Annotated in this window: 198 protein-coding genes, 1 other RNA gene and 4 pseudogenes (2 of these 203 only partly in view); 103 read left to right on the plus strand and 100 right to left on the minus strand. The window is 63.0% G+C overall.

Features of this window, described 5'->3' with window-relative positions:
- Positions 1–771 carry the 5' portion of a calcium-binding protein gene (locus AB3X99_RS10315; RefSeq protein ID WP_368616833.1) on the minus strand. The gene continues 435 nt to the left of window position 1, outside the view, so the window shows 771 of its 1,206 coding nt (coding positions 1–771); it begins with the start codon at positions 769–771; the stop codon falls past the left edge of the window.
- A gap of 755 nt (positions 772–1,526) precedes the next feature.
- Between AB3X99_RS10315 and AB3X99_RS10320 the strand changes: the two genes are divergently transcribed.
- The 11 genes from AB3X99_RS10320 (at position 1,527) to AB3X99_RS10370 (ending at position 16,411) form a co-directional block, all read left to right on the plus strand.
- Positions 1,527–2,633 (plus strand): sugar transferase, encoded by a 1,107-nt coding sequence (locus tag AB3X99_RS10320; protein WP_342947751.1) that lies wholly within the window; start codon positions 1,527–1,529, stop codon positions 2,631–2,633.
- 277 nt (positions 2,634–2,910) lie between these two features.
- Positions 2,911–4,005, plus strand: coding sequence for a polysaccharide biosynthesis/export family protein (locus AB3X99_RS10325; protein WP_342947752.1), 1,095 nt, complete (start codon positions 2,911–2,913; stop codon positions 4,003–4,005).
- A gap of 112 nt (positions 4,006–4,117) precedes the next feature.
- Positions 4,118–6,316 carry a GNVR domain-containing protein gene (locus AB3X99_RS10330; RefSeq protein WP_368616834.1) on the plus strand — a complete coding sequence of 733 codons (2,199 nt, stop codon included), beginning with the start codon at positions 4,118–4,120 and terminating at the stop codon, positions 6,314–6,316.
- 390 nt (positions 6,317–6,706) lie between these two features.
- The gene (locus AB3X99_RS10335; RefSeq protein WP_368616835.1) at positions 6,707–7,810 is read left to right on the plus strand and encodes a glycosyltransferase family 4 protein; all 1,104 of its coding nucleotides are present in this window, start codon (positions 6,707–6,709) and stop codon (positions 7,808–7,810) included.
- On the plus strand, positions 7,798–9,015 hold the full coding sequence (locus AB3X99_RS10340) for a glycosyltransferase family 4 protein (RefSeq protein WP_368603975.1): 1,218 nt from the start codon (positions 7,798–7,800) through the stop codon (positions 9,013–9,015). Before AB3X99_RS10335 ends, AB3X99_RS10340 begins: the two co-directional genes overlap by 13 nt.
- A 63-nt stretch (positions 9,016–9,078) precedes the next feature.
- On the plus strand, positions 9,079–10,479 hold the full coding sequence (locus AB3X99_RS10345) for a hypothetical protein (RefSeq protein WP_368616836.1): 1,401 nt from the start codon (positions 9,079–9,081) through the stop codon (positions 10,477–10,479).
- Positions 10,472–11,770, plus strand: a complete 1,299-nt coding sequence (locus AB3X99_RS10350) for an oligosaccharide flippase family protein (protein WP_368616837.1) — start codon at positions 10,472–10,474, stop codon at positions 11,768–11,770. Before AB3X99_RS10345 ends, AB3X99_RS10350 begins: the two co-directional genes overlap by 8 nt.
- A gap of 172 nt (positions 11,771–11,942) precedes the next feature.
- Positions 11,943–12,851: a glycosyltransferase family 2 protein gene (locus tag AB3X99_RS10355; protein WP_368616838.1), complete on the plus strand. Its 909-nt coding sequence runs from the start codon at positions 11,943–11,945 to the stop codon at positions 12,849–12,851.
- Positions 12,852–12,858: 7 nt separating this feature from the next.
- On the plus strand, positions 12,859–13,953 hold the full coding sequence (locus AB3X99_RS10360; protein ID WP_368616839.1) for an acyltransferase family protein: 1,095 nt from the start codon (positions 12,859–12,861) through the stop codon (positions 13,951–13,953).
- Positions 13,954–14,192: 239 nt separating this feature from the next.
- Complete coding sequence (locus AB3X99_RS10365) at positions 14,193–15,299, plus strand: glycosyltransferase family 4 protein (RefSeq protein ID WP_368616840.1); 1,107 nt, start codon at positions 14,193–14,195, stop codon at positions 15,297–15,299.
- A 35-nt stretch (positions 15,300–15,334) separates the two neighbouring features.
- Positions 15,335–16,411, plus strand: a complete 1,077-nt coding sequence (locus tag AB3X99_RS10370; protein ID WP_368616841.1) for a glycosyltransferase — start codon at positions 15,335–15,337, stop codon at positions 16,409–16,411.
- Between the two features lie 76 nt (positions 16,412–16,487).
- On the opposite strand, the gene AB3X99_RS10375 is transcribed toward AB3X99_RS10370, so the two are convergent.
- The 9 genes from AB3X99_RS10375 to AB3X99_RS10415 all read right to left on the minus strand — a co-directional run bounded on the left by AB3X99_RS10375 (position 16,488) and on the right by AB3X99_RS10415 (position 36,887).
- Positions 16,488–17,246 carry a transcriptional regulator gene (locus AB3X99_RS10375; protein WP_368616842.1) on the minus strand — a complete coding sequence of 253 codons (759 nt, stop codon included), beginning with the start codon at positions 17,244–17,246 and terminating at the stop codon, positions 16,488–16,490.
- Positions 17,206–19,257: a hypothetical protein gene (locus tag AB3X99_RS10380; RefSeq protein WP_368616843.1), complete on the minus strand. Its 2,052-nt coding sequence runs from the start codon at positions 19,255–19,257 to the stop codon at positions 17,206–17,208. The genes AB3X99_RS10375 and AB3X99_RS10380 overlap by 41 nt, the downstream gene beginning before the upstream one ends.
- 421 nt (positions 19,258–19,678) lie before the next feature.
- Positions 19,679–20,137, minus strand: a complete 459-nt coding sequence (locus AB3X99_RS10385; protein WP_368616844.1) for a GtrA family protein — start codon at positions 20,135–20,137, stop codon at positions 19,679–19,681.
- A complete protein-coding gene (locus AB3X99_RS10390) occupies positions 20,130–21,212 on the minus strand; it encodes a glycosyltransferase family 2 protein (protein ID WP_368616845.1) in 1,083 nt (360 codons plus the stop codon). Before AB3X99_RS10390 ends, AB3X99_RS10385 begins: the two co-directional genes overlap by 8 nt.
- A 59-nt stretch (positions 21,213–21,271) precedes the next feature.
- Entirely contained in the window at positions 21,272–22,258 is a 987-nt protein-coding gene (locus AB3X99_RS10395) for a cupin-like domain-containing protein (RefSeq protein ID WP_368616846.1), read from the minus strand.
- A 115-nt stretch (positions 22,259–22,373) separates the two neighbouring features.
- Positions 22,374–23,519, minus strand: coding sequence for an SGNH/GDSL hydrolase family protein (locus AB3X99_RS10400; protein WP_368616847.1), 1,146 nt, complete (start codon positions 23,517–23,519; stop codon positions 22,374–22,376).
- A 31-nt stretch (positions 23,520–23,550) separates the two neighbouring features.
- Positions 23,551–25,854 carry a condensation domain-containing protein gene (locus AB3X99_RS10405; protein WP_368616848.1) on the minus strand — a complete coding sequence of 768 codons (2,304 nt, stop codon included), beginning with the start codon at positions 25,852–25,854 and terminating at the stop codon, positions 23,551–23,553.
- 3 nt (positions 25,855–25,857) lie between these two features.
- Positions 25,858–35,775: an amino acid adenylation domain-containing protein gene (locus tag AB3X99_RS10410; RefSeq protein WP_368616849.1), complete on the minus strand. Its 9,918-nt coding sequence runs from the start codon at positions 35,773–35,775 to the stop codon at positions 25,858–25,860.
- A 431-nt stretch (positions 35,776–36,206) separates the two neighbouring features.
- A complete protein-coding gene (locus tag AB3X99_RS10415; protein WP_368616850.1) occupies positions 36,207–36,887 on the minus strand; it encodes a 4'-phosphopantetheinyl transferase superfamily protein in 681 nt (226 codons plus the stop codon).
- A 627-nt stretch (positions 36,888–37,514) separates the two neighbouring features.
- Between AB3X99_RS10415 and AB3X99_RS10420 the strand changes: the two genes are divergently transcribed.
- From AB3X99_RS10420 to AB3X99_RS10430, 3 genes are all read left to right on the plus strand, one after another.
- Positions 37,515–38,453, plus strand: coding sequence for a glycosyltransferase family 2 protein (locus AB3X99_RS10420; protein ID WP_368616851.1), 939 nt, complete (start codon positions 37,515–37,517; stop codon positions 38,451–38,453).
- Between the two features lie 303 nt (positions 38,454–38,756).
- On the plus strand, positions 38,757–40,628 hold the full coding sequence (locus AB3X99_RS10425) for an HAD-IIIC family phosphatase (RefSeq protein ID WP_368616852.1): 1,872 nt from the start codon (positions 38,757–38,759) through the stop codon (positions 40,626–40,628).
- 146 nt (positions 40,629–40,774) lie between these two features.
- Positions 40,775–41,971 (plus strand): acyltransferase family protein, encoded by a 1,197-nt coding sequence (locus AB3X99_RS10430; protein ID WP_368616853.1) that lies wholly within the window; start codon positions 40,775–40,777, stop codon positions 41,969–41,971.
- 131 nt (positions 41,972–42,102) lie between these two features.
- Here AB3X99_RS10430 and AB3X99_RS10435 read toward each other — a convergent pair whose 3' ends face one another.
- The 6 genes from AB3X99_RS10435 to AB3X99_RS10460 form a co-directional block, all read right to left on the minus strand.
- Positions 42,103–43,284 (minus strand): hypothetical protein, encoded by a 1,182-nt coding sequence (locus AB3X99_RS10435; protein ID WP_368616854.1) that lies wholly within the window; start codon positions 43,282–43,284, stop codon positions 42,103–42,105.
- A 469-nt stretch (positions 43,285–43,753) separates the two neighbouring features.
- Positions 43,754–45,184 carry a UbiA family prenyltransferase gene (locus tag AB3X99_RS10440; RefSeq protein WP_368616855.1) on the minus strand — a complete coding sequence of 477 codons (1,431 nt, stop codon included), beginning with the start codon at positions 45,182–45,184 and terminating at the stop codon, positions 43,754–43,756.
- 150 nt (positions 45,185–45,334) lie between these two features.
- Positions 45,335–45,760 carry a GtrA family protein gene (locus AB3X99_RS10445; protein ID WP_368616856.1) on the minus strand — a complete coding sequence of 142 codons (426 nt, stop codon included), beginning with the start codon at positions 45,758–45,760 and terminating at the stop codon, positions 45,335–45,337.
- Entirely contained in the window at positions 45,757–46,500 is a 744-nt protein-coding gene (locus AB3X99_RS10450; RefSeq protein ID WP_368616857.1) for an SDR family oxidoreductase, read from the minus strand. Before AB3X99_RS10450 ends, AB3X99_RS10445 begins: the two co-directional genes overlap by 4 nt.
- The gene (locus tag AB3X99_RS10455; RefSeq protein ID WP_368616858.1) at positions 46,500–47,819 is read right to left on the minus strand and encodes an FAD-dependent oxidoreductase; all 1,320 of its coding nucleotides are present in this window, start codon (positions 47,817–47,819) and stop codon (positions 46,500–46,502) included. The genes AB3X99_RS10450 and AB3X99_RS10455 overlap by 1 nt, the downstream gene beginning before the upstream one ends.
- Before the next feature lie 514 nt (positions 47,820–48,333).
- Positions 48,334–49,422, minus strand: a complete 1,089-nt coding sequence (locus AB3X99_RS10460; RefSeq protein WP_368616859.1) for a TAXI family TRAP transporter solute-binding subunit — start codon at positions 49,420–49,422, stop codon at positions 48,334–48,336.
- Positions 49,423–51,183: 1,761 nt separating this feature from the next.
- Here AB3X99_RS10460 and groES point away from each other — a divergent pair.
- Together groES and groL are read left to right on the plus strand one after the other, a co-directional pair.
- Positions 51,184–51,474, plus strand: coding sequence for a co-chaperone GroES (gene groES, locus AB3X99_RS10465; RefSeq protein WP_028202123.1), 291 nt, complete (start codon positions 51,184–51,186; stop codon positions 51,472–51,474).
- Between the two features lie 44 nt (positions 51,475–51,518).
- On the plus strand, positions 51,519–53,159 hold the full coding sequence (gene groL / locus AB3X99_RS10470; protein ID WP_042262253.1) for a chaperonin GroEL: 1,641 nt from the start codon (positions 51,519–51,521) through the stop codon (positions 53,157–53,159).
- A 209-nt stretch (positions 53,160–53,368) separates the two neighbouring features.
- Here the strand turns inward: groL and AB3X99_RS10475 are convergent, their stop codons facing one another.
- Entirely contained in the window at positions 53,369–54,214 is an 846-nt protein-coding gene (locus tag AB3X99_RS10475) for a hydroxymethylpyrimidine/phosphomethylpyrimidine kinase (RefSeq protein WP_069267691.1), read from the minus strand.
- Positions 54,215–54,500: 286 nt separating this feature from the next.
- On the opposite strand from AB3X99_RS10475, the gene AB3X99_RS10480 reads away from it, so the two are divergent.
- The 8 genes from AB3X99_RS10480 (at position 54,501) to AB3X99_RS10515 (ending at position 61,469) form a co-directional block, all read left to right on the plus strand.
- Entirely contained in the window at positions 54,501–54,671 is a 171-nt protein-coding gene (locus AB3X99_RS10480; RefSeq protein ID WP_008342674.1) for a rubredoxin, read from the plus strand.
- A 196-nt stretch (positions 54,672–54,867) separates the two neighbouring features.
- Positions 54,868–56,385, plus strand: a complete 1,518-nt coding sequence (locus AB3X99_RS10485) for a hypothetical protein (RefSeq protein ID WP_368616860.1) — start codon at positions 54,868–54,870, stop codon at positions 56,383–56,385.
- A gap of 233 nt (positions 56,386–56,618) precedes the next feature.
- The gene (locus tag AB3X99_RS10490) at positions 56,619–57,197 is read left to right on the plus strand and encodes a YqgE/AlgH family protein (RefSeq protein ID WP_028202127.1); all 579 of its coding nucleotides are present in this window, start codon (positions 56,619–56,621) and stop codon (positions 57,195–57,197) included.
- A complete protein-coding gene (gene ruvX, locus AB3X99_RS10495) occupies positions 57,194–57,628 on the plus strand; it encodes a Holliday junction resolvase RuvX (RefSeq protein ID WP_368616861.1) in 435 nt (144 codons plus the stop codon). The genes AB3X99_RS10490 and ruvX overlap by 4 nt, the downstream gene beginning before the upstream one ends.
- 33 nt (positions 57,629–57,661) lie before the next feature.
- Positions 57,662–58,183, plus strand: coding sequence for a bifunctional pyr operon transcriptional regulator/uracil phosphoribosyltransferase PyrR (pyrR, locus tag AB3X99_RS10500; protein WP_368616862.1), 522 nt, complete (start codon positions 57,662–57,664; stop codon positions 58,181–58,183).
- 92 nt (positions 58,184–58,275) lie between these two features.
- Positions 58,276–59,295: an aspartate carbamoyltransferase catalytic subunit gene (locus AB3X99_RS10505; RefSeq protein ID WP_368616863.1), complete on the plus strand. Its 1,020-nt coding sequence runs from the start codon at positions 58,276–58,278 to the stop codon at positions 59,293–59,295.
- Between the two features lie 34 nt (positions 59,296–59,329).
- Positions 59,330–60,640, plus strand: a complete 1,311-nt coding sequence (locus tag AB3X99_RS10510) for a dihydroorotase (RefSeq protein WP_368616864.1) — start codon at positions 59,330–59,332, stop codon at positions 60,638–60,640.
- Between the two features lie 55 nt (positions 60,641–60,695).
- Positions 60,696–61,469, plus strand: a complete 774-nt coding sequence (locus AB3X99_RS10515; RefSeq protein ID WP_368616865.1) for a lysophospholipid acyltransferase family protein — start codon at positions 60,696–60,698, stop codon at positions 61,467–61,469.
- Positions 61,470–61,513: 44 nt separating this feature from the next.
- Here AB3X99_RS10515 and AB3X99_RS10520 read toward each other — a convergent pair whose 3' ends face one another.
- A complete protein-coding gene (locus AB3X99_RS10520) occupies positions 61,514–62,368 on the minus strand; it encodes a symmetrical bis(5'-nucleosyl)-tetraphosphatase (RefSeq protein WP_368616866.1) in 855 nt (284 codons plus the stop codon).
- Positions 62,369–62,742: 374 nt separating this feature from the next.
- Here AB3X99_RS10520 and rfbB point away from each other — a divergent pair, with 374 nt between their 5' ends.
- From rfbB to AB3X99_RS10590, 14 genes are all read left to right on the plus strand, one after another.
- The gene (gene rfbB / locus AB3X99_RS10525; RefSeq protein ID WP_368616867.1) at positions 62,743–63,804 is read left to right on the plus strand and encodes a dTDP-glucose 4,6-dehydratase; all 1,062 of its coding nucleotides are present in this window, start codon (positions 62,743–62,745) and stop codon (positions 63,802–63,804) included.
- A gap of 11 nt (positions 63,805–63,815) precedes the next feature.
- Positions 63,816–64,709, plus strand: a complete 894-nt coding sequence (gene rfbA / locus AB3X99_RS10530; RefSeq protein ID WP_368616868.1) for a glucose-1-phosphate thymidylyltransferase RfbA — start codon at positions 63,816–63,818, stop codon at positions 64,707–64,709.
- Positions 64,694–65,245 carry a dTDP-4-dehydrorhamnose 3,5-epimerase gene (gene rfbC, locus AB3X99_RS10535; protein ID WP_368616869.1) on the plus strand — a complete coding sequence of 184 codons (552 nt, stop codon included), beginning with the start codon at positions 64,694–64,696 and terminating at the stop codon, positions 65,243–65,245. The genes rfbA and rfbC overlap by 16 nt, the downstream gene beginning before the upstream one ends.
- Positions 65,246–65,252: 7 nt before the next feature.
- Positions 65,253–66,137: a dTDP-4-dehydrorhamnose reductase gene (gene rfbD, locus AB3X99_RS10540; protein ID WP_368616870.1), complete on the plus strand. Its 885-nt coding sequence runs from the start codon at positions 65,253–65,255 to the stop codon at positions 66,135–66,137.
- Positions 66,138–66,201: 64 nt separating this feature from the next.
- Complete coding sequence (locus AB3X99_RS10545) at positions 66,202–67,404, plus strand: sulfotransferase family 2 domain-containing protein (protein ID WP_368616871.1); 1,203 nt, start codon at positions 66,202–66,204, stop codon at positions 67,402–67,404.
- 215 nt (positions 67,405–67,619) lie between these two features.
- A complete protein-coding gene (locus AB3X99_RS10550) occupies positions 67,620–69,065 on the plus strand; it encodes a mannose-1-phosphate guanylyltransferase/mannose-6-phosphate isomerase (RefSeq protein WP_368617043.1) in 1,446 nt (481 codons plus the stop codon).
- Complete coding sequence (locus AB3X99_RS10555; protein WP_368616872.1) at positions 69,065–69,859, plus strand: ABC transporter permease; 795 nt, start codon at positions 69,065–69,067, stop codon at positions 69,857–69,859. The genes AB3X99_RS10550 and AB3X99_RS10555 overlap by 1 nt, the downstream gene beginning before the upstream one ends.
- A complete protein-coding gene (locus tag AB3X99_RS10560) occupies positions 69,859–71,079 on the plus strand; it encodes an ABC transporter ATP-binding protein (protein ID WP_368616873.1) in 1,221 nt (406 codons plus the stop codon). Before AB3X99_RS10555 ends, AB3X99_RS10560 begins: the two co-directional genes overlap by 1 nt.
- The gene (locus AB3X99_RS10565; protein WP_368616874.1) at positions 71,079–72,548 is read left to right on the plus strand and encodes a methyltransferase domain-containing protein; all 1,470 of its coding nucleotides are present in this window, start codon (positions 71,079–71,081) and stop codon (positions 72,546–72,548) included. Before AB3X99_RS10560 ends, AB3X99_RS10565 begins: the two co-directional genes overlap by 1 nt.
- Positions 72,548–76,258: a glycosyltransferase gene (locus AB3X99_RS10570; RefSeq protein ID WP_368616875.1), complete on the plus strand. Its 3,711-nt coding sequence runs from the start codon at positions 72,548–72,550 to the stop codon at positions 76,256–76,258. Before AB3X99_RS10565 ends, AB3X99_RS10570 begins: the two co-directional genes overlap by 1 nt.
- A gap of 15 nt (positions 76,259–76,273) precedes the next feature.
- On the plus strand, positions 76,274–77,308 hold the full coding sequence (gene gmd / locus AB3X99_RS10575) for a GDP-mannose 4,6-dehydratase (protein ID WP_368616876.1): 1,035 nt from the start codon (positions 76,274–76,276) through the stop codon (positions 77,306–77,308).
- A gap of 150 nt (positions 77,309–77,458) precedes the next feature.
- Positions 77,459–78,613 carry a glycosyltransferase family 4 protein gene (locus AB3X99_RS10580; protein WP_368616877.1) on the plus strand — a complete coding sequence of 385 codons (1,155 nt, stop codon included), beginning with the start codon at positions 77,459–77,461 and terminating at the stop codon, positions 78,611–78,613.
- Positions 78,601–79,716 carry a glycosyltransferase family 4 protein gene (locus AB3X99_RS10585; RefSeq protein WP_368616878.1) on the plus strand — a complete coding sequence of 372 codons (1,116 nt, stop codon included), beginning with the start codon at positions 78,601–78,603 and terminating at the stop codon, positions 79,714–79,716. Before AB3X99_RS10580 ends, AB3X99_RS10585 begins: the two co-directional genes overlap by 13 nt.
- A complete protein-coding gene (locus tag AB3X99_RS10590) occupies positions 79,713–80,924 on the plus strand; it encodes a glycosyltransferase (protein ID WP_368616879.1) in 1,212 nt (403 codons plus the stop codon). Before AB3X99_RS10585 ends, AB3X99_RS10590 begins: the two co-directional genes overlap by 4 nt.
- 397 nt (positions 80,925–81,321) lie before the next feature.
- Here the strand turns inward: AB3X99_RS10590 and AB3X99_RS10595 are convergent, their stop codons facing one another.
- Genes AB3X99_RS10595 through rfbF form a run of 9 tightly spaced genes read right to left on the minus strand, consistent with a single transcriptional unit; the run spans position 81,322 to position 91,000 of the window.
- Complete coding sequence (locus AB3X99_RS10595; RefSeq protein WP_368616880.1) at positions 81,322–83,613, minus strand: sugar translocase; 2,292 nt, start codon at positions 83,611–83,613, stop codon at positions 81,322–81,324.
- 17 nt (positions 83,614–83,630) lie between these two features.
- Complete coding sequence (locus AB3X99_RS10600; protein WP_368616881.1) at positions 83,631–84,626, minus strand: glycosyltransferase family 2 protein; 996 nt, start codon at positions 84,624–84,626, stop codon at positions 83,631–83,633.
- A complete protein-coding gene (locus AB3X99_RS10605) occupies positions 84,623–85,075 on the minus strand; it encodes a GtrA family protein (protein ID WP_368616882.1) in 453 nt (150 codons plus the stop codon). Before AB3X99_RS10605 ends, AB3X99_RS10600 begins: the two co-directional genes overlap by 4 nt.
- Entirely contained in the window at positions 85,050–85,979 is a 930-nt protein-coding gene (locus AB3X99_RS10610; protein WP_368616883.1) for a transketolase family protein, read from the minus strand. The genes AB3X99_RS10605 and AB3X99_RS10610 overlap by 26 nt, the downstream gene beginning before the upstream one ends.
- Positions 85,976–86,782 (minus strand): transketolase, encoded by an 807-nt coding sequence (locus AB3X99_RS10615; RefSeq protein ID WP_368616884.1) that lies wholly within the window; start codon positions 86,780–86,782, stop codon positions 85,976–85,978. The genes AB3X99_RS10610 and AB3X99_RS10615 overlap by 4 nt, the downstream gene beginning before the upstream one ends.
- Entirely contained in the window at positions 86,779–87,825 is a 1,047-nt protein-coding gene (locus tag AB3X99_RS10620; protein WP_368616885.1) for an NAD-dependent epimerase/dehydratase family protein, read from the minus strand. The genes AB3X99_RS10615 and AB3X99_RS10620 overlap by 4 nt, the downstream gene beginning before the upstream one ends.
- A gap of 9 nt (positions 87,826–87,834) precedes the next feature.
- On the minus strand, positions 87,835–89,148 hold the full coding sequence (gene rfbH, locus AB3X99_RS10625) for a lipopolysaccharide biosynthesis protein RfbH (protein ID WP_368616886.1): 1,314 nt from the start codon (positions 89,146–89,148) through the stop codon (positions 87,835–87,837).
- Positions 89,149–89,159: 11 nt separating this feature from the next.
- Complete coding sequence (gene rfbG, locus AB3X99_RS10630; RefSeq protein ID WP_069267663.1) at positions 89,160–90,230, minus strand: CDP-glucose 4,6-dehydratase; 1,071 nt, start codon at positions 90,228–90,230, stop codon at positions 89,160–89,162.
- The gene (gene rfbF / locus AB3X99_RS10635; protein ID WP_069267662.1) at positions 90,230–91,000 is read right to left on the minus strand and encodes a glucose-1-phosphate cytidylyltransferase; all 771 of its coding nucleotides are present in this window, start codon (positions 90,998–91,000) and stop codon (positions 90,230–90,232) included. The genes rfbG and rfbF overlap by 1 nt, the downstream gene beginning before the upstream one ends.
- A gap of 646 nt (positions 91,001–91,646) precedes the next feature.
- On the opposite strand from rfbF, the gene AB3X99_RS10640 reads away from it, so the two are divergent.
- The 3 genes from AB3X99_RS10640 (at position 91,647) to AB3X99_RS10650 (ending at position 95,853) form a co-directional block, all read left to right on the plus strand.
- The gene (locus AB3X99_RS10640; RefSeq protein ID WP_368616887.1) at positions 91,647–92,630 is read left to right on the plus strand and encodes an NAD-dependent epimerase/dehydratase family protein; all 984 of its coding nucleotides are present in this window, start codon (positions 91,647–91,649) and stop codon (positions 92,628–92,630) included.
- Positions 92,627–93,649: a glycosyltransferase family 4 protein gene (locus AB3X99_RS10645; protein ID WP_368616888.1), complete on the plus strand. Its 1,023-nt coding sequence runs from the start codon at positions 92,627–92,629 to the stop codon at positions 93,647–93,649. Before AB3X99_RS10640 ends, AB3X99_RS10645 begins: the two co-directional genes overlap by 4 nt.
- A 320-nt stretch (positions 93,650–93,969) precedes the next feature.
- A complete protein-coding gene (locus AB3X99_RS10650; protein WP_368616889.1) occupies positions 93,970–95,853 on the plus strand; it encodes a polysaccharide biosynthesis protein in 1,884 nt (627 codons plus the stop codon).
- A 41-nt stretch (positions 95,854–95,894) separates the two neighbouring features.
- Here AB3X99_RS10650 and cysC read toward each other — a convergent pair whose 3' ends face one another.
- Positions 95,895–96,503, minus strand: coding sequence for an adenylyl-sulfate kinase (gene cysC, locus AB3X99_RS10655; RefSeq protein ID WP_368616890.1), 609 nt, complete (start codon positions 96,501–96,503; stop codon positions 95,895–95,897).
- A gap of 286 nt (positions 96,504–96,789) precedes the next feature.
- On the opposite strand from cysC, the gene AB3X99_RS10660 reads away from it, so the two are divergent.
- The 3 genes from AB3X99_RS10660 (at position 96,790) to AB3X99_RS10670 (ending at position 99,012) form a co-directional block, all read left to right on the plus strand.
- Complete coding sequence (locus AB3X99_RS10660; protein WP_368616891.1) at positions 96,790–97,224, plus strand: hypothetical protein; 435 nt, start codon at positions 96,790–96,792, stop codon at positions 97,222–97,224.
- The gene (locus AB3X99_RS10665; protein ID WP_368616892.1) at positions 97,221–97,811 is read left to right on the plus strand and encodes a hypothetical protein; all 591 of its coding nucleotides are present in this window, start codon (positions 97,221–97,223) and stop codon (positions 97,809–97,811) included. Before AB3X99_RS10660 ends, AB3X99_RS10665 begins: the two co-directional genes overlap by 4 nt.
- 208 nt (positions 97,812–98,019) lie before the next feature.
- Positions 98,020–99,012: a glycosyltransferase family 9 protein gene (locus tag AB3X99_RS10670; RefSeq protein WP_368616893.1), complete on the plus strand. Its 993-nt coding sequence runs from the start codon at positions 98,020–98,022 to the stop codon at positions 99,010–99,012.
- Between the two features lie 9 nt (positions 99,013–99,021).
- Here the strand turns inward: AB3X99_RS10670 and AB3X99_RS10675 are convergent, their stop codons facing one another.
- Complete coding sequence (locus AB3X99_RS10675) at positions 99,022–100,290, minus strand: O-antigen ligase family protein (RefSeq protein WP_368616894.1); 1,269 nt, start codon at positions 100,288–100,290, stop codon at positions 99,022–99,024.
- Positions 100,291–100,792: 502 nt separating this feature from the next.
- Between AB3X99_RS10675 and gmd (AB3X99_RS10680) the strand changes: the two genes are divergently transcribed.
- Both gmd (AB3X99_RS10680) and AB3X99_RS10685 read left to right on the plus strand, forming a co-directional pair.
- Positions 100,793–101,827, plus strand: coding sequence for a GDP-mannose 4,6-dehydratase (gmd, locus tag AB3X99_RS10680; RefSeq protein ID WP_368616895.1), 1,035 nt, complete (start codon positions 100,793–100,795; stop codon positions 101,825–101,827).
- Positions 101,827–102,726, plus strand: a complete 900-nt coding sequence (locus tag AB3X99_RS10685; protein ID WP_368616896.1) for an NAD-dependent epimerase/dehydratase family protein — start codon at positions 101,827–101,829, stop codon at positions 102,724–102,726. The genes gmd (AB3X99_RS10680) and AB3X99_RS10685 overlap by 1 nt, the downstream gene beginning before the upstream one ends.
- Before the next feature lie 115 nt (positions 102,727–102,841).
- Here the strand turns inward: AB3X99_RS10685 and galE are convergent, their stop codons facing one another.
- Together galE and AB3X99_RS10695 are read right to left on the minus strand one after the other, a co-directional pair.
- Entirely contained in the window at positions 102,842–103,873 is a 1,032-nt protein-coding gene (galE, locus tag AB3X99_RS10690) for a UDP-glucose 4-epimerase GalE (protein WP_368616897.1), read from the minus strand.
- A gap of 32 nt (positions 103,874–103,905) precedes the next feature.
- Positions 103,906–105,024 (minus strand): glycosyltransferase family 4 protein, encoded by a 1,119-nt coding sequence (locus tag AB3X99_RS10695; protein WP_368617044.1) that lies wholly within the window; start codon positions 105,022–105,024, stop codon positions 103,906–103,908.
- A gap of 269 nt (positions 105,025–105,293) precedes the next feature.
- Between AB3X99_RS10695 and AB3X99_RS10700 the strand changes: the two genes are divergently transcribed.
- Positions 105,294–105,665 (plus strand): CidA/LrgA family protein, encoded by a 372-nt coding sequence (locus AB3X99_RS10700; protein WP_368616898.1) that lies wholly within the window; start codon positions 105,294–105,296, stop codon positions 105,663–105,665.
- The gene (locus AB3X99_RS10705) at positions 105,662–106,405 is read left to right on the plus strand and encodes an LrgB family protein (protein WP_368616899.1); all 744 of its coding nucleotides are present in this window, start codon (positions 105,662–105,664) and stop codon (positions 106,403–106,405) included. Before AB3X99_RS10700 ends, AB3X99_RS10705 begins: the two co-directional genes overlap by 4 nt.
- 313 nt (positions 106,406–106,718) lie before the next feature.
- Here AB3X99_RS10705 and AB3X99_RS10710 read toward each other — a convergent pair whose 3' ends face one another.
- From AB3X99_RS10710 to AB3X99_RS10720, 3 genes are read right to left on the minus strand one after another with little or no spacing between them, the layout of a single operon-like run.
- Positions 106,719–107,540 carry a hypothetical protein gene (locus AB3X99_RS10710; RefSeq protein WP_368616900.1) on the minus strand — a complete coding sequence of 274 codons (822 nt, stop codon included), beginning with the start codon at positions 107,538–107,540 and terminating at the stop codon, positions 106,719–106,721.
- Positions 107,537–108,310: a cobalamin biosynthesis protein CobQ gene (locus tag AB3X99_RS10715; RefSeq protein ID WP_368616901.1), complete on the minus strand. Its 774-nt coding sequence runs from the start codon at positions 108,308–108,310 to the stop codon at positions 107,537–107,539. The genes AB3X99_RS10710 and AB3X99_RS10715 overlap by 4 nt, the downstream gene beginning before the upstream one ends.
- On the minus strand, positions 108,307–108,798 hold the full coding sequence (locus AB3X99_RS10720) for a hypothetical protein (RefSeq protein WP_368616902.1): 492 nt from the start codon (positions 108,796–108,798) through the stop codon (positions 108,307–108,309). Before AB3X99_RS10720 ends, AB3X99_RS10715 begins: the two co-directional genes overlap by 4 nt.
- A gap of 494 nt (positions 108,799–109,292) precedes the next feature.
- Here AB3X99_RS10720 and AB3X99_RS10725 point away from each other — a divergent pair, with 494 nt between their 5' ends.
- Together AB3X99_RS10725 and traI are read left to right on the plus strand one after the other, a co-directional pair.
- Positions 109,293–109,658 carry a hypothetical protein gene (locus AB3X99_RS10725; RefSeq protein WP_368616903.1) on the plus strand — a complete coding sequence of 122 codons (366 nt, stop codon included), beginning with the start codon at positions 109,293–109,295 and terminating at the stop codon, positions 109,656–109,658.
- On the plus strand, positions 109,627–111,468 hold the full coding sequence (gene traI, locus AB3X99_RS10730; protein WP_368616904.1) for a TraI/MobA(P) family conjugative relaxase: 1,842 nt from the start codon (positions 109,627–109,629) through the stop codon (positions 111,466–111,468). The genes AB3X99_RS10725 and traI overlap by 32 nt, the downstream gene beginning before the upstream one ends.
- 778 nt (positions 111,469–112,246) lie before the next feature.
- Here traI and AB3X99_RS10735 read toward each other — a convergent pair.
- Both AB3X99_RS10735 and AB3X99_RS10740 read right to left on the minus strand, forming a co-directional pair.
- Entirely contained in the window at positions 112,247–112,693 is a 447-nt protein-coding gene (locus tag AB3X99_RS10735) for a hypothetical protein (RefSeq protein WP_342921497.1), read from the minus strand.
- 22 nt (positions 112,694–112,715) lie between these two features.
- On the minus strand, positions 112,716–113,141 hold the full coding sequence (locus AB3X99_RS10740; RefSeq protein ID WP_368616905.1) for a hypothetical protein: 426 nt from the start codon (positions 113,139–113,141) through the stop codon (positions 112,716–112,718).
- Positions 113,142–113,318: 177 nt separating this feature from the next.
- Between AB3X99_RS10740 and AB3X99_RS10745 the strand changes: the two genes are divergently transcribed.
- From AB3X99_RS10745 to AB3X99_RS10770, 6 genes are all read left to right on the plus strand, one after another.
- Positions 113,319–113,708, plus strand: coding sequence for a helix-turn-helix domain-containing protein (locus tag AB3X99_RS10745; RefSeq protein ID WP_368616906.1), 390 nt, complete (start codon positions 113,319–113,321; stop codon positions 113,706–113,708).
- Positions 113,709–113,967: 259 nt separating this feature from the next.
- On the plus strand, positions 113,968–114,348 hold the full coding sequence (locus tag AB3X99_RS10750) for a helix-turn-helix domain-containing protein (RefSeq protein WP_368616907.1): 381 nt from the start codon (positions 113,968–113,970) through the stop codon (positions 114,346–114,348).
- Between the two features lie 97 nt (positions 114,349–114,445).
- A complete protein-coding gene (locus AB3X99_RS10755) occupies positions 114,446–114,976 on the plus strand; it encodes a hypothetical protein (protein ID WP_368616908.1) in 531 nt (176 codons plus the stop codon).
- Between the two features lie 93 nt (positions 114,977–115,069).
- Positions 115,070–115,402 (plus strand): helix-turn-helix transcriptional regulator, encoded by a 333-nt coding sequence (locus AB3X99_RS10760; RefSeq protein ID WP_368616909.1) that lies wholly within the window; start codon positions 115,070–115,072, stop codon positions 115,400–115,402.
- Between the two features lie 240 nt (positions 115,403–115,642).
- The gene (locus AB3X99_RS10765; protein WP_368616910.1) at positions 115,643–115,927 is read left to right on the plus strand and encodes a CopG family ribbon-helix-helix protein; all 285 of its coding nucleotides are present in this window, start codon (positions 115,643–115,645) and stop codon (positions 115,925–115,927) included.
- Positions 115,927–116,220, plus strand: a complete 294-nt coding sequence (locus AB3X99_RS10770; protein ID WP_083245514.1) for a type II toxin-antitoxin system RelE/ParE family toxin — start codon at positions 115,927–115,929, stop codon at positions 116,218–116,220. Before AB3X99_RS10765 ends, AB3X99_RS10770 begins: the two co-directional genes overlap by 1 nt.
- A gap of 96 nt (positions 116,221–116,316) precedes the next feature.
- Here AB3X99_RS10770 and AB3X99_RS10775 read toward each other — a convergent pair whose 3' ends face one another.
- The gene (locus AB3X99_RS10775) at positions 116,317–116,523 is read right to left on the minus strand and encodes a hypothetical protein (RefSeq protein ID WP_069267640.1); all 207 of its coding nucleotides are present in this window, start codon (positions 116,521–116,523) and stop codon (positions 116,317–116,319) included.
- Positions 116,524–116,552: 29 nt separating this feature from the next.
- Between AB3X99_RS10775 and AB3X99_RS10780 the strand changes: the two genes are divergently transcribed.
- Positions 116,553–116,813, plus strand: a complete 261-nt coding sequence (locus AB3X99_RS10780; RefSeq protein ID WP_368616911.1) for a hypothetical protein — start codon at positions 116,553–116,555, stop codon at positions 116,811–116,813.
- A gap of 405 nt (positions 116,814–117,218) precedes the next feature.
- Here the strand turns inward: AB3X99_RS10780 and AB3X99_RS10785 are convergent, their stop codons facing one another.
- Both AB3X99_RS10785 and AB3X99_RS10790 read right to left on the minus strand, forming a co-directional pair.
- Complete coding sequence (locus AB3X99_RS10785; protein ID WP_368617045.1) at positions 117,219–118,055, minus strand: glycosyltransferase; 837 nt, start codon at positions 118,053–118,055, stop codon at positions 117,219–117,221.
- Positions 118,055–119,317 carry an oligosaccharide flippase family protein gene (locus tag AB3X99_RS10790; protein ID WP_368616912.1) on the minus strand — a complete coding sequence of 421 codons (1,263 nt, stop codon included), beginning with the start codon at positions 119,315–119,317 and terminating at the stop codon, positions 118,055–118,057. The genes AB3X99_RS10785 and AB3X99_RS10790 overlap by 1 nt, the downstream gene beginning before the upstream one ends.
- Before the next feature lie 248 nt (positions 119,318–119,565).
- Here AB3X99_RS10790 and AB3X99_RS10795 point away from each other — a divergent pair, with 248 nt between their 5' ends.
- The 4 genes from AB3X99_RS10795 (at position 119,566) to waaA (ending at position 124,666) form a co-directional block, all read left to right on the plus strand.
- Positions 119,566–120,960 carry a phosphomannomutase/phosphoglucomutase gene (locus AB3X99_RS10795; RefSeq protein WP_368616913.1) on the plus strand — a complete coding sequence of 465 codons (1,395 nt, stop codon included), beginning with the start codon at positions 119,566–119,568 and terminating at the stop codon, positions 120,958–120,960.
- A 190-nt stretch (positions 120,961–121,150) separates the two neighbouring features.
- Positions 121,151–122,146 carry a lipopolysaccharide heptosyltransferase I gene (gene waaC, locus AB3X99_RS10800; protein WP_368616914.1) on the plus strand — a complete coding sequence of 332 codons (996 nt, stop codon included), beginning with the start codon at positions 121,151–121,153 and terminating at the stop codon, positions 122,144–122,146.
- A gap of 242 nt (positions 122,147–122,388) precedes the next feature.
- Positions 122,389–123,273, plus strand: a complete 885-nt coding sequence (locus tag AB3X99_RS10805; protein ID WP_342947829.1) for a Kdo hydroxylase family protein — start codon at positions 122,389–122,391, stop codon at positions 123,271–123,273.
- 85 nt (positions 123,274–123,358) lie between these two features.
- Positions 123,359–124,666, plus strand: coding sequence for a lipid IV(A) 3-deoxy-D-manno-octulosonic acid transferase (waaA, locus tag AB3X99_RS10810; RefSeq protein ID WP_368616915.1), 1,308 nt, complete (start codon positions 123,359–123,361; stop codon positions 124,664–124,666).
- Positions 124,667–124,814: 148 nt separating this feature from the next.
- Here the strand turns inward: waaA and AB3X99_RS10815 are convergent, their stop codons facing one another.
- Both AB3X99_RS10815 and AB3X99_RS10820 read right to left on the minus strand, forming a co-directional pair.
- The gene (locus AB3X99_RS10815) at positions 124,815–125,927 is read right to left on the minus strand and encodes a glycosyltransferase family 9 protein (RefSeq protein ID WP_368616916.1); all 1,113 of its coding nucleotides are present in this window, start codon (positions 125,925–125,927) and stop codon (positions 124,815–124,817) included.
- 217 nt (positions 125,928–126,144) lie between these two features.
- Positions 126,145–126,816, minus strand: a complete 672-nt coding sequence (locus tag AB3X99_RS10820; RefSeq protein ID WP_368616917.1) for an isoprenylcysteine carboxylmethyltransferase family protein — start codon at positions 126,814–126,816, stop codon at positions 126,145–126,147.
- Positions 126,817–127,044: 228 nt separating this feature from the next.
- Here AB3X99_RS10820 and AB3X99_RS10825 point away from each other — a divergent pair.
- Together AB3X99_RS10825 and AB3X99_RS10830 are read left to right on the plus strand one after the other, a co-directional pair.
- A pseudogene (locus tag AB3X99_RS10825) lies at positions 127,045–127,350 on the plus strand (3-deoxy-D-manno-octulosonic acid transferase); the annotation flags it as partial.
- 702 nt (positions 127,351–128,052) lie between these two features.
- Complete coding sequence (locus AB3X99_RS10830) at positions 128,053–130,116, plus strand: acyltransferase family protein (RefSeq protein WP_368616918.1); 2,064 nt, start codon at positions 128,053–128,055, stop codon at positions 130,114–130,116.
- A gap of 27 nt (positions 130,117–130,143) precedes the next feature.
- On the opposite strand, the gene ureG is transcribed toward AB3X99_RS10830, so the two are convergent.
- From ureG to AB3X99_RS10865, 7 genes are all read right to left on the minus strand, one after another.
- On the minus strand, positions 130,144–130,794 hold the full coding sequence (gene ureG / locus AB3X99_RS10835) for an urease accessory protein UreG (RefSeq protein WP_368616919.1): 651 nt from the start codon (positions 130,792–130,794) through the stop codon (positions 130,144–130,146).
- Positions 130,795–130,810: 16 nt separating this feature from the next.
- Positions 130,811–131,491, minus strand: a complete 681-nt coding sequence (locus AB3X99_RS10840) for an urease accessory protein UreF (protein WP_368617046.1) — start codon at positions 131,489–131,491, stop codon at positions 130,811–130,813.
- Positions 131,478–132,131 carry an urease accessory protein UreE gene (gene ureE, locus AB3X99_RS10845; protein ID WP_368616920.1) on the minus strand — a complete coding sequence of 218 codons (654 nt, stop codon included), beginning with the start codon at positions 132,129–132,131 and terminating at the stop codon, positions 131,478–131,480. Before ureE ends, AB3X99_RS10840 begins: the two co-directional genes overlap by 14 nt.
- Positions 132,132–132,140: 9 nt before the next feature.
- A complete protein-coding gene (gene ureC, locus AB3X99_RS10850) occupies positions 132,141–133,847 on the minus strand; it encodes an urease subunit alpha (RefSeq protein WP_342947846.1) in 1,707 nt (568 codons plus the stop codon).
- A 41-nt stretch (positions 133,848–133,888) separates the two neighbouring features.
- Complete coding sequence (locus tag AB3X99_RS10855) at positions 133,889–134,194, minus strand: urease subunit beta (protein ID WP_368616921.1); 306 nt, start codon at positions 134,192–134,194, stop codon at positions 133,889–133,891.
- A gap of 17 nt (positions 134,195–134,211) precedes the next feature.
- Positions 134,212–134,514: an urease subunit gamma gene (locus tag AB3X99_RS10860; protein WP_368617047.1), complete on the minus strand. Its 303-nt coding sequence runs from the start codon at positions 134,512–134,514 to the stop codon at positions 134,212–134,214.
- Between the two features lie 251 nt (positions 134,515–134,765).
- Positions 134,766–135,671, minus strand: a complete 906-nt coding sequence (locus AB3X99_RS10865) for an urease accessory protein UreD (RefSeq protein WP_368616922.1) — start codon at positions 135,669–135,671, stop codon at positions 134,766–134,768.
- 542 nt (positions 135,672–136,213) lie between these two features.
- On the opposite strand from AB3X99_RS10865, the gene AB3X99_RS10870 reads away from it, so the two are divergent.
- Entirely contained in the window at positions 136,214–137,755 is a 1,542-nt protein-coding gene (locus AB3X99_RS10870; RefSeq protein ID WP_368616923.1) for a Fic family protein, read from the plus strand.
- Between the two features lie 416 nt (positions 137,756–138,171).
- Here AB3X99_RS10870 and AB3X99_RS10875 read toward each other — a convergent pair whose 3' ends face one another.
- The 11 genes and pseudogenes from AB3X99_RS10875 to AB3X99_RS10925 all read right to left on the minus strand — a co-directional run.
- Positions 138,172–138,756 carry a DUF6036 family nucleotidyltransferase gene (locus tag AB3X99_RS10875; RefSeq protein WP_368616924.1) on the minus strand — a complete coding sequence of 195 codons (585 nt, stop codon included), beginning with the start codon at positions 138,754–138,756 and terminating at the stop codon, positions 138,172–138,174.
- Positions 138,729–139,064 carry a hypothetical protein gene (locus AB3X99_RS10880; protein WP_368616925.1) on the minus strand — a complete coding sequence of 112 codons (336 nt, stop codon included), beginning with the start codon at positions 139,062–139,064 and terminating at the stop codon, positions 138,729–138,731. Before AB3X99_RS10880 ends, AB3X99_RS10875 begins: the two co-directional genes overlap by 28 nt.
- A gap of 506 nt (positions 139,065–139,570) precedes the next feature.
- Positions 139,571–140,263, minus strand: coding sequence for an urea ABC transporter ATP-binding subunit UrtE (gene urtE, locus AB3X99_RS10885; RefSeq protein ID WP_368617048.1), 693 nt, complete (start codon positions 140,261–140,263; stop codon positions 139,571–139,573).
- Positions 140,264–140,329: 66 nt separating this feature from the next.
- Complete coding sequence (istB, locus tag AB3X99_RS10890) at positions 140,330–141,118, minus strand: IS21-like element helper ATPase IstB (protein WP_254358618.1); 789 nt, start codon at positions 141,116–141,118, stop codon at positions 140,330–140,332.
- 6 nt (positions 141,119–141,124) lie between these two features.
- Positions 141,125–142,645 (minus strand): IS21 family transposase, encoded by a 1,521-nt coding sequence (gene istA, locus AB3X99_RS10895; RefSeq protein WP_254358621.1) that lies wholly within the window; start codon positions 142,643–142,645, stop codon positions 141,125–141,127.
- Positions 142,646–142,997: 352 nt separating this feature from the next.
- A complete protein-coding gene (gene istB, locus AB3X99_RS10900) occupies positions 142,998–143,786 on the minus strand; it encodes an IS21-like element helper ATPase IstB (RefSeq protein ID WP_254358618.1) in 789 nt (262 codons plus the stop codon).
- A 6-nt stretch (positions 143,787–143,792) separates the two neighbouring features.
- Positions 143,793–145,313 carry an IS21 family transposase gene (istA, locus tag AB3X99_RS10905; protein WP_254358621.1) on the minus strand — a complete coding sequence of 507 codons (1,521 nt, stop codon included), beginning with the start codon at positions 145,311–145,313 and terminating at the stop codon, positions 143,793–143,795.
- A gap of 314 nt (positions 145,314–145,627) precedes the next feature.
- Positions 145,628–145,921: pseudogene (locus tag AB3X99_RS10910) on the minus strand (ABC transporter ATP-binding protein); the annotation flags it as partial.
- A 179-nt stretch (positions 145,922–146,100) separates the two neighbouring features.
- Positions 146,101–146,592 (minus strand): RES family NAD+ phosphorylase, encoded by a 492-nt coding sequence (locus AB3X99_RS10915; protein WP_368616926.1) that lies wholly within the window; start codon positions 146,590–146,592, stop codon positions 146,101–146,103.
- Entirely contained in the window at positions 146,592–147,020 is a 429-nt protein-coding gene (locus tag AB3X99_RS10920) for an antitoxin Xre/MbcA/ParS toxin-binding domain-containing protein (RefSeq protein ID WP_069269414.1), read from the minus strand. The genes AB3X99_RS10915 and AB3X99_RS10920 overlap by 1 nt, the downstream gene beginning before the upstream one ends.
- A gap of 145 nt (positions 147,021–147,165) precedes the next feature.
- Positions 147,166–147,279, minus strand: a pseudogene (locus AB3X99_RS10925) (ABC transporter ATP-binding protein); the annotation flags it as partial.
- Between the two features lie 416 nt (positions 147,280–147,695).
- Here AB3X99_RS10925 and AB3X99_RS10930 point away from each other — a divergent pair.
- Positions 147,696–148,223 (plus strand): class I SAM-dependent methyltransferase, encoded by a 528-nt coding sequence (locus tag AB3X99_RS10930; RefSeq protein WP_069269413.1) that lies wholly within the window; start codon positions 147,696–147,698, stop codon positions 148,221–148,223.
- A gap of 183 nt (positions 148,224–148,406) precedes the next feature.
- On the opposite strand, the gene urtE (AB3X99_RS10935) is transcribed toward AB3X99_RS10930, so the two are convergent.
- The 7 genes from urtE (AB3X99_RS10935) to AB3X99_RS10965 form a co-directional block, all read right to left on the minus strand.
- Positions 148,407–149,102 (minus strand): urea ABC transporter ATP-binding subunit UrtE, encoded by a 696-nt coding sequence (gene urtE, locus AB3X99_RS10935; RefSeq protein WP_069269410.1) that lies wholly within the window; start codon positions 149,100–149,102, stop codon positions 148,407–148,409.
- A gap of 22 nt (positions 149,103–149,124) precedes the next feature.
- Positions 149,125–150,006: an urea ABC transporter ATP-binding protein UrtD gene (gene urtD / locus AB3X99_RS10940; protein ID WP_368616927.1), complete on the minus strand. Its 882-nt coding sequence runs from the start codon at positions 150,004–150,006 to the stop codon at positions 149,125–149,127.
- A complete protein-coding gene (urtC, locus tag AB3X99_RS10945; RefSeq protein ID WP_368616928.1) occupies positions 150,003–151,196 on the minus strand; it encodes an urea ABC transporter permease subunit UrtC in 1,194 nt (397 codons plus the stop codon). The genes urtD and urtC overlap by 4 nt, the downstream gene beginning before the upstream one ends.
- A 1-nt stretch (position 151,197) precedes the next feature.
- Positions 151,198–152,838: an urea ABC transporter permease subunit UrtB gene (urtB, locus tag AB3X99_RS10950; protein ID WP_368616929.1), complete on the minus strand. Its 1,641-nt coding sequence runs from the start codon at positions 152,836–152,838 to the stop codon at positions 151,198–151,200.
- 115 nt (positions 152,839–152,953) lie between these two features.
- Positions 152,954–154,258 (minus strand): urea ABC transporter substrate-binding protein, encoded by a 1,305-nt coding sequence (gene urtA / locus AB3X99_RS10955; RefSeq protein ID WP_069265483.1) that lies wholly within the window; start codon positions 154,256–154,258, stop codon positions 152,954–152,956.
- Between the two features lie 414 nt (positions 154,259–154,672).
- Positions 154,673–154,996, minus strand: coding sequence for a rhodanese-like domain-containing protein (locus AB3X99_RS10960; protein ID WP_069265482.1), 324 nt, complete (start codon positions 154,994–154,996; stop codon positions 154,673–154,675).
- 72 nt (positions 154,997–155,068) lie between these two features.
- Entirely contained in the window at positions 155,069–155,722 is a 654-nt protein-coding gene (locus AB3X99_RS10965) for a protein-L-isoaspartate O-methyltransferase (protein WP_254319411.1), read from the minus strand.
- 282 nt (positions 155,723–156,004) lie between these two features.
- Between AB3X99_RS10965 and AB3X99_RS10970 the strand changes: the two genes are divergently transcribed.
- The 6 genes from AB3X99_RS10970 (at position 156,005) to AB3X99_RS10995 (ending at position 162,988) form a co-directional block, all read left to right on the plus strand.
- Positions 156,005–157,078 (plus strand): LacI family DNA-binding transcriptional regulator, encoded by a 1,074-nt coding sequence (locus AB3X99_RS10970; RefSeq protein ID WP_069265480.1) that lies wholly within the window; start codon positions 156,005–156,007, stop codon positions 157,076–157,078.
- 112 nt (positions 157,079–157,190) lie between these two features.
- Positions 157,191–158,678, plus strand: coding sequence for a sugar ABC transporter ATP-binding protein (locus AB3X99_RS10975; RefSeq protein WP_368616930.1), 1,488 nt, complete (start codon positions 157,191–157,193; stop codon positions 158,676–158,678).
- Complete coding sequence (locus tag AB3X99_RS10980) at positions 158,659–159,681, plus strand: ABC transporter permease (protein ID WP_069265478.1); 1,023 nt, start codon at positions 158,659–158,661, stop codon at positions 159,679–159,681. The genes AB3X99_RS10975 and AB3X99_RS10980 overlap by 20 nt, the downstream gene beginning before the upstream one ends.
- 100 nt (positions 159,682–159,781) lie before the next feature.
- Positions 159,782–160,750 (plus strand): substrate-binding domain-containing protein, encoded by a 969-nt coding sequence (locus AB3X99_RS10985; protein WP_069265518.1) that lies wholly within the window; start codon positions 159,782–159,784, stop codon positions 160,748–160,750.
- A 14-nt stretch (positions 160,751–160,764) separates the two neighbouring features.
- Positions 160,765–161,814, plus strand: coding sequence for a sugar phosphate isomerase/epimerase (locus tag AB3X99_RS10990; protein WP_069265477.1), 1,050 nt, complete (start codon positions 160,765–160,767; stop codon positions 161,812–161,814).
- Positions 161,815–161,839: 25 nt separating this feature from the next.
- Complete coding sequence (locus AB3X99_RS10995; protein ID WP_256094756.1) at positions 161,840–162,988, plus strand: Gfo/Idh/MocA family protein; 1,149 nt, start codon at positions 161,840–161,842, stop codon at positions 162,986–162,988.
- Positions 162,989–163,192: 204 nt separating this feature from the next.
- Here AB3X99_RS10995 and AB3X99_RS11000 read toward each other — a convergent pair.
- The 3 genes and pseudogenes from AB3X99_RS11000 to AB3X99_RS11010 all read right to left on the minus strand — a co-directional run.
- Positions 163,193–163,686: pseudogene (locus tag AB3X99_RS11000) on the minus strand (transposase); the annotation flags it as partial.
- Between the two features lie 140 nt (positions 163,687–163,826).
- The gene (locus AB3X99_RS11005; RefSeq protein WP_368616931.1) at positions 163,827–164,150 is read right to left on the minus strand and encodes a type II toxin-antitoxin system RelE/ParE family toxin; all 324 of its coding nucleotides are present in this window, start codon (positions 164,148–164,150) and stop codon (positions 163,827–163,829) included.
- A complete protein-coding gene (locus AB3X99_RS11010; RefSeq protein ID WP_069265474.1) occupies positions 164,147–164,416 on the minus strand; it encodes a CopG family ribbon-helix-helix protein in 270 nt (89 codons plus the stop codon). The genes AB3X99_RS11005 and AB3X99_RS11010 overlap by 4 nt, the downstream gene beginning before the upstream one ends.
- Positions 164,417–164,812: 396 nt before the next feature.
- Between AB3X99_RS11010 and AB3X99_RS11015 the strand changes: the two genes are divergently transcribed.
- Positions 164,813–165,337, plus strand: a complete 525-nt coding sequence (locus tag AB3X99_RS11015) for a hypothetical protein (RefSeq protein WP_368616932.1) — start codon at positions 164,813–164,815, stop codon at positions 165,335–165,337.
- A gap of 12 nt (positions 165,338–165,349) precedes the next feature.
- On the plus strand, positions 165,350–165,544 hold the full coding sequence (locus tag AB3X99_RS11020) for a type II toxin-antitoxin system death-on-curing family toxin (RefSeq protein ID WP_256094764.1): 195 nt from the start codon (positions 165,350–165,352) through the stop codon (positions 165,542–165,544).
- Positions 165,545–165,789: 245 nt separating this feature from the next.
- Here AB3X99_RS11020 and AB3X99_RS11025 read toward each other — a convergent pair whose 3' ends face one another.
- Positions 165,790–166,104, minus strand: a complete 315-nt coding sequence (locus AB3X99_RS11025) for a helix-turn-helix domain-containing protein (RefSeq protein ID WP_368616933.1) — start codon at positions 166,102–166,104, stop codon at positions 165,790–165,792.
- A 502-nt stretch (positions 166,105–166,606) separates the two neighbouring features.
- On the opposite strand from AB3X99_RS11025, the gene AB3X99_RS11030 reads away from it, so the two are divergent.
- Positions 166,607–167,107, plus strand: a complete 501-nt coding sequence (locus AB3X99_RS11030; protein WP_368616934.1) for a hypothetical protein — start codon at positions 166,607–166,609, stop codon at positions 167,105–167,107.
- Positions 167,108–167,429: 322 nt separating this feature from the next.
- On the opposite strand, the gene AB3X99_RS11035 is transcribed toward AB3X99_RS11030, so the two are convergent.
- From AB3X99_RS11035 to AB3X99_RS11055, 5 genes are all read right to left on the minus strand, one after another.
- Positions 167,430–167,915: a GNAT family N-acetyltransferase gene (locus AB3X99_RS11035; protein ID WP_368616935.1), complete on the minus strand. Its 486-nt coding sequence runs from the start codon at positions 167,913–167,915 to the stop codon at positions 167,430–167,432.
- 40 nt (positions 167,916–167,955) lie between these two features.
- Positions 167,956–168,231, minus strand: coding sequence for a DUF1778 domain-containing protein (locus AB3X99_RS11040; RefSeq protein ID WP_368616936.1), 276 nt, complete (start codon positions 168,229–168,231; stop codon positions 167,956–167,958).
- 13 nt (positions 168,232–168,244) lie between these two features.
- Positions 168,245–168,856, minus strand: coding sequence for a hypothetical protein (locus tag AB3X99_RS11045; RefSeq protein ID WP_368616937.1), 612 nt, complete (start codon positions 168,854–168,856; stop codon positions 168,245–168,247).
- Positions 168,857–168,867: 11 nt separating this feature from the next.
- Positions 168,868–170,034, minus strand: coding sequence for an ABC transporter substrate-binding protein (locus AB3X99_RS11050; RefSeq protein ID WP_368616938.1), 1,167 nt, complete (start codon positions 170,032–170,034; stop codon positions 168,868–168,870).
- Positions 170,035–170,114: 80 nt separating this feature from the next.
- Positions 170,115–171,056: a CysB family HTH-type transcriptional regulator gene (locus AB3X99_RS11055; protein WP_028210583.1), complete on the minus strand. Its 942-nt coding sequence runs from the start codon at positions 171,054–171,056 to the stop codon at positions 170,115–170,117.
- Positions 171,057–171,304: 248 nt separating this feature from the next.
- On the opposite strand from AB3X99_RS11055, the gene AB3X99_RS11060 reads away from it, so the two are divergent.
- From AB3X99_RS11060 to cobA, 6 genes are all read left to right on the plus strand, one after another.
- On the plus strand, positions 171,305–172,984 hold the full coding sequence (locus AB3X99_RS11060; RefSeq protein ID WP_368616939.1) for a nitrite/sulfite reductase: 1,680 nt from the start codon (positions 171,305–171,307) through the stop codon (positions 172,982–172,984).
- A 43-nt stretch (positions 172,985–173,027) separates the two neighbouring features.
- Positions 173,028–173,573, plus strand: a complete 546-nt coding sequence (locus AB3X99_RS11065) for a DUF934 domain-containing protein (protein WP_069265467.1) — start codon at positions 173,028–173,030, stop codon at positions 173,571–173,573.
- Entirely contained in the window at positions 173,570–174,325 is a 756-nt protein-coding gene (locus tag AB3X99_RS11070) for a phosphoadenylyl-sulfate reductase (protein WP_368616940.1), read from the plus strand. The genes AB3X99_RS11065 and AB3X99_RS11070 overlap by 4 nt, the downstream gene beginning before the upstream one ends.
- A 99-nt stretch (positions 174,326–174,424) precedes the next feature.
- Positions 174,425–175,387, plus strand: coding sequence for a sulfate adenylyltransferase subunit CysD (gene cysD / locus AB3X99_RS11075; protein WP_069265465.1), 963 nt, complete (start codon positions 174,425–174,427; stop codon positions 175,385–175,387).
- A 25-nt stretch (positions 175,388–175,412) separates the two neighbouring features.
- Positions 175,413–176,729, plus strand: coding sequence for a sulfate adenylyltransferase subunit 1 (locus AB3X99_RS11080; RefSeq protein ID WP_368616941.1), 1,317 nt, complete (start codon positions 175,413–175,415; stop codon positions 176,727–176,729).
- A 53-nt stretch (positions 176,730–176,782) separates the two neighbouring features.
- Positions 176,783–177,556, plus strand: coding sequence for a uroporphyrinogen-III C-methyltransferase (gene cobA / locus AB3X99_RS11085; protein ID WP_368616942.1), 774 nt, complete (start codon positions 176,783–176,785; stop codon positions 177,554–177,556).
- A 76-nt stretch (positions 177,557–177,632) separates the two neighbouring features.
- On the opposite strand, the gene AB3X99_RS11090 is transcribed toward cobA, so the two are convergent.
- Genes AB3X99_RS11090 through lptF form a run of 3 tightly spaced genes read right to left on the minus strand, consistent with a single transcriptional unit; the run spans position 177,633 to position 180,329 of the window.
- Positions 177,633–178,010, minus strand: coding sequence for a CbiX/SirB N-terminal domain-containing protein (locus AB3X99_RS11090; RefSeq protein WP_342947861.1), 378 nt, complete (start codon positions 178,008–178,010; stop codon positions 177,633–177,635).
- 54 nt (positions 178,011–178,064) lie between these two features.
- Positions 178,065–179,213, minus strand: a complete 1,149-nt coding sequence (lptG, locus tag AB3X99_RS11095; RefSeq protein WP_069265461.1) for an LPS export ABC transporter permease LptG — start codon at positions 179,211–179,213, stop codon at positions 178,065–178,067.
- Between the two features lie 15 nt (positions 179,214–179,228).
- Positions 179,229–180,329: an LPS export ABC transporter permease LptF gene (gene lptF, locus AB3X99_RS11100; protein ID WP_069265460.1), complete on the minus strand. Its 1,101-nt coding sequence runs from the start codon at positions 180,327–180,329 to the stop codon at positions 179,229–179,231.
- 134 nt (positions 180,330–180,463) lie between these two features.
- Here lptF and AB3X99_RS11105 point away from each other — a divergent pair, with 134 nt between their 5' ends.
- Genes AB3X99_RS11105 through AB3X99_RS11115 form a run of 3 tightly spaced genes read left to right on the plus strand, consistent with a single transcriptional unit; the run spans position 180,464 to position 182,905 of the window.
- On the plus strand, positions 180,464–181,975 hold the full coding sequence (locus tag AB3X99_RS11105; RefSeq protein WP_069265459.1) for a leucyl aminopeptidase: 1,512 nt from the start codon (positions 180,464–180,466) through the stop codon (positions 181,973–181,975).
- Between the two features lie 52 nt (positions 181,976–182,027).
- Complete coding sequence (locus AB3X99_RS11110) at positions 182,028–182,444, plus strand: DNA polymerase III subunit chi (RefSeq protein WP_368616943.1); 417 nt, start codon at positions 182,028–182,030, stop codon at positions 182,442–182,444.
- 59 nt (positions 182,445–182,503) lie between these two features.
- Entirely contained in the window at positions 182,504–182,905 is a 402-nt protein-coding gene (locus tag AB3X99_RS11115) for a DUF2486 family protein (protein WP_342921433.1), read from the plus strand.
- Between the two features lie 60 nt (positions 182,906–182,965).
- Here AB3X99_RS11115 and AB3X99_RS11120 read toward each other — a convergent pair whose 3' ends face one another.
- Both AB3X99_RS11120 and ilvD read right to left on the minus strand, forming a co-directional pair.
- Positions 182,966–183,325 carry a c-type cytochrome gene (locus tag AB3X99_RS11120; RefSeq protein ID WP_368616944.1) on the minus strand — a complete coding sequence of 120 codons (360 nt, stop codon included), beginning with the start codon at positions 183,323–183,325 and terminating at the stop codon, positions 182,966–182,968.
- A 122-nt stretch (positions 183,326–183,447) separates the two neighbouring features.
- Positions 183,448–185,121 carry a dihydroxy-acid dehydratase gene (gene ilvD, locus AB3X99_RS11125; protein ID WP_368616945.1) on the minus strand — a complete coding sequence of 558 codons (1,674 nt, stop codon included), beginning with the start codon at positions 185,119–185,121 and terminating at the stop codon, positions 183,448–183,450.
- Between the two features lie 171 nt (positions 185,122–185,292).
- Here ilvD and AB3X99_RS11130 point away from each other — a divergent pair, with 171 nt between their 5' ends.
- Entirely contained in the window at positions 185,293–186,252 is a 960-nt protein-coding gene (locus tag AB3X99_RS11130; RefSeq protein WP_368616946.1) for a LysR family transcriptional regulator, read from the plus strand.
- A 236-nt stretch (positions 186,253–186,488) separates the two neighbouring features.
- Positions 186,489–187,412, plus strand: coding sequence for a prolipoprotein diacylglyceryl transferase (gene lgt, locus AB3X99_RS11135; RefSeq protein WP_368603819.1), 924 nt, complete (start codon positions 186,489–186,491; stop codon positions 187,410–187,412).
- Positions 187,413–187,512: 100 nt separating this feature from the next.
- Here the strand turns inward: lgt and AB3X99_RS11140 are convergent, their stop codons facing one another.
- From AB3X99_RS11140 to AB3X99_RS11160, 5 genes are all read right to left on the minus strand, one after another.
- Positions 187,513–188,247 carry an SIMPL domain-containing protein gene (locus AB3X99_RS11140; RefSeq protein WP_069265514.1) on the minus strand — a complete coding sequence of 245 codons (735 nt, stop codon included), beginning with the start codon at positions 188,245–188,247 and terminating at the stop codon, positions 187,513–187,515.
- Positions 188,248–188,370: 123 nt separating this feature from the next.
- Positions 188,371–188,829 carry an EVE domain-containing protein gene (locus AB3X99_RS11145; RefSeq protein ID WP_368616947.1) on the minus strand — a complete coding sequence of 153 codons (459 nt, stop codon included), beginning with the start codon at positions 188,827–188,829 and terminating at the stop codon, positions 188,371–188,373.
- Between the two features lie 113 nt (positions 188,830–188,942).
- Positions 188,943–189,124, minus strand: a non-coding RNA gene (gene ssrS, locus AB3X99_RS11150) — 6S RNA.
- Between the two features lie 128 nt (positions 189,125–189,252).
- On the minus strand, positions 189,253–189,567 hold the full coding sequence (locus AB3X99_RS11155; RefSeq protein ID WP_042268772.1) for a cell division protein ZapA: 315 nt from the start codon (positions 189,565–189,567) through the stop codon (positions 189,253–189,255).
- The gene (locus AB3X99_RS11160) at positions 189,564–189,917 is read right to left on the minus strand and encodes an ATPase (protein ID WP_368616948.1); all 354 of its coding nucleotides are present in this window, start codon (positions 189,915–189,917) and stop codon (positions 189,564–189,566) included. The genes AB3X99_RS11155 and AB3X99_RS11160 overlap by 4 nt, the downstream gene beginning before the upstream one ends.
- A gap of 374 nt (positions 189,918–190,291) precedes the next feature.
- Here AB3X99_RS11160 and AB3X99_RS11165 point away from each other — a divergent pair, with 374 nt between their 5' ends.
- From AB3X99_RS11165 to cobC, 5 genes are read left to right on the plus strand one after another with little or no spacing between them, the layout of a single operon-like run.
- On the plus strand, positions 190,292–191,368 hold the full coding sequence (locus tag AB3X99_RS11165) for a FecCD family ABC transporter permease (RefSeq protein ID WP_368616949.1): 1,077 nt from the start codon (positions 190,292–190,294) through the stop codon (positions 191,366–191,368).
- Positions 191,365–192,198 carry an ABC transporter ATP-binding protein gene (locus AB3X99_RS11170; protein WP_368616950.1) on the plus strand — a complete coding sequence of 278 codons (834 nt, stop codon included), beginning with the start codon at positions 191,365–191,367 and terminating at the stop codon, positions 192,196–192,198. The genes AB3X99_RS11165 and AB3X99_RS11170 overlap by 4 nt, the downstream gene beginning before the upstream one ends.
- 41 nt (positions 192,199–192,239) lie before the next feature.
- Positions 192,240–193,304 carry a nicotinate-nucleotide--dimethylbenzimidazole phosphoribosyltransferase gene (gene cobT, locus AB3X99_RS11175; RefSeq protein WP_069265450.1) on the plus strand — a complete coding sequence of 355 codons (1,065 nt, stop codon included), beginning with the start codon at positions 192,240–192,242 and terminating at the stop codon, positions 193,302–193,304.
- Positions 193,305–193,314: 10 nt separating this feature from the next.
- Entirely contained in the window at positions 193,315–194,091 is a 777-nt protein-coding gene (locus AB3X99_RS11180) for an adenosylcobinamide-GDP ribazoletransferase (RefSeq protein ID WP_069265513.1), read from the plus strand.
- Positions 194,076–194,663, plus strand: coding sequence for an alpha-ribazole phosphatase (cobC, locus tag AB3X99_RS11185; protein WP_368616951.1), 588 nt, complete (start codon positions 194,076–194,078; stop codon positions 194,661–194,663). Before AB3X99_RS11180 ends, cobC begins: the two co-directional genes overlap by 16 nt.
- A 21-nt stretch (positions 194,664–194,684) precedes the next feature.
- Here cobC and AB3X99_RS11190 read toward each other — a convergent pair whose 3' ends face one another.
- From AB3X99_RS11190 to cobU, 4 genes are read right to left on the minus strand one after another with little or no spacing between them, the layout of a single operon-like run.
- Positions 194,685–195,593 (minus strand): cobalamin-binding protein, encoded by a 909-nt coding sequence (locus AB3X99_RS11190; RefSeq protein ID WP_368616952.1) that lies wholly within the window; start codon positions 195,591–195,593, stop codon positions 194,685–194,687.
- Positions 195,593–196,618, minus strand: coding sequence for a threonine-phosphate decarboxylase CobD (cobD, locus tag AB3X99_RS11195; protein WP_368616953.1), 1,026 nt, complete (start codon positions 196,616–196,618; stop codon positions 195,593–195,595). Before cobD ends, AB3X99_RS11190 begins: the two co-directional genes overlap by 1 nt.
- Entirely contained in the window at positions 196,611–197,546 is a 936-nt protein-coding gene (cbiB, locus tag AB3X99_RS11200) for an adenosylcobinamide-phosphate synthase CbiB (RefSeq protein ID WP_342947988.1), read from the minus strand. The genes cobD and cbiB overlap by 8 nt, the downstream gene beginning before the upstream one ends.
- Positions 197,546–198,100: a bifunctional adenosylcobinamide kinase/adenosylcobinamide-phosphate guanylyltransferase gene (cobU, locus tag AB3X99_RS11205; RefSeq protein ID WP_069265446.1), complete on the minus strand. Its 555-nt coding sequence runs from the start codon at positions 198,098–198,100 to the stop codon at positions 197,546–197,548. The genes cbiB and cobU overlap by 1 nt, the downstream gene beginning before the upstream one ends.
- Positions 198,101–198,228: 128 nt before the next feature.
- Between cobU and AB3X99_RS11210 the strand changes: the two genes are divergently transcribed.
- A complete protein-coding gene (locus AB3X99_RS11210) occupies positions 198,229–199,764 on the plus strand; it encodes a cobyric acid synthase (protein ID WP_368616954.1) in 1,536 nt (511 codons plus the stop codon).
- A 29-nt stretch (positions 199,765–199,793) separates the two neighbouring features.
- Here AB3X99_RS11210 and AB3X99_RS11215 read toward each other — a convergent pair whose 3' ends face one another.
- The gene (locus AB3X99_RS11215) at positions 199,794–200,213 is read right to left on the minus strand and encodes a PaaI family thioesterase (protein ID WP_069265444.1); all 420 of its coding nucleotides are present in this window, start codon (positions 200,211–200,213) and stop codon (positions 199,794–199,796) included.
- A gap of 208 nt (positions 200,214–200,421) precedes the next feature.
- On the opposite strand from AB3X99_RS11215, the gene AB3X99_RS11220 reads away from it, so the two are divergent.
- Complete coding sequence (locus tag AB3X99_RS11220) at positions 200,422–201,048, plus strand: ParA family protein (RefSeq protein ID WP_368606875.1); 627 nt, start codon at positions 200,422–200,424, stop codon at positions 201,046–201,048.
- A gap of 66 nt (positions 201,049–201,114) precedes the next feature.
- Here the strand turns inward: AB3X99_RS11220 and panD are convergent, their stop codons facing one another.
- From panD to AB3X99_RS11240, 4 genes are all read right to left on the minus strand, one after another.
- Positions 201,115–201,501 (minus strand): aspartate 1-decarboxylase, encoded by a 387-nt coding sequence (gene panD / locus AB3X99_RS11225; RefSeq protein WP_069265442.1) that lies wholly within the window; start codon positions 201,499–201,501, stop codon positions 201,115–201,117.
- A 98-nt stretch (positions 201,502–201,599) separates the two neighbouring features.
- Entirely contained in the window at positions 201,600–202,442 is an 843-nt protein-coding gene (gene panC, locus AB3X99_RS11230; RefSeq protein WP_069265441.1) for a pantoate--beta-alanine ligase, read from the minus strand.
- A gap of 304 nt (positions 202,443–202,746) precedes the next feature.
- Positions 202,747–203,661 carry a ScpA family protein gene (locus tag AB3X99_RS11235; RefSeq protein WP_256094748.1) on the minus strand — a complete coding sequence of 305 codons (915 nt, stop codon included), beginning with the start codon at positions 203,659–203,661 and terminating at the stop codon, positions 202,747–202,749.
- Positions 203,661–203,846 carry a DUF3460 family protein gene (locus AB3X99_RS11240; RefSeq protein WP_069265440.1) on the minus strand — a complete coding sequence of 62 codons (186 nt, stop codon included), beginning with the start codon at positions 203,844–203,846 and terminating at the stop codon, positions 203,661–203,663. Before AB3X99_RS11240 ends, AB3X99_RS11235 begins: the two co-directional genes overlap by 1 nt.
- A gap of 471 nt (positions 203,847–204,317) precedes the next feature.
- On the opposite strand from AB3X99_RS11240, the gene AB3X99_RS11245 reads away from it, so the two are divergent.
- Both AB3X99_RS11245 and AB3X99_RS11250 read left to right on the plus strand, forming a co-directional pair.
- Entirely contained in the window at positions 204,318–206,003 is a 1,686-nt protein-coding gene (locus AB3X99_RS11245) for an autotransporter assembly complex family protein (RefSeq protein ID WP_368606882.1), read from the plus strand.
- A 61-nt stretch (positions 206,004–206,064) separates the two neighbouring features.
- Positions 206,065–210,516, plus strand: coding sequence for a translocation/assembly module TamB domain-containing protein (locus AB3X99_RS11250; protein WP_368616955.1), 4,452 nt, complete (start codon positions 206,065–206,067; stop codon positions 210,514–210,516).
- A 73-nt stretch (positions 210,517–210,589) separates the two neighbouring features.
- Here AB3X99_RS11250 and metG read toward each other — a convergent pair whose 3' ends face one another.
- A complete protein-coding gene (gene metG / locus AB3X99_RS11255) occupies positions 210,590–212,743 on the minus strand; it encodes a methionine--tRNA ligase (protein ID WP_368616956.1) in 2,154 nt (717 codons plus the stop codon).
- Positions 212,744–213,206: 463 nt separating this feature from the next.
- On the minus strand, positions 213,207–213,860 hold the full coding sequence (locus AB3X99_RS11260; RefSeq protein ID WP_069265434.1) for an OmpA family protein: 654 nt from the start codon (positions 213,858–213,860) through the stop codon (positions 213,207–213,209).
- Between the two features lie 318 nt (positions 213,861–214,178).
- Between AB3X99_RS11260 and apbC the strand changes: the two genes are divergently transcribed.
- The 5 genes from apbC (at position 214,179) to AB3X99_RS11285 (ending at position 219,794) form a co-directional block, all read left to right on the plus strand.
- Complete coding sequence (apbC, locus tag AB3X99_RS11265) at positions 214,179–215,267, plus strand: iron-sulfur cluster carrier protein ApbC (protein WP_069265433.1); 1,089 nt, start codon at positions 214,179–214,181, stop codon at positions 215,265–215,267.
- A 148-nt stretch (positions 215,268–215,415) separates the two neighbouring features.
- Positions 215,416–215,970: a superoxide dismutase family protein gene (locus tag AB3X99_RS11270; RefSeq protein WP_324161893.1), complete on the plus strand. Its 555-nt coding sequence runs from the start codon at positions 215,416–215,418 to the stop codon at positions 215,968–215,970.
- 143 nt (positions 215,971–216,113) lie between these two features.
- Positions 216,114–216,683, plus strand: a complete 570-nt coding sequence (gene dcd / locus AB3X99_RS11275; protein ID WP_028207739.1) for a dCTP deaminase — start codon at positions 216,114–216,116, stop codon at positions 216,681–216,683.
- Positions 216,684–216,771: 88 nt separating this feature from the next.
- Positions 216,772–219,051, plus strand: coding sequence for an arginine/lysine/ornithine decarboxylase (locus tag AB3X99_RS11280; RefSeq protein WP_069265431.1), 2,280 nt, complete (start codon positions 216,772–216,774; stop codon positions 219,049–219,051).
- 62 nt (positions 219,052–219,113) lie between these two features.
- Positions 219,114–219,794: a lysozyme inhibitor LprI family protein gene (locus AB3X99_RS11285; RefSeq protein ID WP_368606883.1), complete on the plus strand. Its 681-nt coding sequence runs from the start codon at positions 219,114–219,116 to the stop codon at positions 219,792–219,794.
- A 10-nt stretch (positions 219,795–219,804) separates the two neighbouring features.
- On the opposite strand, the gene AB3X99_RS11290 is transcribed toward AB3X99_RS11285, so the two are convergent.
- The 3 genes from AB3X99_RS11290 to AB3X99_RS11300 form a co-directional block, all read right to left on the minus strand.
- Positions 219,805–220,734 carry a bestrophin family ion channel gene (locus AB3X99_RS11290; protein ID WP_342947878.1) on the minus strand — a complete coding sequence of 310 codons (930 nt, stop codon included), beginning with the start codon at positions 220,732–220,734 and terminating at the stop codon, positions 219,805–219,807.
- 255 nt (positions 220,735–220,989) lie between these two features.
- Positions 220,990–222,396, minus strand: coding sequence for an argininosuccinate lyase (argH, locus tag AB3X99_RS11295; protein WP_069265428.1), 1,407 nt, complete (start codon positions 222,394–222,396; stop codon positions 220,990–220,992).
- A 139-nt stretch (positions 222,397–222,535) separates the two neighbouring features.
- On the minus strand, positions 222,536–223,366 hold the full coding sequence (locus AB3X99_RS11300; protein ID WP_368606879.1) for a helix-turn-helix transcriptional regulator: 831 nt from the start codon (positions 223,364–223,366) through the stop codon (positions 222,536–222,538).
- A gap of 200 nt (positions 223,367–223,566) precedes the next feature.
- Here AB3X99_RS11300 and AB3X99_RS11305 point away from each other — a divergent pair, with 200 nt between their 5' ends.
- On the plus strand, positions 223,567–224,331 hold the full coding sequence (locus AB3X99_RS11305; protein WP_368616957.1) for a methyltransferase domain-containing protein: 765 nt from the start codon (positions 223,567–223,569) through the stop codon (positions 224,329–224,331).
- 79 nt (positions 224,332–224,410) lie between these two features.
- Here AB3X99_RS11305 and ppc read toward each other — a convergent pair whose 3' ends face one another.
- On the minus strand, positions 224,411–227,272 hold the full coding sequence (gene ppc / locus AB3X99_RS11310; protein WP_368616958.1) for a phosphoenolpyruvate carboxylase: 2,862 nt from the start codon (positions 227,270–227,272) through the stop codon (positions 224,411–224,413).
- Positions 227,273–227,279: 7 nt separating this feature from the next.
- On the opposite strand from ppc, the gene AB3X99_RS11315 reads away from it, so the two are divergent.
- The 3 genes from AB3X99_RS11315 to hemDX form a co-directional block, all read left to right on the plus strand.
- Positions 227,280–227,525 (plus strand): hypothetical protein, encoded by a 246-nt coding sequence (locus tag AB3X99_RS11315; RefSeq protein WP_368616959.1) that lies wholly within the window; start codon positions 227,280–227,282, stop codon positions 227,523–227,525.
- 420 nt (positions 227,526–227,945) lie between these two features.
- Positions 227,946–228,998, plus strand: a complete 1,053-nt coding sequence (gene hemC, locus AB3X99_RS11320; protein WP_368616960.1) for a hydroxymethylbilane synthase — start codon at positions 227,946–227,948, stop codon at positions 228,996–228,998.
- A gap of 158 nt (positions 228,999–229,156) precedes the next feature.
- On the plus strand, positions 229,157–230,686 hold the 5' portion of the coding sequence (gene hemDX, locus AB3X99_RS11325; RefSeq protein ID WP_368617049.1) for a fused uroporphyrinogen-III synthase HemD/membrane protein HemX. It continues 510 nt past the right edge of the window; the window shows 1,530 of its 2,040 coding nt (coding positions 1–1,530); its start codon is at positions 229,157–229,159; the stop codon falls past the right edge of the window.

The raw sequence follows: 230,686 nt of genomic DNA on the forward strand, positions 1-230,686 counted from the left end.
TTCATCGTTCTTGTGCGCCGGATCGGGCTTTTCGTCGAGCAGTTCATAAACATAGAGCCGCTTCACGCCCGCCGACGCCGCATCCATATAACCGTTGAGAATGCCCTTGGCCTGCGTGTCCTCGTCGACGCCGAGCATGTACCAACCCGCTTGCGGCAATGAAAAGTAGCCGAACTCGGTGATGACGAGCGGCAACTGAAATCTCTGGCCCAGGTGAATCGCCGCAAGCATCCACTTGTCGCCGTTCGCGTTCCAGAGGGGCTGCTCGCCGTTTTGCGGGTAGACATGCTGATTCGCAAAGTCGGCCGAAGCTGCACGCGTCTCGACTGACTTGGGGTCGAAGCCGGTCGCGTCGTATACGGGCACTGCTTTGAGCTCCGGCATGCCGTGTACGCGTGCGTAGAGGTCGCGCTGCACAGCGAGCCCGGCTGCAGCGCCGGTCAGCCCCTGGTAAGCGACTGGAAAGTTGTTGAGTTCGTTGGGGCCTTCGATGGCCGCAACGCTGCCGGGCACCTCGGTATTCAACTGCGCGACCTGCCCGATGTGTTTCTCGAAGTCCGCGCCCATCAGGAAGTTGAATTTCACCCCGCGCTGCGCGAGATAGACATAGCTGGAGAACGGGATGGAAGAGCCGGGCGGGTAGTCGCGGACGTGGTGAATACCGAGCCACGCCATATCGTCGGCGACGTTGTGCACGTTGACGTACGCGCCGTCGGTATAGCTGACGTGGGTGTCGACAGCGAGCGTCTGGAGGAATTCGTCGGCTGGCATGGCGTGCACAGCGTCGCTCGCGTGCACCGCCGATACACATGCGAGTGCGCAGATACCTGCCGCGAAGCTTTCAATGGTACGTATGCCGAATGGCCAGGTCCGTTTCGCGTGTCTCGCGTCTCGCGAACGGGCGGTATCGGTGGGCAGACGATGGGTGTTTCCTGCGGAATGCATCACGGCGTATTCCTCGCGTGGAGCGGTTGCCGGCTACCGATTACGCGCGCTTGCTCGCTCCACGCCGGCATTTTCAATTGGCTTACCCACGTTGGAGGCGCAGCCAGAAAGCATTTTGCCGCGTCATTGGCCACATCATGTGTGCGACGGCGAACGGATAGGCACTCCACAGGAGACTAGATTCCGTCTATCACAGATGTCGCGATCAAATAAGGAAAATAGAGTCGATTGTCGCGATCTCCAGGGTAAACATTAAGTAATCCTTTCTATCAATCAGGCGAACCGGGTCCGAGAGCCGTTGCGTTATGTGCGGTTGCGCACATAACGCAACGCTCGCATTGTGACTTGCAGAGCGCCCCCAGCGTGGTTCGCATCATAAGGCAGCGGCGATCGGAAACTGTTGGTGGGATTGCGCACGGTTCCTGCGTCGCTCGCGCCGTAATGTGTTGTCGTGGGTTATCGGGGCAGGCGGCACGTGACGTAGGGATCGCCTGAGACGGGGATTTCCGTGCGTTCGCCGATGGCGGACGACTGCCAGCCCATGAATGTCTGACGAACACGACACGCACTGGGGTAGGGAAATGTCAGAGTTAACGCAACGGTCAGAGTTTGCGCAACGTACGGTCGACATCGTGCTGCAGCGTACGGTCGATGTCGTGCTGATCGTGCTGGGCGCCATTTGCGCCGTACACCTGAATCTGAATTCCGGACAGGTGGCCGAGGTGCATCACCCCGATCCCACGCTGGTGGCATTTTGCGCGGCACTCGCGCTCTCGGTCTTTCCCGCTTGCGGGACCTATGGCACGCGCGGCAGCCGGTCGCTCTTCAGCGTCGCGGGCCGCACGGCGTTCGCCTGGCTCGCGGTGCAGCTTTGCGGACTCGTGCTGCTTTATGCGATTCATCACGATCATCTGCTGGCGTTGCCGTGGTTCATGTACTGGACACTGACGACGGGTATTTCGCTGTTGCTGTCGCACACGCTGTTCTTTTCGGAATTCAGCGTGCTGCGACTGACCCGTGAATGGTGGCGCGGGGAAGCTTACGAAATCGGTTCGCGCGACAAGGTTCGCAGCGCTGTCATCGGGCACGCCTTGAAACGCGTCTTTGACATTGTGGCGGCAGTGAGTGCGATCGTGCTGCTCTCGCCGCTGCTCGCCGTGCTCGCGCTGCTGGTCAAGCGCGATGGCGGTCCGGCGCTATACGGCCATACGCGCGTAGGCCGCCATGGCAAGAAATTTCGCTGTCTCAAGTTCCGGTCGATGGTGGTGAACTCGGAGCAGGTGCTCAAGGATCTGCTCGAGCGTGACCCCGAAGCCCGCGCGGAATGGGAGCGTGAATTCAAGCTCAAGAACGACGTGCGCGTAACGCGGATCGGCCACTTCCTGCGCCGCTCGAGCCTCGATGAACTGCCGCAGCTCTGGAACGTCCTGCGCGGCCAGATGAGTTTTGTCGGCCCGCGCCCGATCATCGACCAGGAGCTGGAGCGCTATGGCGAGGCGAGAAAGTACTACCTGATGGCCACGCCGGGTATCACGGGTCTGTGGCAGGTGAGCGGACGCAACGATATCGACTACGCGACGCGCGTTCTGCTCGACGTTTCCTATGTGGAGAACTGGACCTTCCGGAAGGACATCGGGATTCTGTTCAAGACGTTTTTTGTCGTGATTCGCGGAACTGGCGCGTATTGAGCTGCGAGCGAGCCGAAAAAGAGGGTGAAAGCGGGCTGCAAACGTGTTAGCACGAGACGCGGTTGACATATCAGGTATCCGGTTCACACGGCATGACCCGGGACGCATGTAACGGATTGGGGGTGTTGCGATGGGACTGAATGCGATGAACTGGATCGGGAGTGCGCACGCGCGTGTCGGGCGGGATTTTGGACTCGCGGGCGCGCTGCGCCGCGGGGCTGCGTGTGCCGTTTGCCTGGCGCTCACGGCGCTGAGCGGCTGTGCTCTGGCGCCGGGCATGACCTACACTTCCGGAGCGGCGGGCTCCACGGCGAACCCGGGTGCCGTTGCGGCATCTGGCGCAGCGGTGCCTGATAGCGTGGCGGCCAAGGGAATCGCTGGTGCACCGACCGGTACGCTCGTCGAGATCACGAGGGACCTCGTCGACAAGGAGGCCGCGGCGCGGCCCAAGGGCATTCCGGCAGACGTGCAGCAGATGTTCGCCAAAGCCACGCCGTATGAAATCGGCCCCGGCGATATTCTCACCATCGTCGTCTGGGATCACCCCGAACTCAACCTGCCCGCGGGCGGCGGCGGCGGCGACGGTCCTTCGGGCGCCAGTTCGGTTGCGTCCGGCTACACCGTCGATAACAACGGCTTTATTCAGTATGCCTATATTGGTCCGCTGAAAGTCGCGGGTCTTTCGGAAATGGGCGTGCGCGACATCCTCGCGGAGAAGCTCGCGAAATACGTACGTCAGCCGCAGATTACCGTGCGCATCGAAACCTATCGCAGCAAGCGCGTGTATCTCGACGGCGAGGTCAAGACGCCGGGCGTGCAGGTGCTCAACGACCGGCCGATGACGTTGCCCGAGGCGATCAATCGGGCCGGCGGCTTCACGAGCAATGCCGACCGCTCGCATGTGTCAGTGACCCGTGGAGACACCACAGTGGATATCGATATGCCGGCGATGATCCGCAAGGGGTTCAATCCCGATCGGATCGTTCTACACGATGGTGACCTTGTGCGGATCTTCGCGCAGACGGACAGCAAGGTTTTCGTGGTGGGCGAGGTCGAGCGTCCTGGCGGCGTGATGTTCAATAACGGACGCATGTCGCTCAACGAGGCACTTGGCAACGCGGGAGGGATCAACCAGTCGTCGGGCGACGCCTCGCAAGTGTATGTCGTGCGTGGACGCGATACCAGCCAGCCGACCGTGTTCCATCTCGACGCGAGCAGCGCATCGGCAATGGCCACGGCCGATTCGTTCGAGCTCAAGCCCAACGATGTCGTATTCGTCGATACGTCTACTCTCGTGAAGTGGAGCCGTGTCATCAGCCTGATTTTGCCGACGACCCAGGCCGCTGCGACGAGCCGAGCGATTGGATACTGATGCGTACATGAACGATATAAACCACACGAACCGCGTCGATCGACCTGTTCGCTTTCGGGGGCACAAGATGAATAACCGCGACTATCTTCTTGAAGGGCCTGCGGAGACGATCATGCCGATCGCCCCCGACGGCGGCCATATGGGCAATATGCTGGATACGCTTTACGCGGGCCGCAAGACGATTCTGATCGTTACGCTGATCTTTACGCTTATCGGCACCCTCTACGCGGTACTGGCGTCCCCCGTCTATCAATCGGACATGCTCATTCAGGTGGAGGAGAGCCCGAACGGGGCAAAATCGGCGCTGGCCGATCTTTCCTCCCAGTTCGCGGTCAAGACCCAGGCATCGGCGGAAATGGAGGTGTTGCGTTCGCGGATGGTCGTGTCGTCCGCCGTGGATGCGACCAAGCTCTATATCAAGGCGACCCCACGCTATTTCCCCGTGGTGGGCCGCTGGGCGGCGCGACATCTGAGCCTCGGCAACTGGTCGGGATGGGGCGGTTACGCCTGGGGCGACGAGGCGATCGAGGTCACGCAATTCGACGTGCCGACGCGCCTCCAAGGCAGACCGTTTGTCTTGACCTACCGGGGCGAGGGAGCCTACACGCTCGAGGGGGGCGGCATCACGCTCGAAGGGAAAGTGGGAGAAGCGCTGCACGCGCCGACGGTGGGTGGCGCCATCGACCTCGTCGTCGGCAGGATCGACGGGCAGCCGGGCACGGTCTTCAACGTGATGCGCCTGTCCGAACTGAGCGCGATCCAGGGGCTGCAGACGGCAATCGCCATTACGGAAAAGGGCAAGGAATCCGATGTCATCGGCGTTGCGCTGGATGGCGAAGACCCGGTACTCACCAGCAACATTCTCAACGCGGTCGGCAACGAATACATCCGGCAGAACGCTCAGCGCACGCAGGAAGAAGCGCAAAAGCAGATTGCCTTCCTCGACCGTCAGTTGCCTCTGCTCAAGGCCCAGCTGGAGAAAGCCGAGGACGAGTTCAACGCATTCCGCTCGGCGCACGGCGCCGTCAATCTGGATGCCGAAGCTTCGGCACTGTTGCAGAGTTCGGCGCTGGCGCAGCAGCGTATCGCCGATCTACAACAGCAACGCGCGCAGGCGATGGCCCGTTTCACCGACGACAACCCGGCTCTCGTCGCCATCAATGGGCAACTGGCCGAAGCGCAGAAGTCGCTGGAACACCTGGCCGGCCAGACTCGCGCCCTGCCGCCGGTGGAGCAAGAGGTCGTGCGCCTGCAGCGGGAAGTGACCGTCGATACGAACATCTACACGAATCTCTTGAACAACCGCGAGCAGCTGCGTCTGATCAAGGCAGGCCGCGTGTCGAATGTCCGCATGATCGACGCCGCGGTGCCGCCTGAAGGACCGATTCGGCCAAAGCGCGCCATTATCGTGGTCGCGGCCGTGTTCACCGGCTTGTTTGCCGGCGCCGCGCTCGTGCTGCTGCGTCAGAGGCTCAACCGCGGCGTCTCCGTCGTGGACGAGATCGAAGCGGGCACCGGGCTGGCAGTCTTCGCGGCCGTACCGCGCAGCCGCATTCAGCATTCGCTTGCGCGCCGTTTGCCGTACGGCGCGCCGGGTGCGAACACGGTGCTCGCGCATACGGCCGTTTTCGACCCGGCGGTCGAGAGCCTGCGCAGCTTCCGCACCGCGCTCGAGCATTCGCTGGAGGACGCGGACAATCGTGTCGTGCTGCTGGCAGGGCCGACACCGATGGTCGGCAAGTCGTTCGTCTCGGTCAATCTGGCGGCTGTATTCGGTGCGTCGGGCAAGCGTGTGCTTCTGATCGACGCGGATCTGCGGCGCGGCTCGCTGAACCAGCATATGGCGGTGCCGAGCATGCCGGGCGTCACCAACATCTTCGAACCCTGCCAGAGCTACGACCACGTGGTGAATCGCGACGTGATGCCGGGCGTCGACTTCGTTGCGACCGGGGGTTATGTCACCAATGCCAGCGAACTGCTGCAAAAAGATGCTTTCCGGAACTTCGTGGCGTGGGCCAATTCGACGTATGAGCTCGTGCTGATCGACGCGCCGCCGATTTTGCCGGTGGCCGACGCCGGGATCATCGGAAGACTGGCGGGCACCGTGTTCGTGATCGCGCGCCAGGGCGCGACGAGCGTGAGCGATCTGCGCGAGTCCGTGCGTCGCTTCGAACAGGTTGGCGTGCCGATTCGCGGCGTGATCTTCAATGACATGACATCGCGTCCGGGGCGCTATGGCAACGAATATGCCGCGTACGGCTATTCGAGCTACGGCTTTGCCAAGGATACGGGGAGCGCCAAGGCGGAGTAGCGCACTGCGAGGTGTGCAAAATCGCCCGATCTTTTCGTCGATGACTGCGCCGCGGTCCATCGAATTGCCAGTCAAGCGGCGCCTCATGGGCTGGAGCGAATTCGCTCTGCTTCAGCCCGCTTCACCGGCGGCAGTGTGATTGTCCGCCCGCATGAGGCGCGAACTCATCACGCGCTTCAGTCGTCCGTGATTTGACCGTATCCGTCAATCGCATTCGTGGCGACTTTCCATCGCAATTCGCCACTGACTCTCCGGGACCGGCTTCGGATGCGTGAGTTGGCGTGACATGAGCGACGGCGAACATTCGCCGGTGCGAAGACCGGCCACACTTCAAGACATACGAATTGCATGGCGCGGCCCGTTGAATCCGGCCTTGCCTTCCACCTTGGGATGAATCACGTGCTTGCCCCCAATCTGATGATTAACGGCCGCTTCCTGGGTCGCCGCGCGACGGGTGTCGATCGCTTTGCGTTCGAGACGATCCGCGCACTCGACCAGCTGATCGAGCTGCGCGATCCACGCGTCGCCGGATTGCGGACCGAGATCATCGTTCCCGAAGCGCTGGCCGCCATGCCGAATCCGTTCCGGCACGTCGCGTTGCGCGCGAGCGGAAAGGGCGGTGGCCTGCGTTGGGAACAACTCGCGCTGCCGCAAGCCGCACGCGGCCGGTTGCTGCTCAATCTCTGCAACTCCGGGCCCCTGTGGTATCGCCGTCAAATCACGGTGCTGCACGATGCGGCGCCCGCGCGCGTGCCGGACAGCTACAGCCGGTCCTTTGTTGCCTGGTATCGCCTGATGGCGCCGCGTCTTGGCCGCATATCGCGGCGTGTCATTACCGTGTCGGAATTCTCGCGGCGTGAACTAAGTGACGCTTACCGGATTCCGGTAGACAAGATCGGCGTTGTGTCGGAGAGCGGCGAGCACATGTTGCGTGTGCAACAGGATGCGGCTCCAACGTCAGTCACGCCCGACGAGCGTCCATTCGTGCTTGCGGTGGGAAGCCTCAATCGTCACAAGAATTTTCAGCTCGTGGCCGAGGCGGCGCGCCTCATTCGTGACGCGCAGTTCGACATCATCGTGGTAGGCGGGGGCGACGCACGAGTCTACGGTACGGGCCAGGATGCGTTGCCTGCGTTCGTGAAGCATCTCGGCTACGTAAGCGATAGCGAACTCGCGGCGCTCTATCGGCGCGCGGCGTGCTTCGTGTATCCGTCACGCTACGAGGGCTTCGGGTTGCCGCCCGTCGAGGCGCTGGCGCTTGGCTGCCCGGTCATCGCATCGCGGCTGCCGGCTGTCCAGGAAGCATGCAGCGACGCTGTGCTCTACACCTCGCCAGACGATCCTGCGGAACTGGCGAGCTTGCTCGAGCGAATCACGCGCGATGCCGCGTTACGCGAGAATCTGCGCGAACGGGGCCGCGCACGGACTGCGGAGCTCACCTGGCGAGCGACTGCGACCAGGTTGATCGAGGAGATCTCGCCGTGGCTAATGTGACGCTTGCATCCAATCTTGCGAAGGACACTCGCCGTTTCGGCCGCGTCGCGCTCGTGCATGAGTGGCTTGTCACTTACGCGGGGTCGGAGAAGGTCGTGGAGCAGATACTTCAGCTCTTTCCACAGGCCGATCTATACAGCGTTGTCGACTTCTTCCCGGAGTCGCAGCGGGGCGTGCTGGGCGGCAGGCATGCAACGACTTCGTTCATTCAGCATCTGCCGCGGGCGCGCAAATCGTTTCGCACTTACCTCCCGCTCATGCCGCTGGCGATCGAGCAGTTCGATCTCTCGTCCTACGATCTCGTGATCTCGTCTAGCCATGCTGTGGCCAAGGGCATTCTGACCGGTCCGAACCAGGTGCATGTCAGTTATGTGCACTCGCCGATCCGGTATGCGTGGGATCTGCAGCATCAATATCTGTGCGAAGCCGGGCTGCAGCGCGGTATGAAAAGCTGGATCGTGCGCGCGTTGCTTCACTACATGCGGATCTGGGACCAGCGTACGGCGCATGGCGTGGATGCGTTCGTCGCCAATTCTGCATTCGTGGGGCGACGCATTCGCAAAGCGTACGGCAGCGAGGCCACGGTGGTCTACCCGCCGGTCGATGTGGAGCGGTTCGAATTGGGTGACCAGCACGAAGACTTCTATTTGATTGCCTCGCGCATGGTGCCATACAAACGCATACCGCTCATCGTCGAGGCATTCGCCACGATGCCATCGCGGCGTCTCGTGGTGATCGGTGATGGCGCCGACTTTGCGCGTGTGAAGGCGTGTGCCACGCCCAATGTGACGTTGCTCGGCTATCAGCCCGATGAGGCTCTGGTCGACTACATGCAGCGTGCGCGGGCGTTCGTCGTCGCCGCGGAGGAAGACTTCGGCATTTCAGTTGTCGAAGCACAGGCCTGCGGCACGCCGGTCATCGCTTTGGGTCGTGGAGGCTCGCGGGAGATCGTGGTGGATTCGCCGGACCCCGAACGCGGCACGGGGCTCTTCTTCAGCGAGCAAAGCGTGGAATCAATCGTCGATGCGGTGGAGCGCTTTGAGCGGCAGCCGCCGCTCAAAGCGGAAGTTTGCCGTCGTAATGCGATGCGCTTTACGGAAGAGCGGTTCAAGCAGGAGTTTCTCAGTGTAGTGGAACGCGCGATGGATGCCGACAAAGTGCTCGCCGACACGCCACCTGTGGTGCGGCGCTGGCATTCAGCCTGAGTTGACACAATAACGAGAGCGTTCACGCACGAATGCTGCGTGAATGCATAGGGGTTTCGGCAAGTGGAACTGACGATATTCGGAGTCATCGTGTTCGTCGCCGGACTGGCGGCGCTCTACGTGTCGTATCGCGGCGCGATTTACGGCATGGCGGCGTTTTCCCTGTTTGGATGTACGCTCGCGCTCGGCCTGGGCGGCATCGGCATTTTGCCGGCGCAAGTCTTTCTCGCGTTCTTCGCACTCAGGGCGTTCAATCTCGTGGGCGGGAAGGGGCTCGCTGACGCGGTCTCGCAGGGCAAGCCCGGCTTCTGGCTGTTCTGCACCTGCCTCTGGGGCGTTACGGGTGCCATCATGCTGCCACGCTTGCTGAGCGGCGCGACACTCGTGTTCCCTGTCGACCGCAGCAGCCAGTTCATCGTATTGCAGCCGCTTGGCCCTGTCTCCGGCAATCTGTCTCAGACGATCTATTGCATCGCCGACGTCATAGTGTATTGCTCCATGTTCGCGTTTCTGCAATATCGCGGTGTATACCGGACGCTCGCCAACGCCATCTTCCTGCTCGCCTCGCTTGACGTGCTTGCCGGCGTGATCGATATCGTTGCGCACGCGGCGGGCCTCGACGTTCTCTCCGCTATCAAGACGGCGCAGTTCGCCGATTTGACCGGCCAGGAAATGGCCGGGATGGTTCGCATCAGCGGTACGTTCAGTGAAACGTCTGGCTTTGCGGCTTTTACGCTGCCGATCTTTGTCTTTTGCCTGAATCTCTGGCTCGTCGGCTATCGCCCGAAACTGGCCGGTCCGCTTTCGATTGCAACAGGAAGCCTGCTGCTGCTGTCGACTTCGGGAACCGCCTATGTCGGTTTAGGCGCATATCAGCTGGTACTGTTCTTTAGCCGGCCCGCGGTGATCTCGCGTTTCGCCCCGGTACGCAAGCAACGGCTGTGTGTTATCTCGGCATGCGCGGGTCTGTTGGGCGTGCTCTACGTGATCGTCTTTTTGCCGGGGGTGGTGAAGGTGCTCAGTGATTTCGTCGATGCCGCGATCCTGAGCAAGGCAGGTAGTGACTCCGGTGTCGAGCGAATGGGCTGGAATTCTCAGGGCATCACCAACTTCTTCGATACGTACGGAATAGGCGTTGGACTGGGAAGCATTCGTGCGTCGAGCTTTCTGGTGGTGCTGGTGGCAAGCCTTGGCGTCGTGGGTGTGGTGTGTTACGGGACGTTCCTTGGCAAGACGCTGCTGACGCCGGTGCCTGGCCATTACCCGTTCGCGGAGCGGGCCATCGCCTATGCGGCGCGTCACGCCATGATCGCGACGTTGATCGTCGCCTCCGCTTCGCTTAGCGTCTTCGAACTCGGTACGTGTTTTTATTTATTTGCGGCCGCAGCGGGCGCACTCTCGCCGCGTGTGCCGCGACGTGTGCCCGCGCGCGGCGGATGGGTTGCCAGGGGGGCTCATGAATAAGGTTCACTCGTCGCTGTCAAAGCTTGAACTGCTGGCAGTATATTTTTCGTACGCAATACGCTACCTCTACCCGCTCGTTCTCATTCCTTATTACGGAAGAGTGCTGGGTTCGAGTGGTTACGGAGTGGTATTGGCCGGACTGTCGCTTTCCAGTGCACTCTGGCTGCTCGTCAACTTCGGATTTTCTACCATCGGCGGGCGGGATATCGTCCACACCGAAGTCGCGAGCGAACGCGATACGATTTTTCGGGATCAATTCACGGCGCGGCTGCTATTGTCCGTTCCCGGTGCGATCGTCGGAGGCATCGCGGTTTGCAGGTCGGACATCATTGCCAATGTGCCGCTTGCGGGGTTTTTCGTCGTTGCCGGAGGGCTGCTGTCCGCCTTTAACATTGGCTGGTATTTCACCAGCACGGGACGCCCGCGCACGAATGTTCTGATCGAAGTCATGGGGCTCCTGCTTTCGCTCGCACTGATCTTTACCTTCATTCGCAAACCGGCTGATGTCGACCGGGCGTTTCCTGTGATTTTTACCTCCAGCATGATCCAGACGCTGGTGGCATATTGGCTTGTTCGAAAAGAATACACGGGCTTCATTGCACCCATGCGGGCGGCCGTGGGTCTGATCAAGCGGTCGGCCACGATCTTCATCTACAGCGGAACAGCGGTCCTGGTGCTGGATGCCTCCACCTACATTCTGTCGCTGCTGGCCGCGGCCCCGGAAGTGAGTGCCTTTGGTCTCTCCGAGCGCCTGGTGGGTGCCGCGTTGAGCATCATGGCGCCCGCCGCCCAGATTCTGGCGCCGAAGGTCATGTATCTGGTTACCCGTAACCCGGACCGAGCGAATCTGCTTGCCCGGCGAACATTTGCCGTCTTCTTTGTCGGCGCGGTGGCGGGAGTGATCCTCACGAGACTGCTCTCTGAATGGCTCATACCGCTGGTATTCGGACCGGAGCTCGGCCATGCCGTCCCGGTTCTGAATATCATGATCTTCATTCTGCCGCTTACCGTTTGCACGCGGGTACTCGGTATCTATTTCCTGATTCCCCGAAAACTCGAAAGGCAGCTTGCCTGGAGCGGTGTGATCAGCGCGGTGGTGAACCTGATGGTGGCCATTCCCCTTGCCAGCCACTGGGGGGCCACAGGTATGGTCTACGCGCGAATCCTCGCGGAAGGATCATTGCTGGTCATGCTGATTTTCGGAATCTGGAAAGCCGGCTTGTTTCGCGAGATTCTCGGAATCAACGAAGGTTTCTCTTTGCCGGGGAGATTTGGAAGATGGCTCGAATGACGAACGCCGCGAATCGCTTTGCGCATGCGTTGTGGTGTACGCGTGAGATCTGCGGGTGCATGCGGCAGGCAGGAGTGCGATGCCTCGCGTGTCGATGCCGCGTCCCCCGCATTCCTGCAGGCAATGATCGATGAGGTCAATGATGGAATCGAGCTTCAGTTCACGAGTCACGATGGCCGAGCCGATGAGTCAGCCTTCACCTGACAAAGATCCGAGAATCTGCCTGATCTTCGCCACTCGTGGTCGCGCAGACATTCTCAAGGACGTCGTTGCCTTCGTCGACTTGCAAACGGTTAAACCCGATCTGATCATCGTCTCCTGCGTCTCGGATGAGGACGTTGGCGATCTGTCAGTCCAGCCTGGAATGATCGTGCTGAAGGGGCGGCCTGGACTGACGACGCAACGCAATCACGCGTTGAACCATGTGCCGGACGACGTCGACGTCGTGATTTTTCTGGACGATGACTTTCTGATGCATAGCGAGTGGATTGCGGAAGTCCTCAAGGCGCTGGATAGCGATCCATCCATTGCCTGCGTCACCGGAACCGTCATCGCGGATGGCATTCATGGGCCGGGTTATTCTTTCGAAGAAGGGCAGGCCATCGTTGCCAGGATCGGCGATCTTCCGGAGCGCTTGATCGTCGCGCCGACCGGTGGCCCCTACGGGTGCAACATGGCATTCCGCGCCAGCAGCATCGCTGGTCTGCGCTTTGACGAGCGCCTCGTTCTCTATGGTTGGCAGGAGGATCGTGATTTCGGAGGCCAGATCTGGAATCGGGGCTATCTCGTCGTGCGTATCAATACTGCGCTCGGCGTGCACATGGGAGTCAAACGCGGCAGGGTATCCGGATGCAAACTGGGTTATTCGCAGGTCATCAATCCGTTCTATCTGGTGAAAAAGAAGACGATGCCTCTGCGCCCGGCGGTCGACCATGTCATACGCAATATCGCGAGCAACATAGTGCGAAGCTTTGCACCAGAGCCGTGGATCGACCGGCGAGGACGTCTAATGGGGAATCTGATCGGATTGTGGGACTTCTTTCGTGGAAGGCTCACGCCTGAGCGACCCGAGAGTTTTTAGCAATCTGATGAACAAAGATTCTCATTTGGCGGTGCCCGATTGCCTGCGCGGCCTCGCAGCCATATCGGTCCTGCTCTTTCACTTTAATCACTGGCTGGGGATCCCATGGTTGGCCCCCAACGCCGGTATTGCTGTTGACTTCTTCTTTGGCCTGTCGGGTTACGTCCTGTGCGTGGCGTATCGTGGCCGCTTCGAAAGAGGGCTGAGCGGTGCGCTTTTCGCGCGTATCAGACTTATACGGCTGATGCCGATGATCGTGATCGGAACGCTGTTGAGTGCATCGTATCTGGCGGCGAGATATGTTCTGCTTCGCGATTCCGACATCTCTCCGGGCTGGCTCGCGGCCGCCACGCTCTTTGGCCTATCGTGCATTCCGGTCTTCGGTGCTCCGCATGCAATTGGAGGGCCGCAGGTGTTCCCGCTCAATGGCCCCGAATACACGCTGTTCCTCGAGCTGGTCGTCAATCTCTTCTGGATGCTCACACGCCGATTCGACGGAATAAAGTTCGCGCTCACCATGGCGATCTCGGGCTACGCGCTTACCGCGGTATCCGGTATGGGAGGCGATACGCCGCAGACTTTCCTTTCCGGCTTTCCACGTGTATTCGGCGCTTACTATCTGGGCGTGCTGCTTTATCACGCTCATGTGAAATTCGGGCTGCTCTCGTTGAAGATCTGGAAGTCGCTATTTCTTCCAGCGTGCCTCACAACGATGGTCATGATGGGGTGGAATGGCCAGATCCCATTTTTTGTACAGTGGCTGTGGGCTGCCGCTGTGATGCCGCTGCTGATCCTCGGCGGATCTTCGGTTGCGCTCACCGGGCCCGTACGGACGGTCGCGCTCGTTCTTGGGGAACTGTCGTATCCCGTGTACGCGTTGCATTACCCCACGTTTGTCTGGCTCAACGGCGTCTATCAGGAGTTGATGCACAGAAAGGATCCGATTCTGGAGGCCGCTGTGTTCTTGCCCGCGATCCTGCTGACCAGTTATCTCATCATGCGTTTCATCGATACGCCCATCCGTGCGTGGCTCGTGTCCCGATTTGGCCGATCGACGCCTAAGCCGATTCTCGACACCACGGCCGCCGATACACCCGTTTGAGCCGGTGCGCGGAGGCTGGCTATGCACGCGTTTGCGTGCGGTATCCAGCAGTGCTGCGCGGCGTGCGTCGATAGCATACCTGTCGAGGCAAGCGGCACTTTCCTGCGTCAGGGCGGGAATCGCGTAGCGCGAATCTTGCACGAAACCTGTGGGCTAACGTTGCTGCCGCTTGAGTTGCCATCTGATCGATTGCCGGGCCATTGACTGAAGAGCACTGACGCTTGAACGTGGAGGGGGTTATGAAAACGATCGCGTCGAAGACGATAGCGTTCAATGGCAAGTTCTTCGGGGCAGCGCCGACGGGCGTGCACAAGGTTGCCGAGCAACTCGTCGCCGCGACCGATGCGCTGATTGCCGGGCAGGCTGGCAGCGGCGTCGATTGCACCCTCGTCGTCAGAGACCGCGTCGAGATTCCGCGTTACCGAAACATTTCGTGCGTTCGCGAGAGTCGCTGGGTTCGCAAGATTCATCGGATCGCGTGGGAGCAATGCTATCTTCCACTGGCTCGCAGAAGGGATTTCATTCTTAATCTATGCAATCTCGGTCCTTTGCTTCATCGGAATTCGGCGACGATGATCCACGACGCACAGGTGTATTCGGCCCCAGAATCCTATTCGCTTCCTTTCCGGCTTTGGTACAAATCGCTCTACTTTTTTATCGGTAAACGTCACAAGATCATCTTTACCGTATCCGAGTTCTCTAAAGCCGAGCTTGTGCGCTATGGCATTGCCAACGCCGACAAGATTGTCGTTGTACATAACGGCTGCGACCATGTTCTGCAGGTCCAGCCGGACGCGCGACAACTCGCGGCGTTGAGCCTGAAACCGCGGCGCTACGTGCTCGCGCTCGCGAACACCCAGAAACACAAGAACGTCGGCATTTTGCTCAAGGCGTTCGCAAGCGCACAGCTGAGCGACGTCGAACTGGTACTGTTCGGCAATGCGACGCAGGCCGACTTCGAAGGTCTCGGGCATGTCGTGCCTCCCAACGTGCGATTTACCGGCCGCATTAGCGATGCCGAGCTCGTAGGGCTGATGACCTACGCCGGCGCACTTGCCTTTCCCTCACTTACAGAAGGGTTTGGTCTGCCGCCGCTGGAGGCAATGGCGCTGGGTTGCCCGGTCATCGCCGCACCGTTTGGCGCGCTTCCGGAAGTTTGTGGCAAAGCGGTGCTTTATGCCGATCCGTTCGACGCGGACGCCTGGCGAATGAATATTTTGGCGGTACTCAACGATGAGTCCGTGCGGCAGTCACTGATATCCGCCGGACGCCGGCAGGCTGGTGGCTTCACCTGGAGACAGGCGGCGCGCAGCATGTTCGAGACCGTGAAGGCCGTGAGCGGCTGAATTCCTTATAGAAAAGCGATGTTGGGGGGCACGTAATGTCTATTGATGTCGACTTCTCATTGGCGCTCAATGATCGAACCGGCAAGCTCTTTTTGGGGAAGGACATCATTTCAACGCTCGGCGCCAGGGTGACGAGGGTCCACTACGGCCGATTTCACGAATTTCCCCATAGTGATCTGATGCGCCGGATTGCGGGCCGCTTGACCCAGAAGGAAACCATTGCGCGAGTGAACAGGTCGCGGCTGGTTTCACTTTTGCCGGTCATTCGCGATCCACGCCCTACGCTGCATCTCGATCCGCTGAGCGTCGTGCGCCATCGCCTGGAAGCACGCGACATCGTGCTCTGCCACGATGTGGGTCCGATCACCCATCCAGAATATTTCGCGCCGGGTGTCAACGAACTGTACGTTTGGGCTTATGACGAGATCCGGCGAACGAAGCCCCATATGGTTTTCGTCAGCAAGACGTCGCAGCGGGAATTTCACGCGCTGTACGGCAATGACTTTGCCTCGTCGAACGTCATCTATATTCCAACCCGTTTGGGAGTCAAGAAAGGAGAGGGTCGTCCGGTGGAAGGCGTTTCGCGTCGTTTTCTGCTGACGGTGGGCAGTATCGGCGATCGGAAGAACCAGGCCCGTTCTATCGAGGCGTTCTCGGCAAGCGGGCTTGTGGAGAAAGGGTGGCAGTATGTCCTTGTCGGAGGGCGCGAGTCTGGCGCCGACGTCGCGATTGAACTCGCCAGGCAATCACCGGGTGTGGTGATGCCAGGTTATACGAAAGACGAAGAGCTTCGCTGGCTTTATCGCAACGCATCCGGCTTCGTTCTGATGAGTTTGCTTGAAGGATTTGGAATGCCGGTGATCGAGGCGATAGAGCACGACCTGCCATGCCTCGTTTCCCGCGGGAGCATTTTGACGGAAGTTGGCGGCGGCGCGATGCTGTGCGCCGATCCGCTTGCTCGAGAATCCATCGCGTATGGTATGCGGTCGCTAGCCGAAATGCCGGACGAGGAGCGTGATCGGCGGATTTCGGAGGCGCGTGCGCATCTCGCGCTTTTTGCGCGCGAACCGATACTCGCTAGCTGGCGAGCACTGGTTGAAAAGGTCGGGTGATTCGCTGGGTCGGGTCCGCGGGCAGCATGTGCGTACAACAACAAGGCCCGCCGTGGCGGGCCAGGGCGACGTAAGACTAGTCGCTTCCTTGCATGGCCGACTTCGCAACGCGGCGGGCGGTATTCACCGCCGAGAAAGCCGCGGCCTTGGCGCGATCCCGCACGCCGCTTCGTCCAGGCGGCGTGGGGTGGAGACCAAGCTTCCGGAGGTAATAGTTGGCCCGATAGACATCCGCGCGCAGCGTGTTGAGAAATTGAAAGTTCACGCTCAAGGTCACCGAGATATTGTCGCCGTTCTTCAACCAATGGGGGCAGTTGACAGGAACGTGAACGCCGTTTCCGGGTGCCAGTCTGTACGTCTTCGCCCTGTCCTGCAACTCGGGTCGATAGTTCGGCGCGTTGTGGTCGATCGTCCAGAATCGCTCGAGTTCTTCTTCCGGAAGCACCTGCCGGTCTTCCCGATCAAAGACGTACAAATCCTTTTGACCGTGGATTTGAAGAATGAAATTGCATTCCCGATCGATGTGATACGCCGTCACACGCTTCGGTGACGTCACGAAAATGATGAGGTCTTCGCGCTTGATCTGCGATTCGATGTCACCGCCAACCATACCCTTGATCTCCGCCATCGCATGCCTGTACAGCTCGGCATAGGCCGGGTCTTGTTGCGGGCCTCTGAAAATGAACCAGGCGTTGGAGTCTTCGAGCTGCTTTAATGCGTTGAGCGGCGAGAACGCACGATTCGTATCTTTCCATTTCTGACCGGGCGCGACATCACCCATGTCGAAGTAGAGGTCATCTGGACGTGTTTTCAGGGTTCGCTCCGCCAATTCCATCAATTGAGGAAGCTGAAAGAGCGGATGAGACGCCAGGTGGTGGGAGACGTCGAAGCTCTTCCGCTCGAAATTCTCCCGAAACACCGAGGAATCCGCGTCGATCCATTTGTCCGGCAATTCCGCTTCGAGAGCGGGGGGAACCGCGGTAGTCTCCATGTGATCGCTCCTCTTGGTCAAATGGGGGATAAGCAATACCCCTTGGTACCGTCGAGACGTCGGATAACGAATTACTTGCGATCGTGGATTTATTGACCACATCGTCGAACTTGTAAAGCCACGCGGGCGTTCCCTTCAGGGCTACCCAGCCAGGACCGGGCTGAATATTCGGCATTGCGAGGGACACGACCGCTCGCGCTCCGGTTTGATGGAACGCTTGCATGATCTCTTCACGCTGTTGCGCCGTAAGCTTCGTCCAGAATGTTTCACTAAAATTCGGCCAGAGGACTTCGTCTTTGCGATCAAGGCGGTTACGATCCTGCGGCTCGATACGGTACGGGAGACCGCCGAACTCGGCGACGATGCGCAAGCGTGAGACATAGGCCCAGCTGACCCTGACAGTGGGATAGCTATCCCGGATCACGGCAACTGGATCCCCCGGCTGCAACCCTGAGGCAGTGAGCGCGTCAGCAATCCGCCATTTCGGGTCGTCGTGAAAGTCCGATCGATTAACCGCCGCCACGAACGAAGGCCCATCGGTCATCGCAAGCTCACCTAGAGCGCCTGCACCATAGATGATGACGAGCGCTGTCGCGAGCAGGCGGCGCGATTGCAGGGTTGCGTCGAGCAATGGCGCCCATGTCAGGAGCGCGATAACCATAACGAACGCACTGAGATAACGATCTTCAACGTGGACAATAAAATAGGTGGCGAAGCCTCCGACGGTTGGCAGCAGCAATGGCCAAACGCGGATTATTGTCTTGAGGAGCGACGCTCGCCATGACCGCCTGGCAACGGTAAACAAGAGCGCCGCGGCGACCGAAAGCACCGTTGGGTGTTGCTTGAGTATCTGCTGCAAGCTCCACAGAGACCGGCCCATCGCTATCAATTGCATCTTCAAACTGAAGAACGTCTTGAAGCCTTTGTACCAATATGCGACGTCGTTATAGGGTGGGTACGTCGTGTGGAAAGGCGTACCGAAGCCGAACACCGGCAAGCCCGCTACAAGTTGACTGGTCGGGTGGATTGGCCGACCGAACTGCGCCGGTCCGCCTTGCCAATTGGTCAGGTGTGGAAGCTCGTTTACGTGCCAGGGGACATTCAAGGCACCTGAGGCACCAAGCGTAAATTCCCCATAGGACCAGGAAATCCCGGCGATGTAGACGGCAAAGAGAACACCGAAGGTTCCCGCAACCGCACCGAATGACTTCCACAAGCCGCCCCTCATGCAGCAACAGATGAAAAGCGTCAACATGAAGAGACAGGCAAATGGAGTGAATACCCCTTTTACCCAAACACCGAGACCAAGGACCAGACCGAGCAAAGTTGCGGTCAGAAGGTCTTTGCGACGAATCAGGGAGAGAAGCAGGCCGGAAGCCAGGAGGAAGCCGGTGGTCACAAGCAAGTCTGGACACGCGGCTGAAACGGAATCGAGCGCGAGACAGGCGCCAAGAAAAACGCAAACCCCAATCCAGACGGTGAACGGGTGCTTGCCCAGCGCAAGCGAACCAGGCCAATACAGCGCGAGCGCACTCCGGATCAGTCCGCGCCAGGCGGCATAGGCAACGAGATAGATTACCCAGTTGATTGCCGTAATGGCATACCACTCGCCGTCCGGCGTGGGCGCGGCCAGTGCCCGGGCGCCGGCAACCAATGCGGGATAGCCGGGATTCCAGAAGGGGTTGAATATTTCGCGCCACTCGAGGTGCGTGACGGCCCAGCTGACATTGAGATAGGAAATCCAGTCGCCATAATATTGCGTCCGACCGTAGAGGCCTTCGACGATACCGAGTATGCCGACGACGATCCAGGACAGGATCAAATGCACATTCCCCCGTGACCACTTTATTGTCATGTAGCACCTCCACGCTTGCAGCTAGAAGATCAATAGATAAGGGAGTTAGCCGCCCAGTGGTCCAATCAGCAAAATGAGCTATTAACGCCCAATATCAGTCGAGGTGTGAGCACGGGCCGCTGTTCGCCTTGTCGGACGCAAACGCCGCTACGCTCTGGAGCGATCCAGCACAATGTGGCGAATCCTCGAATCGATGGCGTGTTTCTGCACGCCCGTTCATCGCTCGATGTCGTCCCGGCCGTCACATGACAGCAGGGCGTCTCGCTTACGGTCGTGCAGGCAAGTCACGCGATGAATTTAGCCGGTCGAATCGAACCTCTCTGTGCGTTGGGCAACGCGGGCTTTCGATCGAGCGAGGCAGATTCATCGGCGTGTGCGTGCGCACAGACAATTCCCAGGTTCGCCGAAAGGGGAGTGGCGTTCAGGACGGCGGTGCATCGCCTGCCGTCGGGACCTGATTCGACGCATTGGACGCCGCTCCGGAAAAGCGCGCCTTTTCGTTGAACGTCCACGCCGAGTTGAGCAGATAAGTCAAGCCGAGAACGAGGGCAGTCGTGACCAGTTGCGCAATGAGATAGTTCAAACCAAGACTGGTGACGAAGAACTTCATGCACACACCGTTCATCAATACGCCGAGCAGCGCGATGATGGCGAACTTCGGTGCGGTCGACAGGGGATTGCTCTTGCTTCGGAACGTGATCTGGCGGTTGAGGCTGTAGTTGACGATCGCGCCGACGGTCGCCCCGGCCATGGAACTGACCGCCGGGGAGGCAAGACCGGAGTGGACCATCGCAATCAAAATCGCATACTGTGCGACGGTGCCGATCGCACCGACGCCAGCATAGACCACAAACCTTCTTGCCTCGCGTAGATCAGGCATCGCTCGTGCCCGCAGATTGATAGCGGCGGCGGATCAGGTAAACCGGCCGATTTTTCGATTCGTAGTAGATGCGGCCGATGTATTCGCCAAGTACGCCGATACCGATCAACTGAACCCCGCCGAGCAGGAGCACGGCCGAGATCAATGACGCGTAGCCAGGTACGGCGACCCCTTGAATCAAGGTTCGCACAATGAGAAACGATGCATACAGTATCGCGATACATGCCACGAAGCTGCCGACGTAAGTCCATACGCGAAGCGGCAGCGTGCTGAAACTCGTGAAGCCCTCCAGCGCGAAGTTCCACAGTTTCCAACCCGAAAACTTCGATCTGCCGGCGAGGCGAGGCTCACGCACATACTCGACGACTGCGGTCCGGTAGCCAACCCAGGCAAACAACCCCTTCATGAACCGCCGCGTCTCGGGGAGTTGTTTGAGGGCGTCCACAACCTCCCTCGTGATCAAACGGAAGTCACCCACGTTCTCCGGGATCTTCGTGTCGCACATCGCATTGTGTATGCGATAAAAGATTGCCGCGGTCTGGCGCTTGAGGAAGGAATCCGTGAGCCGGCTCACACGTTTGGCAACGACCACATCGTGGCCTTCGCGCCATTTCTCGACCAATAGCGGAATGATTTTCGGCGGGTCCTGCAAATCCGCGTCGAAAGGAATCACAATGGCGCCGCGCGCTTCGTCGAGTCCTGCCGAAAGTGCGGCCTCCTTGCCAAAGTTGCGCGTCAGGTCGATGACACGGATGCGGCTGTCTTGCTTCGACATGCGAATCAGCATGCCCAGCGTGTCATCGCGGCTGCCGTCATTCACGCAGACGATTTCAAACCCGGTTCCGTCGATCGATTCAAGTACAGGAATGACCGTGCTGAAGAACGCGCCGATCATCTCCTCCTCGTTATAGAACGGCACGACGAGCGACAACAGGCAGGGCTCACTGACCGAGGGAACCTCCGCAAGCGCAGGGTTGGACCGCGCAGTCGTCTCGCGCGCGCCTGCCGGCGAGGTTGACGCTTCCCGCAGGAGAGGCTCCGGAGCCAGAAAGTGAGGGCGGCCGATATAGTCCATGATTACCTCGCGCAGATGCCGCGGTTGTCCGACTGGCGTAACGATTTCATCGCGGGCGTTCAGCGTTTGACCAGACGCCGAACCGCGTTCAGCGGGGACTTCAATCGGGTTACCGGCGAGTGAACGACTTCCGCAAATGTTTTGGGATGGCGATGTTCGAGCGTCGAGATGACTTTTCGTTTCAAGCTGTCGCGCAATGGCGAAACACCGGGTGGCAACGGCTTCAGCCCCATCATGCGCAGAACGTAGTTAGCCTGGTAAACCCGCGCGCGTCGCTCGAGCGACTTCATGCAGTAGTTGATGCTGATACTCACTGAAATGTTGTCGTCGTTCTTGACCCAATGCGGCGCCAATGGAGGGTGATGCACCACTTCGCCCGGGTTGAGCCGGAAGATCGTGCCGCGACTCTGCAGTTGACGACGATAACGCGCGGCCTCGAAGTTGCCCGCGTAGTAGCGCTCCACTTCCTGGTCCGGCACCAGCTCGCGATCGGTAGCCGGGAAGAGGCATACGTCTTTCGAGCCCTGCAACTGGAAGAGGAAGTTGGTTTCGTGATCGATGTGGAAGGGCGTCGAGATATTCGGCGACGAGACCAGCAACGTCATCGTCACCAGGGTGATGTCGCTGCGCAGCGGGTAATCGGACAACGCCTCGAGCTCGGCTGTAATCGTGTCAAGGACCTGGGCGTAGTCCGCGTCGTAAAGGTGTGCCTGAGTGAGCTTGATCCAGGAGTCGTTTTCGTGAACGCTCGCAAACGCTTCTTTCAGCCGCGTGCTGTGGGGCATGGCGCTGAATCTGGCTTCCAGCGAACTATTCTTGAAGTTGATCGCGCGGACGTTGCCATTCTTCTCAAGCATCCGCAGGGCGACCTCCTCGATCCTTGGGATCTCGAACAAGCCGCTTTCATGCAACAGGTGATTGAATTTGAACGGATGCAGATTGAAGTTGCTTTTGAATTCCTTGTTGCAGGCGTGCAGGATTTTTCCGTCTGAGGTGAGTTGGGGTGATGCATCGTCCAACGTCGCACTATGGCTAGTCACAGACATGGCACACCTTTGCAGGTTAGAGGGTATTGCCTGCAGGCTACTATCGCGCCCGTGGGCCAGATGTGCGTTGACGAACATCCAGGCCGGTTTAGGGCGTTTACCCGCGATGAGCGGTCTAGTTGACAGCTTCCTGGCTCGTCGCCGATGTGGTGCCGGCGGCTTTGAAGCTTGGCCTGAGAAAATCGATCACCTCGGCATCCGTGATCGGTTTGATATGCAGCCGGAAAGCGGCGTTCAGCGACGTGACAAAGTACTGGGTCCAGAGCGTGTTCCAGACCACGCCGGCATGGCTGTCCGAAAGGAAGACATTGTGCGGATCGTCGCCGGAGGTATTGGTGATGGCCCAGCCAGGCGAGAGATGAACCGACTTGTAATCTGGACGACCTTGAGCGTCGCGCTGGCCCCACATGCTTCTGAACCATGCTTCATCTTCGAGAACATAGACATGGCGATCTGCCGCGGCGAGCGCGCGCAAGCCATTGTTGAAGCGATCTATCCCGGCATCGATATTGGCGATCTCCCTGGCGGATTGCCAGCTTGCGAACTCGCCCGGCCAATCCGCGCCGCTGGCCGCAGTTGAGAGTACGACATAGGTATCCGGGTGATATTTGCGGATCAGCGCGACGGCTTCGCCAATAGACTTGATGCAAGCGTCGATCACGGCCGCGGGGTGCGGTGCAGCTGGATCGCGCGACAACTCATCGAATAGCTCGTGGCTGCTGAGATCGTTGTCACCGATCCGGATGAACACGACGCCGCCTCGCCACGCTTGGGGTTCCATGTCCATCAAATCGACGAGTCGGATCGCCTGGCGCTGCGATTGCCCCATCAACTGGCTGCAGGTCGCGCCGCTAACCGCAAAGTTATAACGGTAGTCCTCTTTGGGAGGCGTGCGGGCGAGCGCACCCAAAGCTTCGCTGGCAATGGCCCGATACTTGCCGGTTCCCCAAACGCCCCATTTGCCCTGGTCGATCTGGTCTCCCCGCAACTGGGCGAGCACCTCGGTCCACTGCCACGTGGTCGCGCGCCACTGGCCTCCTCGCGCGTGCGGATCGCTCAACATGACCGTGTCGTGGTAGGACTGGCTATTGGAGTCACCAAGCACGGCTAATCGCACCCTTCCAGATGGCGATTCCGACGCGCTGGCGACGGTGACCGGCACACGGCGAAACAGGCCGGGAACGGCTAACCTGACAAAAAGGCCGGTGACGGACAGTACGCCGAACAGCGCGATCAGCAACACCCTACGCGAACGGGACATAGGCCATTTACCCTATCGTGGCGCACCGAGATCATGACCCTTCGAGGGCGTTTTCCTGTTCGTCGTGCGCGGTTTCGGCAAAGCGGTCGAGCAGTTGCTTGCCCATCACCGCCGCGCCGGCCGCGCGGAACATCTGGTTGTGCATGCCAGGAACCTCGGTGACGACCAGTTTGCCGCTGATCACTTCACCCCAGCCCATGTCGTGCGCAAACAGGCGGCCCTTGAGCACCTGACCGCTGCGGAAGATCTGGACATTGCCGTCGTAGGGCTTCGGACGGTATCGCACCTGCTGCTCGCGCAGATAGCCGATATTGCGGCCATACCAGAGATTGTCGTCGATCATGTTGTTCGCGCTGTCGTTCTTCAGGAAGCCGAACTTCACCGCAAGCTGCGTCAGACGAAGCCAGCGAACGGTCCGAAACTGCTGGAGGAACGCAATCATGGACATCTCGCCACGCTTCGCCAGGCGGTAGTCGCGCGGAATGTCGTCCATACGCACCTGGACTTTGCGCAACAGGCGATCGTACCAGGGCATCGATTCCCGATACCCCGGGCACCAGGAGTCGGTGAGGACGACGAGTTCCACCGTTTCGCCTTCGCGGCGCAACTGGTGAGCCGCCTCCAGCGCCATCGCGCCCAGCACACAATAGCCCATGAGAATATAAGGGCCGCTTGGCTGGATCAGTCTGATGAGTCGCACGGCGTCCGCGGCGAGATCCTCGAAAGCGCGCAACGGGAAGTTGGGCTGAGGCGTCTTCGGCACCATGGGAACGTCGACGATGGGCCGCACGTCGCCGACCTGTTTGGCCAGTTCATACAGGACCGCGATGTTGTTGAGCACGATGACGGGTGTTTGCGAACCCTCCTCGTTGAAGCGCACGACGTTGTGCGCTTTCGCCTCCAGCTCCGCACGGCTCATAAAACCGCTCACGCCCACGCCGCCCGCGACTTGCGCTGTGTCGTTTCCGGCGGCGGGCGCGAGTGCTCGCTGCGGCATGACTTCGGCGGTTTCCAGCACCTCGCGCCATTGGGCCAGATGCCGGTCGATCGTCTCGATGTCGTAGAGGTCGGTGTCGCCCTCACAGGAGATGCGCCAGCCCTCCGGGCGCCGCACCATGAAGAAGTTGAGGTCGTAGAGCGCACCCGCGTTGAAGGAGGGCGAAGTCGTCGCGGCGAAATCCTGGCGTCGGACCTCATCGCCCATGCCGACGAAGCTTTGCTGCAAAGCGAAGTTGACCGAGCATAGCGGCGGCCGGTTCATATCCGACACTTCGCCGGCCATCTCCATCATCTCTTCGAACGGCACGTGCAGATGCTCGATAGCGTCGCTGAGCTTGGCGCCACACTGTGCGGTGATATCGGCAAGCGTGCTGCCCTGGGTCACATCGAGGCGCAGGATCACCGTGTTGATGAGCGGCCCGATTACACCTTCGAGTTCCTGCTGATCGCGCACCGACATCTGCGTGCCCATGGCGACTTTGGGCTGCCCAGTCGTCTTTTGCAGCGACATCGCAAGGCCCGCGGCCGCCACGCTGAAGAGCGTCACGCCTTGCGCCTTGGCTGCAGTGATCAGACGCTCGCTCAAGGCGCCCGGCAACAGAATCGAGCGAATGACGCCCTGGAAGCGCCGCTCCGGTGGCCGGGGGCGGTCGCCCTTTACGTCGAAGCGGCTGAACCCTTTAAGCTCCTGGCGCCAATGGACGCGAGCGCGATCGATCGCCGCACTGGCCAGGAACTCACCCTTCCATAGTGCGTAATCGCCATGGTGCAGCTCGACGTCCGCGTACTCGGGATCATGGCCCGCGTGCAACGCCGCGAGTCCTTCCACGAGTTCGCGCACGAGGATCGCGAAGGACCAGCCGTCCATCACCAGCGAATGGAAGGTCAGCTGCAACTCGCCTTGGGTGCTCGACCTCGGCAACCACACGGCCCGGAAGAATGACGCGCACGACACGTCGAAAGGCGTGCGGGCCTGCTCTTGACCCACGCGCTGGGCCTCGGCCAGCGCGGCTTGTTCGTCCAGACCGCCGAGATCCACCACCGCGAGCCGGAAGGGGGCGCGGCTCCAGACCTGCTGGCGCAGCCCCGCGCCCGTCATCAGGAAGCCGGTGCGCAAGATCTCGTGCCGCGCGACCAGTTCGCTGAGCACCTGTTCGATGCTCGCGGCAGTGAGCGGCCCCGACAATTGCAGCCGGAAGGCGATGTTGAGCGCGGAGGCCTTAGGCGACGCCTTCTGCTCGTGCCAGTAGCGTACCTGGCAGGCGGTCGCCGGGAACAGGGCGTGGCCCGCCTCGACCTCCTGCACAGGTGCGATATTCAAGGCTATCGAGTTCATCGCTCAGGCTCCCTCGGCAATCCTGCGCTTGAAGTTGAGGATCGACGGCCGCGCCACGGCGGGCACCTCGACCGGCTCGTCCATCTGCGTGCCGTCAAGGCTCGCGGCCAGCTGCTCGATCGTGACGTTCTTCATGAGCTGACGCGCATCCACGCCCAACCCGCGCTCGTTCATTCGGGCAACGATGCGGAACAGCTGCAGGCTGTCTGCACCGAGGCTGAAGAACTTCTGGTCGATGCCCACCTGCTGCAGGCCGAGCACCTCGCGCCAGATCGCGGCGATGGTGGCCTGCGTCGGCGTCATGGCCGCGGGTTCGGCTGCGGCGACCACGATTTGCGCGGCCTCGCGGGCCGCCGGTTCGATCGGCACCGGCGCTTGCGGCACGACCTTGAGCGCGGCGTGCGGCTGGCGCACCGGCGCGGCCACCATGTCCGCCGTCGGCACGGGCAGGGCCTTGCGGTCGAGCTTGCCGTTGCTGGTCTGAGGCAGCGCGCCGAGCGTCATCCACAGCGTCGGCACCATGTAGGACGGCAGTTGACCGGCGACATGCGCTGCGACTGCGCTCTGATCCGGTTTGTCGGAGCCCGCGCCGACCAGGTAGCCCACGAGGCGCGCGCTGTCGGCCACGGTATGCAGGGCGACGGCGGCTGCGGCAACACCGGGCGCCTTGCGCAGGGTGGCCTCGATATCCTCGATCTCGATGCGGAAGCCGCGCAGCTTGATCTGCTGGTCGCGACGGCCCAGGTGCTGGAGCGAGCCGTCGGCGAGCCGCTTCGCGAGATCGCCGGTGCGGTAGAGCCGGCGCGGTGCGGCGCCTTCGATGGCAACCGACTTGAAGGCGGCATCGGTCAGGTCGGGGCGGTTGAAATAGCCCTTCGCCAGGCCTTCACCGCCAATCCACAGTTCGCCGCTCACGCCTTCGGGCGCCAGATGCAGGTCGTCGGTCAGCACGTGCAGGTCGGTATTGGCGAGCGGCGCGCCGATCACCACCGGTGCGTTCGCAACGACACGCGAGGCGGAGGACCAGATCGTCGTCTCGGTCGGGCCATAAAGGTTCCACACCTCCGCGCCGGTCGCGAGCAGGTCGTCGGCGAGATCGCGCGGCAACGGCTCACCGCCGCACAGGATCTTGAAGCCCTTCGGCGCCTTGAAGCCGGCCTCGAGCAGCATGCGCCACAGCGAAGGCGTCGCCTGGAGCACGGTGGCGGCTTCTTCCTTCAGGCGGGTCACCAGTTCGAAACCGGTGCGCACTTCCGCGTGGCCGGCGATGAAGGTCCGCCCGCCGGCGATGAGCGGCAGGAACAGCTCGAGACCCGAGATATCGAAGGAGAACGTCGTCACCGCGACGATGGTGTCCCTGACCGTAAAGCCCGGCGCGTGCGCCATCGAGAGCAGGAAGTTGCTCAGCGCGCGATGGCCGATCTCCACGCCCTTGGGCTGACCCGTCGAGCCCGACGTGAAGATCACGTAGGCCGAATCGGCGTCCGTTACGGCGGGCAGCGCCACAGTCTCGTCATCGTCCTGCGCGAGGAGCGCCTCCACGTCCAGCACGCGATGCGCGCCCGGTTCCAGCACCGTGAGGCTTTGCTCATCGCTGAGGATCGCGGCGATGCCGGCGCCATCGAGAATCTGACGCAGGCGTGCAGGCGGCATCGTCATGTCGAGCGGCACGTAGGCGCAGCCCGCGCGCCACACGCCGATCATGGCGGGCACGATCATGGCGCTGCGTTCCATCGCGAGGGCGACGCGTGAGCCTGAGGCGATACCCGCCGCCATGAGCCGGCGGGCGATCTGGCTGGCGCGCGCATCGAGTTCGCCATAGGTCAGGCTCGTCGAGTCGTCCGACACGGCTGTCGTATCGGGAGCCTGCCAGGCCTGTGCGGCGATCAGCGCCGGCGTCGTCTGCGAGAGATCGTAGTCGCGCTGGGAAGCGTTCAGCTCGTCACGCAGATGGTGGATTTCCGCATCGCTCAAGAGCGGCAGGGCTGCGACAGGCGTTTCGGCATCGCGGGCGATCGCCGTCAGCAAGGTTTCGTAGTAGCCGAGCCAGCGCTGGATCGTCGTTTCATCGTAGACGTCGGTGTTGAAGTCGCAATCGAGTCGCAAACCCTGTGCCGATTCGATCACGTTCAGGAACAGATCGAAGTTGCTGTAGGCCTTCGCGTTCGGCGCGAAGTGCGTGGTGACGCCTGCCATGTCGAGTTCGCCGTCGACCTTTTCCAGGTTGAACTGCAGATCGGTCAGCGGCAGCCGGTTGAGATCGCGCTTGATGCCGAGGTCGCGCACGAGTGCGCCGTAGGTGTAGTTCTGGCGGTCGCCTGCGTCGTAGAGGTGATCGCGCACCGCCTTCATGTGCGTGGCGAAAGGCTTCTCGCGGTCGAACTTCACGCGCAGCGGCAGGAAGTTCACGCAGTGCCCGACCAGCAGCGCTTCGCCCGCTTGCGACTGGCCAGCCATCGGTGCGGCGATCACCACGTCGTCATTGCCGGACAGACGGCCGAACAGCACCTGGGCCGCGCCGAACAGCGTGGCGAACAGCGAGCAGCCCTGCTTCGAGGAAGCGGTCTTCACCTGCTTGAGAAGATCGGCTCCCAGATGGCGGGTCGTCGACGCGCCGTTGAAGCTCTTGCGTTCCGGACGCGGGCGGTCGCCGGGCAAATCGGGTTGCGGCGCCGGGACGCGATGGACGTTCATCCAGAACTCGCGCGTTTCCTTGTCGACGCCGATTTCGTCCTGCGCCTTGGCGAAGGCGAGGAAGCTCTGCACCTCGTCGAGTTCCGGCTGCGTGCCCCAGACTTCTGCGGCGTAGAGCGCAGCCAGATCGCGCAGGATGATGTTGATCGACCAGCCGTCGCAGACGATGTGATGTGCCGTGAACACGAACGCCCACTTCTGCGCTTCGAGGCGAACCAGTGCGGCGCGCGCGAGCGGGCCTCGGGTCAGGTCGAAGACCTCGCGGGCTTCCGCGTCGATGATGGCCTTGAGCTCGCCCGCCGGATCGGCGTGAGTGGAAAGGTCGATCGGGACCAGCGGCACGGTCGTCGTCGGTTCCGCGAACATCATGTCGCCCACGCGCGAGAAGTGCACGCGCAGCGCATCGTGGCGGGCAACCGTCGCGGCGAAGGCCCGTTCGAACGCGGCCTCGTTCAGCTTGCCATTGAGTTCGAGCGTGAACGACTCATTGAACGCGAGCGAGGCTTCGTGGCCCTGCTGGGCCGACATCCAGATTTCCTTCTGCGGCTCGGTGAGCGCCGATTGCGTGAGCGCCGGTTCGACCTGCGTCTGCGCCGCGGTGTCCTGCGCGCCGCCGAGAATGCCGACGCGCTGGAGCGCATCGATGCTCGCGATGAAGGCGTCGCCGATCTTGCGGATGTCCTCGTCCGAATGGCTCGTCGTCAGGAAGCAGGGGAAGCCCTCCATGATATGCACGCCGAGGTAGCGCATATACGGATAGAAGAGACTGCCCAGCCGATCCTCGCCCGCGAGATTCACATAGAACCAGCTCGAGAAGGATTCGGCCCGCGTAGCGATGCCGACCTTCTCCAGATGTGCGTTGACGCGCTGCACGAGGCCGGCCATGCGTTCGCCGAGGCCTTCCTGAAGCGCCGGGCCCGCTTCCTTGAGGTGCAGGAGGACGGCTTTCATTGCGGCCAGCACGACGGGGTGGCGCACGAACGTGCCGGCGAAGAACGTCGGCGGAACTTCGGGTACCGAAGCATCGCCGAATTGCCACTGACCACCGTCGAGCGCGTCCATGTACTGCGTGGTGCCGGCGAGCACGCCGATGGGCAGGCCGCCGCCGACCACCTTGCCGTAGGTCGCCATGTCGCCCTGGATGCCCCACAGGCCTTGCATGCCGGCCGGGTGGACGCGAAAGCCCGTCACGACCTCGTCGAAGATGAGGGCCGACTCATTGGCGGCCGTCACGTCGCGCAACTGCTGCACGAACTCCTTCGGACGCAGATTGGGATGGCGCGACTGCACCGGCTCGATCAGGACGGCTGCGATATCGTCGATGTTTGCCTTGATCCACTCGAGGCTTTCGGGACGCGCGTAGGGCAGCACGACCATGTTGCCCACGGAGGTGTGCGGAATTCCCGGGGCGAGCGGGAATGCGCGCGGCACGCCCGCTTCGCTGCCAGGCTTCACGAGCACTTCGTCGAACTGGCCGTGATAGTCGCCGTCGAAGCAGACCACCTTGTCCTTGCCGGTCACCGTGCGCGCGAGACGCATCGCCGCCATCACGGCTTCCGAGCCGGTATTGCAGAATGTGACACGCTGATGGCCCGTCATCTCCGAGAACATCTGCGCGACTTCGCCCGCGAGCGGCGACTGCGGTCCGATAGCGAAGCCTTCGGCCAGTTGCGCGTTGACCGCGGCAACCACGAAATCGGGCGTGTGGCCGAACGCGGTCTGGCCGTAGCCGTTGACCACGTCGATGTATTCGTTGCCGTCCACGTCCCAGATCTTAGAGCCCTTCGAGCGCTGGGCGACGATCGGATAGACGAGCTCCTTCCATTCCTCGCGGAAGCCGCTGGCGGTGCGCGGATCGGCAAGCACCGACCGATAGGACTGCGTACGGGACTTCGAGGTGGCGGTTTTCGCCGAGTAGCGCGTGGCCAGATCGGTGATGAACGCCTGCTGCGCGTCGGTCATCTGGGCCGAGTGCGAGGCGCCGGGCTTGTACGCGGTGAAGCGCGAAGGGCGGTTCTCCTCGAACTTGATCTCCGGGCCGGCGGCGTGCGCGGGCGTGGTGGCAGGCGCGGGCGCTGCAGCGGCAACGACCGGGGCGGCGGCGACGGCTGCGGGCACCACGATTTGGGCCGCTGCGGGCTGCGGCACGGCCAGCGGCGCACCTTGCAGCACCTCGAGTTGACGCGCCATCACCGACTGCATCGCGGCGAGCTGGTCGCGGATCACCGACTGGAGGTCGCCCGTGGCTGGCTGAACAGCCACAGGTGCACTCACTTGCACCGCCGCAACGGCGACCGGAGCAGCCGAGACTTGAACAGCGACCGGCGCAGCGACAGGCGCAGCAGCCGGCGCAGCCTCAGCCGGCACTTCCGGATCGGGCGGCATGGCGCCATCGAGGAACTGCGCGAGCGCGGGCAGCGTCGGATAGTCGCTCATGATCTGCCGGAAGCTGATCGTGACGTCGTAGCGGCGGCGCAGCTGCCGCGATACTTGCCCCATGAACAGCGAGTCGTAACCGAGGTCCCAGAAGGTCACGTCCGGATTGGACGTATCCGGTGCTTCGCCGGACATTTCGGCAAGCAGTGACGCCAGTTCGGCAATGAGACGCGGTTTGCGGTCGATTTGGACGGTTTGGGCCATGGCGGTCTCAGGAATATCGATTAGGGCTTCGGACGGGGCTTGTGCGGCAATCGCTGGGGCAACGGTCGTCGGCTGGCGTGAAGAGGCGGTTGCCGGGGCGTCAATCCAGTGCCGCTCCGGCTCGAAGGGGTAGGTCGGTAGCGAAACCCGGCGGCCGGCTTCAGTCCGCAGCGTTTGCCAGTTCGGCTTGACGCCGTTCAGCCACAGGCGCCCGGTTGCCTCGGCGAGGACGGCAAGCTCGCGCTCGCGCGTCGCGAAATCGGGCAGTGAGGCAATCGCACCCTGATGCCGGTCCTTGGGCAAGCCCTGCAGGACAAAGGTCGAGAGCGTGCGGCCCGGGCCGATTTCGAGCAGGAGCGGCTTGCCCTCTGCCGTGACCGTGGCCAGCGCGTCGCTAAAGCGCACGACATTGCGGCAATGGCTGGCCCAGTACGCTCCCGAGACCGGCTGATCCATCGCCGCCCATTGGCCGGTCACGGAGGACACGTACGGAATCTTCGGCCGCGCAAAAGACAGGCTGTTCGCGACCTTCGCCAGATCGTCGACGACGCCCGACATCATGCGCGAGTGGAACGCGTGCGAAGTGTGCAGGCGTCGATGCTCGATATCGCGTGCCTTGAGCGTGGCCTCGAATGCCTCGATGGCGGCGAAGGGGCCTGCCACGACGCTGAGCGTCGGCGCATTGATCGCGGCGAGATCGACGTCGGCGGGTAGCATCGCGCTGAGTTCGGCCTCCGACAGGCGCACGACCAGCATCGCGCCCGGTTCGGCCGACTGCATGAGCGCGCCGCGTTGCGCAATGAGGCACAGCGCATCCTCGAAGGCGATCGCCTCCGCCACGCACGCCGCGACCAGTTCGCCGACGCTGTGGCCGATCATGGCCGTCGGCTTGATGCCGCGCGAGATCCACAACTGCGCGAGCGCATATTCGACGAGGAAGAGCGCAGGCTGTGCGTAGATCGTCGAGCGGATAGGGTGCGGGGTGTCGTCGCCTTCCGGGGCTTCGCTCAACAGCAGCGTGCGGATGTCCAGGCCGAGATGCGGGGCGAGTGCCTCGGCGCCCCTGTCGATCCACTCGCGATAGACCGGCTCGGTGCGATAGAGCGCGGCGCCCATGCCCGGATACTGCGCGCCCTGGCCGGGGAACATGAAGACGACTGCGGGCGTGGCCTGCGGGGCCTGTGCTTCGATCGCGCCTTTCTGCAGCCTGGCCTGGGCCTGCTCCACGCTCTCGGCGACGACAACGGCGCGGTGCGCGAAATCGCGGCGTCCCGTTTGCAGCGTCGCGGCCACGTCGGCCAGTGCGATCTCCGGATGGCTTGCGAGGTGCGTGGCGAGATTCGCCTTCGCGCGCTCGAGTGCGGCGGCGCTGCGGGCCGATACCGGCAGGATCTGGAGTTCTTCGCTTTGCTCACCCGGGGCGGTACGGCAAGGCGCCTCTTCGAGCACCACATGCACGTTCGTCCCGCCGACGCCGAGGGAACTCACGCCGGCCCGGCGTGGCGTGGCGCCCTCAGCCCAGGGACGCACGGCCGTATTGAAGAAAAACGGACTGCTGGCCAGGTCGATGCCGGGGTTGGGCGAACGGAAATGCGTGAGCGGCGGCAAGGTGCGGTTGCGCAGCGCGAGCGACGCGGCGATGAAACCCGTCACACCTGCGGCCGCGTCGAGGTGCCCCACATTGGCCTTCGCCGAGCCGAGTGCGCAGAACTGGCCGCCCTCGGCGCCGCCCAAACGAAACGCCTGCACGAGGCCCGCGAATTCAATCGGATCGCCAAGCGGCGTTGCGGTGCCATGGGCCTCGACATAGCCAATCGAGGCCGGATCGATGCCGGCCTCGGCGTGCGCGATCGCAATGGCGCGGGCCTGGGCATCGACGCTCGGCGCGGTGAAGCCGACCTTGTCGGACCCATCGTTATTGATGCCCACGCCGCGGATCACGGCATAGATCGGGTCTTCGTCGGCGATGGCGTCTTCGAGACGTTTGAGCAGGACGACGCCGGCACCGCTGCCGAATACCGTGCCCTTCGCATCGGCATCGAACGGACGGCACACGCCGTCGGGCGCACCCATACCGCCTTCTTCGTAGAAGTAACCGCGCTTTTGCGGGAAGGTGATCGAGACGCCGCCGGCCAGCGCCATGTCGCAGCGTCCCGCACGAAGGTTCTCGACGGCGAGGCTGATGGCGGTGAGCGAGGTGGAGCATGCCGTCTGCACGGAGATGGCCGGCCCCGTGAGTCCGAGCTTGTAAGCGGTGCGGGTCGCGACGAAATCACCGGCCCCGACGAGCTTTTGATACTCGCCGATCTGGAACTGGCTCGTAAATTCGTCGATGACCGCGCGATCGGACAGGATGTGCTTGAGGAAGTACGTGTTCATCGACGTGCCGGCGAACACCCCGACGGCGCCGGTGATCGTCGCCGGGTCGTATCCGGCATCTTCGAACGCTTCCCAGGCGATCTGGAGGAAGAGGCGCTGCTGCGGGTCGGTCAGCGCGGACTCGCGCGCGAGCATGCCGAAAAAGCCGGCGTCGAAGTGATCGACATCCGCCAGGATCGGCCGAGCCTTGACATAGCTCGCGTCGCGTCGCGACTTGTCATCGAAACTGTCTTCCAGTTCCGCCAGGTCGAAATGCGTGATGCAGTCGCGCCCCGCGAGGATGTTCGCCCAAAATTCGGAGACATTGCGCGCGCCCGGAAATCGTCCGGACATGCCGACGACTGCAATCGCTCCGCTTTGCGCGCCTCGGCGTGGACGGATCGCCTCTTTGCTTGCTGCCGGGAGCGTCGTGCGCAGTTGCGCAGCCAGCGCCTCGACATTGGGGTGACGGAACAGATCCACCAGCGCGACCTTGGCCGCGACGTCGCGCGCGATGATGGCGTGCGCGCGCATCAGATCGAGCGAGCGCAAGCCGAGGTCGAAGAAGTTCGCGCGGCGGTCGACGGATTTGCCGATGAGCCCTTCGAATACGGACGCGAGCTTGTCGGCAATGTCGTCGTCAACGGGCAAGGGCGCCGCCGATGATTGGGATTGCGTACCGATTTCCGCAAGCAGCGCTTTGCGGTTGATCTTGCCGTTGGGCGTCAGCGGAAAGTCGGGCAGCACACGCAGCTCCGACGGCATCATGTAGTCGGGCAGGGCGGACCTGAGATACGTGCGGATTTCCTTCAGGAGGAGTGCGACGTCCGCCGCGTCGGCCTTCACGAAGCCAGCGATGACCTTGCCCATGCGGCCATCGAATGCCGCCACGGCCGCGTCGGCCACGCCGGGCGCCACGCGCAACGCATGTTCGATTTCGTCGAGTTCGATGCGTTTGCCTGCAATCTTGATCTGCCGATCGTTGCGGCCCAGAAATTCGATTGCGCCGTCCGCGCGGCGGCGTACGAGGTCGCCCGTGCGATAGAGCTTGGCACCGGGAGCGAAAACGTCGCCGACGAACTTCTCGGCCGTCAGTTCGGGGCGGTTGAGATAGCCAAGCGCGACGCCGTCGCCGCCCGTGACCAGTTCGCCGACCTCTCCATCGGCAACAGGCATGAGCTTGTCGTCCACGATGTAGGCGCTCGTACCCGCGATGGCGTAGCCGATGGGAATGGCATCGCCATGCGCGAGCGCCTTGCCGTCACGCGGAATGCGGTAGCAGCAGGTGAAGGTCGTGTTCTCGGTCGGGCCGTAGCCATTGATGATCTGCAGACCCGGATGAGCCTCCATGACCTTTCGAACATGGACGGGGGACAGCACGTCCCCGCCCGTCAGCGCCTCCTTGAGCGGAAGAAAGGCTTCCAGCCGATAGTCGGCGAGCGCATTGAAGAGGCCAGCCGTGAACCAGGCGCTGGTAACGCCAAGTTGCGCTATCTCGGACGCGATCGTGTCGAGAGAGGGCTGGACCTCGTTGATGATGGCGGCACAGCCGCCGTTCAGGAGCGGTCCCCAGATCTCCAGCGTGCTCGCATCGAAGGCGAGCGGCGCGAGGTTGAGGAAGCGCGTGTGGGGCGAAAGCTCGGTGAACGTCTGGCCCTGCACGAGGCGCAGGATCGCGCGCTGCGGCACGATCACGCCCTTGGGTTTGCCGGTCGAGCCGGAGGTGTACATCACGTAGGCAGCGTCGTCACGAGCGCTAGCGTAGAGCGGTGCGGGCTCGGCCGCCTCCGCAGCCGCCACGACATGCTCGAGATCGACGCAGACGCCGTTCAGTTCGCCAACGCTGGCGAGCGCGGCCGCTTCAGCGATGATGAGCTTGGGCGAGCAGTCGGAAACGATGAAATCGAGCTGCGCCTTCGGATAGGCGCGGTCCAGCGGCACGTAGACGGCGCCCAGCCGCAGGATCGCCAGCATCAAGGCCAGCGTGTCGCGGCTGCGCGCAACCATGATCGCGCAGCGCTCGCCCGGCTCCAGTCCCATTTCGTGCAGGACAGTGGCGAGCCGCGCCGAACGTTCGCCGAGGGCGGCATAATCTTCCTCGCCCGTGGCGTCAATCACAGCAAGATGATTGCCGAACTCGGCACATACGGCATCGAAGCGCGCTGCCACGCCAGGCACGTGATCGGTGCCGCCCGGCAAAACGCCTGAAAGTCCATCTCTGTGTGACATTTGCTACTCCCCCACGATTTTGACGAAGGCCGCTGCTGAGCAAGGCTTGGCGGTGCGCTCGCCGCACTTGCGCAGAACGGCAGCCGGTCACAGGAAGCACAAGCGCCAGGCGGCTTTGCGCACCGGCTCGCGTCCCAAATTTGAAATTTGCTGTAGGAGGAAGTTAATCTTCCGTGGGATGCCTATCCGTTCGCCGTCGCACACACGATGTGCTGCAGCAACACATCACGCCGGGACTGCGCGGGCGCATCGGCGCGCAGGCCGCGGCCTGCATTGCGCCATGCGAGCGGGTTTGGCGGTATTCGCGGCGTGGGTCCAGGGTGCGTTGTTTCGAGGCGAAGACTGGCGATTCCTGTGTTGCGTTGTGCGCGGCAACAAGCGGATCGTGCGGCTGGAGTCGACGATGCCGGTGCCCCTGAGGCCTTCGGAAGTCAGTTCATGTCGATGATCGACCAGCCACGGTGGCGCGCCGCCACTGCTCCCGCGCAGGTCGGACTGGGCGACAGGGCGCGAACGCGCCAATGGGAGGCTTCCTGAGCCGCGCCGCCGACGAAGCGCGGTGTCGTGTCGCCATGAACCGCAAGATCGAACTCGAAATGCTCCGGCGGCAGGATGAAGCCGGTCCCGAGCGCTTTCAGGCAGGCTTCCTTGCGCGCCCAGGTTTCAAAGAAAACCGTTTGCCGTTCCGATGCCGGGAGCGCGTCGAATTGTTCGCGCTCCCTGGCGGAGAAGACCTGGAGCGGCATGTTTTCCTCGATCGCACGAACCCGTTCAACGTCGATGCCCACCTCGAAGCCGTTCGAAATGGCGAGTGCCGCCGTATTCTCGCTGTGGCTCAGGTTGAAGCAGATCCGCCATCCAGCAGGTTGGCTCGTGCAAAACGGTTTGCCTTCCGGACCATACTCAAGTGCGACCGCCCGCGGGGATCGCGCGAGATAGCGGCCAAGAACTTGTCTGACTTCTCCCCGTCCAATTACGTAGCGGCGGCGAGGCAACTCGAAGCGAAAGTTGCCGGCGCGCTCGTGTTCCTGCGCGGATAGCATCGCCCAGTACCGATCAAAATCGCTCCCACAGGCATCGAGGTCCCATTGCCAGACATGGACTTCTTGCATGGTGGGCGGCGTGAGGGGCGACGAGGACATTGAGGGCCTGGTTCGACTTGCGGTTGGAAGTGTCGGCGCGGCAGGGCTTTGCGGCCATTCGGTTGAGTGCGCAACGAGCGGCCGACACACAAAATGTACAGATACATCTCTCGCGGATTTGTTGGGCAACCCACGGAACGGGACTTCCGACACGGCCTACGATTCATGAAAGCGTGATGAAATAACGCTGCACTGCGTGCGCGCATGTGTACGGGGTTCGACTAGCCGACGCGGCAATTGCCGAAACAAGGCGTCGACACAAAACCTGTGAGGCTCTCCGAAAGTAGCTGGGCTGCAGAGTCCTTAGCGACTCGATGCGGCGCCGGACGAATCGTCTATTGCTTCGGCTTCCAGAACGCCTCCCGGTTACGTTCGTTACTGGTCCGAAGCCCGTTTGGGGAAGGGTTGCCAATCGATTCTGTATGGAATTAGAAAGTATGATTAATTTACATGTAAGACATATTTCCGGATTCCCAACGGTAGCCCTGTTCCGGTAAGGAACGGTAAGAATATGTGTGATTGACGTGCTATCAGATCGAGACCGATAGTTTTACTCTTTGCACGAGGAAGTTGTCGAAATTCAGATCGAGGTGTGGGATGCAGTGTGATTTTGACAATGTCTACGACGTGAGTGTGATCATTCCACACTACAACAGCCTTGATTTGCTTTGGGTGGCAATAGACTCGATTTCCAGTCAAACCGTTGTTCCGCGGGAAATCATTGTCGTCGATGATGCATCGGGGCTGCAGTTCGAGTTGCCGGGTCGTTGCGGAGACAACATTGCCTTGCGCCTGATTCGCGAAAGCGAGAACCATGGTGCGGCGTGGTGTCGAAACCGGGGCATTGAAGAGGCCACCGGTGATCTGATCGCCTTCCTCGACGCTGACGACCGATGGCTCCCGAACAAGCTCGAGCGCTGCATCGCCGCGTTCGGCCCCAGGCCTGTGGGGAACGAAGCGAAGGTGCTCTTCAGCAACGTCGTGCTAACGGACGCAGGGCGGCGCATCGTGGGCAACCGCTCTCCCTACGATGGGCAGTCGATGCTCGACTTCATCCTGCTGGAGGGGGGCTATATTCAGACCTCGTCGATCATGATGTGGCGCCATCAGTACCCGCTGATCAGCTTTGATGGATCGTTGCGCCGTCATCAGGATTGGGACTTCGCCATTCGAGCTGAAATGGCTGGCTGCGTATTCGTTTATCTGCACGATGCACTGGTGGAGTATTCCTTGAGCGAAAGTCCCGCCAGAATTTCGAAGGCGGTCAGTTGTGAGCCCAGTCTCGTATTTTTTAAAAAATATAACAAGCTCATGTCCAAAGGGCATGTCTCATCGTTTATATTTAATGTTTTGATTTACAAGAAAATGAGTATTGCCTTGAGGCTTGCCATTGTCGAGCGAGTTTTGTTAAGAGAGATCGAGATTCCCAGCAAGGATTGGGCGTCGCACTTTGCGAGGCTGCTCATCGGGTGGGGAGGTGTGAATTTAATCAAGCAGTTGAGACGAATAATCCAGGCTGAGGATTATTCGACTTGAGTGTCATCGCCCTCGAAAAATAAAAATCATAGCCGGCGGCCCGGCAAGCGTGCATATCCCGTTTCTTCCCGTCCAGTTTTCCCTTAAGTTCGAAGCTCTCGTCAAGGGCTGGTTACTTCCCCTTTTATCTCCCTGATCGGCCCCGTTATGGCAAGGACGTTTATAAACGTCATGCGTGCCGTCGCAGGGATCATCCGCTCCGGGTTGTGTATGTCGGCGCACAGATGGTGCATCTGCGCTCTGCTCTAATCTCAAGGCCGATGCCGCCTGCGGGTGGAGAACGTTTCGACTCCGAGGTCCTAAATGCGTCAATTTGTCCGCGATTTGTTTTACTCGTCGGTCGCCGATAAACAGGTCAACCTGCCGCTGCCACCGACGTCGCTCGCGATCCATTCGCGCAAGCTCAATATATTGCTGCTCGGCACGTGTTCTGTGGAGATGCTCGTCAAGCGAAGCGCAAACTCCGGGCACAACATCCGGCACATACTGATGGGATCGAAACGCTACGCTCCGATTCCAGACGCCGCGCCAACCGATGACGTCGTCGTCGTGAATCTCACGCTCCGCCACATTCTGGGCGAAGTGACGCAAACGTCCGAACCTGTGGTTGACATGGTCTTTTCGCGCCTGCGCTCGGACGAGGAAGCGCGCTCATTGCTGGAGAGAACAGGAGAATATCTCGCTGAGAAAGTGGCGCAGGTCGCCGCGCAGATCACGACAGCTCCGATCGTCTTCATGTCGTTTTTCGAGCCGAGCTTCAATTACGACGGCGATCTCATCGATCCATTCGCTGTGACATCGCCCGGATACCTCGTACGTGAGATTAACCGGCTCTTGTCGGACGCTGTGCGCAAGACAAACAATTGCTACTTTCTCGACGCCAACGAGATACTCAATTTTGTCGGCCGCCGGCACCTGCAGGACGATGTCCTGTTGAGCAGTTCCCACGCTTCGTTCATCAACGATTGGGACTTCAAGCTGGACGCGAATCGGCTGATTGCGCCCAAAGCGATTGGCCATATCCTGACATATGAGGTCGCGTCGCGCGAATTTACCCTCGCGTTCCTTTCCCGGGTCGAAGCGATAGTCAAGGTCATCGAGCAGCGAGACCCCGTCAAGCTGATTATCGTCGACCTCGACGACACCCTGTGGCGCGGCGTGGCAGCGGAAGGCGAGAGTGTGAGCCAGGAGCAGCGTATCGAAGGTTGGCCTATCGGCCTCGCTGAAGCCTTGCTGTACTTCAAAAAACGTGGCGGATTACTGGCGATCTGCAGCAAGAATGAAGAAGCGCCCACCATTGAACGGTTCAACGCCATCTGGCGCGGCGCCATTACCGTGGACGACTTCGCGTGCGTGCGCATCAACTGGAAGCCCAAGTCGCAGAACATCCTTGAAATCCTTAAGGAGGTGAATCTGCTTCCGGGCAACTGTGTCTTTATCGACGACAACGACCGTGAGTTGTCGGAGGTGAAGGCGGCGATTCCTGCCATGCGCTGCCTCGGCGGCAATCATTACGACTGGCGACGAATCATTCTGCGATCGGCCGAAACGCAGGTCCCCATCGTCACCGAAGAGTCATCGCGCCGTACCGAACTCGTGCGCGCGATTTCGCAGCGCGAAGCGAGTGCCGACGCGAACAATGGCGTTTCGCGGGAAGAGTGGCTAGCTTCGTTACAGCTTCGCCAGTCATTCTTCTTGATCAAGACGCCGCAATCCAGGCACTTCGATCGCGCGTTCGAGCTTATCAACAAGACAAATCAATTCAATACGACCGGGAAAAGATGGGAGCGGTCGGAGTTCGAGGCGTTCATCAGCCAGGGCGGGTACTGCGTGGTCTCTTCGCTGCGGGATAAATTGATCGACAACGGCATCATCTCCGTTTGCCTGATCAATGGCGAGAAGATTGTTCAGGTTGTCCTGTCGTGCCGCGTGTTTGGGCTCGGCGCAGAGTTGGTCGTCGGGGCGATTGCTACGCGGTTGGCGTTGAAATCCGGCTCTGAAGTCCGCGCTGAGCTGGTCGATACCGGGAGGAATGCGACCTGCCACGACTATTTCAAACGGCTCGGGTTCTCCCAAACGGCCGTGGGTTTGTACTCGCGGACCGCGAATGAGCTGCCGTCCTACATCGAGATCGAGAATCTGGGCGCGGCCGAGTTTCCACCTGTGCGGATTTAGTGCTGCGCTTGATTGAGGCGCTTGCAATACAACGCAAGCGCCTCAATCGCCATCCTCGGCGCCCAATGAAGGCAAGCAGGTGGGAAGGCCCAGTATGCTGACGTGGCGCTCCCGCAGGCTGGCTCTTCTGAGAGGTCGAAAAAGGAATGATAACCCCGACTAGTCCTTTCCCGGTGTTAGCCGCGGTGCTCCTCGCACTCGCCACTGCCAGGGTTTTGATTTGGCGATTCGGCGCCCCAAACGCTGCAGGACGCTTTGCGACGATTGACGGATTGAGAGGGTACCTGGCGTTCTTCGTTTTCCTGCACCATTCCTGCATATGGTACTACTACATCAGGACCTCACAGTTTGACTCCCCCCCATCGAATTTCATGGCAAATATCGGACGAGCCAGCGTGTCCCTGTTTTTTATGATTACCGGATTTTTGTTTTCTACCAAAATAATCAATGACAAAGAGAACGGAGTTGACTGGACCAAGCTTTACGTCTCCCGAGTCCTGCGGCTGACGCCGTTGTATCTGTTCGCAATGCTGCTGCTTTTCGTTGCGGTCGCTTTCATGTCACGTTTCGCGCTAACGCAATCTCCTTTGACGCTAATGATCAACGCATCGAGATGGTTAGCTTTTTCAAGTTTTGGTGAGCCGGATCTCAACGGGGTCAAGGACACCAACCTCATTTTGTCGGGTGTGCCGTGGACGCTCGCCTATGAATGGGGATTCTATCTTTGCCTCCCTTTGCTGGCGGTGATGATTGGAGCTATTCCGTCGCTTGCGGTATTGATAATCGGATTTGTCGGCGTGCTGGATCTTGTCCATTTTCATGCGGAATCAAGATTCCTGGCACCGTTTCTTGGGGGGATCATTTCGGCACTTCTTTGTCGTCACGCCTGGTTCCGTAACCTTTCACAGAAGAGCATTGCCTCGATCGTTGCAATCGCCGCGATCACCGTGGCGGTCACTTTGTTTCCAACGACCTATGCGTGGGTCACGTTAGCGCTGCTTTCCCTGAGTTTTGCCGCGATTGCCGGCGGCGCCACCTTGTTCGGCGCCTTGACCAGCCAGCTATCCCGCATGCTAGGGGAGCTCGCTTACAGCATCTATCTCCTGCACGGGTTCATTTTGTTTACGCTCTTCAACCTTGTCGTTGGAAAGCAAAGCGCACGCGTATTCACCCCTCTGGAGCACTGGTTCACGATCCTGCTGACCACCCCCGTCCTGGTTCTTGTCAGTTATACGACCTTTCGATTGATCGAGAAGCCCGCTATGCAATACACCGAAAGTGTTAGCAGGTGGGTGCGCCAGGTCATCTTTGCGAAGCGTGGCGCGTTGGAAGAGTCGCTTTGAATGCGTTGGCGTGGTTCCCACTTTGACGGAAATTAGCAGCAAGCCGTGGAGTTCGAATCTGTGCGAGATATCGGCCTGCCACTGGCTCGGAGGACTGAATTGGCGGCGGAACATTTCCCGCTCGTGCGAACTTACTTCTCGTGCGCAACGCTGCCAGGTGCTTTTGTCCATGTGGCACGCAAGGGCCAATGGCAGGCCACTGCGGCAACCAGCAGGACGTAGGTTGCGAGGAAGTAGTACGTTAGAGAATGCACTCGAATATCAAACAATCCTTCGAGGCATAGAGGCAGAATGGTCAAGAAAGGGAAAATCTTTAAGAACAGTCCCACCCACCCATCACCTCGTGACGACAGGATCATGGACAAATAGAGGCAAACCGCAAAAACGCTGAAATCATACGACATCAACCTCGGGTTGAGCAGAATGAGGATGGCGAGGAAAAAAAACAACTCGCTGGCGGAGCTGATCTGTACAGCGCGTTGCCCATGCCTGTATCGAAGAGCTGCCGATGTCAGTACAACGAGAAGTATCAGGAGAAGATGGAGAGCAAAGCCGACTTTCCCCATCCCAAACCTGGAGAACACGCCGAAAATTGTCAGCCCTGCATCCCCATGCCGGATGATCTGATTGTAAATGGCGCTCTGGAACCCAGCCCACAGCTGAGGATAGAGCGCAGGTTGCGCAATGTAGATGCCGGCAACCGATAGCAGCACTGCGACGAATGCGATCAAACTGCGGCGGGGCAGAAAAAGGTAGAGCAAGGCATAGGCAAGGAAGTAGGGCTTTATGGCAGAAAATAATATGATTGCGATCGCATGTGGCGCCAACGTGTAGACCGACCGCCTCGTGTATAGAAAATAGGACAGCGATACGAGGAGTAGGTGTGCGAAGACGCTGATGTTTCCTGTCTGGATCGAAGCAAAGCCCGATCCGCCTATCAGGAAGCCAAGAATCAGGCACGGAGCCAGGCGATGATAGGGAATTTGAGACTTGAGACTCAGGCTAACGCAGACGATACCTGCGACAGAGGCTAGAACCAGGAAAGCAAACGCGGTCGGGAAGTCGACAACGGAAAACACTTTGAGGAAAGCTGGGGGGTAAACAAATGGAAAATCACCCGATGCGCACGCGTAGGGATCCGGTCCCTGCGAATAGCAACTCAAGCCTTTCTCATAGACATGGTAGTCCCAGAAAAACGAGCCGCTTGTTCCGCTGAATGCGAGAATCAATATGAAACAAGTGGCGGCAGATAAGCTCCATAGAAGCCATGCCTTGTCGTCGTTAGCGCTTGCCATATCTAGCTTCAAGTCCATCCCCATCTCGGTTAATGACCGTCAAACTCTATGGCGGGAAAATCGCTGAGCATGAATCCCGTGTGCGAATTCGCAAACCGGTCGCCGCGCAGATCGCGCAGATTTGATCGTGAAGTCGATCGCGAATTCGGGCATTCGTTGGGAAACGTGGGAAACCCAAAACGACGTAGCCCATAGAGCGAAAACGGGAGCACTGTCCAAGGTCCCTAGGCTCTTCGGACGGCCGCACACCCACTCGGCCGGATTCAGTGGTCAACCATAGAGCATGGTCATAAGTGGGTCTGTGCGCCAGCGTACGTCGCTCGACCAGGCAAATACGAAACATCGCTCGACTTGCGAGTGCTACGCGCCGTAGCCGAGCACTCGTGCGCATGTGTCATCGATGTGTTCGTGAGCCAGAGGGCATTCGCCCCGAACTTGCCGCCGTAACGGGAAGTGCACCCTGCTCAGTCTTTGTCGCTGGCGCGATTCAGATCGCGAGCAGCATGCTGAGACCAGACAGCGCGATCACAGCAAGGCTCGCACGATCCTTGAACGCAAACACGATCGGGTCGTCGTGCATCATGCCGCGAAACGCGCACATCCAGATCCGGCTCACCCAGAAGAGCGTGAGTGCGAATGTGGCCCACAATGCCTTCGGGTGGTGATACAACGCCTTCATTTCCGGCGTGTTCAGATAAAGTGCGAGCACGAGCACGGCGAGGTACGCGGAAGCCGTGCCGAACGAGCGCAAGATCGAGATGTCCTGCGTGATGTAGCCGCGGCCGGCGGCTTCGGTCTTGCCCTCGCGCACGATCATGTCGAGTTCGACATAACGCTTGAGCATTGCAAGCGAGAGGAAAATTGGCACACAGAACAAGATTAGCCAGTACGACAGCGGGATGCCTGTTGCAGCGCCGCCGGCGATCACACGCACGGTGTACAGGCACGCAAGCGTGAACACATCGACAAGTGTCATGCGCTTGAGTGCGAACGAGTAGGCAACGGTCGTTACGAAATATGCGGCCATTACGACACCGAATTCGCGCGGCAGGAGTGCCGCGAGACCGCCACCGGCGGCGAGCAGCCCTACAGTGAGCACGATGCCGAATTTCAACGACAGCTTGCCCGAGGCGAATGGGCGGCTGCGCTTGCGCGCGTGGCGCCGATCGGCGTCGAGGTCCAGCATGTCGTTAAGCAGGTACACCGACGAAGCGGCCAGGCTGAACGACAGAAAAGCGATACAGGCGGCAGCGACTGAGGAACGGTCCATGAATTGGTGTGCGGTGAGAAGCGGCACGAAGATCAGCACGTTTTTCACCCACTGATGCACGCGCATTTCCTTGAGCACGAGCGGAATCAGCCGGCGCTTTTCCTCGAAAAAGATGATCGCAGCATTTGTCTTGCGGGCTGCGGCGACAATGTGCTTGTCGCCGACCACGATCGCCTGGCGGGCCTGGCGCCATACCGGCAAATCCGCTCGCGCATCGCCGCAATAGTCGAAGCCGTGATCTCCGAACTGCTCAACGAGCGCCTGCGCCTTGTTTTTGCCGAGCAGGTTGTTGCTGACCGTGCTCGCGAGCACGCCGGTAAAGAGTCCAACGTGCGCGGCGATCTGGGAGGCGAGGCGCTGGTTAGTGGCCGTGCACAGATACAGTTCGCGCCCGCTTGCTCGCTCGTCGCGTAGCCAGGCGAGCAACTCGGTGTTGTAGGGCAGCACGCCAACGTCGATGTTTACGCGTTGTGCGATCTGCTCCTTGAGGTAGGCGCGCCCGCGCAGCGCCCAGGCGAAGCACAGAAAGATCGATAGCGGACTTTGTTTGACGAGTACAAAGAAGGCTTCAAACAACAGGTCGGTGCGCGTGAGCGTTCCGTCAAGGTCCACACACAGCGGAACAGGGTGTGCTGCGGGCGTGGCCATCTTCATTCTCCGTGCCGGGACAGGAACAGGTGGACCGGTCCTCGGGGCGTTGGTCGGAGCGCAGCAGAGCCCGCGCTCGCATAGTCTGCGATCCGGAAAAAGATCGTAACTATGGCAGCGTGGAGCCTCTGTGCTGCAACGCACACGTGGTCAGGAAAAAACGAAGCGTTTGTCGAGGTGGTATTTCGTGACATAGCCGATCACCAGACCGAGTGCGCCACCCGCCAGGCGCGCGATTTCCTCGTGAAAGAGCGCATCCGCGGCGAATTCCACCGTCCAGAAAACGACTGTGGTGCCGAGTCCCATGGCAACGTACAGCGTGAACGTACGCACACCGTGTGCAACGCTGCGGTGCTCGTAGCGGAATATCCACGCCTTGTCGAGCAAGTATTTGACGATCAACCCGACGCCTGTTCCGATGCAGACCGAAATTGCAACTGCATACAGGCCCTGGTACAGGTGGAACGCAAGGCTCTGGCTGCCTAAATTCGCGCCGATTGAAATGGCAGCGAACACCGCGTACCAGAACACGAGCCGCGAACGGCTGAGCGTCATGCTGGCAGCCGGACTGCTCATAGGGAAATCCTCTTGAATACGAAACCAGGCAACGAGCGGATCACGAGCATGATTTCTGCCCAGAACCACGGCGTATAGATCGAATCCTTTCCGCGTTCTACGGCGCGCACGATGTCCGTCGCTACGCGCTCGGGCGAGGCGACGAGCGGGCCCGGCAGCGCGAGTCCAGCTGTCATTGGCGTGTTCACGAAACCCGGCTTGATCGTGAGGACCCTCACGTTCGACTTGAACAGCCGCGCGCGCAGCCCTTCGCAGAAGGTCGTCACCGCCGCCTTGGCGGTGCCGTAGACGTAGTTCGAAGGGCGGCCGCGGTCGCCTGCCACCGACGAGATGACGGCGATCGAACCGCTCTTTTGTGCCTCGAACACGGTGGCCAGCAGGGTGAGCAGGGCGATCGTCGAGAGGGCGTTGACGGTGATCTCGCGCACCGCGGCCTGTGGATCGCGTTCGCACTCCGACTGGTCGGAGAGCGTGCCGTGCGCGAGTAGAACGATGTCGATGCGGCCAAGCTCTGTCATGGCGGCGTCGAGCATGGCGCGGTGCTGTTCGAAATCGTTCACGTCGAGCACGAACGTGCCGACTCGGCCTGCACCGCGCACGCGCAGGTCCTGGGCAACCGCGTCGAGACGCGGCGCATGGCGCCCAGCCAGCATGAAGTTCGCCCCACGCTTGATCCATTCCCGGGCACAGGCCACGGCGATGGCGGAAGAGCCGCCCACGATCAGAATGTTCTTGTCCATTACCGGGTTGTCCGTTGCCAGAAGCGCGACATCAAGGCCGGGTCGCGCAGTTGTTCGAGCGCTTGCCACGCGGGATAGGCGGCACGAAAATCCGCACCAGTCATGTGGGCATCCTTCGCCGGGTATTGGCGGCCGCGCGCTTCGCGCACGATCGCGTCGAGTCGCGCGAAAAGCGTCGCGTTGCGCGTGTCGTGCTGGGGAAAGTCGAGGGCGAGCGAAATTCCCTGCATTGGGAACGAAAGCAGCCCTGGAGAGACGAGCGGACCACAGCGCTTGAGCACCGCAAGGAAGGAGCCCGCGTGGGTCGAGGCGATCGCGTCGAGGAACGCGTACAGAGCGTCGCGGGCCGTGTCATCAGGCACGACGAATTGATACTGCTGAAAGCCGCGCCGCCCGTACAGACGGTTCCATTCCTCGATGCTGTCGAGCGGATAGAAGTAACTCGCGCAGTTAACCACGGCGGGCCCTGTCTTGCTCGTCGCGCGGCGGTAGTAGAACTCGTTGAAGAGCTTCAGCGTGTAGCGGTTCACGGGAGACCACGGCGGGGCGAACGGCACCCGCCGCACGGGGCGGCGCGGCATGTCGAAGCAATGGTCGGTTGCGTGGTCAGCGCTGACGTAGATGCCGCGCCCAAGCGAGGCGCCGCGTCCTAAACAGTCGATCCACGCCACGCCATACTCGTGCTTTGCGTCGTACTCGTTCGACAGCGCAAGAAACTCATCGAGATTGCCGAAGGGACGTGTGTGGGTGGCCAGGCGGCTCGACTCGACAGGCATCAGTTGCAGTTCGACCCATTCGACGATTCCTGTCAGGCCAAGGCCGCCGATTGTTGCGCGATAGAACACAGCGTTTTCCTCGGGCGCGCATTCAATTGGCTCGCAATCGGAGCGCAGTAGCGAAAAGCGACGCACATGTCGTCCGAAGGTGCCGCGCACGTGGTGGTTTTTACCGTGCACGTCGTTGGCAATCGCGCCGCCGAGCGTTACGAATTGCGTTCCGGGCGTGACAGGCAACATCCACCCGCGCGGGACCGCAAGCGCAAGCACATCGCCGAGCGTGACGCCCGCCTCAGCACGAATGACGCCGGTTTTCCAATCCGCGGCAATGAAGCGGCCAAGACCGCGAAGCATAAGGACGTGGTCGGTGGCGGCAAGACAGCTGTCGCCATAGCTGCGACCATTGCCGAAGGGTAATGTCGTGCCGAAACGCGTGGCGGCGTCGCACAGCGCAGCCTGCGCGTTCTCTCGCCAACCGGGCTCGCGGCCGGTTTGCGGTGCATACGGGTAGTGGCCCCAGGAGCTGAGCTTCGAGATGCTCATGACGTGCGGTCGCCGGTTAATGGATTAACAGTAGGCGCATATTAGGGAGGCTGCGCGGGGATGACCGTGCGCCGGAACACAAAGACCGTCCTCCGCTCGCGAACTCTGCCCCGACGGCAGCGTTCCGGATCACAGGCTTTGCATGCGATCTCGATACGTTCCTCAGGAAAAGCGACACATGGCGTCGCTTAAACCGGGGCGAGCGAACTGCCTGGCGATCTCGTGGTCCGAGCCGTGTATTTCTATCGCATCTGTGAGTGGCGCAGCTTTATATGGCGGAACAAGCCTGCCATTTGTCTGGGTACAAACGATTGCGATCATGTATGGCCGGGACCAACATCCATCTGCGTATGCAGGTCATTTTCGGCGCTCGCGTTGATTGATTGCGGCAACCGCTCTCACTTACAAGATCGCACTTCTGACATGCACGGTCGTCCGCGTCGCTCATCTTCTGGGCGCTCGTGTTCATCGCGCGTTCCCCCGATCTGTCGCACACTGCTGATGCAGTGTCAAATTACTTGCAAAGCAGAAGCAGGCGCTCCGGGTCCGAACAGGGCCGTGCATTGACTTGTTCTGTGGCGACGGCGCGCGGCGCCGCGGCCGCCTGCATCGCGGCACGATGCGCGAAGCACGCCTTCAGGCGTCGCTCAACGGGCGGATAGTATTGCCAGCCTTTGCCGAGGCCCGGCAGCTCGAGCTTCACCTGCTTCCACTTCGGATGGCCGTGTTCCTGCAGGTTGTCGAAGTTCGCGCAGAGCGAATCGGCAAAGCGCTTCAGGTTGCCGACCGTATCGCGCAGGTTGTAGTCATAGGTGACGAGAAAGGCCTTGACCGTCCACGTCGGCACGTCTTCCTTGAGCCAGTTCGGGTAGCTCGACACGTGAATCGTCGCAGGATAGTAGGTCTGCTTGGCGCGTGCCGTTTCCGGCGCGTTCGCATCGACGCGCAGGAAGCGGATCTGCTGAAGCAGTTCGGGGTTCATGTCGGTAAAGAGCTTGGCCGGTTGCCCGGCGACGATGATGGCCACATCGATCTTCTTGACGATGAGCGCGGCCAGCGCGTCCTCGTTGCTCAGGTGCTGCGCGTTCTGCTCAGGAATCGGCTGGCCGAACATGAGTCGGTACAGCGTCGTCGCCGACTGCGCGGTGCCGCTGCCGATCAGGCCGACGCTCATTACCTTGTCCTTGATCTCGTTGATCGTCTTCATCGGCGAGTCGGTACGCACCACGAAGTAAATCTCTTCGTCGTAGAGCGGCATGATGAGCCGCAGCGGCCGTATCAGCGTGCCGGCCTCTTCGTTGCCGGAATTGGCCATGTCGACGTAGGCCTGGTAGACGTCGGACTGCACGAGCGCGAGCTTCACGCCGGGCTCGAAACGCATGCGCTGCACGTTTTCGGCCGAGCCTTTCGATGGGATCACTTCGAGGTCGATGCCCGCCGGCTGCGCGACCCATTTCGCCAGGTCCTGGCCGATCTGAATGTACGTCCCGCGCTCCTGGCCGGTCACGATCTTGTAGTTCGCGTCTGCGGCAGCGGCGAGCGCGAGTGTCGAAAAGAGCAGGGTAATCAGCGCCGCCAGTCCTGCGAGCATCGTTTTCAGCATGGTCTCTCTCCCGCCTTGGATACGTTCTACGACAGACTTCGATTTAATCTGTAATCGTTTTCAATGCGTGCCGTCGGTGGATGGGGCGTCCTTCCACCCAAGTTGACGAATCGCGCGCTCCTGGGTATCGACGCCGTCGTCGTTGCTGCCAGGGACGTTTGCGCCGGCGGCAGCGGATTGATTCGCAACTGCCGACGTAACGCTCGTATCCGCACTTTCGACGTCCGTTGGATGTCCGTTAGCTGACGTGCTACTCGCGCTCGGCAGCGGGGGAGGTGACGCGACTATGGCTGGGGCGTTCGGCGCGGCCGGCGCAGCGGCGCCCCAATCCCGCGACGACGGAAGCGGAACGCTGCTTGCATCGCGCGGCCGCGGCACAGCCGCGTCCGATTGCGCGGGGCCGATCGGCGTACGAAGCGGCGACCAGCCCGTCGCCAGGATGGCGCGCTCCATCAGCGATCGTGCGTGCAGGCTGGCCGGATCTATCGCGAGCGCCAACGATGCCTGTTCTCGCACGCAATCCCAGACACGTTGCGAGGCACATCGGTCCGCGCTTTGCAGCGCATCCTCGCGGCGTTGCTCCGCAGGTGCGCTGTCGCGCTGTATCTCGCGCGCTGCCTGATTGTTCGCGCCACGTGGAAGTGTGGCATTCGCGCTTGGCAAGCTTTTCTCAGAGAGGCTCGCGCGCGTGACGCGTACTTCTCTTTCCTGGCCGCGCCTTTCGCCGTATAGCAGAAACGCAGCGTATGCGATTGCGACAATGAACCAGGCGAGCAAAACGCCCTTCACGAAGCGCCCTTTACCGGTGCGCCAGAACGGCCGGTGTTCCTCGAGTTGATAGTGGTGCAAATAGTCTGCGTGCACCGCCGGGCGATGGGATGCGGCCGCGCCGGCAAGCGGCACCTTTGCAACGGCAGGCATAGGCGCTGCCGCGGAACCGATGACTCTTAAGGTGGCTTTCGGGCGCGCGTGCGCAGCCGCGTCGAGCGGGCGATCCGTGCCGCAATAAGGGCAGGAATCGACATGCTGATAGAGCGTCCCGCCACAGAACTTGCATGGTGTGGGGAAACCCCGGTTACGAGTCATCTGAACTGACATGCTGTCGTTCCACCGTCATGGCGACGCCATTTCGGCATGTTCAGGATCGTCGTTGAAGCGATCGGCGAAGCCTCGCGGAACTCACGATCTGCATGCGCAGGAGAGCGGCGGTGCCCGATCGGGCGCAGCCGCTCGAAAGATCATATGAGTGATTTTCCGTTCATCCGTTGATTGCCGGTGTTGCCTACCGCACATATGCGCTGCCTACGAGCAGTAGGGCGCCAACAAACCGCTTGCGCATATAAATCGCGCCGGATCATGGCAAGATCGGGGATTTCCCCGAGAGGCGTCCCGGAGGACCCGGCGGGCTGGGGCCCGCTTGCTGGATGCCGTTGCTGCCAGAGTCATGCGGTTTCTTATGGGGTCGGATATTGAGGCGATCTATCCTATTGTTTTTATTAGAAAATACTTAGATATGGCACGGAAGCCCGACATCCAATAGTTCCAACCTGAACTAGCAAGAGTGCCTCCGGGGTTGAATCAATCTCAACGGAAATTCCCCATTCCGCCCCTTCTTGAATTTGTCACTCCCCGTCCATATAATTAGCACTCACCGCATGAGAGTGCTAACAACTCCGGTGCGAACAACATCTCTGGCTGGCGGTAGTCGGCAGCCAGGTTTTCTTGAGTCGCTTCAAGTCCTAATCAAGAGAGGATCTATCCATGAACCTTCGTCCTTTGCATGATCGCGTGATCGTCAAGCGCCTGGATCAAGAAACCAAGACCGCTTCGGGCATCGTGATCCCGGACGCAGCGGCAGAAAAGCCGGATCAAGGCGAAGTCCTGGCCATCGGCCCGGGCAAGCGAGACGACAAGGGCGCCCTGATCGCGCTCGACGTGAAGGTCGGCGATCGCGTTCTGTTCGGCAAGTACGCTGGCCAGACCGTCAAGGTCGATGGCAACGAACTGCTCGTGATGCGTGAAGAAGACATCATGGCCGTGGTGAACAAGTAAGTTCATTCCACCGCTCACTATTCAAGAATTCAAGGAGTTAGAAGATGGCAGCTAAAGACGTCGTGTTCGGCGATTCCGCCCGTTCCAAGATGGTTGAAGGCGTGAACATTCTCGCCAACGCAGTGAAGGTCACGCTGGGTCCGAAGGGCCGCAACGTGGTGCTCGAGCGCTCGTTCGGCGGCCCGACGGTCACCAAGGACGGTGTCTCGGTCGCAAAGGAAATCGAGCTCAAGGACAAGCTCCAGAACATGGGCGCGCAAATGGTCAAGGAAGTTGCTTCCAAGACCAGCGACAACGCCGGTGACGGCACGACGACGGCTACGGTTCTGGCCCAGTCGATCGTCCGCGAAGGCATGAAGTACGTCGCATCGGGCATGAACCCGATGGACCTGAAGCGCGGCATCGACAAGGCCGTCGCAGCAGCAATCGAAGAGCTGCGCAAGGTCAGCAAGCCCTGCACGACCAACAAGGAAATCGCTCAAGTCGGCTCGATCTCGGCAAACAGCGACACGTCGATCGGCGACCGTATCGCTGAAGCGATGGACAAGGTTGGCAAGGAAGGCGTCATCACCGTCGAAGACGGCAAGTCGCTGCAAGACGAGCTGGAAGTCGTCGAAGGTATGCAGTTCGACCGCGGCTACCTCTCGCCGTACTTCATCAACAACCCGGACAAGCAAGTCGCCGTGCTGGAAAGCCCGTTCGTCCTGCTGTTCGACAAGAAGATCTCGAACATCCGTGATCTGCTGCCGGTTCTGGAACAAGTCGCGAAGGCTGGCCGTCCGCTGCTGATCATCGCTGAAGACGTCGAAGGCGAAGCGCTCGCAACGCTGGTCGTCAACAACATCCGCGGCATCCTGAAGACCGTCGCCGTCAAGGCTCCGGGCTTCGGCGACCGTCGCAAGGCCATGCTGGAAGACATCGCGATCCTGACCGGCGGTCAAGTCATCGCTGAAGAAACCGGCCTCACGCTCGAAAAGGCAACGCTGGCCGAACTCGGTCAAGCCAAGCGCATCGAAGTGGGCAAGGAAAACACGACGATCATCGACGGCGCAGGCGAAGCCGTGAACATCGAAGCGCGCGTGAAGCAAATCCGCACGCAGATCGAAGAAGCGACGTCGGACTACGACCGTGAAAAGCTGCAGGAGCGCGTTGCCAAGCTGGCAGGCGGTGTCGCAGTGATCAAGGTCGGCGCTGCGACCGAAGTCGAAATGAAGGAAAAGAAGGCACGCGTGGAAGACGCGCTGCACGCAACCCGCGCTGCCGTTGAAGAAGGCATCGTCCCGGGCGGCGGCGTTGCGCTGATCCGTGCACGCACGGCAATCGCCAGCGTGAAGGGCGCCAACGCAGACCAGGACGCCGGTATCAAGATCGTCCTGCGCGCCATGGAAGAGCCGCTGCGCCAGATCGTCACGAACGGCGGCGAAGAAGCTTCGGTCGTCGTGGCAGCAGTCGCCGCTGGCCAAGGCAACTACGGCTACAACGCAGCGACCGGCGAGTACGTCGACATGGTCGAAGCTGGCGTGGTCGACCCGACGAAGGTCACGCGTACCGCACTGCAAAACGCAGCTTCGGTTGCCGGCCTGCTCCTGACGACGGACGCAGCCGTTGCTGAAGTGCCGAAGGAAGATGCTCCGATGCCTGGCGGCATGCCCGGCGGCATGGGCGGCATGGGCATGGACATGTAATCGCGATCCGGAGTTGGTGCTTCAGCGCCTACTCCGGTCCCATGCAGAGCCAGGCTCACGCCGAAATTACATCGAAGTGCAGAAGTGCAGGGGACGCGCCGTGAGGCGTGTGCCCCTAGCCCGAAAAGAAGAGCCCGCAGCGATGCGGGCTTTTTTTCGTCTGTGCGGTTTGCACGCCTGGCCTCCGCGCAGAAGGCCAGGCCGTGGTCTTATTGCTTCGCTTCGCCGGGCGAGGCTTCGTCCGCGTCCGTGTCGTTGCTGCGCGCCCAGAAGAACCGGTCGGGCAGCCACGCGCCCATCCCCGGCCTGAACGCGTTCTGCACGGCCTGATACACATATTCCTGCGCTTCGCGCACGGCCTCTGGCGGCTCTTGCCCATTGGCAAGCAGCGCGGCGATGGCGGCGCCGAGCGTGTCGGTCACGCCCATCATCGGCTGCGTGGAGCGGTCCCACAGATCCTGGCGCAACTGGCCGTCTTCGCAATACAGTGTGTTGACCACACGATGCGTGCCCGTTTCCATCGCCAGGATGTACTCGCAACCGGTGGCGAGCAGGTGCGCAATGGCCGCGTCGACGCTGGGCGCTTCCGCGTCGCCGTCTGGCTGTGCGAGCGCGATCAGCGTGGCGGAGTCGGCCACGAGCAGCGTGGTCTGCGGCACGAGCAGGTCGGCCATCGCTTCACGCAGTTCGTCGGCGGCGAGGACGTGCTCGTCGTCGAGCGTGAAGTCGGGGGCGAGGATGAGCGGCAAGTCGTCATAGTCGGCGACCACCTCGGCGATCGCGCTCACGACCTCGGCACGCGCGCCCGCGCCGACCTTGAACGCCGCGATGGGCATGTCTTCGAGCAGCATGCGCGCCTGGGTGGCGACGGTTTCGGGGTCGAGCCCAGTCACTTCGTCGCAGCCTGCGGAGTCGCGCACCGTGTAGCCGGTCAGCGCGGTGACGCCGTGGCAACCCATGCTGGCGAGCGTGAGCAGGTCGGCTTGAAGTCCGCCGCCGCCGGTCGGGTCGGAAAGGCCGAAGGTGAGGACGATGGGAGGGGTGTCGCTGGGCATGAACGTGGCGAGATGGATTGGACTTCGGGCGCGGCGTACCGTGCCGTCATAAGCGAATGCTTTAATTATGCGGCCTATCGACGAATCCGGGGGACGGATGACCCCGGCGCGCGCGCGAGGATTTCTCCGCGCTGCACGCGCCGCCCGCGTCAACGCATGCTGTTTGATCCCGTGCAGGCCAGATTTCCTCTTGCTAGGCATGGAAACGGCAACAAGGTACCATCATGGCTCTCGTTTCCCCGATTTTTTTTCCGACTGGTTTCGGACTTTTCGACGCGGCATAAGAATGGAATATAGAAGCTGGATGTGCCTGATCTGCGGCTGGATTTACGACGAAGAAGCCGGTTTGCCAGACGAAGGCATTGCCCCCGGCACGCGCTGGGAGGATGTCCCGATCAACTGGACCTGTCCTGAGTGCGGTGCGCGCAAGGAAGACTTCGAGATGGTCCAGATCTGAGCGCGTTGCCCGGATAGCTGGCGATAGCCGGCGCGCAGTCTGGCTGCAGATTCCAGAAGTGTGGCGGGTGTGGAGTGCGGTGTCGCAACAGCGGGCACCGTATTTGCGCTTGCCATCGCGGTTGTCGACGTCAGCGTCGACGCCATTGTCGAGATTGCCCGCCTGGTCGGCCCGCTAACGTTTTCGGCGCTGCCCTATGAGTCATCCTTCAAGCTCTGATGTGCGGTTCGAAGCGTTGCCGAATCCGCGCGGCGGCACGGTGCCGTTCGCGCACGGCGCGCTCGCCCAGGCGCTGGACGCGCTCGAGGAGCAGCGTGATGTGGCCCGGCCGCTGCGCCAGGCTGCCCGCACGCTGCACGACGCCGGCTGGCTTGCCGCCGCGCGCTTTGCCGATACGCTGCTCCTCGCTTCCCCGCTCGCGCTCGCTGCGCCCGTGCCCGTAGAGCCGCCGCCGGGCTTGCCCGTGCGGCCGCTCCACGCACCCGAGGAAGCGCAGGGCGCTGAATTCCGCGTCTTGTTCAGTGAGGCGCTCAAGGAACTCGTCGCCGCGCTCGAGCGACGCAATCTGCGCGAGCTGGCGTGCTCGCCCGCGCTTTTTGCGCGGCAGCATGCGCTCGTGGCCGCGCTCGCGGAGCACGTGCCGGGCATCGCGCTCGCCTATGAGGACGTGGCGCTGCAGGGCCGGCCGCTCGCGCCTGCTTCGCTGCATCCGCAGCCAGCCCAACGCTTCGGCCAGGTGCGCGCGCGCTTCGAGCAGGCGCTGCTGCATGCGCTGAAATCGCACGTCGGCAACGGCAGCCGTGCGGCCAACGCGCTCGCGCTCGCGGCATTCGACGAGATGGACGCCTGCATGGCCGAGCTATCGAGTCCCGATCCCTACGACTTCTGGCGGCTTGCATCCGCGTGTGGACGTGCGCTGCGACGTGGCGTGGCGTCGTGGGGCGACGAGGGCGTGCGGCGGCTTTACGCGCGCTGCAACCTGCTGATTGGCGAGCACGCGCGCGGCCTGCGCTTCGCGCCGCAAACGCTCGTGCGCTCGACGCTGGCGCTGCTCTGGCGGGACTACGCGCTCTTCGGGGCCGCCGCGGAAGACACCGCGGACGTCGATCTGCTGCACGACTACGGCTTGACCGTGGAATGGCACATTGCCGGCACGCAAGCCTCGGAGGCGCTGTGGGAAGCCGGCAGCGCGCAGGCCGGCGCGCTCGCGGCACGCGTGGCGCCCACGCGCGAGCTGGGTGCGCTGGTCGTGAACGGCAACGCGTATGAAGATTTTCTGCAGACTGCCGATGCGGCGATGATCGCGCTCGGCACGCACTCACGCACGCTGACGTTGCGCGGGGCGGGCGCTGCCCCGGAGCCCGCTGACGCGCTGGTCGCGGCCGACGCGGCGTACCGCATCGGCGCTGCGGCCTGGGCGCTCGGGCTCGGTCATGTCGGCCAGCTCGCAGATGCGCTGGGCCTCGCCTGGCGGCGCACCGCGCATGCGGCAACGCTCGCGGCCCTCGAGGCGCGGGGCGCGCCGTCGGTACAGGCGCCCGGAGCCGAGGCAATCGAGCACGCCAGCGAGGCGCTGCGCGCCATGCTGCACAAGGTCGCTGCAGGCATCGCGCAGCCCGACGCCACGCCGGCGGTGCGTGCGCTTGGGGCGGCGATCGTCGGCGGCGCGGCGCAAACCGCGGCGCAGCCCGCATTGCAATCCATTGCGCACTGAATGCACGGGGCGGGCGGATCCACGCGCGCGTCTGGCTGCCGAGGCACCGGGCACCGGCCTTGCGCCATCGGCCCAGTGCCCTGCAAGGGCACAGCGCGCGCGTGTTAGAGTGAGCCATTCCCTGCAATGCGCAACGCGTAGCGGCTGGCAAAGTGCGAGGCGGCCATCGGGCGCCCGACTTCCGGCCTGGCAGCGCGCCGCCATTGCGCATCGTCTTTGCTAGAATTCAAACCATGTCCAAGAGTACCGATCGCATCAATCTGACCAACCAGTTCCTGATCGCCATGCCGAACATGGCGGACCCCACGTTTTCAGGAACGGTGGTCTACCTTTGCGATCATTCGGAGCGCGGCGCGCTCGGTCTCGTCATCAATCGGCCCACCGACATCGATCTCGAGGCACTCTTTTCTCGCATCGACCTCAAGCTCGAAATCGAGCCGCTCCTGCACGTGCCCGTCTATTTCGGCGGCCCGGTGCAGACCGAGCGCGGCTTCGTGCTGCACGCGCCCGCCGAGGGCACGAGCTATACGTCTTCGATGTCGGTGCCGGGCGGGCTCGAGATGACCACGTCGAAGGACGTGCTCGAAGCCGTTGCCAACGGCAGCGGCCCTGAGCGTTTCCTCCTCACGCTCGGCCATGCCGGCTGGGGCGCGGGTCAGCTAGAAGACGAAATCTCGAAGAACGGCTGGCTCACGGTCGAGGCCGATCCGAAGATCGTGTTCGACGTGCCCGCCGAAGAACGCTTCGAGGCGGCGCTCGCGCTGCTCGGCATTTCTTCGACGATGCTGTCGGGCGAGGCGGGTCACGCATGAGCGTGGCCGCGGGGCGAGGGGCCGGCGAGGCCACCCTGCTTGCGTTCGATTACGGCGAAAAGCGCATCGGCGTGGCGCTCGGCAATGCGCTCACGCGCCGTGCCCGGGCGCTTACCGTCATTCCCAACAAGAGTCGCGACTACCGCTTCGAAGCGATAGGCGAGTTGCTGCGCGAATGGCAGCCCGATGCGCTCGTGGTCGGCTTGCCGTGCCATCCGGACGGCACGCCGCACATCATGACGCAGCACGCGAAGCGCTTTGGCAACCAGCTCAACGGCCGCTTCGGTCTGCGGGTGGTCTGGGTGGACGAGCGCTATTCGTCTGTCGACGCCGAAGCAAGGTTGCGCGAGCGCGGCGAACGCGTCGACCATGTCGACGCCGAAGCGGCCTCCGTGATTCTCCAGCAGTACCTCGACGAACTCCCGCTCTGATTAGCCCGCGAGTTGCCCGATGCGAGTTGCCTGATGATTACTCCCGACGCTGAAGCGCTGTACTTCGCCCTTCTCGACGAGATTCGCGCGGCTTATGACGCCGATGCGTTTGGCGCGCCCGGCGGCGTGGCGATCGTCGGCATTCATAGCGGCGGCGCGTGGATCGCCGAGCGGCTCGCACAGGACGTCGGGACGCTCGAGTGGGGCGTGCTCAACGTTGCGCTGCACCGCGACGACTATGCGAAGAAGGGCCTGCATCGCAAGGCGAGCGCAACGGCGCTGCCGTTCGCGGTCGAAGGCCGCCACATCCTGCTCGTCGACGACGTGCTCTACACGGGCCGCACGGTGCGCGCCGCACTCAACGAACTTTATGACTACGGGCGGCCGGCCTCCGTCGAACTTGCGGTGCTCGCCGAGCGCGGCGGGCGCGAACTGCCGGTGTCTGCGCGTTTCACCGGCGGCGCAGTGAGCGTCGGCGCACACGAAACGCTCGTACTTGCGCACAGTCCCGACGGCCGCTTCGCCTTTGAAGTCGAGCAGAGCAGCGGTAGCTGACGCGCGCATCGAACCCATTCGGCGGCAGCGACGGCAGACGCACAGGCATGCGAGCTGGCCACACGCCGCCCATCACATCCAGGATTCACGCGATGAACACACAGCCCACGCCCGCAGCGTCCCCAGCGGACGATACGCGTTTTCGCTACGGCTTCCTCAAGGGCAATCCGCAGCTCACGAAGAACGGCGAGCTCAAACACCTGCTGTCGATCGAGGGCCTCTCGCGCGCGATCCTCACGCATGTACTCGACACCGCCACTCAGTTCGTGAGCGTGACCGATCGCGACGTGAAGAAGGTGCCGCTGTTGCGCGGCAAGTCGGTGTTCAACCTGTTTTTCGAGAACTCCACGCGCACGCGCACCACGTTCGAGATCGCGGCCACGCGTCTTTCTGCCGATGTGCTTAACCTGAACATCAACGCTTCATCGACGAGCAAGGGCGAGTCGCTGCTCGACACCATCGGCAATCTTTCGGCGATGCACGCCGACATGTTCGTCGTGCGCCACGCGTCGAGCGGCGCGCCGTACCTGATCGCCGAGCACTGCGCGCCGCACGTGCACGTGATCAACGCCGGCGACGGCCGCCACGCGCACCCGACGCAAGGCTTGCTCGACATGTACACGATTCGTCACTACAAGCGCGACTTCACGAGCCTGCGCGTGGCGATCGTGGGCGACATCCTCCACTCGCGTGTGGCGCGCTCGGACATCCACGCGCTGACCACGCTCGGCGTGCCTGAGGTACGCGCCATCGGCCCGCGCACGCTTTTGCCGGGTGGCCTCGAGCAGATGGGCGTACGCGTGTTTCATAACCTCGACGAAGGCCTGAAGGACGTCGACGTGATCATCATGCTGCGCCTGCAGAACGAACGCATGAGTGGCGCGCTGCTGCCCTCCGCGCAGGAGTATTTCAAGAGCTGGGGCTTGACGCCTGAGCGCCTCGCGCTCGCCGCGCCCGACGCGATCGTCATGCACCCGGGGCCGATGAATCGCGGCGTGGAGATCGACTCGCAGGTCGCCGATGGCCCGCAGTCGGTGATCCTCGACCAGGTGAGCTTCGGCATTGCGGTGCGCATGGCGGTGATGGGCATCGTCGCCGGTAACAACGATTGAAGCGCTCACGCGGCAAGAACGACAAGGGCAGCACATGAAAATCCATATTCAAGGCGGCACGCTGATCGATCCGGCGGCCGGAACCGAACAGCAGCAGGACGTGTATATCGAAGCGGGCAAGATCGCCGCGATCGGTGCGGCGCCCGCGGGCTTCGAGGCAGAGAGGACGCTCGACGCGCGCGGCCTCGTCGTCACGCCGGGTCTCGTCGACCTGAGCGCGCGCCTGCGCGAGCCGGGCTACGAACACAAGGCCACGCTCGGTTCGGAGATGAACGCGGCGCTCGCGGGCGGCGTGACGACCCTCGTGTGCCCACCGGACACCGACCTCGTGCTCGACGAGGCCGGCCTCGTCGAGATGCTCAAGCACCGCGCGGGCAAGCTCGCGCGAGCGCGCGTGCATCCGCTGGGCGCGCTGACCGTGGGGCTGAAAGGGCAGGTGATCACCGAGATGGTGTCGCTGACCGAGGCGGGCTGCATCGGCTTCACGCAAGCCGACACGCCGATCGCCGATACCCAGGTCCTGCTGCGGGCGCTGCAGTATGCGAGCACCTACGGCTACGCCGTGTGGCTGCGGCCGCAGGACGCGTATCTGTCGAAGGGTGGCGTGGCCGCGAGCGGCGCTCTGGCTTCGCGCCTCGGCCTCTCTGGCGTGCCGGTGAGCGCGGAGACGATCGCGCTGCATACGCTTTTCGAACTGATGCGCGTGACGGGTGCGCGCGTGCACGTGCAGCATCTTTCGTCGGCGGCGGGCGTGGCGCTCGTGCGTGCAGCGAAGGCCGAGGGCCTGCCGGTGACCTGCGACGTGACGGCCAATCACGTGCATCTGATCGACATGGACATCGGCTATTTCGACGCCCAGTTCCGGCTCGACCCGCCTCTGCGCCAGCAGCGCGATCGCGAGGCGATTCGCACGGGTCTCGCCGATGGCACGATCGACGCGATCTGTTCGCAGCACACGCCGGTGGACGACGACGAGAAGCTATTGCCTTTCGCCGAAGCGACGCCCGGCGCGACGGGCCTCGAACTGCTTCTCTCGCTCACCGTGAAATGGGCGCAGGAAGCGCGCATCCCGCTCGCGAAAGCGCTCGCCCATGTGACGTCGGCGCCCGCAGCCGTGATGCAGCGTGATCTGGCAAGCCCGGCAGGACGGCTCGCCGTGGGCGCGAGCGCGGACCTGTGCGTGTTCGATCCCCATGCGCATTGGCGCGTCGAGCCTCGCGCACTCAAGAGTCAGGGACACAACACGCCGTTCCTCGGCTATGAACTGCCCGCCGTGGTGCGCGCAACGCTCGTGGCGGGGCAGGTGGGCTTTGAGCGCGGGTTGGATCGAGTTGCAAGCGCATGACAGATTTGTGTCATGCAGGTCTGCTAGGATCTCGCGATTCAGCCTATCGTCAAATATGAGCCTCTTCATTCGCAAGACCCGCCTGCTCGCGCATCTGCTGCGCGGCGCCTTGACCGTCGCGTTGCGTTTTCCGCGCGCTAGCGCCGATCAGCGCCACGCCATGAACCGCGCGTGGTCCCTCAAGATGCTCGAGCTGTGCGGCCTGAAGCTCGTCGTGCACAACGACGCGGCTCGGCTCGACGCGGGCGCGCTCGTCGTGAGCAACCACATTTCGTGGATCGATATCTACGTGATCAACGCGTGGCGGCCCACGCCGTTCGTCTCGAAGGCCGAGATCCGCAACTGGCCCCTCATTGGCTGGTTTGCGCAGAATCTCGACACGGTGTTCGTCGAGCGTGAGAAGCGCAGCGATGCGAAACGCATCATGCATGAGCTGGCGGCGCGGCTCGAGCGCGGCGAACTGATGTGCGTGTTTCCCGAAGGCACGACCTCGGATGGCCTCGCGCTCAAGCCGTTTCACTCGAACATGTTCCAGGCGGCGGTATCGGCTGGGCGGCCCGTGCAGCCGCTGTGCATTTTGTATGAGGATGCGCAGGGGCGGCAGTCGGTGGCGCCGGCGTATATCGACGACCTTTCGCTGAAAGACTCGCTCGACGCGATGCTCAAGTCCGGGCCGCTGACCGCTCACGTTTATGTAGGCGACGCGATCGAAGCGGGAGATGACCGGCGCAAGCTGGCGGCGCGTGCGCAGGAGGCGGTGGGGCAGGCGTTGGAGGCGATGCGGGGTGAGGCGGCCGCGCATCCCCATGGCGTGGCGCAGGCGACTTGACGCCAGAAGGCGTGTGCCTGCGCGCTCGTGGGTGCGTTAGTGCGCTAATCGTTCGTAATAGCACGGCAACTCTCACAGGGCACCTGCGTGAGGATGCGTTTGCCCGGATCGCCGACGAGATGGATTGCCGAAAGCTCCTCGCCCCAGACGCAGCCCGAGTCGAGCCCGACCAGATTCCTACGCAGGGTGAGGCCAAGCGCCGCCCAATGGCCGAACACCACGGTGATGTCTTCGGTTTTCCGGCCCGGCACGTCGAACCACGGCATGAAGCCTGGCGGCGCGGAGTCGAGGCCGCCGCTGGTTGAGAAGTCCATCACGCCGTCACGGTCGCAAAAACGCACGCGTGTGAGCGCGCTGCAGGTCACGCGCAGGCGCTCGATACCCTTGAGATCCTTGGACCAGCGGTTCGGCTGGTTGCCATAGAGACCGGCAAGTGTTTCCCGCCAGTTGTCACGGCGCAACGCTTTTTCGAGTTCGTGCGCGAGTTCCATCGTGAGATCGACGTCCCACTGAGGCAACACGCCTGCATGCACCATCAGCATGCCGTTCTCGTAGTGCGCGATCGGGCGATGGCGCACCCAGTGCAGCAGATCTTCGGCGTCGGGTGCACCCAGGATGTCGCCGATGGTGTCGTCTTTCTTGGCCTTGCGGATGCCTGCCGAAACCGACAGCAGATGCAGATCGTGATTGCCGAGCACGGCCACGCCGCGCTCGCCGAGATCGATCACCTCGCGCAGCGTCTCGAGCGACGCGGGACCGCGATTGATCAGGTCGCCCGCGAACCAGAGCGGCGTGTCCGGGGAAGGGGCGGCTTTGGCGAGCAGTTCGCGAAACGGGGTGAGGCAACCCTGTAGGTCGCCGAAAGCGAGAGGGGCGGGATGCGGCGCTTGCTCTTTCATTCGGTTGATTGCTTGCGGTATACGGCGTGGCGCGAGGCAATGACGGTATCACAAGATGCGTGCCGTCGCGTGACGTTGCGGAAACCAGATAATGCATGGCGGACGAACGATTCGACCCCGGCATGGCACGAAAAATGCCAAACGAATTTGTCAAGCTGTTTCAAGATGTTAGAGGGGTGGCGTTCGTGCACGGTATCCTTATAATTCTCTATCTATAAAATTAGAACCAGAATCTGCGGGGGTAGTTAAGGCTGAATCTGCTGGATCGGGCGCTTCTCCCGCACGAAGGCTATTTCTACAGTTAGCTTTCAGGCCATCTGGTGTAAAGATTGACGCCAGAATTGCTTCCGCACTCGCGCAATACAAGGAGTTCCATGATTCTGGTTACGGGCGGTGCCGGCTTTATCGGCGCCAACTTTGTGCTTGACTGGCTGAGTCAATCGGACGAAGCCGTACTGAACGTCGACAAGCTTACCTACGCGGGCAATCTCGGGACGCTGAAGTCCTTGCGGGACGATGCGAGGCACGCGTTCGCGCGCGTGGACATTTGCGACCGCGCAGCGCTCGACGCGCTCTTCACCCAGCACAAGCCGCGCGCGGTGCTGCACTTCGCGGCCGAAAGCCACGTCGATCGCTCGATTCACGGTCCGGCTGATTTTGTTCAGACCAATGTCGTCGGCACCTTCACGTTGCTCGAAGCGGCTCGCCAGTACTGGAGCGATCTGCCCGCCGCCGAGAAGGCCGCATTTCGTTTCCTGCACGTCTCCACGGACGAAGTGTTCGGCTCGCTTTCGGCAACCGACGCGCAATTCTCGGAAACAACACCGTATGCGCCCAACAGCCCGTACTCTGCGACCAAGGCGGCTTCGGACCATCTCGTCCGTGCCTACCACCACACTTACGGCTTGCCCACGCTGACGACGAATTGTTCGAACAACTACGGCCCGTACCAGTTTCCGGAGAAGCTGATTCCGCTGATGATTGCCAACGCGCTCGCGGACAAGCCGCTCCCGGTGTACGGCGACGGTCAGAACGTGCGCGACTGGCTCTACGTGAGCGACCATTGCAGCGCGATCCGCGAAGTGCTCATGCGGGGCAAGGTTGGCGAGACCTATAACATCGGCGGCTGGAACGAGAAGAAGAATCTCGAAGTCGTGCACACGTTGTGCGACTTGCTCGATGAACTGCGTCCGAAGGCGGCGGGTTCGTACCGCGAGCAGATTACTTATGTGACGGATCGTCCGGGCCATGATCGCCGTTACGCGATCGACGCGCGCAAGCTCGAGCGCGAACTCGGCTGGAAGCCTGCCGAGACGTTCGAAACCGGGCTTGCGAAGACAGTGCGCTGGTATCTCGACAATCAGGCATGGGTCGACGACGTGGTGTCGGGCGACTATCGCAAGTGGGTTGAGACGAATTATGCGAAGCGCGGGTGAGGAACAAGGCGATGGCACGTAAAGGCATCATTCTCGCGGGCGGCTCCGGTACGCGGCTGTATCCAATCACGCACGTCGTGTCGAAACAGCTGCTGCCGGTGTACGACAAGCCGATGATCTACTACCCGCTGTCGACGATGATGATGGCGGGCATTCGGGACGTGTTGATCATCTCGACGCCGCAGGACACGCCGCGCTTCGAGGCGATGCTCGGTGACGGCAGCCAGTGGGGGATGAATATCCAGTACGCGGTGCAGCCGTCGCCCGACGGACTCGCGCAGGCGTTCATCATCGGCAAGGATTTCATCGGCAACGATCCGTCGGCGCTGATCCTTGGCGACAACATTTTCTACGGACACGATCTCGCAAAGCAGCTCGAGCATGCTAATGCGCAAGAGAGCGGCGCGACGGTGTTCGCCTATCACGTGCACGATCCCGAGCGTTATGGCGTGGTCGAATTCGATCAGTCGTTCCGTGCGGTATCGATCGAAGAGAAGCCCGCGAAGCCGCGTTCGAACTATGCGGTCACGGGGCTGTATTTCTACGACAACCGCGTGTGCGATATCGCCTCCGACATCAAGCCTTCGGCGCGCGGCGAACTCGAAATCACCGATGTGAATTCGCGCTATCTTGCTGACGGCGCGCTCAGTGTCGAGATCATGGGGCGTGGGTACGCCTGGCTCGATACCGGTACGCACGATTCGCTGATCGAGGCGGCGACCTTCATTGCGACGCTGCAGAAGCGCCAGGGTCTCGTGGTCGCGTGTCCCGAGGAGATCGCGTATCGCAAGCAGTGGATCGATGCGGAGCAGGTGTTGAAGCTTGCCAAGCCGCTGGCGAAGAACAGCTACGGGCAGTACCTCCAGAACATTCTCACTCATCAGGTTGCATGGCTATCCAGGTAACGGCGACGGCACTGCCCGAAGTCAAGATCATTGAGCCCAAGGTGTTTGGTGACGCGCGCGGCTTCTTCTACGAGAGCTTCAATGCGCGCGAGTTCGCCGAGCACGTGGAGCAGGGCGTCGAATTCGTGCAGGACAACCACTCGCGCTCGTCGCGTGGGGTGCTGCGCGGGCTGCATTTTCAGCTCGAGCATGCGCAGGGGAAGCTCGTGCGTGTGGTCGAAGGTGAAGTGTTCGACGTGGTGGTCGACATCCGCAAGAGCTCACCGCGTTTTGGCAAGTGGGTAGGCGTGAAACTGTCGGTCGACAATCATCGCCAGTTGTGGGTGCCGCCGGGTTTTGCGCATGGCTTTGTCGTGTTGTCGGAGTCCGCCCAGTTCCTGTACAAGACGACCGACTACTGGTACCCGGAGCACGAGCGCAGCATCATCTGGAACGATGCGGATATCGGCATCGCATGGCCGATAGAGGGCGAGCCGCTGCTGGCGGCGAAGGACGCGGCAGGCGTGCGTCTGGCCGAAGCCGAACTCTACGCTTGAGGCGGGTATGAGTCGGGAAATGACAATCCTCGTAACGGGCGTGAACGGCCAGGTTGGGTTCGAGTTGCTACGGTCGCTGCAGGGGCTTGGCCGCGTGGTGCCGTGCGACAGGTCGACGCTTGACCTCTCCGATCTCGAGCGTGTGCGGGACTTCGTGCGACATCTGAAGCCGTCGCTGATTGTGAATCCCGCTGCGTATACGTCGGTGGACAAGGCCGAGACCGATATCGAGGCTGCGCGACGCTTGAACGTCGATGTGCCGCGCGTGTTCGCGGAAGAGGCTGCGCGTGCTGGTGGTGCGCTCATCCACTTTTCGACCGACTATGTGTATGACGGTGCGAAATTGCGCGCGTACGTGGAAACCGACGCGACGAATCCTCAGAACGTGTATGGGGAAACGAAGCTAGAAGGCGAACGTGCGATTGCGGCGACGGGTTGCGCGCACCTGATCCTGCGCACGAGTTGGGTGTACGGCCGGCGCGGTAAGAATTTCTTGCAAACGATGCTGAAGCTAGGCCGCGAGCGGAAAGAATTGCGAGTCGTTGCGGACCAGATCGGCGCGCCGACCTGGGCGAAGACGATTGCGGCTGCGACGTCGCACATCGTCGCGCAAGGTGCAGCGGCAGACGACGTCGACTGGTGGGTGTGTCGTTCCGGCGTCTACCATCTGACGTCGGCCGGAGCGACGTCGTGGCACGGCTTTGCTGACGCGATCTTCGCGGCCGCAATGGGCGCTGAAGCGCCGACGGTCTTGCCGATTCCCGCGAGCGACTATCCGACGCCTGCGAAGCGGCCGGCCAATTCGCGAATGTCGCTGGACAAGCTGACTGAGGTGTTCGGTTTGCGGATGCCGGATTGGCACGATGCGCTGCAGTTGTGTTTGGCTGAGTAGATCCGACAGCAGTTTGAGAAGGTTGCGCTCTCAACCTTGAAGTTTCATCAAGATGATTAATTGAATGACCGATCCTGTTTATTACCTCCATATCCCGAAAACGGGGGGAACTTCGCTTATCTCTTTTCTGGATGATCAATACGGCCCGGAAGAGATCTGTCCGGCGCAATTGCTTCCGGACTTGTTCGACCTCCCATTGGAATCGATGGAGCGGTACAGGTTGTTCCGTGGTCATCTTTGGCATGGTTTGGGCACCTACCTCGAGCGGAATCTGACCTACATCACGATGCTCCGGGACCCGCTGCAACGTACCGTTTCGTGGTACCTGCATGCGATGCGCGATGAAAACGCATACCGGCATCAGCAAATGAAGAGTGAACGCTGGTCACTGCTGGATTTTGTTCGGGATCCTGAAACGAACTGGGATATCGTCAATACGCAGACGCTGTTTTTGGCGGCGGACCTTGACTATCAAAAGCTCTCGCGCGATCCCGTTGGGTACGGACGCGCGGCCGTCAAGGAATTCGCCGCACGTGGAAACGATCGGAAATTGCTGGATCTCGCAAAAAGGCGGCTTGAATCATTCGCGTTTTTCGGTATCACCGAGCGAATGCGCGACTCCATGAGTCTTCTTGCCCACGAGCTCGAGTTTTTTCCCAACTTCGCGGTGCCCAGACTAAACACCTCGTCGAATCGGTCGGGAAATGGCGAGTTGGCGGCGGCGGAAATCGACGCGATTCGCGAACTGACCGCGCTCGATCAGGAATTGTACGTTTGGGCTTGCCAGCTCTTCGAAGATCGCATGGGCGAGATGATGCGTTCGCTATTGATGGAGCGCTATCGGCAGGCGGAAATATTGGTCAGGAAGTCCTGGCACGAGCCTGTTGCCGAGCAGGCCCGAACCCACTTCGGGGTACGTGTGCTCTCTGCACCGCCGCACATGGCTGCGGATGAGCGGTTCTTCGTTCAGGTCGGGTTGCGCAACCAGTCTCGCTACCAGATCGCCAGTCGCGCGCCGAATCCGGTGCATGTCGCGTATCACTGGCTTGACGCGACGCGTTCACAGGCCGTGGTGTTCGACGGCGAGCGCACAACGCTGCACGCGTCGTTGATGCCGGGTGAGGAAAGGGAAATGCAGGCGCTCGTTGTCGCGCCATCCGTCGCCGGGACGTACGTTCTGCGATTGACCCTCGTCCAGGAAGGCATTGCCTGGTTCGACGATGGAGATTCGAACGCCTTTGCCGAGGTCGAAGTAACTGTCAGGTAAGGTTTTTGCTTTCAGGTTGACAGGTCCCTGTCGATTGGGCTTCATTGGGGGGCGATCATTACCTTGTGTTACGGACGAGAGTAGTTCGCCGGATATAATCCTTGCCCGGCCCGGTTTGGCTTGTTAAGCCGACACTACTTTGGCGGTTCATCAATACCAATATAAGTGGCGGAGGATTTCCTTCGCCAGCGGATACTGAATCTGGAGTGAATGTGATGTTAATCCCCGTCATCTTGTCCGGTGGTGCTGGTACGCGACTTTGGCCGGTTTCCCGTGAAGGGCATCCCAAGCCGTTCATGAAGCTCGCCGATGGTGAGAGCCTGCTCCTGAAGACATACTGTCGGGCGGCGGCGGTCGCCGGAATCGGTGCGCCTTCGCAGCGCGGAGAGATCTTGACGGTCACGAACCGCGACTACTACTTCATGAGCAAGGACGAGTTTGCCTGCGCGAAGCTTGGCGAAACCCAGTCTGGCGCATTCATGCTCGAGCCGATGGGCCGCAACACGGCGCCTGCCGTGGCCATGGCCGCGCGCTACGTGGCGGAAAAGTACGGGCGCGATGCGCTGATGCTGGTACTCGCCGCCGATCATCTGGTTCAGGATCAGGCGGGCTTTGCCGCAGCCGTTGCGAGCGCCGTCGAATTGGCGAAGCGCGACAAGCTGGTGACGTTTGGTATCGTTCCGACGAGCCCGGACACCGGTTTCGGCTATATCGAGGCGGGAGAGAAAATCGGCGACGGCCGTATGGCGCTGCGTTTCGTCGAGAAGCCGGACGCTGTGAAGGCTGCCGAGTACGTTGCAACGGGCAACTACTTGTGGAATTCGGGCATGTTCTGTTTCAAGGCCGGGGTGATCCTCGACGAGATGAAACGCCATGCCCCCGATGTCGCGACAGCGACCGAGTCGTGCTGGGCATCGTTGCATGCCGACAAGTCGTCGGGGCAAATGCTCGAAATTCCTGCCGAGACGTTCGAGAAGATGCCCGATATCTCGATCGACTACGCGGTGATGGAGCGCTCGTCGAACGTGGCCGTAGTGCCGTCCACCTTCGGTTGGAGCGACATCGGCTCGTGGGGTGCGATTCGCGATCTGGTCGCACCGGACCAGGACAGCAACCGTGCCGTCGGCGATGCAATCTTTGTCGATAGCCACAACACCTACGTGCAAAGCCCGGACCGCCTGGTGGCGGCGGTGGGTGTCGCTGACCTGATGATCATCGATACGCCGGATGCCTTGCTGGTTGCGCATCCCGATCGCGCGCAGGATGTGAAGCAGGTGGTTGCGTGCCTGAAAAAGCAGAATCACGATGCCTACAAGCTGCATCGCACCGTTAGCCGTCCGTGGGGCACCTACACCGTGCTGGAAGAAGGGCCGCGCTTCAAGATCAAGCGTATCGAAGTCAAGCCGGGCGCTAGCCTGAGTCTGCAGATGCATCATCACCGCAGCGAGCATTGGATCGTCGTGTGCGGGATGGCCAAGGTCATCAACGGCGAAAAGGAAATCTTCGTTCGCACCAACGAGTCCACGTACATCCCTGCCGGCCACAAGCATCGCCTTGAAAACCCGGGCGTGCTCGATCTCGTGATGATCGAAGTGCAGAGTGGCGAGTACCTTGGGGAGGACGACATCGTTCGCTTCCAAGACGTCTACGGGCGGGCTTGATGCAGGGAATGCTACGAGCCCTTTGGGCCTATCGCGGGTTCATTCTCGGAAGCGTCAAGCGGGAGTTTCAGTCAAAGTACCGGAATTCCCTGCTGGGCGCGGCGTGGACCGTGCTCAATCCGCTTGCGATGATCGTCGTCTATACGGTGATCTTCTCCCAGGTGATGCACACCCGGTTGCCCGGCGTGGGTAGCACGTTTGCATACAGCATTCACTTGTGTGCCGGCGTGCTGCCGTGGGGCATGTTTGTCGAAATCGTGAGCCGCGCGCAGAGCGCGTTCATCGACAACGCCAACCTGCTGAAGAAGTTAAGCTTTCCCCGCCTGTGTCTGCCGGTGATCGTGGTGGTCAATGCGCTGGTCAATTTCGCGATTGTCTTTGGGTTGTTCACGGTCTTCGTGCTGATTACCGATAATTTCCCCGGTTTGACGTACCTGGCCATCATTCCGCTGCTGCTTCTGCTGACGCTGTTTGCCATTGGCCTCGGCATTACGCTAGGCGTGCTGAACGTATTTTTCCGTGATGTCGGGCAGTTCTTTGGCATCGCACTGAATTTCTGGTTCTGGCTGACGCCGATCGTGTATGCGATCAACATTCTGCCCAAGTCTGTCCAGACAGGAATGCAGTTCAACCCGATGGCGCCGTTGATCGAAGCCTTCCAGGTTGTGATGGTTCAAGGTCGTTGGCCGGAATGGCCGCAATTGTGGCTCGTTGCGCTTCTGGGCGTTCTGTTGTGCCTCGCCGGCTTCAGCTTGTTCCGCAAACATGTGGGCGAAATGGTGGATGAACTCTGATGGGCACCATTACCGTTACCAATCTCGGCAAGGCATATAAGCAGTACCCGACGCGCTGGTCCCGCCTTCTCGAGTGGATCGATCCGCGCAACAAGCTACATCACACGCCGCACTGGGTGCTGCGGGACGTGAACTTCTCCGTTCAGTCAGGCGAAGCGCTTGGCATCATCGGTATCAACGGTGCCGGCAAGAGCACGTTGTTGAAGATGATCGTTGGGACGACACAGCCGACGGTGGGCAGCGTGACCATGACGGGCCGTGTTGCCGCGTTGCTGGAACTGGGGATGGGGTTTCATCCGGATTTCACCGGGCGCCAGAACGTCATGATGGCCGGGCAGTTGCTCGGTTTCAGCGTTGACGAACTTGTCGCGCTGATGCCGGAGATCGAGGCGTTCGCCGAAATCGGCGAATACATTGATCAGCCCGTACGCGTGTATTCGAGCGGCATGCAGATGCGTCTTGCATTCAGCGTCGCGACCGCTCGCCGCCCTGATGTGCTGATCGTCGACGAAGCGCTTTCGGTCGGCGACGCGTATTTTCAGCACAAGAGCTTCGACCGCATCCGCGAGTTTCGCAAGCAAGGCACGACGCTCTTGATCGTGGCGCATGACAAGGCGGCGATCCAGGCTATCTGCGATCGTGCGATTCTACTGAATGCCGGAAAGCTGGAGATCGAAGGGCCGCCTGAAGAGGTCATGGACTACTACAACGCGATGCTAGCTGATCGCGCGAATCATTCTGTCAAGCAGGAAACCACCGGCAGCGGGGCGGTGCAGACCATTTCAGGTACCGGCGAGGCCGTGGTCGACGAGGTCACGCTGCTGGACGAGTCCGGTCAGCCGGTCGAGGTGGTCGGGGTCGGGCAGCCGGTTACGCTGCGCATCAAGGTCAAATGCGTGCATGCGATCCCCGAGTTGGTGGTGGGGTACATGATCAAGGACCGGCTTGGGCAGACGGTGTTCGGGACGAATACCTATCACCTGAAGCAGGTACTTGTCGATCTGGCCCAGGGCCAGTCAGTGGTATTGCTTTTTGAATTTACGGCCAACATTGGTGTGGGTAGTTATTCGGTCGCGGTGGCGCTCCACACCGGAGATGCCCATCTGGCCAACAATTACGAATGGCGTGATCGGGTGTTGATGTTCAACGTCGTCAATATGAAAGTGGAAGATTTTGTCGGAGTAGCCTGGCTACGGACGACGGTGAGGAGTTTGCCGTAGTGGAAAGCTTTTATCGTGCGTTTGAAGATCGGCATCGCGGCTCACGGGACCTGATCAAAGGTCGACTGGGCAAGTATTCGCCGTTCGTTCAGCCTTTGGCGGCGATGTACCCGAGTGCACAGACATTCGACATTGGCTGTGGCCGCGGCGAGTGGCTGGAGCTAATGGGTGACGCCGGGTTTGCCGCGACGGGTGTCGATCTCGACGCCGATATGCTCGAGGCATGCCGCGAGCGAAACCTGTCGGTATCCCAGGGCGATGCGATCGAGCATCTCGCGAAGCTGGATTCGAACAGCCATGCACTGATTTCGGCCTTTCACGTCGTCGAGCACGTGAGCTTCGAGCAATTGAAGCGGCTCGTGACCGAGGCTCTGCGCGTGTTGAAACCCGGTGGCCTGCTCATTCTCGAGACGCCGAATCCGGAAAACATCGCTGTGGCGACGTGCAACTTCTACATCGATCCGACGCACCAGAAGCCGATTCCACCGCTGCTGCTTTCTTTCGTTGCGGAACATGCGGGATTCGACCGCGTTAAGGTCGTGCGCCTGCAGGAATCAGCGACGTTGACTGACGCACAGGCGCAGATTCATTTTATGAATGTCCTCGGCGGCGTGAGCCCCGACTATGCAATCGTCGCGCAGAAGGAGGCTGGATCAGCGGGGGGCGCATTCGATAGTGCATTCGAGGCCGAATACGGTCTGACGATCGACGTCCTGGCGCAGCGATACGAAACGCAGCTTGCGTCGAGTCTTGCCCAGATCGAGGCAAGAGTGCAGCGCGCGGAGGAGGCTGCGCGGGAATCCGGCGAGCAGTTGACAGACGAGCTTCATTCGCTGTCGGAGCAGCTGCAACTCGCCGAGGAGCGATATCAGCGCGCCGAAGAGCGATATCAGCGTTCCGAGGAACGATACCAACGCTCAGAAGAGCGATATCAACACGCAGAGGAGCGGTACCAGCATTTCGAGGAGCGATATCAGTACTTCGAAGAGCGATACCAGCACTCGGAGGAACGATACCAGCGTGCCGATGGGCGGCGCCAACAGGTCGAGAGCCAGGTGCTGGAGATGCAGGCGCGGCTTGAGCAGACCGAAGCCATGCTGCATCAGGCGAACGCGCAATTGCATGCCGTCTATCAGAGCACGTCCTGGCGAATTACCCGGCCGGTTCGAGGCGTGAAGCTCGTGCTAAAAGGGCAAGGAAAAGTTGTTTTTAAGGTCGGAGCCAAACGCGCGATTCAGCGTGCCGCAAAATTCGGGGGGAAACATCCCTGGTTCAGGCGGCTCGCCGTATTCGCTCTCAATCGTGTTCCTGGTGTCAAGCAACGATTGATCCCCGTTGTTTCGGATACCGTACATCTCTATCGTCCCCGGCCTGAAGTTGCGCCGGAGGGTTTGAGCCCGCGTGCTCAACAAACCTACGCTGCGCTAGCTTTTGCAGTGAAGAACTACGAGAAGAGGGAAGAGGGTTGATGCGCATCGTCATCGATATGCAGGGTGCACAAAGCACGGGTTCGCGCAATCGAGGCATAGGCCGCTATACCCAGGCCATTGCCAGAGGGCTGGCGCGCAATCGTGGAGAGCATGAAATTATCCTCGCTCTCAACGGCTTGTTTCCGGAAACCATCGGGCCGATTCGCGAGGCTTTTTCGGACCTGCTGCCGCTCGAGAACATTCGTGTCTGGCACGCTGCTGGACCTGTGACGCATGCCGACAAATCCAACGACTGGCGGCGGCGTGCGGCGGAATTGGGATACGAGTCCTTTCTGTGCTCGCTGAAGCCCGATTTTGTCTACATCACGAGTTTGATCGAAGGGCTTGGCGATGACGCGGTAACTAGCGTACATCGCCTGCAACACGAGATTCCGGTTGCTGTCACGCTTTATGACCTGATTCCGTATATCAATCCCACTCCGTATCTGGATAATCCAGCCGTAAAGTCCTGGTATCTGGAGAAGATCGAGCATTTGCGCCGGGCCGATTTGTGGCTGGGTATTTCGGAGTCCTCGCGACAGGAAGGCATCGCACATCTCGGTCTGCCCGCGGAGTGGTCGGTCAACATCAGCACCGACGCTGACGATTCATTCCTGTCCATCGACGTTTCCCCAGAACGCGAATCGGCTTTGCGCAAGCAGTATGGGCTGACCAAACCGTTCGTGCTCTACACGGGCGGCATCGACCACCGCAAGAACGTAGAAGGCCTGATTCGAGCGTACGCGCTGCTGCCTGACAAGGTGCGGCGCGACCATCAGCTCGCGATCGTATGTTCGGTACAACCCGCGAATCGGCAGGAACTCGAACGCCTTGCGCAGCAACACGGTCTGCGCAAAGACGATGTCGTGCTGACCGGATTCGTACCAGACGAAGATCTGCTGTTTTTCTACAACCTGTGCAAGCTGTTCGTCTTCCCGTCGTGGCATGAAGGCTTTGGTTTGCCTGCATTGGAGGCTATGCGCTGCGGGGCTCCTGTCATTGGCGCCAACACATCCAGTCTGCCGGAAGTCATCGGTTGGGATGACGCCATGTTCGATCCGCATTCCGACGCAGCCATTGCTGCGGCGATACAGCGTGGCCTGAACGACGCTCCCTTCCGAGAAGCACTCATCCGGCACGGCAAAGAACAGTCGCGAAAGTTTTCGTGGGATGAAAGCGCACGCCGCACCATTGCAGCCATGGAGCGGTGGCATGTCCAGGGTAAGCGGCCTGCATCTCCACGCGAATCGCGGCGGCTAAAGCTGGCCTATGTGTCTCCTCTGCCGCCTGCTCGTACGGGTATCGCGGACTATAGTGCCGACCTGCTGCCCGAGCTTGCGAATCATTACGACATTGATGTCATCGTCGACCCCGATACCGTGGGAAATGCCCAGTTCAATGGGGTAACGGTGAGGTCGCCTCAGTGGTTCGTGGAGAATGTCGGTCGATATGACCGCGTGCTCTATCACTTTGGCAATTCGTCATTCCATCGCTACATGTTCCCGCTTCTGGACGTCGTTCCCGGGGTGGTGGTTCTGCATGACTTTTTCCTGTCAGGTATTGTTGCGGAAATGGATACCCAAGGCTGGCTGCCGGGGTGCTGGTCGCAGGCGTTGTATGAAAACCATGGCTACGTCGGGTTGGCAGAGCGCCATCACAAGGCGGATATCATAGATACCGTCTGGAAGTACCCGTGCAGTTTGGATGTGATTCAGAAGAGTCTGGGCCTGATCGTCCACTCCGGGAATTCGAAACGTCAAGCCGAGCGATGGTATGGCGGCGACGTAAGGGACTGGGTCGAGATTCCACTTATGCGTGTTGCCGATGTCGATTTCGACAAGGTTGGTGCGCGCGCCGCACTGGGCATTGGGGAAAATGACTATCTAGTGTGCGCGTTTGGCTTGCTGGGTCCCATGAAGTTGAATCTTCAACTTCTGAAGGCCTGGGCAGATTCATCGCTTGCGAAAGATTCGACTTGCCATCTTGTCTTTGTTGGGGAGAATGATCAGGGACAATATGGGCAGGATGTGTCTCGCCTGATCCGTGACCTCGGTTCGAAAGCTAACGTCCGGATCACAGGCTGGGCCGATGTTTCAACCTTCCGCCAGTATCTGACGGCCGCCGATGTCGGCGTGCAGTTACGAACCCTGTCGAGAGGGGAAACTTCCGCAGCCGTGCTGGACTGCATGAATTACGGTAAGGCCGTTATTGTCAATGCCAACGGCAGCATGGCCGACCTCGACGATGACGCAGTCTGGAAATTGCCTGAGACATTTACCGAACAGCAACTTATCGAAGCTCTGGAGACTTTGCGCTCTGACGCCCAATTGCGTACGAATATGGGTCGTATCGCAAGGCAAGTCATCCTGGATCACCACGCTCCAGACTTGTGTGCGAAGCAGTATCGTGACGCGATTGAGCACTTCCATGTGGCCGGGTTGTCACACCCCGGTATACTGGCGCGCGCGATCGCCAGGCAGGTCGGGGCGGCTGATGACGGGCAACTGCAGCAAGCCGCGATGGCCATGGCCAGGAATACCACGTTGCGCAATGGCAAGCGGCAGCTTCTAGTGGATATCTCCGAGCTGGTTCAGCGCGATGCGAAAAGCGGTATCCAGCGCGTGGTAAGAAGCTTGATCAAGGAATGGCTGGAGCGCCCTCCGAGCGGCTTCAGGGTGGAACCGGTCTATGCGACGACTGCCCAGTCGTATAACTACGCCCGGCGTTTCACGGCAAAGCTGATGGGTTTTGAAGATGCGTGGCTGCAGGACGCTCCTGTCGACTACGGCGCGGGAGACGTGTTTCTCGGTCTCGACCTGGCGCCGGAGATCGTGCCGGCGCAGCGGGCGTTTTACCAGAAGCTCAGGTTTCAGGGCGTGCAAGTCAAGTTCGTCGTGTACGACCTGCTGTGCATTTTCCTGCCGCAATATTTTGCGCCGGGCGTTGCAGAGAATTTTGGTGAATGGCTGGAGGTCGTCGCGGAGAATGACGGCGCTTTCTGTATTTCAGAGGCCGTCGCGGGCGATCTTGCTACATGGGTGGCGCAACATGCACCTCAGCGCAATGCCCGATTCGCGATTGACTGGTTCCACCTGGGCGCGAATATTCTAGACTCCGTCGCTTCGACGGGAGTCCCCGCTGACGCCGAGGGCTTACTCGAGAAGCTGAAAAAATCGCCCTCCTTTTTGATGGTCGGGACGCTGGAACCCCGTAAGGGGTATGCCCAGGTTCTGGAGGCATTCGATCGGCTCTGGCAAGAAGATCAACACGTCAACCTCGTCCTGGTGGGTAAGCAAGGGTGGTTGATGGGGGATTTGGTCTCGCGGATCAAGGGACATAGAGCATTCGGCCGTCAACTGTTCTGGCTGGAAGGTATTAGCGACGAATACCTGGAAAAGATCTATGCCGCGTGTTCATGCCTGATCGCCGGCTCGTATGGAGAAGGGTTCGGCCTTCCTTTGATCGAGGCAGCCCAGCAGGGGATTTCGATCATTGCCCGGGATATTCCTGTGTTCCGGGAAGTCGCGGGCAATCATGCTTATTATTTTTCCGCAGAGACTGGCCAGGATCTGGCCGTTGAAATCAAGGCTTGGTTGGGACTTGAAAAGATGGGGCAAGCGCCTTCTTCCGAAGGCATGCCTTTCTTGACCTGGGCGCAAAGCGCCCAAGCCTTGGCGGAGCTTTTCACAAAAAGCGCATCAATTTCGTAAGGAAAGAGCATCACTATGAAGACAGCCATTATCACCGGCATCACTGGCCAAGACGGTGCCTATCTTGCGCAACTCCTGCTAGAGAAGGGCTATACGGTTTACGGCACCTACCGCCGCACGAGTTCGGTGAACTTCTGGCGCATCGAAGAGTTGGGCATTGCGAAGGACCCCAACCTCCATCTGGTCGAATACGACTTGACGGATCTGTCGTCGAGCATCCGCCTGCTGCAAACTACCGGCGCGACCGAGGTCTACAACCTCGCTGCGCAAAGCTTCGTCGGTGTGTCCTTTGACCAGCCGGCCACCACGGCGGAGATCACCGGCATCGGCCCGCTGAATCTGCTCGAGGCCATCCGCATCGTCAACCCGAAGATCCGCTTCTACCAGGCGAGCACGTCCGAAATGTTCGGCAAGGTGCAGGCCATTCCGCAGATCGAGTCGACGCCGTTCTACCCGCGCAGCCCGTACGGTGTGGCTAAGCTCTACGCGCACTGGATCACGGTGAACTATCGCGAAAGCTACAACATCTTCGGTTGCAGCGGCATCCTGTTCAATCACGAATCGCCCCTGCGTGGCCGCGAGTTCGTGACGCGCAAGATCACCGACTCCGTTGCAAAGATCAAACTCGGCCAACTCGACGTGCTCGAACTGGGCAATATCGACGCGAAGCGCGATTGGGGTTTCGCGAAGGAATACGTCGAAGGCATGTGGCGCATGTTGCAGGCCGACGAGCCGGATACCTACGTGCTGGGCACGAATCGTACCGAGACCGTACGCGATTTCGTGCGCATGGCATTCAAGGCAACCGGGGTCGACCTCGAGTTCAAGGGCCGTGACGAAAACGAGACCGCGATCGACGCCGCGACCGGCAAGACGCTCGTCAGGATCAACCCGAAGTTTTATCGTCCGGCGGAAGTAGATCTGCTGATCGGCAATCCGGAGAAGGCAAAGAGGCAACTGGGCTGGGAGCCGAAGACGACGCTCGAGCAGCTGTGCGCGATGATGGTCGAAGCCGACCTGCGCCGCAACGAGCGCGGCTTCTCGTTCTGAGGCACCTCGAGCGCCGGTGACGGGGCTCGCCGGCTGCATGGGCCGTGTCTTCGCACGGTTGTTTGCTGCAGTGGGTGATCCCGTCGTCGGGTCGCTTAAAAGAATAATGCGGAAAGACAGACCGCGCTGGATGTACAACAAGGGGCATGGGTGAAGGTTGGTTTTGGTACGACGGCATTGGCCCGTAGCATTGCGCACGGCGGGGTGGACGGCATTGGCTCGTACACCCGGGAGCTGGGGCGAGCCCTGCTTGCCGGCGGCGGGGTCGATCTCGTCCCCGTCGGCTTTCGTGCGTTCGTCGGCGAAGACGTGTTGGCGGGTGCCCGCCCGCCCGTAAATCTCGGCCGCCACGCGGTCATGGCGACACTGGGCGCCGTGAGCCCGTGGAAGTGCGTCGCCGAGAAGGACCTCGTCGCACAGCACGTGGACGTGTTCCATGCAACCGATCACCTGATTCCAAAACTGTCTGCGATACCTGTCATCGCGACCTTGATGGATGCCATTCCGCTGTCGAATCCCGAGTGGACGACCGTGAAGCTGGCCGCGTTGCGCCGTTGGCTGTTGCGGCGCTCGGGCGCGTGGGCGGATCATGTCGTCACGATTTCCGAGTATTCGAAGCGCTCGATCGTGGAGCACTTCGGCATCGCGCCAGAACGCATTTCCGTTGTTCCTCTGGGTGTTCACCCGCGGTTTTTTGAACAGATCGACCAGTCGGCCCGTGACGAGGTGCTGAAGCGCCTGGACCTGCCTGAGCGGTTCTTCCTGTGCGTGGGCACCTTGCAGCCGCGCAAGAATATCGAGCGGGTTCTGGACGCGCATGCGAGTCTGCCGGCCGGGCTGCGTCGGGATGTGCCATTGGTCGTCGTGGGCCGGGCCGGGTGGGGGTGCGAAAGCCTTGTCGCCCGCCTGCGCGCGAGCGAAGCCGAAGGCAGTGCGCGCTGGTTGCAGTATCTGCCGGATTTCGACGTGCGCGCGCTGATGCAATCGGCCACCGCGCTGGTGTTTGCGTCGCTGTGCGAAGGATTCGGACTGCCGGTTGTAGAAGCGCTCGCTTCGGGTCTTCTGGTCATTGCGTCCAATACGACGTCCGTTCCCGAAGTGGCGGCAGATGCCGCCATCATGGTGGATCCCAGCAACGCAGGTGACATTGCCGATGCCATGCGCCTCGTGATCGAGGGTCCTCGCGAAGCGGACGTGATCCGCGAGGCTGGGTTGGCGAGAGCGCGAGCGTTCACCTGGCAGGCGTGCGCCGAGAAGACCGTGGCAGTTTATCAATCTGTCCTGGATGGTTCATGTCGCTCCTGACTCAAACTGCCTCGGGGCAATGCAGCGTGACGTTGGGGGTAGATGTCACCTGGATGGTTGGCAATTACCGTGGCATGGGACGATTCGCGCGTCAGCTCATCGAGCCGGTGAGTGCGTCGGTGCTGGGTCTCGCGCCAAGCGGCGTGACCACTACGGATTGGCCATGCGTTAGTGATGGCCGCGGTTTCTTTCCATGGTGGGAGCAGGTCGAACTGCCCCGCCTGTGCGAAGCGCAGAAGCTGGATTACCTGTTGTGTCCGTACAACACTGGACCATTGCGTTCAACGGGCCGGACCCGCCTGATCTCGGTCATATATGACCTGATCTATCTGCAACCCTGGCGGGTGCTGCCTCCGTCGAGATCCCTGTATCAAACGTTCGGGCGGGTGTACAGGCGGCAGGTGGTGCCCCGGCTGGCTCGCCGCGCCGACGTCGTGCTGACTGTATCCCGCTTTACCCAGCGGGAACTGGTCGAGCAGTTCGGACTGTCGGAAGAGGATGTGCACCTCATTCCGTGTTCGATTCCGGATGACTGGTTCGCTCGTCCACTCAGTGAGGCAGCTCGCCAACCCTACCTGTTTACCGTGGCGGGCGAAGTGCCCAGCAAGAACGTCGATCGCCTCCTGCAAGCGTTCGCATTGGCGAGGCCGACGCTGGATGACGACATCAGGTTGCGCATTGCCGGGATCAAGTCGGCGCATCACGAATATTTCCTGCGGCGGGCATCTGCACTGGGACTCGCAGGTCATGTCGAGCTGCTCGGGTATGTATCCGACCAGGAACTGAAGCTGCACTACCGTCAAGCAAGGGCATTCATCTTTGCTTCGTTGTTCGAAGGGTTCGGCATACCGCTGTTGGAGGCGATGGCATCGGGTACGCCTGTCGCGTGCAGTAACACGACTTCGATGCCTGAGATCGTTGGTGGGTCCGGTCTGCATTTCGACCCATTTTCGGTTGGCGAGATGGCCGAGCAGATCCGCGGCATATGCAGCGGCGGCGAAACATTCGAGGCGAGGGTCCGCAACGGAGTGGACCGCGCGCGTCTGTTTTCGGAGTCGGTCGTCGCCCCGTCGATTCAGGAGTTCTGGGAACGTTTGTCGTGACCACAGATAAGAAAAAGCTGCTGGTGCTGACGCCCAGACTTCCCTACCCGGTGATCGGCGGGGACAAACTGAGGATCTATCACCTCTGCAAGGCGTTGTCGCGCCAATATTCGCTGACGCTGCTGAGCTTGTGCGAGTCGCGCGAAGAGGTGGACTGCGAGCTGCCTGACGACGGCGTGTTCGACCGGGTCGAGCGAGTCTTTCTGTCGAAGGCGCGTTCGTACATGAATACGCTGCTTGCGCTGCCCACGCGGACGCCGTTGCAGGTCGCCTACTACCGGAGTCGGGCATTTGCCGCGGCAGTCGAACGGTTGTTGCCCTCGCATGACGGCGTACTCGTCCATCTGCTGCGCTGTGCCGAGTACGTGCGCAAGTCGGACAAGCCGCGCGTGCTCGAAATGACCGACGCGATTTCGCTGAACTACAGCCGGATCAAGCAGCTCAAGAACGCACGGGGGCTCAAGTCGCGCGTGCTCAGTCTCGAAGCGCAGCGCCTGGGCGACTACGAGCGAACGATCGTCAACGACTTCGATTTGTCCGTGCTGGTTTCGCAGACCGACAAGGATTACCTGTTTCCCGGTTCGAACGCCGGGAATGTAATTGTGTGCTCGAACGGAGTCGACTTGTCTGGGTTGCCGTATTCGGTACGAAGCACGGCAAGCCGCGTGCTCATCTTTATCGGCGACATGCGGACGGTCCAGAACGAGGACATGTGCCACTTCTTTGCGCAAGAGGTGCTGCCCTTGCTGCGCAAGCGTGCGGACTACCGGTTCAGGATTGTGGGTTCGATTTCGCCTGCGCTTGCCGAGCGGTTTAGGGCCTATGACGGAGTCGAGGTGACGGGGCGGGTTGCGTCGGTGGGAGACGCCGCCAGAGACGGTGCAATCGGCGTGTGCCCGATGCGGATCGGGGCAGGTGTGCAGAACAAGATTCTGGAGTATATGGCGCTGGGGCTGCCTGTAGTGGCGACTTCATCCGGGCATGAGGGGCTGCATGCCGAGGCCGGTCGAGATCTGGTGATCGCGAACACGCCGCAGGAATTTGTCGATCGGATTGAGTGGCTCATGGTCAACGAAGCCGCGGCGGTTGAAATGGCGGCGCACGCTAGAAGGTTCGTTGAACGCGAGCACGGCTGGGGGAGAATGATTGATCCGCTGCTTGCACGACTAGATATGCTGCTCTCGCGAGATTTGGCGCGCCCTTCTTGATGGAGTACGCTCACTTGACCTGTCCAGGAATACGTCAACGATCTTCTAGCTTGGCACTCGAAGGGCCACTTCCGTCGCCGCGCCACGCCCAATAGGTAGGGGTGCTCGCCCCATTTCTCACAATCTACCCGGCACCGCTCGATCCGTCGTCAATGGTCTGATGGACGACCGCTTTCAAAGGATAGTTGCATCAATAGACGCGCTTTGATGCTTATCCTCGTCCCGCCGTCGGACCGTTTGGCGACCTTGATCGTCTCGGTTACGGCGGTGCCTTCGCAACCTTCCTTACTTTATCAGAGTTTGCAGAATTCACTCATCAGCGTGTGGATTCCTGCAATAGGCCGCCTGACTTCAATGAAGGAGACATCCGGCAGGCGGCCCATCTTCCGTGAATCGGTCACGGTGCTGCTTCAATCCATAGCCTTTGAATGCCAACTGCGAGCTTCCGGGTATCTGGGCTTACTCCGAGGGAGGTCGGGGAGACCGGCTGCGGTGGGCGAATCTCGATGCGTTGTGCTCCATTTACGCCTTCAAATTGCATGGAGAACTCTCGCATATCGGCGGCTGGAACGAAACTTTGAACTTGCTGACCGATGGCCACGCCAACGGGTTGCCCTACGTTCGGGCCGAAAGCGTGAGCACGCAAATGAAGGATGAAGTGGTTCGGGAGTGGCTGTGCGAACTGTAGAGTGACCACGGGCGACACGTTGGCGTCCGACCACCGTCCCCAACTCTCCGGGACTGACAAACCATTCACGTCATCCAAAAAAGTCGGCAGGCCCTGGCGCGTGAAATCAATTCCTTCGGCAAGGCTTCCGTGATACCTGACGCCTCGCGCATCCGCGATAAAACCTGCATGCTCCATGATTTGCGCAGGAGACAGGTTGGCGGGGAGCTTGTCGACGTTTTTGCCATTCACTCTCAAGTCGAAGAAGACCAGACGGCCGTTCTCGCTGATCGCCGCGGGCGGACTCCCTAAGATATGAGTGAGCTCAGCCTCCTCCGCCGCTCCGTTGTCCGCGTATCCATGCCGGTCCAAATACAGGCCGCTAAAGCCAACCTTTCTTGCAACCTCGATCTGTCGTTCCAGCGGTTCACGTGCCAGCGCTCGGAAAAAGAAATCTCCGGATCGGCCCTTCATTACCCCATAGCTCCACGCCAGCGACGAAGAGTGCAAATAACCCCTGGCTAGATCGTATGGCTGCAGAGCATTGATCGGCGGCGTCTCGGGAAATCCGGCATACGGGAGTTGATAGATCGCACTCCCCGGAGGAACGATCCGTTCAATCTTCCCGACGAATTGGGCATCGCTGTGATACTCCGCCTGGGTTGCATTCAGGTAGTCGGTGGACGTTGAAGCCGTTTGATCCCACACGGCAAATGCGCAAAGAGCAACGCTCGCAACTATAGCTGAGCGAGTGAGATTGTTACGCACCTTACCGTAAATCAGTCGCTGCTCGATTAAAATCAACGTTGCAGCAATCGAGGTGAATGCTAGAAAGACGCTAGCTCGATTCCCTGCTCGCATCATTGGGCTAATCAACAGACTGAATACTGTTGAAAATCCACCGATGGTGCAAAACAGTGTTAGTGAAAAGGTAAGCACTGCAAGAGCGTTGAGTCGATCGCGCTCCCCTTCCTTACTCTGCCTGGGTGCTATCAAAAAGATAAACAGAGCAATGAAACCGACACTTCCAATGAGTCCGAGTGAGGAAGTTCCGTTCTCGTTAACAAGTGGAAATGTCGATGAATACTTGAAATTCAACTTGGCAAACGGCCGAAATCGATGCTCCGGGCGCGGCAACAGGAGCTGCGCAATTTTTAGACCATATATTTCCGTCTCCACTGGGGAGCGATCAGTCGCCTCTTGATTTGCGCCGTGTTCGATACGATAAATGGCATTGGGGACGAGATTTACAACAATGCCGGTGGATACGATCGCCGTCGCAATCAGGCATGCATATGTGGACGCGATTGTGCGTGTTCGTGCGTAGCGCACCACACCTGCAGTCAAAAATGCGATAACGCCGAAGAACGAATAGTAAACACCAAAGCACGAGAGTATCGCAAGCGTGACGACATCAATGGCGCGTTTCGCCAAATGACGTCTTTTATCGGTAAAGGTGAGGTCGCCCACATAAATTCGGTAAGAGAACCAGATAAAAATGGGGGCGGCGAAGTACCAAGTGTAGAAAAGATGAGGGTACCGCAGAAAGTGAAATGGCAGGATCGTGAAAACGAAGCCGCCCGCAAAGCTAAACACCCGGGATATCGAAAAACGACGCAATACAAAATATCCCGCGATCGCGTTTATCGGAAAGCCGGCAAGAAAGTAGATGTTGAAGGCTCGGGTGGCGCTCCCTGAGAGAATGCCAAAAATCTTCAGAGCTAGAATGCTTCCAGAGTCCGGAATTGGATAGTCATAGAGATATCCGCCGAATGGCGCGCCCATCAGAGTGCTATGGAAAATCCATGGATTTTCCATAGCACGTTTGATCCATGAGAGGATCAGCAATACGTCGCCAGAGTAAATGAGCGGTACATTGAGATCGAAATGCCTGCCCCCGACCATCCACCATCCAACAACTAGTGACACCAGAACTAATACGGTCGGGATGCCCCACACCAAAAACTTACCTTTTATTGGTGAATGTACAGCCGACGTATCTTTTACGGTGAGATCTGTCATGGAATTAAATTCTAGGGTTAGGCTGCGGGCGCAATAGAGTCCGATTTCTCAGCGGTAGCCGAGCTAGCGTCGTCGGACGCAGCGATGCCGTTGATTCTCTCTCGTTCAATCACTAACGGACGTCTCTGGGCATAAGTCAGAATTGCGCCCACGTACTCACCCAGCAAACCGATGAAAAACAGTTGCACTGACGAAAAAAAGAACAACCCGATGAGCATCGGTGCACTTCCCATGGTGAAGCTGTTCCAGTACATCAACTTCAACACGAGGTAGACGAGCGATAGACAGAGGCTTACACCTGACAGGAAAAACCCTCCGATAGCAGCAAGCCTGAGCGGCACCTTCGAATGCGAGGTGATGCCAAGCATCGCGATGTCGTACAGCGTATAGAAGTTGTTCTTGGAGATCCCACGTTTGCGTCGCGGTTGCACATAAGGCAACTGGATCACATCGAAGCCGATCTCGCAGATGAGCCCGCGAAAGTACGGATAGGGATCGTCAATTTTCCGCAGAATTTCAATAATTTTCCGATCGTAGAGCCCAAACCCGGTGAAGTTTTGAATGAGCTTTACGTTTGCAATGCGCGTGACTAAACGATAGTACATGCGGCGGAGTGCAAAGAAGAGCGCAGACTCTTTCGATTCAGGCTTTACGCCGATTACGATTGGTGCGCCCGCAAGCCACTTCTCGACGAAATCACGCATCAAGTCGGGAGGATCCTGGAGGTCGGCGACGAGGAGAATGACAGCGTCGCCCTTAGCCTGCATCAGTCCATACATCGGAGAGCGGATATGCCCGAAATTTCGCGCGTTGACGATCACACTAACGGCAGGGTCTGTCGCCGCAATACTGCGCAGCTTGCTGACAGTCGCGTCTGTGGACGCATTGTCGATGAACAGGTGATCGTATGTCACACCGGGAATCGTCGAGAATACTCGGCGAGCCTCGTTGTACACCGCCTCGATGTTTTCCTCCTCATTGAAACAGGGAGTGACGACCGTAACGTGCTTCATGGGAAATTGAAAACAAACTGACGGTTAAGGATGAATGCAAGCAGGCTGAGTGGAATCAGCATGAGTGCATTTGCGACGTAAATGCTGGCGCCATGATCTAGCAACAAACGTACGCCGCCGAGATTTACCAGGTAGACGACACAATAGACGCCCACGAAACGCCAGAAACGCGAGCGAGGCGCACCAGAGAAAACCAGTCGCCCTACGCTCTGGAAGTTGAACAGGACGCCGCCGACCGTTGCGAGGCCGATTGCGATTGGGTAGACGACACCAACGTAGGTGAGTACGGCGAACAACGAGTATCCGAATGCGGTGTTCAGCCCGCCGACAACCAGAAAACGAACAAGCTGAGTTGCCGTTTTTCGCATTGGCTCGCCAGCGAGACCACGCTCGCTTCCCGTCTCGCCTACAAACTCGTCGGGCTTACTGTTGGAGTTGGGCGCTTGCATCAAGTGCCTTTCTGATCCGTTTCTCAACACTCTCAGGGGCCAAACCGTGGCTCTCCATCAGATACGCATAGTTACCGCATATCTCGCTGAAACGATCCTGAATGCCGACGCGTACAAATGTTCCAAGGTAGTGACCCATCAACGTTTCAGCGACCAGGCCGCCAAGTCCGCCGTAGATCGAATGTTCCTCGAACGTGATAATTGCCTCTCGGCCCTTGGCCAAGGTACGCAGTGACAATTCCGGGAATGGTTTGAGACAAGGGGCGGAAACGACGTCTGCATTGCCCAGTGCTGAAGCCACTTTTTGTGCCAACTTGACGCCAGAGCCAGTGGCAACGAACAGAAAGGGCGCGCCAGTGTTAGTCGCCGCAATCAAATCGCCGTTTGACCAGTTGCTTAGAGGTGCACTATGGATGTCACCGAGGTCGGCCTTGCCAATTCGAAGGTACGCGGGACCCGGATTGCGCATGATGCGCTCTGCGCATGCAGTCAATTCGAATCTGTCGCCAGGCGAATAAATCGAAATTTGGGGTACAGCGCGCAACGCGGCGATATCTTCGGTGGATTGATGGCTAGTACCAAGCTGAGCGTAAACGACTCCAGCTCCGTCGCCGATAAAGGTAACGGGCAAATTCTCATAGCAGACATCGATCTTGATCTGCTCAAGCACGCGGATCGGCACGAACGCTGCCAAGCCATAGACGATCGGGCGGAACCCCGCCTTCGCGAGTCCGGCAGCGACGCCAACCATATTTTGCTCGGCTATGCCGCAATTCAGATATTGATCGGGGCATGCGTGCCGGAACGCATCGAAAAGCGCGTAACCGTGGTCGCCTGTCAGCAGCAACACCTTGGGGTCTTGTTTGGCTGCGGTTACCAATGCGTTCGAAAATGCATCTCTCATTGCTGGCCTCCCAGTTCAGACACGGCAGCTTCATAGGTCTGGGGTGTGAGCCGCGTGTAGTGCCAGATATTGTCGTGTTCCATGAACGAGACGCCTTTCCCTTTGACTGTCTTGGCGACTAGCGCCTTTGGACGTCCGTTCTTCTGGTTTTTGAACTGCTGATAGGCGGCACCAATCGCAGCTTCGTCGTGGCCGTCGATGCTCAACGTGTCAAAATCGAAAGCCGCGAACTTCGCGGCTATATCGCCAAGGCCGATGACCTCATCGGTCGAACCCATGGCTTGAAAACCGTTCACGTCTACAATTACTACCAGGTTGTCCAGTTTGAACTGAGCAGCGAAAAGGGCAGCTTCCCAGATTGGCCCTTCGTTCAATTCGCCGTCTCCAACAAGCGCGTAGCACATTTGCTCCGTCTTCTTTCTCTTCGCACCCAATGCGAGTCCGACGCCAACAGACAGACCGTGCCCTAACGAACCGGAAGTGACTTCGATACCCGGCACGTGTGTATCTGCCAGCCCTTTAAGATGGGTGCCGTTTCCGAAATACCGAGCGATGTCCTGCGCCGCGAGCCAGCCGATTTCATGCAGGCAGGCATATTGCGCCATAACGCCGTGCCCCTTACTGAGCACCATGTAGTCGCGGCGTGCGGAGCGTGGGTCGTTTGCATCGAAGCGCAAATGGCTTCGATAAAGCACTGCAAGCAACTCCACGATTGAAAATGCGCAGCCAATGTGAACTGTCGACCCCGCAAATGCCATATCCAATATGGTCTTGCGCAGGCGAACTGCATCGAATTTCGTCATGCCGTGACCGCCATGCGGTTCCAGTTGATCGTCTTGAGTAAGGCGTCTTCGAGAGGCGTTATTTCTGCGACATTGAGGACGCTGCGCGCCTTTGTCGTATCCGGAACGTACCTCGGGGCGGGGGCGCCTGTCGGGGATATGCGCGGCGTCGCCGGGATGTTGGAGCCGCACTGGGCTTCGATCATGCGTGCGAGATCAATAATCGAAATTTCACGCTCGGATCCTACGTTGTATGCCTGGCCGCGTTCGCCGGAAAGCAACATCTGAAAGAGCCAAATGCAGGCATCCGCCATATAGAGATAACTGCGCATCGGGCACCCGTCACCGTTGATGGTGATAGGGCGACCAGCCAAAGCATCACGAATAAAATTTCCAGCCGCGAACGGGCCGTCAAGCGGGATGCCTGGACCAATGAGTGCGTAGATCCGGGCAATAGTGGCGAACATATTGCTCTGGCGCCCGTACGCCGACACCAGCCATTCCGCTGCGCGCTTGCCTTGACCATACGCAGCGCTCACATCGAGCGGATCGGGTGCTCCGCTAAATGTCTCTGGTACGTGGGTGAGCGCTGGCGGCTGAGTACCATATATCGCGCCGCTCGATGTGAGCAGAAAGCGCGACGCGCCGTGTGCCTGGGCGAAGTCGAGCACATTTCGCGTACCGATGATATTCGTATCGAATATTCGTAGCCTGTCCGAGGCCTTCGCTGGATCGGCAACATCAGTTGCCGCATGAATGCATAAATCTATTGGTCCGGCGTTTGCCCTGAAATCCGCCACATCGCCTTTGATCAGCGTTACTTCAGCGCTATTGAATAGATGAGGCGCGTGGCCTTGTGCCTTGTCGGGGTCACGACTCAGGGCGACGATTTCGATCCTGCTACCTCGGACGCGGTTGGCATGCTGCACCACCTCGAGCAGCCAGGAGCCGATAAAACCTGTTCCACCGGTGATGAAAAGCCGCGCGCGATCGAACGCAGACCAGACCTCGGCGGTCTGGTCGACGATCAAATCGAGATCCTCAACGGGCAGCGGCTTACGCATATTTGTAAATCAGAAGTTGACGCCGAGGAATGTTTCGATCTTTTCGGCGACGAAGTCGAGCATCTCCTTGCTGAGGCCAGGGTACACGCCAACCCAGAAGGTGCGGTTCATGACGATGTCGGTATTCGTCAGTTCGCCGCTGACACGGTATTCCCTGCCAATCATGTACGGCTGACGCGTGAGGTTGCCAGCGAAAAGCAGTCGCGTACCGACCTTGTTCTGATCGAGGTAGTCAAGCAGGTCAACGCGGTTGAACTCGGCTTCTGGCTTCAAGGTAATCGGGAAGCCAAACCATGACGGATCGGAATTCGGCGTCGAGTTGGGCAAAATCAGAAAGTCCTTGCAGCTTTGCAACCGGTCATGCAGATATGCGAAGTTCTCGCGACGCGCCTGCACGAAACCATCGAGGCGATCCATCTGCGCGAGCGCACACGCCGCCTGCATGTCCGTGATCTTCAGGTTGTAGCCGAGGTGCGTGTAGGTGTACTTGTGGTCGTAGCCTTCTGGCAAGTTGCCAAGCTTCCAGCAGAACCGCTTGCCACAGGTGTTGTCCTTGCCAGGTGCGCAGTAACAGTCGCGCCCCCAATCGCGGAACGATTCCGCGATCAACTTGAGTTCGGGGTTATTCGTGAAGACAGCGCCGCCTTCACCCATAGTGATGTGGTGCGCGGGATAGAAGCTGAGCGTGCCGATATCGCCGAACGTACCTACGAGTTGACCGTTATAGGTCGCGCCAAGCGCATCGCAGCAGTCTTCGATGAGCCACAGGTTGTACTTCTTGCAAAGGGCGACGATGACTTCGAGATTGTAAGGATTGCCCAGTGTATGAGCGAGCATGATCGCTTTCGTCTTCGGCGAAATGGCTGCTTCGATCTTGCTTGCGTCGATGTTGTACGTACCTAGTTCTACGTCGACAAAAACCGGTACTGCGCCGAACTGGATAATAGGATTGACGGTGGTCGGGAAACCCGCCGCAACTCCGATTACTTCGTCACCGCGTTTGATCGCGCGATCGCCGAGCTTCGGGGAGGTCAGCGTTGAGAACGCAACCAGATTAGCGGACGAACCCGAGTTGACGGTAATCAGGAAATTCACGCCGAGATACGCTGCGAGTTTCTTTTCGAACTCGTCATTGAAACGCCCGGTCGTAAGCCAGCCGTCGAGCGATGCTTCGACCATGAGCTCCATCTCGCGTGCGCCAATCACCTTGCCGGAGGGCGGGATCACGGTTTTTCCGGGTTCGAATGCGGGCCGTTGCGTGGCAAGCGAACCGTACTGCTGCACGAGTTGGATAATCTGCTCGCGGATCTGATCTTTATTCATGGCGGGTAGTCTTAAGACTGAGTGTATTCGTCAATTTGGGCTAGTGTAACTGCGCGCATATCTTCACCACGGGCGGCGGCCTTGTACCAGCTGACAATGTTGTCAAGTGTCCGGTCGAGACTCCACCGGGGGCGCCAGCCGAGGCGCGTACGCGCTTTCGAGCAGTCCAGTTTCAGATAAGTGGCTTCGTGCGGGTGCTCATTGCCGTCCAGCGCCCAGCGCGCATTGTCACCCCATTGTGATGTGAGCCGCTCGACGATCGCTTGAACAGGCTGAGCATCCGAATCATTTGGCCCGAAGTTCCACGCGTCGGCATGACGCGGTCCAGCGGTATGCAGGCTTTCTGCGAGGGCAAGGTAACCACTGAGTGGTTCGAGGACGTGTTGCCACGGCCGAATCGCGTGCGGACTGCGGATGCTGACTGTCTCTCCATTGCCGATTGCGCGGATGATGTCGGGGATGAGCCGGTCTACTGCCCAGTCTCCGCCCCCGATGACATTGCCTGCGCGAGCGCTTGCGATTGCTACGCCGTGTTTATCGTAAGCTGCGGGATTGAAGAAAGAGCTACGGTAGGCGGCGGTGACCAACTCAGTGCAGCCCTTACTGCTGCTGTACGGATCGTAGCCACCCATTGCTTCGTTTTCGCGGTAGCCCCATTCCCATTCCCGATTCTCGTAACACTTGTCAGTGGTGACAATAACGACGGACCGCACGGTGGGGACGTGTCGAACAGCCTCGAGCAAGTGCACTGTACCCAGTACATTCGTCTCGTACGTCTCCACCGGATTCACATACGATTCGCGCACGAGCGGCTGGGCTGCCATATGAATCACAACGTCTGGCGCAGCCTCTTTGATCGCATTCAACAGGGACTCGCGGTTGCGTATATCCCCGATGATCGATTCAATGCCGTCAGCAACCCGCGCAAGCGCGAACATGTTCGGCTCGGTAGTGGGGGCGAGCGAAAAGCCCGTGACTCTGGCGCCGAGCGCCTGTAGCCAGAGCGTCAGCCAGCTGCCTTTGAAACCGGTATGCCCCGTAAGAAAGACTTTCTTGCCACGCCAGAATGAACTGTCCGTCATCACCACACCTTCCAGGGCGCCTTGCCACTCTGCCAAAGCTCTTCCAGGTAATTCTTGTCCCTCAACGTATCCATGGGCTGCCAGAAGCCTTCATGCTCGTACGCCGAAAGTTGACCACTACTGGCGAGTTGTTCCAGCGGCTCGCGTTCCCAAATGCATTGGTCGTCCGGGATCAGGTCGATCACCTTCGGCGATAGCACAAAGAATCCGCCATTAATCATTCCGCCGTCGCCCTTCGGCTTTTCCTTGAACGAACTGACTTTGTTTTCCCGGATATCCAGTGCGCCGAAACGGCCTGGCGGGTAAGTGGCGCTGAGCGTCGCAAGGGTTCCGCGCTGCCTGTGATACTCCGTGAGCGTATTGATGTTGATGTTGCTAAGCCCATCACCATAGGTGAAGCAAAAAGATTCCTCATCCTTAACGAAGTCTTTCACCCGACGCAGACGGCCGCCCGTCATCGTCGATTCTCCGGTGTCGACTAACGTCACCTTCCAGGGCTCGGCATATTGCTGATGAACCTTCATTTCATTCGTACGCATATCGAACGTCACATCCGACGTATGAAGGAAATAGTTCGCAAAATATTCCTTGATTACATAGCCCTTATAGCCGCAGCAGATCACGAAATCGTTGACCCCGTAAGCCGAGTAGATCTTCATGATGTGCCACAGAATCGGTTTCCCTCCGATTTCTATCATTGGCTTCGGGCGATTGGCCGTGTCTTCGGAAATTCGAGTCCCAAGTCCGCCTGCGAGAATGATAGCTTTCATCGAAATCCTGTGGTGTATTCGGTAGATTCTGGAAGGCAATGATTTGGCTTACGGGCCGAGGCGACTAAAGCCGCAGATCTGCGCCGCGATTCACCGTGGGGCACTGCGTGATTATTGGGGCATCATTCCTGCTGCTTGCTTCGAACGATCTTGTAAGGTCTTGGGAGCGGAACCCGAGCATTATATTGTTCCGCTCTGGCGTTGCATAGCAACCGCCGGAACCGCTGTTTGTGCTGCCTCCGGCCGCTTCCGGCTTCTATTGACGTACTTGGCGAGGCGGGCAGATCGGCTTTCAGATGGTCGGCTCCAAAGCGTTTGCTGATGCAGGACTGCGGTTGTTGCATACCTGTTTGCTTTCCGTCCTTGACCACGCCCGCGTTGCATTGACGTGGGTCGGTTGAAGATACATGCGTCTGTTCGCGCCCTCGGGCAAAACTCAAAGCGTTGGCCGCCAACTGATAGCAGGGCGCAAGTGGCGTTCCTATAACAACATGATTGCAGGTGCGCGTCCCATGGATCCGATTCGGGGGCGACCATCCGTTACACTATTGTTATGCGCCAATCGAGCGCGAACGCCGTACGATCGCGCTCCTTCACTGGCCGTATTCGTATTTTTCTCGTCTAGAACTACCAGGAACCAACACCAATGCATGTCGTGGTAACGGGCGCGAATGGCTTCGTGGGCCGCGCCTTATGCCGTACCCTGGTCGAAAACGGACACCGCGTAACCGGTATCGTTCGCCGGGCCGGCACGGCACCGGCTGGCGTTGTGGAATGGGTTCATGGCACGCCAGAATTCGCCGATATCGACATGCACTGGCCGGCGCCGTCCGGCGATGTCGACTGTGTCGTGCATCTTGCCGCGCGCGTGCACGTCATGAATGAAACGGAGAGCGACGAGACGCAGCGAGCCTTCAATGCGACCAACGTCGAAGGCACCCTGCGCGTCGCGCGCGCCGCGCAGCGCCATGGCGTGGGGCGTTTCATCTACGTGAGCAGCATCAAGGCAATCGCGGGGAGCGGGGGCACGCGCGAACCGCTGCGAGAAGACGCGCTCGCGCAACCCGACGACGCCTACGGCCGCTCGAAGCTTGCCGCGGAACGATCACTGGCCGATCTGCGCACGGATACGGGGCTCGATGTCGTCATCGTACGGCCACCGCTCGTCTATGGCCCGGACGTCGGCGCCAACTTCCGCAAGATGCTCGATACCGTCTGGCGCGGGACACCCTTGCCGTTCGGCGCCGTGGATGCCCAGCGCAGCCTGCTGTTCGTCGACAATCTGGCCGATGCGCTCATGCATTGCGCATCCGACGCACGCTCAGCAAACGGTTGTTTTCATCTGGCAGACGATGTTGCGCCTTCCGTCGCGGACCTGCTGCGTGCCATTGGCAGGCATCTCGGCCGCCCGGCACGGCTCATACCGGTGCCCGTGTCACTACTCAAACTCGCCGGCAGGCTCACGGGAAGAACCGCGCAGATCGAGCGTCTCACCGAAAGTCTGGTTCTCGATGCATCCGCGATCCGGCGACAGTTGTCGGGCTGGCACCCGCCGTACACGCTGGACGAGGGGCTGCGCGCGACGGCCGACTGGTATCGCGCATGTCGCAAGGAGCAGGGGCGCGCATGAGGGAGGCTTTCGACGTATTCGGAACATCCGGTTCGACTGTGCTGCTCATTGCCGCGGTATCGGCTCTGGCGAGTTTTCTGATCCTGCGGGGCTTGCTTTCGACCGGTCTCGCCTGGCGTATCGCGACGGATGTGCCGAATCATCGCTCGCTTCACGTCAAGCCGATTCCGCGCGTGGGCGGTTGGGGGATCGTACCGGTCGGCCTCGCGGCGCTCTTATGGCACGCATCGCAGATGTGGTTGATCGCGGCGGGAGCGGTGGCGCTCGCCTTGGTGTCGCAGATCGACGATCGTCGCGATTTGCCCGCGCGCATCCGGTTTGCCGTCCATTTCGCGGCAGTGGTCGCGCTGGTAGTCATCTGGCCGGCGGACGCACCTTGGTGGCTACTCGCAGGCATCGGCTTCCTGATGCTCTGGCTGATCAACCTGTACAACTTCATGGACGGCGCCGATGGCCTCGCGGGCGGCATGGCACTGTTTGGTTTCGGCGCCTATGCGGCGGCGGCGCTGGCTACAGGGCATCCTTCGTTGGCGTTGGCGCAGACCGGCGCCGCCCTCGCCGGGGCATCACTCGGCTTCCTGTTCCTCAATTTTCACCCGGCGAAATTGTTCCTGGGTGACGCCGGCTCGATCACGCTCGGCTTTCTGGCGGGCGCACTCGGCTACTGGGGCTGGCGCGGCGCCGTCTGGCCGCTCTGGTTTCCAGCCTTGGTTTTTTCCCCGTTTATTGCGGATGCGTCGATTACATTGCTGAGGCGCGTCTGTCGTGGGGAAAGATTTTGGCAAGCGCATCGGGAGCACTACTATCAACGCATGGTGCGCTCGGGTATCGGTCACAGTCGCACCGCAATCTACTGGTATGCCGTGATGTTTGCGGGTGTCATCGTCGCCTTATGGGCGCTGGGGCGGCCAATGTGGCAGCAATGGCTGATTTTTGCGGCGTGGTACGGCGTTCTGGGGTGCTGTGCCGTCGTCATCGATATGCATTGGCGAAGCTTTCAGAATTCTAACGACAATTAGCTTATCTCCGCAGTTGATTCTTCCCTTTAAATGCTGACGCATCTGTAACGCGGCTGAGACGTTTGTTTCTTCAGGGAAATTCCTGCGGCGCATCGCAAGCATTAAGATCAGTGCGCGGTGCGCTCCGATCGTTTGGTACCTCGTCAGGCTTGCGGGCATAATAACTGCTGCGGCGCCGCGGCATGGAGCGGGTCCCTGTGGCAGCAATGGCCAAGTTTAGGTGCGTGGTCTGGAGATTTGCCTCCCGGGAGGTCGTCATCGATCTTCACAGGGTAGGCTCCCCAGAATCCGACGCGAAATAATTTCGAGGTTTGCCGCCAATGTTGCGATCCAAGGCATCTTGGTTGTCGTTCGGTGTTTTCTTCTTCGACATGCTAGCCGCAGTGGCGGCGTGGCTCGTCGCGTACGTCGTCCGCTTCAACGGTGAAATTCCGGTTCCCTTTTTTAAGGGCGCATGCGTTGCGCTCCTCTGGGTCCTTCCCGTCTACGGCGCGATGTTTCGCACCTTCGGCTTGTATCGTGGCTTGTGGGTCTTCGCGAGCCTGCCCGACCTGATGCGCATTGCAAAGGCGATCGTGGTCGGTGCGCTCGTCGTCATGATTGGCGCGGTCATGTTTCAGCCGAAGCCGATCATTCCACGCTCGGTCCTCCTGCTTACGCCGATGCTGCTGTTCCTCGCAATGGGCGGCGCGCGAGCGATCTACCGGGCCAGTAAAGAGTTCTATCTGTACGGTGGTCTTGTCGGTCGCGGCAAGCCTGTGCTGATTCTTGGTGCGGGGGGCGCGGGCGCGAGCCTCGCGCGTGAGCTGTCGCGCTCGGGTGAATGGCGCCTGGTTGGTCTGCTCGACGACGACGTCGCGAAGCGGGGCCGCGAGATCTATGGTTACAAGGTCCTCGGCACGATCGACGAGATCGCGCACTGGACGGAGACGCTCAAGGTCGAGCATGTGATCATAGCGATTCCGTCCGCGCCGATGGAGACGCAGCGACGCCTCGCTACGCTCTGCGTGCGCCTTGGCGTCAGGGCGATGGTCTTGCCTTCGCTCACGGCCCTGATGCCTAGCCAGGGTTTTCTTTCCCAGATTCGCCAGATCGATCTGGAAGACCTTCTCGGCCGTGAAGCGGTCAACATCGACACTGCCCACGTCGAGGCGCTGCTGCGAGATCGCGTGGTGATGGTCACAGGCGCGGGTGGCTCGATTGGCTCCGAACTCTGCCGCCAGATCCTGAAGTTCCAGCCTGCGCAACTCATTGCATTCGACTTGTCCGAATACGCGATCTACCGCCTCACTGAGGAGATCCGCGAGCGCTTTCCCGAGCAGGCGATGATCTCGTTCATCGGCGATGCGAAGGACTCGTTGCTGCTCGACCACGTCATGTCGCGTTACGCCCCGCATATCGTCTTCCATGCGGCGGCATACAAGCATGTGCCGCTGATGGAGGAGCTCAACGCATGGCAGGCATTGCGCAACAACGTGCTTGGCACATACCGTGTCGCGACCGCGGCGATTCGCAACAACGTGCGCCATTTCGTGCTGATTTCGACTGACAAGGCCGTGAACCCGACCAATGTCATGGGCGCGAGCAAGCGCCTCGCCGAGATGGCGTGCCAGGCGCTGCAGCAGACGAGCGAGCGCACACAGTTCGAGACCGTTCGCTTTGGAAACGTACTGGGTAGCGCGGGAAGTGTCATCCCGAAGTTTCAGCAGCAGATTGCGAGGGGCGGTCCCGTGACCGTCACGCATCCCGAGATAACCCGCTTTTTCATGACGATTCCCGAGGCGGCGCAGCTCGTGCTCCAGGCATCTAGCATGGGGCAGGGCGGCGAGATTTTCATTCTCGACATGGGCAAGCCGGTCAAGATCGTCGACCTAGCGCGCGATCTGATCCGGCTTTATGGCTTTGCCGAAGATCAGATCCGTATCGAGTTTAGTGGCTTGCGTCCCGGCGAGAAACTCTATGAGGAGTTGCTGGCCGATGACGAGATGACCGCGCGTACGGCGCACCCGAAGCTGCGCATCGCGCGGGCGCGCGAGGTGCCCGTCAATCTGCTGGACGAATTGTTGCCGTGGTTGATGCAGCACCGCGTTCCGGGCGACGACGAAGTGCGCCGCGATCTTCGCCGCTGGGTGCCGGAGTACCAACCGTCGAGCGTGTCGAAGCTCCAAAGTGTGGGTGGAACGTCGGTCAGAGCCACTGGCTGATTCCGGGGGCGAAGAGGCGAGTGCGATTCGCCGGCCCTTGATTATTTCCCGCTAACGACAGCACGAAGATTCGTCATCTTGAGCGATCGCTCTCCCGCACTGCCAATGGCGAAACGGCGGTTACGCACCAGATAATCGACAATACGGTCGACGCAACTTTCGACCGTATTGTCTTGCGTATGCAGTGTGAGATCTGGATGAGCCGGTGGGTGATAGGGTGAAGCGATACCGGTGAACTGTGCGATCTCACCGCGGCGGGCGCGTTGATATAGCCCTTTGGGGTCGCGCTTTTCGCAAACTTCGAGCGGGGTGTCGACAAACACCTCGACAAACGCGGATTCGCCGACAATGCGCCGTGCATTTTCGCGGTGCTCGGGCTCGGGTGAAATGGTCGCCGTGACGGCTACAAACCCCTCATTGCAAAACAGCGCCGCCACGTGGGCCACGCGCCTGAGATTTTCCGTACGCTCGGCGTCACTAAAACCAAGATCTGAATTGAGGCCCGTACGCAACACGTCGCCATCGAGCATCGTTGCTCGAAGGGCAAACGTTTGCAGTCGATTGACCAACGCGCGCGCGACTGTCGACTTGCCCGCTCCGGACATGCCGGTGAGCCAGATGACAACTCCAGCCGACGTTGCTGTATTCACTTCTTGCCGCCTCGATCAACGTAAACCTGATTCGCATTCTAACGTTTCGAAGCAGTTCGTGTAACGCGGATGTAATAAACCGCAACAAATCTGCAGGCTTGTAATTCTGTGTAATGATTCATGTACCGAGAACCCTGCTAGTACTGTAGTGACAAAAATCGTTTACCTTCAGCAGGTACGATTTGCACGATCGGTTGGATTTTGGATATCAGGGGCCGATTGAGGACTAGCGCACGTGCGCCGATTTGAGTGATGCTGCACCCGGACCTTCATAAGAGGAGACTGAATGACCATCATGACAAGCCTCGGCCGCACGATCGGCCCCTTGCGTCGCCTGCACGACAACCGCAACGATCTAGCGGTGGCGCTGCTCTCCGCCGAAGAGCGTGTACGGAATCTGGAAGCCCTTGTCGAGGCGGCTCGCGGCACTCCCTTCTTCGCCTACTTCGCCAGTTTCGATGCGCTGGCGTGCATGCGACGACACGAAGTACAAGATCGCAAACCTACGCCGGGATTCCAGACAAACTGGCTCGGGGTGTTAGTGGACCCCAAGATCTTTAGCTTTCTGGCCGACCAAGGTGGAAAGCTGGAGCAGTTTCCATTGCCGGCTAATTGGCATGCCGACATCGCGGAATGGGCGTCGGCACTGCATGCGGTGGAACTGTCCCGGCCCGACAGCTTCACAATGATCGAGTTGGGTTGCGGCTGGGTTGCTGGATGAACAACATGGGCGTGGCTGCGAAGCGCACCGGCCGGAAGGTCCATGTCATCGGCATCGAGGGCGACGAAGGTCACGTCGAATTCGCTCGTGAGGCATTAGCCCGCAATGGATTCACCAGCGACGAGTACACCCTCCATCGCGGTATTGCAGCCGCCAGTGACGGAACCGCTTTATTTCCGCGCCAGGAGCACCCCGGACACAGTTGGGGATCGGCGCCGGTATTTAACGCCACGCAAGCTCAACAGGATCAAGCCGTGGCGAGCGGCAGTCACGACCTGCTGCCCATGATCTCGCTCGAAGCGGCCATTGCAGGGCGCGACCGCATTGACCTGCTGCACATCGACATTCAGGGTGGAGAAGCTGACTTGATCGAAGCGTGCCTGCCGATTCTCAATGAGAAGCTGGCCTATTTGCTAATCGGCACGCACTCGAAACACATCGAGGGCAGGCTGTACGACATTCTCTCGCCCACCGACTGGGTCATCGAGATGGAGCGGCCCGCCTTCTATCAGGTCAACAACCGAAAGCCAGAGTTGGCCGTGGACGGCGTGCAGGCATGGCGCAATCCTCGTTTTATCCCGATGTAGCTTTTTTGCCGCAATCGCTGGCCCCTAGTTCTGGGGGCTAGCCGCCTTCCCTTTTCTACCTGGTTACCGGTCTCCACAGCGTAGCTCAGCCCCGAAATTGCGCGGTTTGTCCACGATGCGCGACGCCGGCTCGTGCGCCGAACATTCATGTGTAGACTGCTGCTACGATACCGGACTGAAACGACTGAACCGAATCCCGCTACTCTGAATGAGCACTCTAGCCACCATAAAACGCGCGGCCTTGATGGTCATGTCCGGTCAGCAATTCCTGATGACGGAAACGGCACCCCGAAACACCAGAAAGGTATTGTGGTATTACGATTGGGGCACGATCGGTGATTCGATCATGGATTTGTCGCAACGTTTCCTGATTCATGCGGACATCGAGATTGATCTGTGCATGCCCTACGGGCCGATAGAGTTGTTCACCGGCGATAGTCGGTTCAGGCGTGTATTTAAGGCGTTGTCGGACGCCGACGACCGATACGACCTTGCTATCGTCCAAAACATTACGACCAAAACACTAGGGCAAAAAGTCCGCTTTTTCCCGCGGACAAGATTCTGCTCGATTATGGGCCATAGGCGGAACGAAGATTTTTCGCGCATGCAGTTGAGCTACGAACGACTCGCTCAGATTTTCGACGTAACAAACGGCACGGGACCGATCGAGCCGTCCCTTAAGGTCGTGCACGACGAGACGGCCGACGCTGATGGTTTCCAGATCCTAGTTGCGGTAGGCGGGAACGACAGACGGCGCCGGATCGACGACTGGTCAAAACTATTGCGGGCAGTCGATGCGTTCTGGCCGAAATCGTACGTCAAACCTCGCTACGTGCTGCTAGGAAATGGCGAACCTGCTCGCGAGGCGGTAAGGCAGATTGAAGCGCATCTGCCCGCACAACGCCTCGTTACTGTCACGGATATGCCGGATCTTCGGGCTGCTGCCGAGGTCATTGACCGCTGTTCGTTCTTTCTCGGCGCTGATGGTGGGCTGATGCATATCGCGGCAGCGCTCGGGAAGCCCGGTGTCGCCATTTTTAGTGAGATTCGCCCCGAATGGCGCTTGCATACCCGCTCTAAGATGAGACCGATTTTCACCGACGGCAGTATCAATGAAATCCCGGACGCAAAAATCGCAGGCGAAGTCGTGCGATATTGCGAAGAGCAGATTACCCAAAATCAAATGGAGGCGCAGACCTGAGCTTTTGCCCTAGATAAGGTTCGCATGAACCTCCGAGCGTTCCGCAATCGCCGCGAGGACGGCCAGCATGGTCGCGTAGAAAGACACGGTGCTCTTCAGGTCGAACGTCTCGACGGTCAGACCAAAAACGAAAAACATCAGGACGAAGGACAGCCCCATGAGCGCTGTGCGCCGTGTTGTCCTCGATTCGGACTTGAGTTTCGCCGCGAAAAATATCGCGGGCGCGATGTAGATCGCCAGCAGCGCGAGGCCGCCCACAATGCCGTAGTTGGCCATGTAGGCTAGCAACTGGTTATGCACTTCACCTTCGCCGAATGCGGCCGCCTTCGGGGTGAGCGCGCCTTGCTTGGCCATCGAGGTCATCTTGTCGCGGAACCCATCGCCACCGAGGCCCAGCACCGGGTGTTCGGCGATCAGCGTGGAAGCTGCCTCGTAGAGTTGCAGGCGTATGCCAACCGACGTGTCGCGGTGGCCCTGCGTGTACTGCGCGAGGTCGGATGACACGTCGCCGACGCGCTGGCGTACCGTCCCCGACAGCCCGTACACCATCCCGAGCAGCAGCGCGACGGTTACCGGCATCAGTACCTTCCAGTGAAGCGGCTTGCCGCGGCCGAGTTCCCATACGATCAGTACGGCTACGAGAGGGATCGCAGCCCAGCCACCACGCGAGCCCGACAGCAGCGAAGCGGCAAGGCCTGCAAAGAGGCCTGCGAACTTGATCGCACGCAGGAACGCCGAATCCTTGCGCCACCAGTTCAGTGTAATCGCCGACAGCACGCCGAGCGCGACTGCGAGATCGCCGAAATGAATCGGATTCAGGAATGCGCTGCCGATGCGTCCGTCGCCCCAATCGCGCGGCAGGATGACGGCAATCACGAGCGAGGAGAGCGCGCCCAGCGCAAAGGAGAGATCCGCCCAGGCGAAGATCCGCAGCGGCGCGCGCCGCAGGGCGAGAAAGATCGGGACTGCAAGCAGGAACCGCGAGGGCGAATCCCAGGTGCGGAGCAACGGATGGTCGTGCGAGAGCGTGCTCAGCGCCACGGCGGCAACAGGGGCGCACAGTGCAATGCACAACGCCAGCCCGAGACGGTCGGGACGCGCGTAGCCGTATGGCGCGCCAGCCGGTCGCCAGCACAGCGCCGCCAGGGCAATGACACCCGCGCCGATCGAAACGGCGCTCGAGGCGCCCTGCACGAGCATTGCAATAGAGGGAAAGCCGAGCAGGAAAGCCGCGGTCAGCCAGTCGCCAGGCTCGGTGCGTCGGGAGTCAATCGTCACTGCTGTCTGCATCGCTACACTGCTCTTGTCGGTAAGGGCGGGACTGACTACGTCTCCCGCATTACGTCCCCAAATCGTACCCTCTCGGTTACGAAGTATGACGGGAAACCCGCCATTGTACGCACACATTCCACCCGCTCGCGTTTTCCCCGAGAAATGCTTACACCAAGACCGTCAACGCCCACAAAATAAGGGCGCGAATAGTCGTTGAGCTTGACATAAGCGTGTCTGCGTTCCAGGATCGCACCGCCGTGCAGCAAGCTGCACAAGAATAAATATTATGCGGATGCAGGAAGACTTAAGCGCCCCAAATGCGATTGCCCGTCGCGGGCACGGTGAACAATCAGATTTTTGGAAGGCACTTCGATTCGCGCATCGGGCAAAAGGGCGCCGATGAGGAACCTGCGCCCCGCATTTTGAATCTCTGATTAATCGATGTTCCAAAACCGCTCGCGAAGAACCCGCGCATGGCATCATTCGCATACTTGAGGGAAAGAACATCGTGAAATCAGCAATCATTACTGGCATAACCGGCCAGGACGGCGCCTATCTGGCGGAGCAGCTTCTAGAGAAGGGCTATATCGTCTACGGCACTTACCGCCGGACGAGTTCCGTCAATTTTTGGCGTATGGAAGAGCTTGGCGTCGCGCATCATCAAAATCTGCGCCTCGTCGAGCACGATTTGCTCGATGCGGGCAGCTGTATTCGCTTGGTGGAGCGCGCCCAGCCTGACGAGGTATATAACCTCGCTGCGCAAAGCTTCGTTGGCGTGTCGTTCGAGCAGCCGGCGCTCACCGCGCAGGTGACCGGGGTCGGCGCGCTGAATCTGCTCGAGGCGCTTCGCATCATCAATCCGAAGGCGCGTTTCTATCAAGCCAGCACATCGGAGATGTTCGGCAAGGTGCAGGCTATTCCTCAGACGGAATCGACGCCGTTCTACCCGCGCAGCCCGTACGGCGTCGCCAAGCTCTACGCACACTGGATCACGGTGAACTACCGTGAAAGCTACGACATGTTTGCATCGAGCGGCATTCTCTTCAATCACGAGTCGCCGCTGCGCGGCCGCGAGTTCGTGACGCGCAAGATCACCGATTCGCTCGCGAAAATCAGCCTCGGCCAGCTCGACGTGCTCGAGCTCGGCAACCTCGACGCACAGCGCGACTGGGGCTACGCGAAGGAATACGTGGAAGGCATGTGGCGCATGTTGCAGGCCGGTCAGCCCGATACTTATGTGCTCGCAACCAACCGCACGGTAAGCGTGCGCGATTTCGTCAACGCGGCAGGGAAGTGCCTTGGCATCGAGATCGAATGGCAAGGCACCGCGGAAAACGAAATTGGACGCGATGGCAAGAGCGGCAAGACGATCGTGCGTGTGAATCCCGCGTTCTATCGGCCGGCCGAAGTCGATCTTCTCATTGGCAATGCACAAAAGGCCCACGACGAGCTTGGCTGGGCGCCGAAAACGTCACTTGAAACGCTGTGCCAGATGATGGTTGAAGCGGATGTCGCGCGCAACAAGAAGGGGACGTCGTTCTAATGGCTTCAGTGCTGATTACGGGAGCCGAGGGCTTCACGGGGCGTTATGTTGCTCAGGCATTGCGCGCGCGCGGCCATCAGATTTCGAGTCTCGTACGACGGTGTGATGAGCCCAAACCTGACGTGTACGCGTGCGATCTTCAGGATCGCGCGGGGCTTGCAGAGGTGGTGGCGCGGGTGCGACCCGACTGGGTCGTGCATCTGGCCGCCATCTCGTTCGTCGGGCACGGCAATCCGGGGGAAATTTATGCGACCAACGTCGTGGGTTCGCGCAATCTGCTCGAGGCGCTCGCCGCCGGTGAAAAGAAACCTTCGGCGGTGCTGCTTGCAAGCAGCGCGAACATTTATGGTGCGGGCCCGCTAGGCCTGCCGATCCCGGAGACGGCGCCGTATCACCCCGCGAACGACTACGCGGTGAGCAAGGTCGCGCTCGAATACATGGCGCAACTCTGGACGGACCGGTTGCCGATCATCACGGTGCGCCCGTTCAATTGCATCGGCGTTGGCCAATCGCTGAGTTTTCTCGTTGCGAAGATGGCGGATCACTTCCGTCGGCGTGCGCCAGTCATCGAGCTGGGCAATCGCGATGTGGCTCGCGACTTCTCCGATGTGCGCTGGGTGGCCGACGTGTATTGCAGGCTGCTCGAAAAGGCGCCAGTCGGCGAAGTTTTCAACGTGTGTTCGGGCCATGCAGTCACGCTGACGCACGTACTGCAGACAATGTCCACGATCACCGGTCACGACATCGAAGCGCGGACCAATCCCGCCTTTGTGCGTGAGCACGAGGTGAAATCGCAGTGCGGCGATAATCACAAGCTGTTGAGCGCGATCGGCCAGCTCGATGCGCCGACGCTCTACGACACGTTGCACTGGATGTTGTCCGATAGCAGCGTCGCCTGACCGAGGCGGGCAGAGTGCATTCTGCCCGCTACCAAATGCGTCGCGCCGAGGTACTGCGCACGTGTCACTCTTTGCAGCCGCACCTGCCAGAAGAGCAGCGCGGCTGCATTCAGCCTTACTCAAAACCCCGCGGATTTTTCTCCTGCCAGCGCCAGTGATCCACGCACATGCGCTCGATTCCGAACTCCGCTTTCCAGCCGATGACGTTTTCCGCCGCGACCGGGTTCGCATAGCACTCGGCGATGTCGCCAGGGCGGCGCGCCACGATCTCATAGGGCACAGGGCGCCCTGAGGCCTGTTCGAACGCCTTCACGACTTCCAGCACGCTGTAACCGCGCCCGGTGCCGAGATTCACGACCAGGCCTTCGCTACGCGCGGCAAGCGCATCGAGCGCCTTGAGGTGGCCCTTCGCGAGATCGACCACGTGAATATAGTCGCGTACGCCCGTACCGTCCGGGGTCGGATAGTCGCCGCCGAACACGCGCAGCTTTTCGAGCTTGCCCACCGCCACTTGCGCGACATAAGGCATGAGGTTGTTCGGAATGCCGGCCGGGTCCTCGCCGATCAGCCCGCTTTCATGCGCGCCCACCGGATTGAAATAGCGCAGCACGGCGATGCGCCATTCCGGATCCGAGATCGAGACGTCGCGCAGGATCTGCTCGGCGATGAGCTTCGACTGGCCGTAGGGATTCGTTGCCGAGAGCGGAAACGTTTCGTCGATCGGCGAGCGTTCGGGCATGCCGTACACCGTGGCCGAAGAGCTGAACACGAACTGCTTCACGCCGTGCTGGCGCATCACGTCGAGCACCACGAGCAGGCCGTCGACGTTGTTGCGGTAATACTCGATCGGCTTCGCCACCGATTCGCCCACGGCCTTGAGCGCCGCGAAATGAATCACGCCGGTGATGCGATGCGCTTCAAAAACGCGCGTAACGGCGGCCGCGTCGCGCACGTCGGCTTCGTAGAACGCCACGGGCTTGCCGGTGATCTGCTCGACGCGCCTGAGCGACTCGCTGCTGCTGTTCACGAGATTGTCGATGGCGACCACCTCATAGCCGCCATTGAGCAGCTCGACGCAGGTATGCGAGCCGATGTAACCCGCGCCGCCGGTGACGAGGATGGTGCCCTTTGAGTTCGTCGCAGTCATGCCGTGTTCGTTCCCGTGAAATCCAGACTCGATCAAAAAGTCGACCCGGTGATTTCCCGGATCAGTTCCCGGTAGCGTTGTACCACAACGCGCTCATCGAATTCTTTCTCGATTTTTTTTCGGCCGCGCCCGGCCATGGCAGCACGCGCCGGTCCGTCGAGGTCCAGCATCTGCGCGAGGCTGGCGGCGAGCGAGGCGGCGTCGCGCGCTTCGCACAGCAGGCCGTTCACGCCATCGGCAACCACTTCGCGGCAGCCGGGCACGTTGGTCGCCACGATCGGGCGGCCCATTGCGCTCGCTTCCATCAGCGTGCGCGGCACGCCTTCGCGGTACGAGGGCAGCACGACGCAGTCCGCATCGGCGATAAAGGGGCGCACATCGGCCGTTTCGCCCAGATATTCAATTACGCCTTCGCGTTCCCAGGCCGCGACTTCTTCGCGCGAGATCGCACTCGGGTTGTCCACGCCCACCGGGCCGAGCAGCCGGAAACGCGCGTGCGGATAGCGCGCGCGCAGCGAGCGCGCGGCCTCGACGTACTCTGCCACGCCCTTGTCCCAGAGCAGCCGGCCAATCAGAACGAAAGCAAACTCCGCGCGCTCCGGCAGGGGCGTGAAGAGGAAATCGTCGAGATCTACGCCCTCGCCGTGCAGCAGCCTCGCGCGTTCGGGATGCGCGAGCAGATTGCCATCCTTGAAAGCGGCCTCGTCATCGCGATTGAGGAACCACACTTCACGCGGGAAGCGGAACGCGAAGCGATACAAGCGCTTGGCGACCTGCGCAGCGCGGCTCTTCTGGATGAACACGTAACCGAGGCCCGTCGTGACCGCGACCGAAGGCGTGCGCGCGAGCCAGGCTGCGATCGACCCGTAGATATTCGGCTTGATCGTGTAGTGGAACACGACATCCGGCTTGAGCGCGCGATAGTGGCGATAGAGCGCGAGGAACGTGCGCAGATCGTCGAGCGGATTCGTGCCCTTCGAGGCGACCGGCAGTTCGACGCAGTGGCAACCCATGGCGGCGAGTGGCTCGAAAGTGCGGTCGCGCGGCGCGATCACGGTGACTTGCGCGCCCGCCTGCGTGAGCTCGCGCAGCAAGCCGCGCCTATAGGTATAGATCGCCCAGGCAGTATTGCAGACGAGGGCGACATGCAGCGGGTGCCGATGCGCGGCGGACTGGGGCGCGCTGGCGGCAGCGGTTCGGGCGGGCGAGGAGTTCACGAAAGCGGGGGGCGTTGTTGGCAGGCGATGGCGGCAGCGGCCGGGGCGCACATTTTAGCCGACGGGCACCGGGACCCGCCCGACCGAAGCGGCGCGCGCAGGTCGCGCGCTGCAAGCTAGCATGAAGATTCGCTGCGCATCGCGCATCATTGGGCTACACTGCGCGCGCCGCGCATGTTTCCAGCCCCGCCTTGCCCTTAGCCATGCTTCGTTCCCTTGCCGCCCTCCTGATCTTCCAGTGTCTCGGCGAGAGCGTGTCCTACGTGTTCTCGCTGCCCGTGCCCGGTCCCGTGATCGGCATGCTGCTTCTGTTCGCCTTCGCGTTGATGCGGCCCGCCGCCGCCGCGGCCATCGAGCCGACCGCGCTCGAATTGCTGCGCCATCTCTCGCTGCTCTTCATTCCGGCGGGCGTGGGCATCATGGTGTCCGCGCAGGCCGTGCGCGGCGAGGCGCTCGCCGTGATCGCGAGCCTCGTCGTGAGCACGACACTCGGCATCGCGGTGACGGCGCTCGTCACACGCGCACTGCTGCGTCGCCAGCGGCGCAACCCAGCGGCCGGGGAGGGCGCATCATGAATAGCCACCTGCCCATCACGAAGCTCGACGCGATCTGGGTCTATCTCGCCGCCACGCCGCTGCTCGGCTTGACGGTGACGCTCGTCGCCTATCTCATCGCCATCAATATCTATGCGCGTGCAAAGCACAATCCGCTCGCGAACCCGGTATTGATTGCCGTGGCGCTCGTCGTCGCGGCGCTCAAGATTACTGACACGCCGTATCGCACGTATTTCGAAGGCGCGCAGTTCGTGCACTTCCTGCTCGGTCCCGCCACGGTCGCGCTTGCGCTGCCTCTCTATCGTCAGTGGGACAAGCTCAAGCGCGGCGCGCTGCCATTGCTCGGCGGGCTCGTTGCGGGCTCGCTTACGGCGATCGTGTCGGCGGTCGGCGTCGCCAGGCTCTTCGGCGCTTCGCATCAGACCATTGCGTCGCTTGCGCCAAAGTCGGTCACTACGCCGATTGCCATGGCGGTTGCCGACAAGGTCGGCGGTATTCCGTCGCTCACTGCCGTGCTCGTGATATCGACGGGCGTGTTCGGCGCGGTGACTGCTCGCTGGATTCTCAATGTGATTCGCGTGCGCGAGACCGAGGTGCGCGGCTTCGCAATCGGCGTCGCCTCGCACGGCATTGGAACCGCGCGTGCGTTTCAGGTGAGCGAGGAGATGGGCGCTTTTTCCGGGCTTGGCATGGGGCTAAACGGTGTCTTTACTGCGTTCGTCGTGCCTGTCCTGCTGCCGGTGCTGTTGCGGTGGTTGTAGAGCGTTCGCGTGCGGGGTGGCTTGTCCGTTTTCGGCTGCTCCGGATTTACCGGTGTTCAGCCTGACGGACGGTAGAGGTGCACTCTGCTGCGCAAGGCTGGTGCTGGGCCCGGCAGGACCTACCGGAAGGGGGGCGGCCGGTCGACGATGGCGCGGCTGACTGGCGGGGACTTGATTGGGGTCATCGTCGATATGCGCGGGTAGCTCCGGCGTGCCATCCGTGCGCGTCTCGTTGCCGGTGCTGCAGTGTCCCGTTTTGCCGGTCGTTCTTGGGGGCGTGGCGTCCCCAACTCGCGAAATTCCATATTGTGTCTCAACGTTGTGTCGTCGATTCCAGCCCGGTTCTTCGGGGGCTGGCGCGATGTGACATCGGGGAGACGGGTCGTGCTTCGGCCGACGCCTCGCGAGGGCCGGCGGGCGGCTGTGGGACGCTGCACGTTGCCGGGACGGCAGGCTCGGTAAACAGCTGATGCCGGGTCCAGAAGATCACGAAGCCCGGAACCGCGAGCGCATGGAGCAGCAGAACGCCCATTGCAAGCAGTGCCGTGCCTTGCACGCCCCGGCGCATCGAGCCTGCCGCCTTGCCAGCCGCCTCGTGCACTTTGGGCACGGCCGCATCGATGGAGGCAACAAACCGCCCACGGGCCTCTTCGAGCGCCGCGGCGTGGTCAGTGGCGCTTCGCACAAGCATGCCGTGCTCACCGGTCAACTGGCGGCTGACGTCCTGCGCGATGCCATTTGCGCCTTTTTCGATCAGCCGGCTGATCGTCTGCGCCGAGAGTTCGGCCAGCAGCTTCTGGTATCGGGCGGTTGAATTCCGCTCCAGGGTGTCCAGCGTATCCTGGTGGCTTTTTAGTGCTGCTGACTGCGCTTCGGCCATGCGCTGGACCTGGGCGCTCACAGACTGCGCGCTGTTGCCGATCTTGCGCAGGGCGCGGTCGGCCGCCTGCCCGATTTCCTTCGCCGCGTCAGCCGTCTGCATTTTCAGCTCGTCCAGGGTCATCTGCGTGATCGCAAAGGGCACCCATGACGGATCGTCAAAGCTCAGGCCGTACGCAATGGCCATTTCGTGGATACGTGCGCGCTCTTCGTCGTCGATGCGCGAAAGCAGCCGGTCGAATGCCTCCGTGCTCACTTCTTCTTCTCCGTGAGCCCCAGCCACTGCGCGGCCTCATCCAGCTCGCCGTCAAGCGCCTGCATCCAGCGGTGCAGCCGCGAACGCTGGGGCGTCGTCAGCCGTCTGTCCTCGCGCGCCTGCGAGAACGTGAGCATCAGGTCGTCTATCGCAACGAGTACGCCCGCCTGAAGCTTCGGCAGGGTGATCTCGATTCCACCCGCTTCGCTGAGCATCGCGCGCCCGGGACTGGCCTCGGCATGCGTGCCGCCATACCACATGAAAAAATCCTCGCGATCACCGAACCACTGGTTGATCGCCACCACATAGTCGGCCTGTTTGCCGGCGAGTTCGATCATCTCGCGAACCGTGCGGGTGCTCGAGCTGAATGGCGAAAGGACGTTGACGAGCGTAGGCCGGTAGCCGCAGCGTGCCAGTTCCGCAAAAAAGCCGGTATCGCGATCGAACGCGCCAAGCTGCGTGAGCGAGGCCGCAGGCAGGTCCGCGAGGATGAGCGCGCGCCCGGGATCGATGGCGGCGAGCAGTTGGTCGCGCTCACGCTCCGTGCCCGTAAAGCGCAGCGGCACGACGCCGTCCCTGACCTGGTCCGCAAGCGGTGAGCCCGCCTCATCGAGCCCGGCGTAAAACTGGAAGAGGTTGCCGACCTCCCCGTCACCGTCAATCATCAGCACATCGCGTTGCTCACGTCGCAGGCGATCAGCCAGTGCCCGCGTCATGAGGCTCTTGCCCGTGCCACCCTTGTCACCGCAAACCATCACGAACCGTCTCATCGCTGTCCTCGCTTCGTTGCCCCCGGGGTCAGCGTAGTACCCAGGGCGGGGGTGTCCCCGGCGTGCTGCGCGTGTGCGTTTTGCTGCGTGACGTGCGCCGCGGTCTGCGTTGGTGGTCCAGCCTGTGGCGTTGCGATACGGCTGGTTCCCGCCGTTTTCCTAACGGCGTGAGCCGATGCAGTCTTGGGCCTGGGACGTTTTGCGCGCACCCGACGCCTGTCGGACGTTGCGTCTTCCAGCGCCCGGCGTAGCGCCGTCTGGATCGTGTTGGGCGACACATCGATGCCTGCGGACTCGCGGAAGAATGCGGAGAGATCGCGCAGGCGCCAGCCCGAGTGCAGCGCCTCACGCAGCACGTCGGCGCGCCGCGCGATCTCGTACGTGAGCGAGCGCGCAGGCTCAGGCGGCGGGCGCTCATGCAGCCCCTGAAGGGCTGCGTCCAGCTTTGCCCACTGTTCAGGCGTAGTCCGCTCACCTTTCGCGCTCATTGTGCGGTCCTCCCGATGTCGTTTCCCTCAGGGCGTGACTGAACCATACACAGATCCCGGCGCGCCATCAGTTACGCACAGACCCGCTTTACTTCACGGTTGCCGCCTGGATACGCCGCGGTTGTTCGTGGTTATCCATACCTGAAATCTTCGCTTACCAATTTTTCCTTCGCGGGTGCGTGCACCGGATGCACACTGGTTTCGCGCCCCCGTCTCACCGGCACTTCATGAGCACAGCTCACCGGCTGCTCGCCTGCATCCCGGCGACCTCGCCAGGCGCGAGGTGTCATGCATGGCAGTACCTGGCAATCCGGCGCCCGGCGGTCGCCTGTGCAGCTCTGCCGCAGGCGATGCATGAGCGATGTATCGATGACGCGCTCGCTACTGGCGCCCAGAGCGTGGCCGCTAACGGCGTTTGCCAGGCTGTGCGCGGCGAGGTTCTGCGCTCGTGCGGGCTCGCGCATGGTACTGGCAACATCCATGGAGGTAACAGCATGTCCGCCAGCGAGCAAGCCACGCAGTACACGAATGTCAGGTCGCGCCTGACGCGAGATGAGCACAGCATCCTCGTCCAGAAGGCCGCCGACTGCGGCATCACGCTTTCCGAGTATCTGCGGGCCTGCGCTCTCGGGCGCAGGACACGCAATGTCAGCACAAGCCGCATGCTCGATGCGCTGGTCATGCTTGGCCACGAGCAGCGCCGCATAGGCGAACTGGTTACGCGCCTGGGTGACGCGCAGATGCTTTCAGTTGCGGAGCGTGCGGTGCTCGTGGCGCAAATCGAAGCCGCACAGCAGGCTGTCATCGACGCAATCCGCGGTCTCGACGATGCTGGCAAGGGTACTGACCAAAGGGCGTGACGCGGGGCGCGGGTGTCGCTCGCTGATCAGCTATGTGATGCGCTCCGCTGAGAAGGGCGAACCCGAAGTCGAGCTGCTCACCAACTGCCTGTCGCTTGAGACCGCGCATCTGGAGATGCGCGCCGTGGCGCACCGTAACGTCCGTGTGCGCGGACCGGTTTTCCATTTCGTCGTTGCCTGGCGCGAGGGTGAGCAGCCGCACAGCGCCCAGGTGTTCGAGGCAGGCCGCTGCGCTCTCGAAGCACTGGGCATGCCGCACGGGGAGCATCAGTACGTATTCGCCGTTCATCGCGATACTGCCAGGGTACATCTGCACGTCGTCGTGAACCGCGTGAGCCTGCAAACGGGCCACGCCGTGCATCCTGGCCTGAGCTACCTGAAACTCGGTCGCTGCATGCGCGAGCTGGAATTGCGTCAGGGCTGGGAGCACGATCGTGGGCCCTTTGTGGTCGTTGAGCGTGACGGAGAACCCGTCGTTGAGCGCGACCTTCCATCGCCGGGCAATGCGCGACACAGCCTGCCCGCGCGGGCGCGCGACATGGAGAGCTTCAGCGGAATCGAAAGTCTCGCCACGTACATTGGCGGGGCGCCACTGCGGGACGTGCTGGCTGCGCTGTCCCGACCCGGCGTCACCTGGCAGGATCTCCACGAGGCGCTCGCGCAACACGCACTGGAGTTGCGCATCAGGGGGCGCGGGCTTGCAATCCATGCGAAAGGGCGCGATAGCCTCGCGCCAGTCAAGCCCAGCAGCCTGGATGAGCGCCTGGGCCGGGGCAGCCTGGAAAGGCGCCTGGGGCCGTGGGTTGAGCCCGCGCGCATGGTCCGGGTCTCGGAGGCGGCGCGCCACTACGGTGAGCGTGACATCGACGAGACAGATGCGGCCAGGCGGGAGGCGCGTGCCAGCAGCTGGGCCGCCTTGCGCGCGAGGTATGCCGATGAAAGGCGACGCCAGGAGCACGCGTTCGAGGCCGGAATGCAGGAAATGCGACGCCGCCACGAGACGCAATATCGCGAGCTGCTCGAACGGCACCGTCTCGTGCGTGAGCATATCCGCCACGGTGAGCTCTCATCGATTGCACGCCGGGCAGCCTCGTCCGTGGAGGCATTCGAGCGCGCCCGTGAACTCGAACGCCTGCGTGAAGAGCAACGGGCGGAACGCGACACGCTCACGAGGGCGCAGACCTATCGCCAGTGGGTGGAGATGCAGGCGCAGCAGGGTGATGAGGCAGCCATCGCGCAACTTTATGGCTGGGCGCGGCGTCGCGCGCCAAGGCACGTCACGCAACCGCCGCGGGGCAACTGGATTTCGGCAACGCACTCACCGCACGCCTACCCGTTCCCGCCGGGGCGCGCGCACGTCATGGAAAACTGGACGTGGCGCGTCGATACGGCAAATGGCAATGTGCACTATCTGCACCAGGGCGAGCAGCGGTTGACCGACGAGGGGTGGCGCGTCGTGTTCGACTCAAACGATGCGCACCAGGATGCCATGCTCACCGGCCTGTTGCTCGCGCGTCAGAAGTTCGGGCCGCGCATCGACGTGACGGGCAGCGAGCATTTTCGTGAACGTACCGCCGTGCTCGTGGTGAAGTATCGCCTCGACATCCAGTTCGGTGACGCGGCGCTCGAGGCAACGCGACAGGCGCTCGTCCGGGAGCGGGAGGCGCAGGACATTGCGCATACGGTTCGAGAGGCGCCCGATCGGGCCGCGCCGCGCGCACCGGTGGTAGATCAATCCATCAATCGATCGCGAGAGCGCGGACCTCAACCGATGCCCTCGCAAGCACCGGTGGACGGGCCAGAGCGTTAGCGAACGGCAAACATCGTTCGAGTCCGGACGACGCTGTGGTTCGGAAGATCGCTGTGCGCTGCGCTGGATGCGCAGCGCACATGAAGCCCGCGACGCGGGCTTCATGTCTGGTGGGCGTGGCATACCCCGCCCCGTCGGGGCCGCAGAGCGTGACTGATTGTCACAGGTCGTACGTGACTGGTCGCGGGCGCCGGACTAGCACGCCATGTTGATGCCGGTTTCTTGTCGAATGCGCAGAACTGGACTATAAAGACAGGGACAACCTGATCCGGTCAACGTGCGAAGCACGACCGAGTACGCGTTAGCGGCCCGTTATATCGATGTGCAAATGCGCGCCGTGACGTAGCAACATTCGAAAGCCTGCGCGAGCAGGCTTTCGGCTTTTCAGGTTGCGGTTTTCCTCGCTTGGCCTCAGCCTCTGTCAGGTGGTGTCACAGGTCGCCCAATTGCGCCGTCGATATTCCGGGCCTCATGGAGACGGAGGCTGCACGTGAAATTCTCGCTGTTCAAGCCAGACGCGGTCCATACCCGGCTTGCGCCCTCGGCCGCTCACTGGTGCCGGTGGCGGCGATTCGAGAGTCTGGTTCCCGCCTGATCGCGCTTGCGGCACGCCTCAAGCGTCTTTTTCGGCCACGAATACCGGAAAGGCTGTTGAGGGCGCAACGACCTGGCGGCCCATGTCAAGGCGATTCTGCACCGGGCAGCAGGGAAGAATACTGCCCAACATCGGGAGGCGCGGCCCGTGATGAGTTGTGGCTCCTGGCGACGGGTCGAACTGTCACGTCGTCATCGAAACACACATGAGGGGCTGAGCGCGGCCGTCGGTGTTGTCGCCGGGTGGCTCAAGCCGCACGACAAAGTCGAGTTCGCGTTCCACGAGCCTTGCGAACTGTTCCTGCACGGCATCAAGCTTGAGGAGGCACTGCACATGCCAGTTCAATCCAACCATGAGCCAGTCCGACAAACCATTCCATTCGCTCAGGAGGATGGCGCCGGCGGTGCCGTTTTCTTCTGCGAACTTCTCGATGCGCCGCTCGATGATGCGCGCGTCATCCCGCAGCATCGTGCCGGAGACATTCAGCGAAACGGTATGCGCGGTTTGATCGTGTGCGAGATACACCGTGGCGAAGCCCTTGAGGTGCCGCCTGACACGGTCGATCTGGTCAGCTTCCAGGTCGTCGTGCACGGGCAACGAGCCCGACAGGACGTAGGTTCCCTTTTCCATGACAGTCATCCCTGTACACTTGTCACGCGTCGACGATCGCTTCGGTCAAGGCTTCCTTGTCCGTTGCGCCGAGCTCGCCGAGTATGAACGCCTGGCGACCCAGCAGCGTTTCCATCTGGAGATGCAGGTCAGCAAGCTCGTCGAGCAGTTCGACGTGGGGAGAAAGCCCGAATGCTACGAATGACGGCTCGCCATAGCGTCGCCGGCTAAAGATCGCACCGGCGGCTGCCCACTTCTGCGCGAAACGTGCAAGCGTGTCCTCGATGGATTGCTGCTCGTCCTGCGAGAGGGCGCCACGCACGCGTATTACGAGCGAATGGGTCACGGTATCGGTTGCGAAGTAGACGTCGGCTGGCCTGGCTAGACTTTCAGCGAGTTTCTGGGCGTGGGCATGTTTGAAGCTGGCGCGGACCGGAAGGGCGCCGCAGATTTCATAGTTGAACGACATGGCATCTCTCCTTTCGGGTAGAAGCAAAACGTCTGCTGAGACATGAACAGATTCGTGATTCATATCGTGACTGACGGCGTCCTTGAGCAACGGCCGGCTTTTGCTTGGCCGGGATGTATCCGATCTGATGTCGTGCCCGGGGCTTCGGTACAACCACATTAGTCAACAAATTCATTCATGTCAATTGAAAATCCACATTCGAGTTCCTTCTTTTCTGCTCGACTGAAACAGGAGCGTCGCCGCCTTGGCATGAATCAATCAGACTTTGGGAACGTAGGTGGTGTGCTGAAGCAGGCACAGTCCAACTACGAGAAGGGATTGCGGTATCCGGACGCAAGCTACTTGGCCGGCATTGCGCAGGCCGGCGTCGACGTCCTATACCTGCTGACTGGGCGGGCATCGGATCCCGCAACACTGGCCCTCGATCCCGATGAGGAGCGGCTGCTCGCCGGATACCGCGAACTGAAGCCCCGGGAGAAGCGAGGCGTGCAGGGGCTGGTAGCGGCAATTCTCGGTTCACCCGAGAGCGGGAACACCGGTGAGACTCGCGACAGCGTCGCTGGCTAATGCCTACGCCACGCACCCCTATCGCCGGCAAGTCGGTCACCGCCTCGCTTGCGAAATACGCGTAGGCCGGCCTCAAGAGACTCTCAGCGAGTGGCGTTGGATGGGCGGCTGGAGCGCCGCGGCGGATATCGTCATTGGTGGACATGGAGAATTCCTCCGCAAGTGTGAAGACGCGGGCCGAGAACCGACGTGCGGCGCGTGGGCACTACCGTTAGTACTCGAACGCGTACATTTGGCAGATTAGTAACTGAAGGCGTCTATGTCAACAAAAATTACGCAAATGGATAATTTTTCGATCCGTCTGAAACAGGAGCGGCGACGTTTGAGCATGAACCAGACAGAGTTCGCCAATGCGGGCGGCGTCCAGAAGCAGGCGCAATTTACCTACGAGAAGGGTATGAGATATCCCGACGCGAACTATCTGGCAGGAATCGCCGAGGTTGGCGTCGACGTCCTGTACCTGCTGACCGGGCGCGCGTCGGATCCTGCAACACTGGCACTCGAACACGATGAGGAGCGCCTGCTCGCCGGATATCGCGAACTGAAGCCCCGGGAGAAGAGGGGAGTGTTGGCATTGGTCGCGGCGATGATCGGTGCGTCGGAGGGCGAGGAAAATGGCGGAGAGGGGCAGCCCGGGTAAGGGCGCTGCGTTCGTGCGACGTGGCCGACGGCCTCAATTGCGAGGCGTTGCAGGTGGATTGCTGATTTTCGCGCCGGGAGCCTGACGTATTTTCATCATGAGCGAGATTCCCTGTTCCCTCGAACTGCAATTGCGCTGTTGCACGAGCGACGCAGGTGCCCTGTCCGCCCACGCGATTGGCATGTGCTGCGAGGGGTTTCGCCAGCATGTGAACACGGAAACACGCCGGTGGCGCTTTGCGCCTGCCGTGGTTATCGGGCCGTTTGTCCTGCTCGTTGCTCTCACATTCCTGTTCGCCCTCCACTCCTGGCGCGGCCCCACGTTCGATTGCTTCGCAGGCGTGCTCGCCTGGATCGTGATTCTTTACGGACTGTCCGGGCGGATGTATGCGCAGCAGATGCGCTCGGTGAACCGGCTGGAGGCCGCGCGTATCGATGCGTGGGCAACCATGCTAGGTCGGCTCACGCTTTCATTGCGGCATGTCGTTGAGCTGCACGCGCGGACCATGCTCAACAGGCTGCCGGTCATTCTCTGTCGGCTGCGAGGCCGTCTGCGACTGCGGCTTGGCTTGATCGATCACACGCTCACCGCCTCGCGCCTCGTTCCGCCCGGGGCCGCGCACGCCTGAGCGTTGCGCGGATTCCTCCGCCTCTTGCCGCGCGCGCCGCGTGCTTGTCCTTACGACCGTAAAAGAGGCTGCCTGCGTTCAGGAGGTAGTCCTGTGGCCCGCAAAACTTCCGTTCCAATTCCGACCGCGCCGCTCGTCCCCGGTTACCTGCTGCGTTTCGTTGACCTTCGCCCTCACGTTCGCCTCTCCCGGCAGACGGTCCTGACGCTGGAGAACGCCGGTCGCTTTCCGCGTGCTGTCCGCTTTGGCCCACGCTGCACCCTGTGGCGTTCGGCCGACGTGATCGCGTGGCTGGACAGTCCCGAGCACTACCGGGCGTCTTGGCTGGAAGAGGGCGGTGAAAGCCCCCGCGCTGCGGCGACGGAGTCCTGGCCCTCTGCGACACGGTGCTTTCAGTGCCCCTACGGCATCAACCAGTACCGCTGATTCAAATCGGGTCACACACTGCGTTATCGTCGAGCAAGACATGAGGGTAGTACACAAGTGCACGGCACTCGGCGTCACGAGGCGAGCGCGGTCGGCTGTCGCCTATTTGTGCACAGCAACGTGGCGCCTTGACCAGGGTAGACCGGGCGGCGCGGCATCTTCGCCTGCCGCATGCGACCTGGCATCGGCGTAGAATATATTAATCGTTTTGATTACTCTCGATTAGGGGACTTATTGGATATGGAAAACGCCACGAAGACCTTTACCGCGCATGTGCCTGTTGAGCTTGCCGAACAGGTAGATGCGCTGGCTGCGCGCTGGGACCGTCCACGCGGCTGGATCCTGAATCGCGCTCTTGCTGATCTGGTAGAGCAGGAAAACGAGCGTGATCGACTGACGCGGCAAGGCCTGGAAAGCGCGCGCGGGGGCCGCACGGTCGCGCACGAGCGCGTGCGCGCCTGGGTGCACTCCATCGCAGCGGGCAAGTTCTCCGCTCTTCCGCAATCCACGGATCGCGATGCCTAATGCTATTGCGAATCGAATGGGCCGACGAGGCGCTTCAGGACCTGGAGCGTCTCGTCCTGTTCCAGCTCGTCCATAACGGAGAGCGTGCCGCGCAGGGCGTCGCGCAGGGCCTCTACGATTTCGTTGAGCAGTTGCCCTTAGCGCCGCGTGTATGGCGTCAGTTGCGCCAGTTCGACGGCGACGTACGTCGTGCACTCTGGTCCCGCTATGAAGTGCGTTATGAGGTAGACGAAGGCATCGGCGTCGTCCGGGTCGTCCGTCTCTTCGAACAGCGGGAAGACCGCGAAGTTTGATATTACCGTTTCTCATGTGAGCCGGGCGATCTGATGAGGCGGGACGGAAGCGCTTCGCGCTCACAGCCGGATAGGCCATGCGAGCGCGGCCAGATTTTACCGCTCCCAACCGCCCGACTTCACTTCAAAAGTGCCGACAGCGCTGCCCTTGTCAATGGGCCCCGGGTTGCCGGCTTTGTGAACTTTGAGCAAGTCGCCATGCGCAGGCTTGCGATGCCCAATCGTGCGCAGGCGTTGAATGACCTGAAGGTGCTGCCGCGCAATGAGCTGGAAGCGCTTGGGCGTGATCGGGTTGGTCAGCACAACATCAGGATCAACGACCCGTATCGAGTGTGTTTGCGCTTCATGCGGGCAACGTATTTGAAGTTGAGATCGTCGACTACCCCAGTAGGTGCTGCCTATGTCGCGCGACGTTTCCTATCCTGGAATTTCTGTCGGAGCAATTCACGCTTCCGATGGATATCGCAGCGTACCGTCTCGCGAAGGAAATCGGCGTTGAGCAAACGCGCATCGGCGAAATCGTTTCAGGCCGTCGCGCCATTACGGTAGATACCGGCCTGCACCTCTCCCCGCTTCTTTGGCACCAGCGATGAAATCTGGACGAGACTTCAACTGGGCTTCGATACCGCTCGTATGTAAGATGAGTTGGCTCGTCAACTCGACGCGATTCACCCGTTCGATCCGGCCTGATCCATCTCTGCTTCGCAACAAGCCGCCTGCGCGGACTGCACCGCCGAACGCTAGACGCAAATCCAGCTTTTGGGCTGTTTTTCTAGAAACGCCCGGGTTTTCCTGACACTGTCCAATGTTAGTCTTCGACGCCGATTGATCCGCCTTGATTTTCTGGAACCATCCGGGAAGGGCTTTTCGGGCGTTTCGGGTCAAGATGGACCCGGCGAAAGCACATCTTGACGGGCAAGCCCAGCCGGTGCAAAGACCTTGAGAGCGGAGTGAGGACGGCTCTCGTTGATCGCGGAGGCGACTGTGCTTTTGCCTTGCTATGTGCCGCGCGCGAACAGCGCACGCTTCATCCTGTGCAGGGTGCGGTACGGCGTCACGAAGTGCAGCAGGCTCTTTGCAACGCCCGCCCAGTCGCGCCAGTTCAGCACGTCCAGATAGCGCAACTGCAGACGCAAGGTCGATACGATCTGCCGGCGCCGCTTTGTCGCGCTGATACCGCCTTCATTGAGTTCGTAGTACAGACCGAGTTCAGGCAGGTTCGCGCACTCGTAGTGCTCCATGAGGCGCAGGAACAGATCAAGGTCCTCAGCGGCTGGATACTGGACGCGATAGTTGCCTACAGTGAGCACGGCATCGACACGCAGCATCACCGAAGGATGCACGAGCGGCGAGCGCAAGAGCCGCGTACGGCGCAGCGCGCGCGCGTCGCTGCTCGGGCGCAGCATGAAAAGCGGCTCGCCCGCGCGATTGACCACCTGGGTCCACGTGCCGAGCGCCGCGAGCGTGGGCTCCGCTTCCATACGCGCGCGCTGTTTCGCGAGACGCTGGGGCGCTGCGAGATCGCCCGCATCGATACGCGCCGCGTAGCGAAACCCTCGCGCCGCGAGCGCCTCGATGCCAGCCTGCAACGCGCGCTCGATGCCGCCGTTCTGCGCCATCCGCAAGATTTCCACGCACATGCCAGGCACCTCGGGCGCGACGATGGGGGGCGTGCTGCCATCATCGACGACGAGCGCATAGATGGTGGCGTCCTCATCGAACGAAGCGAGCGTGCGCGCAACGTCGTCCTGGCCGTTATATGCGGGCATAAGAACGGCGACATCGGCAAGCGCGCCTACGCGTGCGTCGTTTGCCGGGAGCGCGGAGGAATTCATCATGAAGCGAGCTTGAAGCGGATGTAGTAGAGGTTCACGCAGGCCGCCGCGAGATAGCCCGCCGCGAGGCCGCACAGCGCGCCATACGAGCCGAGTCGCGGGATCGCCACGAGATTCACGGCGAACGCCACCGCGAGCGCGAGCAGCCATTTCGCGAGCAGCACGAATCTCGCCTGATATTTGAGCACGACGAGGTTGCCGATGGCTTCGAGCCCTGCTGGCACCGAAAGCCACACGGCCCAACGGAAGATGCCGATCGCGCCTTCATAGTCCGGCCCGAAGACGCGGCCGATGATGAAACCCGCGAGGGCATCAAGCACGAGCGCGCCGGCCACCATCAGCACGGCCGTCATCGCGAAGAGACGCACGAGGTTGCGGCGCAACTGAGCGGTCTGCTGCACGCGGTAGACGAAGGCGGGCGCGATCGTTTGCGAGAGCATGAGCGCGAGCGTGATCCAGTTCTCGTTGAGCTGCTGCGCAGCGGAGTAACGGCCGAGATCGGCGAACGAGATCGTGCGCTCGAGCATCAGGCGGTCGAGCTTCAGGAACAGGTACATGCAGATGAGCCCAAGCCAGAACACCGTGCCCGCGCTCGCGAAATGCTTGAAGAGCGAGCGGTCCACGTGCCAGCCGAGCTTGTCGCCGTGGCGGCGCCGGAAGTAGAGCACCAGCGCCGCGCCAATCGCCGCCGATTCGAGCGCCCAGAGCCAGCCGAAGGTGGCGGGCGCGAACGCCGCGCGCGCAAGCAGGTACACGAGCAGCGCCTTGATCACCGCCGTCGTCATGCTCGCGAGCAATTGCGGCTTGCTGTACGTCATGCTCTGCAGCCAGGCGTTGATCACGCCCACGAACGGCTCGCGAAACAGCATCGTCACGGCGAGCCCGGCGAGCATGGCGCCCACCATCGGGTCGGTCACGCCGAGCGCAATGCCGGCCCACGTGACGAGGAGCGCCGCCGTCGACACGCCGATGCGCAGCGCAAAGGCGCTCCCGAGCACGGTGCCGAGCTGCTCCTGCGGCCGGTTGACGATGGTGGGCACGAGAATCTCGGCGCCGCACACCCATGTCACGGGCGCGAGCACGAGCAAAAGCGTGTTGGCGTACTGCCACTTGCCGAAGATGTCAGGGCCGAAATAGCGCGCGAGCACGCCGCTGATGACGATGGCCACCGCGATCTGCGTGACGCGCTCGAGGCCGAGCCACACGATGTTCGCAAACGCACGGGCGACGTCGGGATTGCCAAAGCGCTTGAGGCTCAGCATCGCGCCTCGCCATGGCGGGAATCGCTAAAAAAGGGGCAGGCACGCGGCATGCGCAATCTTTCCGCCATTTTTGACGAATATTTTGGCAATAAAAGGAAACGGCGAAGCATTAAAATGGGTGCATACCACTGCCGAAAAACGGCAATTATAGTTTGTAACGGTTCCCACTTTTCGTAACGCGAAAGGCTTTCAGCTGCCTGTCCGTGTTACGGATAGACCCGAATCCCCATCAGGACGTGAGCCCCAACATGATTTCGAAATCGATTTTCAAGGCATATGACATTCGCGGCGTGATCGGCAAGACGCTCGACACCGACACCGCGCGCGCCATCGGCCGCGCCTTCGGCAGCGAAGTGCGCGCGCAGGGCGGCGACGCCGTGGTGATCGCGCGCGACGGCCGGCTCTCGGGTCCCGATCTCTCGCGAGCCCTGGCCGACGGCCTGTGCGAGGCCGGCGTGGACGTGGTCGACGTCGGCATGGTGCCCACGCCCGTGGGCTACTTCGCCGCGAGCGTGCCGCTCAAGCTCGCGGGCGGCGAGCGCAACGTGGACTCGTGCATCGTCGTGACGGGCAGCCACAATCCGCCCGACTACAACGGCTTCAAGATGGTCCTGCGCGGCAAGGCCATCTACGGCGACCAGATCCTCGCGCTGTATGACCGCATTGTTGCAGACCGTTTCGACGCGGGCGAGGGCAGCTACACGAAGTACGACATTGCCGACACCTATGTCGATCGCATCTTGAGTGACGTGAAGCTCGCGCGCCCCCTGAAGATCGTCGTCGACACCGGCAACGGCGTGGCGGGCGACCTGGCGCCGCGTCTGTTCAAGGCGATGGGCTGCGAGCTGGTCGAGCTCTTCACGGAAGTGGACGGCAATTTCCCGAACCACCATCCGGACCCGGCGCACCCCGAGAATCTGCAGGACGTGATCCGGGCGCTGAAGGAAACGGATGCGGAAATCGGCTTCGCCTTCGACGGCGACGGCGACCGTCTGGGCGTCGTGACCAAGGACGGCCAGATCATCTATCCGGATCGCCAGCTCATGCTGTTTGCCGAGGAAGTGCTCTCGCGCAACCCGGGCAAGCAGATCATCTACGACGTGAAGTGCACGCGCAATCTCGCGAAGTGGGTGAAGGAAAAGGGCGGCGAGCCGCTCATGTGGAAGACGGGCCACTCGCTCGTGAAGGCGAAGCTGCGCGAAACCGGCGCGCCGCTCGCGGGCGAAATGAGCGGCCACGTGTTCTTCAAGGACCGCTGGTACGGCTTCGACGACGGCCTGTACACGGGCGCGCGTCTGCTCGAAATCCTCTCGCGCGTGGCCGATCCGAGCAAGCTGCTCAACGACCTGCCGAATTCGCACGCCACGCCCGAGCTGCAGCTGAAGCTCGAGGAAGGCGAGAACTTCGAGCTGATCGCCAAGCTTCAGAAGAACGCGAAGTTCACGGGCGAGGACGAGGTCATCACCATCGACGGCCTGCGCGTGGAATATCCGGACGGCTTTGGTCTTGCCCGCTCGTCGAACACCACGCCCGTGGTCGTGATGCGCTTCGAGGCCGACAACGATGCCGCGCTCGCGCGCATCCAGGCCGACTTCAAACGCGTGATTCTCGCCGAGAAGCCGGACGCGAAGCTGCCGTTCTAAGCCACCCCTGGGGCCGCTAAACCCTTGCGGCTCCTTGCGTTCATATGACGCGCCTAACGGCGCCGCGCCAGTCACGGCGCGGCGCCGTTTGCGTTCCTTTCCGCGCATTTCCCCGGTTTTTCTTCGCTTTTGCGTGCGGCGCGCTAAAATTGCGGACCTTTTAAATTCGTCCGCACAAAGAACCCTGAGCGTGCAAAAGATCCTCATCGTGCGCGTGTCGTCGCTTGGCGACGTCGTCCACAACATGCCCGCCATCGCCGATATCCGGCGGCGGTACCCCGACGCGCAGATCGACTGGCTCGTCGAAGAGAGCTTCCAGTCGCTCGTCGAGCTCGTGGAGGGCGTGCGCCGCGCGATCCCGTTTTCGCTGCGCCGCTGGCGCAAGGGCCTCTTCTCTGCTGCCAACTGGCGCGAGATCGGCACGTTCCGGCGCGCGCTCGTGGCCGAGAAGTACGACCTCGTGATCGACTGCCAGGGGCTCATCAAGACGGCGTGGGTGGCGAGCTGGGCGCGCGGGCCACTCGTCGGCCTGGGCAACCGCACCGATGGCGCGGGCTACGAATGGCCCGTGCGCTTCTTCTACGACCGCTCGATTCGCATCGAGCCACGCACCCACGTGGTCGAGCGCACGCGCCAACTGGTTGCGGGCGCGCTCGATCTCGCGCCGCCGTCGCCCACCGACGACATCGAGTTCGGCCTCGACACCTACCGCGCCGCGCAGGCGCTCGCGGGCGTCGGGCTGAACCTGCCAGTCCCCTACGTGGTGTTCGTGCACGCCACGTCGCGAGCCGACAAGCAGTGGCCCGACCAGCACTGGATCGAGCTGGGCCAGGCGCTCGTGCGGCGCGGCGCGTCGCTCGTGCTGCCCTGGGGCAGCGAGGCCGAGCGCGCCACGAGCGAGCGCCTCGCGCGCGAATTCGGCGAAGCGGCGATCGTGCCTCCGAAGCTCCCGCTGCCGGCGGTGCTGGGCCTGATTGACGGCGCGGCGGCCACGGTGGGCGTGGACACGGGGCTCGTGCACATCGCGGCGGCGCTGAAGCGCCCGACCGTCGAGTTGTACAATTTCGCGACCGCCTGGCGCACGGGCGGTTACTGGTCGCCGAACGTCGTCAATCTGGGCACGGCAGGCCAGCCGCCAACGCTTGCGCAGGTGAAGGGCGCGCTGGCGGGCTTCGGGCTGCTGTAGCGGCGCGCCGCCGCAGCGCAGGCGCCTGACAAACTGAGGGGCTGCGGCGCGTCAAGGCGGACCACTGAGGCTGCGGGTATAAGAATCGGCGCTCGCGAGGGTGCACAAATGTGCACGAGCGAGCGCCAGGGCTTGGCCGGCACGAATCGCGCGAGATGGCAAAGAGGCGGCCAACGGGGCACGCCACGCTCGCACCGCGCCACACCGGCAGGCAATCAGATCCATCGCTTCCAGGGGCGACCATGAACGAATCCCAGATCATCGAAATCACTTCCGCCGACTGGCATGGCCAGCAGCTCTCGCAACCGCGCGAGACGCTTCTCGACGCCGTCGAGCAGGGCAAGGTGCTGTATTTTCCGAATCTGGCCTTTGCGATCGAAGGCGGCGAGCGCGCGCTGCTCGACCCCGCGATCGCCGACCCCAAGCGCAAGAACATCAGCCTCGACCCGAACGGCGGCGCGCTGCACGGCGTGCTCGGCGACACTGTCACGCAGACGGCCGTGCGTGCGTTGATCGCGCGCTACCAGACGTGCGCGCGCACGCTGGTGGACGGCCTCTTTCCCGAATACACCGGCAAGCTGCGCGTGGCGCCTACGAGCCTGCGCCTGCATCAGGTGGAAACGCGTGAGACCTCGTGGCGCAAGGACGATTCGCGCCTGCACGTGGATGCCTTTCCCTCGCGTCCGAACTACGGCGAGCGCATCCTGCGCGTGTTCACCAACGTCAACCCGAACGGCGTGCCGCGCGTGTGGCGCGTGGGCGAGCCGTTCGAGGACATGGCAAAGCGCTTCCTGCCCAACATCAAGCCGCAGTTTCCGGGCTCGGCGTGGCTGCAGAACCTGCTGCACATCACGAAGTCGCAGCGCAGCGAGTACGACCATCTGATGCTCAATCTCCACGACGGCATGAAGGCCGATCTCGATTACCAGAAGGCGTGCCCGCAGGAGACCATCGGTTTTCCGCCCGGCAGCGTCTGGGTGTGCTTCTCCGATCACACTTCGCATGCCGTGATGTCCGGTCAGTTCATGATGGAGCAGACCTTCTTCCTGCCGGTGAAGGAGATGGTGCATCCCGAATGGGCGCCGCTCGGCATTCTCGAACGCCTCAAGGGCAAGGAACTGGTTTGAATCCACGTGCGATGAGCTTGCCGATCCACGCCTCCTGCCGCGCGGCCGCGGCGTTTCGCATGACCGTGGCCGACGCGGAGGCACGATGCTGAGAGCGATCTATCGCGCGGCCTGGTGGCTCATTGCCCCGCTCGCGGTCCTGCGGCTATTCATTCGCTCGCGCCGCGAGCGCGGTTATAGAGAGCATATCGGCGAGCGATTCGGCTATGCGGCGGGGCGTTTGCCCGAGGACGACGCGCCGCTCATCTGGGTGCATGCAGTATCCGTGGGCGAAACCCGGGCGGCTCAGCCGCTCGTCGACGGGCTGCTGGCGGCGCGGCCTGACGCGCGTATTCTGCTCACGCACATGACGCCGGGCGGCCGCGCCACCGGCGAGCAGCTTTTCGGCAACCGCGTGTTGCGCTGCTACCTGCCGTACGACATGCCGCACGCCGTGCGGCGTTTCCTGCACGCATGGCGGCCGTCGCTCGGCCTCGTGATGGAAACCGAGGTCTGGCCCACGCTCATCGACGAGTGCAAGCGTGCCGACGTGCCGCTCGTGCTCACCAACGCGCGCATGTCGGCGCGCTCGTTCAAGCGCGCGGCGAAGTTCGGCGCGGGCGCGCGCGAGGTGTTCGGCGGTTTCACACGTGTGCTCGCGCAAAGTCCCTCCGATGCGGAGCGCCTCACCTCGCTTGGCGCGCGCAACGTGGCGGTGCTTGGCAACCTCAAGTTCGACATGGCGAGCCCGCCGGCGCTGATCGCGCGGGGCCGCGAATGGCGGCGCGCGATCGGCGAGCGGCCGGTGTGGGTGGCGGCGAGCACGCGCGAAGGGGAAGAGGAACTCGTGCTGCAGGCCTTCGCAGCACTCGATGTGCCCGACGCCCTTTTGATCCTCGTGCCGCGCCATCCGCAGCGCTTCGATGAGGTAGCAGCACTCGTGGAGCGCAGGAACTACAAGCTCGAACGGCGCTCGCGCTGGGCGCCGCCCGCGACTGCGGCCGCTGCGGCGCACGCGGGCGTGCGCGTGTTGCCGCAGGACGTGAGTGTGCTGCTCGGCGATTCGATGGGGGAGATGGGCGCTTACTACGCTGCCGCCGATCTCGCGTTTATCGGCGGCAGTCTCCTGCCGCTCGGCGGCCAAAACCTGATCGAAGCGTGCGCCGTGGGTGTGCCGGTGCTGATCGGGCCGCACGTGTTCAACTTCACGCAGGCCACCGCCGACGCCACGGCCGCGGGCGCGGCCTTGCAGGTTAAGGATCCCGCCGATCTCGCGCGTGCCTTGCACGAACTCTTCAACGACAAGCCGCGCCGGGTCGCGATGGGTGCGGCTGCCGCCGCATTCGCCTCGCGCCACCGCGGCGCAACGGCGCGCACGGTGGATGTTGTAGAGGCGCTCGTCTCGGATGTATGAGTTCGCGCGCGGTAGCGCGTAGTTCGCTCAATTCCATCGCGCTCGCCGCACCTCAATGGCAGGTTGTGCGTACACCGCTTGCCGACCTGAACGAGCTTTGATTGCGCCAAGCTCGAACAGAGCATGGCAATCCGCCTGCTCGCGCGGTTCACCCAGGCAGAATATCTTTCATGACATTCACCACATCATTTGGCTCAATGCTCGTCACATCACTGGCCCCCGTGAGTGGAGCACATTTAAAAAAATCGTTCTCGACGTAGCGGGTTCTCGGGTCAATGTCATTGCTAAACAAAGCGATGGTCGGCACGCCGGCCGCGTGCGCAATATGCAGAAGCCCGCCGTCCGCCCCTACAAATAGCCTGCTCTGGCTTATCAGGGAAAAGCATTCATGGATCTTCAACCTGCCAACCAATGAGGTGAGCTTCAGATTCCTGAATTGCATGCCGATCAGATCGTTTGCTTCCGCGAGTCCATTATCCGATCCGACCAGGACGAACTCGTAACGCGACAACCCCGCATCATCGTCGAGCCGAGCTAGAACCTCTGCCCACTTACCGTAGATACGGGGGGATTCCCTGCCGCCGACCGAAATGGCGACTCTCCCGGCACAGCCCTCCGATGGAAAATCATCGCACCTGGGAGCGTCGAGGACGAGTCGGGCACTTTTATACAGGTCCCTCTCGGCGATGCCGCATTTCAGGATCTTGTTGAACGCGTAGTAGCTGAACTGTATGTGATTGAAATTACGCCCTGCATACCATCCGATCAGGCTGGTAAATCTGGATTGGCTCGCATGCCTTATTTTTTCTTTTATTACGCGAATTCCGAGCTTGTTCAGTATGATGAAATCGTATTCGCCGAAATTGACTTGACGATAATCCGTGTAGATTTTCGATATGTACCGGTCATGCCGAAAGAGCTCGGCCAGTGACGGGTCGAGCACAACATCCAGCTTGTAGGGGGTGCTGCCAATTAACGCGCGCCCGGAAAGGTCCATCAACGCGTCGCCGATGTTGTTGACGCCGCTGTACGCCAATAAGATCCGGGCGCCATCATGCAAGTCCGCGGCTTCCGTGTACAGGCCGAGCTGCCGGTTAAATGAAAGTATCGACCATTTATGCAACTGCTTTTTCAGAAGCGAAATCTTCTTATAAAAAGAGAGATTCTCGACCTCATCCTGAATGATTCCCGGATGAGGAACGCGAAGGCTTCTATCTATAAAACCATGGACCGGTTCGACTTTCCTTTTTTCACTCTGCATGAGCCTGCCCGCAACGTCCTTAGCCTTTGACCGAAAGCCTATTATGCCACCGTGTGTCCGATGTACTCGCGCTCCGGCGACGCCTTAGAATCGCTAGCGCAAGTCGTCCACGAAACGTGAACAGATAACTGCAGCAGCGAGGGACGCCTAAGGTAACCGGCGGCGAAGCCGTCCGGGTTGAACGGAATCTTAGGCCGCCCATCGACAGCATGCGCCACTACCAGAGAAGCGGCGCCAGCCGGTAACGTACCCGGCCTCGATAGTCGCAGTAGCCCGCGAGGTTGGCCGCCAGGTAGACCTCCTCGCGCGTCAGCCGCCACACGATGACCGGGACGATCAAGGCAGCCGGGATAAGCGCCCACCACGAGCCCAGCGCGAGGGGTATTCCGGCGATCATGATCAGCGCGCCGGCGTACATAGGGTGGCGCACGATGGCATAGGGACCGGTGTCGATGACGTGCTGGCCCTCGGCGATCTCGATCGTGCTGGCGGTGAAAGTGTTCTCGCGGAAGGTAAGGAAAACAATCAGGAAGCCGATGGCGATCATGGAGTCGCCAGCGAGCGAAACGGCGGCGGGCACCTGGGACCAGCCGAAGCGTCTGTCGAACCCCGACGCGGCGAAGATGGCCAGAAAGACAAATCCCGCCAGCCCCTGGACGACGTTCTGCATCGGATCGGGCTCCGAGCCAGGTACCGCCTTCACTCGCCGCTCCAGCAGCGCCCTGTCGCGGAACCAGAGCCAGACGGTGATGGCCCCGGCGCATCCAAAGAACACCACCAGCATCGCCCACGCGCGCCCATCGTACAGCGTCCCCGCCGAACCGAAGAGCACGCCGGCGATGACCACGAACAGGAAGATGAAGCCCCTAAAAGCGCGCATTAGCAGCATAAGCAAAGCCCATAAGTGGCCGAATGCAGCACAAGAGTATAAACGCGGCGCAAATGAAGAACCGGCTGTCTTGAAGGATTTCCGTTTGCTGGCGCATGAGTATGTTCATTTATTCGAGCCGCCGGCCTTCTCTCAATAAATGAGTACCATATCATTGTGCACGTGCGGACGATCCGTTTGGCTGCGGTGGCCTTGGCGCATGCGGGTGTGTGGTTGTTCCCTCAGGACGTAAGCGTCCTGCGCGGCGACTCGATGGGTGAGATGGGCACTTACTCCGCCATCGCTGACCTTGCATTCATTGGTGGCAGTCTGTTGCGACTCGGTGGGGAGAAACGGGTCGAAGCGTGCGCCGTGGCGTGCCGGTGCGGATCTGGCCGCACGTGTTCAACTTCACGCAGGCTACGGCTGGCGCACGGCCGCTGGCGCGGCCCAGCAGGTGCAAGAACCCGTCGATCTCGCATACGCCTTGCACGAACCCTTCGACGAAAACCGCACCGGGTCGCCATGGGCGCGGCTGCGGCGGCATTCGCCTAGCACCACCGCGGCGCGACGACTCGCACGGTGGATGTTGTGCAGTCGCTCGTCTGCGATGTATGAATTCGCGCGCGGTAGGGCATGCAAAAGTCGCCCAGCGCGAGCCTCACAATGCCCACCTTGCCCGCCGCGCGAAGTCGATTCGCTATGCTTTTGGCGTATTTCTTGACGCAACAGGTTCGTGACTTGAAACATGCCCGCAGAGAAAATAAAAAGGATATCTAATTATATTTCCATGATATTGATAGATGACAAGGCGAACGTGAGCATCAGAGCAAAGCGTGCGAACCGGGAAAGAAACCTCCACTGGAAATATGGTGAGACAACAGTCGGCAACATCGACAGACAGGCGACCGTCGCCACGCAGACCCATCGCTCGCAAGCTGGGTGCGACTGAATGCCCTTCAGGAGGGGCGCGATTCGGCACATGGATCACCCCCGTAAAAAAGCTTATTTTTTCGCACTGAAACGCGTTGTTTGTTATTTGAAAGTCCGATTTTTGAAAGGGGGAAGCGCGGCTATGTGAAGGGCAATGTATAGACGCATGAAGGGTGGCGTATAGACGTATGAAAGGGTTGGGTCATTGCGTGCCTTCCTGCGCAGCGATGCGTACGTATGCGCACATACGCTCAAGCCGGAGCGCGCGTGTACTGGGTTCACGTGGTTGACCCGCGTTCGGGCCACGTCTGCGTAAGGAACGCATTGCTGAATATCGGTACGCTGGCGTCCGCCTCACCGATATGCAGTCACGAAGGCCAGTTCATGCCACCGACGATTACCCCGCAAGTGCTGCCTGTTCCGCCAGCGACGGAGATCATCGACAGTTCGCCCAATCGAGCCGCGACCCATAGCGTAGCGACGCATGAATATCGTCCGCACGTCGACGGACTGCGCGCGATCGCGGTTATGGCAGTGATTCTGTTTCATGCGTTTCCCAGCCGGATGGCAGGCGGATTTATCGGAGTCGATGTTTTTTTCGTCATCTCCGGATACCTCATTACCACCATCATTCTCACCAATCTCGAGCACGACAAATTCAGCATTGCTGATTTTTACGCCAAGCGCATCCGACGCATCTTCCCCGCGCTTCTTCTTGTATTGTTCTTTTGCGCGGTTGCCGGTTGGCTCGTGCTGCTGCGAGACGAGTACCCGCAACTCGGGAAGCACATCGTCGGCGGGACATCCTTCGTCCAGAATTTTGTCTTGTGGAGCGAGAGCGGTTACTTCGATAGCGGTCACGAGGCCAAACCGCTGTTGCATCTCTGGAGCCTTGCGGTTGAAGAGCAATACTACATATTCTGGCCCCTGCTATTGAGCTATGCGTGGACGCATCGCTGGCGATTCACGGTCGTCAATGGGGCGATCCTGGCGGCGTCCTTTGGCATTAGCGTATGGCTTGCCTGGCGGGACCCCGTTGCTGCCTTCTACTCGCCCCTTTCCCGCTTCTGGGAACTCATGGCTGGCGGCTCGCTTGCCTATATCGCTTTGCGTCGTCCGGATCTGGTCGGCCGATACGCCAATCTGCTCTGTGCAATGGGAGTGGGCCTCTTGCTGTCTGGATTCTTGCTGATCAATCATGAGCGGCCATTTCCAGGATTTTGGGCATTGTTGCCGACGATGGGCACATTCCTCGTTATCGCAGCGGGTTCAGGCGCGTGGATCAATCGCACTATTCTCTCGAGTCGCCCCTTCGTGACTTGCGGGCTGATCAGCTACCCGCTTTATCTCTGGCATTGGCCGTTGTTGTCTTTCGCACATCTGGTCTGGCCGGACAATGGTCACCCGACGAAGATTGCCGTGGTATTGCTATCAGTCTTGCTCGCCTGGCTCACGCACCGCTTTGTCGAGCGGAAGATTCGCTGGCATCGCTCTGCGAATCGAACGGCGCTTCTGCTGGTTCTCGGCCTGGTGCTGATGATGGTTAGCGGCGTGGCGATCAAGGATGCGCTTATCGGTCCCCGCTTCGACGCCGTCAACCTGGCCACGCGGACCGGGTGGCACTTCCTCGCGCTAAGAAGTCCAGATGGGCAGGCTCGGGACGGCATCTATCCCTTGCACGAAGACCGCAAGACGACGACGCTTTTTCTCGGGGATTCGCATGTCGCCCAGTATGCCGAACGCGTCTACGCGGATGAGGAGGCCAACCCTTCAAAAAACGGCGCCATCTTTGCTGTCGCCGCGGCGTGTCCTCCCATTCCACACGTTTTCGATCATGATTTGCCGGTCGGTTCGGAGTGTGGCTCGCTCCGGCGCGAGGCGCTGGCGCAGGCCGCGAATCGCCGGATAACGACAGTTGTGATCGGCGGCTACTGGAGTTACTACTTCAACGCCCCGGGCTACTACCTGGTCAGCGGCCAAAAGGAGCTGAGTCTGGCTACGCCACCAGGAAGAGCGGCGGCATTCGCCGAGCTTGATCAGGAAGTCAGGGAGCTGCAGGCGCAGAACAAAAAGGTTTATGTGCTGCTCGACAATCCGATAGGCGACCCGTTTGACCCACACGTATTTTTATCGAGACTCGGCCGCTTCGACCCACGCGAGGCTGAGCAACGCGTGAAGATCGACGGCCTGCAGCAGAGCGTTCGCAAGGAACTGATCGCGCTTGCCAAACGCGATCATGCATCGATCATCGACCCCGACGCGCGCCTTTGTGTGGATGAAGCGTGCATCCGCGTGACGGGAAAGTGGTCGGCCCTCTATGAGGACAGATCACACCTGAACCCGGACTGGATCGTGAAAAACGCCGACTACATCGATCCGTCGATCTGAGAGGCGGGTGACGTCACGTCGATGTGTTCAAGCGCTTTCTGTGACGAGCAGGCCTCGTTTTTCAATGAACGCGATCACCTCACCGAGCCCCTCGAGCGCTTTCAAATTGCACATCACGAAGGGCCGTTCGCCGCGCATCTTTTTCGCGTCCGAGGCCATGATGTCGAGGTTCGCGCCCACCAGCGGCGCGAGGTCGGTCTTGTTGATGACGAGCAGGTCCGACTTCGTAATGCCCGGGCCGCCCTTGCGCGGAATCTTTTCGCCGCCCGCCACATCGATCACATAGATCGTGAGGTCCGAAAGCTCGGGGCTGAAGGTGGCCGCGAGATTGTCGCCGCCCGATTCGATGAAGACGATGTCCGCATCGGGAAAGCGCGTGAGCATCTGGTCGACGGCTTCGAGGTTGATCGATGCGTCCTCGCGGATTGCCGTGTGCGGGCAGCCGCCCGTTTCCACGCCCATGATGCGCTCGGCGGACAGGGCGCCCGCGACGGTCAGGAGGCGCTGGTCTTCCTTCGTGTAGATGTCGTTGGTGATGGCGACGAGGTCGTAGCGCTCGCGCATCGCCTTGCAGAGCATTTCGAGCAAGGTCGTCTTGCCGGAGCCGACCGGTCCGCCCACGCCGACGCGCAGCGGCGGCAGCTTCTTCGTTCGTTTGCTGGGTGCGTGCGAATTCATGGTTCGTGTGTGTGTTTCAGGAGCGGAAAAGCCGCGAATACTGCGATTCGTGGCGTGCAGAAAGAACGCCAAGCTGTGGCGCAAAGGTATTGAGCGCTTCGGGGGGCGTCGCAAGCGCGCGCGCCACGGCCTTTTCGATGGCGGGCCGCAGCGCGACGATGATGCGCTGCCCGGCGAGCTGGCCGAGCGGCACCGCCTTGAGAGCGGCGGCGGTCTGGTTCTCGATCCAGCTGAACGCGTAGGCGGCGAGCGCGGCGTCCGGCGCGGCCTCGTGGGCCCATGCGGCGAATGCGAAGGTAGTGGGTTGCGCAATGGGCATCATGCGCTCGAGCGTGGCGCGCCGCTCGGCATCGCCCCAGTCGAGCTGCGCGCAGAGCTGGCGCAGCGACCAGCCCATCTGCGCAGTCTCGCGTCGTAATTCCGCCGATTCGCGGCTCGCGACGAATTCCTCGTTCGCAACGATCAGCGCGTGCTCGTCGTGCATGCGCCAGCGTTCCATCTGGTGCGCCACAAAAGGTAGCTCGCCGCAGGCGAGCACGTTCGCGAGGCCGCCGGCTATCCAGTGCGCGGCGTCGTCGGCGTTCGTCACGAGCTGCGCATCGATTGCCGCTTCGAGTCCCTGCGAGTAGCTGAACGCGCCGATGGGCAGCGCTGGCGAGGCGAGATGCAGCAGGGCGGTGAGCTCAGCGATGTTCATGGCTGTGGTCGTGCGCGTGGCCGTCGCAGTGACCGTGATCGTGTCCGCAATCGTGGTCATGCGCGTGATCGTCGCCATGAGCGTGATTGTGCGAATGACCGTGTGTATCGTCGTGCGAGTGCGCATGCCCATGGTGTTCGTCGTACACGCGCTGCGCGAGCGCGTAGTCGTCGGCGAAAGTTTCGTCGTGGCCGTGGCGGTGGCCGCCGCCGTATGCGCCCGATTCCGGCTGGAACGGCAGCTCCACGCGCTGCACCTGCGCGCCCAGGCGCTTGAGCATGTCTTCGAGCACGGGGTCCGCTTCGAGCTTGAGTTCGTCCGCCCCCACTTCCACCGGCGTATGGCGATTGCCCAGGTGATACGCGGCGCGCGTGAGCGTGAGGCGGTCGGGCGCGCGTACACGCAACACGCTCTCGGCCGCCGCGATCACGCGCACGAGGCCGCCGTCGTCAGCCACAAGCAGGTCGCCATCGCGCAGCACCGTGCCGCGCGGCAGCACGACGCCGACTTCCTCGCCCGTGTCGAGCGTGGCCGCCAGGCGGCTCTTGCAACGCGCGTCGTAGGGCAGCGTGAGCGTGGGCGCCCGCTTCACAAGAACGGGCGCGAGCTTCGCATTGAGTCGTTTATCGATGGTGCGCATGGCTAAACTTTAGAACAGGAAGTAACGCTGTGCCATTGGCAGCACCGTGGCGGGCTCGCAGGTGAGCAACTGGCCGTCGGCGACGACCTGGTACGTTTCCGGATCGACGCTGATCGTCGGCTGCCACGCATTGTGAATCATGTCGGCCTTCGTCACGCTGCGGCAGTTGCGGACCGCCACCACGCGCTTTTGCAGGCCGTAGCGCTCGGGCATGCGCTTGTCGAGCGAGAGTTGCGAGACGAAGGTGAGCGACGTTTGTGCAAGCGCCCGCCCGCGCGTGGCAAACATTTCACGGTAATGCACGGGCTGGGGCGTCGGAATCGAGGCGTTCGGGTCGCCCATCTGTGCGAGCGCGATCATGCCGCCCTTGAGAATCAGCGAAGGCTTGATGCCGAAGAACGCCGGTTCCCAGAACACGAGGTCGGCCCATTTGCCCGGTTCGAGCGATCCCACTTCGTGCGCGATGCCATGCGTGAGCGCGGGATTGATCGTGTATTTCGCCACATACCGCTTCACGCGGAAGTTGTCGTGGCGCGCGCTGTCTCCGGGCAGGGCGCCGCGCTGCACCTTCATCTTGTGCGCGGTCTGCCACGTGCGGATGATCACTTCGCCCACGCGGCCCATCGCCTGGGAATCCGAAGAAAGCATCGATAGTGCGCCGAGATCATGGAGGATGTCCTCGGCGGCGATGGTCTCGCGGCGGATGCGCGACTCGGCAAACGCAATATCCTCGGCGATCGACGGGTCGAGATGATGGCACACCATCAGCATGTCGAGATGCTCGTCGAGCGTGTTGATCGTGTACGGGCGCGTGGGGTTCGTCGAAGAGGGCAGCACGTTTGCTTCGCCGCACACCTTGATGATGTCGGGCGCGTGGCCGCCGCCCGCGCCTTCGGTGTGGTACGTGTGAATCGTGCGGCCCTTGAAGGCGGCTACCGTCGCTTCCACAAAGCCCGACTCGTTGAGCGTGTCGGTGTGAATGGCCACCTGCGTGTCGGTTGCGTCCGCGACGCTCAGGCAGTTGTCGATGGCGGCGGGCGTCGAGCCCCAGTCCTCGTGCAGCTTCAGGCCGATCGCGCCCGCTGCGATCTGTTCTTCAGCGGGTTTCGGCAGGCTCACATTGCCCTTGCCGAGAAAGCCTAGATTGATCGGCCAGCCGTCCGCGGCCTGCAGCATGCGCTCCATATGCCACGGGCCCGGCGTGCAGGTGGTGGCGTTGGTGCCCGTGGCGGGGCCGGTGCCGCCGCCCAGCATCGTCGTCACGCCCGAGGCGAGCGCTTCGTCGATCTGCTGCGGGCTGATGAAGTGGATATGCGTGTCGATGCCGCCCGCCGTGACGATCTGGCCTTCGCCCGCGATCACTTCTGTTGCGGCGCCGATGGGAATCGTCACACCCGGCTGCACGTCGGGGTTGCCCGCCTTGCCGATCTTCCAGATGCGGCCGTCCTTGATGCCGATGTCGGCCTTCACGATGCCCCAGTGATCGACGATCACGGCGTTCGTGACCACAGTGTCCGCGACTTGCGCGTGCACCTGCTGCGACTGGCCCATGCCGTCGCGGATCACCTTGCCGCCGCCGAACTTCACTTCGTCGCCGTAGACGGTGTAGTCGCGCTCGATCTCGATGATGAGTTCGGTATCGGCAAGACGCACGCGGTCGCCGGTGGTGGGGCCGAACATCTCCGCGTACGCGCGGCGGCCGATCTTCAATGTCATGTCGGATTCCTGATGAATTCGCCTGAATTCGCCGGCCGCGCTCAGAGCGGGCCCATTACCTGGCCGTTGAAGCCGTATACGGCGCGCGCGCCGGCGAGCGCCACGAGTTCCACGGTGCGCTCCTGCCCCGGCTCGAAGCGCACGGCCGTGCCCGCCGCAATGTTCAGGCGAAAGCCGCGCGCGGCTTCACGGTCGAACGAGAGGGCTGCGTTGACCTCGTAAAAGTGGAAGTGCGAGCCGATCTGCACGGGGCGGTCGCCCGTGTTGGCCACCTTTACGGTGACGGTCTCGCGGCCCGCGTTGAGTTCGATTTCGCCGTCGTCGATCAGCATTTCGCCGGGGATCATGGCTGGCTCCTCCCGGCTCAGGGGATCGGATGGTGGACGGTGACGAGCTTGGTGCCGTCGGGGAAGGTCGCTTCGACCTGGATGTCGGGGATCATCTCGGGCACGCCTTCCATCACGTCCTCGCGTGTGAGGAGCGTGGTGCCGTAATGCATGACCTGGGCGACGGTCTTGCCGTCACGGGCCGCTTCCATCAGCGCGGCGCTGATGAAGGCGACCGCCTCCGGGTAGTTGAGCTTGAGGCCGCGCTCGCGCCGCCTTTCGGCGAGCAGCGCAGCGGTGAAGATCAGGAGCTTGTCTTTCTCGCGTGGCGTGAGCTTCATCGCGTCATCGTAGTGGGTCGGTTGGGGCAAGTCTGCCGACCCAGCTTACGGGAGCGAGGTTACGCGCAGCTTGCGACCTCGCGCGCGGCGCGCACGAATCGATGCAAGCTCTCAGCAAGGTGTGTGCCAATGAAGGGGACAGCGTGAATGCACCAATCACGAGGTACGTATGCACCTCGATGGAGATGCTGCGCTGCGTTATCGTGCAAGGAGGCGCCGATGCGCACCGCAGAGGTGCGTGTGACGTGCGCTCAAGTCGTCCACAAGCGCAGCGGCGCGGCCTTCACGCCATGCACGAACGGCCGCAGCGCCGTCCAGCACTGCGTGAGCGTGTTTTGCAGCGGTTCCATCGAACGCCCCACCACGCGCACGAGCACCACGCCCGGCGCGATGCAGGTCGCGCCCGAGCGCAGCGTGTCGTCGAAAGGCAGGATGGCGGCGAGGTCTTGCGCGAGCGCCTCGTTGCACGCGGGGCCGATCGCCCACAGCACGCCAAAAGCGGGGTAGCCAGCGAGCCCTTGCGGCGCGTCGCGCAGCGGGTCGTTGGCGTCGATGAGGGCGCGCTCGAGCCAGAGCAGTTGATCGTCGGCTTCGCCTTCGGGCGCCGCGCGCGTTACGCGCATGAGCGCTCGGACCATGCCCGCCGACCAGCGCTCGCCCGCGGCCTGGCGGCCCAGTTGCGTGGCGTCCCAGCCGATGGCCGTGGCCCCCGCGCCGAGCGTGAGCGCGAATTCGAGTTCGGCGTGGGCGTGGTCGAACACGAGGTTGTTCTGCGGCAGCCAGTCGAGCTTCGCGCCTGCGCCCACGTGCACGTTGATGCGCTGGCGCGCCACGCGGCCGTTCGCCTTGTACCACTTGGTCGCGCCCGGCGTCGTGAGCACGGCGTGAGCACCATCGCCCACGTTCACGTCGATGTCGAGCCGGTCGCCGCCCGCGATGCCTGCTGGCGGATGCACGATCACCGCGTGACAGATCGCGTCGCCTTCGGGGTAGAGCGGCCGTTGCACGCGCAACGGCCCCGCGTGCAGGCGATGCGTCAGTGCGGTACGTTCGCCCTGGCGCTCGAAGCCGAGCTCGAGTTTCGCGGCCCATTCCTGATGCGCCGTGCTGCGAAACGTGGTGTTGGCGAGTGCGGCGTGATCGACGTGGAGCGACATGCGTGGCGAGGGGGACGGGGCAATGGCGTGGAGGATAGCACGCGTGCTCGCGAGCGCTGATCAGGGGCCGGGGAAGCGTGCGTGTCATGGCTGCTGGCACGTCACGCCGGCGGTTCAGCGCTCGGACGGATGACGTCCTGGACGTCCAGAACGCGAAAAGCTCGCGCGATCCTGATCATCAGGAACGGGACGGCACTCTCACCAGCCGGTAAGTCGTAGCCGAGGCGCTCGAGCATTGTGCCAGTCAAGGCGCGATTGCAATGCGTTGACCGGCTGCAGCAGTTCAGGGGTCGGCCGCCTTGCGCAGCTCAGCCGCGCAAGTTCCGTTTCGTGCAACGGGGCGGCGCGGGAAAAAGAATCGCAGGGTGCAAGCTCGAGCATTCAGCGATGCCAGACGCGGCTTTTCTTGCCGCCACTGTGCAACGGTGCCGACGAGGTCGCGCCTGTCAATAAGGCGCGGAGCGACGATTTTTCGAGTATTTATCGTTCGAAATGGCCATTTGCGATAGTATTTCGAGACTTCTGAACGTTTTTCGAGTCGTATGGCCGAACTGGAACCCGTTGGCTACCAGCACCTCATCGAGCACCTGAACCTGGAACGTCAGGTTCGGCCGCTTGAGGCGCCCGCTTTTCTCAACGGTTCCGTGAACCAGAAAGTGCGTGGCCACAATGGATTCTGGTATCCGCGCAAGACTGCGGTGGAGCAAACACTTATCGGGCACATCGAATTCGCGCTTCGCAATGAGGGGGTGAATCTTGAGGTGCTTGAGGCGGCGTTCGAGCACCTGGCTGAGGCGGAACTTCTGCGCCGGTGGTCCGAGTCGCCCAACAGTGCGTTCGTACGAAGGGCATGCTTCTTCTGGGAGTGGCTAACCGGCGGCAATCTGGTCATCGACAGGAGCCCCACAGGCGCCTACGTCGATGCACTGCCAGAGGCTGATTACTTCACGGCGGATTCCGCGCACGCAACCCGCCACCCGAAGTTCCGGGTGCGAGACAACCTGCCTGGTACGCGCGATTTCTGCCCGCTCGTGCGGCGCGTTGCACTGGCGGGTGGGCCCTCTCTGGACGATTTGCTGGATGAGGCGAGTCTGACACTGGAGCAGGTCACCGACGCAGCACTGTACGAGCGCACGGTCCGCTACCTGTTCCTTTCCGAGACGCGCAGCAGCTACAGCATCGAACGCGAAACGCCCAGCGGCCACAAGGGCGAGCGCTTTGTCCAGCTTCTTGCCCGGGCCGGCGAGGAAGAGCGCATTTCCGAGGAGTGGCTCGTCGAGTTGCAGAACGTCATCGTCAGGGACACGTATGCTCAGGAGGCATCGTACCGGACGAAACAGAACTGGCTCGAGGATGGAACGGGGCGTGTCACGTTTTTCCCGCCACTGCCGGAAGACCTTCCGCGCGCCATGCGGGGCTGGGAGGCGTTCATCAACGAGCAGTCGGGCGCCGGCGGATATCGGTGCTCCAACGTGCTCGTGCGGTCCGCTTGTGCGGCCTTTGGATTTGTCTACCTGCATCCCTTTCTGGATGGGAACGGGCGAATCCACCGCTTCCTTATCCACCACGTGATCAACGGTGCCCGGCGATTGAAGGGCGGGGCCATTGTGCCGGTTTCAGCGGTCTTCAAGCGCCACGAAGGCTTGTATCTCGACGTGCTAAATGGGTTCTCCCGCCCGACCACGCGACTGTGGCGATACGCGCCCGGCGAGGACGCGCCGCATGTAATTTCGTCACCGGGAGGGCGACCCTACCGGTTCTTCGACGCGACAGGGGAGGTCCGTTTCCTGCACCGCATGCTCATCGACGCCGTGAGGACCGAGTTGCCACGCGAACTTCACTGGATAAGCGGCTTCGACGCCGCGTTTGAGCAGCTGAACGGCGAACTCAATCTTCCCCGCCCGGACCTGTCGGCGCTCATCCGCATGGTGCAATCAAACAACGGAAAGCTGTCGTCGAACAAACGCAAGACGTACCCGCATCTGCCCGATGAGGTCATTGCCCGGATTGAAGAGGTGGTGCGCGAGGCTTTCGACCCGGCATCGGCACACACCCGCAGTGACGGCGAATCCTCGCAGTCCTGAGAGCGCGTGGCGCGACAGTTTTTCGAGTATGGAGCGCCAATGGCAAGGCTGACTGAAGAAATGTCGAGCAATACGACAGTTTTTCGTATGACAACAGCGATGTCGACGTGAGCGGGAGGCCGTCACCGTTCTCCCACAGCGCTTTGTGGCGCGCCTTCGCGGGCTGCCCATTCCAGGGCGTTGCCCGACACGCGGAATTTACCGGGAGGCGGGCACGAACGCGCGGCCAGGCAACCCGCGCTCACCCCTTGACGTGCGCTATTGTCCGGATTCCAAAGCCCACCTGCAAGGCGCGGGCAAAGCGGGCGAGGGCGGTCAAGCGCGCACGGGTGCACGGGCGCGCGGCTCGCCCGGGTTGCCGCAGCGCATGCATAGCTGGCTGAGGTGGAACGTTGTGCGCACCCGTGGTGTGCCGCTCAGGTCTTGAAGCGCGTGCGCGCGGTGGGACCCGACGGTGGGGAGGCGTCGGCTACCACCTTCTCGTCGCGGTCGATCGCCGACAGGATCAGGGTCTTGCGGTCGTCCCCGAGCGGCAGTAGGTCCACGCGCTTCCTGAGCCTGGCGAGATCCACCATGCCGTGACGGATCAGCTCCTGGTTGAATGTGCGATCCTTGGGCCGGTCCGCCACGTACTTGGACAGCGCGAGGTCGTGCACGTCGATGCAGTAGCCGATGCCGCCCCCTGTGGCAGGCGTCGCCACCTGGGTCAGGCGATCTTCCCAGCCTGCCGGCAGCACCGCGGTGCGGGGATCAACGCCCTGCGCGTAGTAGCCGAAAGCCTCATTGAAAGGCGATCCCTCGCCGATCGAGCCGTCGATCAGGTCCGACAACGTTTCCCAGTTCACGCGCGGGTAGATGTCGAGTTTGTTCGACTGCAACAGCGACTCGGGCGCATCGGGAAATGCGCCGAGAATCGACTGGCTGCCAACGATCACGAATTCGGTTTCCTGCGTGATAGCCGACGCGGCGCGGATCACATGTTCGAGTTGGTCGCGTTCCATTGCCTGAGAAAACTCCAGCGTTCCTGTGGCGAGAGTACGCCCGCGAACGGGGTGGACTGCCGCAGTTCCCTGGCGCGCTCGCTGTCCTCGGTCGCCGCGGCCAGGGCGGCCGGGATCCCCTGTTCCAGAAGCCTGGACCAGGCGGCGAGCAGCGGGCCGTTGCGGCCGGGCATGCGGGACCAGCGCTCAATGTTCTGAGACGCGATCTCAAACAGCTTCGGCTCGGCGCGGATCTTCCCGGCGATCAGGCGATGCATCGCCAGGCTGCGCCGGTCAAGCCGTTCATGCGAGCTTGACACGACTTCCATCTGGAATCTCCCGGATTGGGCAATCCTCATACCGATCGTAAGGCATCTTGCCGACCCGGTCACGCCCGGTTGCCCCCCGCTCGCACGCATCCCGCATGACGTGGAAATGCTCCTTTCCGGTCAGCCGGCGATTTTGCGGCTATGTTCGGCATCTAACGGATACGCCACACGTCGGGCGTTACCCTGATTACGCTGTAATCGGGTCGGGGAACGCACCCGACGAACTCTCCAGCCGGGAGTCAAATCATGTGGTACTACGATGCGGGCGATGAATCGGACTTCGCGGATGCACCAAGCACCTGCGTGGACATTGTGATCCTTGCTACCGGCGTTGTTCTGTACGTGGACGCTGGAGAGGAATTCCCCGGTAGCCCGGCTGGCCGCCGGCTACTTGCCAGCAGAAGGTGGGCGACCAACCAGGGTTGCATGGATTGGGCTAACGACCGATGATTCCCGGAGACTGCAGCTGACCCTCATTGCTTATGGTGGCTGCGGCCCTTCAGGGTTCACACCGCAATCAACTCCCGCACCCCATCCGCATCCATGCTCGCGCCGGCGCCGCCCGCCACGATTTCGCCGCGGCTCATCACCCAGTAGCGGTCCGCGATGGCCTTGGCGAAGTCGTAGTACTGCTCGACCAGCAGCACCGTCATGTGCATCTCTTCCACGAGCCTGCGCAACGTGCGGCCGATATCCTGGATGATCGAAGGCTGGATGCCTTCGGTAGGCTCATCGAGAATGAGCAGCTGCGGATCGCTCATCAGCGCGCGGCCGATGGCGAGCTGCTGCTGCTGGCCGCCCGAGAGGTCGCCGCCGCGCCGCGCCTTCATGTCCTTGAGCACGGGAAAGAGTTCGTAGATGTGCGCGGGCACGCTCGACGGCATGCGCTTCTTGCTCGCCGCGCCCACCAGCAGATTCTCTTCGACGCTCAGGCGCGCAAAGATATCGCGCCCTTGCGGCACGTAAGCGAGGCCCTGCGCCACCCGCGCATGCGTGGGCAGCTTCGTGAGCGCTTCGCCGCGCCACGCGATCGAACCGTTCTTCGTCGGCACGACGCCCATGAGGCAGCGCAGCAGCGTGCTCTTGCCCACGCCATTGCGCCCGAGCAGCACGGTGAGTTCACCCTCGGGCACCGTCATCGAGACGTTGCGCAGGCTGTGGCTGCCGCCATAGTACTGATTGTCACGGATCGGCGTAATCGAGCCGGGGATGATCGGCGTAATGAGGCCACCTGGAATGGCCCCGAAACGCGATTTCGAAGGGACTCAAGAATGCGTTTTTTTGCCTGATTTTGCAACCGCGTTTTCGCCGTTCTCGGGCATCGGTTTCGGCTTGCGGAAGCTCTCACCCTCAATGACGACACGGTAGGCGCCATGCCGTAGCCGATCGAGCGTGGCAGCTCCGAGGATGCGGTTGTCGGGGAACGCGTCGCCCCATTCGCTGAAGTCGAGATTCGACGTCAGGATCGTCGCCGCGCGCTCATACCTGGCGGCGATCAGGTCGTGGAAGTCTTCGTCGTGGGGCGCACGCAGGGGTTTGAGTGCGAAGTCATCGACGATCAGCACCGGAACGCGCACGAACTGCTGCAACTTGCGTTCATAGAGCTCAGTCGCCCGTGCTGCATGCAGCTTCTTGAGCAATTCGGTTTGCGTGATGAACAGGACATCGCGGCCCTGGCGTGCGGCGCAGTGGCCCAGGGCCTGCGCGAGATGCGACTTGCCGACGCCGGTTTGGCCGACCATCAGCACGCAAACCTTCTCGTCGATGTAGCGGCCGGCGGCGAGATCATGGATGTGAGCGCGGTTGAGTTTGGGCACGCGGTCGAAGTCGAAGTTCTCGAGCGTCTTGCCCATTGAGAAGCCAGCGCGGGCGAGCCGCACACCGAGCTTCTTCTGCTCTCGCCGCGCGACCTCGTCGTGCAGAAGCGTGGCGAGGAACTCCGTGTAGGCAAGTTGCCCGTCGATGGCTTGACGGTTGCGTTGCTCGAGCGAGTCGAGGATGCCCGAGAGGCGCAACTGCTTGAGGATCGTGTTCAGTTCTGGACTGGGATGCATAGGCGTTCAATGGATCAGAAGGGAATGGAGGTCACGGCCGAAGCGGCCGCCGTTCAGATAGGTGTCGGCAGGCGCCGGCGTCGGCGCTGGTGCGGTGGGCTGGCTGTCCAGCCCCTTGTCGAGGATCGTCTTGACGGTGCGGTACTTGGGGCTGGCGAACACGAGCGCACGCTCGCACGCAGCCTCCAGTCGTTGATCGCCGACCTTCTCGCGAAGCCTCACGACGCCCTGCGCGCCGCGCAGGTTGATGAGCACCTTGTCGTTGAACATCGCGAGAACGAGCGCGTGGCAGGCTGGTCCGATATCCTTTGCCCGCGCCAGGCACCACTGGGGATCGTGTTCGAGCCACGCTTGCGCTTCAGGCGGCTGGTGGTCACGTACCGTGTGGCGATCGCCGGGCTTGCGCAGGCGCGGATGCGTCGCGACGAGCTCATGGCGGTGGAACACCTGCACGACCGTGTCGGTCGCCTTCAGCCACAGCTGCTTGCCGACGAGCGTGAACGGCACCGAATACAGCGCCTTCCTGTAGACGACGTGCCCGTTGGTATGCACCTTGGCCTCGCACCATACGGCCAGCACTGGCGGCACATCGGGCAGTCTGGCGAGCAGCGGCTTCTCGATGGCGAAACGTGCAAGCGGCTGCTCGCGCGTCGTGCCGTGCTCGCGCGTGCCGGCCTGCTGCATCACCCAGTCGCGCAATTGACGGTTGGCGTCGGCGAGATCGCGGAATTCGCGCAGCGGCACGAAGGATCGTTTGATGTATTTGACTCCGGCCTCAACGACGCCCTTCTTCGCAGGATCGTGTGGAGGGCATGCATCGATCCGGAAGCCGTACCCCTCGGCCAGCGCGGCGTACGAGCGCTGTACCTCGGGGTCGTACATGCACGCCTTTGTGATCGCGCACTTGGCGTTGTCGATGATCACGCGTTCGACGCGGCCACCGAACCATTCGAAGGCGCGCCGGTGACAGGCCAGCCACGTCTCGACCGTCTGATCCAGCACGACCTCGGCGTATTGATGACGCGACCAGCACAACGTCATCACGAAGAACCATGTCTTGAGCAGCCCCCCGGACTCATGCATGAGCACCGGACCGGCGCCGAAGTCGACCTGTGCGGCGTCCGCCGGCGCGAACTCCAGGATCGTCGTCGCTCTCACGCCGCGCTCGGCCTTCAGGTGCAGCAGGAAGCGCCGCACTGCCGAATAGCTGCCCGTATAGCCGTGGTTGCGCTGAAGCGCGTTGAAGATCGTCGTGCCCTGCACGTCGGCGTCAAACCAGCCGCGCACCAGATCGCGAAACGGTTCAATCGTGGACACGCAGCTACGCGGCAGCTTCGGATTGCGTCCGAAGATCGCTGCCAGTTCGGCGTCGTCCGGCAAGGGCCGACTGGGATCGAGCCAGCCCCGAGCGAGCGCGAGCTGCCTGACGGTCTTCAGCTTCCCACGCCCCATCAGGCGTGCGCTGGCAATGTCGCGGTCGGAATCGCCCTGACGCATGCGCGCCAGAACCTGTCGATACTCAAACACTTCGAACCTCCTTCGACTCATCGGCCCTCCGGGCAAAAAGTCCGAAGGTACCGGGTTGCGGAAATTCGAAATGCGTTTCGGGCCGGCGCCTGACACAACACTGAGCCCGCTACGTGGCTCGATTACGCCGATCCCGAGGTGGCTCCAATACGCCGATCATCGAGTGGCCCGATTGCGCCGATCATGCACTGGCTCGATTGCGGCGAACATCCGGTGGCTCGATTACGCCGATCCCGGAATGGCTCGAATATGCCGGTCAGTGACAATTGTCACGGATCGGCGTAATCGAGCCGGGGATGATCGGCGTAATGAGGCCACCTGGAATGGCCCCGAAACGCGATTTCGAAGGGACTCAAGAATGCGTTTTTTTGCCTGATTTTGCAACCGCGTTTTCGCCGTTCTCGGGCATCGGTTTCGGCTTGCGGAAGCTCTCACCCTCAATGACGACACGGTAGGCGCCATGCCGTAGCCGATCGAGCGTGGCAGCTCCGAGGATGCGGTTGTCGGGGAACGCGTCGCCCCATTCGCTGAAGTCGAGATTCGACGTCAGGATCGTCGCCGCGCGCTCATACCTGGCGGCGATCAGGTCGTGGAAGTCTTCGTCGTGGGGCGCACGCAGGGGTTTGAGTGCGAAGTCATCGACGATCAGCACCGGAACGCGCACGAACTGCTGCAACTTGCGTTCATAGAGCTCAGTCGCCCGTGCTGCATGCAGCTTCTTGAGCAATTCGGTTTGCGTGATGAACAGGACATCGCGGCCCTGGCGTGCGGCGCAGTGGCCCAGGGCCTGCGCGAGATGCGACTTGCCGACGCCGGTTTGGCCGACCATCAGCACGCAAACCTTCTCGTCGATGTAGCGGCCGGCGGCGAGATCATGGATGTGAGCGCGGTTGAGTTTGGGCACGCGGTCGAAGTCGAAGTTCTCGAGCGTCTTGCCCATTGAGAAGCCAGCGCGGGCGAGCCGCACACCGAGCTTCTTCTGCTCTCGCCGCGCGACCTCGTCGTGCAGAAGCGTGGCGAGGAACTCCGTGTAGGCAAGTTGCCCGTCGATGGCTTGACGGTTGCGTTGCTCGAGCGAGTCGAGGATGCCCGAGAGGCGCAACTGCTTGAGGATCGTGTTCAGTTCTGGACTGGGATGCATAGGCGTTCAATGGATCAGAAGGGAATGGAGGTCACGGCCGAAGCGGCCGCCGTTCAGATAGGTGTCGGCAGGCGCCGGCGTCGGCGCTGGTGCGGTGGGCTGGCTGTCCAGCCCCTTGTCGAGGATCGTCTTGACGGTGCGGTACTTGGGGCTGGCGAACACGAGCGCACGCTCGCACGCAGCCTCCAGTCGTTGATCGCCGACCTTCTCGCGAAGCCTCACGACGCCCTGCGCGCCGCGCAGGTTGATGAGCACCTTGTCGTTGAACATCGCGAGAACGAGCGCGTGGCAGGCTGGTCCGATATCCTTTGCCCGCGCCAGGCACCACTGGGGATCGTGTTCGAGCCACGCTTGCGCTTCAGGCGGCTGGTGGTCACGTACCGTGTGGCGATCGCCGGGCTTGCGCAGGCGCGGATGCGTCGCGACGAGCTCATGGCGGTGGAACACCTGCACGACCGTGTCGGTCGCCTTCAGCCACAGCTGCTTGCCGACGAGCGTGAACGGCACCGAATACAGCGCCTTCCTGTAGACGACGTGCCCGTTGGTATGCACCTTGGCCTCGCACCATACGGCCAGCACTGGCGGCACATCGGGCAGTCTGGCGAGCAGCGGCTTCTCGATGGCGAAACGTGCAAGCGGCTGCTCGCGCGTCGTGCCGTGCTCGCGCGTGCCGGCCTGCTGCATCACCCAGTCGCGCAATTGACGGTTGGCGTCGGCGAGATCGCGGAATTCGCGCAGCGGCACGAAGGATCGTTTGATGTATTTGACTCCGGCCTCAACGACGCCCTTCTTCGCAGGATCGTGTGGAGGGCATGCATCGATCCGGAAGCCGTACCCCTCGGCCAGCGCGGCGTACGAGCGCTGTACCTCGGGGTCGTACATGCACGCCTTTGTGATCGCGCACTTGGCGTTGTCGATGATCACGCGTTCGACGCGGCCACCGAACCATTCGAAGGCGCGCCGGTGACAGGCCAGCCACGTCTCGACCGTCTGATCCAGCACGACCTCGGCGTATTGATGACGCGACCAGCACAACGTCATCACGAAGAACCATGTCTTGAGCAGCCCCCCGGACTCATGCATGAGCACCGGACCGGCGCCGAAGTCGACCTGTGCGGCGTCCGCCGGCGCGAACTCCAGGATCGTCGTCGCTCTCACGCCGCGCTCGGCCTTCAGGTGCAGCAGGAAGCGCCGCACTGCCGAATAGCTGCCCGTATAGCCGTGGTTGCGCTGAAGCGCGTTGAAGATCGTCGTGCCCTGCACGTCGGCGTCAAACCAGCCGCGCACCAGATCGCGAAACGGTTCAATCGTGGACACGCAGCTACGCGGCAGCTTCGGATTGCGTCCGAAGATCGCTGCCAGTTCGGCGTCGTCCGGCAAGGGCCGACTGGGATCGAGCCAGCCCCGAGCGAGCGCGAGCTGCCTGACGGTCTTCAGCTTCCCACGCCCCATCAGGCGTGCGCTGGCAATGTCGCGGTCGGAATCGCCCTGACGCATGCGCGCCAGAACCTGTCGATACTCAAACACTTCGAACCTCCTTCGACTCATCGGCCCTCCGGGCAAAAAGTCCGAAGGTACCGGGTTGCGGAAATTCGAAATGCGTTTCGGGCCGGCGCCTGACACAACACTGAGCCCGCTACGTGGCTCGATTACGCCGATCCCGAGGTGGCTCCAATACGCCGATCATCGAGTGGCCCGATTGCGCCGATCATGCACTGGCTCGATTGCGGCGAACATCCGGTGGCTCGATTACGCCGATCCCGGAATGGCTCGAATATGCCGGTCAGTGACACTGATTCAGCGATTCGATGGTTAGCATGGCTGATCTATTCAAAACGGCCCTAGCGGCCCAGATACGATTCGATGACCGCTTCATCGCGCTTTACGTCCTCGAGCGTGCCGTGCGCGAGCACGCTGCCCTCGGCCATCACCGTGACGCGCCCGGTTTCCCCCGCGAGCGCCGCGACGAACTCCATGTCGTGCTCGACCACCATCATCGAGCAGCTCCCGCGCAGGCGGTTGAGGAGCGTGGCGAGTTCCATGGTCTCGTCGTCGGTCATGCCGGCGGCGGGCTCGTCGAGCAGCAGCAGTTGTGGCTTTTGCATGAGCAGCATGCCGATTTCGAGCCGCTGTTTAGTCGGCCAGCGAGCGCCCTGCAGTGAGAATCTGACGGCTGAAACTGACAGGTCGTGAGAGATCACGCAGGATTTCCCGGATTGCATCAGGCAAGGAACAACGGCCAGTTCGTCTCTGCCTGGTGAAATTCCGACGTGATACCAGTCTGGAAGATTGCGACCGCACAGTGACTGCGCGTTCAGTGCTGTTCCGGTTTTCCCGGACTCCCTGTTGCAGGTAGAACGAACAGGCGTTCGTCCCATAAGACCGGCAGCGCTTCTGATACGACGATCCGCGCAGCGTCTGGATGGGCGGGATTTACCAGCGCGTTGGACTCGGCACGTGCGACTACAGAAGGCACGATCAGGACCGCGGAGCGGCATTCCTCCAGCCAGCGGTTTCCGAAATCACGTGCGATTTCAGTGGATTGCCCGTCCCAACCTGCAGGCAGTGTGCCGGGAGTGAACCTTTCGACGGGAAGATCATCAGGAACCTGCGCCTCGACCCAGACGTGTGTCTTCGGCACTTTGCCGATCCGTGCGTGTACCAGTACCTCGAGCATGGCTCCTGCGAACGTGAGCGCGCCATAGATCACGGGACGGCCGGGGCAGTTGAATCGGCCGCCAACGAGCATGGCGCCGGTGCCGCTCCATAGCGGATGCCGCCTGTCGGCAATGCGGAAAATCCTCATCAGGCCGGTAGCCCGTAGAAGAGCTTCCAGAGGAGTTCTTCCACGCGGCGCGCACCCAGCTCGGTCAGGGCAACCTCAAGGGGCACGCGCCCCTCCAGCAGGGGGTGGGGCGTGGCAAGGAAGGTGCGTGCGTCCGCCGGATCGTCCCAGACGTAGGCCGCGCTCGCGTAGACCCGTGCGAGGCGCTCTGTCTTCTCCGATTCATCAGGTGTCAGCCTGTCGCGACGGCGCTTGTAGGTTGCCTCAGGGACGATGCGTGCCTGGAGCGCGCGCCTTGCCTCCGCGGTCAGGGCGATCTGTTCGACGCCGTTACGCAAGGCGGATTTGGGCAGGCCTTCTGCGACCTGCGCCTCGAGTTCGGCGATCGAATGGGGCACCGGACTCAGTCCCATGACTGCAGCGATCTTCTCGGGGGAAACGAGTTGCATGGCGCTTCCGTCGTAAATCAAATGAGCCTCCATTATAGCTCATTTGAGCTCGCCGCGATGAAGGCTGACTACCCGCTCTCCATTACAGCAAGCTCAAGCCCGGCGCCGCCGCGCATAACGGCAATGCGGGGATGACCGTTGCGTACAAGCGCGGAAAGATATCGCGCCCTTGCGGTACGTAAGCGAGGCACTGCGCCAAGCGCGCATGGGTGGGCAGCTTCGTGAGCGCCTCTCCGCGCCAGGCGATCGAGCCGTACTTCGTGGGCACGTCTGCTGCAAGCCCCTCACAGGGATCGCGTCGCCCCTGCCATCGCAGAGCACGAATGCCTCCAAGCGCACGGCGCGTACCAGCGCGCCTAGAGCGGATGCCTGGTTAGGGGCACTACTGTGCGAAAGGACACAGAAGTTCGCCTGTATGTCCTGCATGGTCATGGGGGAAACGTTCGTGTCGTAACAGACAGGAAATCGTAAACCTGTCTGAAAGCGTTCGTTAAAGGTTATTCGGAAACTGCACCACCCCAATTGATGGATTTTTTATTGTCTCAAATTATGAGTGGAGACAACAATGTCAGCAATTAAATGCCTTAAACTTATCGCTCCTCCCCTGATTACCATTGGAGCCGGGAAATTGCTATCTCCCGAAAAGAAGAAGGTTCTTTCGATGGCGATGACGCAATGTTCAAGCGACTCACGGCCTCATCGAGGCTTTATTTCGAGTACGGCTGCGGAGAAAGCACGATTTGGGTAGCGCAGAATACCAATGCAAAAATTCATAGCATAGACACGAGCAAGGAATGGATTGATTTTGTGGAGAATAGAATTGACCGGAAAGATGCCACAATTGAGTGGGTAGATTGCGGTGAGCTGGGGCAGTGGGGCGCTCCAATCAATTACCAAAAAAGGCAAAATTTTCTTAGATACGCCAATGCTCCATGGGCAAATCATCAGAACCCCGACATTGTTCTTATTGATGGACGATTTCGCGTTCTCTGTTTTTTAACAACACTGAAATTATCCAATGAAGGGACGAAAATTATCTTCGATGATTACACAAATCGTCCCCATTATCATATAGTCGAGGACTTCATCTCTCGCGCCGACACTTTCGGCCGGCAGTGCCTATTCATCGTTCCCAGCAAGAAAAATATCGACACGAATCTTATCGACAAGATGATTGATAAATTCGAATATGTTCTTTCATAACGCCAGATGCGCAGACCCCAGCGCACAACCAGCGGTCTGTTGCGCTTTGGAAGCTGCCTTGACGTTGCATGCGCCTGAAAGGTGGTTCAGGGGCGACGAGCGCCGTCCGGTCCCTGCAGATCCACGTAAAATTCGTAAGCCTGCCCGGCATTCGTCGTGGCGGCTGGTCGCCAATTTCAGGGTTCACACCGCAATCAACTCCCGCACCCCATCCGCATCCATGCTCGCGCCGGCGCCGCCCGCCACGATTTCGCCGCGGCTCATCACCCAGTAGCGGTCCGCGATGGCCTTGGCGAAGTCGTAGTACTGCTCGACCAGCAGCACCGTCATGTGCATCTCTTCCACGAGCCTGCGCAACGTGCGGCCGATATCCTGGATGATCGAAGGCTGGATGCCTTCGGTAGGCTCATCGAGAATGAGCAGCTGCGGATCGCTCATCAGCGCGCGGCCGATGGCGAGCTGCTGCTGCTGGCCGCCCGAGAGGTCGCCGCCGCGCCGCGCCTTCATGTCCTTGAGCACGGGAAAGAGTTCGTAGATGTGCGCGGGCACGCTCGACGGCATGCGCTTCTTGCTCGCCGCGCCCACCAGCAGATTCTCTTCGACGCTCAGGCGCGGAAAGATATCGCGCCCTTGCGGCACGTAAGCGAGGCCCTGCGCCACCCGCGCATGCGTGGGCAGCTTCGTGAGCGCTTCGCCGCGCCACGCGATCGAACCGTTCTTCGTCGGCACGACGCCCATGAGGCAGCGCAGCAGCGTGGTCTTGCCCACGCCATTGCGGCCGAGCAGCACGGTGAGTTCACCCTCGGGCACCGTCATCGAGACGTTGCGCAGGATGTGGCTGCCGCCATAGTACTGATTCAGCGATTCGATGGTTAGCATGGCTGATCTATTCAAAACGGCCCTAGCGGCCCAGATACGATTCGATGACCGCTTCGTCGCGCTTCACGTCCTCGAGCGTGCCGTGCGCGAGCACGCTGCCCTCGGCCATCACCGTGACGCGCCCGGTTTCCCCCGCAAGCGCCGCGACGAACTCCATGTCGTGCTCGACCACCATCATCGAGCAGCTCCCGCGCAGGCGGTTGAGGAGCGTGGCGAGTTCCATGGTTTCGTCGTCGGTCATGCCGGCGGCGGGCTCGTCGAGCAGCAACAGCTGCGGCCTTTGCATGAGCAGCATGCCGATTTCGAGCCGCTGCTTCTGGCCGTGCGAGAGCTCGCCCGCGAGGCGTCGGGCGTCGCTCTCCAGCCGGATCACTTCGAGCGTTTCCTCGATCTTCGCCTGCGCCTCGCGGCCAAGGCGCGCGCGCAGCGTGGCGAACCAGCCCTTGTCGGCCTTCATCGCGAGTTCGAGGTTCTCCCACACGGGATGCTGCTCGAACACCGTGGGCTTCTGGAACTTGCGGCCAATGCCCGCGCGCGCGATCGCCGGCTCGTTCATGCGCGTGAGGTCGAGCGTCTGCCCGAGGAACACCTTGCCGGAATCGGGCGCGGTCTTGCCGGTGATGACATCCATCATCGTGGTCTTGCCCGCGCCGTTCGGGCCGATCACGCAGCGCAGCTCGCCCGCGTCGATCACGAGCGAAAGCTTGTTGAGCGCGCGAAAGCCGTCGAAGCTCACGGTCACGTCTTCGAGATACAGGATCGTGCCGTGCGAGATGTCGATCGCGCCGGGTTCGACCACGTGCCCCAGTTCCGCCACGCCGGAGAGGGCGAGTTCGTCGTACTTGAGGGCGTCGTCGAAGGGGTTGTGGTTGAGCGGGTCGCTGATCACGCTATGTCCGTTCATGGGCGTTCGCTCCGCGTGGTGATCCGGTTCCGGATGAGTTCGATGAGTCCCATGATGCCGTTGGGCAGCAACAGCGGCACGAGCACGAACATCAGGCCGAGGAAGAACAGCCAGTACTCGGCGAAATGCGCGGTGAAAAAGCTCTTTGCACCGTTCACGGCGAACGCGCCGATGATCGGCCCGATGAGCGTGCCGCGTCCGCCCACGGCCACCCAGATCGCCATTTCGATCGAGTTGCCAGGCGACATCTCGCTCGGGTTGATGATGCCGACCTGCGGTACGTAGAGCGCGCCCGCAATGCCGCACAGGACGGCCGAGACGGTCCACACGAAGAGCTTGTAGCCCAGCGGGCTGTAGCCGAGAAACATGAGGCGCGTTTCGCCGTCGCGCACCGCGGTCACGACACGCCCGAGCTTCGAGGTGACGATGGCCCGCGCGCCGAGAAACGCGAGCACGAGCACGGCGAACGTCAGCAGGAACAGCACGGTGCGCGTGCCCGGATGCGTGATCGGCATGCCCGCGATGCGCTTGAAGTCCGTGAAGCCGTTGTTGCCGCCGAAGCCGGTTTCGTTGCGGTAGAAGAGCAGCATCGCGGCGAACGTCATGGCCTGCGTGATGATCGAGAGGTACACGCCTTTCACGCGCGAGCGGAACGTGAAGAAGCCGAACACCCAGGCGACCACGGCGGGCACAAGCACGACGAGCAGGAGTGCATACCAGAGATGCTCTGTGCCTTGCCAGTACCACGGCAGCGCATGCCAGTCGAGAAACACCATGAAGTCGGGCAGGTCGCTGCCGTACTTGCCGTCGTGACCGATCTCGCGCATGAGGTACATGCCGATGGCGTAGCCGCCCAGCGCGAAGAAGAGGCCGTGCCCGAGGCTCAGAATGCCGCAGTAACCCCACACGAGATCGAGCGCAAGTGCAGCGATCGCATAGCACATGAGCTTGCCGACGAGCGTCATCGCATACGCGGAAAGATGCAGTGCGCTCGATTGCGGCAGCACCAGCGCGCAAAGCGGGACGCCCACGCCGATCACGAGGATCAGCACGATGAGCGCGAGCCAGGCGCGCGGCGAGAGCAGGGCCGGCCGCGCGGGCAAGCCAAGGGCGAACGTTTCGGCGCCGTCGGCTGAAGTTCGCGAGGCGCCCAGCGTGTGACGCGCGGAAGAGGAAGTGACGCTCGTCATGTCATGCCTCCGCGCTGCGGCCCTTGAGGGCGAACAGCCCCTGCGGACGCTTCTGGATGAAGAGCACGATCAGCACGAGCACGGCGATCTTCGCGAGCACGGCGCCCCAGAACGGCTCGATGGCCTTGGAGACGAGCCCGAGACCGAAGCCGCCGATGACGGTGCCCGCAATCTGCCCGACGCCGCCCAACACCACCGCCATGAACGAATCGATGATGTAGCTCTGGCCGAGATCGGGACCGACGTTGCCGATCTGCGAGAGCGCGCAGCCGCCAAGTCCCGCCACGCCCGCGCCGAACGCGAAAGCCCACGCATCCACGCGCGCGGTGCGCACGCCCACGCAGGCCGCCATGCGGCGGTTTTGCGTGACGGCGCGCACGAACAGGCCAAGACGCGTCTTCGTGAGCACGGTCCACGCAACGCCCACCACGATCAGCGAGAACGCGAGGATCGCGAGGCGGTTGTACGGCAGGATGAGGTTCGGCATGACGCTCACGCCGCCGCTCATCCACGAGGGGTTTTCGACCTGCACGTTCTGCGCGCCGAAGATCATGCGCGTGGCCTGAATGAGGATGAGGCTGATGCCGAACGTCGTGAGCAGCGTCTCGAGCGGGCGGCCGTAGAGGTGACGGATCACGAGCCGCTCGATCACCGCGCCTACGAGCGCGGCAGCAACGAACGAAGCGGGAATCGCGAAGAGCGGATACCAGTCGAACGCGCCCGGCGCATAGCGCTGCACGAGCGTTTGGACGACGTAGGTTGCGTACGCGCCGATCATCAGGAACTCGCCGTGCGCCATGTTGATGACGCCGATGAGTCCATAGGTGATGGCGAGGCCGAGCGCCGCGAGCAGCAGCACGCTGCCGAGCGAGAGGCCCGCGAACAGCGTGCCGGCGATCTCGCTGCGGCGCTGGATGGCATCGAGCGCATCGATGCCCTGTTGCGCTGCTGATCGCACATCGGCATCGGGCTCGCTGTACGCGCCGCTCGCGTTCTTCGCGACGAGCGGGCGCAGCAGTTCGTACATGTCGACGTCGCGGCGCGCCGCGACGAGCTTCGCCGCTTCGAGACGCGTGGCCGCAATCGGATCGTGAAGCGCGGTCATCGCCCAGAGCGTGTCGAGACGGCGCTTGAGTGCCGGGTCGGTTTCCTTCGCGCGCGCGGCGTCGATCATCGGCTTCATGGCGGGATCGGGGTTCTTCAGCAGCCCGGCGATGGCGGCGCGGCGCGTTTCCAGATCGGGCGAGGCGAGTTGCAGGCCCGAGACCGCGCCCGCGACCTTCGAGCGCAAGAGGTTGTTCAGCGTGATGGGCTGCGCGCTCGAAGCGATGTTCGCGGCGACAGGTTGCCCAGTGGCTGCGTCGCGTGCATTGTCGCCATCTTGCACGAGCACTTCGCCCGAATCGGTTGCCGTGACGTTGTCCTCGGCCAGCGCTTTCAGGAGCGCAAGCGAAGCGGCGTCGTGCGTGGCGATGAGCTTGTCGATGGCCGCGGATTTCGCGTCGAAGTCGTCGCCGCCGAGCGGCGCGACGTCGGCCGCATCGAGCGCGTGCGCGCAAGTGCATAGCGCCGTGAAGAGCGCAGCGGCGGCGAGCGCGTGGCGCAGGCCCGCTTGCGCGTACCTCGGGAGTGAGAGAGCCATGGTGCTTTCTTTTTTGGTGCGGGCCACAGCGCAACAGCCTGAAGTTACGCCGCGGCCCGTAGACAGAGCACGCGAGCGCGCGCCACGTTGCGGCGCGGCGCTCGCGAAGACAACGTCAGGCCACGCGCGAGCGGCGCAGGAAGGCGGGCAGCGCGTTCGAGGTGACCACATCCGGCTTGCCTTCGTTGCCGGCGATGAACGGGCTCCACGGCTGCGCGCGCACGGCGGTCTTCGTCTTCCAGACGACATTGAACTGGCCGTCACCGCGAATCTCGCCGATCATCACCGGCTTGTGCAGGTGGTGGTTGCCGTCCATCGTGAGCGTAAAGCCCGAGGGCGCCGCCACGGTCTGGCCGATCATGGCAACGCGCACCTTGTCGACGTCGGTGCTCTTCGCCTTTTCCACGGCCTGCTTCCACATGTGGATGCCGACAAACGTCGCTTCCATCGGGTCGTTGGTCACGCGTTTGCTGCCGCCGGGCAGGTTGTTCGCCTGCACCCAGGCTTCGAACTGCTCCTTGAACTTCGTGTTGTTCGGGCCTTTCACCGACATGAAGTAATTCCACGCCGCGAGGTGTCCCACGAGCGGCTTCGTGTCGATGCCGCGCAACTCTTCCTCGCCCACGGAGAACGCGACCACGGGCACGTCGGTAGCCTTGATGCCCTGGTTGCCGAGCTCCTTGTAGAACGGCACGTTCGAGTCGCCGTTGATGGTCGAGACGACAGTAGTCTTGCCGCCCTGCGAGAACGTCTTGATGTTCGCGACGATGGTTTGATAGTCGCTATGGCCGAACGGCGTGTAGACCTCCTGAATATCGCTGTCTTTCACGCCCTTCGAGTGCAGGAAAGCGCGCAGGATCTTGTTGGTCGTGCGCGGATACACATAATCGGTGCCGAGCAGGAAAAAGCGCTTCGCGCCGCCGCCTTCCGCGCTCATCAGGTATTCCACCGCGGGAATCGCCTGCTGGTTGGGCGCCGCGCCCGTGTAGAACACATTGCGCGACATTTCTTCCCCTTCGTATTGCACGGGGTAGTAGAGCAGGCCGTTGAGCTCCTCGAACACGGGCAGCACCGACTTGCGCGACACCGAGGTCCAGCAGCCGAATACGCAGGCCACCTTGTCCTGCGTGAGGAGCTGGCGCGCCTTTTCGGCGAAGAGCGGCCAGTTCGAGGCCGGATCGACCACTACGGGCTGGATTTGGCGCCCCATCACGCCGCCGTTCTTGTTGATGTCGGCAATCGTCATCAACGCGGTGTCTTTCAGTGAGGTCTCCGAAATGGCCATCGTGCCCGAGAGCGAGTGCAGGATGCCGACCTTGATCGGCCCGCTGCCGGTGTCCGCGTGCGCGAACGGCATGCGCCCCGCGGCCGCGAGTGCGCCCGACATCGTCCCGAGTTTCAACAGACTGCGACGTTTCATTTTTGTGCCTCTTGTCCGTGAGTGAGTCGTGGGCCGTGGCGCGGGGTCGTTTTGTCGTCTTGCGCGCCGCCCGGTGTGTGTGGCCTGTCTTGCGTATACCCTTCTGCAAGCGTTGTGCCAGCGTGAAGGTCAAGCGCCAGGCTTGCCCCATAAGGCGCGCGGCGATGCGGGGCGCATCGGCGGCGACGCAACGGGCGGGCGATTGTGGTGCAGCGAGATGCATGTTCGGGCGCGCTGCATCGTCTCAGTGCGCGTGTGCATGAAGCCGGACGAATGGCGCGTCGGGGCACGCTGCATCGTTGTGCATGAGGGGCGGGCCGGTGGCTGCACGCAGTGGACCGAGGTGAATGGTCCAGAAATGACAAAGGGCGCGGCCTGAGCCGCGCCCCCTTCCTTAAGCTGGCGTGCGCCTGCTTAGTACGTCGGCACCTTGGGGTCGACCTGGCGCGACCAGGCGTCGATGCCGCCTTGCAGGTTGAACACCTTCGTGTAGCCGCGCGACTCGAGGAACATCGCCACCTGGGCGCTGCGCGCGCCGTGGTGGCAAATGCAGACGATCTGCGCCTCGTCGTCCAGCTCCTCGCTTCGCGCAGGGACCTCGCGCATGGGGATCGACAGGCTGCCGGCGATCTTTGCCGTTTCGATTTCCCACGGCTCGCGCACGTCGAGCAGTACGGGAGTCTCGCGCGAGGTGTCGGCAAGCCATTCGGCGAGGGCGGGGGCGGTCAGATTCTGCATGGAACACTCAATCGGGTAAGTAAGCCGGGCTGCCGTGCACGGAACCCGGCGATGCGGCAGGTTGGAAGCGCCTTAGAACTTGAAGCGCGGCGGATGCACGGCGTTCTGCAGCGGCTCGACATACGTTTCGAACACGCCGGCAATACGGAACTGCTTTTCGTCGATGCGCGTGATGATCTGCGCTTCCATGACGGGCGCGCCGCCCACGAAAGCCGCCAGTCGCCCGCCCACCTTGAGCTGCTCGAGCAGTTCCTGCGGCACGACCGGCAGGCCGCCCGAGACGCAGATCACATCGTACGGCGCGTTCGCGGCCCAGCCGCGTGCGCCGTCGCCGACCACGACTTCGGCGTTGAGCACGCCGTTCTTGACGAAGTTCGCGCGCGCGAATTCGGCGAGTTCGGTGTCGATCTCCACGCTCAGCACCTTCTGCGCCCGGTGCGCGAGCAGCGCCGCCATGTAGCCGGAGCCCGCGCCGATTTCGAGCACGCTCTCATGCTTCTTGACCGCGAGTTCCTGCAGCACGCGCGCTTCGACGCGCGGCGCCATCATGTGCTGGCCGTTCGGCAGCGGCACTTCGAGGTCGGCGAACGCGAGGGCGGTATAGGCCTCGGGGACGAAATGCTCACGCTTGACGATCGAGAGCAGGTTCAGCACGTCCTGGTCGAGCACTTCCCAGGGGCGAATCTGCTGTTCGATCATGTTGAAACGCGCTTGTTCGATGTTCATGGTGACTCGGCGTTGTGGTCGGGATCGGTTCGGTCCAAGCCCGGCAAAAAGGGTGTCGGGCAATCGGAGAATTGTAGCAAACCGGCTGCTGGCCCGGCCGCGCCGCCGACAGCCCGAAGGGGTTCCGGCGGGATTGACGGATCGGTGTTTGTCCTGGCTTCGTGAGCCTTGCGGTTTTGCGGTTCTCGTACCAAAAATGTAATCGATTACATTTTGACGCGCCCAGACGGCTCACGCCGCGGCCGCCGCAGGCTTCCGAACCGGTCACCATCGCCTTCGCCCATGTCCGCTCGCTCGTCCAGAACGTCGCAACTGCGGCCGCAGCCGTCTGAAGACGCCCGCGCCGATACCGCCGCGCGCGGCGGCTCGATCGCGGCGGTGGCGCAGCGCGCGGGGGTCTCGGTCGCGACGGTTTCGCGCGTGCTCAACGGTCATGCGAACGTGCGCGCCGCCACGCGCGAGCGCGTGCTCTCCGAGATCGAAACGAGCGGCTACCGCGTGAACGAACTCGCGCGCAACCTGCGCACGGCCGAAAGCCGCCTGCTCCTGACGATGGTGCCCGACTTCGGCAACCCGTTTTATGCGGAGATCGTGCGCGGCATCGACAGCGTCGCGCGCCAGCACGGGTTTTTCCTGCTGCTGTGCGACACGGGCGCGGACGCCGGCCGCGAGCGCAGCTACTTCGACCTGCTGCGCCGCCATCGCGCGGACGGGGCGATCTGCCTCGACCCGGCAACCGTGCAACATGCGCTGGCCGCCGAATCGACGGCGCTGCCGTGGGTGGCCTGCTGCGAGTTCGATCCGGACGTGGGCGTGCCGTATGTCGGCATCGACAACTACCGGGCCGCGCACGACGCCGTGCGGCATCTGATCGCGCGGGGGCGGCGACGTGTCGCGCTCATCAACTCCGACGAGCACTATCTCTACGCACGGCAGCGCCGCGAGGGCTGGCGCGATGCGCTCGGCGAAGCGGGCATCGCGATGCGCGACGCGTGGCGCGTGAACGTGAACTGCCTCGACTACGACGCGGGCGCGCAGGCCGCCGCCGCGCTCATGCAGTTGCCGGCGGGCGAAGCGCCGGACGCGATCTTCGCGGTGTCGGACACGCTCGCGGTGGGCGTGGTCAATGGCCTGCGCGGCGCGGGACGGCGCGTGCCGCGCGACGTCGCCGTGGTCGGCTTCGACGATATCGCGCTCGCCGCGCAGATCGACCCGCCGCTCACGACGATCGCGCAGCCCATGCGGGAACTGGGCGAGACGGCCGCGCGTCTGTTGCTGCGGCGTTTCGCGGACCCGCGCGCGAGCGTGCCGGGCGTGCTGCTGCCGCATCGGCTGGTGGTGCGCGAGAGCGGGTGAAGTCGAAATAACGCAAACGAACACATAGCAGGGGAGACCAGCGGAGCGAAGGCGGGCGGCGAGCGCCGCCCGCCGGAGCCCGCCGACAAGGCCACTGGAGGAGCGCACGCGCATGAGCGTCGCCGTCAAGTTCAACGACATCCGCAAGGACTTCGGTCCCGTGCGCGTGCTGCACGGCGTGAGCTTCGAGCTCGCGCCGGGGCGCATTCACGGCCTTTTGGGCGAGAACGGCGCGGGCAAATCGACGCTCATGAAGATTCTCGCGGGCTACGAAAACGCGAGCGCGGGCGAGATACTGGTGGACGGCGTGGCGCGCCGCTTCGACGGCTCGCGCGAGGCCGAAGCCGCCGGCATCGTGCTGATCCACCAGGAGTTCAACCTGGCCGAGCACCTGACGATCGCGCAGAACATCTTCCTCGGCCACGAGAAGCGCAAAGGCTGGCTCGTCGACGACGCTGCCATGCGCCGCGAAGCGCGCGAACTGCTCGCGCAGGTGGGCCTCGCGCGCGACCCGGACGTGAAGGTGCGCGACCTCATCGTCGCCGAAAAACAGCTCGTGGAGATCGCCAAGGCGCTCTCGCGGCACGCGCGCCTCCTGATCATGGACGAGCCCACGGCCACGCTCACGCTCGCCGAAACCGCGCGCCTTTTCGCGCTCATGACGAAGCTGCGCGCATCTGGCACGACGCTCGTCTACATCTCGCACAAGCTCGACGAGGTGGAGAGCATCACCGACGACGTGGTCGTGATGCGCGACGGTCGCTTCGTGGCCGCGAGCGCGACGGCCGGGCTCGCGCGCCAGCAGATGGCGAACCTCATGGTGGGCCGTGACGTCTCCGACATGTTTCCGGAGAAAGGCGCGGCGCCCGAGCTTGCCCCCGTGGCGCTGCGCGTGACGCATCTCACCGTGCCGGGCTGGGTCGAGAATCTGGGCTTCGAGGTGCGCGCGGGCGAGATTCTCGGCTTCGCGGGACTCGTGGGCGCGGGACGCAGCGAGGCGTTCGAGGCGATCGTGGGCTTGCGCCACAAGCACGCAGGCGAGATCGAGATCGACGGCCGCCCGGTCACGCTGCGCCACCCGCGCGACGCGATGCGCCACGGCCTCACGTACCTGAGCGAAGACCGCAAGGGCCGCGGCCTGCACATGAACCTCACGCTGCAGGACAACCTCACGCTCATGACACTCGAGCGCTACGGTCATCCGCTGCTCGATCTGAAGGCGGGCCGCCGCGCGCTCGAGAAAGCGGTGCGCGACTTCGGCATCCGCACCGGCGACCTCGACAGCCGCGCGCGCATGCTCTCGGGCGGCAACCAGCAGAAGCTCGCGCTCGCCAAGTTCCTGCAGCCCGACCCGCGCGTGATCGTGCTCGACGAGCCCACGCGCGGCGTGGACGTGGGCGCGAAGCGCGACATCTATTTCCTGATCCAGCGGCTCGCGGCCTCGGGGCGCGCGGTCGTCGTGATCTCGTCCGAACTGGTCGAGCTGATCGGGCTCGCGCATCGCGTGGCCGTGATGCGCGCGGGCCGGCTCGTCGCCACGCTCGGGCACGAACATCTGAACGAAGAGGAGCTGATCGCTCATGCAACCGGCACCCACTGACGCTACGTCCGAAGGCCGTGGCGCGCGCTCGGCCGCGGCGCGATTCGTGCACCGGCTCGCAGGCGTCGGGCCGCTCATCGGCCTGATCCTGCTTTGTGTGCTCGGCACGCTGCTCAACCGCGATTTCGCCACCGCCGGCAACCTGCTCAACGTGCTCACGCGCACCTCGTTCATCGGCATCATTTCCGTGGGCATGACGTTCGTGATCATTTCGGGCGGCATCGACCTGTCGGTCGGCTCGATGGCCGCGCTGATCGCGGGCGTGATGATCTGGGTGATGAATACGCTGGCGGCGAGCGAACACGCGTTTGCACCCCTGGCCATCGTCGCGATCGGTATTGCGATTGCGCTCGTGCTCGGCGCGGCGTTTGGGCTCGCGCATGGCTTGCTGATCACACGCGGACGCATCGAGCCTTTCATCGTCACGCTCGGCACGCTAGGCATCTTCCGCTCGGTGCTGACATGGCTTGCCGATGGCGGCGCGCTCACGCTGCAGAACAATCTCGTCGATCTCTACGGGCCGGTCTATTACGCGAGCCTTTTCGGCATTCCGGTGCCCGTGTGGGTGTTCGCGCTCACGGCGGCGGGCGGTGCGCTCATTCTCAACCGCACGGCGTTCGGACGGCACGTGCAGGCGATCGGCTCGAACGAGCAGGTCGCGCGCTATGCGGCGATCCGCGTCGATCGCGTGAAGTGCGCAACCTACGTGCTGCTGGGCGTGTGCGTGGGCGTGGCGACGGTGCTCTATGTGCCGCGTCTGGGCTCCGCCACGCCGACTACGGGCTTGTTGTGGGAACTGGAGGCGATCGCCGCGGTGGTGGTGGGCGGCACGGCGCTCAAGGGCGGCGAAGGGCGCGTGGCGGGCACCGTGGTCGGCGCGGTGTTGCTCTCGGTCATCGCCAATATTCTCAATCTCACGAGCATCATCAGCGTGTATCTGAATGCGGCGGTGCAGGGCGTGGCGATCATTGCCGTCGCGTTCCTGCAGCGCGGCAGACGGTAAGGATTCGAAGCAGATCTGGCAGGGCGGTGGGGAAGTCGAAGGAGGCAGCGAAAACTCAACGCAGGAACGGGCGCGGGAGCGCACGACAGGAGACGGCATCATGAAGAAGATGATTCGAACGATGTGTGCGGGCGCGCTGGCGCTTGGCGTAGCGGCGACGTTCGGTGCGGGCGCGGCGCGCGCCGACGACAAGGTCACGCTGGGCGTGGCGATTCCCACGGCCGACCATGGCTTCACGGGCGGCATCGTCTGGTGGGCGAACGAGGCGAAGAAGGACCTCGAAAAGGCCCACCCGGACCTCAAGGTCATCGTCAAGACGGCGGCGAATGCGCCCGATCAGGCGAACCAGCTGCAGGACCTCGTGACCGTTAACAAGATCAACGCGCTCGTGATTTTCCCGTACGAATCGGCTTCGCTCACGCAGCCCGTTGCGCAGGTGAAGAAGCAGGGCGTGTACGTGACGGTGGTCGATCGCGGCTTGACCGACACGAGCGCGCAGAATGCCTATGTGGCGGGCGACAACACGGCGTTCGGCAAGATCCCCGCTGAATATCTCGCGAAGCAGCTGGGCGGCAAGGGCGACATCGTCGCGCTGCGCGGCATTCCCACCACGCTCGACAACGAGCGCTGGACGGCGTTCACGAACGTGCTGAAGAACTATCCAGGCATCAAGATTCTTGACGCGAAATACGCGAACTGGAACCGCGACGACGCGTTCAAGACGATGCAGGACTACCTGACGCGCTTCAAGCACATCGACGCCGTCTGGGCCGCCGACGACGACATGGCCGTGGGCGTGCTCAAGGCGATCGACCAGGCCAAGCGCAACGACATCAAGATCGTGTTCGGCGGCGCGGGCTCGAAGGAGATGGTCAAGCGCGTGATGGACGGCGACCCGCTCATCAAGGCCGATGTGTCGTATTCGCCGAAGTTCATCTACGACGCGATCAAGCTCACGGCCGAAGCACGTTTGCAGGGCAAGTCGCTGCCGCCCACGACGATCATCCCCTCGGTGCTGATCACCAAGGAGAACGCGAAGCAGTTCTACTTCCCCGATTCGCCGTTCTGAGGACGGGGCTTGCGATGAAGACGATCAAGGGCCCAGCGATTTTCCTCGCGCAGTTTCTTGGCGACGACGCGCCGTTCGACAGCTTCGCGCACATGGCCGGCTGGGCGGCCCAGCTCGGCTACAAGGGCATCCAGGTGCCCACCGATGCGCGCCTCGTCGATCTCGCGCAGGCCGCGTCGAGCGTGGCGTACTGCGACGACCTGCGCCAGCAGGCCGACGATGCGGGCGTGACGATCACCGAGCTTTCCACACATCTGCAAGGACAGCTCGTGGCCGTGCACCCCGCCTACGACACGCTGTTCGACGGCTTCGCGCCACCGCAGGTGCGCGGCAAGCGCGACGCGCGCACGGCATGGGCCATCGAGCAGCTGATGCTGGCCGCGCGCGCCTCGAAGAATCTGGGCTTAAGCGCGCACGTGACGTTTTCGGGCGCGCTCGCGTGGCCGTACGTCTATCCGTGGCCGCAGCGGCCGGCGGGGCTCGTCGAAGCCGCCTTCGACGAACTCGCGCGCCGCTGGCGGCCGATTCTCGACGCGTTCGATGCAGCGGGCGTCGACGTCTGCTATGAACTGCATCCGGGCGAGGATCTGCACGATGGCGTGACGTTCGAGCGCTTTCTTGCGGCAGTGGGCGAGCATCCCCGCGCGAACATCCTCTACGACCCGAGCCACTTCGTGCTGCAGCAGCTCGATTACCTCGCGTTCATCGACCTCTATCACGCGCGCATCAAGGCCTTTCACGTGAAGGACGCCGAATTCCGCCCCACGGGCAAACAAGGTGTGTACGGCGGCTACAGCACATGGGTGGAGCGCGCGGGGCGCTTTCGCTCGCTTGGCGACGGGCAGATCGACTTCGGCGCGATCTTCTCGAAGCTCACGCAGTACGACTATCCGGGCTGGGCGGTGCTCGAGTGGGAGTGTGCGCTCAAGCATCCGCACGATGGCGCGCGCGAGGGCGCGGAGTTCATCAAGCGGCGCCTCATTCGCGTGGCGGAGCACGCGTTCGACGACTTCGCGGGCAGCGGCGTCGATGCGGCGCAGGTGAAGGGCGTGCTGGGCCTCTGAACGAGATTCTCGCAGGAGACACGCAATGACTCGAAGACTCAGGCTCGGGATGGTCGGCGGCGGCGAGGGGGCGTTCATTGGCGCCGTGCATCGCATCGCGGCGCGTCTCGACGATGGTTTCGAACTCGTCGCGGGCGCACTGTCGTCCGATGCGGCGCGCGCGCAGTCGAGCGCCGAGGCGCTCGGCCTCGCGCGCAGCTACGCCGACTGGCGCGAGATGGCGAGCGTGGAAGGCGCGCGCGAGGACGGCATCGATGCGGTGGCCATCGTCACGCCGAACCATCTGCACGCGCCGGTGGCGCATGCGTTCATGGAGGCGGGCATCCACGTGATCTGCGACAAGCCGCTCGCGGTCTCGCTCGCCGAGGGCGAAGCGCTCGCCAGGCACGCGCGCGACGCGAATCTCGTATTCGCGCTCACGCATACGTATTCGGGCTATCCGCTCGTGCGGCATGCGCGCGAGATGGTCGCGGCGGGTGAGATTGGCGAGGTGCGCATCGTGCAGGTCGAGTATGCGCAGGACTGGCTCGCCAATCCGGTCGAGCGCAGTGGCGCGAACCGCCAGGCGATGTGGCGCACGGATCCCGCGCTCGCGGGCCCGGCGGGGTGTCTGGGCGACATCGGCACGCATGCCTATCAGCTGGCGGCCTTCGTGAGTGCGCTCGTGCCGGAAGCGCTTGCGGCCGAAGTGCACACCTTCGTGCCGGGCCGCCGCGTGGACGATCACGTGCAGGCCATGCTGCGCTACGCCAACGGCGCGCGCGGCATGCTGTGGGCGAGCCAGGTGGCGAGCGGCGCGGAGAACGCGTTGCGGCTGCGCGTATATGGCACGAAGGCAAGCCTCGCGTTCGATCAGGAGGAGCCCAACCTGCTGTGGTTCACGCCGCAGGGCGGCGAGGCGCAGCGGCTCACGCGCGGCCGCGTGACGGGGGCCGCCGCACGGCACGCGACGCGCGTGCCGCCGGGGCATCCGGAAGGCTATCTCGAAGCGTTCGCGCAGCTCTATCGCGACGCAGCCGCGCAGATCCTCGCGCGCGAGGCCGGTGAGCCCGCGCCGAGCGCAAGCCGGCTATTGACGACGGTCGACGACGGCGTGGAGGGACTGCGCTTTATCGACGCCGTGCTGGCAAGCAGCGCGGCGGGTGGCGTCTGGCGCAGCATCTCCCGAGCGTGAATGGCGCGTCGCGTGGTCATGGAAATCTGGATGAATGGACTGCCGACTCCAGCGGCGGACGTCGTTTTACTCCTGCGGAAAGCGGATCCGGGAAAATTGCTTGCCCGCCAGGATCGAACTTCTCCTTTAAATTTGATAGTCGACGGGAAGCAGTAACTGGAGTTCTTAGTCGGACCTTATAATTCGTTTTGCGCGGCGCGGCCATCATGCCGTGAAGACGACAGTGGGCGAGCGGTTGCGCAAAGCGATCAGAATGAGGGCGTAAAAAAGCCGCAGCTTTCTGAGGATCATGCGCAGGTTGTGGCCGGCGCCGCACAGCACCGCGTGCATCGCATCGCCGAGTGCGCCTTTGAGCCAGTTCCGATCGAGTTTGCCGTCGGCCTTCATGTGACCGATGGCCGGCTCGATCGCGCTTCGCCGTCGGATCATCGCGCGCAGGTTCCGCGTAATTCCGCGTCGCAATCCCGGGTGATAGATCTTCACGCCATCTACGGCGACACCCTTGTAGCCTCGATCAACAACGGCCACTTCCGGCTTCACGTCGCTTAGGATTGCCGCCTGCTCCAGTGCCTCGGCCAGCGTATGGCCGTCATACGGATTGCCCGGCATCGAGCGCGCTCCGATCACGAGCCTTCCTTGTGGGTCGTCGTGATCGACACCTTGACGCCGAATTCGTACGGCGTGCGCGCTTTGCCCTTGGCCTAGGAACCCGGGCTCCGTTCAGGGTTAGAGACTCCGATCCGGATGGCGACGTCGTCTTCGATTTTCCAAACCTGTGAACCTTCGTGGTTCAAGGTCGCGAAGGTGCGAATGTAATAACCCATTTACAGTTGCTCCTTCAACGGTCCTGTCGAGTGTCCCATACGCGAAGGATAGCAATGGTCGCGGGCTCTTCTGCATACGGCGGCAAAACCTCGTAGTGCAGTTCGTATCGGCCCGCGAGACAGACCCAGCGATGTACCTCGCGAGCCGGTGGTCCGTCGTATCCGTCGAGCTCTTCGCCCAGCCGGTGGAAGTGGTCCTGTCCGAGTCGTTCCGACTCATCGAGCAACGCATTGACGACCTTGCGAGCAGTGGCGGCATCATTGAACTTTTTGACGTGCCTGGCAATGACTTCAAGGTCTGACATCGCCTTGCCGGTGGGGATGACCTTGACGCTCACGCTTTCGGCACCGGCAGTTCGTTATCCGTGCCGAGGCTGTTTGCCCACGCACGAGCCTGCTCCATTGACACGAAGCGCCCGGCGGTAACGTCGTCTAGGCCCTCCTGAATCAGACGACGCTTTTCGGCCTCGCGCGCGAGGTACTGGACCAACGCTTTCTTGATGATCCACTGCCGCGGCCGCTCGATCTGCTCTGACAGAGCGTCCACTTCTTCTGCCAGTTCGACCGGCACTTGGGCAGTCAGCGTTCGAGTCTCAGCAACCATCACACACCTCGATTATTGATCAGCAACAGACTCTATTATAAAACAATAATACGGTCGGAATCGCTGTCCCTCGACGCGCTGGATGCGTCGAAACGGAGAAAACAGGACGTCCGGCCCCGTCCGAAACGCTGGAAATTCGGGGCTTTCACGTGCCTAACCAAAGTTATTTGGCCGTTGAGAGGGCGATATGGTCCTTATTAAATGACGATACGGTCGAAAAACCGTCAATTCGCCGGTTCTCGGCTCGCCGCTCGCGTCGCAACGCATGCCAGAGCGAATCCGCAGGAAATTTGCCGGATTTTCGCCTCACTTTTCTTTCTCTGATCTGCCCGAAGTGGCCGATGCCGCCGGCAGGCGTTGCTGCGCGCTCTATTTTTCGCGTTTTCAGGAGCTTCCATGGCTGCTATCACAATTCCAACCACAGTTGAGAGCACAGCGACGACCTTCACGCCTGCGTTCCCGTTCGTCGCGCAGACCAACGACTTCGACGATGTCTTTGCGTGCGCCGCGATGCTCTCGGGCAAGACGATCGAAGAAGTGAGGGAGATCGCTGTCGCCAAGACAAAGCATCTTGCACGGGGGCCGTACTACCTCGGCGAGACGCAGATCGCCGCGCTACTCGCCCAGCTTGGACTCGTTGCAACCGTCTACAAGGAGGTCAGCCGCGTGGCTGACATTCCCGACGTCGCCTTGCTGCTGGTCGACTACAACGCCGAGATGGAAGTCGGTCGGCACATCTTGTTTCACCGCGCAAAGGCGTCGCACGCCTCCGGCACCACGATCGAGTATGCACGCGACCCGGCGCCGTGGTGCAAACCGGCCGACCGCGTTCGCACCAACTTCAAGAGCATCGCCGGTCATTGGGCCATTGGCATTCACGCCACTGCGTCCCGAACGGGATGGCCATCTTTCTGTCCCTGAACACCGACTGTGGTGGCGCGGAATCATGGCTTTGCGGACGGCAACAAGAGAACCGCTTGGGTGGTTGCTCGGCTTTTCCTTGCAGATAACGGCTATCGGTTGAAGTTTGATCCGGCCGACGCCGTTAGGACCATGGAAATGGTTGCTGCTGGCGTGCTCGACGAAGCTGCGCTGGCGGAGTGGTTCCGACAGCGGATCGCCGAGTAAGTCGACGCTAGGACGCACGGTTAATTTCGAAATTCCCGCTGGTTTGACAAGCTATGGGCGTCCTATAGGTGCCGACGACAGAATCCGTTCGGTGTACCGCGCGATCATGTTGAGTCTGGCGGGAACGCCAAGTCCCACATAGACGGGATCAAGAAAAGCAGCTCGTATACCGTCAGAAATATCGTCGCGTTACGGTGCTTGGGGCGGGACGACGACAGTCGATGGTGGACGTTGCCCGCAATCGTTCAGAGCGCTTCCAGCATCTGAAGCGTTTCCGGGTGCTTGGCGACCAGTCGGATCAGCGTGGCCGCCTGTGCGTTGGGCTTGGCCTTGCCTTGTTCCCAATTCTGATACGTGCGCACATTGATGCGCAGGCTTCGGGCCATGACGGCTTGCGACGCGTGAGAGGCTTCGCGCACGGCCTTGATTTCTGCCGGCGAAACTTCGAGCGTATCGGGCACATCGGCCTTGATCTTGCGCAGCGTGATTTTCCCTTCGCGCTCGCCAGCAAGGGCGCCGAGATCCTCGGTCAATTCAGCAAACAGATTTCGCTTCTTCATTGCTTGCTCCGTATCGTGACCTCTCTTTCCAGTCGCTTCGCGAAGGCTTTGCGCGCGTCACGGGAGAGGTCTGCCATTTCGTCCTTGTCGTACAGTGTGAACAACCAGAATTGATAACCGCTGACCCAGTAGTAACAGATCACTGGCAGGCCACCGCGTTTGCCTTTCTGGCGGCGTTTGTCGGCGAACCTCTACTTCCGCAGACTGCCGGCTCCCTTGATCTTGTCGCCAGCCGCGGGATTAGCCAGTAGCTCTTGCTGCAGGACGGCGTACTCGTCATCCGCCAGGTAGCTCTCGCGCTCACGGGAAAACGGCGGCAGTTCAATGAAGGTCGCTTGCATCAATAAATTATACGCTACCTGCGTATAATTGCAGGGGCATGCTTCGGTGAGCCGTGCCGAACCATGCTTGGGCCTACCGCTCATCGCACCGGAGTCGGTTGGAGGTACGCGATGTTAGCTCGGCGTACATCTTCTCCTGGTACGAGGTTGCTCCCCTTTCTATGCTCTATCTCTACTGCACTCACAAGCTGCTCAAACGGCTGAAATCCGACATGGTCGAGGCTGGAAGCAGCACGACGAAGCTCGGCAATTGGTACGCAACTGTTTTGCCATGGCGGCCTCAGGTCGCGCTGCTGGTGAATGAGCAAACGCTATTGCCGGTGCTGATGCCTTTGGCTCCGGCGGTCACCCTGACGGCCAGGTTCCCTGCGGCTCTGGCGCATATTTTGGCCCCGCACGGAGTGCCGCGTTCGTTTGTCGACTCGGAAGTGAGCGAAATGCAGGTCGTCAAATACACGAAGACACAAAATCGCAGCGTTGTCGGCATCATGACGGAGTTCGCGCATCTCGCCGAAGCCTACCGCACCCACGACAAACCGACCGAACTCATCGAGTCGTCGCTAAAACTGGCGTGCACGCCATGTAGCCCGCTTTACAAGGGACCGGTGTCTCCGGAGCGGGCGTTGAAAGCGTTGACGAACGGTGGGGGAGCGGCTTCCTGATTACGATTTGCCGCAGCGTAATCCGGCTCGAGTAGGTCGGAGGGCCGATACTCGACGCGCCGGATGCAAAGCGGCTACGGGTTACAGAGTCGCCCGATGGTCGACTTGCCGACGAGCGAAAGACAGCCATGCAGCGTCGCTTACCGCAGCGCTCAGCTACGCTATATAGGCGCTGCCGACGACAGAATCCTTTCGGTGTACCGAGCGACTGCGTTGAGTTTGGTTCGGAAGGCTTGTCCGGCAAAGCTTGCGCCTGGACAGTATGTACGTATACCGTCGTGTTACGCGGGTTGTAGCGAGACGTTAGTCGATGATGACGAGGTTATCTCGACTTCTGTTTGCCTGATTCTGCGGGCATGAGCAATCGCCGAGCATCTTTGAGCAACAGAAGCAATTGCTTTTCTTGCGCCGGCGAAGCTTCAAAGCCGAAACGCTGATAGAAGCGCTCCACATCCACATCGATCGGGTGTGTCAGCAGCGCACGAACTCCGGCTTGTCCGGAGATGGCAACGGTACGCCGGATTGCGTCTTCTAGCATGCCGATCCCGATTCCACGCCCATGATCCTGCATTGTGACCGCAAGCCGAGCCAGGATTGCAACGGGAACGGGATAGGCTCCCATCCCTTTGCGTACCCGGTCAGGCGCCTCCAGGGTGTCGATTTGCCCTACAGCCAGACTGTAGAACCCTGCGAGACGTTGACCGTCGGCGACGACGAAGGTCTTGGTCGAACCGCTTGCCTGAGCCTGGCGTGCGTGGCGCAGGAGCCAGTCATTCAGGCCGGGCTTGCCACAATCGAAGTCTTCCAATCGTGGCTTGCGACCAGTGCCTGCGGTGGCGACAGCGGCATCAGTTCTCCCAAGGCGTCGTTCGAGAAAACAACTCCTTCAAGCCCGCGTTGTCTTGAGCCGGCCGTTCAAGCATGTCGAGCAGCGCTTGCGATTGGCTTTCGGTCACGAGGAATAAACGCTGGTCGAGCAGGATTCGTTCGGCAACCTGGCAGGCACTGTCGAGAATGAAATCGGTCATTGATTTGTGCGCGATCTCGGCTGCGCGGCGCAGTACTGCCTCCTGCTGCGGCGTGGCTCGCAAACCCAGGCGGGCGGAGCGGGTAGTCGTAGTCATGGGAATTTCTCCGTCAGATGTACGTCATGCTGGCACAACAGGCGTACGACCGCATTTTTTCACAGGATTGCTCTTTTTCTTCATGCCTTACTTTTACTGTACGCAGAAGCCGCTCAAGCGTCTGAAACCCGAACTGGTCGAAGCCGGCCTGGCAGTTGGTACGCAACGGTTTTGTCGTGGAAGCAGCAGATAGCGATGCTTGTGAATGAAGGAACGCTATTGCCGGTGCTGATGCCCTTTGGCTCCGGCGGCCACCCTGACGGCCAGGCTCCCTGCGGATCTGGCACAGATTTTGGTCGCGCACGGGGTTTCGTTCATTCACTGCGTCTGAAAGAACCTCCGCATTTTTGTGGGCGAGGCGGTTAAAAAAAACGTTACCCGCGCGTCCGCGTAAGCCGCTCGCCAAACAGGCTGACAATGTTGATTGAATCGCCGGACAGGGCATGCCTGGCGTTGCCGACAAGTTTCGACAGACAACGCGCCGCGCATACAAGGCGAATCCTGAGAGATGATGGCTTGACGGTTCTTCGCCATCAGCGCGTTTGCCTGCTGCCTTGAACGGTTCGAATGAGCGGCGACGGGCGGCCGCGCATTCGCGTCGCGGTTTGCCGTCTCTCGCGGCCATAGCGCTTCGGTTTATTGCGCGAGATACACGAACTTGCCCCCGCGGACCGTGCCCATCACGCTAGCGCGCTGGTCGAGGCCCACGTGGTCCGTCGGGCTCGTGTTCACCATGCCGTTGGGCACAACCACTTCGTGCGCGTGCTCCAGCTCGCCGCGCAACGCCACACGGAACGCTTCGGTGCCCGGCTGACCGGTCTTTAGGGCGCGCGCGACCGCGTCCTGCAGTCGCGGGTACACGCCTGCCGCGTCGCCTGCGAATTGCGTGACCGTGCCCGGGCCGTACTTCGCCTCGTAGGCGTCGACGAAGGCGAGCGCCGCCTTTTGCGCCGGCTGGTCGGCCGGCAGCGTGCGCGCCACCACCACGGGCTGGGTCGGGAACAGGGTGCCTTCCACGTCCTTGCCGCCCAGCTTGATGAATTCAGGCGTGGCGATGCCGTGCGTCTGGTAGATCGGCCCCTTGTAGCCGCGCTCGATCAACGTGCGTTGCGGCAGCACAGTCGGCGTGCCTGCGCCCGCGATCAGCATGGCGTCCGGCCTGGCCGCCATCAGCTTGAGAATCTGGCCGGTCACGCTGGCGTCGGTACGGTTGTAGCGCTCGGTCGCCACGATCTGGATGTTGCGTTCCTTCGCGTACTTCGTGAATTCGTTGAGCCAGCTGTCGCCGTAGCTGTCCGCGAAGCCGATGAAGCCCACGCTTTTCACGCCATGCGCCGCCATGTAGCGCGTCATGACGTCGGCCATGGCGGCATCGGTCTGCGCCATCTTGAAGGCCCACACGCGCGCGCCCTGCTGCGGCTCGACCACCGAGCCCGAGCCGACCAGCGTGATCATCGGCGTCTTGCTTTGCGCCACCGGGTCGAGCGCCGCGAGCGCCGCCGGCGTGATATTCGGCCCGACAATCACGTCCACGTGATCTTCGTTGATGAGCTTGTGGATGTTGCGTACGGCCGCGCCCGGGTCCGAGCCGTCGTCGAGCACGATGTAGTCGGCCTTCTGGCCCGCGATCGTGTCGGGCCACATCAGCATGGCGTTCTTGCTCGTGATGCCGATGGCGGCAGCGGGTCCCGTGCTCGAGAGGTCGATGCCGACCTTGATGTCGGCGTGGGCAGCCGGCGCGAAAGTGGCAGCGGCAAGGGCGGCAGCCGCGGCGAGCGGGCGCAAAAGCGGGTACAGCTTCATCCGTTGAGTCTCCAGGCGAGAAGTGATGTTGTTGTAATGCGGATTTTGTCTGATTTTTCTTCCGCCGCTCGCGCAGCGGCTTACAACTCGTAAGTCTCGTGCTCGCCCTTGAGCGCCTGCTCGATGAGCTTGCGATTCAGGCTCGGCGACAGCAGTTCGACGAGCGTATACACATAGCTGCGCAGGTAAGCGCCCTGCTTGAGCGCGACGCGCGTGACGTTGCTCCCGAACAGGTGTCCCACGGGCACCGCGCGCAAATGTCGGTCGCGTTCGGCGTTGAAGGCGATGTCGGCCATGATCCCGACGCCGAGGCCCAGTTCCACGTAGGTCTTGATCACGTCGGCGTCGATGGCTTCCAGCACGATGTCGGGCGAGAGCGCACGCAGGCGGAACGCGTCGTTGATCTTGGTACGCCCGGCGAACGCATTGTCGTAGGTGATCAGCGGATATTGGGCCAGATCGTCGAGCGAAAGCGGCTTGCGTTCGAGCAGCGGGTGGTCGGGCAGCATCACCGCCACGTGATGCCACGTGAAGCAGGGCAGCGAGACCAGTTCCTTGTAGCCGGAGATGGCCTCGGTCGCGATGCACAGATCCGCCTGGTCATGGAGCACCATTTCCGCGACCTGGGTCGGGCTGCCTTGCAGGATCGACAGGTGCACCTTCGGAAAGCGCCGCTTGAATTCGGCGATGGCGGCAGGCAGCGAGTAGCGCGCCTGCGTGTGCGTGGCGGCGATGGTGAGGTTGCCCTGGTCCTGCGCCGCGTAGTCCTTCCCCACGCGCTTGAGGCTCTCCACTTCCTGCAGAATGCGCTCCACCGAGGCGAGAATGATCCGGCCCGGCTCCGTGAGCGAGCGCACGCGCTTGCCGTGGCGCGTAAAGATTTCGACCCCAAGCTCGTCCTCCAGCTCGATGATCGCCTTCGAGACGCCCGGCTGGCTTGTATACAGTGCCTTGGCCGCTTCTGTGAGGTTGAAATTCTGGCGTACGGCCTCGCGGACGAAGCGGAACTGGTGCAGGTTCATAGATAATCCTTATAACCTGTTTGCATATCGACCTGATTTTTGAGTCGTTTGAAATATAAGGCGAGTTTATTACCATTCCTCCAACTTTTCCAATATGGATATCTGTTTTGGTCATTAGCAAATGACCGGCGCGATTGAAGGCGCGGCCGCCTCGCCAGAGGCAGGACAGAGCGGAAAGAGCGAAGTCGAGAAGTCGGAGCGCGGCGTAACCGGAACGCCGCGATTGAACCAAACCCTGGGGTCCCCGAATGTACCAATACGATCAGTACGACCAGACCATCGTCGACGAACGCGTCGCGCAATACAGCGACCAGGTCCGCCGCCGTCTGTCAGGCGAATTGAGCGAAGAAGAGTTCCGTCCGCTGCGCCTGCAAAACGGCCTGTACTACCAGCGCCACGCCTACATGCACCGCATCGCGATTCCGTACGGCAATCTGCGCAGCGACCAGCTCCGCATGCTCGGCACGATCGCGCGCGAGCACGACCGCGGCTACGGCCACTTCTCGACGCGTTCGAACATCCAGTACAACTGGATCAAGCTCGAAGAAACGCCGGAAATCCTGCGCAAGCTCGCGTCGGTGCAGATGCACGGCATCCAGACGTCGGGCAATTGCATCCGCAACATCACCGCCGACCAGTTCGCGGGCGTCGCCCCCGACGAGATCGTCGATCCGCGCCCGTGGGCCGAAATCCTGCGCCAGTGGTCGACGTTCCACCCCGAATTCGCGTGGCTGCCGCGCAAGTTCAAGATCGCCGTGTCGGGCTCGAAGGAAGACCGCGCCGCCGTGCAGATCCACGATTTGGGCGTCTACCTCGACCGTAACGAGCAGGGCGAAATCGTCGCGAGCATCCTGGCGGGCGGCGGTCTTGGCCGCACGCCGATCGTCGGCAGCATCATCAAGCGCGACCTGCCGTGGCAGCACCTGCTGACCTACTGCGAAGCCGTGCTGCGCGTGTACAACCGCTATGGCCGCCGCGACAACATGTACAAGGCGCGCATCAAGATCCTCGTGAAGGCGCTCTCGCCGGCGAAGTTCGCCGAGCAGGTCGAAGAAGAGTGGCAGCACCTGAAGGACGGCCCCTCGACGCTCACGCAGGAAGAACTCGATCGCGTCTCCCAGTATTTCGTGCCGCCGGCGTATGAAAAGATCGCCGACACGGATACGTCGTACGAGAAGCATCTGCTGGAAAATCGCGCCTTCTCGCGCTGGGTCGAGCGCAACGTGCGCCCGCACCGCGTGCCGGGCTACGCGTCGGTCACGCTCTCGCTCAAGCCGCGCAACATCGCGCCGGGCGACGCCACCGACGTGCAGATGGAAGCCGTGGCCGGTTGGGCCGACGAATACTCGTTCGGCCAGATCCGCGTCTCGCACGAGCAGAACCTGATCCTCGCCGACGTCAAGAAGCGCGATCTGTTCGCGCTGTGGGAAAAGGCCAAGGCGCAAGGTTTCGCGACCGCGAACATCGGCCTGTTGACCGACATCATCGCGTGCCCGGGCGGCGACTTCTGCTCGCTCGCCAATGCGAAGTCGATCCCCATCGCGCTGGCGATCCAGGAGCGCTTCGACAACCTCGACTTCGTCTACGACCTGGGCGACCTGTCGCTGAACATCTCGGGCTGCATCAACGCATGCGGTCACCACCATGTCGGCAACATCGGCGTGCTGGGCGTCGACAAGGATGGTTCGGAGTGGTATCAGGTCACGCTCGGCGGCGAGCAGGGCAACGGCGCCAACGGCGCACGCCTTGGCCGCGTGATCGGCCCGTCGTTCTCGGCGGAAGAGATGCCCGACGTGGTGCAGAAGGTGATCGACACGTTTGTCGAGCATCGCATCGACGACGAGCGTTTCATCGATACGTACGACCGCATCGGCCTCGCGCCGTTCAAGGAGCGCGTGTACGCATCGCGCCAGCCGGCCCACGCTTAATGGACGCAACTGAAGCACGCAACGAGACTACGAGATTCGAGCAATGGCATTGATCATCAAAAAACGCGAGATCGTTGAAGACAACTGGCAAGTCGTGCGTGCGGCCGAAGACGGCGCATTGCCCGAGGTTGCCGCGCTGCCCGCGGGCAAGGTGCTGGTGCCGCTCGCTTACTGGCAAGCGCAGCGCGATGCACTGGTCGCTTCGCGCGGCAAGGATGAACTCGGCGTGTGGCTCGCGCCGGACAGCGAACCGGCCGATATCGCCGCCGACTTCGACAAGCTCGCGCTGATCGGCGTGGACTTCCCCGTGTTCCGCGATGGCCGCGGCTTCTCGATCGGCCGTCTGCTGCGCGAGCGCTATGGCTACCAGGGCGAACTGCGCGCGATTGGCGACGTGCTGCGCGACCAGCTGCGCTTTCACGAGCGCTGCGGCTTCGATGCGTTCGCCGTGCGCGCCGACAAGGACATCCACGACGCGCTCAAGGCGTTCACCGAGTTCACGGTGCAATACCAGGGCGCCTTCGACGAACCGTCGCCGCTGTTCCGCCGCCGTCTGGCCCAACAAGCGCGACAAGGTTCGGCAGCATGAGCACCGTCGCGAACGAAATCACGGCTGAGCTGCAGGCGAAGATCGGGCGCCTCGACGCGCTGCTCGATTCGATTGCGGCGCGTCACGCCGACGTGAAGCTGGCCAGCAGCCTCGCAGCCGAAGACATGCTGCTCACGCACGCGATTCTTTCGCGCGGCGTGAAAATCGGCGTCTTCTCGCTGAACACGGGCCGCCTGCACGCCGAAACGCTCGGCATGATCGACGTGGTGCGCGAGCGCTACGGCTACGAGATCGAGCAGTTTCGTCCGCAACAGGACGCCGTGGACGAATACGTCGCCCAGCACGGCCTGAATGCGTTCTACGAGAGCGTCGATCTGCGCAAGCGCTGCTGCGAAATCCGCAAGGTCGAACCGCTGAACCGTGCGCTGTCGGGCGTCTCCGCCTGGGTCACCGGCCAGCGCCGTGAGCAGTCGGTCACGCGTGCGGAGCTGCACGAGGAAGAACGCGACGAAGCGCGCAATATCGACAAGTTCAATCCGCTCGCGGACTGGACCGAAGCCGATGTCTGGGCCTACCTGCGCGCCAATGACGTGCCCGTGAACCCGCTGCACGCCCGCGGCTATCCGAGCATCGGCTGCGAGCCCTGCACCCGTGCGATCCGTCCCGGCGAAGACAGCCGCGCGGGCCGCTGGTGGTGGGAATCGCGCGACACGAAGGAATGTGGCTTGCACATCACGTCCGTGTCGGCCATTCCGGTCGTCGAAGTGTCGTCCATCGGCCAGGCGAACTAAGATTGAATTTTGTCGCGCTGTCGAAACGACGGCGCGAACGTCGAATACCGAGTACCGCGCGCCCAGCAAAAGGGGTGCGAACAAAGGAAGGATCCGAACATGAGCACCACGCTCGACTCAGCAGTGAACGCACCGCTCCAGGTCACGGCGAACCGCATGGACCATCTCGACTGGCTCGAAGCCGAGTCGATCCACATCCTGCGTGAACTCGTCGCCGAATGCAGCAAGCCTGCGCTGCTGTTCTCGGGCGGCAAGGACTCGGTCGTCGTGCTGGCGCTCGCATTGAAGGCGTTCGGCCTCGGCGCGAACCGCAAGACCGCGCTGCCGTTTCCGCTCGTACACATCGACACGGGCCACAACTACGAAGAAGTGATCGACTTCCGCGATCGCCGCGCAGCCGAAATCGGCGCGGAACTCGTGGTCGGTCACGTCGAAGATTCGATCAAGAAGGGCACCGTGCGCCTGCGCCGCGAAACCGATTCGCGCAACGCCGCGCAAGCGGTCACGCTGCTGGAAACCATCGAGCAATACGGCTACACGGCGATGATCGGCGGTGCGCGCCGCGACGAAGAGAAGGCCCGCGCGAAGGAGCGTATCTTCTCGTTCCGCGACGAATTCGGCCAGTGGGACCCGAAGGCGCAGCGCCCGGAACTCTGGAGCCTGTACAACGCGCGTCTGCACAAGGGCGAGCACCTGCGCGTGTTCCCCATCTCGAACTGGACCGAACTCGACGTGTGGCAATACATCGAGCGCGAGAAGCTCGAACTGCCGTCGATTTACTATGCGCACCAGCGCGAGATCGTGCGCCGCAACGGCCTGCTCGTGCCGGTCACGCCGCTCACGCCGATGAAGGAAGGCGAGGTCAGCGAAATGGCGCAGGTGCGTTTTCGCACCGTGGGCGACATCAGCTGCACGTGCCCGGTGGCGAGCGATGCCGACAACGTCGAGAAGATCATCGCCGAAACGGCCGTGACCGAGATCACGGAACGCGGCGCGACGCGCATGGACGACCAGGCGTCGGAAGCCGCGATGGAACAGCGCAAGAAGCAAGGTTATTTCTAAAGAGCACGCGGAGGAAAGAATAGACATGGTTACGACGCATCAACCTGAAGACCTCGGCGTGCTGCGCTTCATCACGGCGGGCAGCGTGGACGACGGCAAGAGCACGCTGATCGGCCGCCTGCTGTACGACAGCAAGGCTGTTCTGAGCGATCAGCTCTCGGCGCTGTCGCGTGCGAAGAACAAGCGCACGGTGGGCGACGAGATCGACCTGTCGCTGCTCACCGACGGCCTCGAGGCCGAGCGCGAGCAGGGCATCACGATCGACGTGGCATACCGCTACTTCGCGACGGCCAAGCGCAAGTTCATCATCGCCGACACGCCGGGCCACGAGCAGTACACGCGCAACATGGTCACGGGCGCTTCGACGGCGCACGCCGCGATCATCCTGATCGACCCGACGCGCGTGACGGTCGAGAACGGCGTGACGCAACTGCTGCCGCAAACCAAGCGCCACAGCGCCATCGTCAAGCTGCTGGGCCTGCAGCACGTGATCGTCGCGATCAACAAGATGGATCTCGTCGACTACAGCGAAGCGACGTTCAATCTGATCCGCGAAGCCTATGTCGTGCTGGCGCGCCAGCTCGGCCTCACCGACGTGCGTTTCGTGCCGGTGTCGGCGCTCAAGGGCGACAACATCGTCGCCGCCAGCGAGCGTATGCCGTGGTACGCGGGCGAGCCGCTCCTCGACGTGCTCGAACAACTGCCGCTCGCGCAGGCCACGGGCGAAGCGCTGCGCTTCCCGGTGCAGTGGGTCGCGCGCCAGGACGGTTCCAGCGCCGACGACTTCCGCGGCTACATGGGCCGTGTCGAAGCGGGCGAAGTGAAGCTCGGCGACGCCATCTCGGTGCTGCCGGCGGGCCGCAGCGCAACGGTGGCCGAAATCATCGCGCCGGTGCCGGGCGGCACGGCGCAGGTGGATCGCGCATTCGCGGGTCAGACCGTCACGATCCGTCTCACGGAAGACGTGGACGTTTCGCGCGGCGACACCTTCGTGCCGGCGGCCGATGCCGCGCAACCCGCGAAGAAGCTCGAAGCGGACCTGTGCTGGTTCGACGACGAGCCGCTTTCGCCGCAGCGCAAGTACCTGCTCAAGCAGACCACGAGCATGGTGTTCGCGAAGATCGGCGCGGTCAAGCAGGTGCTCGACGTGCATACGCTGTCGCACGCGACCGACCGCCACGAACTCGCGATGAATGATATCGGCCGCGTGGCGCTCTCGCTGCAGAAGCCGCTCGTCTGCGACCTGTATGATGCGAATCCTGGCACCGGCGCATTCGTGCTGATCGACGAAGCGACGCATCACACGGTGGCCGCGGGCATGATCCGCGCGTTCTCGGCGTAAGGCGCTGCGCGAGATTGCGGCCGCGCGCGGCCGCAACAATGGATTGGAAGCATATGGGCAAGGTATATCTGATCGGCGCGGGACCGGGCGCAGCGGACCTCATCACGGTGCGCGGCGCACGCCTGCTCGCGAGCGCCGACGTCGTGCTGCACGACGCACTCGTCGAGCCGGCCATGCTCGAGTACGCGCCGCCAAGCGCGAAGTTCATCGCGGTCGGCAAGCGCTGCGGGCAGCGCTCCACGGCGCAGCACTTCATCAACAAGCAACTCGTCGATGCGGCGCGCGAGCACGCCGTGGTCGTGCGTCTGAAGGGCGGCGATCCGATGCTGTTCGGCCGTGCCGACGAGGAAATGCGCGCGCTCGAAGCGGCCGGCATCGCGTTCGAAGTCGTGCCGGGCATTACGGCGGCGCTGGCGAGCGCGGCGACGCTGCAACGCTCGCTCACCCTGCGCGGTGTGGCGCGCAGCGTGGCGCTTGCCACGTATTCGCGCGCGGCGGGCAGCGAGGAGATTCGCGAGCAGGTCAACGCCGATTCGCTCGTGTTCTACATGGGCCGCGACAGCGCGCCCGAGATCGCGCGCCAGCTGATCGAGGCGGGCCGCGCGGGCGCCACGCCGGTGGCGATCGTCGAAGCCTGCAGCACGGCGCGTGAGCGCACGCTGACGCTGACGCTGGCGAGCCTCGCAGCGGGCGAGGCGCAGGACTGGCTCGACCCGGCGCAGCCGAGCCTGCTCATGATCGGCGATGCGTTCGCCGAACGTTCGGGGCAGGCGCAACGCGAGGACGAAGCGCAGGACGACCATCGAGGCCGTCGCGCAGCGGCTTAAGCGCCACGCGAAAGAGGGCAGCAAAGCAAAACGGGCTCGCTGAAAAGCGAGCCCGTTTTTTTATGCGTGAGCGGTTCTAGTCGCGGTCGTTTTCGATGCAGTACCGCACGATCGCATCGAGCACCGCATCGTCCTCGCCGACGGCGCCGGCACAACGCAGGCGCACATCCGGATGCTCGCTCTGACATTGCGCGATCAGCGCGGGCAGATCGCGGCGCACGTGGCCGCCCTGACCAAAGAACACGGGCACGACCGTGATCGTGTCACAGCCTGCCGCGACCTGGCCGGCGATCGCATCCGGCAGGCTCGGCGTCATGAGTTCGAGAAAGGCGAGGCCGACCGGACCCGCATCGCCGCGCGTGGCGGAAAGCTTCGCGGCGAGCCGCTGGAACGGCTCCTGCCAGCGCGCGTCGCGCGCGCCGTGGCCGAAGAGAATCATGCCGTGCGTGCCCATGCTTGCGAGCCTGTGCGAATTAGTGGCCGAACTATCGGCTGAACGCTACCGGCATCAATGCCGGTCGACCCATTTGAGCCCGATCAGCCCGACCGCGAGATAGATGAGCCCCGGTGTCGCTGCCGTGAGCGGCGCGGGCCAGGTGTTCAGTGTACCCACGTGCGAGAACAGCGTGTTGACGAGCTGGAAGCTCATGCCGAGCATGATCCCGCCGAACACCTTCATGCCCACCACGCCGGCGCGCGTATGCAGATACGCGAACGGCAGCGAGAGTACGAGCATCACGAACACGGCGAACGGGTAGAGCAGCTTACGCCAGAACGCGATCTGGTAGCGCTGCGCGTCCTGATGGTTCTCGGTCAGATGCTGGATGTAGCGGAACAGGTTGAACATCGACATGCGGTCGGGCGAAACGAGCAGCACCGAGAGAATGTTCGGCGTGAGCTCCGAGCGCAGCGAGTATTCGGGCGCCGAAGTCTGCTCGGCGCGATAGACCGGATTGAGCGCGTCGACCGGCTGGTTCTGCGGCGGCGGCACGCCGATCAGTTGCGTATCGGTCACGTCCTTGAGCAGCCAGTGGCCCGGCGGCTGGAACGTGCCGCTCTTCGCGAGGCGCACGTTCGAGAGCCGGAACTGCGAGTCGAATTCGTAGATGCGCACGTTCGTGATGGTCGCATCGGGCAGCAGTTCGCCGACGTTCACGAAACGCGTGACCTGTTCGCCGTCGGCGCGTGCGGAGAGCGTGTCCTTCACCCACACACCCGACTGGAAGTTGCTCGACACGGCCGAGCCCAACGCCTCGAGACGCACGCGCTCGGAGAGCTGGTCGGTGTAAGGGCCGACCACTTCGCCGATCAGGTAGGTGAGCAGCACGAGCGGCACGCCGATCTTGAGCAGCGAGCGCAGCGCCTGGTTGGTGGCGAGACCCGACACACGAAAGATCGTGTATTCGGAGTTCGCGGCCATTTGCGCGAACACGTAGATCGCGGCAATGAGCGCCGCGACCGGGATGATCTCGTAGAGCCGCGAGGGCGCCTGGAGCGCCACGCGCAGCACCGCGTACTGGAATTTGTAGTTGCCGTGGCCGACCGAGTTCAGCTCGTTGATGAGGTCGAAGAAGAAGAACAGGCCGGAGAAGGCGAACAGGATGAAGATGAACGTCAGGTAGACCTGGCGAGCGAAGTATTTTTCGTAGATGCGCATCGGTCAGTTTCCCTCTCAGTTGCCAGGAGAGGCGCGCCGGAACATCGCACGTGTAAAGAGCGGCCGGTTGCGCACGCGTATCCAGAAGATGAACACGACGAGCGCGAGCACCACGGCGTGCAGCAGGACGAGACCGACGCCGAAGGGCATCTTGCCTTGCTCGATCTGCGACTGCACGACGTTGAGCAGGTTCGAATAGGTGAGGTAGATCAGCACCGCCATCACGAGATTGATCGTGCGGCTGCGGCGCGGGTTCTGGTAGGCCAGCGGAATGCCGAGCAGCATCAGGTTGATCGCGATGAGCGGCAGGCCGGCGCGCCAGGCGAGTTCGCCCAGGTTGTCGTTGGTCGGGTGGCGCAAAAGGCCCGGCGTGGACGTGGTGCTCGCCGAAGGCGTGTTCACGAGCGGCTGGCTCGTGATCTTCACGCCGTAACGCTGGAATTCGCTGATGCGAAAGTCCGGGTGGCCGGGCTCGCCGTCGTAGCGGCGGCCGTTTTCGAGCACGACGAAACGGTCGCCGCCCTTCATGGTCTCGGTGTGGCCCGTCTTCGAGACGATGACGCTCACCTTGCCGTTTTCCGTGCTCGTGACGAACACGTTCTCCACGCGGCCCTGGTCGGGGCTCATGCTCTCGATGAAGAACACGCGGTGCGTGGTGGGCGATTCGCGGAACTGGCCGGGCGCGAGCAGCGACACTTCATCGCGCTGCTGGAAGCGCGCGCGAATCAGCTTGCTTTGCGCATTCGACCACGGCCAGCCGATGAACGCGAAGAACACGATGAGCAGGATGATCGGCGCGGCAAAGGTGGCGACCGGTTTGATCAGGCGCGTGAGGCTCACCCCGGAGGAGAGCCACACGACCATTTCGGAATCCTTGTACCAGCGCGTGAGGACGAACAGGATCGACACGAACAGCGTGACGATGAGCATGACGGCCATGTAGCCGATCACGGTGAGTCCGATCAGCACCAGCACGTCGCGCGGGTCGATCTGACCGGACGCGGCGAAGCCGACGATGCGGATCATCATCGTCGTCAGCATGATCGTGAGCAGAACCATGAACACGGCGCCGGCCGTGTACGCGAGTTCGCGCTGCAGGGAACGTTCGAAGATCATTCTTGATGGGCAGGGCAGGCGGACCTTGCCGGGAGGCGCGCAACTCGCGCAACCGCCCAGGAGCCGCCGCGGGAAAAATAGCGGATAATTGCGGCTTTCATCCTAAGCCCTGATTTTATCCGAGGACAAGCGCGATGGACTTTAGCATAAAAGCCTGTGACTGGAGCAAAGGCGGGGACGGCCCCTTCCTGACCGGCAAGTCGGATTGTGTCGTGGTCGGCGTGTTCGAGGCGCAAACCCTCTCGGGCGCGGCGTTCGCCATCGACAGCGCCATTGGCGGCGCAATCGCGCGCGTCGTCAAGGCCGGCGACATCGACGGCAAGGCCGGCTCCACGCTGTTCCTGCCGGAAGTGAGCGGTATCGGCGCCTCGCGCGTGCTGCTCGTGGGTCTCGGCAAGCAGGACGCGTTCGGCCAGAAGGCTTACGGCGACGCGGTCAAGGCCGCCTGGCGCGCGATCCTCGGCACGAAGATCGCGCAGGTCACCTTCACGCTCGCGCAATTGCCGGTGAAGGAGCGCACGGGCGACTGGGGCGTGCGCACCGCCATTCTCGCGCTGCGCAACGAGACCTATCGCTTCACGCAGATGAAGAGCAAGCCCGACGTCTCGCAGCGGGCCCTCAAGCGCGTGGTCTTCAGCATCGACGCCGCCGAAGAGAAGGCCGCGAAGCTTGCGGCGAAGCAGTCCGTCGCGCTCGCCAACGGCATGGACCTCACCCGCGACCTCGGCAATCTGCCGGGCAACGTCTGCACGCCGACCTATCTCGCCGCCACGGCCAAGAAGCTCGCGCGCGACTGGAAGCTCAAGGTCGAGGTGCTCGGCCAGCGCCAGATCGAGACGCTCAAGATGGGTTCGTTTCTTTCGGTAACAAAGGGCTCGGTCGAGCCGCCGCAGTTCATCGTGCTGCACTATCAGGGCGCCAGCGCCAAGGCCGCGCCCATCGTGCTGGTCGGCAAAGGCATCACGTTCGACACGGGCGGCATTTCGCTCAAGCCCGGCGAGGGCATGGACGAGATGAAGTACGACATGTGCGGCGCGGGCTCGGTGCTCGGCACGATCCGCGCGGTCGCCGAAATGGGGCTCAAGCTCAACGTGATCGGCATCATCCCGACCTGCGAGAACATGCCCGCCGGCAACGCCACGAAGCCGGGCGACATCGTCACGACGATGGCGGGCCTCACGGTCGAAGTGCTCAACACCGACGCCGAAGGCCGCCTGATCCTGTGCGATGCGCTCACCTATGCCGAGCGCTTCAAGCCGGCCGCCGTGGTCGACATCGCCACGCTCACGGGCGCCTGCATCATCGCGCTCGGCCATCACAACAGCGGCCTCTTCTCGAAGGACGACGCGCTCGCGGGCGAACTGCTCGACGCCTCGCGCGAAGCGAACGATCCGGCCTGGCGCCTGCCGCTCGACGACGAGTATCAGGACCAACTCAAGTCGAACTTTGCCGACCTCGCCAACATCGGCGGGCGTCCGGCGGGCAGCGTGACGGCGGCGTGCTTCCTCTCGCGTTTCACCGAAAACTACCCGTGGGCTCACCTCGACATCGCCGGCACGGCGTGGAAGAGCGGCGCGGCCAAGGGCGCGACGGGCCGTCCGGTGCCGCTGCTCGCCCAGTTCCTGATCGATCGTGCCGGGCAATGAGGGCAGGAATGGAGATTGCTGCCCACCTGACGGTGCGTAGAGTGGTGTGGGCATGACGCGCATCGATTTCCACACGAACGTCGGCGACTCGCTGCTGTATGCGTGCCGCCTCGTGCGCAAGGCGTATCAGGCGGGTCAGCAGGCGGTCGTGCTGGCCGAGCCCGCGCGCCTGCGCGCGTTCGACGAAATGTTGTGGACCTTTTCGCCGCTCGACTTCGTGCCGCACTGCATGGCCGAGAGCCCTCAAGCGGGCGAATCGCCCATCGTGCTGGTAACGGATCTCGAGCGTGCACCGCATCATCGTGTGCTGCTCAATCTCGGCGCCGAGGTCCCGCCGCAGTTCGCACGCTTCGAGCGCCTGCTCGAAGTGGTTGGCGATGCGCCCGACGAACTCGCGTCGGGCCGTGAGCGCTATCGTTTCTACCGCGACCGCGGTTACGCGCTCAACAACTACAAGCAGGGCGGCTGAGGCCGGACGCGCGAGGCGTACCGGCGCAAGGCCGACTGCCCCGATCGATGGAGGTAAACATGTCCGGCATGCACGACTCGGAAGATGCTGCGATTCCGCTCTTGAACGAGGTGATGGTGAGCGGCAATCCGCTGCGCGCGCACAACGTCGAAGAGGCGAAGAGCGCGACGGCCGCTGCCGTCCAGGCCGCCGTGGCCGAGCGCGAGGAGGGCCTGTTCGCGCACGACGCCGACGCGCTCGTCGAGCGGCTGCGCGGCCGTTGCCTGACCTGGCTCACCGGCGAAGGCCGTGCCGTGATCGAGGCGCGCTGCAGCGCCGCGATGCAGGAACATACGAACTGGCTCGTGGGTCAGGTGTCGCGCGAAATCGGTCTTGCGCTCGAAACGGAACTCACGAACTGGGTGAAGGCCGCCGTGCGCGAAGAACTGGCGGCGCGCGCGGGGCGACCGCCTTCGGCCTGATTCAGTTGGGCGCGCGGCGGCGAGCGGCCACCTCGTGGCCCCGCCGTCACATCGTCCGCTTCACTTGAGCGTGAGGATCCAGCTCGCGAGTTGCGCCGCCTGTGCGGGGTTCAACTGCGTGTTGGCCGGCATCGGCACGGTGCCCCACACGCCGCTGCCGCCTTCCAGAATCTTGTGGGTGAGATAGGCCGGCGCGTCGGGCTTGCCCGCGTACTTCGCGGCGACATCGCGCAGGGCGGGACCCATGAAATTGCGGGTCACCGAGTGGCAGCTCATGCAGTTCTGCTGCTGGGCGAGCGCGAGGCCGGTGGGGCCATGCTGCGCGCGGGCCGGGGCCGACCCGAGTACGCCGGCAAGGCCGATGGCGAGCGCGGCGGCGAGCGTCGCTATCTTGTTCTTCGCTTGCGACTTCCGTTTCATACTGGTCTCCGCCCGCGTATGCGCCGGCTGTGTCGTCGCATTATAAAAGCAAAGGGCGCACGTCCTGGACGTGCGCCCTTTGTTTGACTGCAGGTCGAGATTCGAATGACGCCAGGCTCCGCCTAGCCCGTCACCGCGCCCTGGTTCGCCGGGCGCGCGAGCGCCGCGTACTTCGCCATCACGCCGCGCGTGTAACGCGGCGCGGGCTGCTTCCAGGCCGCGCGCCGGCGCGCGAGTTCGGCGTCGTCCACGTTCAGTTGCAGCAGCAGCGTGTGAGCATCGATGGTAATCGAGTCGCCTTCCTGCACGAGCGCGATCGTGCCGCCTTCGAACGCTTCCGGCGCGACGTGACCCACTACCATGCCCCAGGTGCCGCCCGAGAAGCGCCCATCGGTGATGAGCCCAACCGACTCCCCAAGCCCCTTGCCGATGATCGCCGAAGTCGGCGCGAGCATTTCCGGCATGCCGGGGCCGCCCTTCGGGCCGAGGTAGCGCAGCACGACGACGTCGCCGGCCTTGATCTTGTCTGCGAGGATGGCTTCCATCGCGCTCTGCTCGTCGTCGAACACGCGCGCGGGGCCCGTAATCACCGGATTCTTCAGACCGGTGATCTTGGCGACCGCGCCGTGCGTCGCGAGGTTGCCCTTGAGGATCGCCAGATGGCCTTCCTTGTACAACGCCTGGCTGATGGGGAAGATCACCTTCTGGTCCGCGCGCGGCGCGGACGGCACGTCCTTGAGTTCTTCCGCGATGGTTTTGCCCGTGATGGTGATGCAGTCGCCATGCAGGAGGCCCGCATCGAGCAGGATCTTGAGCACCTGCGGAATGCCGCCGGCCTCGTGCAGGTCGGTGGCGACGTATTGCCCCGAAGGCTTCAGGTCGCAGATCACCGGCACCTTCTTGCGCATGCGCTCGAAGTCGTCGATGGTCCATTCGATTTCCGCGGCATGCGCGATGGCGAGATAGTGCAGCACGGCGTTGGTCGAACCGCCCGTCGCCATGATCAGCGCCACGGCGTTCTCGATCGACTTCTTCGTGATGATGTCGCGCGGCTTGAGGTCCTGCTTGACGGCCTCGACCAGCACGCGCGCCGATTGCGCCGCCGAGTCGACTTTCTCCTCGTCGGGGTTGGCCATCGTCGACGAATACATGAGCGACATGCCGAGCGCCTCGAACGACGAGCTCATCGTGTTCGCGGTGTACATGCCGCCGCACGAACCCGTGGACGGGCAGGCGTTTTTCTCGACGCCTTCGAAATCTTCTTCGGTCATGCGCCCCGCGGTGAACTCGCCCACGGCCTCGAACGCCGAGACGATGGTGAGCGCCTTACCCTTCCAGTTGCCCGGGCGGATCGTGCCGCCATACACGTAAATGCCGGGCACGTTGATGCGCGCGAGCGCGATCATGCCGCCGGGCATGTTCTTGTCGCAGCCGCCGATCACGACTACGCCGTCCATCCACTGGCCTTGCACGCAGGTCTCGATGCAGTCCGCGATGACTTCGCGCGAGACGAGCGAGTACTTCATGCCCTCGGTGCCCATCGACATGCCGTCCGAGATCGTGGGCGTGCCAAAGGTCTGCGGGTTCGCGTCGGCGCGCTTGACGGCGTCGACGGCCGCGTCGGTCAGTCGCTGCAGGCCGGCGTTGCACGGCGTGATGGTCGAATGACCATTGGCGACGCCGATCATCGGCTTGTCGAAGTCGGCTTTCTCGTAGCCGAGCGCGTAATACATCGAACGGTTGGGCGAACGGGCGACGCCTTGCGTGATGTGCTTCGAACGACGGTTATAGGGCATGGGGACCTCCGGTGGAATTTGTCTCGGATGCCGGGAGTGGGTTCTGTTTTGGGGGCGCGCCGGCACGTCTATCGAAGCATGCGATTTCGCGAGAACGCTGTCCAATATATTATTCGTGGTCTATTGAGTCGAAAAACATATCAACATGACAACAGCGCGAGACCGCCGCCGATGAATCCGACTATCCCCGATCTGCGCCAGCTCCGCTATTTCGTCGCCGTGGCCGAGGAGCAGCATTTCGGCCGCGCGGCGGCGCGCCTGTCGATGACGCAGCCGCCGCTCTCGCAGGCCATTCGCGCGCTCGAGGAGACGCTGGGGGTGGAGCTGTTCGCGCGCACGCGTCGTTCGGTCGAATTGACGGCCGTGGGCGCCGATCTGCTGCCGGAGGTCAGGCGCCTGCTGGCGAGCGCGGAAGCGTTGCGGCCGCTCGCCCAGAGCCTCGCACGCGGCGAGGCGGGCGTGCTCGCGCTGGCCTTCGTTTCGACCGCCGACTACGGCTTGCTGCCGCTTCTGCTGCGCGAGTTCGGCGCGCGCTATCCGCGCGTGCGCCTGCAACTCGCCGAGGCCACGAGCGACGTGCAGGTGGAAGAACTGGTGGCGGGGCGCATCGACGCCGGCCTCGTCATTGCACCCGTGCCGCCGCGCCACGCGGCTCAGCTTGCTTACCAGCGGCTCGCGCGCGAGCCGCTCGTGGTCGCCATGCCCTCGGCGCTTTCGGCGCGCCTTGGCGGCCCTTCAGCCGACGACTGGCACGACGAGCCCGTGAGCTTGCGCGATCTCGCCGATGTGCCGCTCGTCGTCTTCCCGCGCCATCTGGCCCCCGGCTTCTACGACACCATCATGGACTGCTACGGCGCGGCCGGCCTCGTGCCCCTCATCGGCCAGGAAGCGATCCAGATGCAGACGATCGTGAGCCTCGTCTCGGCCGGCATGGGCGTGGCGCTCGTGCCGCAGTCGCTGCGCCATCTGCGGCGCACGGGCGTCGTGTACCGGCCGCTCGCCGGGGCGGTGCCGGCCATCGAAACGGGCCTCGTCTGGCGCTCGGCCGAGGTGAGCCCGGTGCTCGCGGCGTTCATCGAGATCGTGCGCGCGCACGCGGCGACGGCGGGTGGCCCGGCGCGCGAGGGCTAGTCTGAAGCTGGGTGTGCCGCGCGCGTCATCTGTCACCGTGACACTCGCCGCGCATCGCCAAACGTGCATTTTCGTTTGCGCCCCCTCGCGTCGGCGATAATGTCACGCCGTGACGCGCGGGCGGCGAACCTCGCCGCCTTGCAAACGTCCAACGCGCTTTGCCCGCTTGTGTGAGCGGCGCGCGACTGCTTACAAACCCGATTTCATTCGATATCGCCGACAAGACTTCATCCACGATGCTCATCCACCCGAACTTCGACCCCGTCGCCATTCATCTGGGGCCGCTCGCCGTGCGCTGGTACGGCCTCATGTATCTCGTCGGCTTCATTCTGGCGATCGTGATCGGCCGTCTTCGTCTGCGTCTGCCGTACGTGGCGGCGCAAGGCTGGACCGCGAAAGACATCGACGACATGCTGTTCTACGGCGTGCTCGGCACGATCCTGGGCGGGCGCCTGGGCTACGTGCTGTTCTACAAGGCGAGCTGGTATTTCGCGCATCCGCTCGATATCTTCAAGGTGTGGGAAGGCGGCATGTCGTTTCACGGCGGCTTCCTCGGCGTGACGTTCGCGATGGTCCTGTTCGCGTGGCAACGCGGGCGCACCTGGCTGCAGGTCACGGACTTCGTCGCGCCGATGGTGCCCACGGGGCTCGCCTTTGGCCGTCTCGGCAACTTCATCAACGGCGAGCTGTGGGGCCGAGTGACCTCGCCCGATTCGCCGTGGGCCATGCTGTTTCCCGGCGCCGCAAACGACGACGCCGCGTGGCTCGCCGCGCATCCGCAACTGGCCGCGCAGTGGCACCTGAACGAAGTGTTCGCGCAGTACCATCTGCTGCCGCGCCATCCTTCGGAACTGTATGAAATCGCGCTGGAAGGCATTGCGCTCTTCATCGTGCTGATTCTGTTCGCGCGCAAGCCGCGCCCCGTCGGCGCGATTTCGGCGATGTTCCTGATCGGCTATGGTCTCGCGCGCTTCACGGTCGAGTTCGCACGCGAACCCGATGACTTCCTCGGCCTGCTTGCGCTCGGCCTCTCGATGGGCCAGTGGCTCTCGCTGCCGATGATCATCGTGGGGATTGGCCTGATGGCGTGGGCGTATCGTCGCGCCAAACGTGGCAAGGACGGCAACGACCGCGCGCAGGTAGCGGGCGCGAAGAGCTGACACGCGCGCGAACGCACCTCGCGTTTTAGCCCATGAAAAAGGCCACGGTTTTCACCGTGGCCTTTTTACTTGCGTGCTTGTGTGGCTCGTATGGCGCGCCTTACTTCATCTGCACCGAGCCGGAAACGTTGACCGTCACCGTGGACGTGCCGCCTTCGAGCGGCACAGGCGACGACATCTTCGCGTCAGCCGAAGCCGCGCGTGCGCTCATCATCATCATGGGGCGCGGCATCACGCCCGAGTGCCCCACGTTCACGTCGCGAATCGAGTAGCTGCTATAGCCGAACGCGCGCGTGGCCGAGAGGGCCTGGTCGCGGAACGAGGCGATCGCCTGGCCCGAAAGTTTTTGCTCGGCGGCGCGCTGCGCTTCGGGCGACAGCGAGAATTGCACGTTGCCCACCTGCATGATCGACGAGAGATCGCCGGCGAGCTTCGATGCCGCCGCGAAATCATGCGACTCGAGTACGACTTCCGTGCGGCCGCGCCAGGCGGAGATGCGCCCGTCGCGATCCGTCGAAGGGAAGATCGAGAACTGGCCGGAATGCGCGGTCACGCCCGCGACGCCTCTGGCCCGTTGAAGCGCGGAGTCGGCGCGCTGATTGAGCGTCGCGGTGAGCGAGGCGGGATCGTTCGCTTCCTGTTCGTAGAACAGCGTAATGTTGACGACGTCCTGAGGCACTTCGGCGCTCGCCTGCGCGGACAGCGAAAGCACGCCCGAGGGCTGCTGCAAGCGCGCGTCGCTCTGTGCGAACGCGGCGCCCGGTGCGAGCGTCAGGGCGAGGGGGAGGGCGGCAGCCAATGCGGCGGCGAGCGTGACGACGGTTTTTCGGTTCATTGAGGCTCCTTGCAGAACTGGCGTCGCGCGCGAGGCATCTGTTGTGACGCGCGACTGTGCGCGATTGTGCTTGAAGTCGCGCACGAATGCTGTATGCGTGCCGGCCATCGAGGCCGAACCGCATCACATCAGATGTTTCGTGATGAATTTCCACTCGGCCGTGGTGACCGGCGTGATCGAGAGGCGGTTGCCCTTGGCGAGCACGCGCATGTCCGCGAGTTCCTCGTGCTCGCGCAAGGCGGCGAGAGAAATCAGCGTGCACTTCTTCTTGAATACGACGTCGACGAGCATCCAGCGCGGATTCTCGTGCGTCGATTTCGCGTCGTAGTAAGGGCTTTTCGGATCGAACTGCGTGGGATCGGGGTAGGCCATGGACGACACCTGCGCGATGCCTGCGATGCCGGGCTCGGGGCAGCTCGAGTGGTAGAACAGCACGCCGTCGCCTTGCTGCATGGTGTCGCGCATGAAATTGCGCGCCTGGTAGTTTCGTACGCCGGTCCAGGGCAGCGTGCGCTGCGGCGCGTTTGCGAGGTCGTCGATGCTTGCTTCGTCGGGTTCGGACTTCATCAGCCAGTAGCGCATGAGTCGAAGTTCACGTCGAAAGGGGGGAGGGGCGAGCGTGCATGCCGCGAAAGTCGCCAATGCACGCCGCACAAAGGAAAACGGCATCGGACTGTGGTCCGATGCCGTTTGAATAGGTCCCCGCCATAGCCGCTAGGCCGGCATCCTGAACCGAGGGTTCAGAATTGGTCGCAGTTAGCAGCACTTCGGGTACATCAGACTGTGTGACGCGCACGCCCGTGCTACAAATTTCCGCAACCGTGCACATGGCATTGGTTCAAGGAATATATGACCTTGGCGAACCAGGCAGGGAAGCTGACTAAACTGGTTGGCAGCGTGTTTAGAAACGCGCGTTTCTAAACAAATCAACGCTACCTTTGAACAACATCATACCGCACGTTGCTGCGTAATACTGCGGCTTACAACCGCGGTGTACATCAGCGCTTATTGCACACCGTACTGATGAATGACAGCGCCGAGTTGTTCGTTCATTTGGCGCATTGTACGACGGATTTCTTCGGCTGGGAATGCTTCCCCGTGACGCACACTGGTTTGCAGGCGCAGCAGTTCCGAGGCGAGCGAGAGCGCCGCCATGACGGCGATGCGATCGGTGCCGCGCACGTTGCTGTGATTGCGGATCTTCGACATTTCGGCGTCCACGCGCGCCACGGCTTCGAGCAGTGCCTGTTCCGTTTCCGGCGAACAGACGAGGCGATAGGTTTGGCCGAGTATCGTCGCTTCGATCTGCTTGGTGGTCATGCATTTTCTCCGTGGCGGGCCGCGCTGCTGTCGTCGTCGGTGCTCTGCGACGGCTCGAGCAGATCGAGCTGGTTGTCGCGCTCGTGACCTGCGCGTGCGCGTGGCAGCTTTTCGAGGATCGCGTTCAGACGCACCTGCGCATCGTCGATCTTGGCCGAGAGTGCATCGCGCTCTGCCTGCAGCGCGGCGCGCTCTTCGCGGACCTGTTCGAGTTCGGTGCGTGTTTCGTCGCATTGCGCACGCAGCTGCGCGAGTTGCTCTTCGAGTGCGAGGCGTGCTTCGTGTTGGCGCTGATTAATCTCGATCAGCCGCCCGATGTTTTGTGAGAGTGTTTCGAGTTCGTTGAGCATGTGCTGCGTCCTCTAAAGACAGGCATTCTAGCGCGGATTAACGCGTATTTTGATAATTGTGTCGTTTCCAGACGTAACAACCCGGCTTCTTACCGGAATCAGGCCCGAAACCCTCGCTACGTGTGCTGCATACGCTGGGCGGGAACGTAATTTGCCAAGGCCGCGCGCGCAGCGCATCGTCTCGATCGTGGTCTGCGCGTTATAACATCACGGATTCATGGTCTTTTGCCAGTGCTTTCGCGAACGGCCTATGCCACGTCATGCAGAATCCTTGGCGACCAAAATACTGCGCTCTGTCGTGGCCTGCGTATACCCCTGCTGTCTTTTTGTGCGAGCTTGATTGAAATCCGCTGCCGAGTTCCCCGATGCGTTCCATGAGCCGCGATGAGTCCCATGCTGTGCCGCCCGTGCCGCCGATACACGCGCTGCCGCGCCGCTCGATGAGCGCGCGCCGTGCATGCATGATCTGGGCCGCGCTCGCAGCCGTGGCGCTCGTGGTGTTCGCTGCATCGCTCGCAACCGGCAGCGTGAGCGTGACGTTTGCGCAGGCGCTGGCGGCGCTCGCTCCCACGCATGACGTGCACGGCGCGCCGGACATGGCGATCGAAATCGTGCGTACGCTGCGCTTGCCGCGCGCGTTGGCGGGGTTTGCATGCGGCGGCTTGCTCGCGCTGGCGGGCGCGCTGCTGCAGGTGCTGCTGCGCAATCCGCTTGCGGAGCCCTACGTGCTCGGTGTGTCTGGCGGCGCTGCCGCATTCGCACTCGTGGCGATGATCGCTGGCGTGGCGTGGTGGGGCGTGCAGGCGAGCGCGTGTGCGGGTGCGTTCGTTTCGATCCTGCTCGTGCTCGGCCTCGCGCGCCGCGAGTTGTGGCGCGGCGAGCCGCAAGACAGCTCGCCGCGGCTGCTCCTGACGGGCGCGGTGACGGCGGCAGGCTGGGGCGCATTGGTCACACTGCTGCTCACGCTCGCGCCCGACACGCGCCTGCGCGGCATGCTGTTCTGGCTCACGGGCGACCTCAATGGCGCGGGCATGCCATGGCCCGCGCTCGCAACGCTTGGCGTGGTCCTTGCGTGCATCGTGCCCGCCGCGCCGATGCTCAACGTGCTGCTGCGCGGCGACGCTGCCGCGCAGGCGCTCGGTGTGCCGGTGCTGCGTCTGCGCGTGGGCATTTATCTTGCTGCGTCGCTCGCGGCGGCCGCTGCCGTGACGACGGGCGGCACCATCGGCTTCGTGGGGCTCGTCGTGCCCCACATGCTGCGCCTCGCGTTCGGCAACGACCAGCGTATGCTCGTGCCGGCCGCCGTGCTCGCGGGCGGCGTGGCCGTGATGGGCGCGGACCTCGTCGCGCGTACGGTGGCGGCGCCCGCGCAGTTGCCGGTGGGCGTCGTGACCGCGCTCGCGGGCGTGCCGGTATTCCTGTGGATGCTGCTCGCGAGGCGCGGACGATGAGCGATACGCATCCCCCCCTGCTCGCGGTCCACGCGCTCACGTTGCACGCGGGCGCGCGCACGCTCGTGGAATCGCTCACGCAAAAGTTTGCCGCCGGCGAAATCTGGTGTGTGGCGGGCGCGAATGGCGCGGGCAAGACCACACTGATCGGCGCGCTCGCGGGCCTGGGCGAGCCCTCCGCGGGACGCGTCGAAGTCGAGGGCATCGCGCTCGCACAGTGGCCGCCGGTGCGCCTCGCGCAGCGTCGCGCGCTGATGCCGCAGGACCAGCGCGACGCCTTCAGCGCGAGCGTGATCGACACCGTGCTGCTTAATCGCTACCCGCATCTTTCCGGCTGGGGTTGGGAAGCCGATGCCGATCGCGCCGCCGCGCACGCCGCGCTCGCCACGCTCGGCCTCGAAGCGTTCGCGGCGCGCGATGTGCTGTCGCTCTCTGGCGGCGAGCGCCAGCGCGTCGCGCTTGCCGCCGCGCTGTGTCAGGGCGCGCCGCTCCTGCTGCTCGACGAGCCGCTCGCCCATCTGGACCTGCATCATCAGATTGCGTGTCTCGAAGCGCTCTCGCACTGGGTGCGCAGTGAAGCGCGCGCCGTGCTGCTTTCGTGCCACGATCTCAATCTTGCGCGGCGCTTCGCGACGCACGCGCTCCTGCTCGACGGCCGCGGCGGTTTTCACGCGGGCCCCGTGCGCGATGTGCTCACGCCGGAACGCGCGAGCGCCGCATTCGGACATCCGCTCGTGCTGATACGCGAGGGCGCGCACGAGGCGCTTGTACCAGCACTCGTACCGACATCTTCATCACCGCATTCGCCGGGATCGAATGGCGTGCACTAGTGCGCCGCTGTCGCCCGCATCACTTTGAAACGAAATACACCATGACGTCATCGCTTACCGAACTGCTCGCCGTCGAACCGCTCGATCTCTCGTTGCGCGACGAACTGCAACGCCTCATCGACACGAAGACCAAACCGCCCGGCAGTCTCGGCCGCCTCGAAACCCTGGCGCGCCAGCTCGGCATGATCCAGGGCACGACGCGCCCGAGCGTCGAGCGTCCCGTGATGATCGTCTTCGCAGGCGACCACGGCATCGCCGCCGAAGGCGTGAGCCCGTACCCGCAGGCCGTGACCGCGCAGATGGTCGCGAACTTCGTGGCAGGGGGCGCGGCGATCAACGTGTTCAGCAGCGTGGCGGGACTCACGCTCGAAGTCGTCAACGCGGGCGTGGCGTCGCCGCTGCCGCCGTCGCCGACACTCGTCGATGTGCCCATCGCGGCCGGCACGCGCAACTTTGCGCACGAGCGCGCCATGACGCGCGACGAAGCCCTCGCCGCGCTTGCGGCGGGCGCCGAGCGCGTGCGTCATCACGCGGCGCTCGGCACGAACGTGATCGGCTTTGGCGAAATGGGCATTGCGAACACGTCGTCGGCCGCGTGCCTGATGAGCCGGTTGTGCGGCGTGCCGATCGATGAATGCGTCGGGCGCGGCACGGGCCTCGACAATGCGGGCCTCGCGAAAAAGCGCAATGTGCTCGCGGCGGCGCTCGCGCATCACGCCGATGCGCGCGAGCCGCTCGACGTGCTCGCCGCGTTCGGCGGCTTCGAAATCGCGATGATGGCGGGCGCATATCTCGAAGCGGCGCGCTCGCGCATGGCGATTCTCGTCGACGGCTTCATCGCCACCTCGGCGCTGCTCGTGGCCGACTCGCTCGCGCCGAACGTGCGCGACTACTGCGTGTTTGCGCACGCATCGAACGAAGCGGGGCACCGTCGCATGCTCGATCACTTCGGCGCGCGCGAACTGCTTACGCTCGACCTGCGTCTGGGCGAGGGCACGGGCGCGGCGCTGGCGGTGCCGCTGCTGCGCGCGGCGGTGGCGTTCCTCAACGACATGGCGAGCTTCGAGTCGGCCGGCGTCGACAATCGCAGTGATCGCCACGCCTGAGCGCCGCGCGATGAATCCGCTTGCGGAGCTGCGTTACTTCTTCACGGCGCTCGGCTATTTCACGCGCGTGCCGGTGCCGCGCTGGGTGGGCTTCGAGCCCGCCTGGCTCAACGCGGCGGCGCGTTACTTTCCGTTCGTCGGCGCGTTGATCGGCGCGCTCGCGGCGCTCGTCTATCTCGCCGCGCTGCGCGTGTTTCCGGCGAACGTGGCCGTGCTGCTGTCGATGGCGGTCACGCTCCTCGCGACGGGCGCCTTTCACGAAGACGGTCTCGCCGACTGCCTCGACGCATTCGGCGGCGCGTACGCCCGCGAGGACGTGCTGCGCATCATGCACGATTCGCGCATCGGTGCATTTGGCGCGATCGGTCTCGTGGTGGCGCTCGCGCTCAAGTGGCAGACGCTCGCGGCGCTGCCGCCGGCACGCGCCGCGATGCTGATGATCGCCGGCCACGCCGCGAGCCGCGCGTGCGCGATCAGCTATCTCGTCTCGCTCGAGTATGTGCGTGCCGAGGGCAAGGCCAAGCCCGTCGCGCAGCGCATGAGCATGCCCGCGTGGCTGTGCGCGTGCGTGTTCGGCTTGCCGTGGCTGTTCTGGCCGGTGTGGTCCGGTGCGCCCGACTGGCGCGCGGGCGTCGCGACGCTCGGCGTGCTCGCCGTGTTGCGCTATGCACTGGGGCGTTACTTCGTGCGGCGCATCGGCGGCTATACGGGCGATTGTCTCGGCTTGGCGCAACAGGTGTTCGAGATCGCCATCTACCTCGTGGGACTCGCATGGATCTCGTTCTGATCCGTCATCCCGCCGTGGCGGTGGATGCGGGCGTCTGCTACGGCGCGAGCGATGTGCCGCTCGCGGGCGACGCGACGCAGCAGGCCGCGTCGCTCGCTGAGCGGATCGCGGCGCTCGGCGTGCGCGAACCGCAGCGTATCGAAACGAGCCCGCTCACGCGCTGCGCGAGCGTGGCGGCGGCGCTCGGCCGTCTGCGCGGCCATACGCCGCAAGCCGAAGCACGCCTCGCTGAGATGGATTTCGGCGCGTGGGAGATGCAGCGCTGGGACGCGATCGAACGCGCGCAGATCGACGCATGGGCCGCGAATTTCGAGCACGCGCGCGAGCATGGCGGCGAGAGCGTCGCGCAGTTCGATGCGCGCGTGAGCAGCTGGTTCGATACGCTCGACGCGCGCGAGAAGTGCACTGTTTGGGCCGTTACGCATGCGGGCGTGATCCGCACCCTCACGGCGCGCGCGCTCGGCATGCCGCTCGCGCGTTGCGTGCGCTGGCCGCTGGAGATGGGCGCCATCGTGCATTTGCAATACGACTCGACGAGCGCTGTTTGGCTGCTCGCGCGCTGGAACGCCTAGCGGGTCGCTGCGGAGACCGAATCAATGTGCCACGGCGTTGCGCGAGCGGGCGAGGTCGAGATCCTCGCACAACTGCGCCGCGCCCTGGGCGATGCGCGGCGCGGGGCGCGTGAGCAGATCGCCGTCGATGGCGAAGAGATTGCCGCGCGCGACGGCGGCTAGCGCTGGCCAGGCGCGCCAGCGCTCGAGGCCCGGCAGCGGGCGCTCCGGCGACGTCGCGCCTTGCGACGCGGTGACGATCGCATCGGGATTGGCCGCGAGAACGGCTTCCGTCGATACCGTCGGCACGAGCGGTTCGAGGGCCGCGAACACGTTGCGGCCGCCGCAGAGCGCGATCACGTCGCTGATCATGTGCGAGCCGTTGATGGTCATCAGCGGCTGATCCCAGACTTCGTAGAACACGCTCACGGATGCGCGCTGCGCATAGCGCGCGTGCAGCTGCGCGATGTCGCGGCGGTAAGCATTCGCGGCGGCCTGCGCAGCGTCTTCGGTGCCGAGCAGCACGCCGAGGCGCGTGAGCGAGGTCGCGACATCGTCGAGCTTGTGTGGCTCGCTGAAAAAGAGGGGGATGTGCAGCGCGCGCAGACGATCGAGCTGTTGCTGAGCGTTGCCGTGACGCCAGACCACGATGAGGTCGGGCTTGAGCGCGGCGATGCGCTCGAGGTCGAGCGCGCGATTGTCGCCCACGCGCGGCACTTTTTGCGCTTCGGGCGGGTAGTCGCTATAGGCCACGGCGCCGACCACTTTCGCGCCGCCGCCTGCGGCGTAGAGCAGCTCGGTCACGTGGGGCGCGAGGCTCACTACGCGCTGCGCTGGCGCGGGGAGGGTGACGGTGTTGCCCGCGTCGTCGATGGCGGTGACGGTCGCATGCGCGGCGCACGGCAGGAGCGTCGCGGCCAGCAGCGCCAACACAATGACGACTGTGCGCATCAGCCGATCGCCCGCATGGCTTGTCCGAGTGCGCTTTCGAAGCGCTGCCATTCGCTTTCTGACGCGGGCAGGCCAAAGCGCAGGCTGGCCGGTGCGTCGAAGCGGCGCGTCCATACGGCGTGGCGCGCGAGTGCGTCCTGCAGCACCGGCGCGCGTGGGTCCGCGAGCCACGCGAACAGCGGCGTGGCGTGCGGCGTGAAGCCGTGAGCGCGCAGCAGCGCGACGAGGCGCGCGCTTTCGGCGGCGAGCCGAATGCGCATTTCGTTCTGCCACGCGCTGTCTTCGAACGCATGGGTGACCGCGTGGCGCGCCGGTCCGCTCACGGTCCACGCGCCCAGATGCGCGCGCAACGCGGCCAGCAGGGCAGGCGCGCCGAGCGCGAATCCGCAGCGCGCGCCCGCGAGCCCGAAGAACTTGCCCGGCGAGCGCAGCACGACGAGTCCTTCACGGCGGGTTGCGTGCGCAAGCGTTTCGGATCGCTCATGGCCGAACGCATCGGCAAAAGCTTCGTCGACGAGCAGCGTGCCGCCGCGCGCCGCGAGTTGCGCATGCCAACGCAGTAGGCGGTCGGCAGCAAGATGCGTAGCCGTCGGATTGTTCGGATTCACCACGACGGCATGCGTGACGGTATCGGGCAGCGTGTCCTGCATGACATCGAGCGGCACGATCTCATGGCCCGCGCGCGCGAACGCCGGTGCGTACTCCCCGTAAGTGAGCGGAGCGATTGCTACACGCGCGCGCGGCAACAACGCGGGCAGCGCGCGGATCGCGGCCTGGCTGCCCGCCACCGCCAACACGTGGCGGGCGTCGGGCGCGCCGTAGTAGTGCGCGGCGCTCGCAGCGAAGCCGTCCCCGTCGTCGGGCAGGCGCCGCCATGCCGCGGATGGCACCGGCGGCACAGGGTAGCCGTGCGGATTGATGCCGGTGGAGAGGTCGATCCACGCGTCCCAGGCGATGCCGTAACGCTGCGCGGCTTCGTGCAGATTGCCGCCGTGCGCGACGAGTGCGGCTGGTTGTTCAGACATGGCTCGCCACGCTCACGAAGGCCAGCGCGAGCAGCGCGGCGAGCCACAAAATGGTGGTGCGCTCGACGAGCCGCAAGGCCGCGTCCACGTGCTGCGCGCGCGGCGGCGAGCCCGCGCCGAGCGCCGGGCGCTCCTCCAGCATGCCGTGATACACGGCCGCGCCGCCCAGCAGCACGTTCAGGCTGCCCGCGCCGGAGGCCATGACGGGACCCGCGTTCGGGCTCTCCCAGCGATGCGCCTGTTCGCGCCAACAGCGCAGCGCCACGCGCGTGTCGCCGAGCAGCGCGTAGCTCGCGGCCGTGAGGCGCGCGGGAATCCAGTTGAGCACGTCGTCGATGCGCGCGGCCGCCCAGCCGAAGCGCAGGAAGCGCGGGGTGCGGTAGCCCCACATGGCATCGAGCGTGTTGGCGAGACGGAACGCGAGGGCGCCGGGGCCGCCCGCGATCGCGAACCAGAACAGCGCGCCGAAGATCGCGTCGTTGCCGTTTTCGAGCGCCGATTCGACGGCCGCGCGCGAGAGCGCGGTGGCGTCCGCCCCTGCTGTGTCGCGCGAGACGATGCGGCCGGTCAATTCGCGCGCGGCGGCGAGGTCGCGCCGGGCGAGCGCGGCGCCGATCGGCGCGATGTGCTCCGTGAGGCTGCGGGCGCCGAGCGCGAACCACAGCAGCGCGACGTGCAGTGCCCAGGCGAGCGGCCAGGGTAGCAGGGCGCACAGCAGCGCGGCGACGATGACGGGCGGTGCGACGGCGGCGAGCCATGCGACGAGGCCGAGCGGACGGCCACGGCGGCCCGTGTTCAGGCGCGCTTCGATCTGGTTCGCGTATTTGCCGAAGGCGACGAGCGGGTGTGCACGGCGCGGTTCGCCGAGCCAGCGGTCCACGGCGACGCCGGCCACGGCGAGCGCGGCGGTGACGGGTAGCGAGAGCATCATGAGGTCCCGCGCGGCGCTTTGAGCACCAAAGGCAGGCCCGCGGCGACAAGCGTCGCCTGATCGGCGAGCGCCGCGATGCGCTGATTGAGGCGGCCGAGTTCGTCCACGTAACGGCGCGTGGCCGCGCCCATCGGCACGACGCCCATGCCGATCTCGTTGCTCACCACGAGCACCGTGCCCTGTGCGCGCTCGCAGGCGGCAGCGAAGGCGTCGAGGCGCTCGCGCCAGTCGGGCAGCGGCGCTTCGGAGTCGGCGGGGCAAAGCAGGTTCGCGAGCCACAGCGTGAGGCAGTCGATCAGCACGCACTGGCCGGGCCCCGCGGCTGCGTCGAGTGCGCCCGCGAGATCGAGCGGCGCCTCGGCGAGCGCCCAGTGCGCGGGCCGCCGCGCGCGATGGTGGCCGATGCGCTCGGCGAACTCGGTGTCGTCCGTCACGCGCGCGGTGGCGATATAGGTGACGGGCAGGCCGCTCGCGGCAGCGAGCCGTTCGGCGTGCGCGCTCTTGCCCGAGCGCGCGCCGCCGACGATGAAGGTGAGATCGCGCGAATTCATCGCGTGATTGTAACGGCTGCACCCAGGCTCGCTGTTGTCCCATCGGTCAATGTCGCGCCGTGGTCCTGCATCGGGCGGCGGCGCGATGGGATAATGCGCGTTCGCCTTCGCTGCCCCCCATGCGCTTCATGACCGCCACGCTACCCGCCATGCCCCGCGTACCCACCGGCACGCTGATGATCCAGGGCACGACCTCCGATGCCGGCAAGAGCACGCTCGTCGCCGGCCTGTGCCGCCTCGCGCGCCGCGCGGGTGTACGCGTCGCGCCGTTCAAACCGCAGAACATGGCGCTCAACAGCGCCGTGACCGTGGATGGCGGCGAGATCGGCCGCGCCCAGGCGCTGCAGGCTGTCGCCGCCGGCATCGAGGCGCACACCGACCTCAATCCGGTGCTGCTCAAGCCCAATAGCGACCTCGGCTCGCAGGTCATCATCCACGGCAAGGCGCGTATGAATCTCAACGCGCGCGCGTACCAGGACTACAAGCCGCTCGCGCGCGAGGCCGTGCTGGCGTCCTACGCGCGTCTGCGCGCGCGCTACGACACGGTGTTCGTGGAAGGCGCGGGCAGCCCCGCCGAAGTCAACCTGCGCGCCAACGACATCGCCAACATGGGTTTCGCCGAGGCGGTCGATTGCCCGGTCGTGCTCGTGGCCGACATCGACCGGGGCGGCGTATTCGCGCATCTGATCGGCACGCTGGCCTGTCTTTCCCAGAGCGAGCGCGCGCGCGTCAAAGGTTTCGTCATCAACCGTTTTCGCGGCGACCGCACGCTGCTGGAACCGGGCCTCGCCTGGCTCGAGCAGCAGACGGGCAAGCCGGTGCTGGGCGTCGTGCCGTATCTGCACGGCCTCACGCTCGACGCCGAGGACATGCTGCCCGGCGCGGTCCACAGCGGCGCGCAGGCCGCCGGCGAGACGCTGCGCGTGGTGGTGCCGGCGCTGCCGCACATCAGCAACCACACCGACTTCGACGCGCTGCGCGCCCATCCGCAGGTCGATTTCACCTATGTGCGCACGGGCGAAGCGCCGCCCGCCGCCGATCTCGTGATCCTGCCGGGCTCGAAGAACGTGCGCGACGACCTCGCGTGGCTGCGCGCCCAGGGCTGGGAGACGGCGCTCGCGCGGCATCTGCGCTATGGCGGCCGCGTGATCGGTATTTGCGGCGGCATGCAGATGCTCGGGCGCGCGATTGCCGATCCGCACGGCGTGGAGGGCGAGCCGGGCGCGGTCGAGGGTTTCGGCTGGCTCGACTACGAGACCGTGCTCACGCGCGAAAAGACCTTGAAGAACGTGACGGGCGCGCTCGCACTGGAAGGCGCTAACGGGCATGCGGACGCGGGCCCGGCGCGCGTGGCGGGCTACGAAATTCATATGGGCGAGACGCGCGGGCGGGCGCTAGCGTCGCCCGCGCTGTGGCTCGCTGAGGGAGACGATGGGGCGACGCGCCCCGATGGTGCGCGCTCGGCGGACGGCCAGATTCTCGCGACCTACGTGCACGGCCTCCTCGACACGCCGCAAGCGTGCGCGGCGCTCTTGCGCTGGGCCGGGCTCGCGCAGGCGCGCGCGGTGGACTATCCGGCGTTGCGCGAGGCGTCGCTTGAGCGGCTGGCGGACACGCTCGCGGCGAGCCTCGATCTGGAGAAGGTGTTCGGCGTAATCCGCTAACAGCGCAGCTAAAAGCGCGGCTGCCCGGCTCAGTAAAGCACCATCTGCGTACAGCGGAACAGCGCGATGGTCTTGCCGTCCGGGCCGCTCACGGTGGCGTCCCAGACCTGGGTGCTGCGCCCGAGGTGCACGCCCTTGGCCACGGCCGAGATCGTGCCTTCGCGCGCGGTGCCGAGATGATTGCTCTTGATCTCGATGGTCGTGAAGTTTTTCGCGTTGGGCGGCAGGTGCGCGAGGCAGGCGTAGCCGCAGGCCGTGTCGGCGAGACCGATCACCGTGGCGGCGTGCAGGAAGCCATTGGGGGCGAGCAGGTCGCTGCGCACGTCGAGTTCGGCGCGCAGCAGGCCTTGCTCGAGGACCAGCGGCCGAAAGCCCAGCAAATCGGGCAGGCGGCCGCGCTGCCTCTCGAGCAGGGATTCGATCGTGATGTCGTGGCGTAGCGTGCTCATGGTCGCTCAGTCTCCTTGATTTGATATGAACATTGCGGGTGCGCGCTCGTGGGGGGCTTCGGCGGCGCGCAATTTGCCGATAATATCGGACGGTTGATTCGGGGCGCCGGCTCGTCCGCAAGTCGCCTCGCAAGGTATCGAAACACGCATCACGCAAAATCACGGCAATCCGGCTGGCCTTGCGCCAGCCATCCTGACGGGAGCATTCATGACGGTAATCGTGGTGGCGAATCCCAAGGGCGGCGTGGGAAAGAGCACGCTGTCCACCAATCTGGCCGGCTATTTCGCCGCACAAGGCGAGTGGGTGGCGCTCGCGGACCTCGACCGGCAGCAGTCCTCGCACGCATGGCTCGATCTGCGGCCCGCGACGCTGCCGGCGATCGAAAGCTGGCAGGTCGATCTGGACAACCCGGCCAAGCCGCCCAAGGGACTCGAGCACGCAGTCATCGACACGCCCGCCGGCCTGCACGGCAACCGGCTCCAGGCGATCATCGAGCTGGCGGACAAGGTGATCGTGCCGCTGCAGCCCTCGATGTTCGACATTCTTGCCACCCAGGACTTCCTGAACCGCCTCGCCAAGGAAAAGTCCGTGCGCAAGGGGGCGATCCAGGTGGGCGTGGTGGGCATGCGGGTGGATGCGCGCACGCGCTCGGCCGAGCAGCTGCAGCGCTTCGTCGAGGGCCTCGAACTACCGGTGCTGGGCTATCTGCGCGACACGCAGAACTACGTGCAGCTCGCTGCGCACGGCCTCACGCTGTGGGACGTCGCGAAGAGCCGGGTCGAGAAGGACCTCGACCAGTGGCAGTCGATCGTCGGCTGGGTCGACGGCAAATAAGCGCGCCGAAAGGCGGGCAAGCGCGGCGGCGCGGGCCCGATGAGCCGCGTCCGCCAGCCCCGCGGTTTAGCTCCAGGCCTGCGTGGGCACGTGGTCGCGGCTGCCCTTGATGCGGTTGTTCTCGTCCACGAACACGAGGTCCGGCTTCCAGCCGGCCTTGAGCTCTTCCTCTTCCACGTTCGCGAAGGCCGCGATGATCACGAGGTCGCCCAGTTGCGCGCGGCGCGCCGCCGAGCCGTTCAGCGAGATCATGCCGCTGCCGCGCTCGCCCTTGATCGCGTAGGTCGTGAAGCGCTCGCCATTGTTGATGTTCCAGATGTCGATGCGCTCGTTTTCGACGATGTTCGCCGCTTCGAGCAGGTTTTCGTCGATGGCGCACGAGCCTTCGTAGTGCAGCTCGCAGTGCGTGACCGCGACGCGGTGGATCTTTGACTTGAGCATATGGCGTTGCATGGAGGGTCTCCTCAGGCGAGCGGGCGCGCGGCCCGCCGCGGGTAAGCGGAATCTGGGGGGATCGGGTGAAAGCGGGACGGCGCGGCCGCCCGCGGCCCTCAGATTTCGAGGTTGTCGATCAGGCGCGTCGCGCCGAGCTTCGCGGCGGCCAGCACGACGAGCGGCGACTCGGCGTCGCCGGCCACGCCCGGTGCGGGCGGCAGCAGGTTCGCGCGCTTGCGGATCGCGATGTAGTCGGGCTTCCAGCCGCGCGCGGCGAGCGTCGCCATGGCGTCGAGTTCGAGCTGCTGGAAGTCGCGGCGGCCCGACAGCACCGACTCGCGGATCGCGCGCAGCACGCCCGCCAGTTGCGGCGCCTCGGCGCGCTCGGCTTCCGTAAGGTAGCGGTTGCGCGAGCTGAGCGCGAGGCCGTCGGTGTCGCGCACGGTTTCGGCGGCGATCACTTCGGTCGGCAGCGCGAACTGGTTGCACATCGCGCGCACGATCATGAGCTGCTGGTAGTCCTTCTTGCCGAACACGGCCACGCGCGGCTGCACGCACGACATCAGCTTCATGACGACCGTGCACACGCCTTCGAAGAAACCGGGGCGGAACTCGCCTTCCAGAATGTCGCCGAGATCGTGTGGCGGGCGCACGCGGTACTCCTGCGGCTGCGGATACATGTCGCGCTCGGTGGGCGCGAACAGCACGTAGACGTTTTCCTTCTGCAGCTTCTCGATGTCGTCCTGAAGCGTGCGCGGATACTTGTCGAAGTCCTCGTTCGGGCCGAACTGCAGCCGGTTGACGAAGATACTCGCCACGACCGGGTCGCCGTGCTGGCGTGCGAGGCGCATCAGCGAGAGATGGCCTTCGTGCAGGTTGCCCATGGTCGGCACGAACGCCGTGCGGTTTTGGCCGCGCAACTGGTCGCGCAATTCCTGAATCGAGCTGATGACTTTCATGGTCGGATGCTTTATGCCTCGCGCGGGGGCAAGACTTGGGTTGCACGGCCGCAAGCCAGAGACCCGGACGAAGGGCCGCGAGCGGACGTTGCGCGCCCGGTCCGCGCGAGTGGCGCGGTGCCCCGTATATGGGACGAGACCGGGCAGGCGCGGGCGATTGTAGTGGATTTGTGAATGCGGCGCACCCGCCTCGGGTAGGGGCTTGTCCTGACATTCCGCTGTGCGGCCCTTTGGAGGTTCCCGCGCGATGCGGTCCTATTTACTGCCTTCGCTGCGCGCGGACCCGGGCAAGGCCGGCCGGGGATCAGGCGGGCAAATACGCGAGCCGCACGTAAATCGGCGCGAACGGTTCGGGCTGGGTGATCTCGATGAGCGATTCGCGCGACAGCTCCAGCATGGCGATGAAGTTCACGACCACGACGGGCACGCCGCGCGTAGTGTCGAACAGCTCGGAAAATTCCATGAAGCGCTCGCCCTGGAGCCGGCGCAGGATGATGCTCATGTGCTCGCGCACCGAGAGCTCCTCGCGCGAGATCTTGTGATGCTGGACGAGCTTCGCGCGCTTGATGACGTCGGCCCACGCGGCGCGCAGGTCGTTGCTGTCCACGTCGGGGAAGCGCGGCGTGATGCTCTGCTCGATGTAGACCTCGGCGCGCAGGAAGTCGCGCCCGAGCTGCGGCAACTGGTCCAGGCGCTGGGCGGCGAGCTTCATCTGCTCGTATTCGAGCAGGCGGCGCACGAGTTCGGCGCGCGGGTCCTCGGCTTCCTCGCCGGTGTCGGCCTTCTTGACCGGCAGCAGCATGCGCGACTTGATCTCGATGAGCATGGCCGCCATCAACAGATATTCGGCCGCGAGTTCGAGGTTGGTCTTGCGCAGTTGCTCGACATAGCCGAGGTACTGGGTCGTGACCTCCGCCATCGGGATGTCGAGGACGTTGAAGTTCTGCTTGCGGATGAGGTACAGCAGCAGGTCGAGCGGACCTTCGAAGGTCTCGAGGAAGACTTCGAGCGCGTCCGGCGGGATGTAGAGGTCCTGCGGGAGCTTGAAGAGCGGCTCGCCGTAAAGGCGTGCGAACGCGACGCCGTCGACCGTGTCGGGCGTCGAGTCGGTTGCGGGTGTGGTCAGCGCCTCACCGGGCGTTTGCCCGGCAGCGTGGCCCGCGTGACTGGCCGCGTGCTCGCCCGCTGGCGGCGCGCCGGCCCCGTCGGCCTCGGCCATCAGAAGTTCTGGTAGTAGACGTAAGACGTCTGCTTCACGCGCGAAGCCTGCTGGCGCTCGCGCTCGTCGAGGTCGATCGGCTGCTTGTCCCACAGGAGCGCGCGGCCCTTGCGTTGCTGTTCTTCGAGCTGCGGCTTTTGCTGCTTGAGCTGGTTGATGAACTGCGTGATGTCCGATTGATACATGGCTGACGTCCGTCCAGTAAGGCGGGGCGCCTGATTGCGCCGCGCCGCTAATTCTGTCGGCGGCAATTTTACCGCAAGCCAACGCCGCGGAACATCCGCCCGGGCGGAACGTGTTGGCCATCCCCTCGGCCGCCCCGCGCGCGCCATAGGTCCGGCCGCGCCCGCCGTTGTGGCACGCTTTGCACCTCCTCCTGGGGTTTTGACGCGCCGATGTGGTGAAATAACGCGTTTGCGCCCGTTGCCGCTTCCCGTGCCGCCCTGCGCGCGAGCGGTGCAACCGGTGGCAACCAGTTCTACGACGGCAGGAGGTGGCGTTTGGCGGGATGGGTGATCGAAGCATTGAGCGCACGGCGGCGCCCCTCGCGGGCGGTGCGGCCACGGCTCGCCGCGTGCCTGATCGTGTGCCTCGCCGTGTGCTCCGCTGTGGCACCGCCCGCCCGGGCCGACATCCTGACCACCCTCCTGCCGTGGATGCGCCCGCGCACCTACTACGACGTCGATATCCAGGCCACCCCGCGCGATCTGCGCAAGCTGCTCGAGGCGCACCTCGACATTGCGCGCTTCGCCACGCGCGCCGACGTGAACGAGGACCAGTTCGAGTTTCTCGTGACCGCGACGCCGCAACAGGTGCGCGACCTCGCCTCGACGGCGGGCTATTTCACGCCGGTCGTGCGCACCGATGTGCGCACGATCGACGGCAGGCGGCACGTGCGGGTGAGCGTCGATCCGGGGCCGCGCACCACGATTTCGTCGGTGAAACTCGTCTTTCGCGGTCCGGTCCTCACGGAAGACCCGGCGCAGGAGAACACCGCGCGCTTCGCGTTCTCGCTGCACGAAGGCGACGCCTTTACGCAGTCGGGCTGGGACGACGCCAAGAACGGCTCGCTCAAGGCGCTGCAGGCGCGCCGCTACCTTGGCGCGAAGATTACGTTTTCGGAGGCGCGGGTCGATCCGCTCAGGCACGACGCGCAACTTTCCGTAACGTTCGACAGCGGGCCGACCTTTACGCTGGGCAAGCTCGATGTTTCGGGGCCGCGGCGCTATCCGGGCTACATCATCGACAATGTGAATCCGCTTTCGCCGGGCGAAATCTACGACCTGAAGCGCGTGGCCGAACTGCAGCGCCAGGTGCAGAACACGCCGTACTACGCGAGCGTGGCGATCGACGTCGACGCGAACACGCAAAAGCCGCTCGAGACGCCCGTGCACGTGAAGGTGAGCGAGTTCCCGTACAACAACTTCCGCGGCGGCGTGGGTTATTCGACCGATACCGGCGCGCATGTACAGGGCTCCTACACCTACCTGAACACGTTCGGGGCGGCGTGGCCGTTCCAGGTGCAGGGGCGCCTCGACCAGATCCAGAAGTTCGGTCAGGTCCAGCTTTCGATGCCGCCGGGCCCGCGCGCCTGGACCAACAGCCTCGTCGCGTCTTACACCACCACCGACGTCTCGGACACCAACATCTATAGCGCGCGCGTCGGGGTGCAGCGCACGCGCACCTCGCAGAACATCGACTATGCGTACGCGCTGATGTTCTACGACGACCGACTTACGCAGAACGTGGGGCCGTCCTCGCGGGCCTATGCGCTCGTGCCGACCTGGGGCTGGACCCGCCGCAACGTCGACGACCCGCTCTTTCCGCGCTCGGGCAACATCATCCGCGTGGAGGCGGGCCTCGCGCTCAAGAACGCGGGCGCCGAGCAAAGCTTCTTTCGCGCCTACATGCGCGGCCAGCAATACCTGCCGATCGGCCACAGCGACATCATGGTGTTCCGCGCGGAACTGGGCGGCGTGTTCACGGGCGGCCCGTCGAGCGGCATCCCCGCGTCGCTGCTGTTCCGTGCGGGCGGCTCGAACTCGGTACGCGGCTACTCCTTCCAGAGCATCGGTAACGACCAGTCGGGCTCGATCCTGCCGACCAAGTATCTCGTCACCGGCTCGGCCGAGTACCAGCACTGGTTCAGCCACGACTGGGGCGGCGCGGCGTTCTTCGACGTCGGCACCGCCACCGACACCTGGGGCGAAAAGCAGTTCGATCCGGGCGCGGGTATCGGCGCGCGCTGGCGCAGCCCCGTCGGGCCGGTCAACCTCGATCTCGCCTATGGGTTTCGCACTCACAGCGTGCGGCCTTATCTGACACTCGGGATCGCCTTCTGATGATGACGTGCTCGCTGCTCCGCTTCGCAACGCCTCCTGCGCCGCACGGCGAGGGGGCCGCATGAGCGCGCGCCGTTTTGCTGCGGTGGCATGGCTGCCGGCCACGTTCGCGGTGCCGCCGGAAGAAGCTGGCCGCAGCCCGGAAGATGAAGCGCGCAGCGAAGCCGGCGGCCATGGAGGCCATGGCGGCGACGGCGGCGCGGGCGGCGACGGTGCGCCGCCGCGCCGCCGCGGGCCGCGGCTCTGGAAGGCGCTTGCCTGGGCGATCGTCGTGCCGGTGCTGCTCGTCGGGCTCGTCGCCGGTTTGCTCTATGGCGTGCTGACCACCGAGCGCGGCACGGCCTACGCGTGGCGCGCGGCGGTCAGGCTGCTCGACGGCAAGCTTGCGGGCCGGTTCGAAGGCGGCACGCTCGCGAGCGGTGTGCGCTTTTCCAACGTGAGCTGGCGCGGCACGGACGGCACCACGCTCAAGGTCGACCGCATCGGCGGCCAATGGGAGCTGCAGGGCTTCGGCCAGCAACCGTGGCGCTTCGTGGTGGACTACCTGCATGCCGGCGACATCGAGATGCGCGTCGTGCCGTCGCACGAGCCTTCCTCGCCCATGAAGCTGCCGGAGAACCTGCAGCTGCCGCTCGGGCTCGAGATCCGCGACCTGCAGGTGGACAAGCTCACGGTGCACGAAGGCACCTCGACTAACGAGTTCTCGCACTTCCAGTTCCACGGCCGCAGCGACGGCCGCCATCACGAGGCCGCCATCGAGCATCTCGACACGCCCTTTGGCGCAGTGAGCGCCGAGGCGAAGCTCGACGGCGTGCGGCCGTTCGCGCTCACGGGCGACCTGGGCTACTCCGGCAAGGTGAACGGCGAAGACGTGCAGGTGAGCGCAAACCTCGCCGGCTCGCTCGAGGCGCTCACGGCCGATGTCGACGCGAGCGGCATGAAGCTCACCGGGCGCGCGCATGTGGAGGCCACGCCGTTCGCTGCCGTGCCGCTGCAGCGGGTCACGCTCGCGTTCGATCATGTCAATCCGCAGGCGTTCGCGCCGGGCGCGCCGTTCGCCGACCTCGCCGTGCGTGCGCAATTGCAGCCGGTGCCGGGCGGCGCGGCGGGCGTGCCGGCGGCGCTCGCGGCGGTGGCTTCGGGCGCGGCGGCGGTGTCGGGCGTGACGCCGGCTTCGGTGCCCGCGCTGGCATCGGCGCCTGCGGGCGGGGCGATGCCCGATGCCGCGGCCGATGCGGCGCGCGCGCGCAGTAATGTGGCGGGCTTCACGGTGGCGGGCGCGGTCTCGATCGTGAACGCGAAGCCGGGCGCCATCGACGAAAAGCTGCTGCCGCTCATCGACGCCCACGCCGACGTCGTGCTCGACGCGAAGACGCAGCGCATCCCGAGGCTTGCCGTGCGTCTCGTGAGGAACGCGACGATCACCGGCGGCGGCACGATCAGCGGGCGCGACGGGCGTTTCGATCTGAAGGTGGCCGGGCTCGACCTCAACGCGATCCAGTCGAACGTGCGCGCCACGCAATTCGCGGGGCCGGTCGGCGTGCGGCTGAATGGCGACGTCCAAAGCGTCACGCTCGATCTCGCCGACCCCAAGGCGGCGCTGCGCGTGCAGGGCAAGATCACGCAGGACCCCGCGCGCCTGTCGCTCAACGATGTGCGGCTGACTTCCGGCGCGGGGCGCATCGACCTGTCGGGTGCGCTCAAGCACGACGCCAGTTCGACCTATCAACTCAAGGCGGTGCTGACCAATTTCGATCCGCTGTCGCTCACGTCGCAAACACCGGCGCGCACGGCCGCGAAAACTCCAGCGCCGGCCGCCCGGCCGCGGCCTGCAGCCCAACCCGCCGCCGACGCGCTCAACCCGCAACGCAATCTCGCGCTCAATCCGGCGCTGAACCCGTCGCTCAATCCCGCGCAATCGGGCGAGCAGGCCGCCGAGCAAAAGCGCGTGGAGAACGCCAAGCAGACCGAGCGGGGCGGGGCGGCCCAGCACGAGGCGAAGCCGCGAGCCGCCACGCGTCCCGCGGCCCGGCGCATCGAAGCGCGCGTGAACGGCACGCTCAATGCGAGCGGCACGCTCGCGCCCGCCTTCACGACGCGGGCCGAGTTCAAGCTCGGCCCGAGCGTCTACGACGACTTGCCGCTCACGGGCGAGGGCCTCATCCAGCTGGCGGGCTCGCGGATTCTGCCAAGCCGCGCGAACCTGTCTATCGCGGGCAATACCGTGGATCTGCAAGGCAGCTTCGGCGCGCGTGGCGACCGCTTGCGCTTTCGCGTGGATGCGCCGCAGCTCGACCGGCTCGGCTTTGGCATCGCGGGCCAGCTCGCGGCGAATGGCGACGTGACCGGCACCTTCGCACATCCCGACGTCTCGCTCGACTACAAGGCCGACCACGTGGTGTTCGGCGATAACCGCGTCGGCCATGCCGAGGGCCGGGCGCTCGCGCGCGACGGCGCGAACGGCGCGCTCGCCTTCAGCACCGACGCGAGCGACATCGCCGTGGCGGGCGTCGATATCACGACGCTCACCGCGCGCCTCGACGGCACGCGCGCGAAGCACACGCTCACCGCGAGCGCGAAGGGCAAGGTGCAGGGCCAGCCGATCGACTTCGTGGCGGCGGCCAACGGCGGCCTCCAGGACACGCGCGAGGGCACGCGCTGGAACGGCACGGTGACGCAGCTCGAGAACCGCGGCGTGCCCGGCGTGAAGCTGCAGTCGCCTCTCACCGTGAGCGCGGGCCCCGGCAAGGTCACGCTCGGCGCGACGCGCATCACGGGGGAAGGCGCGTCGCTCGACCTGAAATCGTTCGACCTCGACCATGGCCGCATCCGTTCGGCGGGCACGCTCACCAACGTGTCGCTTGCACGCATCATGCAAATCCGGCAGCAGTTCACGGGCGTACCGTCCACGCTCAGGACCGACCTGATCTTCGACGGCGACTGGGACTTCGCTGTCGGCGCGACGGCCACCGGCTATGTGCAGATCAAGCGCCGCTCGGGCGACATCACGACCGAGGTCGGCCGCGGCTTTGCCTCGCTGGGCGTTGGCGACCTCAACGTGCGCGCGGCCTTCAGCGGCGGCAACCGCCTCACGCTCACGGCGCATGCGCAGGCGAACCGCGTGGGCGTGCTCGACATCGACGCCTACACGACGCTCATGCCGCGCGACGGCATCCTCACCGTCGCGGACGAGGCGCCGATCGGCGGCACCATCAAGGCGAACGTGCCCTCGCTCCGGAACACGGGCGGCATGCTCGGCCCGACTTACCTGCTCGACGGCCATCTCGCGCTGCAGCTTGCGCTCGGCGGCACGGTCGCGAAGCCGAATCTCACGGGCTCGCTGGTCGGCGACGGCATCTCGGCCACCGTGGTCGACCAGGGCGTGGAGTTGAAGGACGGCGTGATACGCATCGCGCTCTCGCAGAACCTGGTCGACTTCCAGCAGGTGGAGTTCCACGGCGCGACGAGCGGCACGCTGCGCGCAAAAGGCCAGGTGCGGCTCGACAACGCCGAGCCCGATCTCACCGCGAGCATCGTCGCCGACAAGCTCGAGCTTTTCGCTTCGCCCGACCGCAAGCTGTCGCTTTCCGGCAGCGCGAGCATCGCCAACGGCGGGCATCTGGGCGGCATGCAGATCGACGGCAAGTTCACCGTCGATCACGCGCTCTTCGACATGCCCGCGTTACCTGCGCCGTCGCTCGGCGACGACGTCGTGATCGTGCGCCCCGACGGCACGACGGTGGGCGGCAGGCCGCCCATCGAAGAAACGGCGTCGACCAGGCCCGCGCCGCGATTTGCTCCGCGTGCTAACGTCGACATCGATCTCGGCCACGACTTCCGCTTCCGCGGGCAGGGCGCGGATCTGGGCCTGGCGGGCACGATTACGGTCAACAGTGCGCCGGATGTCCCGCTGCGCGCGGTCGGCAACGTGCGCGTGACCGAAGGCTCCACGTACACGGCGTTCGGCACCAAGCTCAATATCGAAAACGGCTTCTTCACGTTCAACGGGCCGGTGGGCAATCCGGGCATCAACATTCTCGCCATGCGGCGCAACCAGCAGGTCGAGGCGGGCGTGCAGGTCACCGGCACCGTGCAGGCGCCGTCGGTGCGGCTCGTCTCCGAGCCCAACGTGCCCGATAACGAAAAGCTCTCCTGGCTGCTGTTCGGGCACGGCACCGACCAGGGCAACAACCTCGGCCAGCAGAGCGCGATGACGACGGCGCTCGCCCTGCTCGGCAGCGCGCAAGGCAAGCGCATTGCGCAGAGCATCGGCCTCGACGAATTTTCGATCGGGCGCAGCGAGGTGGGTCTGACCGACACCGAGGTCGTCATGATCGCGAAGGCCATCAACCAGCGTCTCGTGATCGGCTATGAGCAGGGCCTGCAGTCGGCGTCGAACGCGGTGAAGGCCACGATCAACCTCTCGCGCTACTGGTCGCTGGTGGTGTACGGCGGCACCTTCAACGGCGCCGATATTCTCTATACGCGGCGTTTCGATCGGCTGCGCCGCTAGCGCCTCGAAAAGCCAGATGCAAAAAGAAACGCCCCTCGCAAGGGGCGTTTCGTATGACATCAGCGAGTGGGTATTACCTGACCCGCATGCCCGGCTTTGCGCCGCTATGCGGTTCGAGAATGTACAGACCCGGTTCGGCCTTCTCGTCGGCGGCGGAAGCCGCGAGCACCATGCCTTCGGACATGCCGAACTTCATCTTGCGCGGCGCGAGGTTCGCAACCATCACCGTGAGCTTGCCCTTGAGGTCCTCCGGCTTGTACGCCGAACGAATGCCCGAGAACACGTTTCGCGTCTTTTCCTCGCCCACGTCGAGCGTGAGTTGCAGCAGCTTGTCCGACCCTTCGACGAAGTTGCAGTCGACGATCAGCGCCACGCGCAGGTCGATCTTCGCGAAGTCGTCGATGGAGATGACTTCCGGCGTTTCATCGGCGGCAGGCTTCTTCGCTTCCTTGGCAGCCTTCGACTTCTTGTTCGCATCCGCAGCCGCGGCGGCGGGTGCATCGGTTGCCTGCAGCGAATCGCGGTTGGCGGCAAGCAGCGCTTCGATCTGCTTCGGATCGACGCGCGTCATCAGGTGCTTGTACGCGTTGATCGGCTGTTGCGACGAAAGCGCCTTGCCGGCATCGGCCCAGGTCAGCGGCTCGATCGCGAGGAACTGCTCGACGCCTTCCGCGAGCGTCGGCAGCACCGGCTTCAGCGCGAGCGAAAGCAGGCGGAACGCTTCGAGGCTCACGCTGCAGGTCTCGTGCAGCGCCACCGGGTTGGCCGGATCCTTGGCCTGTTCCCACGGCTTGGCCGTGTCGACGTAGCCATTCACGGCGTCGGCGAGTTCCATCGTCTGGCGCAGCGCGCGGCTGTATTCGCGTGCTTCGTAGTGCGCAGCGATTTGCGCAATCGCGCCGCGCAGTTGCTCGAGCAGCGGATGGTGCATCGCGCTGTCCTGCACGCGGCCGTCGAAGCGCTTGATCAGGAAACCCGCCGCGCGGCTTGCGATGTTGATGTACTTGCCGACGAGGTCGCTGTTCACGCGCGCCTGGAAGTCTTCGAGGTTCAGGTCGAGGTCTTCCATCGTGCTGTTGAGCTTCGCGGCGAAGTAGTAGCGCAGCCACTCGGGGTTCAGGCCCGTGGTCACATAGCTTTCCGCCGTGATGAACGTGCCGCGCGACTTCGACATCTTCGCGCCGTCCACGGTCAAAAAGCCATGCGCGAAGACGTTGGTCGGCGTGCGGTGGCCCGAGAACTGCAGCATCGCCGGCCAGAACAGCGTATGGAAATACAGGATGTCCTTGCCGATGAAGTGATACTGCTCCGTCTTCGAGCCGGCCTTCACCCATGCCTCGAAATCGAGGCCGCGCTTTTCGCACAGGTTCTTGAAGCTCGCGTAATAGCCCACGGGCGCATCGAGCCACACGTAGAAGTACTTGCCGGGCGCGCCCGGAATCTCGAAGCCGAAGTAGGGGGCGTCGCGCGAGATGTCCCAGTCGGCGAGCTTCGATTCGCCCGATTCGCCCAGCCACTCGCGCATCTTGTTGGTCGCTTCCGGTTGCGCGAGGCCGCTCACCCAGCCGCGCAGGAAGTCTTCGCAGCGCGGGTCCGAGAGACGGAAGAAGTAGTGCGTCGAGGTCTTGCGGATCGGCGTCGCGCCCGAGACCACCGAGTACGGATTCTTCAGGTCAGTGGGCGCGTAAGTCGAGCCGCATACTTCGCAGCTGTCGCCGTACTGGTCCTTCGCGCCGCACTTCGGGCACTCGCCCTTGATGAAGCGGTCCGGCAGGAACATGTTCTTGACCGGGTCGTAGGCCTGCTCGATGTCGCGCGTTTCGATGAAACCCGCTTCCTTGAGCGCCAGATACACCGACTCGGAGAGCACACGGTTCTCTTCGGAGTCCGTCGAGTAGTAATTGTCGAACGACACGCCGAAGCTGTCGAAGTCGCGCTTGTGCTCCTGCCACACGCGCGCGATCAGCTGCTGCGGCGTGAGGCCTTCCTTCTCCGCGCGCAGCATGACGGGCGTGCCGTGCGTGTCGTCGGCACCGACGTAGTAAACCTCGTGACCATGCATTCGCAGCGCGCGAACCCAGATGTCCGTCTGGATGTACTCGACCAGGTGGCCGATGTGGATCTGACCGTTGGCGTACGGCAGAGCAGACGTAACGAGAATCTGGCGGCGGCCGCTTTGATTGGCATGCGCGCCGGCTGCTGCGAGGTCGGTGGCGGGTGCTGACATAAGTGAGGGGAAGTCCGATGTTGCGGGGGGAAAGCGCGATTTTAGCAGGGCAGGCGCAGCGCCGTTCGGCGAGCCGGTGGACGCTCGTATGCGCAATGCCTGGATGGGGCGCGGGCTGCGTGAGTCGCGGGGATGCTGCGACGCACAAATTGCGGCCAAAAAAAACCGGGGCAAGATTGGCCCCGGAGCAACAACGACAAGAGGAGAATGGTGACGCGGCGGCACTGCCGCACACGTACCGTAAAGACAGACAGCACGGCTTCCCGAGAGTTCGAAAATTTTTTCGATTCTCTGCAAGCGCATTGAAGCAGGCTTGAGAGGGCCGTCCAGCAAGGGTATCGGAGCGCGTGTTCGAGCAACTCCAAATGCAAACGGGGCGGCATGACTGCCGCCCCGTCAATGTGTCGCTGTTTTTTCTGCGCAGTCGCCGGCACTGCGTTCCCGGCGACTGCGTCGGGCGAGCTTAACCGCCCTGGTGCTGCGACGTCGCGCGCAGGTACATTTCCACGCGGCGGTTGGCGGCGCGGCCCGCTTCGGTGTTGTTGTCGGCGATCGGTTGCGTATCGCCGCGTCCCTCCGCCGCCATGCGCTGCATCTGAATGCCGCGAGACGCGAGGTAGTTCACGACGCTCTGTGCGCGGTTGACCGACAGCGTCTGGTTGTAGGCGGCGGAGCCCGTGTTATCCGTATGGCCGACCACCTGCGCAACCACTTCCGGGTTCTGCTGGAGGGTCTGCGCGACCTGGTCGAGCACCGGCGCGAACGACGGCTTGATCGCGTAGCTGCTGGTGTCGAACGTCACATTGCTCGGGATGTCGAGCTTGAGCGAGCCGTCCGGCTGCTCGGTGATCTTCGTGCCGGTGCCCTTGGTGGCGCCCGAGAGCTTGTTGTGGATGTTTTGCCAGTTGTAGCCGGTGATGCCGCCGACCAGTGCGCCCGCGCCCGCGCCGATTGCCGCGCCCTTGCCGCCGCCGAAGATGGCGCCGATCGCCGCGCCCGTGCCTGCGCCGACACCGGTGCCGACAGCCGTGTTGGTGCCCTGCTGCGTCGCGCAGCCGGCGACGAGCGCGCCGGCGATGGCGAAGACGGACAGGCGAGTCAGGATTCTTGTGTTCATTTGCTTTCCTTTCTTGAGTGGAACGGACGCTGCCTGCGGCGTTCGCGGCCCCGCTTGCGAACAGGGTCTTCGAACGGTGCGCGGCGGCAGCTACTACAATGACGCCTTGAGGTTTGCGCCGCCAGGCGAAAGGCCGCTGGGTCGCGGCTTCGAGACCGCCTGGTCGGCATACAAAATCGATGCTGCCGCGAAGCGTGCCCTTTCGGGCAATTTTGCGCAATGCAGCTTAACAATTTCTTTCGATTTCCGGCGCGTAGGCGATCAGTCCTCACTCGGATCGGCGCTAACGCAGACCGGCATTCTCCCCACGGAGTTTCAATGAGCATAGATCGGGCTTTGGTCGACGCCGCGCTCGCGGCCTTGACGGACGCGAACACGGGGCATCCCTACACGGTGGCCAAGGGCGTGCGCAACGTGACCGTCGATGGCGATACGGTCGGCGTCGAGATCGTGCTCGGCTATCCGGCGAAGAGCCAGTTCGACGCGGTGCGCGCGCAGGTCGAAGCGGCGCTTGCCGCCGTGCCGGGCGTGAAGGCGAGCCGCGTCGCGGTCAGAAGCGAGATTACCGCGCATACGGTGCAACGCGGCGTGAAGCTGCTGCCCAACGTGAAGAACATCGTCGCCGTGGCCTCAGGCAAGGGCGGCGTGGGCAAGAGCACGACCGCCGTGAATCTCGCGCTCGCGCTCGCCGCCGAAGGCGCTTCGGTCGGCGTGCTCGACGCGGACATCTACGGCCCTTCGCTGCCGATGATGCTCGGCATCGAAGGCCGCCCCGAATCGCCCGACGGGCAGTCGATGAATCCGCTCGAAGGCCACGGCGTGCAGGCCAACTCGATCGGCTTTCTGATCGAGCAGGACAACCCGATGGTCTGGCGCGGCCCGATGGCCACTTCCGCGCTCGAGCAGCTGCTGCGTCAGACCAACTGGCGCGAGCTCGACTATCTCGTGGTCGACATGCCGCCGGGCACCGGCGACATCCAGCTCACGCTCTCGCAGCGCGTGCCCGTCACGGGCGCCGTGATCGTCACGACGCCGCAGGACATCGCGCTGCTCGACGCGAAGAAGGGCCTCAAGATGTTCGAGAAGGTAGGCATTCCGATTCTCGGCATCGTCGAGAACATGGCCGTGCATATCTGCTCGAACTGCGGCCACGCCGAGCATATTTTCGGCGCGGGCGGCGGCGAGCGCATGGCCAAGGAGTACGGCGTGGAAGTGCTCGGCAGCCTGCCGCTCGACATCGCCATTCGCGAGCAGGCCGATTCGGGCAACCCCACCGTGGTGGCCGCACCCGAGGGGCCGGTGGCGGCAACCTATCGCGCGATCGCGCGGCGCGTGGCGATCCAGATCGCCGAGCGCGCCCGCGACATGACCTCGAAGTTCCCGACCATCGTCGTGCAGAACACCTGAGCGCCGGTGCGGCCGCAGCGCTCGTGCGGCGCCCCGCGCATGGGGACAGATAGGCGCGCGCCGCGCCGCCTGCGCGGTATCATGTGGGCTTCATCGGGTCCGGTATGGCGGCAGCAACGGGGCTGCCGCCGCCCGGCAAGAGGATCGCATGGATAAAGGACACGACAGGCAAGCGGGGAATGCGCAGGTCGTCAGGATGATCGCCCTCGTCACGCTCTGCGGCTGCGCGCTGCTGGCGGGCTGCACGAGCTTCATGGGGCAGCAGGAGAAGCGCGCGGTCGCACAGTTGCTGCCCACTGTCGGCAGCCAGGTGCGCGGCACGGTTTCGTTCGTCGAACATTCGGACGGCGTGCAGGTGAGCTACAACCTCGCGGGCCTGCAGCCCGACAGCGATCACGCATTGCAGGTGCACGAGCGCGGCGACTGCAACGCCACCGACGCCTCGAGCGCCGGCGCCGTGTTCGCGCCCGCCGCGGAGCGCCTGAAGCCCGGCGCGCGCGTGGAAGGCGACCTCGGCAATATCCATGCGGATTCGAACGGCGTGGCGTCGGGCTTTATCGTCGCCCCCGACGTCTCGCTCGACGGCGTGCGCTCCGTCCTGCAACGCGCGGTGATCGTGCACCGGGACGCCATCGACCCCTACGCGTACCCGCAGCGCGGCACGGGCCCGGCGCTCGCCTGCGGCCTGATCCGCGCCCAGTGAGCGCGGCGTTGGCCCCGGCGCGAAACGCAGTTCCAGGCATGGCGATCCACATCGCGTAAAATAGGCGCCTTTCGCACGCGGCGCGCGCCCGGTGGGTCCGTCCGCATGCTTTCCCGACCCGAATTTCTCGTCAAGTAGCGAACATGGCAATCAAGTCCGACAAGTGGATCCGGCGCATGGCCGAAGAGCAGAAGATGATCGAGCCGTTCGTGCGCGATCAGGTCCGTATGTCGGAAGACGGCCGCAAGATCGTGAGCTACGGCACCTCGAGCTACGGCTACGACATCCGCTGCGCCGACGAATTCAAGATCTTCACGAACATCAATTCGACCATCGTCGATCCGAAGAACTTCGACGAAAAATCGTTCGTGGACTTCAAGGGCGACGTCTGTATCATCCCGCCCAATTCGTTCGCGCTGGCGCGCACGGTCGAGTATTTCCGCATTCCGCGCAACGTCCTGACGGTGTGTCTGGGCAAGTCGACCTACGCGCGCTGCGGGATCATCGTGAACGTCACGCCGTTCGAGCCCGAGTGGGAAGGGTATGTCACGCTCGAATTCTCAAATACGACACCTTTGCCTGCGAAAATCTACGCGAACGAAGGGGTGGCGCAAGTGCTGTTCTTCGAAAGCGACGAGATCTGCGAGGTCTCGTACGCGGATCGCGGCGGCAAGTATCAAGGCCAGCACGGCGTCACCCTGCCGAAGACCTGAGTTCCAGCGCACAACACTACCGGATTCAACGACATACGGGGACCGCTGCGCGTCATATGCAGCGGTCGTGTCTTTTGGAGAATCGCCCATGAAGTTTCGTTTTCCCGTCGTCATCATCGACGAAGACTTTCGCTCCGAGAACATCTCGGGTTCCGGCATCCGCGCGCTCGCCGAAGCCATCGAGAAAGAGGGCGCGGAAGTCCTCGGGCTGACGAGCTACGGCGACCTCACGTCGTTCGCGCAGCAGTCGAGCCGCGCCGCGTGCTTCATCCTCTCGATCGACGACGACGAGCTGCTGCCCTACGTCGAAGGCTCGGACGAGGAAGCGCCCGAGCACGCGCCCGCCATCGTCGCGCTGCGCGCGTTCATGGAAGCGGTGCGCAAGCGCAACTCGGACATCCCCATTTTCCTGTACGGCGAGACGCGTACCTCGCGCCATCTGCCCAACGACATCCTGCGCGAGCTGCACGGCTTCATCCACATGTTCGAGGACACGCCGGAGTTCGTCGCGCGCCACGTGATTCGCGAAGCGCGCGTGTATCTCGACGCGCTCGCGCCGCCGTTCTTCAAGGAACTCGTCAAGTACGCCGACGAAGGTTCGTACTCGTGGCACTGCCCGGGTCACTCGGGCGGCGTCGCTTTCCTGAAGAATCCGCTCGGCCAGATGTTCCACCAGTTCTTCGGCGAAAACATGCTGCGCGCCGACGTCTGCAATGCGGTCGAGGAACTCGGCCAGCTGCTCGATCACACCGGCCCGGTCGCGGCCTCGGAGCGCAACGCGGCGCGCATCTTCAGCGCGGACCACGTGTTCTTCGTGACCAACGGCACGTCCACGTCGAACAAGATCGTCTGGCACGCAACGGTCGCGCCCGGCGACATCGTGCTGGTCGACCGCAACTGCCACAAATCGATCCTGCACGCGATCACGATGACGGGCGCGATTCCCGTGTTCCTCACGCCGACGCGCAACAACTTCGGCATCATCGGCCCGATTCCGCGCGACGAGTTCAAGCCGGAAAACATCCGCAAGAAGATCGAGGCGAATCCGTTCGCCCGCGAGGCGCTCGCGAAGAATCCGAACGTGAAGCCGCGCATTCTGACGATCACGCAGAGCACGTACGACGGCGTGGTCTACAACGTCGAGATGATCAAGGACCTGCTCGGCGACATGCTCGACACGCTGCACTTCGACGAAGCCTGGCTGCCGCACGCCGAATTCCACGAGTTCTACCAGGACATGCACGCGATCGGCGCGGGCCGTCCGCGTACCAAGGCGCTGGTGTTCGCGACGCACTCGACGCACAAGCTGCTCGCCGGAATCTCGCAGGCCTCGCAGATCGTCGTGCAGGACTCGGAAGACAGCGCGTTCGACCGCCACCGCTTCAACGAGGCGTATCTGATGCACACGTCCACGTCGCCGCAATACGCGATCATCGCGTCGTGCGACGTGGCCGCCGCGATGATGGAAGCGCCGGGCGGCCCGGCACTGGTGGAAGAGTCGATCGCCGAAGCGCTCGACTTCCGCCGCGCCATGCGCAAGGTGGACGCCGAGTACGGCGACGACTGGTTCTTCCAGGTCTGGGGCCCGGACGAGCTGGCCGAAGAAGGCATCGGCTCGCGCGAAGACTGGATGCTGCGCCCGAACGATCACTGGCACGGCTTCGGCGCGCTGGCGGAAGGCTTCAACATGCTGGACCCGATCAAGGCGACCATCGTCACGCCGGGTCTGGACGTGGACGGCGAATTCGGCGAAACCGGCATTCCGGCCGCGATCGTGACGAAGTACCTGGCCGAGCACGGCATCATCGTCGAGAAGACGGGGCTGTACTCGTTCTTCATCATGTTCACGATCGGCATCACGAAGGGCCGCTGGAACTCGATGGTGACCGAGCTCCAGCAGTTCAAGGACGACTACGACAACAACCAGCCGCTGTGGCGCGTGCTGCCCGAATTCGTCGCGCAGCATCCGATGTACGAGCGCGTGGGCCTGCGCGACCTGTGCCAGCAGATCCACAGCGTCTACCGTGCCAACGATATCGCGCGCCTCACGACCGAGATGTACCTCTCGAGCATGGAGCCTGCGATGAAGCCGTCGGATGCATTCGCGAAGCTCGCCCACCGCGAGATCGACCGCGTGCCTGTCGACGAACTCGAAGGCCGCGTCACGTCGATCCTGCTCACGCCGTATCCGCCGGGTATTCCGCTGCTGATTCCGGGCGAGCGCTTCAACAAGACGATCGTGAATTATCTGAAGTTCGCGCGCGAGTTCAATGAGCGCTTCCCGGGCTTCCATACCGACATCCACGGGCTCGTGGGCGAGACCATCAACGGCCGCATCGAGTATTTCGTGGATTGCGTGCGCGACTGAACGCGCGAGGGGAGGGGATGTTGGATGGTTCTTCGGCGCGGCTAGCGCGTTATTTTGCTGCGATGGTGTCGACGCTGTCGGTGATTTCGACCGCCACGGTGCTGTTCGCCGTGGCACCGGCGGCGCGCGCCGAGGTCGCGGCGGCCGATCCGATCGATACGGCCATGCGCACCTGTCTCGCGCGCGCGGACCGGTCGTCGACGGCTGGCCAGATCCAGTGCATGGACGACGCGCGCACCGCATGGCGCAAGGCCGCCGACAACGCGCTCGCGCAACTGCTCGCGAAGCTGCCGGCCGCGCAGCAAAAGCGCTGGCAACTGAGCCAGCAGAAGTGGGTGGCCTGGCGCGACGCCGAGGACACCATGCTCGGCGCCGCATTCGCGACCACGAGCGGCAGCACCTACCAGCTCTACGAGGCGGACATGCGCCTGCAGCCGGTGCGCGATCGCGCGCTCGCGCTGCGCACCCAGGCGACGACCTACGACGGCGACGCGCCGAAGGTGCGCGCCTGCAGCGCCGATGCGCGCTGCGAGCACGTGAGCTATGACCTCAATCGCTACTACCGTCAGCTCTATGCGCGCATACCGAAGCACGCCCGGCCTACGGTTGCACGCGCACAAAGCGACTGGCGCGCGTATCGCGACGCGACCACGCCGCTCATCGACGAGCATGCGCGACTCGATCTGCTAGGCGGGCGCCTCGCGACCTTGAAGCGCCTCGCCGAAACGGTGAACAACCACTGAGGCTGCGCCTTCAGTCGAGGATGAACTGCTCCGGCGCGCGCGCCGGCAGCGCAGTCGGCTCGCCCATCAGGTCGTGCAACGCGACCTCGATGCCGGTCGACATCAGGTTGAGCGCGAGGTCGTTGTCTTCGGTGCCGAACGGGTCTTCGAGCTGCGAGGCGATCGCCTCGTGGGCCATGAACGCGTAGGCCACGAACACGGCGAAGATCGGCGTCAAACCGCCGATGCTGTCGACGAGGCCGAACGGCAGCATCGCGCAGAAGAAGTACACGGTGCGATGAATCATCACCGTATAGGCGAACGGCAGCGGCGTGGAGACGATGCGCTCGCACCCGCCGATCACATCCGAAATGCCATTGAGATTATGTTCGAACGCGAGCACCGCGTAGCCGTCGAGGCGGCCTTCGCGCGTCTCGCGCTGGACCCATTCCGAAGCGCACAGCAGGAGCGTGGCCGGGCGGTAGCGCGCCGCCATCACGCGCGCGAACAGCGCGGGCGCCAGGCGCGACTCGAGATCGGCGCGCGGGTCGGTGTTGCGCAGTTGATGGCGCAGCGCATGCGGCAGCGCAGCGAGCAGACCGGCCAGTTCGCTCGCCCGCTCGCGTGTTGCCGCTTCGTCGCCGCTGCGCGGGAGCGTCAGTGCCTGGCGCACCAGCGAGCGCGTCTCATTGAGCATTTGCCCCCAGAGCTTGCGGCCCTCCCAATAGCGGTCGTAGCTCGCGCTGTTGCGAAAGCCGAGAAACACCGCGAGCGCAATACCGATCAGCGAGAACGGCACGGTGCTCAGGTTGACCGTGAGCTTGAGGATGTGATCGTGCGCGGCCACTGCGATGATCGACAGTACCAGCACGATGAAGAGGCGCGGCAGAAGTTGCGGCAGCACGGAGCCGCGCCACGCGAGCAGCATGCGGAACCAGTGGAGGTGAGGGCGGACGATCATGGGGCAGGTGTTGGGGGCGAAGACGAAACCTGACGGAGCAAGTCGGCAGTATGGCGCGGGATCGTAGGCCATGACGCGCGGCTGCCGGGCGCACACTTCCGGCATTTTGCTGCGGGTACAGCGCGCTGTCATGTGTGTCCTCATGGGCATGGTCACCTTGTGCGCCGCCCACAAGCAAACCGGGCGCGCGACGTTGTCCGTCGCGCGCCCGGTTGGGCTTTAGACTGCGAGCGTTTTCCGCCCGTTGCGCTGCGCTTACTTGAGCGCCGCGCGCGCCGCCGCGATGGCCGCACGCACCTGCTCGGGCGCGGTGCCGCCCGGATGGTTGCGCGCCGAGACCGAGCCTTCGAGCGTCAGCACTGCGAACACGTCTTCGGCCAGCAGGTTCGACACGGCCGGCAGTTCGCGGCGCATCTCGTCGAGCGTGAGGTCGGCCAGATCGCAGTTGCGGTCCACGCAGATCCGCACCGCGTGCGCCACGGCTTCGTGCGCGTCGCGGAACGGCAGGCCCTTCTTGACTAGGTAGTCGGCCAGATCCGTGGCCGTGGAGAAGCCCTGCAGCGCCGCCGCGCGCATCGCCTGCTCCTTGACCGTGATGCCCGCGACCATCTCCGCGAAGATGCGCAGCGTGTCTGCCACGGTATCGACCGTGTCGAACAGCGGCTCCTTGTCTTCCTGGTTGTCCTTGTTGTAGGCGAGCGGCTGGCCCTTCATGAGCGTGAGGAGCGCCATGAGATGGCCGTTCACGCGGCCGGTCTTGCCGCGCGCGAGTTCCGGCACGTCCGGGTTCTTCTTTTGCGGCATGATCGACGAGCCCGTGCAGAAGCGGTCGGCCAGATCGATGAAGCCCACGCGCGGGCTCATCCACAGCACCAGCTCTTCCGAGAAGCGCGAGACGTGCGTCATCACCAGCGCGGCCGCCGCCGTGAATTCGATGGCGAAGTCGCGGTCGGACACGGCGTCGAGCGAGTTTGCGCAGATGCCGTCGAAGCCCAGCGTCTTCGCCACGGCGAAGCGGTCTACGGAAAAGCTCGTGCCCGCGAGCGCCGCCGCACCGAGCGGCAGACGGTTCACGCGCTTGCGGCAGTCCACCATGCGCTCGGCGTCCCGCGTGAACATTTCCACATAGGCGAGCAGGTGATGGCCGAAGGTGACCGGCTGCGCCACTTGCAGGTGCGTGAAGCCCGGCATGATCGTGCCCGAGTGCTGTTCGGCCAGGTCGAGCAGCGCGCCGCGCAGGTCGCCGAGCAGGCCGCCGATGCGGTCGATCTCGCCGCGCAGCCAGAGGCGGATGTCGGTCGCGACCTGGTCGTTGCGCGAGCGGCCCGTGTGCAGCCGCTTGCCCGCATCGCCGATCAGGGCGGTCAGGCGCGCTTCGATGTTCAGGTGCACGTCTTCGAGGTCGAGCAGCCATTCGAATTCGCCGCGCTCGATCTCGCCCTTGATCTTCGCCATGCCGCCCTCGATGGCGGCGAGGTCGTCGGCGGAGATGATCTTCTGCGCGGCCAGCATCGACGCGTGTGCGAGCGAGCCCTCGATATCGACGAGCGCGAGGCGCTTGTCGAAGAAGACCGACGACGTGTAGCGCTTGACCAGCTCCGACATGGGTTCGGAGAAGCGAGCCGACCAGGCTTCGCCTTTTTTGTGCAGTTGGGACGTCATGGTGATGGGGCGTGAACGAGCAAGCGGTGAGAAGGCGTGCCGCGCGGCGCATTGCGCTGCATTGCGTCAAGCACGGCGGGAAAGAACTCGATTTTAACATTGGCGCTCTGCCGCAACGCCGCCAGGCGGCCCGCGCCGCTCAGAGCCGCACCAGCACCACGAGCTTGAGATCTTCGCGATGTGCGGGCTTGAAGGTGATCTGGTCGCAGGCGATGCGGCCGTGGCGCGGATGGTTGAACTCGCGCCGGCCGCCCTCGCGCTCGAACACGTCCTGCGAGGCCCAGAAGCGCGCGAAGTCATCGCTTGCGGCGATCAGCGAGTCGATCAGCGCGCGCGTGGGCGCGTCGTTGAGGTGGCGGATGGAGTCGGCGCGGAACTCGGCGGCCAGGCGCCGCGCGCGCGTTTCCCAGTCCACGATCAGCTCGCGCCCGAGCGGCTCGGTGAACGTGAAGCGCAGCAGGTTGCGGTCGTGCTCGCCGTCGAGCCAGCCCGTGAAGAGGTCCGCCGCATGCGCGTTCCAGGCGAGCGCCGTCCACTGGCGGTCGAGCACGTACGCGGGGGCGTCCACGAGCTTCACCGTTTGCAGCAGCGTGGCGGGCGCGTCCGCGGCGGTGGCCGGATCGGGCTCGGCGGGGTCGCGCTGCGCGGCCAGCTCGAACAGATAGGCGCGCTCGGCGCGCGAGAGCCGCAGTGCGACGGCGATGCGCGCGAGCGCGTCCGCCGAAGCCGAAACGGGGCGGCCCTGCTCGATCCACGTGTACCAGGTCGGGCTCACGCCGCACAGCTGTGCGACTTCCTCACGGCGCAGGCCAGGCGTGCGGCGGCGCGGGCCGGGCGGCAGGCCGACCTCCGCGGGCGAAAGACGCTCGCGATGGGCGCGGATGAATTCGCCCAGCGCGCGGGCGGGCGTTGCGTCGAGGGTTTTGCCGGCGGCGGCGGGTGAAGCCGGGGAGGGCGTATCGAGGCTCATTGGGCGTGGGGCTAGTGGCAGCGATACCAGAATAATCGCTTAACTTGTACTGGTACAAAACGGACTCTATTGTAGCGTCTGACGCGGCGACGGGCCGCCACGTCAGCCAGCCCGGAGATTGCAGACCCCTCGGCGCGCGGCGCTCGCCGCTTCGCGCCCCACATAAAGCACCGCATAAGAACCCGCAAAAGGAGCATGCGATGAAGCATCACGATCAGGTCGCCGACGCGTTCGGCTCGACCGCCGCCGCCTACCTCACGAGCCAGGTCCACGCGAGCGGCGCGGATCTGGAGAACCTCGCCGCGACCTTCGCGGCCACCTGCGGCAATGCGACGGTGCTGGACATGGGCTGCGGCGCGGGCCACGCGAGCTTCGCCGTGGCGCCGCACGTGCGCGAAGTCGTGGCCTACGACATCGCTCCGCAGATGCTCGCCACGGTCGAAGCCGCCGCGAAGGAGCGCGGCTTGACGACCGTGCGCACGCAGCAGGGCGCGGCGGAAACGCTGCCGTTCGCCGACGCGAGCTTCAACTGGGCCGTGAGCCGCATGAGCGCGCACCACTGGCGCGACGTGCCGCGCGCGCTTGCCGAAGTGCACCGCGTGCTCAAGCCGGGCGGCCGGCTGAAGTTCATCGACATCGCGGGCATCGACGATCCGCTTTACGACACGCATATTCAGGCGATCGAACTGTTGCGCGACGCGTCGCACATTCGCGACTACCGCGCCGACGAGTGGATCGCGATGCTCGACGCCGCCGGCTTCGACGCGAAGGTGAGCGCGCGCTGGCGCATCGCGCTCGACTTCGATTCGTGGGTCGCGCGCATGCGCACGCCGCCGGAGCGCGTGACGGCGATCCGCTCGATGTGGGAGCGCACGCCCGATGAAGTGCGCCAATACTTCGATGTGCAGAGCGATATGTCGTTCAAGCTCGATGCACTGATGATCGACGCGACGCGGCGCGATTGAAGTTCGCCTGAGGCAATAAAAAACGGCGTCGTGACCGCGAGGGCACGACGCCGTTTGCACAGGAGCACAGCGCGAACGCTCAACCCGTATTGCGCAGCCCCGCCGCAATCCCGTTGATCGTCAGATGAATACCGCGCCGCACGCGCGGGCTCGGGTCGCCGGCGCGATAGCGCTTGATCAGCTCCACCTGCAAGTGATTCAACGGATCGAGATACGGGAAGCGGTTCTTGATCGAACGCGCGAGCAGCGGGTTGTCGGCGAGTCGTCCGGGGGCGCCCGTGATCTCACCGAGCACCTTCGTCGTGCGCTCCCATTCGGCCACGATGCGCTCGAATACGAGCTTGCGCAGCTTCTTGTCCGCGACGAGTTGCGCGTAGCGCGAGGCCACCGCGAGGTCGGTCTTCGCGAGCGTCATGTCCATGTTCGAGAGCAGGTTCGAGAAGAACGGCCAGGTCTTGTACATCTTCTTGAACATCGCGAGACGGCGCGCGCGCTCGGCGTCGCTGCCCGCATCGTCGAGATACGAGGCCACCGCGCTGCCAAAGCCGTACCAGCCCGTGAGCAGCAGGCGGCACTGGCCCCACGAGAAGCCCCACGGAATCGCGCGCAGATCGTCGATCTTGCGGTTCTTCGGGTCCTGCAGCTTGCGCGAGGCCGGGCGGCTGCCGATGTTCAGCTCGGCGATTTCCGTGATCGGCGTGGAGGCGAAGAAGTAGTCGGTGAAGCCGGGCGTCTCGTAGACGAGCGAGCGATACGCGGCCATCGCGGCGTCGGAGAGCGATTGCATCGTCTGCTCGAACGCGGGCAGCTGGTCGGGCGCGTTGCTCGCCCCGCCCATCGGCAGCAGCGTCGCTTCGAGCGTCGCGGCGATCACCGTTTCGAGGTTGCGGCGGCCGATCTCCGGATTGCCGAACTTGCTCGCGATGACTTCGCCCTGCTCGGTCAGGCGGATCTGGCCTTCGACCGTGCCCGGCGGCTGCGAGAGGATCGCGTTGTAGGTCGGGCCGCCGCCGCGGCCCACCGTGCCGCCGCGGCCGTGGAACAGACGCAGCGTGATGCCGCGCTGCTTGTATAGCGCGACGAGCGCGAGTTCCGCACGATACAGCTCCCAGTTCGAGGTGAGGAAGCCGCCGTCCTTGTTGCTGTCCGAGTAGCCGAGCATGATTTCCTGCTCGTTGCCCTGGTGCTCGACGATGGCGTCGATGCCGGGCAGCGCGAGCAGGTCGCGCATGATGCCCGGCGCGTGGCGCAAGTCGGGAATCGTCTCGAAAAGGGGGATCACCATCAGCGCGGCCTTCGCGGGGTCTTCCGCGTGGCCGAGGCGCCCGCGCATGAGACCGGTTTCCTTCTGCAGCAGCATCACTTCGAGCAGGTCGGAAACCGTTTCGGTGTGCGAGATGATGTAGTTGCGCACGGCGCGCGCGCCGAACTTCTCGCGCGTCACGCGCGCCATTTCCAGTACGCCCAGCTCGCTTTTCACGAGCTCGGAATAGTCGAGGTACGGCGAGCGCAGCGTGCGCGGATCGGCGAGCTGGGCGAGCAGCACGATCTGCTTGTCTTCTTCGGAAAGCGCCGCGTAGTCGGCTTCGACACCGGCGCGCGCGAGCAGCTCCGTAATCACGGCTTCGTGGATGTCCGAACTCTGGCGCAGATCGATCGAGGCGAGATGGAAGCCGAACACGTCGACGGCGCGCATGAGCGGCGCAAGCCGCGTGGTGGCGAGCGACGCGCCGTGATGCTCGGCGAGCGAATCCATCAGGATATGCAGGTCGCGCGAGAACTCGTCGGCATCGGCATAGGGCTTGGCGCGCACGGGCGCGGCGTTGCGGCCCGCGCTGCGCACGGCCACCACGCCTTCGCCCAGACGCACGCGCGCGCTCGCGGCGAGGCGCGTATATACGCCGATCAGCGCGCGGCGATACGGCTCGTCCACGCGGTGCGGCGACTGGTCGGGCGAGGCTTCGGCGAGCGCCTTCAGTTCTTCGCTTGCGCCCGCGAGCAGGTTCGACACCGAAAGCTCGGCGCCGAGTCGGTGCACTTCGTCGAGGTAATGCTGCAGGATCACCTGCGCCTGGCGCTCGCTCGCTTCTTCGAGCGTGGCGGCCGTGACGTTCGGGTTGCCGTCGCGGTCGCCGCCGATCCAGCTGCCCATCTGGAAGAACGCGGGCAGGCGCGCCGAAAGGCCGTGCTCCTTTAGCTGCGTTTCGATCTCGCTGTAAAGCGCCGGGATCTCGGTGAGGAAGGTCGTGTGGTAATACGAAAGCGCGTTCTCGATTTCGTCGCCCACGGTCAGGCGCGACTCGCGCAGCATGCGCGTTTGCCAGAGCGAGGTCACGCGCGCGCGCAGGAGCGACTCGTTGTGCTCGAGCTCGCGATGCGTGAGCGGCTGGTCGCGCTCGGCGAGCAGGCGCGCGATGTCGTGCTGCGAGTCGAGCGTGCTCTTGCGCTGCACTTCCGTGGGGTGCGCGGTGAGCACGGGGACGATCAGCGCGTCGTTGAAGAACTGCTGGAGCACCGGCGTCGCGGCCGCGCCCGCCAGTGCGAGACGTTCGAGCGAATGCGCGATGGTGCCCGCCTGCGGCGCCGAGCCCGCGAGGTCATGAATGCGGCGGCGGCGGTTGCGGTGGCGATCTTCAGCGATGTTCGCGAGATGCGAGAAGTAGCTGAACGCGCGCACGACGCTTACGGTCTGCTCGGGCGAGAGCGCGCGCAACTGCTTTTCCAGCGCGAGCGCGTCGGCGCTGTCGTCCTCGCGGCGAAAGCGCACGGCGGTCTGACGAATGGTTTCCACGACGTCGAATACCGCGTCGCCTTCCTGCTCGCGCAGCACTTCGCCGAGCAGGCGGCCTAGGTAGCGGATGTCTTCGAAGAGCGGCTGGTCCTTGTCGTCGCGCGCGCGACCATTGCGCGAAGCGCCGGCGGGCGTTTTCGGAGCCTTCACCGCCTTCGTGGCCTTCGTCGCTTTTTCGGCCTTCGGCGTCTTCGCCGCCTTGACAGCCTCGGCGGCCGGTTTCGTCGTCGCGGATTTCGTGGTCTTCGTGGTCTTCGTCGTTTTCGCCGGTTTCGTGGACGGCGCGGCCGATGCGGCCTTCGAAGTTGCGTTCTGCGATGCGGTGTTGCGGCGCTCTGCGCGCGCCGAGCCGGAAGACTTCACGATGTTTTCCTTGAGGCTTGCCAGGATATGGGCAGGTTAGTCGGAGAACTGCCAACTGCATGACCGCGGCGCGTGCCGGGCCGTGTACTGCGGGTGCAACCTGGAGAGGGCGGAAGGTGCCACCCTGTGCGAGCCGTGCGGATAGGGCAGAGGCGGCGCGGCTCGCCAATGGCGGTGCGCCGGGTGCAGGCCTTGCTGGAGAGTGCGCCGCTCGCGAGGGCGAGCGCAAGCCGAAGCGGCGCCGCGGCCGCGCGGGCCGCGTTTGTGCCAGCCGCATGCCAGACGCGCGCCAGTTTGCCTACGATGGGTACAGTAAGCGCCGCTGCAACGCCTGAGTCTCTTCCTTGCCGCCGCCCGCGCCCTGTCAGCCTGTCCCTGCGGGGAGGCGGTAAAAAGGGCGCGTGCTAACATTGCCTGTTATCCGATCCTGCTTTTCATCCCGTCATTCGATGTACTTGTCATGAACTCCGAGACGTTATCCGCGCCCATGCCCCGCACCCTGGTGATCGCTTCGCGGGAGAGCCGCCTCGCGATGTGGCAGGCCGAGCATGTGCAAGCTGCGCTGCACAAATTATATCCAGCCTGCGACGTGAAAATTGTTGGAATGACGACACGCGGCGATCAAATTCTCGACCGCACGCTCTCGAAGGTGGGCGGCAAGGGTCTTTTCGTCAAGGAACTGGAGCAGGCGCTGGCCGAGGGCCGCGCCGATCTCGCCGTGCACTCGCTCAAGGACGTGCCGATGGAGCTTCCGGAAGGCTTCACGCTCGCGGCCATCATGGAGCGCGAGGACCCGCGCGACGCGTTCGTCTCCAACGACTACGACTCGCTCGCCGCGTTGCCGGCGGGCAGCGTGGTGGGCACGTCGAGCCTGCGCCGCGAGTCGATGATCCGCGCGCGCTATCCGCATCTCGACGTGAAGCCGTTGCGCGGCAATCTCGACACGCGCCTCGCCAAGCTCGACCGCGGCGATTACGCGGCCATCATTCTCGCGGCGGCGGGCTTGAAGCGCCTTGGCCTCGGCGCGCGTATCCGCGCGCTCATCGAGCCCGAGGACAGCCTGCCGGCGGCGGGGCAGGGCGCGCTCGGCATCGAGATCCGCGCCGATCGCGCCGATATTGCCGCATGGCTCGCGCCGTTGCACGACGACGCCACCGCGAAGGCCGTCGAAGCCGAGCGCATGGTTTCGCGCGCACTGGGCGGCAGCTGCACGGTGCCGCTCGCAGCCTACGCGCAGTGGCACGATGGCAAGCTTGCGCTGCGCGGCACGATCGCCATGCCCGACGCGAGCCGGGTGCTCGCGGCGCAGGAGGCCACCGCGGCATCCACGCTCGACGATGCCATGGCGCTCGGCCGCCGCGTTGCAGACGACCTCATCGCGCAGGGCGCGCTCGAGATCGTGCGCGCACTCGCGGACGCGGCCCAGGCCGCCGATGGTCCGAATGCGGCGCCCGCCAGCGGCGGCGGCGCCCACAACCCTACCGGCGCGGGCGAAGGCCCGGCCTCCAGATGATGGCCGGCCCGAGGCAACCATACGGCAACCCCGACCAGCCCGACGACTGGGGCGGGCCGGGCGACGCCTCTACCGGCGCGAAGCGCGCGTCACCGGCAAGCGGCGATAACAGCCATGGTGGCAATGGCAATGGCGACGGTAAGCCATTCACCGTCGTCATGACCCGGCCGGCCGGTCAGTCGGATGGCCTGGCGGGGCGACTCGCGCAGCACGGCATGCGCACGCTCGACTTTCCGCTCATCGCCATTGCGCCCGTGACCGACGAAGCGCCGCTGCGCGCCGCGCTCGGCGCGCTCGAACGCTATGCGCTCGTCGTGTTCGTTTCGCCGAACGCCGTCGATCGCGCGTTCGCATGCTATGCCTCGGTCTCGTCGATCTGGCCGCCCGCGCTGCCCGTGGCCGTGGTCGGCCCGGCGAGCGTAGCCGCACTCGAGCGGCACGGCGTGGCGGCCCCCGAGCATCGCGTGGTGAGCCCTGCGGGCGCGGGGGAGGAAGAGCCCGCGCGCTTCGATTCCGAGTCGCTTTACGCCGCGCTCGAAAAGACCTTCGGCGTGGATGCCTTCGCGGGCAAGCGCGTCCTGATCGTGCGCGGCGACGGCGGCCGCGAGTGGCTCGCCGAGCGTCTGCGCGAAGCGGGCGCCGAGGTCGAGACCGTGGCGGCCTACCGCCGCGTCGTGCCCGAGCCGCCCATTGCCGCCTGGACGCAGGTGCACGCGCTGCTCGAAGGCGCGCCGCACGCGTGGCTCGTCACGAGCTCCGAGGGCGTGCGCAACCTCGACGAACTCGCGCGCGAGCACCTCACGGCGGGCGAGATCGTCGAGCTGCGTCATGCGCCGCTTGTCGCGCCGCACCCGCGGATCGCCGAGACGGCGCGCTCAATGGGTTTTGATAGGATTACGGTGTCCGGCGCGGGCGACGAACGCATCGTCGAGACGCTGCTAAGCCTCGCTTCTTCCGTTGTTCAACCGGTTCAGAACACTCCGGCCCAAGCGCCGGCCAACCCACGCATGACAGATTCGAACAACTCAAGCAGCACAACAAACCAGGGTGCCCTCGCCACGGGCGCGGCCGCTTCCAGCAGCGCGTCGGCTTCGGGCAGCGCATCGGCGCGGCCTTCGTATGCGTCGTCGGGCGCGGGCTCTTCCGCGCCGCTGACGCCACCGCCGGGCGCGGGCAACGGGCGGCGCGGCGCAGGCTCGGCGCTGCTGTGGCTCGTCCTGGTGCTGGTCGCGGCGGGCTCGGGCGCAGGCGGCTATTTCCTCAATCGCAAGGTCGACAACCTCGGCATGCAGGCCATTCAACGCCAGCAGGCGAGCGAGCAGCAGACCGCCGCGCTGCGTGCGCGCGCCGACCAGGCTGTTGCGGGCGCACAGCAGGTCGACAAGCAGATCGCCCAGCTCGAAGGCAAGATCGCCGACGCGCAGAATTCGCAGCAGGCGCTCGCGCAGCAATACGCCGACCTGTCGAAGAGCCGCGACGACTGGACGCTCGCCGAAGTCGGCCAGATGCTGTCGAGCGCGAGCGAGCAGCTCCAGCTCACGGGCAACACGCAGCTCGCACTGTTCGCGCTGCAAAGCGCCGACACGCGCCTCGCCGCCTCGGACAACGCGCAGGCCATCGCCGTGCGCAAGGCGATCGCGCAGGACATCGACAAGCTCAAGGCCGCGCCGTCGACGGACCTCACGGGC

The organism is Paraburkholderia sp. BR10882, from assembly GCF_040948855.1.
GTDB classification, from domain to species: Bacteria; Pseudomonadota; Gammaproteobacteria; order Burkholderiales; family Burkholderiaceae; genus Paraburkholderia; species Paraburkholderia nodosa_A.

Bases quoted from the DNA above. Each gene is read 5' to 3' on its own strand.
- AB3X99_RS10320 (WP_342947751.1), top strand. From the start codon at position 1,527: ATGTCAGAGTTAACGCAACGGTCAGAGTTTGCGCAACGTACGGTCGAC.
- AB3X99_RS10325 (WP_342947752.1), top strand. From the start codon at position 2,911: ATGACCTACACTTCCGGAGCGGCGGGCTCCACGGCGAACCCGGGTGCC.
- AB3X99_RS10330 (WP_368616834.1), top strand. From the start codon at position 4,118: ATGCCGATCGCCCCCGACGGCGGCCATATGGGCAATATGCTGGATACG.
- AB3X99_RS10335 (WP_368616835.1), top strand. From the start codon at position 6,707: ATGAATCACGTGCTTGCCCCCAATCTGATGATTAACGGCCGCTTCCTG.
- AB3X99_RS10350 (WP_368616837.1), top strand. From the start codon at position 10,472: ATGAATAAGGTTCACTCGTCGCTGTCAAAGCTTGAACTGCTGGCAGTA.
- AB3X99_RS10355 (WP_368616838.1), top strand. From the start codon at position 11,943: ATGGCCGAGCCGATGAGTCAGCCTTCACCTGACAAAGATCCGAGAATC.
- AB3X99_RS10360 (WP_368616839.1), top strand. From the start codon at position 12,859: ATGAACAAAGATTCTCATTTGGCGGTGCCCGATTGCCTGCGCGGCCTC.
- AB3X99_RS10365 (WP_368616840.1), top strand. From the start codon at position 14,193: ATGAAAACGATCGCGTCGAAGACGATAGCGTTCAATGGCAAGTTCTTC.
- AB3X99_RS10370 (WP_368616841.1), top strand. From the start codon at position 15,335: ATGTCTATTGATGTCGACTTCTCATTGGCGCTCAATGATCGAACCGGC.
- AB3X99_RS10375 (WP_368616842.1), bottom strand. From the start codon at position 17,246: ATGGAATTGGCGGAGCGAACCCTGAAAACACGTCCAGATGACCTCTAC.
- AB3X99_RS10380 (WP_368616843.1), bottom strand. From the start codon at position 19,257: ATGACAATAAAGTGGTCACGGGGGAATGTGCATTTGATCCTGTCCTGG.
- AB3X99_RS10385 (WP_368616844.1), bottom strand. From the start codon at position 20,137: ATGCCTGATCTACGCGAGGCAAGAAGGTTTGTGGTCTATGCTGGCGTC.
- AB3X99_RS10390 (WP_368616845.1), bottom strand. From the start codon at position 21,212: ATGGACTATATCGGCCGCCCTCACTTTCTGGCTCCGGAGCCTCTCCTG.
- AB3X99_RS10395 (WP_368616846.1), bottom strand. From the start codon at position 22,258: ATGTCTGTGACTAGCCATAGTGCGACGTTGGACGATGCATCACCCCAA.
- AB3X99_RS10400 (WP_368616847.1), bottom strand. From the start codon at position 23,519: ATGTCCCGTTCGCGTAGGGTGTTGCTGATCGCGCTGTTCGGCGTACTG.
- AB3X99_RS10405 (WP_368616848.1), bottom strand. From the start codon at position 25,854: ATGAACTCGATAGCCTTGAATATCGCACCTGTGCAGGAGGTCGAGGCG.
- AB3X99_RS10410 (WP_368616849.1), bottom strand. From the start codon at position 35,775: ATGTCACACAGAGATGGACTTTCAGGCGTTTTGCCGGGCGGCACCGAT.
- AB3X99_RS10415 (WP_368616850.1), bottom strand. From the start codon at position 36,887: ATGCAAGAAGTCCATGTCTGGCAATGGGACCTCGATGCCTGTGGGAGC.
- AB3X99_RS10420 (WP_368616851.1), top strand. From the start codon at position 37,515: ATGCAGTGTGATTTTGACAATGTCTACGACGTGAGTGTGATCATTCCA.
- AB3X99_RS10425 (WP_368616852.1), top strand. From the start codon at position 38,757: ATGCGTCAATTTGTCCGCGATTTGTTTTACTCGTCGGTCGCCGATAAA.
- AB3X99_RS10430 (WP_368616853.1), top strand. From the start codon at position 40,775: ATGATAACCCCGACTAGTCCTTTCCCGGTGTTAGCCGCGGTGCTCCTC.
- AB3X99_RS10435 (WP_368616854.1), bottom strand. From the start codon at position 43,284: ATGGACTTGAAGCTAGATATGGCAAGCGCTAACGACGACAAGGCATGG.
- AB3X99_RS10440 (WP_368616855.1), bottom strand. From the start codon at position 45,184: ATGGCCACGCCCGCAGCACACCCTGTTCCGCTGTGTGTGGACCTTGAC.
- AB3X99_RS10445 (WP_368616856.1), bottom strand. From the start codon at position 45,760: ATGAGCAGTCCGGCTGCCAGCATGACGCTCAGCCGTTCGCGGCTCGTG.
- AB3X99_RS10450 (WP_368616857.1), bottom strand. From the start codon at position 46,500: ATGGACAAGAACATTCTGATCGTGGGCGGCTCTTCCGCCATCGCCGTG.
- AB3X99_RS10455 (WP_368616858.1), bottom strand. From the start codon at position 47,819: ATGAGCATCTCGAAGCTCAGCTCCTGGGGCCACTACCCGTATGCACCG.
- AB3X99_RS10460 (WP_368616859.1), bottom strand. From the start codon at position 49,422: ATGCTGAAAACGATGCTCGCAGGACTGGCGGCGCTGATTACCCTGCTC.
- groES (WP_028202123.1), top strand. From the start codon at position 51,184: ATGAACCTTCGTCCTTTGCATGATCGCGTGATCGTCAAGCGCCTGGAT.
- groL (WP_042262253.1), top strand. From the start codon at position 51,519: ATGGCAGCTAAAGACGTCGTGTTCGGCGATTCCGCCCGTTCCAAGATG.
- AB3X99_RS10475 (WP_069267691.1), bottom strand. From the start codon at position 54,214: ATGCCCAGCGACACCCCTCCCATCGTCCTCACCTTCGGCCTTTCCGAC.
- AB3X99_RS10480 (WP_008342674.1), top strand. From the start codon at position 54,501: ATGGAATATAGAAGCTGGATGTGCCTGATCTGCGGCTGGATTTACGAC.
- AB3X99_RS10485 (WP_368616860.1), top strand. From the start codon at position 54,868: ATGAGTCATCCTTCAAGCTCTGATGTGCGGTTCGAAGCGTTGCCGAAT.
- AB3X99_RS10490 (WP_028202127.1), top strand. From the start codon at position 56,619: ATGTCCAAGAGTACCGATCGCATCAATCTGACCAACCAGTTCCTGATC.
- ruvX (WP_368616861.1), top strand. From the start codon at position 57,194: ATGAGCGTGGCCGCGGGGCGAGGGGCCGGCGAGGCCACCCTGCTTGCG.
- pyrR (WP_368616862.1), top strand. From the start codon at position 57,662: ATGATTACTCCCGACGCTGAAGCGCTGTACTTCGCCCTTCTCGACGAG.
- AB3X99_RS10505 (WP_368616863.1), top strand. From the start codon at position 58,276: ATGAACACACAGCCCACGCCCGCAGCGTCCCCAGCGGACGATACGCGT.
- AB3X99_RS10510 (WP_368616864.1), top strand. From the start codon at position 59,330: ATGAAAATCCATATTCAAGGCGGCACGCTGATCGATCCGGCGGCCGGA.
- AB3X99_RS10515 (WP_368616865.1), top strand. From the start codon at position 60,696: ATGAGCCTCTTCATTCGCAAGACCCGCCTGCTCGCGCATCTGCTGCGC.
- AB3X99_RS10520 (WP_368616866.1), bottom strand. From the start codon at position 62,368: ATGAAAGAGCAAGCGCCGCATCCCGCCCCTCTCGCTTTCGGCGACCTA.
- rfbB (WP_368616867.1), top strand. From the start codon at position 62,743: ATGATTCTGGTTACGGGCGGTGCCGGCTTTATCGGCGCCAACTTTGTG.
- rfbA (WP_368616868.1), top strand. From the start codon at position 63,816: ATGGCACGTAAAGGCATCATTCTCGCGGGCGGCTCCGGTACGCGGCTG.
- rfbC (WP_368616869.1), top strand. From the start codon at position 64,694: ATGGCTATCCAGGTAACGGCGACGGCACTGCCCGAAGTCAAGATCATT.
- rfbD (WP_368616870.1), top strand. From the start codon at position 65,253: ATGAGTCGGGAAATGACAATCCTCGTAACGGGCGTGAACGGCCAGGTT.
- AB3X99_RS10545 (WP_368616871.1), top strand. From the start codon at position 66,202: ATGACCGATCCTGTTTATTACCTCCATATCCCGAAAACGGGGGGAACT.
- AB3X99_RS10550 (WP_368617043.1), top strand. From the start codon at position 67,620: ATGTTAATCCCCGTCATCTTGTCCGGTGGTGCTGGTACGCGACTTTGG.
- AB3X99_RS10555 (WP_368616872.1), top strand. From the start codon at position 69,065: ATGCAGGGAATGCTACGAGCCCTTTGGGCCTATCGCGGGTTCATTCTC.
- AB3X99_RS10560 (WP_368616873.1), top strand. From the start codon at position 69,859: ATGGGCACCATTACCGTTACCAATCTCGGCAAGGCATATAAGCAGTAC.
- AB3X99_RS10570 (WP_368616875.1), top strand. From the start codon at position 72,548: ATGCGCATCGTCATCGATATGCAGGGTGCACAAAGCACGGGTTCGCGC.
- gmd (WP_368616876.1), top strand. From the start codon at position 76,274: ATGAAGACAGCCATTATCACCGGCATCACTGGCCAAGACGGTGCCTAT.
- AB3X99_RS10585 (WP_368616878.1), top strand. From the start codon at position 78,601: ATGTCGCTCCTGACTCAAACTGCCTCGGGGCAATGCAGCGTGACGTTG.
- AB3X99_RS10595 (WP_368616880.1), bottom strand. From the start codon at position 83,613: ATGACAGATCTCACCGTAAAAGATACGTCGGCTGTACATTCACCAATA.
- AB3X99_RS10600 (WP_368616881.1), bottom strand. From the start codon at position 84,626: ATGAAGCACGTTACGGTCGTCACTCCCTGTTTCAATGAGGAGGAAAAC.
- AB3X99_RS10605 (WP_368616882.1), bottom strand. From the start codon at position 85,075: ATGCAAGCGCCCAACTCCAACAGTAAGCCCGACGAGTTTGTAGGCGAG.
- AB3X99_RS10610 (WP_368616883.1), bottom strand. From the start codon at position 85,979: ATGAGAGATGCATTTTCGAACGCATTGGTAACCGCAGCCAAACAAGAC.
- AB3X99_RS10615 (WP_368616884.1), bottom strand. From the start codon at position 86,782: ATGACGAAATTCGATGCAGTTCGCCTGCGCAAGACCATATTGGATATG.
- AB3X99_RS10620 (WP_368616885.1), bottom strand. From the start codon at position 87,825: ATGCGTAAGCCGCTGCCCGTTGAGGATCTCGATTTGATCGTCGACCAG.
- rfbH (WP_368616886.1), bottom strand. From the start codon at position 89,148: ATGAATAAAGATCAGATCCGCGAGCAGATTATCCAACTCGTGCAGCAG.
- rfbG (WP_069267663.1), bottom strand. From the start codon at position 90,230: ATGACGGACAGTTCATTCTGGCGTGGCAAGAAAGTCTTTCTTACGGGG.
- rfbF (WP_069267662.1), bottom strand. From the start codon at position 91,000: ATGAAAGCTATCATTCTCGCAGGCGGACTTGGGACTCGAATTTCCGAA.
- AB3X99_RS10640 (WP_368616887.1), top strand. From the start codon at position 91,647: ATGCATGTCGTGGTAACGGGCGCGAATGGCTTCGTGGGCCGCGCCTTA.
- AB3X99_RS10645 (WP_368616888.1), top strand. From the start codon at position 92,627: ATGAGGGAGGCTTTCGACGTATTCGGAACATCCGGTTCGACTGTGCTG.
- AB3X99_RS10650 (WP_368616889.1), top strand. From the start codon at position 93,970: ATGTTGCGATCCAAGGCATCTTGGTTGTCGTTCGGTGTTTTCTTCTTC.
- AB3X99_RS10660 (WP_368616891.1), top strand. From the start codon at position 96,790: ATGACCATCATGACAAGCCTCGGCCGCACGATCGGCCCCTTGCGTCGC.
- AB3X99_RS10665 (WP_368616892.1), top strand. From the start codon at position 97,221: ATGAACAACATGGGCGTGGCTGCGAAGCGCACCGGCCGGAAGGTCCAT.
- AB3X99_RS10670 (WP_368616893.1), top strand. From the start codon at position 98,020: ATGAGCACTCTAGCCACCATAAAACGCGCGGCCTTGATGGTCATGTCC.
- AB3X99_RS10685 (WP_368616896.1), top strand. From the start codon at position 101,827: ATGGCTTCAGTGCTGATTACGGGAGCCGAGGGCTTCACGGGGCGTTAT.
- galE (WP_368616897.1), bottom strand. From the start codon at position 103,873: ATGACTGCGACGAACTCAAAGGGCACCATCCTCGTCACCGGCGGCGCG.
- AB3X99_RS10700 (WP_368616898.1), top strand. From the start codon at position 105,294: ATGCTTCGTTCCCTTGCCGCCCTCCTGATCTTCCAGTGTCTCGGCGAG.
- AB3X99_RS10705 (WP_368616899.1), top strand. From the start codon at position 105,662: ATGAATAGCCACCTGCCCATCACGAAGCTCGACGCGATCTGGGTCTAT.
- AB3X99_RS10715 (WP_368616901.1), bottom strand. From the start codon at position 108,310: ATGAGACGGTTCGTGATGGTTTGCGGTGACAAGGGTGGCACGGGCAAG.
- AB3X99_RS10720 (WP_368616902.1), bottom strand. From the start codon at position 108,798: ATGAGCGCGAAAGGTGAGCGGACTACGCCTGAACAGTGGGCAAAGCTG.
- AB3X99_RS10725 (WP_368616903.1), top strand. From the start codon at position 109,293: ATGTCCGCCAGCGAGCAAGCCACGCAGTACACGAATGTCAGGTCGCGC.
- traI (WP_368616904.1), top strand. From the start codon at position 109,627: ATGCTGGCAAGGGTACTGACCAAAGGGCGTGACGCGGGGCGCGGGTGT.
- AB3X99_RS10735 (WP_342921497.1), bottom strand. From the start codon at position 112,693: ATGGAAAAGGGAACCTACGTCCTGTCGGGCTCGTTGCCCGTGCACGAC.
- AB3X99_RS10740 (WP_368616905.1), bottom strand. From the start codon at position 113,141: ATGTCGTTCAACTATGAAATCTGCGGCGCCCTTCCGGTCCGCGCCAGC.
- AB3X99_RS10745 (WP_368616906.1), top strand. From the start codon at position 113,319: ATGTCAATTGAAAATCCACATTCGAGTTCCTTCTTTTCTGCTCGACTG.
- AB3X99_RS10750 (WP_368616907.1), top strand. From the start codon at position 113,968: ATGTCAACAAAAATTACGCAAATGGATAATTTTTCGATCCGTCTGAAA.
- AB3X99_RS10755 (WP_368616908.1), top strand. From the start codon at position 114,446: ATGAGCGAGATTCCCTGTTCCCTCGAACTGCAATTGCGCTGTTGCACG.
- AB3X99_RS10765 (WP_368616910.1), top strand. From the start codon at position 115,643: ATGGAAAACGCCACGAAGACCTTTACCGCGCATGTGCCTGTTGAGCTT.
- AB3X99_RS10770 (WP_083245514.1), top strand. From the start codon at position 115,927: ATGCTATTGCGAATCGAATGGGCCGACGAGGCGCTTCAGGACCTGGAG.
- AB3X99_RS10785 (WP_368617045.1), bottom strand. From the start codon at position 118,055: ATGAATTCCTCCGCGCTCCCGGCAAACGACGCACGCGTAGGCGCGCTT.
- AB3X99_RS10790 (WP_368616912.1), bottom strand. From the start codon at position 119,317: ATGCTGAGCCTCAAGCGCTTTGGCAATCCCGACGTCGCCCGTGCGTTT.
- AB3X99_RS10795 (WP_368616913.1), top strand. From the start codon at position 119,566: ATGATTTCGAAATCGATTTTCAAGGCATATGACATTCGCGGCGTGATC.
- AB3X99_RS10805 (WP_342947829.1), top strand. From the start codon at position 122,389: ATGAACGAATCCCAGATCATCGAAATCACTTCCGCCGACTGGCATGGC.
- waaA (WP_368616915.1), top strand. From the start codon at position 123,359: ATGCTGAGAGCGATCTATCGCGCGGCCTGGTGGCTCATTGCCCCGCTC.
- AB3X99_RS10815 (WP_368616916.1), bottom strand. From the start codon at position 125,927: ATGCAGAGTGAAAAAAGGAAAGTCGAACCGGTCCATGGTTTTATAGAT.
- AB3X99_RS10820 (WP_368616917.1), bottom strand. From the start codon at position 126,816: ATGCTGCTAATGCGCGCTTTTAGGGGCTTCATCTTCCTGTTCGTGGTC.
- ureG (WP_368616919.1), bottom strand. From the start codon at position 130,794: ATGAATTCGCACGCACCCAGCAAACGAACGAAGAAGCTGCCGCCGCTG.
- AB3X99_RS10840 (WP_368617046.1), bottom strand. From the start codon at position 131,491: ATGAACATCGCTGAGCTCACCGCCCTGCTGCATCTCGCCTCGCCAGCG.
- ureE (WP_368616920.1), bottom strand. From the start codon at position 132,131: ATGCGCACCATCGATAAACGACTCAATGCGAAGCTCGCGCCCGTTCTT.
- ureC (WP_342947846.1), bottom strand. From the start codon at position 133,847: ATGACATTGAAGATCGGCCGCCGCGCGTACGCGGAGATGTTCGGCCCC.
- AB3X99_RS10855 (WP_368616921.1), bottom strand. From the start codon at position 134,194: ATGATCCCCGGCGAAATGCTGATCGACGACGGCGAAATCGAACTCAAC.
- AB3X99_RS10860 (WP_368617047.1), bottom strand. From the start codon at position 134,514: ATGAAGCTCACGCCACGCGAGAAAGACAAGCTCCTGATCTTCACCGCT.
- AB3X99_RS10865 (WP_368616922.1), bottom strand. From the start codon at position 135,671: ATGTCGCTCCACGTCGATCACGCCGCACTCGCCAACACCACGTTTCGC.
- AB3X99_RS10870 (WP_368616923.1), top strand. From the start codon at position 136,214: ATGGCCGAACTGGAACCCGTTGGCTACCAGCACCTCATCGAGCACCTG.
- AB3X99_RS10875 (WP_368616924.1), bottom strand. From the start codon at position 138,756: ATGGAACGCGACCAACTCGAACATGTGATCCGCGCCGCGTCGGCTATC.
- AB3X99_RS10880 (WP_368616925.1), bottom strand. From the start codon at position 139,064: ATGGAAGTCGTGTCAAGCTCGCATGAACGGCTTGACCGGCGCAGCCTG.
- istB (WP_254358618.1), bottom strand. From the start codon at position 141,118: ATGCATCCCAGTCCAGAACTGAACACGATCCTCAAGCAGTTGCGCCTC.
- istB (WP_254358618.1), bottom strand. From the start codon at position 143,786: ATGCATCCCAGTCCAGAACTGAACACGATCCTCAAGCAGTTGCGCCTC.
- AB3X99_RS10915 (WP_368616926.1), bottom strand. From the start codon at position 146,592: ATGAGGATTTTCCGCATTGCCGACAGGCGGCATCCGCTATGGAGCGGC.
- AB3X99_RS10920 (WP_069269414.1), bottom strand. From the start codon at position 147,020: ATGCAACTCGTTTCCCCCGAGAAGATCGCTGCAGTCATGGGACTGAGT.
- AB3X99_RS10930 (WP_069269413.1), top strand. From the start codon at position 147,696: ATGTTCAAGCGACTCACGGCCTCATCGAGGCTTTATTTCGAGTACGGC.
- urtE (WP_069269410.1), bottom strand. From the start codon at position 149,102: ATGCTAACCATCGAATCGCTGAATCAGTACTATGGCGGCAGCCACATC.
- urtD (WP_368616927.1), bottom strand. From the start codon at position 150,006: ATGAACGGACATAGCGTGATCAGCGACCCGCTCAACCACAACCCCTTC.
- urtC (WP_368616928.1), bottom strand. From the start codon at position 151,196: ATGACGAGCGTCACTTCCTCTTCCGCGCGTCACACGCTGGGCGCCTCG.
- urtB (WP_368616929.1), bottom strand. From the start codon at position 152,838: ATGGCTCTCTCACTCCCGAGGTACGCGCAAGCGGGCCTGCGCCACGCG.
- urtA (WP_069265483.1), bottom strand. From the start codon at position 154,258: ATGAAACGTCGCAGTCTGTTGAAACTCGGGACGATGTCGGGCGCACTC.
- AB3X99_RS10960 (WP_069265482.1), bottom strand. From the start codon at position 154,996: ATGCAGAATCTGACCGCCCCCGCCCTCGCCGAATGGCTTGCCGACACC.
- AB3X99_RS10965 (WP_254319411.1), bottom strand. From the start codon at position 155,722: ATGAACATCGAACAAGCGCGTTTCAACATGATCGAACAGCAGATTCGC.
- AB3X99_RS10970 (WP_069265480.1), top strand. From the start codon at position 156,005: ATGTCCGCTCGCTCGTCCAGAACGTCGCAACTGCGGCCGCAGCCGTCT.
- AB3X99_RS10975 (WP_368616930.1), top strand. From the start codon at position 157,191: ATGAGCGTCGCCGTCAAGTTCAACGACATCCGCAAGGACTTCGGTCCC.
- AB3X99_RS10980 (WP_069265478.1), top strand. From the start codon at position 158,659: ATGCAACCGGCACCCACTGACGCTACGTCCGAAGGCCGTGGCGCGCGC.
- AB3X99_RS10985 (WP_069265518.1), top strand. From the start codon at position 159,782: ATGAAGAAGATGATTCGAACGATGTGTGCGGGCGCGCTGGCGCTTGGC.
- AB3X99_RS10990 (WP_069265477.1), top strand. From the start codon at position 160,765: ATGAAGACGATCAAGGGCCCAGCGATTTTCCTCGCGCAGTTTCTTGGC.
- AB3X99_RS10995 (WP_256094756.1), top strand. From the start codon at position 161,840: ATGACTCGAAGACTCAGGCTCGGGATGGTCGGCGGCGGCGAGGGGGCG.
- AB3X99_RS11010 (WP_069265474.1), bottom strand. From the start codon at position 164,416: ATGGTTGCTGAGACTCGAACGCTGACTGCCCAAGTGCCGGTCGAACTG.
- AB3X99_RS11015 (WP_368616932.1), top strand. From the start codon at position 164,813: ATGGCTGCTATCACAATTCCAACCACAGTTGAGAGCACAGCGACGACC.
- AB3X99_RS11025 (WP_368616933.1), bottom strand. From the start codon at position 166,104: ATGAAGAAGCGAAATCTGTTTGCTGAATTGACCGAGGATCTCGGCGCC.
- AB3X99_RS11030 (WP_368616934.1), top strand. From the start codon at position 166,607: ATGCTCTATCTCTACTGCACTCACAAGCTGCTCAAACGGCTGAAATCC.
- AB3X99_RS11040 (WP_368616936.1), bottom strand. From the start codon at position 168,231: ATGACTACGACTACCCGCTCCGCCCGCCTGGGTTTGCGAGCCACGCCG.
- AB3X99_RS11045 (WP_368616937.1), bottom strand. From the start codon at position 168,856: ATGGCCGCGAGAGACGGCAAACCGCGACGCGAATGCGCGGCCGCCCGT.
- AB3X99_RS11050 (WP_368616938.1), bottom strand. From the start codon at position 170,034: ATGAAGCTGTACCCGCTTTTGCGCCCGCTCGCCGCGGCTGCCGCCCTT.
- AB3X99_RS11055 (WP_028210583.1), bottom strand. From the start codon at position 171,056: ATGAACCTGCACCAGTTCCGCTTCGTCCGCGAGGCCGTACGCCAGAAT.
- AB3X99_RS11060 (WP_368616939.1), top strand. From the start codon at position 171,305: ATGTACCAATACGATCAGTACGACCAGACCATCGTCGACGAACGCGTC.
- AB3X99_RS11065 (WP_069265467.1), top strand. From the start codon at position 173,028: ATGGCATTGATCATCAAAAAACGCGAGATCGTTGAAGACAACTGGCAA.
- AB3X99_RS11070 (WP_368616940.1), top strand. From the start codon at position 173,570: ATGAGCACCGTCGCGAACGAAATCACGGCTGAGCTGCAGGCGAAGATC.
- cysD (WP_069265465.1), top strand. From the start codon at position 174,425: ATGAGCACCACGCTCGACTCAGCAGTGAACGCACCGCTCCAGGTCACG.
- AB3X99_RS11080 (WP_368616941.1), top strand. From the start codon at position 175,413: ATGGTTACGACGCATCAACCTGAAGACCTCGGCGTGCTGCGCTTCATC.
- cobA (WP_368616942.1), top strand. From the start codon at position 176,783: ATGGGCAAGGTATATCTGATCGGCGCGGGACCGGGCGCAGCGGACCTC.
- AB3X99_RS11090 (WP_342947861.1), bottom strand. From the start codon at position 178,010: ATGGGCACGCACGGCATGATTCTCTTCGGCCACGGCGCGCGCGACGCG.
- lptG (WP_069265461.1), bottom strand. From the start codon at position 179,213: ATGCGCATCTACGAAAAATACTTCGCTCGCCAGGTCTACCTGACGTTC.
- lptF (WP_069265460.1), bottom strand. From the start codon at position 180,329: ATGATCTTCGAACGTTCCCTGCAGCGCGAACTCGCGTACACGGCCGGC.
- AB3X99_RS11105 (WP_069265459.1), top strand. From the start codon at position 180,464: ATGGACTTTAGCATAAAAGCCTGTGACTGGAGCAAAGGCGGGGACGGC.
- AB3X99_RS11110 (WP_368616943.1), top strand. From the start codon at position 182,028: ATGACGCGCATCGATTTCCACACGAACGTCGGCGACTCGCTGCTGTAT.
- AB3X99_RS11115 (WP_342921433.1), top strand. From the start codon at position 182,504: ATGTCCGGCATGCACGACTCGGAAGATGCTGCGATTCCGCTCTTGAAC.
- AB3X99_RS11120 (WP_368616944.1), bottom strand. From the start codon at position 183,325: ATGAAACGGAAGTCGCAAGCGAAGAACAAGATAGCGACGCTCGCCGCC.
- ilvD (WP_368616945.1), bottom strand. From the start codon at position 185,121: ATGCCCTATAACCGTCGTTCGAAGCACATCACGCAAGGCGTCGCCCGT.
- AB3X99_RS11130 (WP_368616946.1), top strand. From the start codon at position 185,293: ATGAATCCGACTATCCCCGATCTGCGCCAGCTCCGCTATTTCGTCGCC.
- lgt (WP_368603819.1), top strand. From the start codon at position 186,489: ATGCTCATCCACCCGAACTTCGACCCCGTCGCCATTCATCTGGGGCCG.
- AB3X99_RS11140 (WP_069265514.1), bottom strand. From the start codon at position 188,247: ATGAACCGAAAAACCGTCGTCACGCTCGCCGCCGCATTGGCTGCCGCC.
- AB3X99_RS11145 (WP_368616947.1), bottom strand. From the start codon at position 188,829: ATGCGCTACTGGCTGATGAAGTCCGAACCCGACGAAGCAAGCATCGAC.
- AB3X99_RS11155 (WP_042268772.1), bottom strand. From the start codon at position 189,567: ATGACCACCAAGCAGATCGAAGCGACGATACTCGGCCAAACCTATCGC.
- AB3X99_RS11160 (WP_368616948.1), bottom strand. From the start codon at position 189,917: ATGCTCAACGAACTCGAAACACTCTCACAAAACATCGGGCGGCTGATC.
- AB3X99_RS11165 (WP_368616949.1), top strand. From the start codon at position 190,292: ATGAGCCGCGATGAGTCCCATGCTGTGCCGCCCGTGCCGCCGATACAC.
- AB3X99_RS11170 (WP_368616950.1), top strand. From the start codon at position 191,365: ATGAGCGATACGCATCCCCCCCTGCTCGCGGTCCACGCGCTCACGTTG.
- cobT (WP_069265450.1), top strand. From the start codon at position 192,240: ATGACGTCATCGCTTACCGAACTGCTCGCCGTCGAACCGCTCGATCTC.
- AB3X99_RS11180 (WP_069265513.1), top strand. From the start codon at position 193,315: ATGAATCCGCTTGCGGAGCTGCGTTACTTCTTCACGGCGCTCGGCTAT.
- cobC (WP_368616951.1), top strand. From the start codon at position 194,076: ATGGATCTCGTTCTGATCCGTCATCCCGCCGTGGCGGTGGATGCGGGC.
- AB3X99_RS11190 (WP_368616952.1), bottom strand. From the start codon at position 195,593: ATGCGCACAGTCGTCATTGTGTTGGCGCTGCTGGCCGCGACGCTCCTG.
- cobD (WP_368616953.1), bottom strand. From the start codon at position 196,618: ATGTCTGAACAACCAGCCGCACTCGTCGCGCACGGCGGCAATCTGCAC.
- cbiB (WP_342947988.1), bottom strand. From the start codon at position 197,546: ATGCTCTCGCTACCCGTCACCGCCGCGCTCGCCGTGGCCGGCGTCGCC.
- cobU (WP_069265446.1), bottom strand. From the start codon at position 198,100: ATGAATTCGCGCGATCTCACCTTCATCGTCGGCGGCGCGCGCTCGGGC.
- AB3X99_RS11210 (WP_368616954.1), top strand. From the start codon at position 198,229: ATGACCGCCACGCTACCCGCCATGCCCCGCGTACCCACCGGCACGCTG.
- AB3X99_RS11215 (WP_069265444.1), bottom strand. From the start codon at position 200,213: ATGAGCACGCTACGCCACGACATCACGATCGAATCCCTGCTCGAGAGG.
- AB3X99_RS11220 (WP_368606875.1), top strand. From the start codon at position 200,422: ATGACGGTAATCGTGGTGGCGAATCCCAAGGGCGGCGTGGGAAAGAGC.
- panD (WP_069265442.1), bottom strand. From the start codon at position 201,501: ATGCAACGCCATATGCTCAAGTCAAAGATCCACCGCGTCGCGGTCACG.
- panC (WP_069265441.1), bottom strand. From the start codon at position 202,442: ATGAAAGTCATCAGCTCGATTCAGGAATTGCGCGACCAGTTGCGCGGC.
- AB3X99_RS11235 (WP_256094748.1), bottom strand. From the start codon at position 203,661: ATGGCCGAGGCCGACGGGGCCGGCGCGCCGCCAGCGGGCGAGCACGCG.
- AB3X99_RS11240 (WP_069265440.1), bottom strand. From the start codon at position 203,846: ATGTATCAATCGGACATCACGCAGTTCATCAACCAGCTCAAGCAGCAA.
- AB3X99_RS11245 (WP_368606882.1), top strand. From the start codon at position 204,318: ATGCGCCCGCGCACCTACTACGACGTCGATATCCAGGCCACCCCGCGC.
- AB3X99_RS11250 (WP_368616955.1), top strand. From the start codon at position 206,065: ATGAGCGCGCGCCGTTTTGCTGCGGTGGCATGGCTGCCGGCCACGTTC.
- metG (WP_368616956.1), bottom strand. From the start codon at position 212,743: ATGTCAGCACCCGCCACCGACCTCGCAGCAGCCGGCGCGCATGCCAAT.
- AB3X99_RS11260 (WP_069265434.1), bottom strand. From the start codon at position 213,860: ATGAACACAAGAATCCTGACTCGCCTGTCCGTCTTCGCCATCGCCGGC.
- apbC (WP_069265433.1), top strand. From the start codon at position 214,179: ATGAGCATAGATCGGGCTTTGGTCGACGCCGCGCTCGCGGCCTTGACG.
- AB3X99_RS11270 (WP_324161893.1), top strand. From the start codon at position 215,416: ATGGATAAAGGACACGACAGGCAAGCGGGGAATGCGCAGGTCGTCAGG.
- dcd (WP_028207739.1), top strand. From the start codon at position 216,114: ATGGCAATCAAGTCCGACAAGTGGATCCGGCGCATGGCCGAAGAGCAG.
- AB3X99_RS11280 (WP_069265431.1), top strand. From the start codon at position 216,772: ATGAAGTTTCGTTTTCCCGTCGTCATCATCGACGAAGACTTTCGCTCC.
- AB3X99_RS11285 (WP_368606883.1), top strand. From the start codon at position 219,114: ATGGTGTCGACGCTGTCGGTGATTTCGACCGCCACGGTGCTGTTCGCC.
- AB3X99_RS11290 (WP_342947878.1), bottom strand. From the start codon at position 220,734: ATGATCGTCCGCCCTCACCTCCACTGGTTCCGCATGCTGCTCGCGTGG.
- argH (WP_069265428.1), bottom strand. From the start codon at position 222,396: ATGACGTCCCAACTGCACAAAAAAGGCGAAGCCTGGTCGGCTCGCTTC.
- AB3X99_RS11300 (WP_368606879.1), bottom strand. From the start codon at position 223,366: ATGAGCCTCGATACGCCCTCCCCGGCTTCACCCGCCGCCGCCGGCAAA.
- AB3X99_RS11305 (WP_368616957.1), top strand. From the start codon at position 223,567: ATGAAGCATCACGATCAGGTCGCCGACGCGTTCGGCTCGACCGCCGCC.
- hemC (WP_368616960.1), top strand. From the start codon at position 227,946: ATGAACTCCGAGACGTTATCCGCGCCCATGCCCCGCACCCTGGTGATC.